Origin of the sequence: Bradyrhizobium sp. RD5-C2 (assembly GCF_019972155.1) — a bacterium.
In the GTDB taxonomy this organism is placed as follows: domain Bacteria; phylum Pseudomonadota; class Alphaproteobacteria; order Rhizobiales; family Xanthobacteraceae; genus Bradyrhizobium.
Window position 1 is genome coordinate 109,397 of record NZ_BOVL01000005.1, and the last position, 220,721, is coordinate 330,117.

Below are 220,721 nucleotides of genomic sequence, written 5' to 3' on the forward strand. Positions count from 1 at the left end.
ATCTGGGCCAGCGATGCCAACACCCAAAAGATCCGCGGCTGCATCACCATCTCGTCCGGTCTCGGCTCCGACATCTCGAAATGCCTCGACATGACGTTTCAGTGACGGCTGTGCGGGCGGCGTGATGCGCAAGTTGCGCCCGGCCCCGCTGTGCCGCTCCTGGCTGTTTCTCGAAGGCGCCAACGAGGCGGCCCTGCAAGGCGCGGCCGCCGGCGGCGCCGACGTGCTGATCCACGAGCTCGAGGACTTCACCCCGCCGCTGCTGCGCCCGAAGGCGCGGGCGCTGGCGGCCGAGCTGTACGCGACCTGGCGCGACCAGGGCGCGGTGGTCGCGGTCCGCGTCAATCCGCTGGACCAGGACGGCATGGACGATCTTGCCGCCGTGATGCGCGGCCATCCCGATATCGTCGCGCTGCCGAAGGTCGCCGAGCCGCATCATGTTGTCAGGCTCGACGAGGCGGTAACACGGTTCGAGCGCGACTATGGCATCGCCGAGGGATCGACGTCGCTGTTGCCGAACATCGAGTTCGCGCGCGGCCTGGTGCAGACCGGCGCGATCGCGGCCGCAAGCCGGCGGACCATCGGCTGCCTGATGGCCTCCGAGGACCTCGCCGCCGACCTTGGCGCCGAGCGCGGCAGCGATGGCCTGGAGCTCGCTTACGCGCGGCAGCGCTTCATCGTCGAATGTCGCGCCGCCAATGTCGTCGCGGTCGACTGCCCCTACACCTGGAGCGACGCTGCGGGCGTCGATCGCGACACGATCTGGGCGCGACGGCTGGGTTACACGGCAAAGAGCCTGGTCGATCCTGCACATGCCGCGATCGTCAACCGCGTCCTCACGCCAAGCGAGGATGAGTTGCGTCAGGCCGGCAGGATCGTAGCTGCGTTCGAAGCGGCGCGGGCACAGGGCCTTGGGCGCGTCGAGCTGGACGGCTCGCTGCTGGAAGTCCCGACCTATTCCAACGCAAAGCGCCTGATCGCGCGCGGCGAAGCGCTGCGCGCGATCGATCGCGACACTCGAGCCTAACCGGAGGCCATGCCTCAGGACGCCGGCTGTTTCTCCGAGAAGTGCATGCGCGAGCGGGCGAACTTCTTGACGCCCATCGGCTTGCCGAACAGGTAGCCCTGGACCTGATCGAAATCCATCTCGTGCGCGGCGAGAAAGTCCGCGCGCGTCTCGACCCCCTGCGCAATAACTTGCGCGCCGGCGTCGTGTGCGAGCTCGACGATACGCCGGCACACCGTCTGCTTCAGGCGCTGATCCGCGCAACCGGTGACGTATTGATGGTCGACCTTCAGCTGGACGAACGGAAAGTTCGGCAATCCCAGCAGGGATGGCCAGTTCGCGCCGACATTGTCGATCGAGATGCCGATATTGTGAAGGCGAACGCGCCGGGCGACATCGATCGCCAAATCGAGATTGTCGACCACCTCGGCGCTGTCGATCTCGATCAGCAGGCCGGCGAAGGCGGCATGATCCGGAATCCGGTAACAAAGCTCGCGCACCGCGTGATCGTCGGCGAGGAACGAGATCGGCAGGTTGATCGAAAGATCGACCGGTCCGATCTGTTCGAGCAGATAGCGCCAGTCCTCGATCGCGCGCTCGATCACGAACTCGGACAGCGCATGAAAATGCGGATCGGTTTCGTCGGGGATGAAGTAGGCAGGCGGCACGACGCCCCATGCGGGATGGCGCATCCGGATCAGCGCCTCGGCACCGCTCGGAACCAATGTCCGGAGATGAATTTTCTGCTGATACCACAGCTCGAGCCAGCCGGCCTTCAGCGCTTCGGGCACATCTACTGCCGGGCTCGGTGCGGGCTCGAGCGGCATCAATGACGCAAGACTGTCACGAAGGGTTCCGGCGCTGAACGGGGTCGAGAGTGCCGGCAGCATGGCGACACCGTACTCGTCGCCGATCTGCCGGACCGCTTTCACGATGATGGAGTCCGGCTGGCCGATGACGAGGACCTTGCCGCCGTAGTCCTTTCTCACCAAAGTCTCGAGAATTTTACTGACTTCGATGCCGTCCACGGACACGCCGAGCACCAGAAGATCGGGCCGTTCCGCGTCCAGTACGGTGTCGAGTTCCAAAGCCTGGCCGCATTCGCTGGTGATGAAGCCGAGGTCCTCCAGCGCCTCTGCGAGGAAGGTCCGAAGGTGTTTTTTGCTGTCCGCAATGCATGCGCGTGGGGTCAGCTTGCGATGTCCGAACCAGCCGGCTCGCGTTTGTCCGATGTGACTGATGTGGTTCATGCCCCGCCTTATCCGTAATTACCCCGGCCTGACTCGTACATCCAAGAGCCGTGGCAATCATGGAAATTTCTGGTTCATACATTGATTGGTTCGCTAACCTTAAAGGATTCAATTCGACTCAAATGATCCCGGAATCGCCGCGTCTTGCCGCGGTTACGGGCGCAACAAATGCGTCATCTGGCGTTCATGAGAGCAATCGTGTCCGACTTTGCACCGCACCGGAAACGTTGCGCGCGTGTGTCATCGCGAGACGACGTTAATGACTGTGGTGTCGGGTCGATGCAGAAGCGGAATTGCACCATTGTCGGACATCAGATCGAGTTGCCGCCGAGCACGAACGGCGAATCAGATCATCCGTTCTGCGATGCCAATGCAGTCGTGCGTGACGTCGCCGTTGCCGTTCGCAACGTCTCCGGCATCAACGCGCAGTAGCCGATCAGCCCGGCACAAGCGACGGCTGCAAGAAACAGAAAGGCGGCGCTGTAGCCGGCGTGGACAATGATGAACCCGGCGACCGCCGTGCTCAGCGCGCCGCCGAGGCCGGTTGCGGTGGCGATCGCGCCCTGGCTGATGTTGAAATGCCCAGTACCGTGCGTGAGATCGGCGACGACCAGCGGGAACAGCGCGCCGAAGATTCCCGCGCCGACGCCGTCGAGCAATTGGACCGACACCAGCCAGTATGGATTGTCCGACAACGGATAGAGCGCGCCACGGATCGCCAGCACCGCGAGAGCCACGGCAAAGATCGGCTTTCGGCCCCAGACGTCGGCCTTGCGTCCGACCAGCATCGCAACCGGCACCATCACCAGCTGCGCCGCGATGATGCAGACCGACATCAGCGAGGTCCCAAGATTGCGGTTGACCAATGCGAGCTTCTGTCCGACCAGCGGCAGCATCGCTGCATTGGCAAAATGAAAGATCACGGTCGCGGCCGCGAAGATCAGCAGCGGCTTGCAGGTCAGGAGCACGCGAAAGCCGGACGGCTGGTCATGCAGCGTGCCATGCTCCTCGGCGTCACCGTCGAGCCCGCGCGCGACCTGGTGGTCGATCGCGGCGGCTGGAATCGAGAGCGTTGCGGCGACGCTGGCGAGCGCCATCGCCGCGAGCAGCCAGAACACGACGACGGGACCGAACCAGTAGGCGGTGCCGCCGGCGATCGCCGCGGCGACCGCGTTGCCGGCATGATTGAACGCCTCGTTGCGACCGGTCCGCGCCGCGAACGCCTTGGGTCCGACAATGCCGAGCGTCACCGCGGCGACCGCCGGCGCGAACACCGAGCCCGCGGCCGCGGCGAGCGCCTGGGTCGCCGCGACCAGCGCGAAGTGGTCGAGCAGCGGCAGCAGCAGGCACGCTGCGGTCACGGCGACCGCGGCTGCGATCATCAAGGCGCGCTTGGCGCGGCTGCGGTCGATCAGGGCGCCGGCCGGTGTCTGGGCGACGATCCCGGCGATCGCCGCGATCGACATCACCGACCCGATCGAGGCCTCGTCCCACCTCCGTTCGGTCAGGAGGTAGATCGCCAGATAAGGGCCGAGCCCGTCCCGCACGTCGGCGAGGAAGAAGTTCAACGCATCAAGCGCGCGCTCAACGGGCGTCCCGGACGGCTGCAAGTGATACCTCGCGGCGAGATTGCGCACCTCAACCCGCTCGCGGGCACAGGGTTCCTGCGCAGGTAAAGTGGTGCTGCCATCAGGGGTTTCGGCCTTGCATGCGTCATTTGGATGGGTTGACCCGGCAGGGGCGTGCGGCCAATTTCCGGCCCGGCTTAGGGGAGAATAATACTCATGAATTCAAGGTTGATGGCTGCCGCGATCGTGGCCGCCAGTGTTTTGTCTGCGCCTGTCGCACAGGCCCAGCAGTTCATCAACGTGCTCACCGGCGGCACCTCGGGCGTCTACTATCCGCTCGGCGTCGCGATCGGGAAGATCTACGGCGACAAGATCCCCGACGTGAAGACCCAGGTGCAGGCGACCAAGGCCTCGGTGGAGAACCTGGTGCTGCTGCAGCAGGGCCGCGGCGAGATCGCCTTCACGCTCGGCGATTCGCTGAAGGCGGCCTGGGAAGGCGACGCCGAGGCCGGCTTCAAGAGCAAGCTCGACAAGCTGCGCACCATCGGGGCGATCTATCCGAATTACATCCAGATCGTCGCCACCGCCGAAAGCGGCATCAAGACGCTCGCCGATCTCAAGGGCAAGAGCCTGTCGGTCGGCGCGCCGAAGTCCGGCACCGAGCTCAACTCGCGCGCGATCCTCGCAGCCGCCGGCATGAGCTACAAGGATCTCGGCAAGGTCGAGTATCTGCCGTTCGCCGAATCGGTCGATCTGATGAAGAACCGCCAGCTCAACGCCACGCTGCAGTCCGCCGGCCTCGGCGTCGCCTCGCTGAAGGACCTCTCGACCTCGAGCGAGATCACCGTGGTCGCCGTGCCGAAGGAGACCGTCGACAAGATCGGCCCGCCGTTCGTCTCCGTGATCATCCCGGCCAACACCTATACCGGCCAGGACAAGGACGTGCCGACCGCTGCGGTCGTGAACTACCTCGTCACCTCGAGCGCGGTGTCGGACGATCTCGCCTATCAGATGACCAAGCTGGTCTTCGAATCGCTGCCGGAACTCGCCAATGCCCACGCCGCGGGCAAGGAGATCAAGCTCGCGAGCGCCGCGACCGGCAGCCCGGTGCCGCTGCATCCCGGCGCGATCCGCTATTACAAGGAAAAGGGCCTGATCAAGTAGGGCCGGCTACGTTTCGAGGTGTCATGGCCGGGCTCGACCCGGCCATCCATCTTCCAAGGACATTATTTTGCGATGGATGCGCGGTTCAGGCCCGCGCATGACGATTTGGCCAAGGTGCTATAAGCGTCGCGGGCACGGCGGGGGACCAATCATATGCAGCAGCAGGTTGCGGGCGAGCAGCCCATCAAGGTTGAATTCGACAATTTCGAGCATGGCTTTCCGGAAGGTTTCGGCCTGGGCGCCTGGGGGCATCTGGCCTATGCCATCAGTCTCGCCTTCGCGGTGTTCCAGCTCTATGTCGCGGCGTTCAATTACCTTCCGAGCCAGGTGGTGCGCGGCGTTCATGTCGGCTTCCTGATCCTGCTGACCTTCGGCCTGATCGGCAATTTCACTGCGAAAACCGATTTCGGTCGTGCGGTGAGCTGGATCGTCGGCGCCGCCGGTTTCCTCTGCGGGCTCTATCAGTGGATCTTCTATGCCGACCTGATCGCCCGCGACGGCGATCCGACCAACATGGACCTTGCGGTCGGCACGCTGCTCGCGATCCTGATCTTCGAGGGCACGCGGCGGCTGATGGGGGCGGCGCTGCCGCTGATGTGCGGCGCCTGTCTGCTCTACTGGTTCTTCGGGCAATATCTGCCGTCGCCGTTCAACCATCGCGGCTATGACTTCGACCAGATCGTCACCCATCTCTCGTTCGGCACCGAAGGCTTCTACGGCGTGCCGATCTATGTCTCGGCGACCTACATCTTCCTGTTCATCCTGTTCGGCTCGTTCCTCGAACGCGCCGGCATGATCCAGCTGTTCACCGACGTCTCGCTCGGCCTGTTCGGCCGCACCCGCGGCGGCCCGGCCAAGGTCGCGGTGTTCGCCTCGGGCATGATGGGCACGATCTCCGGCTCCGGCGTCGCCAACGTCGTCACCGTCGGCCAGTTCACGATTCCGCTCATGATCAAGTTCGGCTATCGCCGCGCGTTTGCCGCCGGCGTCGAGGCCACCGCCTCGATGGGTGGCCAGATCATGCCGCCGGTGATGGGCGCGGTCGCCTTCATCATGGCCGAGACGCTCGGCGTTCCCTATTCGGAGATCGTCAAGGCCGCCGTGATTCCGGCGATCCTGTATTTCGCCTCGGCGTTCTGGATGGTGCATCTGGAAGCCGGCAAGCATGGGCTTGTCGGCATGAAGCGTTCGGAGATTCCGAGCGCCTGGAAGGCGCTGGTTGCGCGCTGGTACCTGGTGTTGCCGCTCGCAGCTTTGGTCTACATGCTGTTCGAAGGCTTCACGCCGCTCTATGCCGGCAGCATGGGGCTCGCGCTGACGGTCGCGCTGATCCTCGGCGCCAGCATCACGCTCGGCTTCTCCAACACCGTCGTGCGTTACATCTGCTGGATCGGGCTTGCGCTGGTGGTTGCCGCGGTGTCGCGCCACGGGCTCGAGATCGTTCCGGTGGCCAGCGTCGTCGTTGGTCTCGTGGTCATCGCTGCGATCACACGCGGCGGCCGCGCCACGCTCCGAGCCTGCCGTGACTCGCTCGCCGACAGCGCCAAGTCGGCGCTGACCGTCGGTATGGCCTGCGCCATCGTCGGCACCATCATCGGCATGATGACGCAGACCGGTGTCGGCACCATCTTCGGCAGCTGGATTATCGGGCTCGGCGCCAAGAGCCTGTTCCTGGCGCTGATCATGACCATGCTGCTGTCGATCCTGCTCGGCACCGGCATCCCGACCATCCCGACTTACATCATCACCGCGGCACTGGCTGCGCCTGCGCTGGCCAAGCTCGGCGTGCCGCTGATCGCAAGCCACATGTTCGCGTTCTACTACGGCATCATGGCCGATCTTTCGCCGCCGGTGGCGCTCGCGGCATTGGCGGCGGCGCCGATCGCCAAGGAGAATCCGGACAAGATCGGCTGGGAAGCGATGCGCATCGCGCTTGCCGGCTACGTCATTCCCTTCATCTTCGTCTATTCACCGGCGCTGATGCTGCAAGGCAATGATCCGATGGCCGCGCAACTCGGGTTCTACGGCGCGGTCGCGCTGGCGACCTTCAAGGCGCTGGTGGCGATCGGGTTGTTCGGCATCGTCGCGATCGGATTTCTGTTCACGCGGCTGACCTTGATCGAGATCGTGGTCGCCTTCGGCGCCGCGCTCTGCCTGCTCGGGGACTTCCAGTTCTCCGATACGGCGGGCTTCACGCTCGCCGCTGCGGTCGTGCTGTGGCAATGGCGGCAGCGTCCGCGCGATGCGGTGGCAGCGGCTTGAGCCTTTGCCTCGCATCCGCCGGTGTCGTGAAGGCGCTGTCGATTGCGGCCTTCACGCTCAGCTGGACGCATTCGATCGAGAAGACCGCCTGGCAGGAAGACTGGCAGGTCACGCCCGCCGGACTCACGCTACTGCAAGCACGCATCAAGGGCACCGGCGCCGGCATGGAGCCGCCGCCGGAGGCGCGGCTCATTGGCGGCTGGTTTCAATGGTCGCCGCCGCCGGTGCCCAGGGCGGAGGTCGTGCTCGGCAATTCCGGGGCGGCGGGCGAATGGCACCTGTGCGAGGCGGGACGCTGCCAGACGCTATCGGAGATTTTCGGACATCCGATCGGTGCTAATGTCACGACGATGAGTGTGTGCAAAAGTCCGTAGCCCGGATGGAGCACCAGCGTAATCCGGGGCCGATGTTCCCGGATTGCGCTTCGCTTCATCCGGGCTACGGATTACGTCAGGCTGCAAGAACAACAAACGGGAGAACAGGCGATGGATCGGCTCAAGGGCAAGGTTGCGATGGTGGTCGGGGCTGGCTCGATCGGGCCCGGCTGGGGTAATGGCAAGGCGACCGCCGTGACCTTCGCGCGCGAGGGCGCCAGCGTGTTCTGCGTCGATCGCAACGGCGCGGCGGCCGAGGAGACGGTCAAGATCATCACCGGGGAGGGCGGCAAGGCGGCCGCATTCACCACCGACGTCTCGCGCGCCGGCGAGGTCGAGGCGATGGTCGCGGCCTGTCTCAAGACCTATGGCCGCATCGACGTGCTCGACAACAATGTCGGCATCGCCGAGGTCGGCAGCGTGGTGGAAGTGGCGGAAGCCGAGTGGGACCGCGTCTTCGCGGTCAACCTCAAGAGCGCCTATTTCTCGATGAAGCACGTCATTCCCGTCATGATCAAGCAGGGCGGCGGCTCGATCATCAACATCTCTTCGATCGCCTCAATCCGCCATGTCGGCATTTCCTATGTCAGCTACAACGCGAGCAAGGCCGCGATGAACCAGATGACGCGCTCGACCGCGGTCGAGTTCGCCTCGAAGCATGTGCGCGTCAACGCGATCCTGCCGGGATTGATGAAGACGCCGATGGTCGAACACTCGGCGGGACTGGCGCAGAGCTATGCCAAGGGCGATGTCGAAGCGATGTGGCGCGCCCGCGACGCGCAGGTGCCGATGGGGCATATGGGCGACGCCTGGGACGTCGCCAACGCCGCGCTGTTCCTGGCGTCGGACGAATCGAAATACGTCACCGGCATCGAGCTCGTGGTCGACGGCGGCATCACCTCGAAGTCGGGTGCCTGAACTTACTGCGCCAGGACCAGGATTCCGCCGGCGAACGAATGCCAGGCTGCCGAGGTGCTGATCGGCCAGTTCAGCAGCTTCACCGCGACCAGCGCCAGCCCGCCATAGATATAGATCGGGTGCGGACGGCCGCGGGTGCGCCAGTCGAACACGATCGCGACGACCAGCAGCAGATAGGCGACGAACGCGGGCGCGATCGTCACCGGGACCGGCGGTGGACCCGGCGGGCCGGGTGGCGCGAGGAAGGTCAGGAACCAGCGTGCGACCGCCGCATCGAGGATCGAGATGGCCGCGAGCAGCATCAGCCGCTTGTGAGTCTCGCGGTCGCGGACATAGATGATAGCGAGCGCGACAACGACGGCAAAGAACAGGATGCCGCTAAACGGGACGATCGAGAAGGCGATGCCTTCGTTGATCTGCCCGATGGCGGCCGAGCGCTTCATGACGCTGATCGAGGCCATCAGGCCCAGCATCGTCATGGCGGTTGCAAGCGATACGCCGATCATGCCGACCCGGCGATGCCGCGCGATCCGCCCCGAAGCCGCAAGCCAGCTCTGCAGCACGAAATAGAGCGTCCAGGCGAAGAACAGCAGGCCGTGCAAATGCACGACAGGGGGCGCGGCCAGCGAACCCCGCGCCATCGGCACCCAGTAGGTCGGCGCAAAGCCGAGCAGGGCGACCGCCATGCACGACAACGCCATATAGAAATAGAAGTACTGCGCTTCGACTTTCACCGAGGCGCCGGGCGAGTTGCGGTCAATCAGGATTGTCATGAATGTTAGGTCCGGCAAACTCCGTCATGGTTCAATGGGAAATCTGCCGGGATTTGTGACCGCCGCCGGGCACTAAAGCGCAACGAGATCAGGTTGAAGCGTCATCGCACCTAGATTCTTGTTTGAACCTGATCTTTTCGGAAAACCGCTTCGCACTTTTCCGAATCATGCTTTAGGCCTCGACGCTGAGCTCGGCGCGGTCGAGCTCTTCCTCGACCAGATGGAAGGCATCGTCGCCGATGGTCTCGCTGCGCCGCAGCTTGAGCAGCGCCTGACGCGCGGCCGCGATGGCGCGGCGGCGGATCGGATCCGACGGCAGCTCGCGTGAGGTCAGGCCGCCGTCGGGGTCGTTCTCCGCACGCATGAGCACGGCGCGATATTCGAGCCGGAGGATCTCGGCTTCTTCCGACGGGTCGGCATCGATCTCCTCGAGCGCGGCGCGAAACACCACGCTGCGGGCATGGGCCGCCTCGCGTCCGACCGGATCGTCGTCATCGAAATTGAGCGCCAGGATCAGCGGCCGCAAGGTCAGTCCCTGGATCACGAGCGAGCCCAACACCACGGCAAACGCCGTCAGCAGGATCAGGTCGCGATACGGAAACCATTCAGGCAGTGCAAACGCGGCGGCGAGCGTGACGATGCCGCGCATGCCGCACCACGATACGATGAAGCCGCGCTTCAGGGTCGGCACGGCCTCCACCACATGGGCGGGAAGCCAATGGCGCGCCTTCAGCAGGCGCAGCAGGGCGCCGTAGGGCATCACCCAGAGGATGCGGGCGAGGATCACGACGGCGAGGATCGCGGCCGCAAAGCTGCAATATTTCCACCGCACCTCGTCGTCGAGCTCGGACCAGATCGGGCGCAACTGCAGGCCGATCAGCATGAAGGCGAGCACATTGAGCACGAACACGACGGTCTCCCACACCGCATAGGACGACACGCGCAGCCGTGCCGAGGTGCGGGCCGGCGCGGTACGGGCGATGGTGATGGCATAGGCGATGATGGTGAGGATGCCGGACAGGCCGAGATGCTCGGCGACGATCCACACCATGAAGGTGCCGCCGAATTGCGTGATGATCGCGCTCGGCGCCTCGGTGATGCGGCGGGTGATCATCATCCAGACCCGTGCGAACAAATAGCCGGCGGCGAGGCTGCCGACCAGTGCGACCGTGATCGACGGCACGAATTCGCGGATCTTCATGTGCTCGGCGGCGACCAGGCCGACCGCGACGCGATAGATCAACAGCGACGTGGCATCGTTGAGCAGGCTTTCGCCTTCGAGGATTTTCTGGATCCGGTACGGCAGGTTGACCTGGCGCAGGATCGCGGTGGCCGCGGCCGCGTCGGGCGGCGCCACGATGGCACCGAGCGCGATCGCGACCGGCCAGGGCATGTCCGGGCGCAGCCAGTGCGCGACCACGGCGACCGCCGCCGTCGTGACGCCGACCGCGACCACCACCAGCGTCGAGACCGGCAGCCAGTTGTTGCGGAGGTCGCGCAGCGAGGTGTCGTAGGCAGCATCGAGCAGCACTGGTGCGACGAACAGCGCCAGCGCCAGTTTCGGTTCCAGGGCCCAGGTCGGGGCCCACGGCAGCAGGGTCAGCAGCACGCCGCCGAGCGCAAGAAAGGTCGGGTAGGGCACCTTGATCCGCCGCGCCAGCGCTGACAGTGCCACCGCCGCGAGCAACAGGCCGATGATCCATTCGAATGTCAGCAAGGCGAACCCCCAAGTGCGGCCCAACGTGCGGCTCCAAGTGCAGCCGATCGTCGCAATTGACGTATAATCCAGCGTGTGGTTTTGCGGCAAATGGCGCCGCCGGACATCAGGGGTCGGCGGTTCGGGTGCGGGAGAGGTATGTCTTGTCGGCGATCGGGATGCGACGTAGCTCTGCGAATCTGGCTTTCAATCTGACTCTGGCGCTGCTGTGCGTTGGCCTGTCGGGCGCGCTGACGTCAGGCGTTGCGCGCGCGGCCGGCAGCGAGCCAGGCAAGGATGTTCAGGCCGATGCCGGGCCCTGCATCGCCGCCGCTGCTGCGGCAGATGACGACAAGACCATCAATGCCTGCGGCGGGCTGATCGACAATGAGAAGGCGGCCAAGCCGGATCGAGTCAAGGCCCTCCTGGCTCGCGCGAGCGCCTATGATCGCAAGCAGATGATCGACCGCGCGATCGCAGATTACGACACCGTGCTCCGGCTCGATCCATCGCTTGCCGATGCCCACAATGCGCGCGGCGAGCTGTGGCGCCGCAAGGGTGACCGGCCGAAGGCGATCATGGATTTCGGCGCGGCCGTCAAGCTCAACCCCGATCACACCGCCGCCAAGGCCAACTACAAGTCGCTGTCGCTGGAGCTGGAGCGGATCGGCGCCATGATGGCGGTCGCGGGCAAGCCGAGCTTCGATTGCCACAAGGCGCGCCGGCCGGTGGAGAAGGCGATCTGCGCCAATCCCGCGCTTGCCGATCTTGATCGCGAGATCGTCGCATCGACCTTCCGCACGGTGCGCGAGGCGCAGGACCCGCGCCAGGCGCGCGAGCTGCAGCGCGCGCAGGATCAGTTCATCGCCCGCCGCAACGCGGAATTCGGCAAGCCGGACTATGACCTGCAAAAGGCGATGCGCGAGCGGTTGCAGCGGATCAATGGGGTCGACGGGTACTAGACTCCGTCCCGAAAACGTTCTCGTTCCACCCGGCCGAAGGTCGCGGTCATTTCGGCTTGAAACGGCGCCGCTTCCCGTGACAATGGTCGGCAAATGACGCGCGACCGCGCGAGGGAGAAACGCGATGAACATCCAACAGAGCCGGTATCATGAGGTGTATGCCCGCTCGCTTCGAGACCCCGAGGGTTTTTGGGCGGAAGCGGCGCGCGAGATAGACTGGATCGAGCCGGCCAAGAAGATTTACGATCCCTCTATGGGCGCCTATGGACGCTGGTTCGCCGGCGCCGTGGTCAACACCTGCTACAACGCGCTGGATCGCCATGTCGCCGGCGGCCGCGCCGACCAGGTCGCGCTGATCCACGATTCCCCGCTCACCAACACCATCACCAAATTCACCTATTCCGAGCTTCTGAAAGAAGTACAGACGCTCGCCGCGGTCATGCAGGATTTCGGCGTGACCAAGGGCGACCGCGTCATCCTCTATATGCCGATGGTGCCGGAGGCCGTCGTCGCGATGCTCGCCTGCGCGCGGATCGGCGCGGTGCACAGCGTGGTGTTCGGCGGCTTCGCGGCCAAGGAGCTCGCCACCCGCATCGACGACGCCAAGCCGAAGCTGATCTTCTCGGCGAGCTGTGGCATCGAGCCCGGGCGTATCGTACAGTACAAGCCGCTGCTCGATGAAGCGATCCGCCTCGCCGGCGCCAAGCCCGACACTTGCATCATCCTGCAGCGGCCGCAGCAGGCGTGCGAGCTCACCGCGGGCCGCGACCATGACTGGGCGGCGCTGCGCAGCGCGGCGCTCGATGCCGGCAAGGCCGCGCCTTGCGTGCCGGTCGCCGCGACCGATCCGCTCTACATCCTCTACACCTCGGGCACGACCGGAATCCCGAAGGGCGTGGTGCGCGACAATGGCGGGCATCTCGTCGCGCTGAAATGGTCGATGCACAATCTCTACGGCGTGAAGCCCGGCGAGATCTGGTGGTGCGGCTCCGACATCGGCTGGGTGGTCGGCCACTCCTACATCGTCTATGGCCCGCTGATCCACGGCGCGACCACGATCATGTATGAGGGCAAGCCGGTCGGCACGCCGGATGCCGGCGCGTTCTGGCGCGTGATCTCAGAGCACAAGGCGGTCGCCTTCTTCACCGCGCCGACTGCGTTTCGCGCGATCAAGAAGGAAGATCCCGAGGGCAAGCTGCTGAGGAGCTACGACCTCTCGAGCTTCCGCACGCTGTTTCTCGCCGGCGAACGTGCCGATCCGCCGACGGTGGAGTGGGCGGAGCAGCAGCTCAAGGTGCCGGTCATCGATCACTGGTGGCAGACCGAGACCGGCTGGTGCATCGCCGGCAATCCGGTTGGCCTCGGCATGCTGCCGGTCAAGCACGGTTCGCCGACGGTGCCGATGCCGGGCTATCAGGTCGACATCGTCGACGAGGCGGCGAAGCCGGTCGCCGCGGGCACCATGGGCTCGATCGTGGTCAAGCTGCCGATGCCACCGGCCTGCCTGCCGACACTGTGGCAGCAGGACGACCGCTTCAGGGACGCCTATCTCTCGGAATTCCCTGGCTACTACAAGACCTCGGACGCCGGCTACAAGGATGCGGACGGCTATGTCTGGGTGATGGGCCGCACCGACGACATCATCAATGTCGCCGGCCACCGGCTCTCCACCGGCGGCATGGAGGAGATCCTCGCCTCGCATCCCGACGTTGCCGAATGCGCCGTGCTCGGCGTCAAGGATGCGATCAAGGGCGAGGTGCCCTGCGGCTTCCTGGTGCTGAAGGCGGGCGTCACCAAGGCGCCGGATCAGGTCGAGAAGGAGGTCGTGGCGCTGGTGCGCGAGAAGCTCGGCCCGGTCGCCGCGTTCAAGCTCGCGATCACGGTGGCGCGGTTGCCGAAGACCCGCTCCGGCAAGATCCTGCGCGGCACCATCAAGAAGATCGCCGATGGCGAGCCCTGGACCATGCCGGCGACGATCGAGGACCCCAAGGTGCTCGACGAAATCGGCGAGGCGCTGAAGGGCAAGGCGTAGTTTGCTCGTTGCGCTGTCGGCGCGCTGCCGAGAGAGCGCGTTGCTCGGCACCCCTCTCCCCACCCTCTCCCACAAGGGGAGAGGGAGCCTTACCAGCGTGCTCACCTGACGTGAGGCAGCCACCGGCGGAAGGGTTCCCTCTCCCTTGTGGGAGAGGGTTAGGGAGAGGGGCGGCCGCGGGCGCGATGGCCGATGAGTGCGTGATCGTCCAGCTCGCTCGCGCTCCATCGAAACCCATTGGAAGCAAAATGGCCTTGATTTTGATGGATTGCCGGGTCATCCCGGCCTTCCCTGTCGTATGCCATGAGATACGGACCACCGGATGCGATCCATTTCCGCACGCGCGCCTCTTGCATTGCTGCTCGCACTGCCACTGCTGGCAGGCTGTCTCGAGCGCGGCCGATCGCCGATCGCGGAGAGCATGGGCGACGACGATCAGTACTGCCAGGCTGGCGGCAAGGTGGCGGTCGGCTCGCCCGAATATGTCGCCTGCCGCAAGGATCGCGACGTGCAGCGCCAGAACGCCGAAGCCCGCACCGATCGGCGGCAGCGCGATCTCGGCGAATACATGATGAACAATCCGGACCGCCACTAGGCGCCATGGTGACGGCCCGCCCGGTGAGGTATGCGTGGACGGCCGCCGGGCCGAATTCCGGCAAGGTATCGGCTCGCCGCATGCGATTATGAGCGGCTGTTTGGATGAGACCAGGTCCTGTGCTTGTGGAAGGCGAGCTCGCGTTGCAACGTGACAGGATCGGGGAGCTCGATGGGCTGCGCGCGATCGCATTGCTGACCGTCGTGATCTGGCACTATTTCGGCGCGCCGGACGGTCCGCAGGGCATGCCGTGGAAATTGCTGCATGTCGGCCGCTTCGGCGTCGACCTGTTCTTCATTCTGTCCGGCTATCTCATCACCGATATTCTGCTGCGCTACCGCGCGGCCGAACGATATTACTCGGCCTTCTACGGCAGGCGCGCGTTTCGCATCTGGCCGCTGTACTACCTGATGTGCGCTGGCGCTCTGATCGGCTGGTATTTTTCGTTAAGCCCTGATCTGTTCGACACCAGGGGCGTGCCCGGCTGGCTGTATCTGTTCGGCTTGCAGAATTTCGGCATGGCCAAGGCGCAGACCGATGGCGCTTACTTTCTGGCCGTAACCTGGTCGCTCGCGATCGAGGAGCAGTTTTATCTGCTGTTTCCTTTGCTGGTCCGGAACATCCCGCCCGAGCGGCTGTTTGCGATCCTGCTCGTGCCGATCCTGATCTGCCCGATCGGGCGCCTGATCGATAGCGCGCTGCCGGACGCCTACGGCTGGTACGTGCTGCCGCAATTCAGGATCGATTCGCTTGCGATCGGCGCGCTGATCGCCTGGTGGCGCCTTTATCGCAAGCCGGATGTCGAGGTCTCCAGACGCGTCGCCGCCATCCTCAAATGGTCGATCATCTCGCTTCCCCTGCTGTGGCTGTTCGGATGGAAGCGCTGGTCGGTGGCGTTCTCGCACACGCAGGTCGAGATCTTCTTCGGTTCTCTGCTGTTCGTCGTTCTGGAAAATCGCGGCTCGCCAAAACTCGCACTGCTGCGCAGTTCGGTCGCGACCTTCTTCGCCAGGACGTCCTACGCGGCGTATCTCACCCACCACGTCATCCTGTACCTGCTGTTCGCCGTGCTGCATCAACCGAGGACGGTCGGGAGCCTTGCCGGCATCTCGCTGACCTTCGGCGCGTTCGCGTTGACGTTCGGCCTGTGTGCCCTGAGCTATCGATATTTCGAACGTCCGCTGCTCGACTTTGCCCACCGGCGTTTCTCGTTCGGGTGAGCGAAAGCGGCCCCCGGTGCGCCGCTCGCGGGATCAAGGCTGCGCGTGCCGCAAACAAAAACGCGGCGGGTTGCCCGCCGCGTTCGTATCGTGATCGTCGAGAAACGCAGCCGGCGCTTACTCCTCGTCGTCGGCCTTCTTGCCGCCGATCGTCTTCAGCTTGGCGAACACGGCATCGACATTGAGATCGTCGTGCCGCTCGATCGGCTGATCGTCGAGCTCGTCCTTGCGCGTGGTCTCGGAGGCCGGCAGCAGCGTGGCGCCGCCGTAGACGGTCGTGGTCGGCTTCTCCTTGGCGGCGCGCTGCACCTCGAAATCGAGCTCGATCTGCGAGCACAGGCCGAGCGTCACCGGGTCCATCGGGGTCAGCGTCGACGCGTTCCAGTGGGTGCGGTCACGTACGCTCGCGATCGTGGTCTTGGTGGTGCCGACCAGACGCATGATCTGGGCGTCCTTGAGTTCGGGGTGGTTGCGCACCAGCCAGAGGATCGCGCTCGGCCGCTCATGGCGGCGCGACACCGGGGTGTAGCGCGGGCCCTTCTTCTTGGCGGCGGTCGGCAGCACCACCTTGCTCTCCTGGAGCCTGAGGCGGTAGTTCTGGTCCCGCTCGCCGCGCTCGATCTCCTCGCGGGTCAGCTGGCCGTTGGAAATCGGGTCCATGCCCTTGATGCCCTGGGCGGCGTCGCCGTCGGCGATGGCGCGCACCTCCAGGGGGTGCATTTTGGTGAAATCGGCCACCTGATCGAACGTCAGGGCGGTATTATCGACCAACCACACGGCAGTCGCCTTCGGCATCAGCGGTGCGTTGCTCATGGCAAATCTCCTTTGTGCTTCGCCCACCTCTGTAGAGGCGAAGCTGGTAGTCATCGGCGATGACGGGAATTATAGGGCCTATATAAGCCCTCCGGGGGGAATGGCGCAATGGGCCAGCAAAATCGCCTTGACAGCGCCCGAAAGCAGTCCCAAGTCCTTATCCTAACTGGCCGTTCCCCGCCCGCCGGCGAGGGGTGATTCGGTCCCGAGATTGCCCCGAGATTGCCCCGAGACAGCCTGATGTCAGCGAAAAAACCCGATCTTAGAATCGTGCTTTGTTCCCCCCGCGGCTTTTGCGCCGGGGTGGTCCGCGCCATCGATACGGTCGAACGCGCGCTCACCATTTATGGTGCCCCGGTCTATGTCCGGCACGAAATCGTCCATAACAAGTATGTGGTCGACAGCCTGAAGACCAAAGGCGCCATTTTCGTCGAGGAATTGGCCGAAATCCCCGACGATACCAACGCGCCGGTGGTGTTTTCGGCCCACGGCGTTCCCAAGTCGGTTCCGGCCGAGGCCAAGTCCCGCAATTTCTTCTCGCTGGACGCGACCTGCCCGCTGGTGACCAAGGTCCATCGCGAGGCGGCGATCCATTTCAAGCGCGGCCGCGAGATCCTCCTGATCGGGCATTCCCATCACCCCGAGGTGGTCGGAACCCTGGGCCAGCTGCCAGAGGGCGCCGTGACCCTGATCGAGACCGCCGAGGATGCTAAAACCTTCGTGCCGAAGGATCCCGACAACCTCGCCTTCGTGACCCAGACCACGCTGTCGATCGACGACACCGCGGAGATCGTGGCGCTGCTCAAGCAACGGTTCCCGAATGTCAACGGTCCGCACAAGGAAGACATCTGCTACGCCACCACCAATCGCCAGCTCGCGGTGAAGAAGGTGGCGCCGGTGGTCGATGCCCTGATCGTGGTCGGTGCGCCGAACTCGTCGAACTCGCAGCGCCTGCGCGAGGTCGCCGAGCGCGAGGGCTGCCCCATTGCGATTCTTGCCCAACGTGCCAGCGACATCGACTGGAGCAGGTTTGAAGGCATCACGAGCCTCGGCATCACCGCGGGCGCTTCGGCGCCAGAAGTGATCGTCGAGGAGATCATGGGCGCCTTCGCCGAGCGCTTCGAGCTTCACGTGGAGACGGTCTCGGCCGCGGAAGAGAACGAGTTCTTCCCGCTGCCGCGTTCGCTGCGGCCCGACGCTGCCGCCGCGGAATAGACCATATGGCGGTCTACACCGACGTTGCCGCCGAAGACCTCGCGGAATTCCTCAAGAGCTACGACATCGGCGAATTGCTCTCCTACAAGGGCATCGCCGAGGGCGTCGAGAATTCGAACTTCCTGCTGCACACCAGCCAGGGCGCGTACATCCTCACGCTCTACGAGAAGCGTGTGGCCGAGGACGACCTGCCGTATTTCCTGTCGCTGATGGCGCACCTCGCCGCGCGCGGTGTGTCGTGCCCGCAGCCGGCGCGCAACCGCAGGGGTGAGGTCTACAGCCGGCTCGCCGGCCGGCCGGCGGCGATCATCAACTTCCTCGAAGGCATGTGGCCGCGGCGGCCGAACGTGGCGCATTGCTCCGGCGTCGGCGAAGCGCTGGCCAGGATGCATCTGGCCGGCCGCGACTTTCCGCTGGTCCGCGAGAATCCGCTGTCGGTCGCCGGCTGGCGGCCGCTGTTCGATCTCGCCGCCGCGCGGGCCGACAGCGTGCAGACGGGTCTGCACGACTTCATCGCGCGCGAGCTCGATCATCTCGAAGCCGCGTGGCCGGCGGATCTGCCGGTCGGCGTGATCCATGCCGACCTGTTTCCCGACAACGTCTTCTTCCTCGGCGACAAGGTCTCGGGCCTGATCGACTTTCCGTTCGCCTGCAACGATATCCTGGCCTACGACGTTGCGATCTGCCTCAACGCCTGGTGCTTCGAGCCGGATCATTCCTTCAACGTCACCAAGGCGCGCGCGCTGCTCAATGCCTATGGCCGCGAGCGGCAATTGTCGGCGGCGGAACAGGCTGCGCTGCCGCTGCTCGCGCGCGGCGCCGCGCTCCGTTTCCTGCTGACGCGCCTGGTCGATTTCCTCAACGTGCCCGAGGGTGCGCTGGTGCAGCCGAAGGATCCGCTGGAATACGTCCGCAAGCTGCGCTTCCATCAGAACGTCGCTGCTATCAATGACTACGGCATCACGCCGGCCGGATGCACGGCGTGAGCGACAAGCCGCATGTGATCGTCTTCACCGATGGTGCCTGCTCCGGAAACCCCGGACCGGGCGGCTGGGGCGCGATCCTCAGATTCGGCGACGTCGAGAAGGAATTGAAGGGCGGCGAGGCGCACACCACCAACAACCGGATGGAGCTGATGGCGGCGATCTCGGCGCTGGAAGCCCTGAAGAAGCCCTGCGTGGTCGACCTCACCACCGACAGCCAGTACGTCCGTCAGGGCATTACCGCCTGGATTCACGGCTGGAAGCGCAACGGCTGGCGCACCGCCGACAAGAAGCCGGTGAAGAATGTCGAGCTGTGGCAGCGCCTCGACGCCGCGCTGAAGCCGCACGAGGTGCGCTGGCACTGGATCAAGGGCCATGCCGGCCACGCCGAGAACGAACGCGCCGACGAGCTGGCGCGCGAGGGCGTGGCGATGGCGCGGCTGAAGGGGTAAGGGCGGCGAGCGCCGGCTGCGCATCAGCGATCCCGGCTATCGCCATACCCAAAACTGTCATCGCCCGCGAAAGCGGGCGATCCAGTATTCCAGAGACAGTGGCAATTGAAACGTGAGGCCGCCGCGGCGTACTGGGTTGCCCGGTCCATGTGCGCAATTGCGCACAGGCCGGGCAACGACAGTGTGCGCGCGGCGTCAGCTCAGAGCTGCCCGAGCAGCGTGTCGCCGCCGGAGACCTCGACCTTGCCAGGAGCCGGCTCCTTGTTGAGCTTCTTCACCACGCCGTCCTCGACCAGCATCGAGTAGCGGTGGGAGCGGATGCCGAGACCGTTGCCGGAGGCGTCGAGCTCCATGCCGATCGCCTTGGCGAAGTCGGCGTTACCGTCGGCCAGGAAGACGGCTTCGTCGCGCTGGTCGGTGTCGCGCTTCCAGGCGTTCATCACGAAGGCATCGTTGACCGAGACGATCGCGATGGTGTCGACGCCCTTGTTCTTCATGGCATAGGCGTTGAGGAAGATGCTCGGCAGATGCATCTTGTGGCAGGTGCCGGTGTAGGCGCCGGGCACTGCGAACAGGGCGACCTTCTTGCCCTTGAAAATGTCTTCGGTGGTTTTGACCTGCGGACCCTCGGCGGTCATTACGCGAAACTTGGCTTCCGGCAGCTTGTCGCCAACATTGATCGTCATCGTTGTTCTCCCTCGGTGAAGCGGAATTGTCTTAAACCCGGCCGTGGGATCGCACAATACGAGCTGATGGAGGAACGGCAATGCGGGAAGCCGGTCACCGTTCCGTCATCAGCCGGAAAACCCGCCGGCGTCGAGAAAGGCCTGTTCGTCGGCGGTGGTTTCCCGGCCAAGCACCCGATTACGGTGCGGGAAGCGGCCGAACCGGCGGATGATGTCGGCGTGGTCCTCGGCATATTTCAGGTTGTCGGGATGGCAGTCGTATTGCCGGAACAGCGTCACGCAACGCTGCTGGTCGTCGAGGTCTTCCGAATGCTCGAAAGGCAGATAGAGGAATTCGCGCAGCACCGGGTCGGTCCGCGCGTCGACGCCGCGGTCGATGGCGCGCCTTGCCACGTCACGCGCCAGCGCATCACTTGAAAAGGTCCTGGCGTCGCCTCGAAACAGGTTTCGCGGAAACTGGTCGAGCACGATGGTCAGCGCCAGCGCGCCGTCGTCGCTCGCCTCCCATGACGACAATTCGCCGGCAGCCGCCTTCTGCCAGGTGGCAAGGAAGCGGCTGCGGATTTCGGCATCGAAGGTGTCGTCGTGCGTGTACCAGTGGTCGCGGCCGGCTTCTCGCCAGAACGCGATGACGTCGGCGGGCGTCGCGATGCGAGCGTCAGTCATGTCCGGCCAACACCCGCATCACCTGCTTCAGGCCGCGGCCTTCTTCTCGTCGCGCAGCTCGCGGCGCAGGATCTTGCCGACATTGGTCTTCGGCAGATCGGCCCTGAACTCGATCTGCTTCGGCACTTTGTAGGCCGTGAGCTGGGTGGCGGCGAACTTGATGATGTCCTCGGCGGTGACGCTCGGGTCCTTCTTGACCACGAAGGCCTTCACGGCCTCACCGGACTTCGCGTCGGGCACGCCGATCACGGCGCATTCGAGCACGCCCGGATGGCTCGCCAGCACTTCCTCGATCTCGTTCGGATAGACGTTGAAGCCCGAGACCAGGATCATGTCCTTCTTGCGGTCGACGATCTTGGTGTAGCCCTTCTCGTCCATCACGCCGATGTCGCCGGTGCGGAAATAGCCATCCGCCGTCATCACCTTGGCGGTCTCGTCAGGCCTGTTCCAGTACCCCGACATCACCTGCGGGCCCTTGGCGCAGATTTCGCCGGCTTCGCCGAGCGGCAGTTCATTGCCGTCGTCGTCGCGGATCGAGAGCCAGGTCGAGGGGACCGGAAGGCCGATCGTCCCGGAGAACTCTGTGATCGTCGCGGGATTGCACGTCAGGGTCGGCGAGGTCTCGGACAGACCATAGCCTTCCGACAACGAGATTCCCGTGACTTTCAGCCATTTCTCCGCGACCGGCTTTTGCGTCGCCATGCCGCCGCCATTGGCGATCTTCAGCTTGGAGAAATCCAGCTTGTCGAAGCCTGGCGTGTTCAACAGGCCATTATAGAGCGTGTTGACGGCCGGGAAAAAGCTGACCTGATATTTCGCCAGCTCCTTGATGAAGCCGGCCATGTCGCGCGGATTGGGGATCAACAGATTGGTGCCGCCGGAGCGCACGCCCAGCAGGTAGCACGCCGTCAGAGCGAAGATGTGATAGAGCGGCAGCGCGCAGACGATCACCATCTGGTCGACGATCGGCGGCTTCTTCAGCGCCGGCTGCAGCCAGGCGTCATTCTGCAGCACGTTGGCGAGTACGTTCTGGTGGATCAGCGTGGCGCCCTTGGAGACGCCCGTGGTGCCGCCGGTATATTGCAGGAAGGCGACGTCCTGGCGCGTCAGCACCGGCTTGTTGAGCTTCATGCCGCGGCCGGCCGACAGCGCCTCGTTGAAGCCGACCGCACCCGGGATCGACCAGGCCGGCACCATCTTCTTCACCCGGCGCACCACCAGGTTGACGATGACGCCCTTGAAGCCGAGCAGGTCGCCCATGCTGCCGACGATCACCTGCTTCACCGCGGTGTTAGGCAGTACCTTCTGCACGGTGGTGGCGAAGTTCTCCAGCACGATGATCGCTTCCGCGCCGGAATCCTTGAGCTGATGCTCGAGCTCGCGCGGGGTGTAGAGCGGATTGACGTTGACCACGGCATAGCCGGCGCGCAACACGGCGGCGGTCGCGACCGGATATTGCAGCACGTTCGGCATCATCAGCGCGACGCGTGCGCCCTTCTGCAGGCCCTTGCTCTGCAGGTAGGCGCCGAGCGCCGTCGACATCTCGTCGAGCTCGCGATAGGTGATCGCCTTGTCCATGCAGATGAACGCCTTGCGATCGGCGAACTTCTTGAAGCTCTCTTCCAGCAATTCGACCAGCGACGAATATTGCGTGACGTCGATATCGGCGGGCACGCCGGCCGGATAATGCTTGAGCCAGATGCGCTCCATAATGGCCATTCCCTCTCTCAAATTTTGGCTGACGTCCCGGATTGCTTCCGGGTTTTCCGGTCCTTGACCGTGTTATTTCAGGCAGTATTGAGCGATGCCGCGGCCAATGGCAAGCCGCTGCGCGCTATCGACGCATTGGGAATTCGGAGAGGGCCGCCGCTCTGCTTAGCCTGCCGGCTTGGCGTCGGCCTTCGGCTTCTCGGCCTTGGGCTTCGCAGCAGGCTTTGCCGCCGCCGGCTTGCCGGCAGGCTTTGCGGCGGCCGGCTTGTCCGCGGCGGGCTTCGCAGCTGCGGCATCCGGCTTGGCGTTGGCGTGACGCACCGGCTTGGCCGCCGGCTTGTTGTCCGACTTGGAAGCGCTCTTGGCATCACCCTTGGCGTCGTCGGCCGCATCGGACTTCTTGCCGGCGACACGGGTGTGCTTGCCCTTGGCGCGCTTGGCCGGCTGCAGCTTCTCGGTGTCGGCATCGACCGCGGCGATCAGCGCAGCCCCGGTCTTGGTCGGTCCCGTATAAACCACGACCGGTTCGGACGCCGCCGCCGGCTGCGCCAGCATGTCGGCCGGTTTGGTCGGCATCGCGGCCTGCAGGCCCGAGGCGAAGAAGCTCACGCCGCTGTCGCCGTTGGTGCTCGCGCCGGCGCTGGCGACGGTGTCTTCTCCGTCCTCGTCGCTGGCGGGCCGCTTGTGCTTGGCGCCGCACATCTCCTCGCGCAGGTTCGGCGGGGTGGTATCGATCGGCACCAGATTGTCGACGGTGCCGAGCGAGGGCCGCAGCCACGCCAGCCCGTTATTGGCAAAGCCGCGATCCAGGAGCTGCGCGGCGCGGATCGCGCGCATGCGGCCCGAGGAGGCGCCGAGCACCACGGCGATCAGCCGCTTGCCGTCGCGCGTCGCCGACGCCACGAGATTGTAGCCGGAGGCGCAGATGAAGCCGGTCTTGAAGCCGTCGGCGCCGGGATAGCGGCCGATCAGCTTGTTGAAGTTCTGGGTGACGCGGCGGCCGAAGCGGATCGACGGGATGTGGACGAAATACTCGTATTCCGGCAGGTCGCGGATGATGGCGCGGGCGAGGATCGCCATGTCGCGCGCCGAGGTGATCTGGCCATCGGCAGGCAGGCCGTTCGGGTTGACGTAGCTCGTTTGCGTCATGCCGAGCTTTTGCGCGGTCTGGTTCATTTCGCCGGCAAAGCCGTCGATCGAGCCGCCGATGCCCTCGGCCAGCACCACGGCCATGTCGTTGGCCGACTTCACCAGCATCATCTTGAGCGCGTTGTCGACGGTGACCTGGGTGCCGGGCCGAAGGCCCATCTTCGAGGGCGACTGTGATGACGCAGTCGGCGACACCGTGAGCAGCGTGTCGAGCGACACCCGGCCATCCTTGACCGCCTTCAGCGTCACATAGGCGGTCATCAGCTTGCTGAGCGAGGCCGGATACCACGGCATAGTGGCGTTGTCGGCCTGCAGCACCTTTCCGGAATCGGCCTCGACGACCAGCAGCGCCTCGGCTTGCGCGATCTGCGGCGTTGCGATGGCGAGCATCGCGACGGCCAGAATCCATTTCAACGACGGGCGCAGCGGGCGAGGAAAATACACGACGGTTCCGGTCCTTTGAGACCCGCCTTCGAGAAGGAGGTCTTGCGATGTGACGTACGGGTTTCAAGCGTGTCCGGCGCCGCATTGCGGCGATGCAAACCTATACCGGCTTGCCAGCTGAGAACAGAGGCCGGCCAATTATATCGTGGACGAAATCGGCTGAATTTCGGCAGCCGCCTCAATTGGAAAGGGCAGAATTATGGTGCCTCGATGCCGGCGCGCGCCTGTTCCTGGACCATGAACTGGGCCCGCGCAAGTTCGGCAAAACGCCCGCCTTTCGCTACCAGTTCATCGAAAGTTCCGCTTTCGATCACCCGTCCCTGGTCGAACAACAGGATGCGGGTGGCGTAGCGGATGGTCGAGAGACGGTGCGCGATCACGAAGGTGGTGCGGCCCTTCATCACTTCGTCGAGAGCAGCATTCACCTTGGCCTCGGTGACGGCGTCGAGCGCGCTGGTTGCCTCGTCGAGGATCAGGATCGGCGGATCCTTGAGCAGCGCACGCGCAATTGATAATCGCTGACGTTCGCCGCCGGAGAGCATGCGGCCGCGCTCGCCGGCATGGGTGTCGAACTTCTTTTCGCTGCGCTCGATGAAATCCAGCGCCTGCGCGCGCGCCGCGGCGGTGCGCAGCTCCTCGTCGGTCGCATCGGGCTTGCCGACACGCAGATTGTCGGCGAGCGAGCGGTTGAACAGCAGCGCCTCCTGGAACACCACGCCGATGTTCCGCCGCAGCGCCGTCAGCTTCAGCGCGCGTATGTCCATACCGTCGATCTTGATGATGCCGGATTGCGGATCGAACGCGCGATGCAGCAGCGCGATCGCGGTGGATTTGCCGGCGCCGGTCGAGCCGACCAGCGCGATGGTCTGGCCGGGCAATGCGGTGAAGCTGAGATCCTCGATCGCCGGCCGCTTGCCGTCATAGGAGAACGAGACGTCGTTGAATTCGACCAGCCCCGACAGCCGGCCGGGATCGACCGCGCCGGGCCGGTCGCGCACCGCCGGCACCGCGTCGAGCACGTCGAAGAATTCCTGCAGCCGCGGCGCTTCCATGAATACGTTGTTGATGAAGCTCACCACCTGCTCGAGCTTCTGGATCAGCATGGTCGCGAACGAGACGAACATCACGATCTCGCCGACCGTGGTGAGGCCCTCGTTGTGGAGCGCGATGCCGACCGTGAAGATCGCGAGCACCGTGATCGTGGTCGAGGCGCGCGTGATCACGGTGACCAGCGCCCACCATGACAGCACCGGCATCTGCACCGCGAGCAGCTTGTCGGCGACGTAGCGCAGGCCCTGCACCTCGGAATCGATCCGCACGAAGCTCTGCACCAGCGCGACATTGCCGAGCGCGTCGGAGGCGCGCGCCGAGAGGTCGCTGTAATAGGCTTCGACCTCGCTCTGCATGCCGTAGGTCTTGCGCACCACCAGCGTGGTCAGCACGGTGAACACGACACAGAGTGCGAACAGCAGGATCGCCAGCCGCCAGTTGATGTAGAGCGCGAGCGGCAGCAGCACGATCAGCGACATGATCGCGGCGAAGTGTTCGCGGAAGAAGCCGAGCCAGAGCCGCCACAGCGCGTCGGTGCCGTTCAGCATCACCTTCATCAGTCGCCCGGAATGGGTGCCGGAGTGGAAGGTCAGCGGCAGCTGCAGGATGTGCTCGAAATAATCCGTCAGCACCGCCTGGCGCTGGCGGTGCGCGAGACGGTCGGCCTGTAGTGCTACGATCGCGCTGCAGCCGATCGTGAACAGGCCGAACGCCGCCCAGGCCGCGAGCAGCGGCCATGCCGAGGAGGTCGCGAACAACCCGGTGACCGGCCGGCCCGACAGCACGTCGACGATCTTGCCGAACAGCACCGGCTCGGCGAATTGCGCGCCGGCGAGCAGCATGTTGGCCGCGGCGAGGATCCAGCCGAGCCGCGCCTCCTTGCCGAGCAGTTCGAGGACGCGGGTATAGAGGCGAAGCATGGACATGCCGGCGGGACTCGTCAGCGGTGGGCGCCCGGTCAGGCGGGATGCAATTTAATCAGGGTTCGCGGGCGAGGGCCAGCCGGGCGGTGACGTATCGCGCTCCGCGATTTGCCGGGCACGACGACTGCGCGGAGGGCAACTCTCAATTCACCAGCCGGCCGTCGATCGGCGGCAGGAATTGGTCGTCGAAGATGTCGGCGGCGTGCGGCCGCTTCTGGAATTTGAAGTCTTCGGCGAGCTGGTCGACCGACCGCTCGAAGCGCTCCACCTCGATGCCGCCGAGGCCGTCGCGTTTCACCTCGCCGGTCAGGATGTTGTCGCGGATGATGGCGCCTAGCCGCTCAAGCTCGAGATCGCGCGAACCGCCATCCATCCGGCTCACCACCTCGCCCGCGGCACGGGCGGGGTCCTTGACCGCGAGGTTGGTGCCGCCGATCACCGCGCGCACGAAGCCTTTCACCGCGTCCGGCTTAGCCGCCGCAAGGCGCGGGCTGACGATCACGGCAAAGCCATAGGCTTCGCAGCCATAGTCGGCGAAGCGCAGCACCGCGAGATCGTCGGCGGGCACGCCGCGATCGCGCAGATTGATCGCCGAGAGATAGGAGAAGCCGGTGACGGCATCGATCTGGCCTGCGGAGAGCATCGGCTCGCGCACCGCGGCGCTGATCGTGTTCTGCTTCACGCTCGCAAGCTTGATGCCGTTCTGCCTGGCGACCGCGGGCCACAGCCGGATCGAGAGGTCGCCCTCGGCGACGCCGAGGTTCTTGCCTTGAATGTCGGTCAGCGCCTTGATGCCCCGGCTTTTGCGGGCGATGATCGCATAGGGCGCCTGGTTGAACAGCACGAACACCGCCTTGACGGGGGCCGCACCCGGCTTGTCGCGAAAGCGGATCAGCGCGTTGATATCGACGAGGGCGAAATCGCTCGAGCCGTCGGCGACGCGCGCGATGGCGTCCGCCGAGCTGGTGGCGACGTTGGTGCCGACCGCAAGGCCCTCGGCGCTGAACAGGCCGCCGGCCGACGCCATCACGAATGGGGCCGCGGCGGCATCAAGCGGACGGTCGAGCGTGAACTGGATGGTGATCGGCTGCGGCGCGTCGCCGGCGCGCAGCGGTGTGACGGCCGGCCACACGCCGCCCGAAAGGCCGATCATGCCGGCCAGTATCCAGCGGAGAACGGTGGTCCGACTTACCTGCATCATGACATCCGGGAGGCGAGACAAAGTGCCGCGCCGGCTGCGCCTGCTTCATGACATCGAATGCGCCAGGGCAGCGTGCAATTCAAGCATCAATTTCAAGCGTTATTTGCATGCATTCTGCCCCAGGCAAGGTGAACGGCCGATGACTGCCTCGATTTCACCTCAGGTTGTTCAGCTTGCATTCGGTTTGGGGAACCTAATCTAGAGGCAGTGGTTAGCTAACCAGGGCCCGTCGGGCCGGCTTCCAAAAAGGATGACTGCAATGTTTGCGCGAAAAGGTGTTTTTTCGTCCATTGGCCGCGCAGCCACATTGGCAACGGTTGCCGCGGTGGCGTTGACGGCCGTTGAGCCGACGATGGCGTTCGCAGGCTCTGCTCCGGCGGGCAAGGCGGCGGCCGTGACCACGTCGCACGGCACGAGCGGCGCGACCGACATCAGCGCGCGCCGTCGCTACTATGGCGGCGGTGGCGCGGCTGCCGCGGCTGCGTTCGCCGGGATCGTCGGCACGGGCTTGGCAATCGCCGCGGCCCAGAACCGTCGCGACTACTACGACTCCTATGGCTACTACGATGGCGGTCCGGGCTACGGCGGCCCAGCCTATTATGGCGGTGGCCCGGCCTATTACGGCGGCGGACCGAATTATGGTTATCACGGCTATTACGGGCGCCGCTCGGCACTGCCCTATACGCCGTATTGACGCCGGCATCGGTTCTCAGAACTGTCACAAAAGATCGAATCCACCGGCTGCGAGGCCGGTGGATTTTTCGTTGTCGGTCGGGTCGTTAACACGCTGGCGACGCGTTTCGATTAGGCTCGTAGGATGAGTGATTCGATCGAGCGGCTTTACCAGGCGGTGATCGCGGCCAAGGATCTTGATCCGGCTACGTCGCGCACGGCACGGCTGTTCCAGCGCGGGCCGGCCAAGATGGCCAAGAAGCTCGCCGAGGAAGCGGTCGAGGTCGTGATCGACGCCGTTACCGGCAAGCCGGACGCCGTCGTCCGCGAGAGCGCGGACCTGCTCTACAATCTCACCGTTCTCTGGGCGTCGCTAGGCGTGAAGCCCGAGGATGTCTGGCGCGAGATGGCGCGGCGCGAGCGGCTGCTCGGGATCGCCGAGAAGCTCCCGAAGTCGCCGGTCAAGGTCTCCAAGTCCCTGTCCAAGACCGCGCCCGTTCCGGTGGTTCGGCGTCGAATTGTCGCGCTGGAGAACCGGCTGCGCAAACGGCAGTCGTAAATCAACCAAATTCGATCCATTCCCGGCATGGACAAATCCGCTCCATGATGGTTCATCGCGCCCATGTTGAAACGGATTTACGACTGGTGCGTCGCGGCGGCCGACAAGCCCTACGCACTGTGGATTCTCGCGGCCGTCGCCTTCGCCGAGAGCTCCTTCTTCCCGATCCCTCCTGACATCATGCTGCTGCCGATGTCGTTGGCGCGGCCGAAGCGGGCCTGGTGGTTCGCGGCCGTCTGCACCGTCGCGTCGGTCGCCGGCGGCGTGCTCGGCTACGCGATCGGCGCGCTGCTCTACGACTCGCTCGGACAATGGCTGATCCATCTCTATGGCCTCTCCGACAAGGTCGACGCGTTCCGCGCTTCCTATGCCGAGTGGGGTGCCGTCATCATCCTCGTGAAGGGGCTGACGCCGATCCCCTACAAGCTCGTGACGATCACGTCGGGCTTTGCCGGCTACAACATCTGGCTGTTCATCCTGTGCTCGATCGTCGCACGCGGCGGCCGCTTCTTCTTCGTCGCGGTGCTGCTCAACCGCTATGGCGATATCATCCGCGCCGAACTCGAGAAGCGGCTTGGCCTGTGGGTCGCGATCGGCGCGATCGTGCTGGTGCTGGGCTTTGTTGTCGCATTCAAGCTGATCTGACCAAAGTTCTAGCCGTTCGCGTCTTTGCTCGCGGACGGCTTCGGACTACGGTCGTTACGTTGGCTGATGGAATCGACGACCGGTGAATCTCGCGAGACTCAATTCCGCCAGGGCGTGCGTTGCGATCGCGGGCCTAGCGCTGTCGATGGCGCTGCCTGAGATCGACCGCGGATGGGCGCAGGCTGCGCCGCCCGCGCTCGGCGTGCAGTCGCCGGCGCAGCAGTCGCAGCCTGTTGAAGTTCAGCCGCAACCGATCGAGTTGCCGCCCGCGCCCGTCGAGCGCGAGAATCCGGGACTGATCAACGAAATCGGAAAGCTGTTCGAGAAATCGAAGTCAGCGCTGCCAGCGCTGAAGAGCCCCGGCGAGACCATCAACGATCTGTCGAACATCGCGCGCCCCTCGACGATGGTGACCGGGCGCGCAGCCTGCGTGGTGGCCTCGAACGGTGCGCCGGACTGCAAGATCGGCGCCGACCGGCTGTGCCAGAGCAAGGGCTTCAAGGAGGGCAAGAGCATCGATACCGACGCCTCCGAGAAATGCTCGCCGCTGGTCTATCTGCCTGGCCACAAGCGCGGGCCGAACGACTGCAAGACGGAAAATTTCGTGACACGGGCAGTCTGCCAATAAGACCGGCAATACTGCGTCTGGGATACCATACGCCTGCGAAAAATGCCGTGTGTGGATGAGGTTTTGTCATCCTTTTGCAGCGCCAAAACGCAATCCTTGACAGTGGAAAGATTGCCTTGTTGGTATGACGCTCAGCATTCGAGACCAATCAGCTTGAGGATCCGCCGCCTATGTCCATGCCTGCTCTGTTCAAGGGCCGCCTGTCTCTTCCCGTGATCGGGGCACCGCTGTTCATCATCTCGGTGCCCGACCTCGTTATCGCCCAGTGCAAGGCCGGCGTGGTCGGCTCGTTTCCGTCGCTGAACGCGCGGCCGCCGGAACTGCTCGACGAATGGCTGTACCGGATCAAGGAAGAGCTTGCCGCCTACGACAAGGCGCATCCGGAGCGGCCGTCGGCTCCGTTCGCGGTGAACCAGATCGTGCACAAGTCGAACAACCGGCTCGATCACGACATGGCGCTTTGCGAGAAGCACAAGGTGCCGATGATCATCTCATCGCTCGGCGCGCGCGAGGAGCTCAACCAGGCCGTCCACGGCTGGGGCGGCATCGTCTTCCACGACGTGATCAACCAGAAGTTTGCGCACAAGGCGATCGAGAAGGGCGCCGACGGCCTGATCCTGGTCGCGGCCGGCGCCGGCGGTCATGCCGGCACGCTGTCGCCGTTCCCGTTCGTGTCGGAGACGCGGCAGTGGTTCGACGGGCCGATCGCATTGTCGGGCACCATCGCCAACGGTCGCGCCATTCGCGCGGCGCGCATTATCGGCGCCGACTTCGCCTATATCGGCTCCGCCTTCATCGCGACCAAAGAGGCAAACGCGGTCGAGGGCTACAAGAGCATGATCACCAATTCGTCCGCCGAGGACATCGTCTACTCCAATTTGTTCACCGGCGTGCACGGCAACTATTTGAAGCCGTCGATCGTCGCCGCGGGCATGGATCCGGAAAACCTGCCGACCTCCGATCCCTCGAAGATGAGCTTTGGCACCGACTCGTCCGGCGAGCGCGCCAAGCCGAAGGCCTGGAAGGAGATCTGGGGCTCCGGCCAGGGCGTCGGCAGCATCTCCAAGGTGGTGCCTGCGGCCGAGCTGATCGGCCGGTTCAAGAAAGAATATGACGAAGCGGTCGATCCGGCGCTGGGTTGATGGAGCCGATCTTTCGCGTTGACGGCGACCGCGTCGTCACCAGTCCCGATGCCGCGGGTCCATGGGACCCGCGGATGCAGCACGGTTCCGCGCCGGCCGCACTGGTGGTGTGGGCTGCCGAAGCTATCTCCACCCAGGTGCCGATGCGGATCGCGCGGGTCACGATCGACCTGATGCGTCCGGTCCCGGTGGCGCCGCTGACGGTCTCGAGCGAGATCCTGCGCGACGGCCGCAAGATCCAGCTCTGCGGCGTCAGGCTGCTCGCCGACGGCGTCCTCGTCGTCTCGGCCACCGTGCTGAAGATCAAGCAGCAGACAGCCGAGCTGCCGCCCGATATCGCAGCCCTTCCGGTCGATCTGCCGGGCCCCGACGAAAGCACGGTCGAGCCGGGCAATCTTGCGAACAGTCCGTTCACGAAGAACATCTCGATGCGGGCCGCGCGCGGCCGCTTCGGCGTGCTGGGCCCGGGCGCGATCTGGTTCCGCATCAACCAGCCGCTGATCGAGGGCTCCGCCGTCTCGCAGGCGATGCGTGCGGTGGTCGCCTCGGATTTCTCCAACGGCGTTTCGCCGGCGCTCGATTTCAGCCAGTGGACCTTCATCAATGCCGACCTCACCGTGAGCCTGGCGCGGGAGCCGGTCGGCGACTGGGTCCTGCTCGACAGCGAAACCTGGATCGGGCCTGACGGTGCGGGGCTTGCGATGTCGCGGCTTGCCGACCAGCGCGGCTATTTCGGCAGGGCCGTTCAGAGCCTGGTCATCGAGCGGCGCTAGCGCCGGACCCATTTCGCCCACCGCGATGGACTAGGGTAGCCCCTCAGCGGCCGCCCTTGTACAAAAATACCCCCGCGGGTCCGGAACGGTTGGCGGCACCAACGAGTTTTGGTCTCGTTAGGGGGTGTCATGACGCGCATCGATCTCGCCGCCGGTTTCCTGGCCAAGGCCGTCCGGCGGCCCTGTGCGTTTCGGGCGGCTGGTATCGGCGCTGTGCGGTGGCTCGGAGCCACGCGGTGAAGCCCGGCCCGTCCTCGGAACGCGCGGTCATCCTCGCCGCGAGCGAGCGGGACGCCGTCAAGACCGCCCACCTGATCAAGGAAGCCGGCTACTACGCCAACATCTGCGGCGACCTCGCCGAGTTCGAGCGCCAGGTCGCAAGCGGGGCGGGCCTTGCCATTATTGCCGATGAGGCGATCAGGACCGCCGACCTTGTCGGCCTGACGCGCTGGCTGAACGAGCAGCCGTCATGGTCGGATTTTCCCATCGTGCTGATGAGCGAGAAGGGCGGGCCCGAGCGCAATCCCGAAGCGGCACGGCTCGGCCGCGCGCTCGGCAATGTCACCTTCATCGAGCGGCCGTTCCATCCGACCACGCTGGTGAGCCTGGTCGCCGCGGCGGTGCGTGGCCGCCGCCGCCAGTACCAGACCCGCCAGATACTTGAAGACCTGACCGAGAGCGAAGACCTGTTGCAGACCGCGCTCGATGCCGGCCATCTCGGCGCGCTCGAACTTCATCTGCCGGATTTCGAGCTCGAGGCGTCGCCGACCTGCAAGACATTCTTCGGGCGCAAGCCTCGCGGTCCCTTCACCTATCAGGATCTGCTCGAGGCGGTGCATCCCGATGACCGCGCCCGCCGCAGCGAAACCGTCGAGCAAACGCTGCGCACTGGCGCGGATTACCGGATCGAGTATCGCATCATCTGGCCCGACGGCACCCAGCACTGGCTCGACGTGCGCGCCCGCGCGGTGCGCCGGCCGGACGGCAGCATTCGATCGCTGGTCGGGGTCTGCTCCGACATCACCGCGCGCAAGACCGCGGAGATCGAGCGCGAGGCGCTGCTGGCGCAGCTCGCCGCCGAGCGCACCGCGCTTGCCGAGCTCACCGCGACGCTGGAGCAGCGGGTCGAGCAGCGCACCGCCGACCTGATGAAGGAAGTCGCCGCGCGCGAGCGGGCGCAGGAACAGCTCCGCCATGCGCAGAAGATGGAGGCGATCGGCCAGCTCACCGGTGGCGTCGCGCACGACTTCAACAATCTGCTGATGGCCGTGATGGGCAATCTCGATCTGCTGCGCAAGCGGATGCCGGAGGATCCGCGCCTGCGCCGGCTGGTCGACGGCGCGTTGCAGGGCGCCGAGCGCGGTGCCTCGCTGACGCAGCGGCTCTTGGCATTCGCACGGCAGCAGGATCTGCGCGCGGTGCCGGTCGATCTCGGCGCGCTGGTGCGCGACATGAGTGAACTGCTCGAGCGCTCGCTCGGGCCGCGCATCACGTTGCGGCTCGACATCCCGGACGGACTGCCGGCGGCCTGCGTCGATACCAACCAGCTCGAGCTTGCTGTGCTCAACCTTGCGATCAATGCGCGCGATGCGATGCCCGATGGCGGTGTGATCGAGATCCGCCTCGCGGCCTGGCAGGCCAAAAACGATCCCGCGCTGCAGCCGGGCAGCTACCTGAAACTGTCGGTGGTCGACAGCGGCACCGGCATGTCGCCGGACGTGCTGAAGCGGGCGATCGAGCCGTTCTTCTCGTCAAAGCCGGTGGGTAAGGGGACCGGGCTCGGCCTGTCGATGGTGCATGGGCTCGCGGTGCAGCTCGGCGGCGCGCTGCAATTGTCGAGCGCGGTGGGCAAGGGCACTACGGCCGTGCTGGTGCTGCCGGTCGCGACAACAGCGCCGGCGGTCGAGAGCCCGGAGCCTGCGGTGCAGAAGGTCAAGCGCTCGGCGGTGATCCTGCTGGTCGACGACGATCCGCTGATTGCGATGTCGACCATGGAGATGCTGGAGGACCTCGGCCATCGCGTGATCGGCGCCAGTTCCGGACCGCACGCGCTCGATATCCTCAGGAGCGACCAGGAGATCGACCTGATGATGACCGATCACGTGATGCCCGGCATGACCGGCCTCGAACTCGCCGCGGCCTCGCGCGAGTTGCGCCCGCATCTCGTCGTCTTGCTCGCCACCGGCTATGCCGAACTGCCCGACGGCACCCAGGTCGACCTGCCGCGGCTGGCCAAGCCCTACCACCAGGATCAGCTGCGCGAGCGGCTCGATCAGCTGCTGGGGCAGGGTGCTGGTCCGCACACTGCCGCCAGCGCCGACAGTCTCGCCACGCCTTCCAATCTCTCCCCGTCACACTGAAAGCCGCGCCTGCGCGGCGCCTCGACATGCTGCAGCTAACCGCGGCCGCGCGGCTGACAATGTCGGAAACGTGATCTGCGCGCGATGGCCGCGCGGGAGGATAAGCGCGTCACCGGTGTTGCTTACATCACGTCGAAGAACGACGAGCACCACGTGGGAGCTGCGTTATGAAGGTATTCACCCGACTGGCGATCTCTGCCGTTCTCGCCGGCATGGCCATGCAGGTTGCGGCAAGCGACCTGCAATCGAGCCGGCGATCGATTTCGTATCACACGGTGGACGTTCTGGGCCTCAACATCTTCTACCGCGAAGCCGGGCCGGCCGACGCACCGGTCGTGCTGTTGCTGCACGGCTTTCCTTCCTCATCGCGGATGTGGGAGCCGCTGCTGCCTCTGCTGGCGGATAAATATCATATCATCGCCCCTGATTATCCCGGATTCGGCAACAGCAGTGCGCCTGCGCCGTCCCATTTTGAATACACCTTCGACAATCTCGCGCGCGTGACGAGCGAGTTCGCGACAAAGCTCGGTCTTGGTCACTATGTGCTGTTCATGCAGGACTATGGCGGGCCCATCGGCTTCCGTCTGGCGCTTGCCCATCCCGAACGTATCAGCGCCATCATCATCCAGAACGCGGTCGCCCACGAACAGGGTTTGGGCCCGGTTTGGGAAGCGCGCAGGAAGTTCTGGGCGGATCCGGCAGGCGAGCTCGACAAGCTCAAGGCCAACTTCACCTCCGCCGACGCGACGCGTTTGCGTCATGTCGGTACGAGCCCGCATCCCGATCGCTACGATCCGGATATGTGGGGTGACGAATCCGCGTTTCTGGCCCGCCCGGGCCAGGCCGACATCCAGGCCACGCTGTTCCTGGATTACCGGACTAACGTTGCCTCCTATCCGCTCTGGCAGAAATGGCTTCGCGAGACGCAGCCGCGAACCCTTGTCCTCTGGGGCAGATACGACCCGTCCTTCATTGTCGCCGGTGCAACCGCCTATGCCGACGATGTGCCGAAAGCCGAGGTGCACATCCTGGACGCCGGACATTTCGCACTCGACGAAGCGACCGACGAGATCGCCACGCTGGTTCGCGATTTCCTTGCGCGTCTGGACCAGCACAAGGAATGATGTCGAAAACCTGCCGCCGTCCGGATGACCGGTTGAGTCTGTCACCCCACCATGCGCTCGCGGCCGGACCAGAAGCGTGCTTTCAGCACCTTCTTGTCGACCTTGCCGACGCCGGTCATCGGCAGCTCCTTGACGAACTGGATCTGCTTCGGCGCGTGCGCCGAGCCCTTCTTTGCCTTCACGAGGCCAATCAGCTCGTTAGCGTCGGGCGTCGAGCCCTCGCGCGCCACCACGACCGCGGTGACGGCCTCGCCCCATTTGTCGTCGGGCACGCCGACCACCGCGACCATCGCAACATCAGCATGCTGCGACAGCACATCCTCGACTTCGCGTGGAAAGATGTTGAAGCCGCCGGAGACGATCATGTCCTTCTTGCGGTCGAGAATGAACATGTAGCCGCGCTCGTCCTTGCGCGCGATGTCGCCGGTGTGCAGCCAGCCGCTCTTCAGCGTCTCCGCCGTGATGTCGGGCCGCTTCCAGTATTCGGCCATCACATGCGTGGCGCGCACGCAGATCTCGCCGGCCTCGCCAGTCGCGACCTCCTGGTCGTCCTGATCGAGGATCTTCACCTGGCAGGCGGTGATCGGGAAGCCGCAGGACAGGAACAGCTCCGGCGTCTTCGGGTCATGGTCCGCCTTGCGCAGCACCGAGACCGGATAGCATTCGGTCTGGCCGTAGAGCTGCGAGAACACCGGGCCGATCCGCGCGATGCCCTCGACCAGCCGACTCGGCGACATCGCGGAGGCGCCGTAGAGCAACAGCTCGAGCGAGGAGAGGTCGGTCTTGGGAAGCGCCGGGTGATCCAGCATCACATAGATCATGGTCGGCACGAACAGCGTGAAGTTGATCTTCTCGCGCGCGATGGTCGTGAACACGGCTTCCGGATCGAACCCCTTCAGCATGTGCACGGTGCCGCCGCGCATCAGCGTCGGCAGCACTTTTGTACCCGCGACATGGCTGATCGGCGCCACCGTGAGATAGCGCGGCGTCTCTGGAATCTCGAAGTCGGCGAGGATGGCGGCGGCGAAGCCGCCAAATTCGCGGTGATAGCGCAGTGCGCCCTTGGATTTGCCGGTCGTGCCGCCGGTGTAATTTAACGTCGAGATGTCGTCCTCGCGGGCGAAGTTCTTCGCGGTCGCGCTGCCGGCATCCTCGACCACCTGCAACAGGTCGGCGCCGTAATCCGCCGGGCCGAGCGTGAACACGGTCTTCAGGCCCGCCGCCTTCGCCGCGAGCTCGCCGCCGCGATCGCGAAACGTGATGCCGTCGATGATCAGCATCTCGGCCTCGGAGTCCTCGATCTGGAACAGCTGGTCGTCGAGCGAACCGAGCGGGTGCAGCCAGGTGATCGCAAGCCGCGACAATTGGGCCGCGACGCCGGCGCACCAGCTGTCGGCACGGTTAGCAGTGAGCATCGCGACGCGGGTGCCCGGCGCAAAGCCGAGCCGCGTGAACACGCTCTGCATCCGTCCGATCAAATCGGTCGCGCCCTGATAGCTGAGCGAGCCGCCCGGCCATGCGAAGGCCGTGCGCGACGGATAGCGCGCCAGCGCGCGCAAGGTCTGCTCGCACACCGCTGGAAATGCATAGAGCGGATTGCTCATGTCGTTGTCCCTCCCGCCTTTGTCTTTGGCCTCTCTCGTGCCAATGTTGGCGCAACGCTAACACAATGATGCAGGGAAGAAACAACTTGTCCGCTGATCTTCTCACGCGTTTTCGCGATCGCCTCCGGTTGCCGCTGATTGCCGCGCCGATGTTTCTGGTGTCGGGCGTCGAGCTGGTGGTAGCCGCCTGCCGCAACGGCGTGATCGGTTCGTTTCCGACGGTGAATTGCCGTGAGACGGAACAGCTCGATGCGTGGCTCGGCGACATCGAGCACCGCCTGCAAGCGCATGCCGATGCAAGCGGCAGCGCGACCGCGCCGATCTGTCCGAACCTGATCGTGCATCGCTCCAACACGCGGCTGGCGCAGGATCTCGCAGTGCTGCTGCGGCACAAGCCCGAGCTCGTGATCACCTCGGTCGGCTCGCCGGCGCCGGTGCTCGCGCCGTTGCACGATGCCGGCGCGCTTGTTTTCGCCGACGTCGCCTCGATCCGTCATGCCGAGCGCGCGGCAGCAGCCGGCGCCGACGGGCTCGTGCTGCTCACCGCGGGCGCCGGCGGGCAGACCGGCTGGCTCAATCCGTTCGTGTTCGTCCGCGCGGTGCGCGCGTTCTTCGATGGCCCGATCGTGCTGGCCGGCGGCATCAGCGACGGTCACGCGCTGCGCGCCGCGGAGGCGCTTGGCTGCGATCTCGCCTACATGGGCACCAAGTTCATCGCGACGCGCGAGAGCATGGCGGACGCGAGGTACAAGCAGATGCTGGTCGAGGCGACCGCCGACGATATCCTGCTCACGACGGCCTTCACGGGCCTGCAGACCAACATGCTGCGGCCCTCGATCGAGGCCGCCGGGCTCGATCCCGACAATTTGCCGGCGCGCGGCGCGATCGACATCGGCAAGGACATCGACATCGGCGCTCGCGAAAGCCGGCCGAAGCGCTGGCGCGACATCTGGAGCGGCGGTCATTCCACCTCGGGGGTGACCGGGGTGCTCGCGGTCGATGATCTGCTGGCCCAGACGATCGCCGAGTACGAGGCGGCAAGCGCGCGGGTGCGGCTCGCCTGACCCATCAAGTCCCGCCTGTCCGCTTAACGCGGCATTAACCATGCCAGTTCCAACTATGCGCCACGGGATGGTCCGCCGCCGCGGCTGGCCGCCCGGCAGTAGTGGGAATGCGACATGGCTTTTGAGGCGCTCGCCAAGACCCCGGCATCGCTCGACGATCTCCGGAACCGCGTGTTCTACGCCCTGCAGCGGCATCCGCTGTGCCGTCAGGTCGAATTCGATATCGTCAGCACGCCGCGCACCCGCCGCACCAACTGGACCGTCAGCCTGCACTCGGTCCAGCCCGGTGCCCTCTGGACGGCGCATGAGATCGTGGCCGACATCCAGGAAGCCTATGAGCTTGACGCTGCGGCCTGATTTTCGGGCCGTTTCGGGACAATTTCACCTATTTGGCGCTGTCACGGCACGGTAACGCCGCATTTCTCGCGCAGTTTGCGGCAACACCGGCCGGGAATGGAGTAGTTTTTGACCAGAGCCATCACCCTCGCCGCGCTGACCTGCCTCCTCCTCGCCGGCGCCGCGATAACAGCCATTTTGGGCCGTGACAGCCTGCCGGCGGCGCAGGCCGACATTGGTCCGGTCGCCAATCGCGCCGGCAAGCAGGACAAGCTCGCGGTCACGACGCTTGCCACTGCCGCCTTCGAGGCGCCGCAGCCGGCCGAGCCTCCCGCCAGTCCGTCGCCGCTCCTGCTAAGGGCGCAAGCCGCGATCCCGGGCGCGCCCGATACCGTGCGTCAGGCCTATGCCTCCGCCGAGCCTGCCGATCTCGGCCTGCCGACGATCACCGACCCCGTCGTTGCGGCCCAGCCGAAGATCGCCGAGCCCGCATCTGCGCCGGCTGCCCCCGCGCCGCCGCCGAAGGCCGCCGCCAAGCCCGCGCCGCAGAAGACCTACGCGCTGCTCAGCGACGCGCAGATCGCCGGCATCAAGGACCGGCTGAAGCTGTCATCGTCGCAGGAATACTACTGGCCGGCGGTCGAGACCGCGTTGCGCGCCGTCGCGCGCAAGATCCACGCCAAGCGCACGGGCAACCCCGCCGCGGGCAGCATGCCGATCGATCCCGACTCCGAGGAAGTCCAGCAGCTGAAGTCCGCAGCGATGCCGCTGTTGTTCCAGCTCCGCGAGGATCAGAAGAACGAGGTCCGTTCGCTGGCGCGCCTGATCGGCCTCGAACGCGTCGCCTCGATGATCTGAGCGCAAGGGTCGGTCGCGCCGAACCTGCGGCCGACCATTTTTAATGGGCCTCAAGCGGCCGCAGCTTGTCCACCTTGCCCTGGGTTTCGACGAGCAGTTGCTTCATGAAGTCCTTGTTGCGCTTGAGCCAGGGCTCCAGCGTCTGCCGCACATCGCCCGGCGACTTCTTCTCGATGGCCTGCGCAAGCCGGGTCTGAAACGTCCCCCAATCCTTGAACATCTCCTTCAAGAGCGCATCGTCGGAGATGTTGATCGTCGACTTGATGTCGCCGACGGTCTCGAGCTCGCGCATGTTGCCCTGTCGCAGGATCGAATCGAGGTTTTCCAGACATTCGTGGTAGCGCTGCAGCAGATCGTCCCAACGCTTGGCGGTGAAGTCTTCGTCGAGGTTCTCGACTGCGTTGTACAGCGGTTCCAGAAACGACCATCGGAAGCGCCGCGCCAGTCGCAGCAGGATCGACAGGAAGACGATGTCCTTCGGCATGTTCTGCGCCACCATCAGCCTTGGATCCTCACTGAATGGCGGCATCGGCACGAAGATGATGACGACCGAGAACGGCGTGCTGTCGAGATATTCGAGCCGGGCAATGACCGGCTGATACAGCTTCAGATCGCGGAATATCGGACTGAGCACCTGCTCACGGTTTCGCCGGCAGGCGATATCCACGTCGGCGAACGAGTTCGCGACGTAGCTCGTCAACTCGTCGAGCCAGGCGCCGCTGTCATACCGATTCTGGGCACTGAGCAGGTCCTCCCAGTCTAGATCAGCGGCATCAGGGCCCGACAGCAGCGTGGTGGTGGCGGGATCCGCTTCCAGCTTCGCATCCGTCAGGAATCCGCGCGCGCGGTCTGAGGGCGGCAATGCCTTCAGCGCATCGGCCTTCTGCCGGAACGACAACTCATCGCTGAACACGATGCGAAGTCGCAGACGAAACAGCTCTTCCGGGCGGGTGATCTGCATGAACTGCGCGTGCAAGTCCTTCACCGCCTCGTTGAAGTCGCGGGCGTGATTGGCGTTCAGTTTCGGCCGCAGCGGCATGGCACCGAAGGTCGGCCGCACGAACAGATCTTCGAGAAACCGCCGGACCTCGTCCTCGCCGATCCCGTAAAACTCGTTCTCCGCCAGCATCGGAAACGACGGCGAGCTGTCGACCGAGAACCACAGCACCTTTGACATCAGCTTCAGCGCGCGCTTGTAGCCGTCGAACTGGGCGATCTCGGACGCGCACCATGTCCAGTTGTGCTCGGCATTGGTGTGAATAAAGATCAGGCAGTCGGCCTTCGCCGTGTTGTCGATCATCCATTGCCGCCATTCCGTGCCGCCGGGAATTTCCTCGCAGACGAAGCACTCCACCGAACGTTGACCGTCCAGGCTGCTGAGATATTCGAGCCGCGCCTTCAACAGACGCGCGAGAAATCTGTCTTCGGCACGATGGCTGATAAAGACCGAGAAATCATTTGGCATGGCAAATCCGATCTGCATGAATTTTATGCGACGGCTGGCCGTGTCTCGTCGGCCGAATGCCGCGGCTGTACGTCCCGCCGCGGACTGAATGATAGCTCGTCTCTGAAATCTGCGATCGTCGGGCGCGAAAAAGAAAAACCGCCTGCCAGTGATGTATCTCACTATACCTTAGGGTGTGCCATGTGCAAGATACGCAGGGAACCGGCGCGCGACGCCTGCCGTGCTCCGGGATAGACTGACTAAAATTTTTCGAAACTCGGCCGATGTGTCGATTTGAACGCGTCGCTTCATTTCATGGGCCGGCGCCGTTCGCGCCGGGACCCGCGACCAATTGAGCCCTTCGACCGTGATCGGTCGGTATCGAGATCAGCAAAAGTCATAGTCAGGGAGCAGTCATGCCGAAGACCAAGCAGCAGCATCTTGATCGTGACGCCGGACCGAAGCGGATATTGGCGCTCGACGGCGGCGGCATTCGCGGCATTCTGACGCTCGAATATCTGGCCGCGATTGAGACGCAGTTGCGCGAGCGGCACAAGAACAACGACCTGCTGCTTTGCGACTATTTCGACCTGATCGGGGGCACCTCGACCGGATCGATCATCGCAGCCGGGCTTGCCTGCGGCATGACCGTGGATGCCTTGAAGAAGCTCTATCGCGGGATCGGTACGGACATCTTTCAGGAGTCATTCTGGCGGCGGGGGCTGCTGGCGCCGAAATTCGATTCCGACGCCTTGCAGCACGCGCTCGATGCGCAGCTCGGCGCCGATACCGTGCTCGGCGGCGATCGCATCCGCACCGGCCTGATGATCATGACCAAGCGGCTCGATACCGGCAGTCCCTGGCCGTTGCACAATCATCCGGACGCGACCTTTGCCAAGCAGGACTGTGCGTTGCGGCTGACCCAGGTGGTGCGCGCCAGCACCGCTGCGCCAACCTATTTCAAACCCGAGGAGATCACGATCTCGGCGCGCGACGGTCACACGGTCAGCGGTGCCTTCGTCGACGGCGGCGTCAGCCCGTTCAACGATCCGGCGCTGCAACTCCTGATGCTCGCGGCACTCCATGGCCACGGCTTTCGCTGGCATAGCGGCAAGGACAAGCTGCTGCTGATCTCGGCGGGTACCGGCGTATTCAGGGCGACCTATGCGACCGAACAGATCGTCCGCATGCCAGCGGCGGAGCAGGGTGTGCGCTCGCTGCAATCGCTCATGGACGATTGCAGCCGGCACAATCACGGCATGCTGCAATGGCTGACCAATTGCCTGACGCCGTGGCCGATCGATCGCGCGGTGACGGATATGATCGCGGATAGCCAGAACGGGCCGCAACTCGCGACCTACGCGCGCTACAACGTGCTGCTCGAAACGGCCTGGCTGAAGGAGAAGCTCCGCATCGATCGGACGCCGGACGCGCTTGTGAAGGTTGCCGCGATGGACGACCCCAAGAACATGGACGAACTCGCCGGGATCGGACAACTCGCCGCGAAGGAGCAGGTCAAGCCGGAACATTTCCCGGCGGCCTTCGATCTCACGTGATGCCGCGCGGAGCGGCGTCGCAACACGCGGACCCCGGCTTCGACAGGGAATTCGCCTTCAGTTAAGTTCGTCACCTGGACACAATGATCCAATCATGAGTCGAGGTGTCGCGATGGCCACGGAACAAGACGCCAAATCACCGAACACGGTGGTTCTCTTCAGCGGTCACATGATCGATGCGCCAGATCGAAAAACGCCACGCTTTCCACCGGACAAGGAGCCCGCGGCCGCCGCTGCGATCGCCGACGCACTTGCGAAGATCGGTGTCACCAAAGGTGATCTCGCCATTTGCGGCGGCGCCTGCGGCGGCGACCTGTTGTTTGCGGAAGCGGCCCTCGCGCAGGGCATGCGGCTTGAAATCTATATTCCATTCGATGAACCGACTTTCCTTGCCGGCTCGGTCGATTTCGCTGGCGGCAATTGGCGCGCGCGCTATTTCGCGGCGAAATCGAAGGCCACGCTCCATGTCATGCCCGACGAACGGGGGCCGCTGCCGGCCGGCGAAAACGCCTATGAGCGCGACAATCAATGGATGCTGGAGCGGGCCGCCCGGTTTGGCGACAAGAAGCTCGCCTTTGTCTGCCTGTGGAACGGCGAAGGCGGCGATGGACCCGGCGGCGCCAAGCACCTGATGGATGAGGCGGGGCGCAAGACGACGTGGGTTTACTGGCTGGATACAAGAAAATTATGGGACTGAAGGATTTGCAAGATGCCGTCTTGTTTCATGATCATGCCTTACGGTCGCAAACCGACCCAGGCCGACCCCAAGTTTGGTCCGGCCGAGATCGATTTCAACGCGCTGTGGGATCGCGCCTACGTACCCGCCATCAAGGCACTGGGTTATCAGCCGGTGCGTGCCGACCAGGACACCAGCGCATTGATCGTCAGTGAAATGCTGGAACGGATCTACTTCGCCGATCTCGTGCTGGCCGACATGACGATTCCGAACGGCAACGTCTATTACGAGGTCGGTATCCGCCACGCATCACAGAAGACCGGGTGCGTGTTGCTTGCGGCCGACTGGTCCAAGCAATTGTTCGATGTCGTCCAGATGCGAACCGTCCGCTATCCGCTGCCCGAGGGCGAGATCACCGAGGCGACCGCCGCCGCCATGCAGGCCGCGATCAAGGAGCCGATCAAGGCGCTTGCTGACGGGATTTCGCCGATGCAGCAGTCGATTCCGGGCTATCCGGACAAGGTCGATCCGCGCAAGGCGATGACGATGCGGAGCCAGCTCGCCGAGCAAGCCGCGTTTCAGACCAAGATACGCGCGGTGCGCGCGACGCCCACGGATCAGCGCATGGCACGGGCCCAAGCGCTGATCGCGACCGAGGGAAGCCCGCCCGCCACTTATGCAAAGGCGCTCGCTTTGTTGCTGATGCTGCGCGACTGCGTCAATGATGCCGCCGGCTGGAACATCGTGCTGGATTTCATCGGCAAGCTTCCCGACCGCTTCTCCGACGAGCCTGAAGTGCAGGAGAATCGCGCATTTGCTGCGGCCCAGGCCGGCGACGACATCCAGGCCATTGCCGAGATCCAGACATTGATTGATTTCGCGGGACCGACGCCGGAGCGGCTCGGTCTGATGGGTGGCCGCCACAAGCGCCTCGCCAGAGCCGCACCAGCCGGCTCGCCCGAACGCAAGCAGGAGCTGGAGAAAGCGATCGACTGTTATCAGCAGGGCATGGAGCTCGATCTCAACGCCTATTATTGCTCCAGCAATCTACCTCGTCTCTATCGCACGCGGGGAAGCGCAGGCGACGAGGAGCGCGCGCAATCGGTCCTGCGGCTGGTGATCGCCGCCTGCGAGCGGGCGAGGCGAATGCAGATCGCTGACGAATGGCTGCGTCCGACGCTGCTCGCGGCGGCCTTCGATCTCGGCGAGCCCGACAAGGCCGATGAACTCGCGGACGCCGTTATTGCCGAAGGTCCAGCCAGATGGAAGGTGAATGGCGTGCTGAGCGACCTTGAGCAAACGGTCGCACAGGTCGCCGATCCCGCCAAGCGCGCGCGATTGTCCGCCATCGTCGGCAAGATCAAGACGGCCTGATCGCGCGCTTCTTGCATTTCAGCCTCAGCCCAGCCGCATCGACAGCTCGACGTCTTCGCCGGACGGCGTCGACATGTAGCCGTTCGCCGGCGAACGCACCCGTGCCAGATAGTCGGGGCTGTAATCGGCATTGTCGGCGACGACGAAGGCGCCCGGCTTCAGGCGGCGCTCCACGAGATCGAGGATGTCGGGGTAGAGCGCCTTGGCGCCGTCGAGCAGCACGAGGTCGATCGCATCGGGCAGATCGGTGCGCAGCGTCGTCAGCGCGTCGCCCTCGCGGATCTCGACCAGGTCATTGAGACCGCCGGCGACGAGATTGTCCCGGGCCCGCGCCACCTTGGACGGTTCGAACTCGGACGTGATCAGCCGGCCGCCGCCATTGTCGCGCAGCGCGGCGGCGAGGTGCAGCGTCGAGATGCCGAACGAGGTGCCGAACTCGACGATGTTCCGTGCCCGCGCGCCGCGCGCCAGCATGTAGAGCAGCGCGCCGGTCTCGCGCGAGACCGCGAGCGGCACGTTGTTGAAGCGGCTGTAGAGCGCGCGGTAGTCGGTCCTGCTGCGCATCAGGCCCGCCCGTTCCTCGTCGGAAAGGTCGGCCACCGCGCGCCGGGTTTCTTCCCTCGCGGCGGAGGCTTGCTCGAACAGGCGGTCGAGCTGGCCCGCGAGCTCAGGTGAATTGAGGGTGGTCATGTGGGTCTCCGGTCAAAAAAGCGGCGCATCCTTGCGCCCCGCCAGAAATACGAATAATTATTCGCATTCGCTAATCGCATTCCCCAGGGCGTTCATGACCGAACGGCGAAGCTCTTCAATTTCCTCGCGAAAACAGCCGCAACAGGCCCGCTCCGCCGAGCTCGTCGCGGCGATTCTCGATGCTGCTGTTCAGGTTCTGACCAAGGAGGGCGCGCAGCGTTTCACCACGGCACGGGTGGCCGAGCGGGCCGGCGTCAGCGTCGGCTCGCTGTACCAGTATTTTCCGAACAAGGCGTCGATCCTGTTCCGGCTGCAGAGCGATGAGTGGCGGCAGAACTCCAGCCTGCTGCGCGACATTCTCGCAGACCGCTCGCGGCCGCCATTGGAGCGGTTGCGTTCGCTGGTACACACCTTCATCCGCTCCGAATGCGAGGAGGCCGCGGTGCGCGTCGCACTCAACGACGCCGCGCCGCTCTATCGCGACGCGCCCGAGGCGCGCGAGGTGAGGGCAACCGGCGAGCGCATCGTCGAAGTCTTCATGCGCGAAGCATTGCCGAAGACGTCAGATGCCGTGCGTGCGATGGCTGGCGCTCTGATCACGACGACGATGAGCTCGGTCGGCAAGAATTTTTCCGAGAGCCCACGAAGTCAGGCCGAGATCGAGAGCTACGCGGACGCGATGGCCGACATGTTCTGCGCGTATCTCAGGAGTCTTGGAAAGCGCTGAAGCGCCCACCGTCGATCCGGCCGTCGTTCACGTGTAGTGCTTGGCGACAAGCAGAAACCCGAGCACGCCGCCGGTCACAGCGAGAACGGCCGCGCCATTGCAGAAACTCATGTAAGCGGCCGACCAATAAGAGGCAGTCTGAGAGGCCGCCGCAACTTTCTTCGGTTTCCGAGCCAAACCAATGCATTCCTGAAAAAGGCGCCGCCACCAGGTCAACGCAGGTGACGGCGCCCGTCTGAGGGCTTCAGGGCGAAACCCCGCGGCAGCGTAAGCCGCGATGATGAATGGTTCGTATATCGCCTCGAGGTTCCCTTAGAACGAGGCGTAGGCGTTTCGGAACGCGATCGCGCCGGCCAGTGAGCGCGGCCGCGTGCGCACGGCATGCCCGTCGTTGCCGCTCTGGACGATCCACTGGCCGTTCTCGTGACCCACGATCTTGCCGACATGGTGACGCCAGACGACGATCGCGCCGACCGAAGGGCCGCCTGCATTGCTGCCGTATCGCGCCCAGGATCGCGCGAGATTGTATTGCGGACCGGGATCGCTGCCGACCTGCGTACGCATGAACCACCCGCACCACGCGGCCGGGCGGCCGGAATGTGCATGGTGTCGATAATGGTGATGACGGCCGCGAGCTTCAGCAGCAGATGAAGCGAAGGCCAAAAGCACGGCGACAGCCGCGAGAGTTTTACGCATTACAAAGTCCTCTTGTTGTTGGCAGACCATCCTGATTATGAGAGGGGCGCAGCGACGATCTGCGATTTGGTTGCGAAGCGACCGCATCGGTCAGGCGACGCAAAACAGAGGCGGGGACATGGCCCGCACGGGCCTTTAAGAAACGGGCTATGGCCAAAATATGGCAGCCAAATCCCGTCTGGCGACACAGCATGGCCGGCATGTCCTGCGCGTATCTGAAGCGCCTCACGAAGCGCTGATACAGGCAGAATTGCTCCGAGAGCATGTTCGCAGGTACCGCGTCCTGCAGAACCGGGTTAACAGAAGCGCCCGGCAGCAGACGGAGCTCCGCTTCGCTCAGGAGCGCCACGGTCCGGACAGGAGGGCCAGTTCGCTGGCATGCAATCGTGAATCTTGAGCAACGTCTGAATGAACTCAACATCGAGCTGCCGATGTCGGCGGCGGCCGGCGGCGCCTACGCGCCGGTGGTGGTCCATGGCGACACGATCTATGTCAGCGGTCAGCTTCCGCGCGACGGCGACAAGGTGCATGTCGTCGGCCAGGTTGGCCGTGATGTCACACTGGAGGAAGCCAAGCGGGGCGCACGGCTGGCGCTGATCCGCGGATTGGCCGCGATCAAGGCGCATCTCGGGTCGCTCGATCATGTCACGCAGATCCTGAAGCTCACGGTGTTCGTGCACAGCGCAGCGGATTTCAGCGGTCAGACGGCCGTCGCCGACGGAGCGTCGGAGCTCATCATGGAGCTGTTCGGTCCGGAACGGGGCCTGCACACCAGGACGAGCGTTGGCGTCGCGCAGCTTCCGCGCAACGCATCGATCGAAGTCGAGTTGATCGCAGCGCTGGCGCGCTAGAGCATGATCCGGAAAAGTGCGAAGCGGTTTTCCGAAGAGATCATGCTCAAACAACAAGCTGAAGCGCGATGACGATTCAACTCAATCTCATCGCGCTTTAGGCGCGAAGCGCGTCTTCCTCTTCCCATGCCAATTTCGCGTAGCACCTCAGCCAAAAGTTGCACGCTTACGCGTCTGTGTATTGACGGCTGCGGAGCTTCGGGACGACACTCATGCCAACAAGCAATGAGCTCGTAGGCATCTGGTCTAAGTTCCCGGAGAGGACACCATGTCGAAACGCAGCGAAAAGCGCCGCGCAGGCGCGCTCGATTCCGGCCGCCGAAATTTCCTGAAGGGTGCAACCGCCGCCGGTGCGGCGGCGCTGGCTGCCCCCGCCGCCGGCAACACTGCAATGTCAGGCATTGCCGAACAGCGTCCCAAGAAAGCGCTCAAGGCTGCGCTCCCCGGCCCGAGGCTCGCGGCGGCCGATGCGCTGCCGCCGCCGGCCGATCCGGTCAATCAGACCTCGAGCGGCGGCGACTTCATGGTCGACGTGCTCAAGACGCTCGACATCGATTACCTCGCGATGAATTGCGCCTCGAGCTTCCGCGGACTGCATGAGGCCATCATCAATCATGGCGGCAACAAGAAGCCCGAGATCATCACCTGTCCGCATGAAGAGATCGCGGTGCATATGGGCCAGGGCTACGCCAAGATCGAGGGCAAGCCGCTTGCCATGATCTGCCATGGCGTGGTCGGTCTGCAGCATGCATCGATGGCGATGTACAACGCCTGGTGCGACCGCGTCCCGGTCATCGTGATGGGCGGCAACATCATGGAAGCCGACAAGCGCGCACCGGGCGCCGAATGGCCGCATTCGGCAATCGACCCCGCGGCGCTGACCCGCGACTTCGTCAAGTGGGACGACCAGCCAGCCTCGCTGCAGCATTTCGCGGAATCGGCGCTGCGCGCCTACAAGATATCAACCACGCCGCCGATGGCGCCGGTGATGCTGTCGCTCGACCAGGAGCTGCAGGAAAACCCGATCGAGAATCGCAACCGCCTCCGCATCCCGAAATTCACCCCGGCGCTGCCGCCGCAGGGCGACGACGCGGCGCTGGCCGAGCTCGCCAAAATGCTGGTCGCGGCGGACAATCCGGTGATCCTGTGCGACCGGATGGCGCGCACGCCCGCCGGCATGCCGCGCCTGGTGGAGCTTGCGGAAACCCTGCAATGCGCCGTGATCGATAATTTCGGGCGGATGAATTTTCCTTCGCGCCACCCGCTGAACCAGTCGTTCCGCCGCTCCATCCTGTCGCAGGCCGATCTGATCCTGGCGATGGAGGTCAACGACATCTGGGGCTCGCTCAGCGATTTCCACGATCGCATCGTGCGTACCTCTGAGCCGCGCTACAAAAAGTCGGCCAAGATCGTCACGCTCGGCACCCGCGGCCTGTACATGAAGGCCAACTACCAGGACCTTGGCCGCTATCAGGAGGTCGATCTCGACATCGCTGGTGATGCCGAGGCGAGCCTGCCGGCCTTGACCGAGCAGGTCAAACGCAGGATCGACGAGGGACGCAAGGCCGCGCTCGACGCACGCGGCAAGAAGCTCGCGGCCACCCAGCTCGCCACCGTCGAGCAGGCGAAGCTTGACGCAACGATCGGCTGGGACGCGAGCCCGATCACCACGGCGCGGCTGTGCGCCGAGCTCTACAGCCAGATCAAAGATGAGGACTGGTCGCTGGTCGGCACCTCGATCGGCCTGTCATGGCCGCATCGCTTGTGGAATTTCACCAAGCCCTATCAATGGAACGGCGGTTCCGGCGGCGGCGGTGTCGGGTACACTTTGCCGGCTTCGCTCGGGGCTGCGCTCGCCAACAAGCGGCACGGACGATTGACGGTTGCGATCGGCGGCGACGGCGACTTCATGTTCGTGCCTTCGACGCTCTGGACGGCCGCGCACCATCAGATCCCGATGCTCTACATCGTGCACAACAACCGGGCCTACCATCAGGAATACATGTATCTGCAAGCGATGGCCGCCCGCCACGGCCGCGGCATCACCAACGCCGATATCGGCACCACGATCAAGGATCCCTTCGTCGATTATGCGACCGTCGCCAAGGGGTTCGGCGTCTATGGCGAGGGACCGATCAGCGATCCGAATGCGCTGGCGCCGGCGCTGAAGCGCGCCATTGCCATGGTCAAGAGCGGCCAGCCGGCGCTGCTCGACGTCGTGATGGATCAGCGGTGAAGCGGAGATGGCGATGATGAATATTTCCGTAAAGCATCTTGTCGCCGTCGCCGCGATCGCGGGGGCTTTCGCGTTCGGCAATGTCGTTGCATCGCGCGCCGAGGACGCGCCGGCCGGTGATGCCGTCAACGGCAAGCGGCTTTATCTTGCCGACGGCTGCTTCGAATGCCACGGCCGCGCCGGGCAGGGCGGTCGTTTCAACTACCTGACGCCTGCGCTGGCGCAGATCGCGCTGCCGGTGGAATCCTTCATCGCCTTCCTGCGCGAGGCGCCGAACGACATGCCGTCATTTTCCGCAGACGTGCTGTCGGACAAGGATGCCGCCGACATCCACGCCTATCTCAGCTCGCTGCCGGGACCGAAGGCGGCCAAGGATATTCCGCCGATCCTGAACCAGTGAGGGAGTTCGCGAGGCGCCGGACTGTTTCGTCGTCGCTCGCGCGCGCCTTGGCTTCGACGGATGCGCTTCACCCTTGCAGCCCACGCGTGGCGGTGCCACGCGATGCAATCCACGTTTGTTGATTACGCTTCGCGATTGGCTGTGTTCGATCGCGTTCGCCTTGCCTTGACGAGGTGATGCGAAACGGGCGGGGCGTTGGCCAACGCTCGTTTCAGATGGCGCAAGGCGACGCAGGCAGAGCGTTCGCCATTGCGCTGAACGTTCAGTAAAATGATCCACTAAACATCGGGTAGAGCCGAGCGCTGGGTGCTTTCCACTATCGGCGTTGGTGCACTGCAGCGATTATCTCGCGCTGGATAGCGCGGACAGCTTCTCTTGAGGTTCGCAAGAAACCCGCTTGACGGGTTCCTGAATTTAGTAATACGTTTAGTATTACAAAAACGATAAACATCGCGCATCGAGCTGATGCGTGGGAGGAGCCCCGCCATCCGGACCCCGATGTCCGGACGCGTTCAGTCTCGCTCTCCATCATCGCTCATCAACTCGGTTTTCGAAGTCTCGGCGTCAATCCGGCATGGATGCGCCGGGCGAGTTAGGTGCTTCAACGATAGGGAGGAAATGGATATGCGAAGATTGGGATGGTTACGCAGTACGGTGGCGTCCGCGGTCGTTGCGGCCGCAGCACTGGGGGGTCTTGGCGGCGGGCAAGCCGCAGCGCAAGGCAAGCAGCTCACGCTGTGCTGGGCGGCATGGGATCCGGCCAACGCACTGGTCGAGCTGGGCAAGGACTTCACCAAGCAATCCGGCATCGAGATGAAGTACGAGTTCGTCCCCTGGACGAGCTACGCCGATCGCTTCCTCAACGAGCTCAACTCGCACGGCAAACTGTGCGACCTGATCATCGGCGACAGCCAATGGATCGGCGGCGCCGCCGAGAACAAGTGGTACGTCAAGCTCAACGATTTCTTCGACAAAGAGAAGATCTCGATGGACGATTTCGTCCCGGCGACGGTCGTCGGCTACTCGCAGTGGCCGAAGAACACGCCGAACTACTGGGCGCTGCCGGCCATGGCCGATGCGGTGGGCTGGACCTATCGCAAGGACTGGTTCTCGCGGCCCGAGATTCAATCCGCGTTCAAGGCCAAGTACGGTCGCGATCTGGCACCGCCGAAGACCTATGACGAGCTGAAGCAGATCGGCGAGTTCTTCCAGGGCCGCGAGATCGATGGCAAGAAGGTCTATGGCGCCTACATCTTCACCGAGCGCGGCTCGGAAGGCATCACGATGGGCGTGACCAACGTGCTCTACAATTACGGCTTCGCCTACGACAATCCGAAGAAGGCGTACCAGATGCAGGGCATCGTCAATTCCGCCGACGCCGCCAAGGGGCTCGAGTTCTACAAGGAGCTCTACAAGTGCTGCACGGCACCGGGCATGACCAACGCCTACATGCAGGAAGGACTTGACGCCTTCAAGTCCGGCCAGGTCGCGATGCAGATGAACTGGTTCGCCTTCTTCCCCGGCCTCTACAAGGATCCGAATGTCGGCGGCGACAAGATCGGCTTCTTCGTCAATCCGGCCGGTCCGAAGGGGCACTTCACGCAACTCGGCGGGCAGGGCATCTCGGTGGTGGCAACCTCCGACCACAAGGACGACGCGCTCGCCTACATCAAGTGGTTCGCGCAGCCCGCCGTGCAGCAGAAGTGGTGGCAGATCGGCGGCTACTCGGCGCTCAAGGCGGTGGTCGACGCACCCGACTTCCCGAAGAGCGCGGCGTTCGCGCCGCAATTCCTGGAGTCGATGGGTATCGTGAAGGACTTCTGGGCTGAGCCGTCCTACGCGCAGCTGCTGCTCGACATGCAGAAGCGAGTGCATGACTACGTCGTGGCCGACAAGGGCACGTCACAGCAGGCGCTCGATCTCCTGGTCAAGGACTGGACCAAGGTGTTCAAGGAGCAGGGCAAGGAAGTCGCCTCGCAATAGCACCCGCCTGCACTTCATCTGAACTGGATTCCCCGAGGGCCGCCTCGGGGAATCCGAACCGGCCCAGGCCAGCTGATGGATACGATGACGACGATCCTGCAACCCGATCATGCTACGATCCCAGGCGTGAGCAAGCCTGTTAAATCCCGCGCCGGGCGGCGTGTCCACGGCCTGTCGGACCGGGCCATAGCCTGGCTGTTCGTCGCGCCGACGATCGCGCTGCTGCTCGCGATCAACATCTTTCCGCTGATCTGGATGATCCGGCTGTCCTTCACCAACCTCAACCTCAGCATGTCCTATCTGCCGCTGCGGTTCGTTGGCCTCGACAATTTCAGGGACATCCTCACCGACGAGGACGTCTGGTTCCGATTGCAGACCACGGCGCAGTTCGTGATCTCGTCGGTGGCGTTGCAGGTGGTCGTCGGCTTCGGCCTGGCACTTTTGATCAACCGTCAGTTTCGCGGCCACAGCTTCTGGACCACGATCATCCTGCTGCCGATGATGCTGTCGCCAGCGGTGGTCGGCAATTTTTGGACGCTGCTGCTGCAGCCGCAGATCGGACCGTTCAACTACCTGATCAGCCTGTTCACCGGCGTGCCGCCGAGCTCGTTCAGTATGACCGGGCAGGTGTCGCTGGCGCCGTGGACCATCGTGCTGGTCGATACCTGGATGTGGGCGCCCTACGTGATGCTGATCTGCCTCGCCGGGCTGCGCTCGATCCCCGACTACATCTATGAGGCCGCGGAAGTCGATCGCGCCTCGCCCTGGCGGCAGTTCTGGTCGATCACGCTGCCGATGACGGTGCCGTTCCTGATGCTCGCGGTGCTGTTCCGTGCGATCGAGAACTTCAAGATGTTCGACATGGTCAATCTCCTGACCTCGGGCGGGCCGGGCTCGACCACCGAGCTGGTGTCGATCTCGCTGAAGCGCGCGGCGTTCGAGAAGTGGCGCACCGGCTATTCCTCGGCGCTCGCCATCATCCTGTTCGTGACCGTGTTCGGCGCCGCCAACATCTACGTCAAGACGCTCAATAAGGTGAAGCAACGATGACCGCTGTCGCCACCAAATCCACTGCGCATTCGATCGTCGAGGCCTCGCCGCGCACCAAGGCGTTCGCCGGCGGCTTCGTCATCCTGTACGCCGTGATCACGATCCTGCCGCTGCTGTGGATCGTCGCCACCGCGTTCAAGTCGCAGAGCGACGCCATCGCCTATCCGCCCAAGGTGATCTTCGAGCCGACCCTCGAAGGCTATGTGAACCTGTTCACGGTGCGGACGCGCCAGACGCCGGAGTTCATCGCCAAGCTGCCGCCGCCGGAGACCTGGTACGACAAGCTGGTGCGCAAGCGGGACATGGTGATCGCCGGGCCGTCTAAGGTCGTGCCGCGCTTCGTCAACTCGCTGATCATCGGCTTCGGCTCGACCTTCCTCGCGGTCTTCCTCGGCACGCTCGCGGCATATGCGTTCTCGCGCTTTCGCATTCCGTTGGCGGACGATCTGCTGTTCTTCATCCTCTCGACGCGCATGATGCCGCCGGTCGCCGTGGCGATCCCGATCTATCTGATGTACCGGCAGCTGAACCTGACCGATACGCGGCTCGGCATGATTTTGCTCTACACCGCCGTGAACGTCTCGCTCGCGGTCTGGCTGCTCAAGGGCTTCATCGACGAGATCCCGCGCGAGTATGAGGAGGCGGCGCTGGTCGACGGCTATACGCGCCTGCAGGCGCTGCGCAAGGTGGTGTTGCCGCAGGCCGTCACGGGAATCGCTGCGACCGCGATCTTCTGCCTGATCTTCTCCTGGAACGAGTATGCCTTCGCGGTGCTGCTGACCAGCGGCGAGGCGCAGACCATGCCGCCCTTCATCCCCTTCATCATCGGCGAGGGTGGACAGGATTGGCCGGCGGTTGCCGCCGCGACCACGCTGTTCGTCGTCCCGATCGTCATGTTCACCGTGCTGTTGCGCAAGCATCTGCTGCGCGGCATCACCTTCGGAGCGGTGCGCAAATGAGCGGGTCTGTGGTTGCCAAGAATGGCGTAACTCGGGCCGGCGTCGCGCGCTGGTTTCGCCGCGGGCCGTGGGAGGCCGTCGCGATGACCCTGATCGGAGGCGGCATCGTCATGCTGGTGCAGCCCTGGTCGATCGATCTCTACAGTTACTCGTTCGTGACGATCCTTGCCGGCACGATCGGCTTCGTCATCGTCAGTCATTTTCCGGAATAGCCCCATGGCACAGATCCGCATCGAAAACCTGCGCAAGTCGTTCGATCAGTTCACCGCAGTGGAAGGCTCGACCTTCACGATCGACGACGGCACGTTCTTCGCGATGCTCGGGCCCTCCGGCTGCGGCAAGACCACCACCTTGCGCATGATCGCCGGCCTCGAGCTGCCGACCGAAGGCAAGATCCTGCTCGATGGCGAGGACGTCACGTTCCACCGTGCCGCCGCGCGCGATATCGCCTTCGTGTTCCAGCTGTTCGCGCTCTACCCGCACATGAATGTCGGGGAGAACATCGGCTTCCCCCTGAAGTGCCAGGGCATGGGCCGGCGCGAGATCCGCGAGCGGGTGCAGGAGACCGCGCGGATGTTGCGGATCGAGCACCTGCTGTCGAGCAAGACCTCGAAGCTTTCGGGCGGCGACCGGCAGCGCGTCGCGCTCGGGCGGGCCATGGTGCGGCGGCCGAAGGCGTTCCTGATGGACGAGCCGCTGGGCGCGCTCGATGCCGAGTTTCGCCATCTGATGTGCGGCGAGCTGCGCGACCTGCACGATCGCATCAAGGCGACCACGGTCTATGTCACGCACGACCAGCTCGAGGCGATGTCGATGGCCGACCAGATCGCCGTCATGAACAAGGGCCGTGTCGAGCAGATCGGCACGCCGCAGGAGGTCTACGACCGGCCCGCGAGCATGTTCGTCGCCGATTTCATCGGCTCGCCGCCGATGAACTTCCTGCGTTTCGAGGGCGGCTTGCGATCCGGCGATCGCGCGGTCAGCTTCCACGACACCAGGCTTGCGGTGCCAGAAATTCGTGAGGACCGCGCCAGCGCGCCGCTGGCGCTCGGCGTCCGTCCGGAGCATATCCGCTTCGCCGACGCGGGCGCTGTTCGCGGCGAGGTGTTCGGCGCGGAATATCTCGGCACCACCCAGATCGTCACCGTCGACACGGCCTATGGCCGGGTCGCGGCGCGGCTGTCTTCAAGTGCATCGGTGCAGATCGGTGAAACCATCGGTCTCGAATTCAATGCCGAGCGGCTGGCGCTGTTCGACATCGGCAGCGGCCGTGCGATCCGGACCGCGAGCGCGGAGGGCGCGCGCCATGGCTGACGTCACCCTGCGCAACGTCAACAAGCGCTTCGGCGCGATCGAAGCCGTCCGCGATCTCTCGCTGACGGTGAACGACGGCGAGTTCCTCGTCCTGCTCGGGCCGAGCGGCGCCGGCAAGACCACGACTTTGCGGCTGATCACCGGACTGGAGAGCCCCGATACGGGCTCTGTGATGATCGACGGGCGCGACGTGACGCAGGATCCGCCGGGCTCGCGGGATATCGCCTTCGTGTTCCAGCAATATTCGCTGTATCCGCATCTCACGGTCTACGACAATCTGGCGTTTCCGCTGCGCTCTCCCGCGCGGCGGGTGGCGGAGCCGATCATCCGCAAGCGCGTCGAGCAGACCGCGGAGCTGCTGCATATCGCAAGCAAGCTGAACAACCGCGCCACCCGGCTGTCCGGCGGCGAGATGCAGCGCGTGGCGATCGGCCGGGCCCTGGTCCGCGATCCCTCGATCTATCTGATGGACGAGCCGTTGTCCTCGCTCGACGCAAAGCTCCGCGCGGAGCTGCGGCTTGAGCTCAAGCGGATCCAGATCGAGCTCGGCGCGACCATCCTCTACGTCACCCACGATCAGGTCGAGGCGATGACGATGGCCTCGCGCATCGGCGTGATCAGGGACGGCCAGTTGCTTCAGCTCGGCACGCCCCGCGAGATCTACGAGAGCCCGTCCAGCAGCTATGTCGCCTCGCGGCTCGGCACGCCGCAGATCAACTTCCTGCCAGCGCGCCTGCTCTCCGATGTCGCGATGCCGGTCGGAACCGAGACGGTCGGCATTCGCACCGAGCATCTTCAGCTCGCCGCGCGCAATGGCGGGCAGATGGTCGGCCGCGTGCACCGGGTCGAGCACCTCGGCGAGCAGAATCATATTCATCTGGACTATAAGGGCGAGACGCTGGTGACGCTGGCGGATCCGCATCAGCCGCTGCAAGCCGGCCAGGAGGTCGACTTGCATCTGGTGCGTCCGTTGTGTTTCGACCGCGCCGGGCAGCGCATTGCCGCGGCGGTTCATTAGAGGGGCGAGAGGATCGAGGAGATGTCGGTGCCATCAGAGACATTGAAGTCGTTGGTCAAGGCGGCCGCAGAGCAGGTCATCGCCAGCGCGCCGGAGCTGACCAGCCTGGATCAGGCGATCGGCGATGGCGACCACGGGACCAACATGAAGCGCGGTTGCGAAGCCGTGCTCGGCAAGCTCGATGTGATCTCGGCGCAGCCGCTCGACGAAGCGCTAAAGATGATCGGCAAGACCCTGGTGATGACGGTCGGCGGCGCCTCGGGGCCGCTCTATGGCAGCTTCTTTCTTGCCGCCGGCGAGGCGCTGTCGCACGACAAGCACCTGCCCGAGGATCTCGCCGATGTGTTCGGCAGCGCCGTGAACGCTGTGAGCGCGCGCGGCCGCTCGCAGGTCGGCGAGAAGACGATGCTGGACGTGCTGGTGCCCGTGCTGGAGACGTTGAAGACGGCGGCCGGCCAGCCGGATCTGATCGCGCGGGTGCGCACCACCGCGACCGAGGCGGTCGAACGGACGGCGCCGATGCAGGCCACCAAGGGACGCGCGTCGTTCCTCGGCGCGCGCAGCGTCGGGCATGTCGATCCCGGCGCGCGGTCGAGCTGCGTGCTGGTGCAGGCGGTGTGCGCCGGCCTGGAGGCACGCCCATGACCGACACTGTGGGGATCGTGATCGTCTCGCATTCCAGCGACATCGCCAAGGGAACCGCCGACATGGTGCGGCAGATGGTCGGCAGCGAGGTCAAGGTGGCGTTCTGCGGCGGCAATCCCGACGGCGGATTGGGCACCAGCGTGCCGCTGATCATCGACGCCATCAATGCTGCCTGGTCGCCGAAGGGGGTCGCGGTGCTTGTCGATCTTGGCGGCGCCGAAACCAACAGCGAAATGGCGGTCGAGATGCTGGAGCCGGCGCGGCGCGATCTCGTTGTCGTCTGCAACGCACCGATCGTCGAAGGCGCCGTGATGGCGGCGACCGAGGCGGCGGGCGGCAGCTCGCTGGCCCAGGTCAAGGCCGTGGCCGAAGAACTCTCTGCCGACTGAAACGTCGGCGAAGCGATGATGGATGATGAGTATGCTTGATAAAGCGGACGGACAGATCTTCACCGGCAATGTGCGGTTGGTGCATGCGGTGGGCATGCACGCGCGCCCGGCGGTCAAGCTGACCAAGCTCGCCAAGAAGTTCGAGGCGCAGATCTCGGTGCGGGTCGCGGGTGCGCCCGAGTGGATCAACGCCAAGAGCGTGGCCAAGATCATGGCGATGCGCGCCGCGCACGGCAGCACGATCGAGATCAAGGCTTCCGGTAGCGACGCCGAGGCCGCCGTCGCGGCCCTCGTCGATCTGGTCGCCAGCGATTTTCCGGATGGAGCGGGCTAGCATGCAGGGCGGCGCTGCAGGATCGGCTTACCGCGGCAGGACCGCCTCGATCGGCTTTGCCCATGGTCCGCTGGTCCGCGTCGATGCGGGCGCCGGTGGCGAGCGGGTGGCCGGCACGCTGGTCGAGGAGGCGCTCGCCTTGCGCAAGGCGATCGATCTCGCAAGCGGGCAGATCGCCGATCTTGCCGCCAGCGCCGGCGGCGAAGCCGCGCAAATCCTCGAATTCCAGGTCGCATTGCTGGAGGATGAGGATCTGATCGAGGCGATCTTCGCGTCGATCGGCGAGGGGCGTCCGGCCGACGTCGCATGGCGCTCGACGCTCGACGAGCACATCGCGGAGTACAATGCGGCGGCGGATGAGTATCTGCAGGCGCGTTCGTCCGACCTTGCGGACCTGCGCGACCGCGTGGTGCACATCCTGCGCGGCGACGAGGGCGAGCCGCTGAAGATCCCGAGCGGAGGCGTCGTCTGTGCCGACGACCTGCCACCGTCGCGCTTCCTGGAGATCGACTGGTCCGGCGGCGGCGGCCTGGCGCTGCTGCACGGCAGTCCGACCAGCCACGTCGCGATGCTGGCGCGGGCGCGCGGCATCCCGATGGTCGTGCAACTCGGTGCTATTCCCAATGCCGGCGCCACGGCGCTGCTCGACGGCGAAGGCGCGACGCTGGAGCTCGATCCCAGCGCCGAGCAGGTGCGCATCTTCGAGAAGCGGCGCGAGAGCCATCGCAAGAGCAGGGCATCCGCGCGCGCGATCCTGCGTCGGCCGACCGCCTCGTGGCGCGGCGAACACATCAAGCTCCTGATCAATATCCAGCGGGTCGACGACCTCGAGCATGCGGATGCGCAATATGCCGACGGCATCGGGCTGATGCGGACCGAATTCCTGCTCGCTGGGCGGAATGACCTGCCGGATGAGGAGACCCAATTCCAGGCCTATGACGCGGTGTTGCGCTGGGCCGGCCAGCGGCCCGTCACGATCCGCACGTTCGATGCCGGCGGCGACAAGCCGGTGCCCGGCTTTACACTGGATGGCGAGGCCAATCCGTTCCTCGGCGTGCGCGGCTTGCGGCTTTGCCTCGCCCGGCCCGAGATTTTTGCCGTCCAGCTCCGCGCGCTGGCGCGCGCCGCGGTCCGTCGCAATCTCAAGGTTATGTTCCCGATGGTGACGTCGGCGGACGAGCTCGAGGCCGGACGGAAGCTGTTCGCCGATATCGTGCAGCGCTTGCAGGCGGACGGCATTGCCGCGATGCTCCCGGATCTCGGAATCATGGTCGAGGTTCCGGCGGCGGCCCTGGCGATCTCGAGCTTCAAGGCGTCTTTCTTCTCGATCGGCTCGAACGATCTCGCGCAATATGTGCTGGCCTGCGATCGTTCCAACGGAGCTCTCGCCCCCCTGATGGACCCCCTGCATCCCGCAGTGCTCGAACTGATCGCGCGGACCGCCGAGCACGGCCGCCGCGCCGGCGTCAGTGTCAGCCTGTGCGGCGACATGGCGGGTGATCCGCGCTGTGTTCCTGCGCTTCTGAACTGCGGCCTGCGCGAATTGTCGGTGAACCCATCGGCGCTGGCGCAGATCAAGCAGACCATCGACCGGCTGAGCAGCGGAGGCGGTGTTGGCTGACACGGCGGCCGATGAAGCGCCCGAAGCCGGCGCGGTTGCGGCCTACAAGCGCATCTTCAAGGAGGTGCTGGAGAGCCGCCCGTCCGGCATGCGGCTGCGCCTCGCCCATGCCATGGGCAAGAACCGCAGCTTCGTCAGCCAGATCAGCAATCCGGCCTATCCGGTGCCGATCCCGGTGCAGCATCTCAACACGATCTTCGATGTCTGCCACTTTCCGCCGCAGGCGAAGACTGCCTTCTTGCGCGCCTATGCGCGCGCGCATCCACGCCGCGTCGGCCGGCTGAGCGAAGGATCGCATGAGCGGACGCTGACATTGCATCTGCCGGATCTCGGCAGCGCCAAGCGCAACGCCGAGCTCGACGCGCTGCTGCAGGAATTCACGCGGCGCCTGATCGGCATCATGCGGGAAAAATAGGCGAAAACGCCAACCAAAGCGTTTTCGAGCGAAGTGGCTACCGGTTCGCGTGAAGAAAACGCGTCAAAACAACAACCTGGAGCGTCGTTCCGATTGATCGGAACGAAGCTTTGGACGAAGCGGGGAGGACACCATGAAGAAGTTCATCAATGCGGTCGACAATGTGCTCGGCGAAAGCCTCGACGGCTTCGCCGCCGCGCATGCCGATCTGGTCGTGCTGGGCGCCGAGCGCAAATTCGTGCGCCGCCGCGAGCTGAACGGCAGGAAGGTCGCGCTGGTCTCGGGCGGCGGCAGCGGGCACGAGCCGCTGCATGCCGGCTTCGTCGGCCACGGCATGCTGGATGCCGCATGTCCCGGACAGGTGTTCACCTCGCCGACGCCCGACCAGATCGTCGAAGCCGCGCAGGCGGTCGCGGGCGATGCCGGCGTGCTGTTCATCGTCAAGAACTACGCCGGCGACCGCATGAATTTCGAGATGGCCGCCGAGATCGCCGAAGGCCGCACCGCCACCATCGTGACCGATGACGATGTCGCGGTTGAGAAATCGACCTACAGCATCGGGCGCCGCGGCGTCGCCGGCACCTTGATCGTCGAGAAGATCGTCGGCGCCGCCGCCGAGAAGGGCGCCGATCTCAAGACCTGCGTGGCGCTCGGCGAGCGCGTCAACGCACGGACGCGCTCGATGGGCGTGGCGCTGACCAGCTGCACGGTCCCGGCTGCCGGCACGCCGACCTTCACGCTCGGCGCCGACGAGATGGAGATGGGCGTCGGCATCCATGGCGAGCCGGGCCGCCGTCGCGTCAAGCTCGCGGAGGCCGACGCGATTGCGTCAGAAATGACGACCGCCATCGCCGACGATCTCGCCGCGCCGGCAGGCTCCGAGGCCTTGTTGCTGGTCAACGGCTTCGGCGGCACCCCGACGATCGAGCTCTATCTGATGTACAACGCCGCGCGCCGCATGCTCGAGAGCCGCGGCCTGCGCATCGCGCGCTCGCTGGTCGGCAGCTACGTCACCTCGTTGGACATGGCCGGCTGTTCGCTGACCGTGAGCCTGCTCGATGCCGAGACGTCGGCGTTGTGGGACGCCCCGGTGCGTACGGCCGCATTGAAATGGTGATCGCCGCGGCTGTCGGCCGCATGGATGTCGGCGCAGCTCAAAAGGACTGATATTGGAATCTGCGGCCCATACCCGAAATGAGGCCGTCCGTCTTCGCTCTCGTGTCGCTCGAGCTTCGCCGGACACGTTTCGCCGTTGCAATCTTGACGCGGCTGCGCCACGCGAAGCCCGCAAGGGCGAAGCGTGGTGCCCCTGGCCGGAATCGAACCAGCACTCCTTGCGGAACTCGATTTTGAGTCGAGCGCGTCTACCAGTTCCGCCACAGGGGCATTCGCGGTGGACCAGGCCGAGACGGGCCAGGGTCGCGAAGCGCGGCGGACTATAGCGGGCGGTCCGTCACGGTCAACCCGCGCGGATGTGATTGTCCCGCGCCTCGACAGCGGTATTTTGGCGCGATACGACCCGGGCTGAGCATGGAGCAGGGGTCATGACCCTGCCGGACGATGCTCGCAGGAGGACTGCCGTGACCCTCGCCACCGCCCATCCGTCGGATGCTTCCGCCACCGGCAATCCGGCGCTGACTTCGGCCCTGGCGATTGCTGTGATCGCGGCGGTGACGCTGGCCGGCGCCTGGTTCTTCCAGCTCGTGCTGGAGATCATGCCCTGTCCGCTCTGCCTCGAGCAGCGCTATGCCTATTATCTCGCGGTCCCGCTCGGCGCCGTGGTGGCGCTTGCGGCCGCCCGTGGCGCGGCGCGCCCGGTGCTGCTCGCGGGCCTTGCGATCCTCGGCCTCGCCGCGCTCGCCAATGCCGGGCTCGGCGCCTATCACGCCGGGGTCGAATGGGGGTTCTGGCAGGGGCCGACCGACTGCACCGGCCCGATAGTGGATTTCGGCAAGGCCGGCTCGCTGCTGGATCAACTCGACAAGGTCAAGGTGGTCCGCTGCGACGAGGTGCAGTGGCGCTTCCTCGGCATCTCGCTTGCCGGCTACAACGTGCTGATCTCGCTCCTGATGGCCGCGATCGCCGGCTGGGGCGTGGCGAAGGCTGCCAAGGCTTGAGTTGGAGACTCGACTTGGAGAGCCTGATTTACAGGCCCTGACTCAATCGATCTGTTTCTTCCGGTCTATTTCTTCTTGCCCGGCGTGAAGGTCGGCTGTCCGCCCTTCTGGCTGGGAGCCGCGGCGATCACCTTGATCTTCTCCTTCTTGGGCTTCTTGGTTTCCCGGTTGCCGTGTCGCTCGCCTTTGGACATGTCGGTCTCCCTCTGTCTCTCGAGATCATCGGCTCGGTCAGAACCCGGCTGCGGAGCAGCCCGAACGCCGACGTGGATTCGCTTTGCCTGAAGTGATGGTGGTCGACCGTAGGCCGATCGCCTTCGAATAGCGAGCGCCAAAGCGGTCTGCGGCGCGCTGCGGCAACAACGCGCAGGATGCTATGAGGAGCGGCCTTCGCCCCTCGTTCGGCGAGAAAGCCAAGAACACCAGGAAAACCAACGAGAAAGCATTGGCTATTGCCGCCGAAGCGGCGCATGCTGGCCGCGGGGCCGCACCGGCGCAAGGCGTTTCGTAAAAGGCTGCCCCATGACCATGCGCTCCCGACGTGAAGTCGTCACCTTCCAGCATCCATTCCGGATCAGAGGCATCGATCGTGAATTGCCCGCAGGCGCCTATGACGTCATTACCGATGAAGAGGCGATTGAAGGGCTCTCATTCGCGGTGTTCCGCCGTGTCGCCACGATGATCATCGTCCCGGCACAAGGCTCCCGCGGATTGACGACGGAGATGGTGTCGATCGGCTCGGTCGATCTGGCGGACGCCCAGCGTATCGATTTGAGCGCCTCGAATGACTGACGAACCGCTCGACCTCGATCGCCACCGCGGTATGGCGGCGCAGAAAGCCACCGATATTCGCCGTGCGCTGGCGGAAATCGAGACCCATGCGAGGGATCTGCGCGAGCGCCAGGTCACGCTCGAGACCGGACTGCTGGCGGTACCTGCTACGTCGTGGCCGGAGGTGGCTGCCAAGGCGCGCTACGTTTTGAATCTGTACGCAGCGAGCCTGCCGCCGGAGGATACGAGGCATCGCGATCTGGTCACGGCAATTCTCGAGGATTTTGTCCGGCTCACCGAGCCGCGATGAACCAGAACCAGTTCGCGGCTTTGAAGGAGCTGATCGCATGACGCTTACCCAGGGTCGCTTCATCAGCTACGAATACGACCGGATGGTCGTGCTGTTTTCGATGCATGACGACGAGAAGGAGATCCATTGCGCGATCTCGACCTCCGCGATGGATGAATTAGAAGGCGGGGCGCTCGGGCGCGCGGGCCATCGCGAGACTCAGTTCATGCGGCTGCGCGAGCGCATCGAGGCCTGCGCCGATGGCAAGTACCAGGCGAAGGAGTTCGAAGGGGCGCCGCCCCGGATCATCCTGCGCAGCATCGATTTTCGGAAGCCGAGATAGCGGCTGCTCTGTGCGAAGGCCCTGATGCGCGTGTCAGGTGTTTCAATGTGGAGGCTATCCCGCCTCGCCGTCCCGATCATGCGCGACAGACGAGCCCATGCTGATCATCGTGCACCGCGTCCCCGTCGAGTTGCTGCTGTTGGCCAATGAGACGTTGTTGCGCCTCAGGAGCCGACGCAATCTCGTCGCCACGTTGATGAGCGAGCAGCGCCCGCGATACACCATCTCCGAAATACATGGTGCGAGCCGCCGGCTGACCGCGCTATGGCGCGCGGTCGCCAGGGAGCGGCTCGAGGAATGGAGCGAAGCACAGCCCGATTCGGTCTATGCCCGGATCACCGGGCACTTGTGGCGTGCCGCAGCCGTTGCGAAACTGCAAATCGACCGGGACGAGGAGCTGTGGTTCGATCCCGATGAACTGGTCGCGTTGGCGCGATCGTTCCGCGATCAGCCGGACCAGTCGACGGCCGAGGCAGGTTAGGTAGAGCCAACGGGTCCGCGAAAAGCGCGGCTCGATGACAGGCTCCGCGAAACCCACCACGCTTCCACCCGTCCGCCTCTCAATCCGTCATGCTGAGGAGGCCGCGCTTGCGGCCGTCTCGAAGCATGCACGGCCACCAGCCGGGCCGTTCATCCTTCGAGGCTCGCTCCGCTCTCACCTCCAGCGACAAAGGCGAATCCTTTGTGCGGGGATGACGGAATTAACAGGTGAGCCTTGGACTAATCGTCGACGTCGTCCTGCGGCCGTCCGAACAGATGGATGATGCCCGGCGTCGAGATGGTGACGAACAGGAAGCGCGACAGATGATGCGCGCCGACGAAGATCGGGTCGATGTGCAGCGTCAGCGCCAGCGCCAGCATCGCGTCCATCGCGCCGGGTGCGAAGGCGACCACGACGTCGGCGAGCCGCACATGGGTGGTGAAGGCGATCACCGCGACGAACACGGCCGAGATTGCGATCGCGATCGCAAACGAGCCGAGCCCGGCATTGACGTGGCTCAGCAGGGTCGAGGTCTTCATCCGCGCAAAGCGGGTGCCGATCAGCGCGCCGATGCCGACCAGCGCGACGTTGCGCAGCCAGGGCGGCAGGCCGCCATCGACCAGCCCTGAGCCATGCAGCAGGCTGGAGGCGAGCATCGCACCGAACATCCAGCTGGCGGGGAATTTGATCCAGCGCAGCAGCAGCGAGACGCCGATCGACCCGGCGACTAGGGCGACAAGGCCGAACGGCGAGGCAACCGTCGTCGGCAATGGCGGCGGCGCCGCGTGCGTCACGCCGGTCAGCGCCAGCACCAGCGGCAGTGCCGCGGTCAGGATGATGACGCGCATGGTCTGAACCACGGCGATCGCCGCGACGTCGGCGCCCTTCTCCGCGGCGAGGATCGTGATCTGCGAGAGCGCGCCGGGGCTGCCGGCGAGGAAGGCCGAGGTCTGGTCCCAGCCATGGATGCGTTGCAGATAGACGCTCGAGCCGAAGGTCGAGCAGAACGTCGCCAGCGCCAGCAGGGCGATGGTGAGCGGATAGGAGCTCATGTGCTGCAGCAATTGCTGCGACATCAGCGAGCCCAGCGAGATGCCGAGCAGCAGCAGCATCGATTGCGTCAGCACCGGCGGCACCGCGAGCGGCCGTCCGGCCAACGCGGCGATCCCAACCGCGCACATCGCACCCGAGATCAGGCCGCCCGGCAATCCCGCCCATAAAAACAGCAGGCCGCCGCCGGCGCCGATGACGAGAGTCTCGAGCCCGTTCAGAACTATGCTGCGGTCGGGAATGGCGGTCGCCATCGAAGCGCGGATCAGGGTCACGCCGCCTTATGGCAAATTCGCAACCACGGGACAATTGCATCTCGCGATTGCAGCATTGCGCCCCGGCTTGCCCGGCGCACAGATTTTCACCCTCCCCGGCGGGGAGGGTGAAGGACGTCAAAATACGTCTACGCGTTACTTCGCGGCCGGCGCAGCGGCAGCACCGCCCGCCTTCTTGCACTCGGAGCGGAATTTCTTGCGCTCCTTGCCATGCAGGCCCTTGGCGTCGGCTTGCTTCGAGCACTCCAGCGACTCGGCGGTGCGCGGCTTGGCTTCCTTGGCCATCTTGCCGTCGGCCTTCGGAGCGGCGTCCTTGGCGGCGGGCGCGGCGGTTTGCGCGAAGGCGCCGCCCATCAGCAGCAGGGAGGCAAGGGCGGTTGCGGTCGCGAGCTTGGAAATCGTCATCATGGGACACCTCGTGGGGGCAGGAGCCGAAACGTTGCGCGGCCATGATGAACCGTGGATGAACATGCGGTGGTCCAGCCGCCACAATATTTTAACGGCCAAGGGCGTCCGCACGTTGTCGCAAGTCGGGGTTGCGCTAGGATAATGGTCTTACGCCAATGCCCCCAAGGGAAGCCGAGGGAAACCTCACGGGAAACCAGGGATGACGGGAGACCAGGGATGACCATTCAGACCAGATTGTTGTGTGTGATTGCGGTATCGGGCTTTGCAGCTTTTGCGGCGAGCGCGCCGGCGCAGGCCCTGACCGCGCAGGAATGCAGCGCCAAGTACCAGGCGGCCAAGTCGGGCGGCACCCTCAACGGCCAGAAGTGGAACGATTTCCGCAAGGCGCAATGCGGCGCCGACGCAACCCCGGCCGCGGCGCCCGCCGCTCCTCCGCCCGTTGCTGCGGCGCCAGCTCCGGCCGCGCCGAAGGAAGCCAAGCGGGAAGCCGCTCCCGCCGCGGCACCCGCCGCACCGGCAGGGCCCGCCGTGTTTCCGAACGCGATCGATCCCAAATACGCCAAGGAATCCGAAGGCAAGGGGCGCATGCACACCTGCGTGGACCAGTACAATGCCAACAAGACGACCGGCGGCAACGGCGGCCTGAAGTGGATCCAGAAGGGCGGCGGCTATTACAGCGAATGCAACAAGAAGCTGAAGGGCGCCTGAGCCCAGCCACATCTGTCATCGCCCGCGCAGGCAGGCGATCCAGTACGCCGCAGCGTCTCGGTTCGCGCACGGGCGTCTCTGGAATACTGGATCATCCGCATGCGCGGGTGATGCACCGATGGTGAGGCGAGACACTCGATGTGAGATCGACAGGCGGCCGGTGCAAGCCGGCCGCTTTTCTTTCGGCAGAAGCGTTATTGGCCTTCCGCAAGCAGCTTGTCCGCCGATTGCGCCAGCAGTTGCGCGCGCTTGCGCGGGCCGCGTTCGAGAAACAACAGGCTCTGGCCGAAGATGAAGCAGTAGAACAGGAAGGCCTGCGCATCGGCTTCGTCGGACGAGAGCCCGGTGGCGCAATAGAGCTGGCCGACCTGCTTCAGCCGCGCGGCATCGACGCTCGCGGCGGCGGCCGCCGCGGCGTCATCGGTGCGCGCCCATTGCCGGATCGCGAGCTCCACCGCCATCGCCTCGGTGTTCATGCGCTCCGAATAGAGCGTGATGATCGCCTTCAGCCGCTCGCGCGCGCTGGCGCCGTCGAGCGCGGTCTGCTTCTCGATTGCGGCGATGCGGCCGTCGCGCCAGCGCGCCAGCATCGCCTCCAGCAGCGCGGCGCGATCCCTGAAGCGGCGGTAGAAGCCGCCCTTGGTGACGCCCAGATTCTTCGCCAGCACCTCGACCCGCACGCCATCGACGCCGCTATGCGCGAGCTCGGCAAAGCCGGCCGCGACCCAGACATCGCCCTTGCTTTCAGTCATGTGATCTCCGCGGATCGGTCCCGATACGGCACCGTATTGCTAGCCTGCTTGGTGCCTGATACGCTACCGTATCAAAAATCGAAGGAGGGGATGATGGAGGGCGAGGCGACCTATCGCGGCACGGTCTATCCCTGGCACTGCGATCACATCGGCCACATGAACGTCATGTGGTATGTCGGCAAGTTCGACGAGGCGAGCTGGAACATGTTCGCGCGGCTCGGGCTGACGCCGAGCTATCTGCGCGAGTCCGGCCGCGGCATGGCCGCCGTGCAGCAGAACATCTCCTATCAGCGCGAGCTGCTCGCCGGCGACCTCGTCGAGGTCAAGAGCCGGCTGGTCGAGTTCCGCGACAAGTCAGTCCGCATCCTGCACGAGATGCGCAACGCGGAGACCGGCGACATCGCCGCGACCTGCGAGATCGCGGCCGTGCACATCGATCGCGCCGCGCGCAAATCCGCGCCGTTCGCGCCGGCGATCCGCTACGCCGCGATGCCGCACCTCGTGCCGTCAGAATCCGTGACTGCGTGACCGCCATGCCCCGCTTTGAGCCGAAGAATCCCAACTTCCGCGCGATTGCCACCGCCACATTCGAACGCCAGCGCGCAATGCAGACGCTTGCTATCTCGATCGCGCGCATGGAGCCGGGTGAGGTCGATCTCGCAATGCCCTACGCGGCGGAGTTCTGCCAACAGAACGGGTTCGTGCATGCCGGAATCATCACCGCGGGGCTCGACAATGCCTGCGGGATCGCCGCCTTCACGCTGATGCCCGAAGGCTCCGACATCCTCACGGTGGAGTTCAAGACCAACCTGCTAGCGCCGGCCCGCGGCGAACGGTTCGTGTTCCGCGGCGTCGTGGTCAAGCCAGGCCGCACGCTGACGGTTTGCGACGGCCGTGCCTACGCCGTGCAGGACGGCATCGAGACGCTGGTCGCGACCATGAGCGGCACGCTGATGGCGTTGCAGCGGCGGGACCCGCTATCGACGAGCGGAGCTTTATCTCCGTCACCCTGAGGTGCGAGCCTTGCGGTGCAATTGCGCCGCTGGGCGAGCCTCGAAGGGTCGACGGCCCGCGCTTTCGCCGGCGGAGAAGTAACACGCGGGAACATCTGGGCCGTGCATCCTTCGAGAGGCGCTTCGCGCTCCTCAGGGTGACGGGACTCAGAGACCGGGCTGCTTGGGAAAGGCGTGCCCAGCATTTGCGCACACGCTCGAGTCCCGCGCATTGACAAGCCTCCCCCACACCGACCTGATACGCGCATGCTTCGCGTGAGTGCCTTGTCATGATTGCCAGCCTCAGTCTGATCCTGCTTTGCCAGCTGGTTGGCGAGGTTGCCGTGCGGGCGCTGGCCGTGCCGGTGCCGGGGCCTGTCGTCGGGCTGGTGCTGCTGCTGTTGCTGCTGTTGGCGCGCGACCGCTTTCCCGTGCTCGCGCGCGGGCCGCTCGGCAATGACGGGGTCGAGAGCGTAAGCCGCGGCATGCTCGCCAATCTCTCGCTGCTGTTCATTCCGGCCGGGGTCGGCGTGGTGCAGAAGCTCGATCTGCTCGCCGAGCACGGCATCGCGATCCTGGTGATCCTCGCGGTGTCGGTCATCGTCACGCTGCTGGCGACGGTCGCGACCTTCGTCGCGGCGAGCAGTATGTTTGCGCGCGAGGAGGAGGACCCGTGAGCGACAATCCGTTTTCGCTCTGGGTCTATCTCTCGCAGTCGCCGCTGCTCTGGCTGACGGTGACGCTATTGACCTATGCCGCAACCGATGCGGTGTCGCTGAAGACGAGGCGGCACCCGCTCGCCAATCCCGTGCTGCATTCGCTGTGGATCATCGGCGCGTTCCTGCTCATGACCGGGACCTCCTACACCACCTATTTTGCCGGTGCGCAGTTCGTGCACTTCCTGCTCGGGCCGGCGACGGTCGCGCTCGCGGTGCCGCTCTACGAGAACCGCAGGCGGGTCGCGGCTGCGGTCCTGCCGATGCTGGTCGCACTCGCGGTCGGCTCACTCGCCGCGATCGTCTCGGTGGTGCTGCTGGCGCGGGCTTTCGGCCTGCCGCGTGACATCATCCTGTCGCTGGCGCCCAAATCAGTCACGGCCGGCGTCGCCATGGGCATCAGCGAATCCCTGCATGCCGATCCCTCGCTGACGGCGGTCTCGGTGATCCTCACCGGCATCATGGGGGCGATCATCGTCACGCCCTTGATGAACTTCACCGGCATCACCGACTTTCGTGGCCGCGGCTTTGCCGCCGGCATCGCCGCCCATGGCATCGGCACCGCGCGCGCCTTCCAGGTCGACGAGGTCGCCGGCGTCTTTGCCGGGATCGCGATGAGCCTGAATGCGCTGGTCACCTCGCTGCTGGTGCCGCTGGCCGTGACCTATCTGCTGCGCTGACGCCCCTTGCAGGGCAGTTTTGTGCTATTGGTATGGCGTTGAGCAGCAAATCCTTCTATGGTTGCCACCGCAAACACGAGTCTGTTCCCCTTGGTCTTTTCCGCAACTCAAAGCGTGCTCGGGCTGGTATCGGGCATGCTGGTCGGCTTTTCGTTGGGCCTGGTCGGCGGCGGCGGGTCGATCCTTGCCGTGCCGCTGATGGTCTATGTGGTCGGGGTAGCCCAGCCGCATGTCGCGATCGGCACCTCGGCGATCGCGGTCGCCGCCAACGCCGCGATCAACCTCTCCAACCACGCCCGCGGCGGCACCGTGATCTGGTCCTGCGCACTGCTGTTCGCGCTGTCAGGCATGTTCGGCGCTTTCGGCGGCTCGATCCTCGGCAAGATGCTGGACGGGCAGAAGCTGCTCGCAATGTTCTCGATCGTGATGCTGGTGATCGCAGGGTTGATGCTGAAGACCCGCGCGCGGGTCGGGCTGACCGACGTCAAGATCTCGATGTCCAACACGCCCGCGATCATAGGCCTCGGGCTTGCCACGGGAACCATGTCGGGCTTCTTCGGCATCGGCGGCGGCTTCCTGATCGTGCCGGCCCTGATGCTGGCGACCGGGATGCCGATCATGAACGCGGTCAGCTCGTCGCTGGTGGCCGTCACCGCCTTCGGCATGACCACGGCCCTCAGCTATGCGTGGTCCGGGCTGGTGTCATGGGGCCTGGCGGGGCTATTCGTCGCCGGCGGCATCGCGGGCGGTCTCTTGGGCACTCGGAGCGCCCGCCACCTGTCGGAACGGCGCGGCGCCCTCAATATCGTGTTTGCGACTGTGATTATCGTGGTGGCGATCTATATGCTGCTGCGTAACATCAATGTGTCCTGAACGTAGAAGGGCGAGGAGCCCTTCCGGAAGCGAGCTATGAACCACCTGACGAAATTTCCCCTCGACAACGCGGGCGCCACCCGCCGCGGCGCGCTCGGCCTCATCGGTGCCGGCATTGCGCTCCTTGCCGCTGGAGGCGCGCGCGCCGAGGACGACAATGTCCTGACCGAGCAACAGGTGCTGCGCGATCCGGACATTCCTGTCATCGGCAACCCCAAGGGCGACATCACGATCGTCGAATGGTTCGACTACAACTGCCCGTATTGCCGCAAGCTCGCGCCGGAACTGCGCCAGGTGGTGCAGGACGACGGCAAGGTCCGCCTGGTGCTGAAGGATTGGCCGATCCTCGGGCCGGTCTCCAAGGTCGCGGCGCGGATGGCGCTGGCGGCGAAGTACCAGGACAAGTTCGAAGCCGCGCACGAGGCGATGATCTCGGTCAATTCGCGCATCACCGAGCCGCGCATCGCCGAACTGCTCTCGGGCGCCGGCCTCGACATGGATCGCCTGAAGAAGGATCTCGACACCAACGCCAAGGCGATCGACGCGGTCTTGGCGCGCAACAACGAGCAGGCGCAGGCATTCGGCTTCAACGGCACGCCGTCATTCATCGTCGGCAAGTATCGCGTGCCCGGCGTGCTCAGCATCGATCAGTTCGAGCAGGTCATCGCCGACGCGCGCAAGGCCAATATGGGCCGCAAGACCGAGCAGAATTAGCCCGCGTCGTCGCTTCCCTCACGACCAACATGGAGCGCGCTTACGTCGAGCCTTTCCGCTTGGCATAGGCGCGCCGCGCGCGCTCGCGATTGCCGCACACTTCGCTCGAGCACCATCTGCGCGTCCGGTTCGGGCTCTCGTCGACGAAGAACCAGCCGCAGCCGTCGGCCTCGCAGCATCCGATGCGGCTTGCGTCGTCTGACGCCAGCAGGGCCGTGAGTGACCACAGCACCGGCCACAACGGCTCCGTCACGTCGATCCCCGCCAGCGCATGGCGATAGCCGTGATCCTGCCGCACCAGGTCGGGCTGCCGCGGCGCCGCCGACAGCATCCGATTGACGAGACGGAGGTCCGCGCTGCGGCCACCGCGGAGCGCGTCGGAAATGCTCCAGATGTCGCGGCGCAGATCATGCGCCTTCTGCATCGCGGCCACGGCAACGCTGCTCACCGAATGCGCTTTCAGCTTCCTGACCGCGGCGAGCGGCAAGGTCCCGCGGCGTTCGCTCCAGGACAATAGCGCAGCATAATCCGGGATCAGCTCCTGCGGATCGCCCGACGTCCGCCAGTCGAGCGTGTTCGCGAAGTCGAGGCAGACCCGTCCACCGAAGAACTGTGTCGCTGCCCGCGCGGGATCCCTTGACATCACGGCCTCTCACCAAGTTTAATCTAACGGTCATGACCATTACAAGCGCCCAACCGTCGCAACGCGTCCCAACGATGACGGCCGCCGGATTCAGGCGGGGCCTGGTCGCGGCCTTGCCGTTCCTGCTCAGCAACGGCGCCGCCGGCCTGGTGATGGGACTGACCTACAAGGGGCTTGGGCTCGCAGCGCCGCAAGCGATTCTGTTCAGCCTGCTCGTCTACTCCGCCACCGCCCAGGCGATCACGCTGAGCATGTGGGCAATCCCGTTGCCGGTTGCCGCCATGGTCGTTGCCTGCATCGCCACCAATTCACGATACTTACTGATGGGCGCCCATCTGCGCCAGCTATTTGGCGGACTGGCCCCCCGGAAGATCCTGCTCAGCCTGTTTCTGCTCGCGGATGCGTCGTGGCTGATGACAAGCTCGGATGCAGACCGCAACGGACCCGACGCCGGCTATCTGCTCGGATCGAGCATCCCGATGGCGATCGGCTGGGTCGGTGGCACCGCACTTGCCTATGCCGCCCCGCTCGCAGCGAGCGGGCCGCTGAAGCTCGCCGCCGCGCTGCTGCCGACGATGTTCATTGCGACGCTGCTTCCCAGCCAGTGGAAGAACGCGGCGTCTCCGTGGCCGTGGCTGACCTCGGCGGTCGTCGCGCTGCTTGTCAGCCGATTCGTGGATCCCAGCTGGTCGATGCTGATCGGGGGCGGATGCGGCACGCTCGTCAGCATGATGGAGCGGACCGATGCGTGACCTGGTGCAGCACTTGATGAAGGACTTGGACGTTCTCGGCGTGATCTTCATCCTCGGGCTGACATGCTATGCCATGCGCGCCGGTGGATACGTCCTCGCCGGGTCGATGCGCGACGATGGCATCGCCGCGCGGTTTCTCCGGCTCGCGCCCGGCAATCTGTTCATCGCATTCATTGTCGGTGGCTGCCTGTCCGGCGGGCTGGCAGGTCTTGTCGGGACAATGGTCGCGCTCGTGACGATGGCTGTCACGGCAAGGGAATGGGCCGCGCTGGGCGCGGGGTTCGGTGCGGCCTTGGCGGCGTCTGCGATCGGGCTGTGACGTCACCGGTTACTTGGACGCGATCTTGTCCCACTGCTCGCGGGTGCGCGTCTTCAGCAAGTTCCAGTCATGGGCTGCAACATCCCAATTCACGATGGTGCGGGTATCCTGTGCCACTTCGCCATTGGCGACGCTCGACGTCTGCATCGAATCGTAGACATAGACGCCGCAAATCAGCAGCAGCGCGCCCAATATCATGCCGAAAAACGTCCGCATCGCTCAATCCCTCCGGTGTCGGCGAGATAACGTCGTGGGGTTCGCTGTGGTTCCGGCGATCGATCAACTGCGCGCGAACACGCGCATCACATAATCGATGAACACGCGAACCCGCGGCGAAAGCTGTCGATTGCGCGGATAGAGCAGCGAAACCGGCACCGATGGCGGCGGGCACTGCTGCAGCACCGGGATCAGCGTGCCGCTCGCGAGATCGGCTTCGGCATGGAAGCGTGGCACCTGCACGAGGCCGAGCCCGAGCCTGGCGCTCGCCAGATAGCTCTCGGGGCCGGTCACGGACATCGGCGCCGGCAGCGGAAACTGTTTCAGCGTGTTGTCGATCACGAATTCCATCGGCCGCAAGCGCCCCGTCGTCAGCGAGCGGATGCCGATCATGCGATGGCCGTCGAGCGCGAATGGATCGGTCGGCACGCCGAAGCGCGCAAGGTAATCCGGCGTGGCGCAGGTCAATCGCTCCAGCATCGTGACCTGGCGCGCGATCATGTCGCTGTCGGGCAATTGGCCGAAGCGCAGCACGCAGTCGACGCCTTCGCGGATCAGGTCGACCCAGCGATCGCTCTCGCTCATGTTGATCTCGATATCAGGATATTGGGCGAGGAAGCCGGGCAGGTTCGGCAGCAGGAAGTGCCGCGCCAAGGTGCCCTGCACCTCGAGCCGCAGCAGGCCCTTCGGCCGCGCACCGCCGAACGCGCCTTCGGCGTCTTCGAGGTCCGCGATCAGCGACACGCAGCGGCGGTAATGCGCCTCGCCGTCGAGCGTCGGGCGGACCGTGCGCGTGGTGCGTTCGAGCAGCCGCACGCCGAGCCGCGCCTCCAGCCCCTTCACCGCATCCGTCACCGTCGAGCGCGGCAGGCCGAGATCGTCGGCGGCGAGAGAAAAGCTGCGGCGTTCGACCACCCGGGTGAATACGCGCATCGCGTCGAAGCGATCCATTATTATCCGAAAATTACGAATAGTGATGCCAGAAGATGCCTAATTATCCGGATAATGCCAAGGCCTAGTGTCCTCCCATCGAACGCGGCCTTGGCCGCCAACCTGATGGGAGACTGAAAATGACCAACAAGGTAGCTCTGGTGACGGGTGCCTCGCGCGGGATCGGCGCGGCGGTTGCCGAACGCCTCGCCAGGGACGGCTTCACCGTCGTCATCAACTACTCCGGCGATGACAAGCCCGCCCAAGCGGTGGCCGACCGGATCGAAGCCGCCGGCGGCCGGGCGCTGACCGCGAAGGCCGATGTCAGCGACGCCAATGCGGTGCGCGGTCTGTTCGACGCGGCGGAAGCGGCGTTCGGTGGCGTCGACGTGCTGGTCAACAATGCCGGCATCATGAAGCTCGGCAGGATTGCCGACAGCGACGATGCGGCCTTCGACCAGCAGGTCGCGGTCAACCTGAAGGGCAGCTTCAACACGATGCGCGAGGCGGCACGCCGGCTGCGCAACGGCGGACGCATCGTCAATTTCTCGACCAGCGTCGTCGGCACCAAGCTCGAGACCTACGGCATCTATGTCGCGACCAAAGCCGCGATCGAGTCATTGACCGCGATCCTGTCCAAGGAATTGCGCGGCCGCGGTATCACGGTGAATGCGGTCGCGCCCGGCCCGACCGCGACCGATCTGTTCCTCAACGGCAAGTCAGATGAGCTGATCGACCGCTTCGCCAAGATGGTCCCGCTGGAGCGGCTCGGTACGCCTGACGACATCGCGAACGCCGTGTCGTTCCTCGCCGGTCCCGACGGCTCCTGGATCAACGGCCAGACCCTGCGTGCCAACGGCGGCCTGGTCTGACGCCCTCACGCCTTCACTCAACTCGCACCAAACCGATTTCAAAGGATACGTGTCATGAAACAGGTCATCGTTATCACCGGCGCCTCTAGCGGCTTCGGCCGCCTCACCGCCAACGCGCTCGCCAGGGCCGGCCACACCGTCTACGCCTCGATGCGCCACACCACCGGCCGCAACGCCGCCGCGGTCGCCGACATCGAGGAGTTCGCCCGCGACAACAAGGTCGATCTGCGCTCGCTCGAGCTCGACGTCGGCTCGCAGGCTTCGGTCGATAACGCAATCGCGCAGATCGTCACTGAGGAGGGCCGCCTCGACGTCGTCATCCACAATGCCGGCCACATGGTGTTCGGCCCGGCGGAGGCGTTCACGCCCGAGCAACTCGCCGAGCTCTACGACGTCAATGTGCTCTCGACCCAGCGCGTCAATCGCGCGGCGCTGCCGCAACTGCGCAAGCAGGGCAGGGGACTTGTGGTGTGGGTGTCGAGCTCTAGCTCGGCCGGCGGCACGCCGCCCTATCTCGCGCCATACTTCGCGGCGAAGGCCGGCATGGATGCGATGGCCGTGATCTATGCCCGCGAGTTGTCACGCTGGGGCATCGAGACCTCGATCATCGTGCCCGGCGCCTTCACCGGCGGCACCAACCACTTCGCGCATTCCGGCCGTCCGGCCGATCAGGCGCGGGTTGCCGAGTATGAAGCCGGTCCCTATGCCGGCTTCGGCGACGAGATCATGAAGGCATTTTCGGCGATCGTGCCCGAGGATGCCGACGCTGGCTCCGTGGCCGATGCGATCGTTAAGGTCGTGGACACGCCGTTCGGCAAGCGGCCGTTCCGCGTCCACATCGATCCGACCCAGGACGGCGCCGAGGTCGCCTTCGGCGTGATCGACCGCGTCCGCAACGAGATGCTGCACCGGGTCGGCTTCTCCGACCTGCTCAAGCCGCGGGTGAACAAGTAGCTCGGCGCACTGTCCGCATCAACGATGAGGATAGTGCCACGCACTATCCATCACCGTCATCCTGAGGTGCGAGCGGAGCGAGCCTCGAAGGGTGCACGGCCCCGATGCTGCCGCGCGGCCGCAGCGGGGCCGTCGACCCTTCGAGACGCGCTTCGCGCTCCTCAGGGTGACGGGCAGAGAGTCCCTCACGCACCGTCGACGCGCTCGCGACGCGCTCGCCATTCAGCCACTGCATGATCTCCGCATTGATCTCGCGGGGATAGGTGTGGCTGAGATCGTCGATCTCGCGATAAATCACCTTGGCCCCCGCGGCCGACAGCAAGCCCTGGGTCTGCCGTGCGGTCTGCACCGGGAACATCCAGTCGAGCCGGCCGTGGGTGATGAAGATCGGCAAGTCGCGCAGCCGATCGGCATCGGCCGTCTCGGCCATCAGCGGATGGAAGGTCGCGGCAACCGGCGCCAGATGCGTGAAGCGCGAGGTGCCGTCGAGCCCGCTCACATAGCTGAAGGTGCCACCGTCGCTCATGCCGGTCAGCAACATCCGCGTCTCGTCGACCCGCCAGCGCGCGCGCACCTGGTCGATGATGCGGTTGAGATTCGGCGAGTCGGTGTCGTCGCCCATCAACGCCCAGGTCTGGCCGGTCGCGGTCGGCGCCACCAGAATGGCGCCGCGGCTGCGCGCATCGCGCAACCAGCTCCACAGGAAGCCGCGGCCGTTGCCGCTGCCGCCATGCAGCGCCATCACCAGCGGCCAGGTGCTTTCCGGCGTGTAATACTCCGGCACATACATCGAGAAGCCGCCGCGGCTGCCCGGCTCGTTGCGCTCATGGAAGATGCCGGTGTCGGCGTTCGGCACAGCCGCGAGCTTTGCCTGCAAGCCGGCGTCCTCGCGCAAGTCGGGCGCGATGAAGAAGCCGCTGACCGGCGGCAGCTCGGTCAGCGGATAGAGTGCCTCCTGTGCGCGCGGCAGATAGCGCAGCGCGCGGAATACGCTGACCAGATCGCCTTCGCCATTCTGCACCGCGCGCAGGCCCGCATAGCCGGCCAATGCCGGCTCGATCGCAGCTTCCAGCGCGGTCTTGATGTGCGCGAATTTCTCCGGCCAATCGGCAAGCCGCGGCCGCACCGCCTGCAAGGCCTCCTCGGGCTCGCCCGCGATTTGCATCACGCGATCGAAGTCCGGCGGGTTGAGGTTGCGCGCGACAAAGGACAGCGATTCCAGCGTCTGCAACAGCGGCGGCAGCACGGCCACGATGTCGTCAACCACGGCCTCGCTCATCGTCGCTGCCTCTTTTCTTTCTCTTAATGCAGCCGCGGCGCCTTCAAGAGCTTCATGCGGTCGATCGAGGTCAGCGTCACGTCGAAGGTGACGCCCTCATGGTAGATCGTCAGCGGCACGTCGACGCCGGCCGCGCCGAGCGACCAGAGTTTTCTGTAGAAGCCGGTCTGGCTCGTCACCTTGTCGCCGTCGACCGCGAGGATCACGTCGCCGGTCTTGAGTTCGGCGCGCGCCGCCGGTCCCTTGCTGGCGACGCCGACCACCACGAGACGGTTGTCGATCTCGGTTGTGTACATGCCGAGCCACGGCCGCGCCGGCCTGTCGACACGGCCGAACTTGCGCAGATCGCTCAGCACCGGCTTGAGCAGATCGATCGGTACAATCATGTTGACATGCTCGGCTCGGCCCGAGCGCTCGCGTTCGAGCTGCAGCGAGCCGATGCCGATCAGCTCGCCGGCATTGTTGATCAGTCCGGCGCCGCCCCAGTTCGGATGCGACGGATGGGTGAAGATCGCCTCGTCGAGCAGGTATTCCCAGTAGCCCGCGAACTCCTGCTTCGCGGCGATCTGGCTTGCGACCGAGCGCGTGCGGCCGCCGGCGCCGCCGAGCACGACACTGTCGCCGACCTGCGTTCCCGCCGACGAGCCGATCGGCAGCGGATTGATGTCGAGCTTGCCGAGTGCCTGCACCAGGCCGAAGCCGGATTCGAAATCGAAGCCGAGCGCGTGGCCCTCGACCGCGCGGCCGTCGCCGAGATGCAGCCACACCGTGGCGGCTTCGGTGATCAGATAGCCGATCGTCAGCACCAGCCCGTTGTCGATCAATACGCCGTTGCCGGTGCGCTCGGTGCCGAGCGTCTCGGCGCTGAACGCGTCAGGCGGAATGATCGAGTGCAGCCCGACCACGCTCATCAGCGCACGATCGAGGTCATAGCGGTAATCTTCGGGACGGGGCTGAAAGGCCGCTGGCACTTTCCATTCGGTGGTGGAGGGCATCCGGGATCTCCTGGCGTGCAGCGTGCTGGAACCTCATGGTAGTCCGAGGTTCTGCCGGCAGGGAAGATGGAATGATATACCTTGCGCGGCGGCCTGCACAGCTCATCTGGCGTGCAGACCTGCCCCTCGCAAGATCAATTGAACCTATTCGCTTTTTGAAGCGCGATGAGGTCGGGTTGAATCGTCATCGCGCTTTAGCTTCTTGTTTGGACATGATCTTTTCGGAAACCGCTTCGCACTTTTCCGGATCATGCCTTCGCGCGTGCCGGCATGATGCGGAAGGCGCGGTCCTCCTTGATCCACGCGGCGCGCTCGTCGCGCAGCATGGTGCGGCGGACTTTTCCGGAATCATCACGCGGCGCCGTGCCGACGCGCTCGAAACTTTCCGGATGCTTGTAGCGGCTGAGCCGGTCCTTCAAGAAATCGCCCATGCCGTCGGCGATCTTCTGCGCATCGGCGCTGTCGGCGAGTTCGAGGATCGCATGCACGCGCTGGCCGAATTCCGGATCGGGCAGTCCGACCACGACGCAGGAGCACACCTCGGGATGCTCGCTGACCGCGGCCTCGACCTCGGCCGGATAAATGTTGGCGCCGCCGCGCAGCACCATGTCGGCGAGCCGGTCGCCGAGATAGAGATAACCTTCCTCATCGAGCCGGCCGATATCGCCGAGCGATTCCCAGCCGTCGCTGCGCCGCTTCGGCGTGGCGCCGAGATAGTGATAGGTCGAGCCGGCGCCGTCATTGGGCAGGAAGTAGATCTCGCCGGTCTCGCCGGGCGCGACGTCGTTGCCGTCCTCGCCGATGATGCGCAAGCGCGCGGTCTCGCCGATCCTGCCGACCGAGCCCTTGTGCGCCATCCACTCGACGCCCGAGATCACGCAGGCGCCCTGCCGCTCGGTGCCGCCATAGAGCTCCCAGACCCGTTCCGGCCCGAGCCATTCGATCCACTTCTCCTTCAGCCAGGGCGGCATGGGGGCTGCCATATGAAACACGATCTGCAGGCTGGAGACGTCGTAGCGTTTGCGCACCTCCTCGGGCAGCGCCCAGATCCGGTGCATCATGGTCGGCACGAAGTTGACCCATTGCACGCGCTCTCGCCCGATCAGCCGCAGCGTCTCCTCGGCGTCGAACTTCACCATGCCGGTCAGCCGCCCGCCGCCGAACAGCGCGGCGTGCGACAGAATGAAGGGCGCGTTGTGATACAGCGGGCCCGGGTTGAGCACCGACGCCTCATGCGGCATGCCGAGCAGCAGCGGTGTCGTGGTTTCGATCACGGCAGGGCTGTGATCGAGGATCACCTTCGGTCGTCCGGTCGAGCCGCCGCTCGTCATCGCCTTCCAGTAGCGCGCGACCGGTGCCTCGAGCGGCTCCCCGGAAAATCCCTCCGGCACGAAATCCACCGGCAGCGAATTCGGCGCGTTCCAGTCGGCTTCGCCGCCGACCACCAGCGACGGTTTCAGGATCTCGAGCACTGCGGCAGCCTCGCCGCGCGGCAGCCGCCATGACAGCGAGGTCGGCGTCGCGCCACACTTCCACACCGCAAACGTGGTCTCGAAGAATGCGTTGCTGTTGGGCAGCCCGATCGCGACGAAGTCGCCGGGCTTGACGCCCTTGGCGGCAAAGGCGCGCGCCCGCGCATTGGCGCGGCGTTCGAGCTCAAGCCAGGTCAGCGCATCCGCGCCGTGACTGACGGCGATCGCGTCTGCGGGCTTGCGTTCGGCATACCAGCGCGGCACGTCGGCGAGGGGGATCAGCATGGGGCGTTTCCGAAGGACTAAGGCGGCTTGAAGCGCTCTTGTTGCAGGGATGTGGCCGAAGCCACGGCTGCCACTTCACCAACTATGCGGTCTCCGTGTCAAGCCAATGGCTGCCAGGGCGACCGGTATCCCGCTGATGGAATTGCGGAATCCTCGTTCGATAAAAGCCGGGTCAAGATTCCGGTAAAGTTCAAGCGATCGCGCTAAGCCGGACTTTACGGGGCGACGGCATTGTGGCCCGTGCGGTTGTGTGCCGGGCGCGTCGATCGACCTGCGCGGCCTCCAATTTTTTTCAAGGACCAATGTCTTCAAGGACGACGACGATGGCGAGCAATGGAGCACGGATCAAAATCAGTCGCGAGCCGCGGCGCCAGCTCAATAATCGTGCGGCGTGGATCACGGTCGATGACGGCGTGACCGAGAACGCCTGCGCCGTGGTCGATATCTCGCCCGGTGGCGCCAAGATCACGACCGAGGTCGAGTTCGACGTCAAGGATCGCCTTGCGCTGACGCTGCTCGCTGATCACGCCAAGCGCTACCCCTGCGAGGTGGTCTGGCGTCGCGGCAAGACCTACGGGCTCAAATTCGTCACCGCCGACGCCGAGCCGGACGAACCGGCCGCGGAGCCGGCCGGCGCGATCTAGCGCTGCGCCTCAACGCCCCTGCGCGCTGCTGGCATTGCCGGTTGTGTTCACCGAACCGCCGGGAGCGGCCGGCGCCGCACTGAAATTGCCGCCGGACGACGGTGCATAGCGCTGACCGCTCTGGGCTGGAAGCGCAGTGCCGCCCACGCCGCCCGGCGAAGCGGCGCGATCTCCGGGCCGCGGCGGGGGTGGGGAGCCCCCCGTGCTTTGCGCGAGAAGCTGGGCCGGCGCGAGGGTGAGGCCGGCGGCGAGGATGATGGCGAATTTGTTTCTGAACATGGGGTTAGTCCGGATGGTACGGTGAGGCTCCCGCGGTGGCGAGGTCCGCCAAGCCGCTCGATTGCGTCTCCAATAACGTAAGCGGTGCTGGTCCCGTTCCCAGAGGCTTCCGCCAAACCGCAAAGCAAATATCCGTGTGGTGGATCTCGGCAGCGATCAGGGGGCCGCGTCGGCCCGGCTAGCCCCGATAGCGCAGTGCATCGACCAGCAGCGCGAACGCCGGCGAGGATTGCCGACGGCTCGGGTAATAGAGGTGATAGCCGGGAAACGGCGCGCACCAGTCGTCGAGCACCTGGACCAGTTGGCCCCTGGCCAATTGCGCCTGCACCTGATCCTCGGCGACATAGGCAAGCCCGAGCCCGGCCAGCGCCGCCTTGATCCGCAGCGCGGTGCTGTTGAACACCAATTGTCCGTCGACGCGGACCTTGATCGGGCGTCCGCGCTTCTCGAATTCCCAGGCATAGATGCCGCCAAAGGTCGGCAGGCGGATGTTGATGCAGGCGTGCTGGGTCAGGTCCTGCGGCCGCTTCGGACGGTCGCGCCGCTTGAAGTAGGACGGCGCCCCGACCACCACCATGCGGAAATCCGGCGCGATCCGCACCGCGATCATGTCCTTCGCCAGCTGCTCGCCGAGGCGGACGCCGGCGTCAAAGCGTTCCGCGACGATGTTGGCGAGCCCGTTGTCGACGACCAGCTCCACCTTGATGTCGGGATAGCGCGGCAGGAACTTTTCCAGCGCCGGCCACAGGATGGTCTCGGCCGCGTGCTCGCCGGCGTTGATGCGGATGGTGCCGGCCGGCTTCTCACGCAGCGCGTTGAGAGCGGTGAGTTCGGCCTCGATCTCCTCGAAGCGCGGCCCGACACCTTGCAGCAGCCGCTCGCCGGCCTCGGTCGGCGCGACGCTGCGGGTGGTGCGGGTCAGGAGCCGCACGCCCAGCCGTTCCTCCAGCGCGCGCATGGTGTGGCTGAGCGCCGATTGCGACACACCGAGCTGCGCCGCCGCGCGGGTGAAGCTGCGCTCGCGCGCCACCGCGAGGAAGGCGATCAGGTCATTGACGTCATGCCGCGGCATTGATGAATCCAGCTCATAAGTCCATCCCGATTTTTACGTCTAATGGGACGCCTGTGCACGCCCTAAATCCCGCAGCGGCAGGTTCCAGTCCTTGATGCGGAGAGATGTCATGCAGAAGCGTAAACTCGGTAACAGCAATCTGGAGGTATCGGCGATCGGCCTGGGCTGCATGGGCCTGAGCTTCGCCTATGGTCCAGCGGTCGAGAAGGCCGCAGGCATCGCGCTGCTGCGCGGCGCCGTCGAACGCGGCGTCACCTTCTTCGATACCGCGGAGGTCTACGGTCCCTTCGTCAACGAGGAGCTGGTCGGCGAGGCGCTGGCGCCGGTCCGCAACGACGTAGTGATCGCCACCAAATTCGGCTTCGATATCGGCTCCATGGCCGAGCGGCACCGCTCGCTGAACAGCCGGCCCGAGCACATCAAGGCGGTCGCGGACGCCTCGCTGAAGCGGCTGAACATCGATGTGATCGATCTGTTCTACCAGCATCGGGTCGATCCCAACGTGCCGATCGAGGAGGTCGCCGGCGCCGTGAAGGACCTGATTGCCGCCGGCAAGGTCCGCCATTTCGGCCTGTCGGAAGCCGGCGTGCAGACCATCCGCCGTGCGCATGCGGTGCAGAAGGTCACGGCATTGCAGAGCGAATATTCGCTGTGGGAACGCGGGCCGGAAGCGGAGATCCTGCCGGTGTTGCAAGAGCTCGGCATCGGCTTCGTGCCGTACAGCCCCCTCGGCCGCGGCTTCCTCACCGGTGCGATCAGCGCGTCGACGACGTTCGCGAGCGACGACTTCCGCAACCTCGTGCCGCGCTTCACGCCGGAAGCCCGCCGCGCCAATCAGGCGCTGGTCGATCAGCTCGGCAAGATCGCCGCCGGCAAAGGCGCGACGCCGGCCCAGATCGCGCTGGCCTGGCTGCTGGCGCAGAAGCCATGGATCGTGCCGATCCCGGGCACCACGAAGCTCAATCGGCTCGAGGAAAACATCGCCGCCGCACGGATCGAATTGAGCTCCGCCGATCTCGCCGACATCGGCAAGGCCGTCGCCTCAGTCGAGGTGCAGGGCGCACGTTATCCGGAGCAATTGCAACAGATGGTCGGACGCTGAGGCGAGCCACACAACCCAATGTCGTCCCGGCGCAGGCCGGGACCCATTGCCCCAAATGCGCGTTGTTGCGCGACGCTGAGGCCACAGCCCTCTTCAACAACACAACCCGGTGATTATGGGTCCCGGCCTTCGCCGGGACGACGATGTGGGCACAGGCCGTGACGCACACTGGGTGTCGTCCCAACGAAAGCGAAGCGGCCGTGCCGCCTACCGTTCCGTCAGCTTCAGCTCGATGCGGCGGTTGCGCTTGTAGGCGTCTTCGGTCTGCGCGGTGTCGAGCGGCTGGAATTCGGCGAAGCCGGCGGCGACCAGGCGCTGCGCCGGCACGCCGAGCGAGACCAGATACTGCACCACCGAGATCGCGCGCGCGGAGGACAGCTCCCAGTTTGACTTGAACAGCGGGCTGTTGATCGGCCGCACGTCGGTGTGGCCGTCGACCCGCAGCACCCAGGCGATTTCGGCCGGGATCTGCTTGTCGAGATCGATCAGCGCGCTCGCGACCGTATCGAGCTCGGTCTTGCCTTCCGGCAGCAGCGTCGCCTGGCCGGTATCGAAGAACACTTCGGACTGGAACACGAAGCGGTCGCCGACGATGCGGATATCGGGGCGGTTGCCGAGGATCGCGCGCAGCCGGCCGAAGAATTCCGAGCGGTACTTCGACAATTCCTGCACCCGCTGCGCCAGCGCCACGTTGAGACGCGAGCCGAGATCGGCGATGCGGTTCTGCGATTCCTTGTCACGCTTCTCGGAGGCGTCGAGCGCCTCCTCGAGCGCGGCGAGCTGGCGGCGCAGCGCGCTGATCTGCTGGTTCAGCACCTCGATCTGCGCCAGCGCGCGCGACGACACGCTCTTTTCGGACTCCAGCGCCTTGTTGAGCTCGTTGGCGCGGCCCTGCGCGTCATTGCCGGAATTGGCGAGCCCCTCATAGAGCCCCTTCATGCGGTCGCGCTCGCCCTCGGCCGAGGCGAGGCCAGCGCGCAGTTGCGACACCTGGTCGTCGAGCGTCAGCTTGGAGAGCTTCTCCAGCGACAGCAGGTCGTTGAGCTGGGCGATCTTGGCGTTGAGCTGCTCCAGCGCCTTGTCCTTGCCAGTGACCTCCTGCGACAGGAAGAACTGCACGACCAGGAACACCGACAGCAGGAACACGATCGACAGCACCAGCGTCGACAGCGCGTCGACAAAGCCGGGCCAGTAGTTGAAGCCGGATTCGCTGCGGCGCGATCGGGCGAGGGCCATTCGGTTTCCCTTTATCTGTTACCGTCAGTCCTGCGGCGCGTGGCAGACGGCTTCGATATTGTGACCATCGGGATCGAGGACGAAAGCGCCGTAGTAGTTTGCATGATAGTGCGGCCGAATTCCGGGGCGCCCGTTGTCCCTGCCGCCGGCCTTGATCGCCTCGTCATAGAAGCGATCGACGGTGGCGCGATCGCATGCCGTGAAGGCGATGTGGGCGCCGGTCTGTGGCGTAGCGCGCCGGCCGATCCAGAAGAAGGCCTTTGGACGCACCCCATAGCCCGCAAACTCGGCACCCTCGGCATACAGGCGGATGATGCCGAGAGGACGCAAGGCCGCATCGTAGAAGGTCTTGGACCGCTCGATATCGCTGATGCCGATGGTCACGTGATCCAGCACGTTGGCCTCCGTGGCTCAGCTCTTCTCGGGCTGGCGGGCGAGGCGCTCGAGCAGCCGCTTGATCTCGCGGTTCTGCTCGCCCTGGCCGTCGGCCCATTCGCGGATCATCTGCTGCTCGGTGCGCATATGCGCAACCAGCCCCTGGATCGCCTCGGCAAGATTGGCCATCGCCGCCGTGGTGCTGCGACCGCCGCCGCCGGCGCCACCTTCCTCGAACGTGGCACGCAGCCGGTCGATCGCGCCCTGCAGGTCGGCGCCGCCGGCGCCTGCGCCGACACCGTCGCCGGAAATGCCGCGCACGGTGGTGGCGAGCCAGTCTTCGAGGTCGGTGTAGAAGCGGTTCTGGGCCTGGCTCGATTGCAGATCGAGGAAGCCGAGGATCAGCGAGCCGGCGAGGCCGAACAGCGAGGACGAGAACGAAATGCCCATGCCGCCGAGCGGCGCGGCGAGGCCCTCCTTCAGCGTATCGAACAGCGCGCCGGCGTCGCCGCCGACCTTGAGGCCGTCGATCACCTTGCCGACCGAGCCCACCGTCTCGATCAGGCCCCAGAAGGTGCCGAGCAGGCCGAGGAAGACCAGCAGGCCGGTCATGTAGCGCGAGATGTCGCGGGCTTCATCGAGGCGGGTTGCGATCGAATCGAGCAGATGCCGCATGGTCTGCTGCGAGATCGACATCCGCCCGGTGCGCTCGCCGCCGAGAATGGCTGCCATGGGAGCAAGGAGCGTCGGACGGCGCTCGATCGCAAGGCCGGGATCGGCGATGCGGAAATTATTGACCCAGGCAACCTCGGGATACAGCCGGATCACCTGGCGGAACGCCAGGATGACGCCGATCAGCAGCACGGCGCCGATCAGGGCGTTCAGCCCGGGATTGGCGAAGAAGGCGGTGACGATCTGCTTGTACAGGACGACCCCGACCAGGCCGCAGAGCACCAGGAACACCAGCATCCGCACCAGGAATATCCTGGGCGAGGACAGCTTGCTCAGTTCGATCTCCATTTCGGAGCGGGAAGGGGGCATTGCCGGGTCATCCGTTCGCGAAGGCCGCATCTGCCAGCAATATGGCACAGCGGCGGAGTGAGGAAAGCCGAATCCAAAGGCTGTCAGCAGAACCCTGGGGTTGAGAGCGGCAGAGTGTTGCCGCTTTGCGCAGCATTCCGGCGCTTCGGCGCATCAGCCTGTTCAGAAAGTGCCAATCCCACGCGCGGGTCGCGAGACGAGTTCGGGTTGCACGCATCGCCGGGCGAGGCGCACCGTGATCGGCGATTCGCGCACCGCGCATTACGACTTTGCAATCTGCGGCATTCCCGCACAGGCAAAAGGCGTGTTCCCGTTTACGCAGTCCTTAACGCATTCCCACAGCCTGCGATGGAACCCGCTCACAATCCGGTGAGTCGACAAAACATGCCGCGAAATCAGGGTGATAGGTTTGTGTGACATTGAGCCGCCCGGCAAACGCATTGCGTCGCAGCAAGCGAGATTTATTTTAGCGACGGGCGCGGTGTCGGTGTGACGCCGCCTTTCGTTTATTCCAACCCACAGAGGCGATCATCTCAATGTCTGGACTTCGCGCGCAATCGGCATGCATTGCTCTGATGCTGGCCGTGACGGCGCCATTGCTTGCTGGCTGCGACGAACCGAATTCGGCAACCGCCGCCGTACAAGCACCCGAGCCGGACGTCAGTGTCGTCACTGTGAAGCAGCAGGCGCGCGCGATGGTGCGCGAGCTGCCGGGCCGCATCGCGCCGACCCGTGTCTCCGAGGTGCGCCCTCGCGTCTCGGGGATCGTCGTCAACCGCATGTTCCACCAGGGCAGCGAGGTGAAGGTCGGCGATCCCCTGTATCAGATCGATCCGCGTCCGTTCGAAGTCGAATTGCAGTCGACCGAGGCGGCGCTCGCACGTGCCAAGGCCGTGCTCGAGCAGAACTCGCTGCAGGCGCGCCGTATCGCCACTCTCACCAACCAGCGTGCGACCTCGGAGGCCGAGAACGAGAAGGCGATCGCCAACCTGAAGCAGGCCGAAGCCGACGTGCAGGGCCGCGAGGCGGACGTCGCGCGTGCGAAACTCAATCTGGACTATGCGACGATCCGCGCGCCGATCGACGGCATCATCGGTGCTGCGATCATCAGCGAAGGCGCGCTGGTCGTGCAGAACGACGCCGCGAGCCTTGCGACCATCCAGCAGCTCGATCCGATCTACGCCGACTTCCAGCAGTCGGTCACCGAGATGAACCAGCTCCGCCGCGCCTTCGAGAACGGCGATCTCGACCGCATCGAGTCCGATGCGATGAAGGTGCGTCTCGTGCTCGACGACGGCTCGATCTATCCGCTGCCGGGCAAGCTGTTGTTCTCCGACGCCAAGGTCGACGCCCATACGGGGCAGGTCACCCTGCGCGGCGAGTTCCCGAATCCGAATCGAGTCCTGCTGCCGGGCATGTATGTCCGCGTGCAGATCGAGCAGGGCATCGACACCGATGCGATCGCCGTGCCGCAGCAGGCGATCCAGCGCAATGGCGGCGGCGGCAGCGAGGTGTTCGTCGTCAAGGACGACAATCACGTCGCGGTGCAGCCGGTGCGCACCGGCTCGCTGCAGGGCGGTTCCTGGTTCGTGACCGAAGGCCTCAAGGCCGGCGACAAGGTCGTCGTCGAGGGTTTCCAGAAATTCGCCGCCGGCGACAAGGTTCGGCCGCTGGCCTGGCGTGACATCGACGCTGCTGCGGCACCGGATTCGCAGCAGACCGCGCACGCGGTGAAGTGATCCGATATGCCCAACTTCTTCATCGACAGGCCGATCTTCGCCTGGGTCGTCGCGCTGTTCATCTGTCTGGTCGGCGCGATCTCGATTCCGCTGCTTGCGGTCGCGCAGTACCCGATCATCGCGCCGCCCTCGATCTCGATCTCGACGAGCTATCCCGGCGCGTCGCCTGAAAACCTCTACAACAGCGTCACGCGGCTGATCGAGGAGGAACTCAACGGCGCCGCTAACATCCTGAACTTCGAATCGACCTCCGACTCGCTCGGCCAGGTCGAGATCATCGCCAACTTCAAGCCGGGCACCGACACCAGCCAGGCCTCGGTCGAGGTACAGAACCGCCTCAAGCGCGTCGAGGCGCGGCTACCGCGTGCCGTGATCCAGCAGGGCATCCTGGTCGAGGAAGCCTCGTCCGCCGTGCTGCAGATCATTACGCTGAACTCGACCGACGGCTCGCTGGATGAGGTGGGCCTCGGCGACTTCATGATCCGCAACGTGCTGGGCGAGGTGCGCCGCATCCCCGGCGTCGGCCGCGCCACGCTGTATTCGACCGAGCGTTCGCTCCGCATCTGGATCGATCCGGCCAAGCTGGTCGGCTACGGCCTGTCCGCCGACGACGTCAACAAGGCGATCACGGCGCAGAACGCCCAGGTCGCCTCGGGCAGCATCGGCGCCCAACCGAGCACCGACACACAGACAATTTCCGCGCAGGTCCTGGTGAAGGGCCAGCTGTCATCGCCCGACGAGTTCGGTGCGATCATCCTGCGCGCCAACCCCGACGGCTCGACGGTTCGCCTGCGCGACGTCGCGCGGATCGAGATCGGCGGCCTCAGCTACCAGTTCAACACCCGTCTCGACGGCAAGCCGACCGCCGGCCTCTCGGTGCTGCTGTCGCCGAAGGGCAATGCGCTGGCGACCGCGAGCGCGGTCGAAGCCAAGATGAAGGAGCTGTCGCGCTTCTTCCCGGCCAATATCTCCTACGAGATCCCCTACAACATCACACCCGTCGTGAAGGCCTCGATCGAGAAGGTCCTGATGACGCTGGTCGAGGCAGTGGTGCTCGTGTTCATCGTGATGTTCCTGTTCCTGCAGAACATCCGCTACACCATCATTCCCACCATCGTGGTTCCGGTGGCGCTGCTGGGCGCCTGCGCCACGCTCATGATCGCGGGCTTCTCGATCAACATGCTGACCATGTTCGGCATGGTGCTGGCGGTCGGCATCCTGGTCGACGACGCCATCGTCGTGGTTGAGAACGTCGAGCGCATCATGGCCGAAGAGGGCCTGCCGCCGAAGGAAGCCACCAAGAAGGCGATGTCGCAGATTACCGGCGCCATCATCGGTATCACGCTGGTGCTGATGGCGGTGTTCGTGCCGATGGCGTTCTTCCCCGGTTCGGTCGGCATTATTTACCGCCAGTTCTCGGTCACCATGGTGGCGGCGATCGCGTTCTCGGCGTTGCTCGCGCTGTCGCTGACGCCTGCGCTGTGCGCGACCTTGCTCAAGCCGGTCGAGAAGGGCCACGGCCATGCCCGCAAGGGCGTGTTCGGCGCCTTCAACCGCGTGCTCGACCGCAGCCGTGCCGGCTATGTCACCACCGTGCAGGCCGGGCTGAAGCGCACCGGCCGCCTGATGCTGATCTATCTCGTGCTGTTCGCCGGCGTCGCCTACGGTTTCGTGCGGCTGCCGGGCGGCTTCCTGCCGGTCGACGACCAGGGCTTCATCACGACCGACGTGCAGACGCCGTCGGAGTCGTCCTATGCGCGGACCGAAGCTGCGGTCGAGCAGGTCGAGAAGTACCTGAAGAATCGCGCCGGCATCGAGAACGTCACGTTCCTCACCGGCTTCAGCTTCCTTGGCCAGGGCATGAACACCGCACAGGCGTTCATTACGCTGAAGGACTGGTCGGAGCGCGGCGCGAAGGATTCCGCCGCCGCCATCGTTGCCGACATCAACCGCGACCTGTCGTCGACGATCCGCGACGCCAGGATCTCGGCGCTGCAGCCGCCGCCGATCGACAACCTCGGCAACTCCTCGGGCTTCTCGTTCCGCCTGCAGGACCGCGGCCAGAAGGGCTATGCGGCGCTGATCGCGGCGTCCGACCGCCTGATCGCGGAGGCCAATGCCAGTCCCGTGCTGCAGAAGGTCTATGTCGAAGGCCTGCCGCCGGCGCCGCAGGTCAATCTGATGATCGACCGCGAGAAGGCCGGCGCGTTCGGCCTCACCTTCGAGGACATTAACAACACGATCTCGACCAACCTCGGCTCGAACTACATCAACGACTTCCCGAACCGTGGGCGCATGCAGCGCGTCATCGTGCAGGCCGACAAGACCAGCCGCATGAACGCGGACGACATCCTGAATTACAACGTCAAGAACAGCCGCGGCCAGCTGGTGCCGTTCTCGGCCTTCGCCACCATCGAATGGTCGAAGGGGCCCACTCAAATTGCGGGCTTCAACTACTATCCGGCGGTGCGCATCTCCGGCGAGGCGAAGCCGGGCTTCACTTCGGGTGACGCGATCGCGGAGATGGAGCGGCTCGCCGACAAGCTGCCGCGCGGCTTCGGCTATGAGTGGACCGGCCAGTCGCTGCAGGAGAAGCTGTCGGGCTCGCAGGCACCGTTCCTGCTCGCACTCTCGGTGCTGGTGGTGTTCCTGCTGCTCGCCGCGCTCTATGAGAGCTGGACCATTCCGCTCGCGGTGCTGCTCACGATTCCGCTCGGCATTCTCGGCGCGGTGGTGGCGGCAACGATGCGCAGCCTGTCCAACGACGTCTATTTCACCGTCGGCCTGATCACCATCATCGGTCTCGCCGCCAAGGACGCGATCCTGATCATCGAGTTCGCCAAGGACCTGCGCGCACAGGGCAAACCGCTGGTCGAGGCGACCATCGAGGCGTGTAGCCTCCGATTCCGTCCGATCCTGATGACCGGTCTCGCCTTCGTCTGCGGCGTACTGCCGATGGCGATCGCGACTGGCGCCGGCGGCGCCAGCCAGCAGGCCCTTGGCACGTCGGTGATGGGCGGCATGATCGCCGTCGTGATCCTGGCGCTGCTCCTGGTGCCGGTGTTCTTCGTCAGCGTGCAGCGCGTGCTGGCGGGAGATCGCGAGAAAGCCCCGGCGAATGCCGAGGTCTATGGCCCGCCTGCGCCGGCGAGGATGGGTCATTGATGTTCGAGATCGGTGGCGGCTTGCTTTCGCAGGCCGGCCAATCCAGATTGCATCTCTGGATTGAACGGGGAGCGTAGAGGCAACCCGGGAGTTGAGGGCATGTGATGCGGCCGACCGATATTGCGATCTCGAATTATCGCTCCATTCGGCGGCTCACTATGCCCATTCAGCCGCTGTCGGTCTTCGTCGGCGAGAACGGCGTCGGCAAATCCAATCTCTACAAGTCCCTGTCGCTGCTGCGCGACGCGGCGACCGGCCGGATCACGCGCACCATCGCCGATGAAGGTGGATTGAACTCCGTCTGCTGGTCAGGGCTTCGCAGGCGCGGCGAGGATGGACGGCTGCGGCTGGCGGCCAGATTCGAACACGTCAATTACGCGATCGAGCTCGGACATCCCGGCCCGGTCGAGGCGGCGTTTCCCGGCGAGCCGATGATCAAGTCCGAACGCATCGAGGCGATCCACGGCAAGCGGAGGGTCCTAATGATGGAGCGGACCAATTCGCACGTCAGCGTCCGCGGCGAGAGCGGCGCCTGGAGCGAGCACAAGAATGCGGTGCTGCCGTCGGAAACCGCGCTCGCGGATTTCCTCGACGGCAAAGCGTGCCCCGAAATCGACCTGATCCGAAACGCCCTGCAGAGCTGGCGCTTCTATCACGATTTCCGTACCGATCCGGCGTCGCCGATCCGAAAGCCTTGTCTCGCGATCACGACGCCGTCGCTGAGCGCCGATGGCAGCGATCTGGCTGCCGCCTTGGCAACGCTCAGCGCGATCAGGCAGGATGCGGTCGACCTGCAGGATGCGATCGAGGATGCGTTCCCGGGCGCAGAGCTCAGGGCATGGGCGGAAAACGGGCGGTGCGAATTCGAGCTGCAGCAGGCGGACGTGCCGCGTCCGTTCAAGGCGCACGAACTATCCGACGGCACGCTGAAATATATCTGCCTGCTGGCCGTGTTCATGGGCTATCGGCTGCCGCCGTTCATCGCGCTGAACGAACCCGAGACCAGCTTGCATCCATCGCTGCTGGCGCCATTGGCGAGGCTGATCGCCAGGGCGTCGCGTCGCGCCGACATCTGGATCGTCACCCATTCGGAGCATCTGATGGAGGCGCTGCGCAGCGAGAGCGCGGTCCCGCTGCGCCGGGTGATCAAGGCGAAGGGCGCCACCACCATCGAGGGCCTGACGCTCAGTGGTGAATTTCGTGACGGCGACGGCGACGACGACGACGACGACGATGATGACGACGATTAGATCGCGCCGTCGCGTTACTGCCCGAGCGGCTTCAGGATCTTGATCAGCTCTCCGTGCACGAACTCGTTGCCGCAGACGACGTGGCCGGTTTGCAGCGGGTCGTCACTGCCCTGGATTCCGGAGACCGTGCCGCCGGCTTCGCGGACCATCAGCAGGCCCGCTGCGACATCCCAGGACTGCAGATTGCGTTCCCAATAGCCGTCGAGGCGGCCGGCGGCGACGAAGGCGAGGTCGAGCGAGGCGGCGCCGAAGCGGCGGAAGCCCGCGACCTTGCTCTGCAGCGCGGCCATCTCCTGCAGCGCCAGCTGGTGGTTGCCGCGGCCGATATGCGGCAGGCCGCAGGCGACCACGCACTCGTTGAGCTGGCGGCGGCCGGCGACGCGCAGCCGCTGGTCGTTGAGGAACGCGCCCTTGCCGCGCTCGGCGATGTAGAGCTCGTCATTGGCGGGATTGTAGATCACGCCGGCGATGATCGTGTCCTCGCGCTGAAGTCCGATCGAGATCGCGAATTGCGGGATGCCGTGAAGGAAGTTGGTGGTGCCGTCCAGGGGATCGACGATCCAGGTGTGGCTCTTGTCGCTGCCCTCGCGCTTGCCGCCTTCCTCGCCGAGGAAGCCGTAACCGGGCCGGGCCTTTTCGAGGTCGGTGTAGAGCATCTCCTCGGCGCGCTTGTCGGCGAGCGAGACGAAATTCGCCGGGCCCTTCAGCGACACCTGGAGGTGTTCGATCTCGCCGAGGTCGCGCTTGAGGCTGCGGCCGGCGCGGCGCGCGGCCTTGACCATGACATTGATGAGGGCGGAGTAGAGCATGATGAAGGTTTTCTTTGCGATTGTGCTGGAGGGCCGGCCCAAGCGTGGTCCCGTCATCCTGAGGAGCGCGGAACGCGCGTCTCGAAGGATGAACGGCCACCAGCCGGGCCGTTCATCCTTCGAGGCTCGCTCCGCTCGCACCTCAGGATGACGGGGCGGGAGGAGAGCTGCCTTGGATTGCCGGACTGGGTGCCCTCTGGAGGCCGCCCCGTCAAGGCGTCATTTGACGTTGTTTCCGATCCATTTTCGCGCGGCTGCCTCGCCCTTGGCGCGGTCTTCCGGGCTCATATCGGCGAGAATGTCGTCGAGGTCGGGGTCGCCCTTGCCGGCCGTCTTGGCGACCGTGTGCCATTTCAGCGCCTCGACCTTGTCCACCGGGGCGCCGGCGCCGGTCGCCAGCACGTGGGCGAGGCGGTTCTGCGCGATCGCGCTGTTCTGCCGGGCCGCCTTGCGCAGCATCGCCACCGCCGCCGGCACGTTCCGCGGTGTGCCGCTGCCGTTGTAGAGCGCGATAGCATACTCGACCTCGGCATCGACATTGTCGGCCAGCGAGGCGGCCTGCAGCAGCCGGGCCGCCTTTTCGAGGTCCTTCGGCACGCCGGTGCCTTCCTTGTAGAAGGTCGCGAGCGCGTATTGCGCCTCGGGGCTGCCGGCGTCCGCGGCCATCCGCAACAGCTCGGCGGAGCGCTTGAGGTCCTGCGGCAGCGTTTGGCCGTCGAGATAGAGCAGCGCGAGATTATAGGCCGCCTTCGGCTCGCCGAGCTTGGCCGACGAGGCCAGCAGCTTGACCGCGGAATCCTTGTCCACCGCGCCGCCGCGGCCGGCGATCCGCATCATCGCGAGCGCGAACATCGCCTCGCGGTCGCCAGCATCGGACGCGCGCTTGTACCAGTCGTCGGCCTTGACGTAGTCGCGCTTGACGCCGAGCCCGTTGGCATAGAGCTCGCCCAGCATCGTCATCGCCTTGGCATCGTTGTTGTTCTGGGCGCGCACCATCGCCAGGTCGAATGCGGTCTTGTACATGCCGCGCTGATAGGCGCCATAGACGAGGTCGACATTGGGATCATCCGGCGTCGGGGTCGGCGAGGGCGTCGGGGTGGCCGTTGGTGTGGCGGCGGGCTTCGGCGCGGGCTTCTTCGCGACGGGCGCATGCACCTTCGGCTTCTCTTTCGGCGCCTCCTTCTTCGCGGGCGGCGGTGTCTGTGACGGCGGCGTGATCGAGAGCTGCGCCATCGCACCGCTCGCCAGCATCATGCAGCCGAGCGCAACACCTATCGGACGCAGGCGATTCATTCCGGCGTCATCCCTCGGCCTTGGCCGTGCCCAACGTGCCGGCATGCGCCTCTGCAATCGCTGCGCCGATCTCGGCGAGCGCGGTCTTGGCGCCGCGCGGATCGGACCAGATGAACTCTCCGACCAGCACGAAATCCGCGCCGGCCGCGGCGAACGCCTCGGCCTCCTCGCGCGAGGTCGCAAAGCCGACGCAGGGCGGCTCGAACAATTCGTCCCACCATTGCAGCCGCTCGGCGATCGCCTCAAGCGAGGGGCGTTGTCCGTTGGCGTCGGGCTCGCCGAACAGCACATAATCGGCACCGGCTTCGCCCGCGGCCATGGAATCGTGGCGCGTCGCGAGCCCGCCGACGCCTGCGATGCGGTCGGGCTTCAGCGAAGGCATCGCTTCTTCCATCGCGGCGAGGCCGGTCAGATGTGCGCCGTCGGCGCCGGCGCGGGCCACGATGTCGGGATGGCCGTCGATCAGCAGCGCAGCACCCGCGTTCTGGATCGCGGGCGCCAGCGCCTTGATGGTGGAGATCATGCTGCGCGGATCGGTCTCGCGCAGCCGCACCAGCACGGCCGCGACATCGGCCGCAGCAAGCAGGTCGGCAAGCTCGGCCGCAAGCTGCAACGGCTCGTCGACCGGCGGAATTGCCAGATAGAGGCGCGGCGCCGGCCGCGGCGGAACGGGCTTGGTCGCCAACTATGCCGCCTGTTTCTCGAGGCCGGCTTCCCAATTGCCGGTGCTCGCCAGCCCGTTCATCCGGGCGCGATGCGAGAAGGCGCGCTGGCCCGCGGGGAAGTTGTCTGATTTGCCGGACCACGCCTTTTGCGGCGCCGCCTGCAGCGCACGGCCATAGGAGAAGGTCAGCCGCCAGGGCAAATGGCCGATCTTGTTCATGGCGTCGAGATGCGCGGTCGCTTCCTCGTCGCTCTGCCCGCCGGAGAGGAAGGCGATGCCGGGCACCGCGGCCGGTACGCAGCTCTTGAGCAGGCGGATGGTCTTCTCGGCGACTTCCTGCACCGACGCCTGCTTCGGGCATTTCTTGCCCGAGATAATCATGTTGGGCTTCAGGATCATGCCCTCGAGCGCGACGCGCTGCACCCGCAATTCCTGGAAGGTGCGGTTCAGCACGCGCTGCGTCACCTCATAGCAGCGGTCGATGTCGTGATCGCCGTCCATCAGCACCTCGGGCTCGACGATCGGCACGATCTGCGCGGCCTGGCACAGCGCGGCATAGCGCGCCAGCGCATGCGCATTGACGCGGACCGCGGTCTGGGTCGGGATTCGCGGCCCGATATCGATCACGGCGCGCCACTTCGCAAAGCGCGCACCGCGCTCGTAATACTTCTTCAAGCGTTCGGCGAGCTTGTCGAGGCCGACGGTGACGAGTTCGCCGGGGCAGTTCGGCAGCGCCTGGGTGCCCTCGTCGACCTTGATGCCGGGAATGCTGCCGGCCTGCTCGATCAGCTTGACCAGCGGCGTGCCGTCCTTGGCATTCTGCCAGATCGTCTCGTCGTAGAGGATGACGCCGGAGATGTACTTGCTCATCGCCTCCTGCGAGCGGAACAGCATCTCGCGATAGTCGCGGCGACTGTCTTCGGTTGAATCGACCTTGATGGCGTCGAAACGCTTCTTGATGGTGCCGGAGGATTCGTCGGCGGCGAGGATGCCCTTGCCCGGGGTGACCATGGCGAGCGCAATTTTGTTGAGGTCAGCGAGGTTCATCGGGGGCGTCCTCCGGAGCCATTGCCTTTGCAAACCAAAATAGGCGGTTCTCGGGCAAATGCCTAGAAAACGTTCGTCGCGGCCGATGTTTGTCGCAGCCGGCGATCAAGCCCCGGGACACCGTTTCCGACTGCGTCAGAATCGGTGCCCCGCCTTAATGATTCAGGCGAGAAGTTGTCAGGCGGTTTCTCAAGCAACCTTGGGATCGAGCGCGCCCGAAGCGTAGCGCTTGGCCATTTCCGCGGTGGTCAGCACCTTCTTGATCTTGCTGGCCTGGCCCGCGGTGTTGAACTCCTGCAGGCGCTGCTTGCACAGCTTGGTCATCGCCTCCATCGCGGGCTTCAGGTACTTGCGCGGATCGAACTCTTCCGGATTGTCCTTCAGCACCTTGCGGATCTGGCCGGTCATCGCCATCCGGTTGTCGGTGTCGATGTTGATCTTGCGCACGCCGTTCTTGATGCCACGCTGGATCTCGGCGACCGGCACGCCCCAGGTCGGCTTCATCTTGCCGCCATTGGCATTGATGATCTCCTGCAGTTCCTGCGGCACCGACGAGGAGCCGTGCATCACGAGATGCGTGTTCGGCAGCTTGCGATGGATTTCCTCGATCACATTCATGGCGAGGATGTCGCCGTCCGGCTTGCGGGTGAACTTGTAGGCGCCGTGCGAGGTGCCCATCGCGATCGCCAGCGCGTCGACCTTGGTTTCCTTGACGAACTTCACGGCTTCGTCCGGATTGGTCAGCAGCTGGTCATGCGACAGCTTGCCCTCGGCGCCGTGGCCGTCTTCCTTGTCGCCCATGCCGGTCTCGAGCGAGCCGAGCACGCCGAGTTCGCCTTCCACCGAGATGCCGCCGAGATGGGCCATGCCGGTCACCGTCCGGGTGACGCCGACATTGTAGTCCCAATCGCCGGGGGTCTTGCCGTCGGCCTTCAGCGAGCCGTCCATCATCACCGAGGTGAAGCCGGCCTGGATCGCGGTCATGCAGGTCGCAGGCTCGTTGCCGTGGTCGAGATGCACGCAGACCGGGATCTGCGGATAGATCTCGGTGACGGCGTCCATCATGTGCTTGAGCATGACGTCGTTGGCGTAGGACCGCGCACCGCGCGAGGCCTGGATGATGACGGGCGCGTCGACCTCGGAGGCTGCGGCCATGATCGCCAGGGCCTGCTCCATATTGTTGATGTTGAAGGCAGGTACGCCGTAATCATGCTCGGCCGCGTGATCGAGCAGTTGCCGCAATGTTATGCGAGCCATTCCATTTCTCCCTGTAATGCGCGTTCGCGGATGTGACCTAAATCAACGGTTTTTCAAAACTTCGACGCCCGGCAGCGGCTTGCCTTCCATCCATTCAAGAAACGCGCCGCCCGCGGTCGAGACGTAGGAAAAATCGCCGGCCACGCCCGCCTGGTTGAGCGCCGCGACGGTATCGCCGCCGCCGGCGACCGAGACCAGCTTCTTGGCTTTGGTGCGCTCGGCGGCATGCTTGGCCGACACCACGGTGCCGCGGTCGAACGGCGTCAATTCGAAGGCGCCGAGCGGTCCGTTCCAGACCAGCGTCGCGGCATCGTCGATCGCGGCATGGATCCGCGCGATCGATTGCGGGCCGACGTCGAGGATCATGCCGTCGGCCGGGATCGCGTCGAGGCCGTAAGCGTGCGACGGCGCGTTGGCGGCGAACTGGTTGGCGACAACAGCGTCGACCGGCAGGATGATCGCGCAATTCGCCGCGTTGGCCTTCTCCATGATCCGCAGCGCGGTCGGAGCGAGGTCCTTTTCGGCGAGCGACTTGCCGACGCCGATGCCCTGTGCGTGCAGGAAGGTGTTGGCCATGCCGCCGCCGATCACCAGAGCGTCGACCTTGTTCACGAGGTTTTCCAACAGGTCGATCTTGGTCGAGACCTTGGCGCCGCCGATGATAGCGATCACGGGCTTGGTCGGTGCTTCCAGCGCCTTGCCGAGCGCGTCGAGCTCGGCCTGCATGGTGCGGCCGGCATAGGCCGGCAGCTTGTGGCCGAGGCCTTCGGTCGAGGCGTGGGCGCGGTGCGCAGCGGAGAAGGCGTCGTTGACCCAGATGTCGCCGAGCTTGGCGAGTTCAGCGACGAAGCCGGCGTCGTTCTTTTCCTCTTCCTTGTGGAAGCGGGTGTTCTCGAGGCAGAGGATGTCGCCGTCCTTGAGGGCCGCAACCGCGTTGGCGGCCGGCTCGCCGATGCAGTCCTCGGCGAAGGCGACCGGGCGCTTGATCACCTTCGACAGCGCTTCCGCGACCGGCTTCAGCGACTCCTTGGGATCGCGGCCCTTGGGCCGGCCGAAATGGGCGAGCAGGATCACCTTGCCGCCCTTGTCGGAAATCTCGGTGACGGTGGGCGCAACGCGCTCGAGCCGTGTGGCGTCGGTGACGCGGCCGCCTTCCATGGGAACGTTGAGGTCGACGCGAAGCAGCACGCGCTTGCCCTTCACGTTGACGTCGTCGAGGGTGCGGAACGATTTGGTCATGAGCGTTTCCTGTGCGGCCGGACACAGCCGTCCAGCGGACGGCGTCGCTTTCGCTTGCCGATGTCGCGGCCGTCGAGGTCGCGAATGCGGGGGCAAACACGCAGATGCCCGGCGCTGGGCCGGGCATCACGGGTGGTCGGTGTTAGATCAGCTTGCCGATCGCAACGGCCGTGTCGGCCATGCGGTTCGAGAAGCCCCACTCATTGTCGTACCAGGCCATCACGCGCACCAGCGTGCCGTTCTGCACCTTGGTCTGGTCCATGTGGAAGGTGGCCGAGTGCGGATCGTGGTTGAAGTCGATCGAGACGTTCGGCGCGGTGGTGAAGCCCAGAATGCCCTTGAGCTGCTGCTCGGAGGCGCGCTTCATCGCTTCGTTGATTTCCTTGGCGTCGGTGGCGCGCTTGGCGACGATCTTCAGATCGATCACCGAGACGTTCGGGGTCGGCACGCGGATCGAGACGCCGTCGAGCTTGCCCTTCAGTTCCGGCAGCACCAGGCCGATGGCTTTCGCCGCACCGGTCGAGGTCGGGATCATCGACATCGCCGCGGCGCGGCCGCGATAGAGATCCTTGTGCAGGGTGTCGAGCGTCGGCTGGTCGCCGGTATAGGCGTGGATCGTGGTCATGAAGCCGGTCTCGATGCCGACGGTCTCGTTCAGCACCTTGGCAACCGGCGCGAGGCAGTTGGTGGTGCAGGAGCCGTTGGAGACGACGAGCTGATCCTTGTTCAGCGTGTCGTGGTTGACGCCGTAGACGATGGTGGCGTCAGCGCCATCGGCCGGGGCCGAGACCAGCACGCGCCTGGCGCCGGCGGTGAGGTGCGCAGAGGCCTTGTCCTTGGCGGTGAAGATGCCGGTGCATTCCAGCGCGATGTCGACGCCGAGGGCCTTCCACGGCAGCTTGGAGGGATCGCGCTCGGCCGAGACCTTGATCTTGTTGTCGCCGACGCTGATCGAATCGCCGTCGACGGTCACGGTGCCCGGAAAGCGGCCATGCACGGAATCGAAGCGCAGCAGGTGTGCGTTGGTCTCGACCGGGCCGAGGTCGTTGATGCCGACCACCTCGATGTCCTTGCGGCCGGACTCGGCGATGGCGCGCAACACATTGCGGCCGATACGCCCAAACCCGTTGATCGCGACGCGGATTGCCATGCTGTGTCTCCTCTAAAAGCTGCTGCCGGCCCCGTGGGAGGTGTCCCACGAGGGTTTTACGGCGGAACGCCCGGTTCAGCCGGACGCGAGCGGAAAAGATGGAGCTTTGGTAATCCTTTTTCGCGGCAAGCTCAACCTTCGACCGGCGGGTGTCAGACCGGCGTCAGACGCGCTTCAGGGCAGCGTTAACGACGGCCTCCGCAGTAATGCCGAAATGCGGGAAAAGGTCCTTCGCCGGGGCGCTGGCGCCGAAACCGTGCATGCCGACGAATTCACCGTCGCGGCCGATCACGGCATCCCAGCCCCAGCGCACCGCGGCCTCGATCGCGATCTTGACCGGGGCGTTGCCGATAACGGCATTTTGCCGCTCGGCGGGCTGCGCCAGCAGCAATTCCAGCGACGGGACCGAGACGACCCGCGTCGCGATGCCGCGCCCGGCGAGCTGCTTCTGCGCCTCGACCGCGATCTGGACCTCGGAACCGGAGGCGAACAATGACACTTTTGCGTCGCCTTGCGCCGCGACCAGCTCGTAGGCGCCGTGGCTGCACGGATTGTCGTTCGGCGCCGTGGTGCGGAGCTGCGGCAGGTTCTGGCGGGTCAGCGCCAGCACGGTCGGCCCGTCGATCCGGTTGAGCGCGAGTTCCCAGCACTCGGCGGTCTCGACTGCGTCGCAGGGACGGAACACGCGCATGTTGGGCATCGCGCGCAGCGCGGAGAGATGCTCGACCGGCTGGTGCGTCGGGCCGTCTTCGCCGAGGCCGATCGAATCATGGGTCATCACATAGACGACGCCGGTGCCCATCAGCGCCGACAGCCGCATCGCGCCGCGCGCATAGTCGGTGAACACCAGGAAGGTGGCGCCGTTCGGCGCGAAGCCGCCATGCAGGAAGATGCCGTTGAGGCACGCCGCCATGCCGTGCTCGCGGATGCCGTAATGGATGAAGCGGCCCTTCGGGGTCTTGGCCGCGAACCCGACCGCCGACTTCGCCTTGTTGTTGTTGGAGCCGGTGAGGTCGGCGGAGCCGGCCACGAATTCCATCGGCATCGCGGCGGCGATTACCTCGATCGCGGCTTCCGACGATTTGCGGGTCGCGACGTTGAGCGGATTTTCCAGCAGGCCCTTCTTGAAGGCGCGCAGCCCCTTGGCGAGCGATTGCGGCCGCTCGTGACGCAGGCGGCGCTCGAACTCGGCGCGCTTGCGGTTGCCGAGCTGCGCGAACTGCTCGTCCCAGGCCTTGTGTTCGGCGGCGCCGCGGGCACCCGCCTCGCGCCAGGCCTTCAGCACGTCGTCGGGCACCGAGAACGGCTCGAGCGAGATGCCGAGCTTCTCCTTGGCACCCTTGAGCTCGGCGGCGCCGAGCGCCTCGCCATGCGCCTTCGCGGTGCCGGCCCTGGTCGGCGCGCCGAAGCCGATCGTGGTCTTGCAGGCGATCAGCGAAGGCTTGCTGGACTTCTGCGCGCGGGTGATCGCAGCGGCAATCGCCTGCGGATCATGACCGTCGATCAATTCGGCGGCCCAGCCGGCGGACTTGAAGCGCTTCACCTGGTCGACGGAATCGGAGATCGAGGTCGGGCCGTCGATCGAGATGCCGTTGTCGTCGTACAGCACGATCATCTTGTTGAGCCGCCAGTGGCCGGCGAGCGCGATCGCTTCCTGCGAGATGCCTTCCATCAGGTCGCCGTCGGAGGCGAGCACATAGGTTTGGTGGCTGACGATCTTCTTGCCGAACTCCGCGGCGAGCATCTTCTCGGCGAGCGCCATGCCGACCGCGGTGGCAATGCCCTGGCCGAGCGGGCCGGTGGTGGTCTCGATGCCCTTGGTGTGGAAGTTCTCCGGGTGTCCCGGCGTCAGCGATCCGAGCTGACGGAAGTGCTTGAGCTGGTCGAGCGTCATGTCCTTGTTGCCGGTGAGGTACAGCAACGCATAGAGCAGCATCGAGCCGTGGCCGGCCGACAGCACGAAGCGGTCGCGATCGGGCCACGCCGTGTCGGCGGCATCGAACTTCAGGAATTTGGTGAACAGGACGGTCGCGATGTCGGCGGCGCCCATCGGCAGGCCCGGATGGCCGGAATTCGCCTTCTCGACGGCGTCCATGGCAAGGCCACGGATCGCATTGGCCATACGGGTGTGATCGACCTGCGTCATGATGAAAAGTCCGCCTGGAATGAGGAGCTGAATGCTGGACGCATCGGGGCGGGCAGCCGCGATACGCGCGTGGATGGCCTTACGGGTTGGAGGGTGGATTAGCACCTCAATTCCGCAAGTCCAAGGCGATGAAATGCCCCAAAACGGGGAAAAGTTGCTCAAAACGGCCCAATTTCATTGAACGGTGCATAGTTCGGCGCCGCCGTTGCGCTCGGCTCGCTTGCCACGTAAATTTCATCCGCTAACCGCTTGCCGAACCGCCAGTTTTGCCGTGCGGCAGGCTTGTTTCCGGCAGGCTACCCCAGCCGACCAATTTGAAGGGTCCACACCGCGTGTCATGAGTGATCGTCTCGCCAACGGGTCTGGCAATACCGAGGCACCGCTCGCCGATATCGATGCTGCGACAAAGCGGCTGATGGCAGCGCTCGATGCGCTGGAGAGCTCCGTGGAGCGGCGCCGTGAGGCCGACCGCGACGAAAACGAATTGGCGAGCCGGATCCAGGCGCTCGGCGCCGATCGCTCCAGGCTTGCCGATGAGCTCGACGGATCGCTGGTGAAGACGCGCAAGCTCGAGCGCGTCAATCGCGACATCGCGGAAAAGCTCGACGCGGCGATTGGCACCATTCGCGCCGTGCTCGATGGCGGAGAAGGCAGATGAGCCACATCAACGTCACCATCAATGGCCGGCAATACCGGATGGCCTGCGAGGAGGGCCAGGAGGTGCGGCTCCTGAAGCTCGCGGAAAATCTCCAGCAGCGCGTCGAATCGCTGCGCGGCAAGTTCGGCGAGATCGGCGATGCGCGGCTGACCGTGATGGCGGCGCTCACCGCCTGCGACGAGCTGGTCGATGCCGGCGCGCGCATCCGCAGCCTCGAGGAAGAGGTCGAGCAGCTGCGCAATGCCCGCACGGCCGCCACCGACCGCGCCCGCGCGACCCAGACCGCGGTCTCCAATGCGCTCAACGCCGCCGCCGAGCGGATCGAGCGCACCACGCAGGTGCTCAACCGCACCATCGGCGGCGGCATCGCGATCGGCTGAAGTTCGCGGCAGCTTCACCTGACGGGGGGCGGACCGGACTGAAATGAACAGACGTGGCCAGATGCGATCTATTTGCCTGCATCTGCCAACGATCGTCCGCCGGATCGAATGAGCGGCGCATCAGCGCTCCGGACGCACCGCGACCCGATATGTCGACGTGATATGAGCGCAAGGCTCAGGTTCGCCGTCGGAAGTCAGCCAGCATTCGAGATAATGCAGGCGGCGGCCGCGGCGCACGATGCGCGCCTCCGCGATCAGATCCGAAGTCCTGGCTGGCCGCAGGAAGGTGATGTTGAAGGCTGCCATCACCGGGATCACCTTGGCTCCGAGGGCCGCCAGAACGCAGCCGTACATCGTGGTGTCGGCAAGGCCCATCACCATCGGTCCGGAAAACACGCCGCCGCTGCCGTCTTGCCACAACTCGGCTCCCATGAACGCCTGCTGATACGGAAGCCGGACACGGATCGCGTTCGGTCCGACGTTCTCGACGATCTCGCCGTGGTGGTCGATGCTCGGCAGATTTCGGATGATCGCCCGCCGTACCTGTTCGGCATCCAGCAAAGGTTCAATGGAGCGTACCGTTTCGTGTTCACGCATGGTGCTCTCCGGGAGAAACTCTGGACTATGCCTGGCGTCGGAAGTCCTTGGGGCCGCGGCGACGACATGCGCTTGCCCAAGCTGAATAACGATGTTATCTGTTGGAAACGATGTTACAGAACCGGCAAGGAGTCAATGGCTGCCGCGGCGCAAACCTATCAGCAGACCCTCGACCTTCATCGTCGTCGTGTGATCGTTGACGCCGCGCGTCGTGTATTTGAGACCACCGGCCTCGAGGGCGCGTCGATCAGGGCGATCGCGCAAATGGCCGGGTGCACGACCGGCGCGATCTACCCGCTGTTTCGATCGAAGGAGGAAGTATTCGCGGCGGCGCTGGGTGAATCGCTGTCGGCAGTCACTGAAGAAGTCAGGGCCGCGATGGACGGCATCGCCGTTCCGGCGAAATCGCTTCGACGGGGGACCCTTGCAATATACAAATATTACGACGCGCATCCGTCCGAGCTGACGCTGTCGCTCGTGCTATTCAATGGGGACCGCAAGAAGAAGCTCGGGTCCGGATTGGATGAGGCCCTCAAGCGGCAGCTGGACGCTCTGCTCGCTCTGCTCGCGGAGCAGGTCCGCAAGGCCACGGCGAAGCCGTTTCTGCCGATGGTCCGCATCGAGGCGACCGCGCTTATTACGCATCTGGTCGGGTTGCTCGTGCTCAAGCACGGGGGAAGGATCGACGTGCTCGGCAACAACGCGCCGGTTCTGCTGGCGCACTACACCAGGAACATGGTTGCGCGGCTGGGCGGCGGAGGCTGATTGAAGCGCCAGTTCGGTCGGCGATCAGCCGGCGAGGCCGGCTGGGGTCGCCCGCTTCGTCCGGCGCCGCGACGGAGCGCACATTTTCCACTCCTGTGGAAGCCGAGTACGGCGCCGGCGCCCTGATTTGCGGAAGTCCGTCCCTTGCCGCTGGCGGAACCAGCACTTCGTCGCTACATTGGCCCTGCGAAGCTGCGTCGTGCGTCAGGAGCCATATATCCCCGGGGCCTTATCGATCCTTTAGGGAACTGTCCCTGGCCGGGTCCGTGGACCCGGACATATGGTGCCCACCTACTTTCGTAGGGAACTCCGGGATCGAGCGCTCCAACGGCCTCTGCGGCTTCGCACTGATTTTTGCTGTTGCCTTGTCGTCGCGCTGCGGCGGTTTGATTAGCAGTTTCCCCGCAATGGGTCTCGTCATCGGCTCGCCCGCTGGCAGGCTCCTCGCGGGGTGTCCAGTGCGCCGCGGCCTGGTCAAACGAATGCTAGCGTTTCTGAGTGCCGGCTCGTTCGCGTTTTGCGGACGATGACAGCGGAAGATGGATCATGCACGCAGCTCCATCGAAGGCCGAGCTTCGGGCGCTTGCTCTCGCCAAGCGCGACGCGCTGAGCGACGAGCAGCGTGCGACCGCCGCCGAAGCGCTCGCCAAGCGCGGCGCGCCGTTCGAGATCACGCAGGGCATGATCATCTCGGGCTATGCGCCGATCCGCAGCGAACTCGATCCGGCGCCGCTGATGAAGAAGCTTGCCGAAAAGGGTGCGCGGCTTGCGCTGCCCTGCATCAATGCGCGCGGCCAGTCGCTGACCTTCCGCAACTGGTGGCCGCAGGACCGGCTGATGCTCGGGCCGCTCGGCATTCCCGAGCCGTCGCCGGCCGCCGCCGAGGTGCATCCCGACGTGATGCTGGTGCCGCTCGCGGCATTCGACAAGCTCGGCCACCGCATCGGCTACGGCGCCGGCTATTACGACTATACCTTTGCACATCTGCGCAAGGCCAAGCATGTGATCGGGGTGGGGGTCGCCTTTGCTGCACAGGAAACCAAGGCCATTCCGGCGCTGTCGCACGACGTCCCGCTCGATTATGTGCTAACGGAGCGCAAGACGTTCGATTTCCGGAGTAGCTAGCCTTGCGTATTCTGTTCGTTGGTGACGTCGTCGGCAGGACCGGCCGCACCGCCATATCAGACCATCTTCCCGGCATGATCAAAGACTGGTCGCTCGATCTCGTCGTCGTCAACGGCGAGAACGCCGCCGGCGGCTTCGGCATCACCGAGGCGATCTACCAGGAGCTGCTCGACGCCGGCGCCGATGCGATCACGCTCGGCAACCATGCCTGGAATCAGAAGGAGGCGCTGGTCTTCATCGAGCGTGCGCCGCGCCTGATCCGGCCGCTGAATTTCCCGCGCCATTCGCCCGGTCGCGGCGCCACGCTGGTCGACACCAAGAGCGGCAAGCGCGCGCTGATCATCAACGCGATCGGCCGCGTCTTCATGGAGCCGTCCTCGAACGATCCGTTCAGTGCGATCGAGCGCGAGCTCGAGGCTTGCCCGCTGCGCGAGGGCTGTGACGCCATCGTGCTCGATTTCCATGCCGAGGCGACCTCCGAGAAGCAGGGCGTCGGCTTCTTCTGCGACGGCCGCGTCAGCCTCGTGGTCGGGACCCATACCCATGTGCCGACCGCCGACCACCAGGTGCTGCCTGGCGGCACCGCCTATATGAGCGATGCCGGCATGACAGGCGACTATGATTCGGTGATCGGCATGCAGAAGGAGGAGCCGCTGCAGCGCTTCCTCACCGGCATTCCCTCCGGCCGCTTCGAGCCGGCCGGCGGCGTTGCGACGCTTAGCGGCGTTGCGGTCGAGACCGACGATGCGACCGGCCTTGCGGTCAAGGTCGCGCCGGTGCGTGCCGGCGGGCGCCTCGAGCCCGCGGTGCCGCCGTTCTGGACGTAGCGCCCGGATTGCGCTTCGCTGCATTCGGGCTACAAGCTATTTCGGAATAATAGAAAAATACGTCTGAGTTGCCCGACGTGTCAAGGGCAGTGCCAAGCGCGGGCAGCCGCCGGCTACTTTGCATGGGGTTGTTTTCCATTTTTTGGCAGGGCCGGCGAGGGTTAGCCTAGCTCTGCCGAAAACCCATCCGGAACGCGCCCCAGTGGCGGCCGTTCACGACGATCGGCGACGAGACGTCCTTCATCAGCACGAAGTTGCCGCCGCCCATGTCGCGGCGATAGGTCTGCAGCAGGAACGGCTTGGTGTTGGCCGCGACCTTGCTCACCGCGCGGTCGTTGAACAGCCGGCGGTTGCGGCAATTGGCGTTATTCCACACCGGGTCCGGTCCCTGCGGCAGCCGGTAGTTCGGATTGTGGGTCGGCAGATAGCCGCTGCGCGCCCAGGCGACGCAGAACACGATGCGTGGATCGGTCTTCTGGATCGGATCCTGGATCGCGGGCAGCACGCGGTCGGTGAAGCTGACATAGTCGGTCAGATATTGCTTCGGATTGGTGCCGGCGATCTCGCGATAATTCTCGTCCATCAATTGCGCGAGCGTGATCTCGCCGCTTGCTATGGCCTTCTCGAACAGCTCCGAGATCTGCTTCGCGGTGTCGATCACGACGCGGATCAGCGGCGCATCGCTGGTTTCGACGCCGCTGTCGGCGATGGTCACGATCAGGCTCTCGGACAGCTCGAGCAGCTTCGCGACGCGGCCGTCGGCGTGCTTGAGGTCGCGCGAGGAGAGATCGACGCCCTTGGCGAGCTCGTTGAGCTCCGCGATCACGGTGTCGCAATGACCGAGATTGGAGGTTGCGGCGCGCGCCACGCTGCCGATCTCGGCGCCGACGGATGAAAAGCCCTCCTGCACCCGCATGATGATGCCCGATATCTGCTGGGCGCCTTCGCCGGCGCTCTTGGCGCGCAGCGAGGCGTCGCTGCTCTCGCCGATCAGGCTGCCGATCTGGCCGTCGAGATCGCGCACGGTGTCGGAAATCTGATGGGTCGCCTGGCGGGTCGCCTCGGCAAGGTTCTTCACCTCGCTCGCGACCACGGCAAAGCCGCGACCGGCATTGCCGGCGCGCGCCGCCTCGATCGTGGCGTTGAGCGCGAGCAGATTGGTCTGCTTGGCGATCGCCTCGATCGAGCCGGAGACCTTGGCGACCTGGTTCAGCGCGGAGCCGACCGCGGCGAGCCGCGCCTCGATCCGTCCGACCGCTGCGACGAGCTCTGCGATATGGCCGACCGCCGTCTCGACCGCATGACGCGACTCAGCGATCTGGCCGACCGCGGCGGATGCGGTCGTTTGCACCGCCTGCGATGCGTTGGCGATGTCGTGATTGGCCGAGACCATGATCTCGGCGGTCTCCTGCAAATGATGGAACCGCTCCGACTGGCTGGAGACGCGGTTCGCGACCTCCTGGACGTTGCCGGCTATGTCGGCAAGCTCGACCCCGAGGCCGCCGATGCGGTCGGCGAGCTGGTCGACCAGCCGTTCGGCCAGCGTCCGGTTCGATGACGTATCCAGCACTGCAAGCTGCGCCGCCGACATGTCGCGTTTCCTCCGTTACAGCCGCCCGTCGCGCCGCTGCAGCATTCCCCATCTCGATCTAAAGCGTGATTCGCGCAGGCGGTCTTGCCTGAGCGTGCACTGCGTGGCCCGGATGGAGCGCAGCGAAATCCGGGGCCAATGTGCCAGTGGATCAGAATCCCGGATTGCGCTTCGCTCCATCCGGGCTACGAAACCATCAAAGCTTGTAAGCGGTGCGGAAGGCGCCCCAGTGCCGGCCGCGCACGCGGATCGGCACGTCGATCTCGCGCATCATCACGGTGGTGCCGTTACCCATGTCGCGCGCGTAGCTCTGAACCAGATAGGCGCGCTCATTGTGCGCGGCGGCGAGGCCCGCGGGATCGTTGAAGATGCGGCGATTACGGCAATTGGCGCTGTTGTAAGCCACGTCGCCCGGCCGCTGCGGCTGCGAGTAGATCTTGTTGTGGACCGGCAGATAGCCGTTGCGGTCGACCGTCGCGCAGAACGCCAGGCGCTTGTCCTTGGCGAGGAACGCCTCGAGCAGAGCGGGCAGCGCGCGATCCGCCCAATCGAGCATTTTGGTGCGGTACTGCACCGGATTGGTGCCCGGTATCTCGACATAGCCGGTGTCGAACATGTCAGCGATCGTGATCGCGCCGCTTGCCAGTCCGTCCTCGAACAGCCTGCTCAGCGCGCGGCCGGCTTCCATCGCGCGGGTGACGAGTTCGGCGTTCTCCTCGTGGATCGCCCACATCCGGTCTTCGATCTTTTCGCGCAATTCGGCGGTCGCGGCCTCGAAGCGCGCTTGCGTGCCGGCCTTGCTGCGGTCGCCGATCCTGATCCGGCAGGCGCCGACGTCCTGCAAGGTCGCGGTCAGCGTCTCATGGGTCGGCAGCTTCTCGGCATCGGGGCCCCCGATCAGGATGCCGTCCATCGCGATCTCGTAGACCGGCGCGGTGACGATGCCGCGCGCGGTCGTGATCTCGATTGTGAGGCTGCAGGGCAGGCGCTCGTTCTTGCGCGGATCGCCGCGCTCGTCCTGGCGCAGCAGCACCGCGCAGCGCGCCTTCAGCTTCTGGGCGAACGCGGTCACCGCCTTGCCGGCCTTCGCGACATTGTCGCCATGCGCGGCGGCTTCCTGGGTCGCCGAATCGATCTCGCCGGCGCTGGTGCCGACCGAGACGATGAAGTGGGAGGCGGAGGCCGCGTTCTGGCCCATCTCGCCGGTGATCTGGTTCTGCTCGGCGACGGCGCCGTTGACGTTCTCGAATACCGGACGGATCTTTTCGATCGCCTGCGAGATGCGGTGGACGGCGTCTGCCGATCCGGTGGCGTCCTTTTGCAACGCCTCGATCTTGCGGGTGATCTCTTCCGTCGCGCTCTGGGTCTGTACCGCGAGCGCCTTGACCTCGGTGGCGACCACCGCAAAGCCCTTGCCGGCCGCGCCGGCGCGCGCCGCTTCAATGGTCGAGTTGAGCGCCAGCAGCGTGGTCTGCCGCGCGATCTGCGCGATCAGGTTGACGACATTTCCGATCGCGGCCGAGGATTCGCGCAGCCGATCGACATTGGCGGTGGCCTCGCGCGCCGCCGCCGCCGCATCGTCGGCGAGCTGGCTGGCGCTGCGCACTTGCGCGCCGATGCCTTCAGCGGAATGGGTGAAGCGGTCGGCGGCTTCGGAGAACGTCGTCGCGGTGCTCTGCGCATCACTGCTGCGGCCGGTCAGCGCGTCGGTGCGGGCGCGGATGGTCGCGAGCTTGGCTGCCGTTGCCTCAGCGCCGTCGGCCACCGAGCCTGCGGCGCGCTCGAGCTGGCGGATCATCGCGCCGAGTTCGAGTTCCAGCAGCTCCAGGATTTCCTTTGACGAATCCTTGGCCGAATCAGTCTCGGTCGAGGCTTCAACCGCGGTCGGAACCTGCGCGGCGGCCGACGCAGCCGGCTCCGGCTCTTGCTTTCGAAACAAACCGAACGCCATGGGGGGCTCTTGGAAAGTTGCGGCGGGACGGGGCGATCCTCGCATCCGGGCATGAAGTCATGGTTAACAAGTGCCTCATATTCCGGCTTGCGGTAGTATTCCCGGGCCGGACGGCCCCTGCCGACCTTTGATTTTGACCGCCAGGGGCCTATAAGGCCGCGTTTTCCACCCCTGTTCAGACCCTACGCTCGAAGAGACGTCGCATGGCCGGCCATTCCCAATTCAAGAACATCATGCACCGCAAGGGCCGGCAGGATGCCCAGAAGTCGAAGCTTTTCGGCAAGCTGGCCCGCGAAATCACCGTCGCGGCCAAGCTCGGCACCCCGGACCCCGCGATGAACCCGCGGCTGCGCGCCGCCGTGGTCGCGGCCCGCGCCGAGAACATGCCCAAGGACAATATCGACCGCGCCATCAAGAAGGCGATCGGCGGTGAGGGCGAGAACTATGACGAGATCCGCTATGAGGGTTATGGCCCCGGCGGCGTCGCCGTCATCGTCGAGGCGCTGACCGACAACCGCAACCGCGCCGCCTCCGACATCCGCTCGTTCTTCACCAAGTCGGGCGGCAATCTCGGCGAAACCGGCTCGGTCGCCTTCATGTTCGACCACACCGGCATCATCGAATACGACGCCAAGGTCGCTTCCGACGACGCCATGCTGGATGCCGCGATCGAGGCCGGCGCCGACGACGTGGTTTCCAGCGAGGCAGGTCACGAGGTCTACGCCTCGCAGGACACCTTCCGCGAAGTCGCAAAGGCGCTGGAAACGAAGTTCGGCGAGCCGCGCAAGGCGGCGCTGACCTGGAAGCCGCAGAACACCGTCGCGGTCGACGACGAGACCGGCGAAAAGCTCTTGAAGCTGATGGACCTGCTCAACGAGCACGACGACGTGCAGAACGTGTACGCCAATTTCGAGGTGTCCGACGCGCTGCTCGCGAAGATGGGCGGGTAAGAGCCTCGTTCATCGTCTCAAACTCCCGCTGTCGTCGCCCGGCTCGACCGGGCGATCCAGTATTCCAGAGACCGTCATTTGATCCGAGAGGCCGCGGCGTACTGGATCCCCCGCTTTCGCGGGGGATGACGAGCAAGGGCGGGATGACGAGCGGGGCCGACGGCGACCGCGGCAGGGGACGAGCGCCCGTTTGTGTTTCGTTCTCCCGGCGCAGGCGGTATCACTACCCCATGACATCGCAGCCGATTCGCTCTCCTGTCCGCATCATCGGTATCGATCCGGGTCTCCGCCGCACCGGCTGGGGCGTGATCGAGACCGAGGGCAACCGTCTGGTCTATATCGGCTGCGGTTCAGTCGAACCCCCGGACGATCTGCCGCTGGCGAGCCGGCTGCTCGCGATCCATGAGGGACTGGCCGCCGTGCTCGGCGACTACAGGCCGGCGGAGGCCGCGGTCGAGCAGACCTTCGTCAACAAGGACGGCGTTGCCACGCTGAAGCTCGGCCAGGCCCGCGGCGTCGCCATGCTGGCGCCCGCAATGTTCGGTATCTCGGTCGCCGAATACGCGCCGAACCAGGTCAAGAAGACCGTGGTCGGCGCCGGTCATGCCGAGAAGAATCAGATCCAGGTAATGCTCAAGATCCTGTTGCCGAAAGCCGAGCCGCCGTCCGCCGACGCCGCCGACGCGCTCGCGATTGCGATCACCCACGCCCATCACCGCCAGAGCATCGCGCTGCGCCTCAGGGTGGCGAACCTATGATCGGCAAGCTCAAGGGCCTGATCGATTCCTATGGCGAGGATTACGTGATCCTCGATGTCGGCGGCGTCGGTTATCAGGTGCATTGCGCGAGCCGCACGTTGCAAGCGCTGCCACAGCCGGGCGGCGCGGCCGTGCTCTCGATCGAAACCTATGTCCGCGAGGATCAGATCAAGCTGTTCGGATTCCGCTCGGATCTCGAGCGTGAATGGTTTCGCCTGTTGCAGACCGTGCAGGGCGTCGGTGCCAAGGTCGCGCTGGCGGTGCTCGGCACGTTGCCGCCGACCGATCTCGCCAACGCCATCGCGCTGCGCGACAAGGCGGCGGTGGCGCGCACGCCGGGGGTCGGGCCGAAGGTCGCCGAGCGCATCGTCAGCGAATTGAAGGACAAGGCGCCGGGCTTTGCCGATGTCGATCCGGCGGTGGTGCAGCTCTCGGGTGCGATCGACAACAACCGCGCGCCGCGTCCGGTGACGGATGCGATCTCCGCGCTGGTCAATCTCGGCTACGGCCAGCCGCAGGCCGCCGCCGCCATCGCCGCCGCCTCGCGCAGCGCCGGTGAGAGCGCCGAGACCGCGCAGCTGATCCGGCTGGGCCTGAAGGAATTGTCGAAGTGAACCTGCGCTCGATATCGTGCATCATTCACGCTGGGCGCGTCACTGCGTTCCCTCCCCCCTTGTGGGGGAGGGTTAGGGAGGGGGGTGCCGCGGCGGCAGTCTTCGTGTGGCCCCCCTTCCCCAACCCCTCCCCACAAGGGGGAGGGGAGCCTAACCACCACCGACGTGGCTTGCGTTGTATTGGTCTGCGAACATGAACACGCCCTCGCGCATCGTCACGCCCGAACGCCGCTCCGACGATGTCGGCGACACCGCGCTGCGTCCGCAGTCGCTAACGGAGTTCGTCGGCCAGGCGCAGGCGCGCAAGAATCTCTCGATCTTCATCGAAGCCGCCAAGAAGCGCGGCGAGGCGCTCGATCACGTGCTGTTCGTCGGGCCTCCGGGCCTCGGCAAGACCACGCTGGCGCAGATCGTCGCGCGCGAGCTCGGTGTCGGCTTCCGCGCCACCTCCGGTCCCGTGATCGCGAAGGCCGGCGACCTTGCGGCGCTGCTCACCAATCTGGAAGAGCGCGACGTGCTGTTCATCGACGAGATCCATCGCCTGAGCCCGGCGGTCGAAGAAGTGCTCTATCCTGCGATGGAGGACTTCCAGCTCGATTTGATCATCGGCGAAGGTCCCGCAGCGCGCTCGGTGAAGATCGAGCTGTCGAAATTCACCCTGGTCGGCGCGACGACGCGGGCGGGCCTGCTCACCAATCCGCTGCGCGACCGCTTCGGCATTCCGATCCGGCTCAATTTCTACACCGTGGAAGAGCTGGAGAAGATCGTCACCCGCGGCGCCCGCGTGCTGAACATCGGCATGAGCCCCGACGGCGCCAACGAGATCGCGCGCCGCGCCCGCGGCACGCCGCGCATCGCCGGCCGCCTGCTGCGCCGCGTGCGCGACTTTGCCTCCGCCGCGGATGCCGACGCCATCGACCGCGGCATCGCCGATCGTGCGCTGAGCGCGCTCGAGGTCGACAGCGCCGGGCTCGATGCGATGGACCGGCGCTATCTCACCACCATCGCCTTGAACTATGGCGGCGGTCCGGTCGGCGTCGAGACAATGGCGGCCGCGCTATCCGAGCCACGCGATGCGATCGAGGACATCATCGAGCCCTATCTGATCCAGTGCGGCTATTTGCAACGCACCCCGCGCGGCCGGCTCCTGACCTCGCATGCCTTCCGTCATCTCGGCCTCGCCGAGCCGAACCGGGATCCCTCGCAGTTCGGCCTGTTCGGCGGCAATGGCGACGAGGATTGAGGCACGCGCTCTCGAAGACGTGAACAGACGTGTTGACGCAGCGCATCGCGCCGCGCGGTAACCTTGCGCGCTAACCATCGCGACGTCTCTGCAGGCCGTCTGCACAAACGCGGCCCAATTTCGCTCCAATCAAAGGGCCTATCATGGACCAGGCATCACCGATCAAGTGTCCATGATTTCACGTCGACATTTTCTGCGCACCGCCGGCGGATTGACCGCCGCCACCGCCTCGACCGCGGCCTATGGCCTGAGCGAGCCGGTCGTCCGTCTTACGCTGACGCGTTACGATCTGTCGCCGCGGCAATGGCCTTCGGACTTTCCGCTCAAGATCGCCGCGCTCGCCGACATTCACGCCTGCGATCCCTGGATGTCGCTCGATCGCGTCGCAGAGATCGTCGAGCGAACCAATGCGCTGAACCCTGACATCATCGTGCTGCTCGGCGATTATGTCGCCGGGCTGCGCCACGTCACCCGCTTCATTCCGGCCTCCGAATGGGCCGCGGTGCTCAAGGATCTGAAGGCGCCGCTCGGCGTGCACGCCGTGCTCGGCAATCACGATTACTGGGAGGACAAGACGGTGCAGCGCCTGGGTCAGGGCACACCCGTCGCGCGTCGTGCGCTGGAGCGCGCCGGCATTCCGGTCTACGAGAACGACGCGGTGCGGCTCACCAAGGATAACCGTCCGTTCTGGCTCGCCGGCCTCGGCGACCAACTCGCCTTTATGCCGGCGCGGCGCTATCGCGAGGTCCGGCGTATCGGCGTCGACGATCTCAACGCGACGCTCGCAAAAGTCACCGACGACGCGCCGGTGATCCTGCTCGCGCACGAGCCGGACGTCGCGCTCCGCGTGCCCTCGCGCGTCGCGCTGCAGCTGTCCGGTCACACCCATGGCGGCCAGATCCGGCTGCTCGGATGGTCGCCCGCGGTGCCGGTGAAGCACGGCATGCGGCTCGCCTATGGCCACATCAAGCTGAAATGCGACGTCGTCGTCTCCGGCGGCCTCGGCTGCAGCATCATGCCGTTCCGCCTCGGTGTGCCGCCCGAGATCGTGCAGGTCACGCTCGGCGCAAAGGGGCCGGTGGTGTCCTGATCGCGCTTGCGTGATCGCGCAATTTGCGCAAAACGATTGTTCTGACGAGGGCAATCGAGGGGCCGCAATTGACCTTACCCCATATCGACGGCGCGATCCGCGATGGCCGACATCATATGCAGGTCCGTGTCTATTACGAGGACACCGATTTTTCCGGCATCGTCTACCACGCCAATTATTTGCGCTTCATGGAGCGCGGGCGCACCAATCATCTCCGATTGATGGGCGCCGAACAGAACGCGCTGTTCGAGGAGGCGCAGGAGGAGACCGGCGGCTTCGCCTTTGTGGTGCGCTCGATGACGCTGGACTTTCTGAAGCCCGCGCGGATGGACGACATGCTCGACGTCGTGACCTGGCCGATCGCGGTGAAGGGCGCCTCCATCATGCTCGCGCAGGAGGTCCGGCGCGGCGATGACGTGCTTGTGAAGGCGCAGGTGCGCGTCGCCTTCGTCAGTCAGGGCAGGGCACAACCGATTCCGAAGTCTATCCGCGCGCTGATGAAGGCCGATCTGGCCTAACTATCGGGCGATAGGAAACGCCCCATCGACTCTTTATCCAGCGACGATAGATTTGCGCGTGACAAAACAACCGCGAGGGATCGCCGATGTCACGCCCGCCACTGCCGCCCTTTACCCGCGAGACCGCCGCGCAGAAGGCGCGCATGGCGGAGGATGCCTGGAATTCGCGCGACCCGGTTCGGGTTGCCGGCGCCTATACCGAGGACAGCCGCTGGCGCAATCGCTCCGAGGTGTTCGAGGGCCGCGAAGCGATCGTGGCCTTCCTGACCCGTAAATGGGAAAAGGAGCGGGAGTATCGCCTGATCAAGGATCTCTGGGCGTTCGACGGCAACCGCATCGCGGTGCGCTTCCAGTACGAATGGCACGATGCCGGCGGCAACTGGTTTCGCTCCTACGGCAACGAGCAGTGGGAGTTCGACGAGCACGGCCTGATGCGCCGCCGCGAGGCCTCGATCAACGACATCGCGATTGCGGAGAAGGACCGCCGCTTCCACTGGCCCGCGCCGGGCCCGCGTCCGGCCGATGTGCCCGGGTTGGGGCAGGAGCCGTTTTGATCCGCTCTTCGTTGGCCGGATGGAGCGAAAGCGAAATCCGGGGCAGTCTCTGATGCGGTGAGATCGATCCCGGATTGCGCTGCGCTCCATCCGGGCTACGGGTCGTTGTGGGGACTCATCGAAAACGTTTGCGCGTCTCGATGAGCACTGGTTTATGCTGGTCGGCGTTGCAACCTCACCGCGTCCGCCGGACCCATTACATGCCAATTAAACGTTCTAGAGTCATTGCGCTCGCGGGCTGCCTGCTCGCGACCGCCCTCAATCTTGCCCAGCCCGCGGCTGCGCAGAGCAGCGCAGACCATTCCGCAAAATGGGGGGCGCTGTTTCGCACTCAGGTCGCCAAGTGTTGGCGTAAACCTGCCCCCGTTGGGGACGAGGCAGCGAACATAAAGTTGGTTCTCGAGATCAAGCTGACGCGCGAGGGCTCGCTGGCGGAGCAACCGTCGGTGTCGTCGCAGAACAGTCCAGCCGTGTCCGACTACTCCCAGGCCTATCGCAAGAGCGCGCTGCAAGCGATCACGCTCTGCCAGCCATATTCCTTGCCGGCGGAATATTACGATGAATGGAAATACTTCATGCCGGTATTTCTTGAGGTGCCGTCCCCTCTCGGCGGGAAGGGGAAGCCTACAGCCGGGGAGCTCGATAAGCGGAAGCTTTCGATTTGCCGAGGCTGCTGACGTAACAGCAGGCAGCGCATGCGGAAGCAGCCCCACCTAACCCTCTCCCCGTGAAGAACGGGGGAGAGGGGGCGCAGTGTGCTTACGCCGCCGCCTTGTGGCGCGCGATTTCGGCCTTGTAGAGTTCGAACTCCTCCGCGACCGCCTTGGCGACCGCCGGCCTCGTGCGCAGGCGCTCGTAATAGGCCTTCAGCGCCGGCCACTTCGCGAGCTCGATCGGCGGCGTCGCCATGGTCCAGTTGATGACCGTGACGAGATAGGCGTCGGCGACGCTGAAATGATCCAGCAAATACTCGCGGCCCTTCAGGTGGTCTTCGACATAGTCGAGCCGCGAGACGTATTTCTCCAGCGCGTAGGACTTGGCGTCCGGCGGCGCCTTCTTGTCGAGCAGCGGCAGGAACAGGCCCTTGTGCAACTCGGTGCCGATGAAGCACAGCCATTGATGCAGCTTTGAACGCTCGGCGTTCGACGCGGTGCCGAGGCCGGCGCGCGGGAACTGGTCGGCGACATATTGCAGGATCGCGGCGTTCTCGGTCAGCACGACGCCGTCGTCGGTGCGCAGCGTCGGAACCAGGCCGAGCGGGTTGACCTTGTTGAAGTCGGAGCCGTCGTTGCGCACCTGCTTGGTCTTCGGATCGACCTCGAGATAGTTGGCCGGTTGGCCGGCTTCATAGAGCGCGACGCGGGTCGCCATCGAGCAGGCGAGCGGCGAGAAATAAAGGTCCATTGGTGCCTCCTTGGGGCGGTCTGGCGCGGATGTCCCGGCCGTTGTTGATTTTTGTACTGTCTTGGATAATATTGAAGGCGTCAAGGAATTAAGTGCGAAATGGTACAAAAAAGTAAGAGGCCGCCATCTGCTGCCAAAATCGAGGCTCCGGTCGCGCCGAAGCGCCGTGGGCGGCCGCGCGCCTATGAGCCCGAGGTCGCGCTCGGCAAGGCGCTCGATCTGTTCCGGCGCGACGGCTTCGCCGCGACCTCGCTCGATGATCTGAGTGCTGCGACCGGCATGAACCGGCCGAGCCTCTATGGCGCGTTCGGCGACAAGCGCGAGCTCTACATCAAGAGCTACCAGCGCTACCGCGACGACGCGCGCGCGGCGATGGTCGACATCTTCCGCGCCGATGCGCCGCTGCGCGAGCGGCTGGAGCGCATCTATCGCATCGCGCTCGACATCTATCTCTCCGGCGAGTCCGGCCCGCGCGGCTGCTTCACGGTGATGACCGCAGCATCCGAGGCGGTGTCGGATCCTGGTATCCGCACCATGGTGGTGGAGGGACTGACCGAGCTCGACAAGGCGTTCGGCATCTGCTTCCGCCATGCCAAGGAGCGCGGCGAACTGCCTGAGGGTGCCGATCCGGCGGCACTGGCGCATCTTGCCTCCGCCACCATCCACACCATCGCGATCCGTGCCCGCGCCCGCGTGCCGCGCGGGGAACTCGAGGCGATCGTGAAGGGCGCCCTCGATGTGCTGTGCGCGGCCAAATAGAGGCGGCGAAGTTTCTTCGGCAGCAAATGTCGGGTGCTGTTTTTCCCGCCCGTCTTCCGTAAGGTCTCTCAACCTACGGAAGTGGAATATCATGGGAAAAGTCAGGACTTCGGCATTCTCGGTCTCGATCGACGGATTTGGCGCGGCACCGCGTCAGAGCCTCGAAAATCCATTCGGCGAAGGCGGCATGGTGTTGCCCGGCTGGTTCCTCCAGACGCGGACGTTCCGCCAGACCTTCGGCCAGGACGGCGGCAGCACCGGGCTCGATGACGAGATTGCGCGCAAAGCGATGGAAAATATCGGCGCCTGGATCCTCGGGCGGAACATGTTCGGCCCGATCCGCGGGCCGTGGCCGGATCATGCCTGGAAGGGCTGGTGGGGCGCCAATCCGCCGTATCACACGCCGGTGTTCGTGCTGACCCATCACGCGCGGCCTGACATCGAAATGGAAGGCGGCACCACGTTTCATTTCGTGACCGACGGCATTCACGCCGCGCTCGAGCGGGCGCGCGCCGTTGCGGGGGACAAGGACATCCGGGTCGGTGGCGGCGTGTCGCTGGTGCGCCAATTCCTTCAGGCACGTCTGCTCGACGAGGTGCAACTGGCGCTGTCGCCGGTGCTGCTCGGCTCGGGCGAGAATCTGTTCGCGGGCCTCGATCTGCCTGCGCTCGGCTATGGCGTCGTCTCGCATGTCGCGAGCCCGAACGCCACCCACGTCACCTTCGCGCGCAAGACATCCTGAACGGTTCACACCTGCGTCAGCGGCCAAAATTGGCCGTTGACGCGACCCGCCGTTCGGTCGTATTTAACCCATAGGTTATTTAACCGATGAGCTAAGTACATGCCGCTCGATCCCCTCACTTCGACCTTCGCGGCGCTGGCCGATCCGACCCGGCGCGCGATCCTGGCGCGGCTCGCGCTCGGCGAGACCTCGGTGATGGAGCTGGCAAAGCCGTTCGACATGAGCCTGCCGGCGATCTCCAAGCACCTGAAGGTGCTGGAGCATGCCGGGTTGATCTCGCGCGGGCGCGAGGCGCAGTGGCGGCCGTGCCGCATCGCGCCTGCTTCGTTCAAGCAGGTTGATGGCTGGCTCGGGAATTTCCGCCGCTTCTGGGACGAGAGCTTCAACCGCCTCGACGGTCTGCTCGAGGAGATGAAGGCGGAGGAGGCCGCAAAGGCCCCGCCGCACACCACCCGTAAAGTCAGAGTAAAGAAGGAGAAGCAACGTGGACGCACGCGTGGATAAGACGCTGAGGATCACCACCCCGTCGGATTTCGAGTTCGCCATGACGCGCCAGTTCGACGCGCCGCGGCGGTTCGTGTTCGACGCCATGACGAAGCCCGAATACGTCGTGCGTTGGCTCGGCTGCGAGCAGCTCACAATGCCGGTGTGCGAGATCGACCTGCGCGTCGGCGGCGCCTACCGGTTCGTGTTCCGGTCGTCCGACGGCGTCGAGCACATCCTCACCGGCACCTATCGCGAAGTGGTGCGCCCGGAGCGGCTGGCATTCGGCGAGATCTTTGCGATGCCGGGCTTCACCAGCGACGAATATCTCGTCATCTCGACCTTCGTCGAGGAAGGCGGCACCACTACGCTGACCACCACCATCCGCCATCCCACCAAGGAGGCCCGTGACGGTCATCTCAATTCCGGCATCGACAAGGGCGTCGAGCCCGCCTACGACCGGCTCGCGGAGATCGTTGCCGAGATGGGTTGAGGCCTTGGCCGAGAGTTGCGCTTCGCCAGCGAAGCGCTGCTCCATCAACATGGTCGTCCCTGCGAAAGCAGGGACCCATACCCCGCGGCCGGTGTAGTGAAACAGACTCGTCGTTCCACTATCGCGCGTCGATAAGCATCGGTGGTTATGGGTCCCTGCTTTCGCAGGGACGACACTGCCTCAATACCCCCGCGTGCGATCGACCAGGTTCTCCAACTCTCCGCCTTGCTCGAAGCGCGCGATCTGCTGAGCGACGTATTTCGAGATCTCGTCGGCGTCGGTGTCGGCGGCGTTGTGCGGCGTCAGCACCACCTTCGGATGGCTCCAGAACGGGCTGTCTTGCGGCAGCGGCTCGGTCTCGTAGACGTCGAGCGAGGCGGCGCCCAGCGTGCCGTCGTCGAGTGCGCGCAAAATGTCCGATTCGTTCTGCAATCCGCCGCGGCCGGCATTGATGATGACGGGCGCGCCGAGCGGGCTCTCGCGGTTCAGTTTCGCGAACGCGTCGCGATTCAGCACGTGGCGGGTATCGGGCGTCAGCGGCAGCAGGCAGACCAGGATGTTGGTCTCGCGCAGGAACGCGTCCAGCCCCTCGGTGCCGTGGTGGCAGGCGACGCCGTCGATCCGCTTCTCGCTGCGGCTCCAGCCGACGACGCGGAAGCCGAGCGCGCGCAGCGCATGCGCCGAGGCCGCGCCGAGCGTGCCGAGCCCCATCACGCCGACAGTGATCGCGCTTGCCGCCCATTGATAGTCCGGGGCCCAGCGCTTCGCTCGCTGCGACTCCCGCAGGTAAAGCTCCTGGCGGTGATGCATCAGCACATGCAGCACGACATATTCGGTCATGCGGTCGGTGAGATCGCCGACCGCGACCCGCACCAGTGGCACATCGGGCAGCGAGCGGTCGGCCATCAGCGCGTCGACGCCGGCGCCGAGATTGAAGATGACGCGGAGGTTCTTGAACGCCGCGAGTTCGCCCGGCTTCGGCTTCCACACCGCGGCATAGTGCACCTCGGCGGGATCGAGCGCGCCGTCCGGCAGCAGCACCACGGGGCGGTCCGGGCAGGCCGTGTCGAATCGCGCCTTCCAGCGCGCCGACGACCAGTTTTCCGAGCCGCCATTGATCAGCAGCGCCAGTGCGCCTTTGCCCATCCGGATACCTCCAATTTCAATGTGATATAGATCACAGAGCGAGCCTGGCTCGCTCCCTAGTCTCCTGCCATCAACCGGGGAGAACTTCCATGCGCAAGCTGATCCTGATCTCGGCTTTCATCGCAGCCACCGCCACCACCGCGCACGCCGGCCAGAGCCGCGGCCTGGTGCTCGCAAATGCCGACACGCCAGCTCAGGCGCAACCGGCCGTTGCGCCCGCTCCGGCCGAAGCCCAGCCGGCCCCGTCGCAGGCCCAGTCGGCCGAGGCCCCGCGGCCGCAGGCGTCGCGGCCGGTGAAGAGGAGCCAGGCCAGCCGCCGGGAGAGCGACGAGGCCAAGGCGCGCCGGATCGCCGCTCGTTACGGCGTCTATTGGTGATCGCAGCATCGTTGCCACGGTGATGACCTGACGCGCCATCGCTGTGGCCTCAGCCTTCAGTCTGTCGCGACGCGCCATGAAACGTCGGCCCAATCCATCGCCGGCATCCGGAACCTAAATTTCTTTCGCGCCGCCTGTCGGCAGCGGGCATAATCGTTCGTTCTTGCAATGAACGGAGATGCCTTTTCGATGCTGTACGCCATCCTCTGCTATCATGACGAAGACATGGTCGGTTCCTGGAGCAAGGAGCACGACGCCTCGGTCATGCAGAAATTGTCGGTCGTGCAGGACAAGCTCGCCAAGCAGGGCCGGCTCGGCCCGGTGGCGCGGCTGCTGCCGACCACCGCGGCGACCACGCTGCGCAAGGAAAACCCGCCGCTGGTGCTCGACGGCCCGTTCGCCGAAACCAAGGAGCAGCTGCTCGGCTTCTATCTGGTGGAGGGCAAGAACCTCGACGAGGTGCTCGACATCGCGCGCGACCTCGGCGAGGCCAATCCCGGCGGCACCTATGAGATCCGCCCGGTCGGCTACTTCAATCAGGGGGGCACGAAGGCGTGAGCATGACCGACACCGCCTGGATCGATGCCGCGCTCACGTCGGCGCGTCCCCAGGCGGTTGGCGCGCTGCTGCGCTACTTCCGCAATCTCGATACCGCCGAGGAGGCCTTCCAGAACGCCTGCCTGCGGGCGCTGAAGAGCTGGCCACAGAACGGCCCGCCGCGCGATCCCGCGGCGTGGCTGATCATGGTTGGCCGCAATGTCGCGATCGACGACATCCGGCGCGGCAAGAAGCAGGAGCCGTTGCCCGACGATGACCAGGCGATCTCCGACCTCGGCGATGCCGAGGAAGAGCTCGCCGAGCGCCTCGACGGTTCGCATTACCGCGACGACATCCTGCGGCTCTTGTTCATCTGCTGCCACAAGGACCTGCCGGCGACGCAGCAGATCGCGCTCGCGCTGCGCATCGTCTCCGGTCTGTCGGTGAAGCAGATCGCGCGCGCCTTCCTGGTCTCGGAAGCCGCGATGGAGCAGCGCATCACGCGGGCCAAGACCCGCGTCGCCGACGCCGATGTGCCGTTCGAGACGCCGGGCGCGGTCGAGCGCAGCGAGCGGCTCGTCTCGGTCGCCGCGATGATCTATTTGATCTTCAACGAGGGCTATTCGGCGAGCGGCGACACCGCTCAAATTCGCTCGCCGCTGTGCGAGGAGGCGATCCGGCTGGCCCGCCTGCTGCTGCGGCTGTTCCAGAGCGAGCCGGAGATCATGGGGCTGACGGCGCTGTTGCTGTTGCAGCACGCCCGCGCCGCCGCGCGGTTCGACGCCGATGGCGCGGTGATCCTGCTCGACGACCAGGACCGCAGCCTGTGGAACCAGAAGCTGATCGCCGAAGGCCTCGCGCTGATCGACAAGGCGATGCGTCATCGCCGCAGCGGGCCCTATCAGGTGCAGGCCGCGATCGCCGCACTCCATGCCCGCGCGGAAAAGCCCGAGGATACCGACTGGACCCAGATCGACCTGCTTTATGGCGCGCTCGAGATCATGCAGCCGTCGCCGGTGATCACGCTCAATCGCGCCGTTGCGGTCTCCAAGGTGAAGGGGCCGGAAGCCGCGCTCGAGATGATCGAGCCGTTAGCGCCGCGGCTCTCCAATTATTTCCACTATTTCGGCGTGCGCGGCGCCTTCCTGATGCAGCTCGGCCGCAACGAGGAGGCCCGCGTCACGTTCGACCGCGCCATCGCGCTCGCCAACACCACCGCCGAAGCCGCCCATATCCGCATGCATATCGACCGCCTGATGCGCGACAGCCAGCCGCGCAATGTGAAGGCGAAGTAGTCAGCCAGAGCTTGCGTTGCTCCAAGCTGAGAGACTTCCCGCATGAACCCCTCTCCCTAACCCTCTCCCGCAAGGGGAGAGGGAACCCCTCCGCCGGTGCTTCCCTCACGTCGGATTATCAAGCGCTGAAATTTTGTGAACGAGCGCAAGTGAGGTGAGCGCGCTCGACAGGCTCCCTCCCCCCTTGTGGGGGAGGGTTGGGGAGAGGGGTAAGCCCCGGGCGAGCTGACCGATGTGTGCGTCGCTCTCGCAACTCTGGTCGCGGCTGCGAAAAATCTTCACCGCCCTTGTCGGCCCCGCGCTCCTCCGTTCGTCATGAAGGCAGAGAGCATCACCAAGCGTTACGGAGCCTGCCATGCCGACGATCGTCGACACCGAAATCTCGAAGCCCGCCCGCATCACTGGCCGCGTCGTCAGCGGCGTGGTCGTCCTTTTCCTGTTGTTCGATGGCGCCATCAAGCTGTTGCCATTGCCCGTCGTCACCGAGACCATGGACAAGATGGGCTTTGGTGCGAGCGATACGCTGGCGCGCAGCCTCGGCATCATCACCATCGTCTGCACGCTGCTGTACTCGGTGCCGCCGACCTCGATCCTCGGCGCCATCCTGCTCACCGGCTATCTCGGCGGCGCGATCGCGTCCCATGTGCGGATCGGCAGCCCGCTGTTCAGCCACACCCTGTTCGGGCTCTATCTCGGCCTGATGGTGTGGGGCGGGCTCTATCTGCGCGACGGCAATCTGCGTGCGCTGCTTCCGTTCCGCCGCTGAGCTATCATCTCAATTGATCTACCTGGAGACCATCATGTTCGAGACCATTGCCATCATCGCGGTCATCCTCGCGATTGCGATTGCCGTCATCCTCGTCCTCGCGGCGACCAAGCCGAGCACGTTCCGCGTCACGCGTGCGACCAGTATCAATGCGCCGGCGGAACGGATCTTTCCATTGATCGACGATTTCCGGCAGTGGACGGTCTGGTCGCCTTACGAGAACCGGGACCCGGCCATGAAGCGCAGCTATGACGGCGCCGGGCGCGGGCAGGGGGCGGTCTATGCCTGGGACGGCAACAAGAATGTCGGCACCGGTCGCATGGAGATCCTGCAATCGTCCGCGCCGTCGAAGGTCGTCATCAAGCTCGACTTCCTCAAGCCGTTTGAGGGCCACAACACCGCCGAGTTCACAATGCTGCCGCAGGGAGATGCGACCAGCGTCACATGGACGATGTATGGTCCGGCCGTCTTCATGTCGAAGGTGATGCAGGTGTTCATGAACCTGGATCACATGATCGGCAAGGATTTCGAGGTCGGTCTCGCCAATCTGAAGAAGCTGACTGAAAAATAGCAAGCGTTTTCGAGCGAAGTGGTTACCGGTTCGCGCGAAGAAAACGCCTCAAACGAAAATCTACCCCAGGGAGCATGTGATGCAGGTCAACCCCTATCTCTCTTACGACGGCAATTGCGGCGCCGCGCTGAACTTCTACCAGAAGGTTCTCGGTGCGCGGATCGAGGAATCCTATCCTTACGGCGAGGGTAATCCGGAGATGCAGACGCCGCCCGGATGGAAGGACAAGATCATGCACGCCCGGGTCTCGATCGACGGCGAGATCATCATGGCCTCCGATGCCCCGCCCGGCCACTTCCAGAAGCCGCAAGGGTTTCACGTCTCGCTGCAGGTCGAGGATCCCGCGGAAGCCGAGCGCCGCTTCAAGGCGCTGTCCGAAGGCGGCACCGTCACCATGCCGTTCGGCAAGACCTTCTTCTCCAACGGTTTTGGCATGTGCGTCGATCAGTTCGGCATCCCCTGGATGGTGAACTGCCCGCAGCAGATGTAGTCACGCGACAACCCGATTGGACCGTCATCCTGAGGTGGCCGCTCCTTCAGCGGCCCTCGAAGGATGGACGGCCCGGCTGGTGGCCGTGCATCCTTCGAGGCTCGCAAGGGCTCGCACCTCCAGCGACAATGGCGTTGCCATTGCGCGGGGATGACGGGACGGAGAGCGCGCCTACCTGCACCGCGGATAGATCGCGGCGAGTTCGCGGCCGCGCAGCAGCAGCAGGCGTGAGGTCAGGCCGCCACGGCGCACGATCCAGCCGCGCACCGGCGCCGGATAGGCCTCGAGCACGGCCTCGGATGCTTCCGGCTCGGCATAGGTCCGGCCGCGCCGGTCGATCGAGCGCGCGGCGTGGAAGCCGAGCACAGCGCGCCGCGTCACGCAGATGCGGTCGCCCGGCACCATCGAGAGCACCAGCGTGCAGGCCGACAGGCACGGCCCGTCGATCACCACGCGCTCTCCGGACTCCCGCACCTTTTCGAACAGGTCGATGAATGGGCCGACCTGCCCGCCGGGGCTGGCGAGGATTCGGACGTCGGCCTGCGCGCAGCCGATCGTTGCGCAGAGGGCTGCCGCCGCGACAAACATTTTCATCAGCGCAATCCAGGCCCGCGATGCGGTCGAGGTCCCGCCGCATCTGAAGTCGCAAGGCTCGCGCCGGAATGGGGCATCGTCAAGACCGATGCCCCTTTCACGATGACAGGCGGGCTCAGGCTGCCCGGTTCTTGAGCGCGCCCACGATCGCGGTGAGCACCGCACCGGCAACGCCGCCGCCGGCGACCTGTCCGATGATGCTGCCGATGTCAGGCGCAGCACCTGAATTGGCGAGCAGTGGGATCAGCATGCCCAGAAGCTGTCCGCCCGCGCCGCCGCCGATGGCGCCCGCGATGGTGTTTCCGAGCGTGCCGAGATCGATGTTCTTGGCCGCTCCGGCGGCGACATTGCCGCCGACGGCTCCGCTGATGATTTGAATGATCAGATTAATGAGGACTCCCGACATGACGCGATTTCTCCCCGGTATCTGGTTCAGCATGGCTGAGGCGCCGAATGGCGTCCGGCCGGCGCAGAGGTTAGGCCTCCAGCGCGCAGAGGTCATGCTGCGCACGCGAAGATTGCGGCCCATGCGGGCGGTATGCACCGGCTTTTTGGGGAGCAGTTCGGCTAACCTGCAGCTTTAGCCCGCGCCGGAGACGCCGGCTTCGGCAAAGGTCGCCATGCCGCCATGACAGGCGAGCGCCGCGCGCAGCAGCAGGATCGCAACCCCTGCGCCGGAGGCTTCGCCGAGCCGCATCTCGAGATCGAGCAGGGGCGCGAGCTGCAGTTCGCGCAGCAGCTGGCGATGGCCGAGCTCGGCCGAGACATGCCCGGCGCGGCAATGTGCGAGACCGTTGGGCGCAAGCCGCGCCAGCGGCAGCACCGCCGAGGTCGCGACGAAGCCGTCGAGCAGCACCGGGATCGATCTCGCCCGCGCTGCCAGCACGGCGCCCGCGATGGCCGCGAGCTCGCGGCCGCCGAGCGCGACCGCGACGGCGAGCGGATCGTCGAGCAGGCTGCGATGCAGTTTCAACGCGGTATCGATCACGGTGCGCTTGCGCAGCAGGCCGGCATCGTCGACGCCGGTGCCGCGGCCGGCCCAGCGCGCGCCGCGCCCGCCCATCAATGCCGCGCACAGCGTCGCGGCGACCGTGGTGTTGGCGATGCCCATCTCGCCGACCACGAGCAGATCGCATTGCTCGGGCACCGTGCGCCAGCCGGTGTCGAAGGCGACCAGGAAATCGGCGCCATCCATCGCCGGCGCCATCGTGAAATCGCGGGTCGGACGTGCGAGCTCGAGCGGCTCGACGCGCAACTCGGCCCCGGCAAGCCTGGCGATCTGGTTGATCGCGGCACCCCCCGCGGCGAAATTCGCCACCATCTGCGCAGTGACCTCAGAGGGAAAGGCGGAGACGCCGCGCTCGGCGATGCCGTGATTGCCGGCGAACACGGCGATCGTGACCTGGTCGAGCCGGGGGATCTCGCGCCGCTGCCAGCGCGCCAGCCAGATCGCGACCTCTTCCAGCCGGCCGAGGCTGCCCGGCGGCTTGGTCAGGTTCTGCTGGCGCAGCGTGGCCGCCGCGGCGCTTGCCGAGTCGCCTTCGGGCAGCTCGCGACAAAAGCTGCGGATGTCGTCTAGAGTACTGAACTGCATGCGATTCCCTCGTCGAGCGGGCCGCAAACTAAAGCATGATCCGGAAAAGTGTGAAGCGGTTTTTCCTCGCGACAAATGCGTAGCATTTGCGCCGAGATCATGCCCAAACAAGAAGCTAAAGCGCGATGAGATTCAGCCCGATCTCATCGCGCTTTAGTTCAATTTTCAGGCCTTCACCATGAATCAATGGCTCGACGATCTCAGGATCGCCATCGCCTTTCTGACCCGGCTGCCGATGCCGCATCCGGACGGCGCGCGGCCAGCGGGTTTTGCCCGGGCACAGCGGCTGTTTCCCCTCGTCGGCGCAGGCATCGGGGCGGCGATCGGCCTGTTCTGTCTGCTGCTGCGAACGATCGGTGTGCCGGACCTCGCCGCGGCGGCGCTGGCGCTCGGTGGCGGCGCGCTGTTGACCGGCGCGCTGCATGAGGACGGGCTCGCCGATGTTGCCGACGGGTTCGGCGGCGGCCGCGATGTCGCGGCCAAGCTCGAGATCATGCGCGACAGCCGGCTCGGCACCTATGGCGCGCTGGCGCTGCTGGTGAGCTTTGCCACCAGGCTTGCGGCGCTGGCGGCGCTTCCCAACGATATGGTGGTTCAGAGCCTGATCGCGGCACATGCGCTCGGCCGCGGCGTGCTGCCGTGGATCGCGATCAGCCTGCCTTTCGCGCGCAAGGATGGACTCGCGGCCAATGCCGGCCGGCCCGATGGCACGATCGCGGCGGTGGCGGCAGCTATCGCGCTGGCGATCGCAATCCTCGTCTTGCCGTTCGGCAGCGCGCTGCTGGCGGCGATCGCGGCCGGCGCGGGCGCATTGATCATGGCGCTGCTGGCAAAGCGGCAGATCGGCGGCCAGACCGGCGACGTGCTTGGCGCGGCAGAGCAGGTTGCGGAGACCGCGATGCTGGTGCTGCTCGCGGCGCGATTCGGGTGAACGAAACATGGATCACGAAACGCATCTCTGGCTGATCCGCCACGCGCCGGTCGACGGTCCGCGCGGCGTGATCCACGCGCCCGATGCGCCCGCGGACCTCGGCGATGCCGCGGCCTTTGCAGTGTTGCAGGCGCGGCTGCCGGCTGACGCTTTCGCGGTCTGCAGTCCGGCGCGGCGCACAAGCGAGACCGCCGTGCGGCTCGGCCTCACGGCAACAGCGGATGATGCCTTTCGCGAGCAGGATTTTGGCGACTGGACCGGCCGCCGCCACAGCGAGATCGAGGCTGAACTCGGCGCGGCGGCCTATCGCGCGTTCTGGCAATCGCCGGGCACCAACCGGCCGCCGGGCGGTGAAAGCTTTGCAGATCAGATCGCGCGGGCGCGTGCGGGGCTGGCGCGCCTGCCGGCCGGCGACGTCGTGCTGGTCGTGCACTCCGGCACCATCCGCGCGATCCTCGCAATCGCGCTCGAGCTCGCGCCGGAGCTTGCGCTCCGCTTCGTCATCGATCCGATGTCGCTGACGCGGATCGATCGGCTGGCGGACGCCTGGCGCGTCGTTGCGGTGAACCTGCCGCCGCTACCAACCCCGTCATCCTGAGGTGCGAGCTCTTGCGAGCCTCGAAGGATGCACGGCCACCAGCCGGGCCGTCGACCCTTCGAGACGCGCTACGCGCTCCTCCTCAGGGTGACGGTGATAGATCAAGCGCGCAGCTCCATCCCGTCATTGCGAGGAGCCTCAGCGACGAAGCAATCCATTTCTCCGCTTGCGGCGCGATGGATTGCTTCGCTTCGCTCGCAATGACGGAGAGAGGATCCGCGTTGCTACCCATTCCGACGCTGGCCGCGCAGGGTCGGCAGGCCGATGCCGGCGGCGTCGAAGCCGCCGTCGACGGCGAGGATCTGGCCGGTGATGTAGCTGGCGCGATCCGAGCACAGGAAGAAGATCGCTTCCGCCAGCTCCTCCTCCAGCCCGTAGCGGTTGAGCGGGATGGCGTCGTGATAGTCGGCGCGGATCTCGGGCGTGTGCACGGCCTTGGCCATCGCGGTCTCGACCGGCCCGGGTGCGACGCCGTTGACGCGGATGCCGAGCGAGGCGAGCTCCACCGCAAGCTGCTTGGTGAGGTGCGCAAGCCCGGCCTTGCTGGTGCCGTAGGCCGAGCGCAGCGTCGAGGCGCGCACCGCCGAGATCGAGGTGATGTTGACGATCGCGCCGCCGCCATGCTCGCGCATCACAGGCGCGGCCGCCTTGGTGCACAGGAACGGGCCGGTGAGGTTGACCGCCATGATCCGGTTCCAGTCGGCGTCCGAGGTCTCCAGCACCGGCGTGAACACGGCGATGCCGGCGTTGTTGACCAGCGCGTCGAGCCGGCCGAAGCGGCTCGTGATCGCAGCGATCGCGGCCGCCACGCCAGCGGCGTCCGATACGTCGCAGGTCAGCGCCAGCGTCGCGTCAGGCTGCTTCAATGCCGCGACCGCGCTCTCCAGCAGCGCGCCCTCGATGTCGAGCAGCGCGACGCGCCAGCCGTCGGCGAGAAAGCGTTTCGCGGCGGCGAGCCCGATACCGCGCGCGGCGCCGGTCACGAGTGCGACTTTGGGGGAAGCGGAATTCATCGGATGGTCCATCGGTTCGGGCAGCAAGCCCCGACCGTCTGCGACCTTTACTCCGACGTGTCAACCCGATGGGGATTCTTCGTCATTCGGGGCGCGTCTCGAAGGATGCACGGCCACCAGCCCGGTCCGTCCATCCTTCGAGGATCGCACCGCAACCTACGCCGCGAGCTCGGCGGAGGCGCGCTGCATGTTTGTCGACATGTCCTGCGTGACGATGCTCTGCTCCTCGACCGCGGCGGCGGTGGAGGTGATGTATTCGTTGACGCCGGCGATCGCCGCCTTGATCTCGGACAGCGAGGTCACCACTTCGGCAGCGATCGAGTTCAGCGCATCGATCTCCGAGGAGATCGTGTCGGTCGCCTGCTTGGCCTGGTTGGCGAGGCTCTTCACCTCTGAGGCCACCACCGCGAAGCCGCGGCCGGCTTCGCCCGCACGTGCCGATTCGATCGTGGCGTTGAGCGCGAGCAGGTTGATCTGCCCGGTGATGCTCGAGATCATCTCGACGATGCCGCTCATCGCCTGTGCTGCGGCGTTGAGCTTCTGCGCCTGTCCGTCGGCAGCCTCGACGCGGCCGCTGGCGACCGCGGCGTTCTGCTTCGACTTGGTCATGGTCTCCGAGATCTCGCGGATCGAGGCGCTCATCTCCTCGCTGCCGGCGGCAACCGCCTCGATCAGGCCGCGCGCGCTGTCGGCCTTCTTGCGGCCGATCGCCTGCGCGGTGATGTCGGTGGCGTATTTCACCACCTTGTAGGGTTTGCCGTTGAGATCGAGGATCGGGTTGTAGGAGGCCTGGATCCAGATCTCGCGGCCGCCCTTGGCGATGCGCTTGTATTCGGCGGCCTGGAACTCGCCGCGGTTCAGCGCCCCCCAGAACTCGCGGTAGCCCGACGAACTCGCCTCGACCGGCTCGACGAACATGCTGTGATGTTTGCCCTGAATCTCGGCGAGCAGATAGCCCATCGCGGCGAGGAAGTTCGGGTTCGCGGTGCGGATCGTGCCGTCCATGTTGAACTCGATCACAGCTTGCGACTTGCCGATGGCGTCGATCTGGCCGTCATTGTCGGCGGCCTTCAGCTTCTGCTGCGTGACGTCGGTTGCGAACTTGACGACCTTGAACGGTTTGCCGCGGTCGTCGAGGATCGGGTTGTAGCTGGCGAGAATCCAGATCTCCTTGCCACCCTTGGCGACCCGCTTGAACTCGCCGGTCTCGAACTCGCCGCGGTTCAGCCGTGCCCAGAAATCGCGATAGGCCGGGCTGTCGCGGTCGGCCGGCGGCATGAACATGCTGTGATGCTTGCCCTGAATCTCGGCGAGCGAGTAACCCATCGCGCCGAGGAAGTTCTCGTTGGCATTGACGATGGTGCCGTCCATGTTGAACTCGATCACCGCCTGCGCGCGGCCGATCGCGGCGATCTTGCCGGCGTCTTCCATGCTGTGGATCTTCTGCGCGGTGATGTCGGTGGCGAACTTGATGACGCCGACCGGCTTGCCGTTCTTGTCCGTGATCGGATTGTAGGAGGCCTGGATCCAGACCTCGCGGCCGCCCTTGGCAACGCGCTTGTACTGGGCGGCCTGGAATTCGCCGCGGTTGAGGCTCGCCCAAAACGCGCGATAGTCGTGGCTGTCGCGATACGCCGGCTCGACGAACATGCTGTGGTGCTTGCCCCTGATCTCGTCGAGCGAGTAGCCCATCGCGTTCAGGAAGTTTTCGTTCGCGGTGACGATGGTGCCGTCGAGCTTGAACTCGATCACCGCCTGCGATTTGCCGATCGCTGCGGCTTGCGCCAGCGCACTGTCGATGTTTGCCTTGTTGCTGAAACTGAACATCAGGGCTCCGTGAAGTTTCAAATGAAACGGGATGGGAAATTGGATTGACGCAACTCACGGAAAGGTTGCAGCGAGCCGTTTAGCATCGGTAAAGCCTGCGGCCTGGCACGGACTGCACAATGCAGCGCGGCGCGCGCGCATCTATCTCAGATTGCGAAGTAATTTTCTGATGTGCACGCTATCATCCATAGTCGTGATGCGATGTTCACCGTAATCTTACGGACGAAAATTGGTGACAACTTTGGTCTGGTGCGGATGATCGCAACGCGTCTACTTCAGCGCCGCTGATAGACCTATTACGAACGTTGATATTGCTGACTGCTTCACGGATCGATTCAGCACCGCGATTCGCGTGCTCAACGAATGCGCGTCGCGTCGATGCCCGCTCTCGGCGCCGGGCGATGGGCAAAAAAATTTCCGCACGAGATGTCGGCAGAGCGGTTTCCGGTCCGTCCTCCGGGTACTGGTTCCACAATGGAGTTCTGATGTCACTGACCCTGCATTACCACCCGCTGTCCTCGTTCTGCTGGAAGGCGCTGGTCGCACTTTACGAGAACGGCGCGCCGTTCACGCCGAACATGGTCAATCTCGGCGATCCCGCCGAGCGCGCGGCGCTGCTCTCGCTGTCGCCGATCGGCCGGTTTCCCGTCCTCCACGACGAAACGCGCGGCGAGGCGGTGCCTGAATCGAGCATCGTCATCGAGTATCTCGACCGGCACTATCCCGGCACCGTCAAGTTGATTCCCGACGACCCGGAGCTTGCGTTGCAGACCCGGCTGCGTGACCGCTTCCTCGATCTCTATGTCCATCTGCCGTTGCAGAAGATCGTCGGCGACCGGCTGCGTCCGGCGGACAGCAAGGATCCGCGGGGCGTCGCCGAGGCGCGGGCGCAGCTCCGCACCTCCTATGCGACCCTGGATCAGCAGCTCGCGCATGGTGGCTGGATGATGGGCGAGCAGGTCTCGCTGGCAGACTGTGCGGCCGCGCCGGCGCTGTTCTACGGCAACAAGGTCGAGCCGATCGGGGAGGGCCATCCACATCTGGCGGCCTATCTCGAGCGGCTGAAGGCACGACCGTCCTTCGCGCGCGTCCTCAAGGAAGCCGAGCCCTATTTCGGCATGTTCCCCAAGGGGGACTGAACCGACAAGGGAACCTGAGGCTCGGTCAGGACCCCGAAAATAAATCGCGGCGCGATGTCGCTTTCGCGCCGCTCCGTTCGTCTTCTCCCTGAAGCCCGGGTTCTGGAGCGCAAGTCGCGCCCCGGGGCTCGGGCGGCACTTTGTGGGAGACGACATGGCTGCAGCTGGCAACAGGGCGGAGATCATCCGCGGGCTCTTCGCCGCCTATCTCGCCAATGACCGTGCGAGCGTCGAGGCCGCATTCGCCGAGAATTTCCGCTTCTCGACGCCCTATGGCGAGAACATCGACAAGCCGCGTTATTTCGCCGAGTGCTGGCGCGACTCTGGCTGGATCGGCCGCCACGAGATCGAGCGCATCATGGTCGAAGGCGTTGAGGCTTTCGTCACCTATCGCTGCGTCGCCCGCGACGGCAAGAGTTTCCGCAACACCGAGTTCTTCGTGTTCGACGGCGACAAGGTGTCGCGCATCGACGTCTATTTCGGTCCGTCGCATCAGGATGGCGAACTCGTCAGGCAGGATCGATAAGGCAAACTCGGTCATATCGCTCGCCCGATGGTCGCAGGCGAGCACGAATTCTGCGAAGGAAACCCGGAAAATGTCCATTGCAAGTGAAAGCAGCGGTCTGTCGCAGGCACGGCTCGGACGCATGCGCGAGGTGCTGGCGCGCCATGTCGAAGACGACGACGTTCCGGGCCTCGTGGCGCTGGTCAGCCGTCGCGGCGAGATCCATGCCGATGTGCTTGGCCGCATGGCTATCGACGGGCCGCCGATGCAGCGCGACACCATCTTCCGCATCGCCTCGATGACCAAGCCGGTGACAGCGGTCGCCGCGATGATCCTGGTCGAGGAATGTCGGCTCAGGCTCGATGATCCCCTCGATCGCTGGCTGCCCGAACTCGCCGATCGCCGTGTGTTGCGCACCATCGAATCCGAGATCCACGACACGGTGCCGGCCAAGCGCGCGATCACGCTGCGCGACCTTCTGACCTTCCGTCTCGGGCTCGGCATGATCCCGGTGTTTCCGGCGCGCTATCCGATCCAGATGGCGATCGCGGATGCCGGCTTCGCGCCCGGGCCAGTGTTTCCGTCGTTTCCGCCGGACGAATTGCTGCGCCGCTACGGCACGCTGCCGCTAGCCTATCAGCCCGGCGAACGCTGGCTCTACAACACCGGGAGCCAGATCCTCGGCGTGTTGATCGCGCGTGTCGCAGGAACGTCGTTCGCGGGCTTCCTGGAAGAGCGGATCTTCGGGCCGCTCGGCATGAACGATACGGCGTTCCATGTGCCGCAGCACAAGCTGTCGCGGTTGGCGACGTGCTATGGCGGCGATCCTGCGACCGGCACGCTGAAAGTATTCGACGAACCTGCGACCGGCAGATACGCGGCGCCGCCGGTGTTCGAGAACGGCGGCGCCGGGCTGGTGTCGACCGCGGATGATTTCAACGCCTTCGCGCAGATGCTGCTCAATGGCGGGCGGCTCGGCACCGAGCGCATCCTGTCGCGTCCCTCGGTGGAACTGATGACTTCGAACCAGATCACGCCGGAGCAGAAACATGGCTCCGAATTCTTGCTCGGTTCGTGCGGCTGGGGTCTCGGGCTGTCGGTGTTCACCGCGCGCGACGATCTCTGTCATGTGCCGGGTCGCTACGGCTGGGACGGCGGCTATGGCACCTCCTGGTATTCCGATCCGCGCGAAACGATGACCGGAATCCTGCTGACCCAGCGCATGATGGATTCGCCGGAGCCGCCCAGGGTGTTCTCAGATTTCTGGACGCTCGCCTATCAGGCGATCGATGACTAGCGCGGGGCGTACGTCAATGACCTCGAGAATAATTTCAAACGCCGTGTCGGAATTGCAGACTCTGCATCGTCGTTCAATCGAGCGCCGGTGCTGAGATCGGCACATAGACAACGGAGCAGGACGATGAAGTTCATGGTGATCGTGAAGGCGAACAAGGATACCGAGGCCGGCGTGATGCCGAGCACCGAGCTGCTCGCCGCGATGGGCAAGTTCAACGAGGAGATGGTCAAGGCCGGCGTGATGCAGGCCGGCGAGGGCCTGCATCCGACCAACAAGGGCGCACGCGTCAAATATTCCGGCGGGCAGAGCACCGTGAGCCACGGACCGTTCAGCCCGACCGGAGATATGGTCTGCGGCTTCTGGCTGATCGAGACCTCCTCGCTCGATGAAGCGATCGACTGGATGAAGCGCGCGCCGTTCGGCGGCGGCTCCGAGATCGAGATCCGCCAAGTGTTCGCCGCGGAGGATTTCGGCGAGGCGCTGACGCCCGAGCTGCGCGAGCAGGGAGAGCGCCTGCGCGCGCAGGCCGGAAAGAAGTAATGATTTCGTCAATCCGGGCCTGCGCATCCCGGAATGACGAGGGGAAAGAGTCACACGCGATTCAACAGACAAGGAAGTCCGACCAATGCGTTTCATGATGCTGATGATCCCGCTCGGCTACGAGTCCGCGCCGGCCAAACTCGAGCTCGACCCGGAACGGGTCGCCGCGATGATGCGATACAATCAGGCGCTGAAGGACGCCGGCGTGCTGATCACGCTGGAAGGCCTGCATCCGCCGGCGTCAGGCGCGCGGGTCAAGTTCGATACCGGCGAGCCCATGGTGGTCGACGGCCCCTTCACCGAGGCCAAGGAAGTGATCGGCGGCTTCTGGATGATCGAGGTCGCCTCGCGCGCGGAAGCGATCGAGTGGGCCAAGAAGTGCCCGGCCAGTGCGAACGAGATGATCGAGATCCGCCAGGTGCAGGAGATGGCGGATTTCTCCGAGGAAGTGCAGCAGGCGGCTTCGACCTTCGAGCATCCGCAGGGCGGCTGGGGCAAGGCGCTGCGCTAGATCTCAAACGAGACGCGATGCCGCCGCAAAGCGGCATCGTGTGACCGACCGATCGTCAAACCACCACAACGGAGAAGCACGATGAGCACCAACACTTACCTTGCCGTCTATCTCGGCGGCGGCAAAACCGGTTCGCGCATGACAGCCTGGAACGCGCTGCCGGAGGCCGAACGGCGTGCCAAGGAGCAGCAGGGCATGGCCGCGTGGGGCGCCTGGGTCGAGAAGCACCACGACGTGATCGTCGAGATGGGCGGACCGCTCGGCAACACCAAGCAGGTCGGCGCCGGCGGCACTGCCGACATCGCCAATCTGATGACCGGCTTCACTGTGGTGCGCGCGCCCTCGCATGAGGCGGCAGCAAAGCTGTTCGAGAACCACCCGCACTTTGCGATCTTCCCCGGCGAGGCCGTGGAGATCATGCCGGTGCTGCCGATCCCCGGGCGATAGGAACGCGAAAGCCCCAAACTCACCGCACCTCTCCCGTTTCCCGCGGGAGAGGGCTGCCTTCCCGAGAACGAACGTGTGCTTGTTCGAGATGCCGACAAGCTGCGTGTGCTGATCCGCCCGACGTCGCTCTCGGTTCATGCCGGCCCAAGCAAATCTGAAAACCCCGGGTGGAGGTCTCGCGCCATGGCGAAGCTCGTCTTCGGATTGAACCAGTCGCTGGACGGCTATGTCGATCATCAGGCCATGCTGCCGGACACCGGGCTGTTTCGTCATTTCATCGAGCAGGTGCGCGGCGTCAGCGGCATGCTGTACGGCCGCCGCATATACGAGGTGATGCGGTATTGGGACGATGACCTCCCTGGATGGGATGCGGAAGAGCGCGACTATGCGGAAGCGTGGCGGAGCCGGCCCAAGTGGGTCGTGTCGCGCTCGCTGAAGTCGGTCGGACCCAACGCGACGCTCGTCGAGGGGGACCTCGCAGCGGCGGTACGCGGGCTGAAGGCCCGGCAGGATGGGGAGATCGAGGTCGCCGGACCGGAGCTGGCGGGGAACCTGACCGAGTTCGGCCTGATTGACGAGTATCGAATCTACCTCCGCCCGATCGTGCTTGGTCGCGGCAAGCCGTTCTTTGCCGGCCCCCGCGCGCCGCTCCGCCTCATAGCGAGCGATCGGCTGGGCGAGAACACCATCAGGTTGACCTACGTCCCCGCCTAGTCACGCAAACGCGCCTGAGGGCTTGGCGAGGCAGGCCACGGCGGCATTCAGCTCGCTGGTCCGTTAATCTTGATGAACCGTCGGCCTGGCCGCTAGTGACCTTTACCGCCGGCTCATGTAAAAGCCGTTCACATGAGCTGGCGCAAGGACCAAGGCCGCGCCGAGCGCGGCTATCATCACGGCAATCTCAAAGAGGCGTTGCTGCAGGCAGCCCTCGACCTGATCTCGAAGAAGGGGCCGGCCGGCTTCACCTTCGCCGATGCCGCGCGGATGGCCGGCGTCAGCCCCGCCGCGCCCTACCGCCACTTCCGCGACCGTGACGAACTGATCGCCAGCATCGCGCAGCGCGGCTTCGAGCAGTTCGAGTCGCTGCTGACGCAGGCCTGGGACGACGGCCGTCCCGACACCGTCTCGGCGTTCGAGCGGGTCGGCAAGGCCTATCTCGCTTTCGCGCGCGAGGAGCCCGCGTTCTACTCTGCGATGTTCGAATCCGGCCTGCCGGTCGATTCCAATCCGACCTTGATGGCAGCAAGCGAACGCGCGTTCGCGATCATCCGCGCCGCCGCCGAGCGGCTCGCGGCACTGGCGCCGCCCGGCACACCGCGCCCGCCGGCGATGATGATGGCGCTGCATATCTGGTCGATGTCGCACGGCGTCGCCTCGCTGTTCGGCCGCGGCGATGCCGCGCGGCGCAAGCTGCCGATGTCGCCGGAGGATCTGCTCGAGGCCGAAGTGCTGATCTATCTGCGCGGCCTTGGCTTCCTCACGGATCGCAACCCGGGAACCGCGGCAGCCGACGAAAAGCCTGCCGGCCCGTGGGGCAAGCCGAAATAAGGTTCAACGGCTGGCCTAAAAATAATCCGAGGGGTGCGTCATCTGCTCTGCTTGACTTTCCCGAGGGCTCGGCTATCTATGTAAATGTTATTTACATTCACAACGGCGTGATTGCCGTCATGGAGAAGGAAATGGCCTACACCGCTGATGTCAATCGCTGGCGCGGCCCCGTCGAAGAGCCCTACCGACCGCACTTCTACGCGACGCCGTGGCATCCCCTGAAGATCGCCGGGATCATCCTCGGCTTCATGATCTGGTGGCCGATCGGCCTCGCCCTTCTCTTTTTCACACTCGGGAGCAGAAAAATGGCCTGTTGGAGTCACTACGATCAGGATCGTTGGGCGAACAAGATGGAGCGCATGCAGGACAAGATGGAGCGGATGAAGAGCCGCATGGAGCGCCGCGGCTTCCCGTTCGGCGGCTTCGGCCCGCCCTCCAGCGGCAACCGCGCCTTCGACGAGTACCGCCAGGACACGCTGCGCCGGCTCGAGGAAGAGCAGGTCGAGTTCAAGAACTTCCTCGATCGCCTGCGCCACGCCAAGGACAAGGAAGAGTTCGACGCCTTCATGGCGCAGCACAAGACCCGTCCGACCCCGCCGAACGATCAGCCGCCGCAAGGCTAATTTGGAAGGCTGGCTGATCCCGCGAGGCAAGCACTGAGCCTTCAGGCGATGTGCCCCCATAACACCTGATGGCCCCGAGCCGCCCGTTTGCGACAAGCACGCGGGCGGTTTGCATTGTGCGGCTGCCATGCCCACTCTATCGTCCTGAAGCGGGGCGATGAGGTGATCATGGCGACATTTGCGACGGCGAGTCCTGACGATCTCTGGCTTGCGATCCGGCGCGAGGCGGAAGCTGCCGTTGTCGCCGATCCATTTCTCGAGGCGTCGGCTGCCTTCATCCTCGATCAGGGCGACCTCGGCGGCGTGCTCGCCTTCCTGATCGGCCGGCGCATCAGTCGCGCGGAAGCCGATCGCGCGCAGTTCGTGCGCACCGCCCGCGAAGCGTTCGCGGCCGAACCCGCGCTGGTCGAAGCCGCGGCCATCGATCTCACAGCCATCGTGGGCCGCGACCCGGCGATCACGGGCTTGCTGCAGCCGCTCCTCAACTTCAAGGGTTACGTCGCGCTGCAAGCCTGGCGGGTGTCGAACTGGCTCTGGCGCCACGATCGCCCCGACCTCGCGCTGTTGATGCACAGTGCGGCGGCGGACCAGTTGCAGATCAGCATTCACCCGTCGGCCCGGATCGGAACGGCGGTTTTCCTCGATCACGGCACCGGCATCATCATCGGCGCGCTGGCTTCGGTTGGCGACGAGGTCACGATCTTGCAGAACGTCACCATCGCGCGGCATCAGGATGACCCGCGCCACGCCCCGACGATTGGCCGCGGCGTGCTGCTCAGCGCCGGCGCAACGCTGATCGGAGATCTCACCATCGGCGACTTCGCCAAGGTCGGCGCCGGCGCGCTGGTGACGTCGGATGTGCCGGCGGGCTGCACCGCCGTCGGCGTGCCGGCGCGGCTGACCAATTGCGCGGAGGCGCGTGCGCTTTCTTGAGGCGCGCACCCCCTCGCGTCGCTACGCCGGCACGAGCATGTCGGCGAGTTGCGTAAAGCTGTCGGCGTGGAGGTCGATCCAGGATTCCGGCGCGACGTCGACCTTCGCCGCCGGGCCGAATTCCAGCGGACGGGCGACGAACGCGGTGCGCATGCCGAACGCACGGGCCGCCTTCAGGTCGTATTTGTGGCAGGCGACCATCAGGATTTTGTCGGCGGGATAGCCGAGGTAGTCGACGGCGAGCTGATACACCGCGGGTGACGGCTTGTAGCTGTGCGCAAGCTCCGCGGTCAGCACGGCATCGAACGGCAGTTTCGCGTGCTTGACCACCGCCACCACCGCGGCCATGCCGGCATTCGACAAGGTCGAGGTCACGAACCGGCTACGCAGGCGCGCAAGGCCCTCGACGCTGTCGGGCCATGCGTCGAGCTTGCTCCACACGGTGTTCAATTCGTCGCGCTCGTGGCTCGTGAAGGCCGCCGAGAGCCCGTGGCGATCGAGCAGCACATCCAGCGCCTCGCGATAGATGCGGTCGACCCGAATCCACGCGCGCTTGCCGGCGATCACGTCGTCGAGCGCGGCACGATAGAGATCGCGCCACTCACTCGAGAGCCTGGCCCAGTCGAGCGTGAGCCCCTTCGCGGTGTTGACGGCCTGCCCCGCACGCAGGATCGGCTGATAGAAATCGACGCACGTCCCCTGGACGTCGAATGCGATGGCGCGGATCTCATCATGCCATGTCGCGGCGCCTGCCGGCCGTATCCCCGTCATCGCGGCCATGATCGATAGTCCTCCGGCAGTCATGAAGTGTCGTCTGGTCAGATCGGGTAGCACGGTTTGTTCCCCGGTTGCTGGTATCGGAAGGGGCGTGCCTTCGTGAGGTGGGCACCCTGGTTGGGCTCCCTCTCCCCTTGCGGGAGAGGGTGGGGAGAGGGGTGGCCCCGGGAGTGAAGCGAGAGATTGAGCCGTGACGTATTAGCCTGCGCAGCGACTGGCGTAGTCCCAATGGAGAGCGGAGCAAGCGCGCCCCTCTCCCCAACCCTCCCCCGCAAGGGGGGAGGGAGCCCGACCAACGTGCTCACCTCACTGCATTTCTCACCGACGCATCACACATTCGACCCATGGATCGCGTCGATCACGGCGTCGGTCACTTCCTTGGTCGTCGCCGTGCCGCCGACGTCGGGCGTCAGCACACCGGCCGCGCAGACCTTCTCGACCGCGGCCATCAGGCGCGCTGCGGCATCCTTTTCGCCGAGATGCTCCAGCATCTGCGCGCCGGTCCAGAAGGTCGCGACCGGGTTGGCGATGCCCTTGCCGGTGATGTCGAAGGCCGAGCCGTGGATCGGCTCGAACATCGAGGGGAAGCGGCGCTGCGGGTCGATATTGCCGGTCGGCGCGACGCCGAGGCTGCCGGCCAGCGCGCCTGCCAGATCGGACAGGATGTCGGCGTGCAGGTTGGTCGCCACGATGGTGTCGAGGCTCTTCGGATGCAGCGTCATCCGCACCGTCATGGCGTCGACCAGCATCTTGTCCCAGGTGACGTCGGGAAATTCCTTCGCCACCTCGGCGGCGATCTCGTCCCACATCACCATGCCGTGGCGCTGCGCGTTCGACTTGGTCACCACGGTGAGGAATTTGCGCGGCCGCGACTGCGCGAGCTGGAACGCATAGCGCATGATCCGCGTCACGCCGACGCGCGTGAACACCGCGACCTCGGTGCCGACCTCTTCCGGCAGGCCGCGGTGCGCGCGGCCGCCCATCCCGGCATATTCGCCTTCGGAGTTCTCGCGCACGATTACCCAGTCGAGATCGCCGACGCCGACATTGCGCAGCGGCGAGGCGACACCGGGCAGGATTTTTGTCGGCCGCACATTGGCGTATTGGTCAAAACCCTGGCAGATCGGCAGCCGCAGGCCCCACAGCGTGATGTGGTCGGGCACGTCGGGCGCGCCGACCGCGCCGAAATAGATCGCGTCGAGATTCTTCAGGTCTTTGAGCCCGTCGGCCGGCATCATCACGCCGTGCTTCTTGTAATAGTCCGAGCCCCAGTCGAAGGTTTTGACGTTGAAGCTGATGTCGCCCGAGCGCTTCGCCAGCGCCTGGAGCACGCGGACACCCGCGGAGATCACTTCAGGGCCGATGCCGTCGGCGGGGATAGCGGCGATGGAATGGGTACGCATGGGTTGTCTCCGGATAAGTGGTTAGCGGGTTCGCATGGGGTTGGGTTGCGGTTCGGATTGCGCGGGCGCGGCTTGCGCGCGCGACAGCAGCAGCGTGAGCACGGCTGACAGCACCAGCAGGCCGGCGACGAAATAGAGGCCGCCCTCGAAACTGCCGGTGCGCTCCTTGATCCAGCCGATCATCGCAGGTCCGACGAAGCCGCCGAGATTGCCGATCGAGTTGATGGTGGCGATCCCGGCCGCGGCGGCCGAGCCTGACAGGAACATGGTCGGCATGCTCCACAGCGGCGGCTTGGACGAGGAGATGCCGATATTGACCAAGGTCAGCGCCGCGATCACGGCGGCGAGGCCGGTCCACAATCCGGCAAGCGCAAGTCCTGCGGCCGCGATCAGGCAGGCGATCACGACGTGCCAGGTGCGTTCGCCGGTGCGGTCGGAATGCCGCGCCCACAGGATCATCGCGATGACAGCGATGGTTGCCGGCACCGCGTTGAGGAAGCCGACTTGCAGCGACGACAGGCCGAACGCTTTGATGATCTGCGGCGCCCACACGCCAAGTGTGTAGAGCCCGGCCGAGGTACCGAAATAGACCAGCGCCAGCGCCAGCACGCGCGGGTCGGCCAGGCCGCGCCAGATGCTGTGGCTCGCGGTCGCGGCCTTGCCGTCGTTCTCGGCCTTCATGGTCTTGACCAGCCAGGCGCGCTCGTCGTCGGCGAGCCATCTGGCCTGCTCCGGCCGGTCGGTCAGGAAGCCGAGCACGACGAAACCGAGCAGCACAGCCGGCACGGCCTCCAGCACGAACAGCCATTGCCAGCCCTTGAAGCCGAACAGGCCGTCCATCTCCAAGAGTGCGCCCGACACCGGCGAGCCGAGCACGGTCGAGAGCGGCGCTGCGGCCATGAACAGCGCGGTGACGGCGGCGCGCTGCCGCGCCGGGAACCAGTAGGAGAGGTAGAGGATGATGCCGGGGAAGAAGCCGGCCTCGGCGGCGCCGAGCAGGAAGCGCAGCACATAGAAGCTGGTCGCGCCCTGCACCAGCGCCATCGCCGCCGAAACGATACCCCAGGTGATCATCACCCGCGCGATCCAGATCCGCGCGCCGATCTTGTGCAGGATGATGTTGGAGGGCACCTCGAACAGGAAGTAGCCCCAGAAGAAGATACCGGCGCCGAAGCCGTAGACGGTCGGCGACAGGCCGATGTCCTTGTTCATGGTCAGCGAAGCGAAGCCGATATTGACGCGGTCGATGAAGGCCACGAAGTACAGCAGCATGATGAACGGCACGATGCGCAGTGAGATCTTGCGCAACACGCGCGTGCCAAGCTCGCTTTCCATGGGCTTCCTCAGGGTTCGTCTTTGTTTGTTGGATGGCGCATGTCGCCGCGCCATCGGGAAGCTAGAGGCTTGCGCCCTTCCGATTCAATCCGCGCCGGTTTATACAAAAAAATGATATAATCGCCGCAGCTCTCACCGGCGTCATGCCCGGCCTTGTGCCGGGCATCCACGCCTTGGCGGCACAGGGAGACGTGGATGGCCGGGACAAGCCCGGCCATGACGATGACTGAGCCGAAGGGAAGTTTGGACCTTGGAACTGCACCAACTTCGCTGCTTCGTGGCGGCCGCCGAGGAATTGCATTTCGGCCGCGCGGCGCAGCGCCTGCAGATGATGCCCTCGGCGCTCGGCCGCCACATCAAGCTGCTGGAGGAGGATCTCGGGGTGCGGCTGTTCGCGCGCACCACGCGCGCGGTGTCGCTGACCGAGGACGGCGCGGTGCTGCTGCGCGAGGGACGCGCGCTGCTCGGCCGCGCCGAGGCGATCGAGAACGGCTTTCGCCGGCGGCTGCGCAAGCCGCAGGCGCGGCGCTTCCGGATCGGCGCGATCGACAGCGCCGCGGCCGGCCTCTTGCCGCCGCTGCTGCGCGACCTCCGTGCCGCGCATCCGGACGTTGCCGTGCAGCTGCTCGAGGAGAAGACCATCCGGCTGCTGCCGAAGCTGTTGTCGGGCGCGCTCGATCTCGCTTTCGTGCGCCCGCCGGAGCGGCCCGACCGGCGCATCGAGTTTTTTCCGCTGCTGCAGGAGACAGCCGTAGTGGCGCTGTCGCACAAGCATGCGCTGGCGCGGCGCAAGCAGATCGTGCTGTCCGATATCGCCGATCAGCCCTTGATCGTGCCGGAGCGCCGCTCGCGGCCGCACAGCCACGATCTCACGACCAAGCTGTTCGACGAGGCCGGGCTGACGCCGCGCATCCAGGAGATCGCCGACGAGAAGCAGACCATCGTCAATATGGTCGCAGCAAGGCTCGGCGTCGCCATCGTGCCGCGCTGGACCGCGCGCATGGCGATCCCGGGCGTGCGTTTCGTTCCCTTAAGGCTCAAGCGCGGCAGCAGCACCGGCCGCCTGCCGCTCGCCGCCGCCTGGCTGAAAGGCTCCCGCGATCCGGTCCGCGACCAGGTGATCGCGGTGCTCGAGGCGAGGTTGAAGAGTTACGCGCGGGAGGCGTGAGCGCATACCTCGCCTCGTCATTCCGGGGCTCGCGAAGCGAGAGCCCGGAATCCATTTCACCGCGCGTGCTGTGGCGTGATGGATTCCGGGCTCGCGCCAAGGGGCGCGCCCCGGAATGACGAAGGGGGCACCCTACCGCTGCTCCGCCGGGCTTTCCGACGCTCCGGTCTTCACCGCAGGAAACAGCATGGCGGCGGCAACCACGCCGGCAATCGCTCCGAACGCTGCAAGAACGAACGGGGCCGCGAATGCCGAAGTCGATTCCGTTGTCCCGAGCGTCGCCCCCAGCACCGCGATACTGATGGCAAAACCGGCCTGGCGGACGATCATAGTCATGGCGGACGCCATGCCGGCCTGCGCGGGTGGCGCCAGCGCCAGGGCGACGCTTCCCAATTGCGGGTTCGCCAGTGCAGCTCCAATGCCGATCGTCAGCATGCCGGCCGCCGTTGCGATGCCGCGCAGCCCGGCGTCGGCGGATAGCGCAGCGGTCACGAGCAGCACATCTCCGGCAGCGATGATGCCGGAGGCGATCATGAAGAAGCGCCGCCAGCCCCATTGGGTGACGAAGCGGCCACCGAGCAGCGGGACCAGCAGCATCGGCAATGTCGCCGCAAGCAACGCCACGCCAGCCACTTCCATGCTGACATGCAGGGCGGTGCTCAGGAACAGCGGCAGATAGACCAACACCGCCCAGTAACCGAACTGGATCGCGATCAACGAGGCCGCGACGGCGATCATCGGCGGAGCCGCGAACACGCGCGGGTCGAGCACCGGATTGTGGCTGCGCCACTGTTGCCGGACGAACCCGACGGCGGTCGCCACGCTTGCGATCAGCCCGGCCGCTCTCACGATCGGCGAGGCGTCATGCCTCAACAGCGCATCGATCGCGAGACCCAGCGAGAGCGTCAGCAGGACGATACCCGCCGGATCGAGCGGGCGCCCGCCCGGCTGATGCGTCTCGGCAACGACCCGCGGCACGGCAAAGGCCAGCGTCAGGCAGAAGGGGATGTTGGCATAAAAGATCCAGCGCCAGCCGAACCAGGCGGCAAGCAGGCCACCGAGGGTTGGCCCTAGCGCCATGGCGACGCCCGAGATCATCCCGATGGTGCCGAAGGCCCGCGCCCGCTGAGGCTGATGCGGGAATGCCCCTGCGACCAGCGCAATGGCGCCTGTGCTCAGGAAGGCCGCACCGATGCCTTGCAGCATGCGTGCGGCGAGCAGCAACGGACCGCTCGTCGCCGCGCCGCAGGCAATCGACGCCAGCAGAAACACGACGTTGCCGGCCAGCATCGCGCGCCGCCGCCCGAACCGGTCCGCAAGCGCGCCTGATGCCAATAGCGCGCCGGTGAGGGCAAGGCTGTAGGCATCGATCACCCAGGCGGAGCCGGCGACGGCGAACCCGAGATCCCCGGCTATGCCCGGCATGGCGACCACGACCGCGGTCACATCGAAAAGGATCAGGAACGCGCCAAGGCCAAGAACGAGCGTGATCAGGGTCGATCGCTCTTGGGCGACGTCAGATGAGCGATCGTGCATGCCACGCTGCCTCCCAATCCCGCCCGGGGTTGTACCCGCACGAGGTTTGCCTACGCCCGTCGTGCTGACAGCGTGGTGTCAGCAGGGCCGGCTGCCTGAACCTGTTTGCGATCGGGGCGGACCAACTTGCAAAGCAAGTGTCATATTGGCCTGCTAGCGCTTCAGTTGCGGCCTGCCCGTGCGCTCCTGCGCGGAAGTGGCTTGACGCTTCGCCGGCATTCCTTGACCGGAGGGGACCATGCTCCGCATCGTCACGTGTCTGACGCTTTTGATTTCCCTTCAAGCGGCCGCGGCGCAAGACAGGGCGCCGGGCGTTTCTTCACAGCCCTATTTGGGCGGATCCACTTCGCCGCCGACCGATCTGCCGTCCGGGATCGGCAGTTACTGCATCTACGAAAACCTCATCTTCTCGATTGGCTCGCCCATGTGCGTTGGCAAGACGAGCTACGTATGTGCTCCCGCGACAAACGATGCGGAGCTCGGTCAGCGGGGATATTGGTCAGCAAGACCAGCCGACCCGAAACTGACCGCGCCGGTGTGCCAGTAGACTGGCTCCCGTCTCTCCCTTGAATCGAGAACCATCCTCATCGTCGTCCTGGCGGAGGCCAGGACCCATTACCCCAAGTCTCGATTGTTGCGCGACGTTGGGGCCGCGAGCGTGTTCATCACTGAATGCGGTGGTTATGGATCCTGGCTTTCGCCAGGACGACGCTGGAGAGAACTGCGCGCGAGCCCGCGTCCGCCTAACCCACATACACAAGGCTATAAACATACGACTTCGTCCCCTTGCGGCTCACCCAGTCGCCTTCCGGCGGATGATCGCCCTGATCGGCCGGCAGCACGTTCCAGGGGCGGCCGCTGCAGGATTGGCTCTCGGCGTCCCAGGCCACCCAGCCCCAGCTCGGCCGGTGCTCAATCCAAAGATCCTGATCCTGACGCTGGTAGCCGACGGTTCCATCGGGGCGGACTTTCCGGACAAAGCTGTAAACCAGGTCGTCACTCTGCCGGCGCAGCTCGAATCTCTCCCGGTTTTGCGGAGCGGCCATGAGTTCCTCGTTGGTAGACTCGCGTTATGTTATAATATAACAGTTGCCTCATGGCGCATACGCACTCCCACGACGACCACCACCATCACGGCCACAGCCATCCCCACGGGCACAGCCATGGCCCCTCGGCGCATCCGGCCCAGGCCGCGCCCTGGTCGATTCTGCGCATGCCGGTGCCGGCCCGGCTGGGCGCGGCGCTCGCGGTCTCGGCCTGCCTGTGGGCCGTCGTCTGGCTGGCGATGAGGTGAATGATGGGGTCTCCGCTTGTCACCTTCCGCGACGTCACGCTCGGCTACGATCGGCACCCGGCGGTGCACCATCTCAACGGCGCGGTTGAGGCGGGCGCGCTGCTGGCCGTGATCGGCCCGAACGGCGCCGGCAAGTCGACGCTGCTACGCGGCATCGCCGGCGTGCTCAAGCCGCTGTCGGGCGTGATCGATCTCGACGGGCTCGACCACCGTGACATCGCCTACCTGCCGCAATCCGCCGACATCGACCGTACGTTTCCGATCTCGGTGTTCGATTTCGTCGGCACCGGGCTGTGGCGCTCGACCGGCTTCTTCGGCGGCATCGGCAAGGCCGCGCGCGACAAGATTTTGGCGGCGCTCGCCGCCGTCGGCCTCAACGGCTTCGAGAACCGTCCGATCGGCACGCTGTCCGGCGGCCAGATGCAGCGCATGCTGTTCGCGCGTGTGCTGTTGCAGGATGCCCGTCTGATCGTGCTCGACGAGCCGTTCAACGCGATCGATGCCAAGACCACTGCCGACCTGCTGACGCTGGTGAAGCGCTGGAACGGCGAGGGCCGCACGGTGCTGGCGGCGCTGCACGACCTCGACATGGTGCGCAACAATTTCCCGGAAACGCTGCTCCTGGCGCGCGGCCCGGTGGAATGGGGCCCGACCGCGGAGACGCTGACGCCGGACAATCTGACGGTCGCGATGCGGATGTGCGAGGCGTTCGACGACAGTGCCGCGGCCTGCGCCGCCGATCCGCGCTCACGGGCCGCCTGACGCCGATGCTGACTGACGCGCTGATCACGCCCTTTACCGAATTCGAATTCATGCGCCGCGCGCTCGCGGCTGTGATCGCGCTGTCGCTTGGTGGAGCGCCGATCGGCGTGTTCCTGATGCTGCGGCGGATGAGCCTGGTCGGCGACGCCATGGCGCATGCGATCCTGCCGGGGGCCGCGATCGGCTTCCTGCTGTCCGGGCTCAATCTGTTCGCGATGACGACCGGCGGCCTGATTGCCGGCTTTGCGGTGGCGCTGCTCGCCGGCCTCGTCGCCCGCACCACCGAGTTGAAGGAGGATGCTTCGCTTGCGACCTTCTATCTGGTCTCGCTCGCGCTCGGTGTCACGATCGTCTCCATCAAGGGCACCAACATCGACCTGCTGCACGTGCTGTTCGGCAACATTCTCGCGATGGACGACCAGACCCTGCTGGTGATCGCGTTCAACGCCACCATCACGCTCTTGGTGCTCGCGGTGATCTATCGTCCGCTGGTGATCGAATGCGTCGATCCGGTGTTCCTGCGCACCGTGAGCCGGGCCGGCGCGCCGGCCCATCTCGCCTTCCTCGCGCTGGTCGTCGTCAATCTCGTCAACGGCTTCCATGCGCTCGGCACGCTGCTCGGCGTCGGGTTGATGATCCTGCCCGCGGGCATCGCACGGTTCTGGTCGCGCGACATCACCACCATGATCTGCATCGCGGTCGCGAGCGCGATCGTGTCGGGCTATGCCGGGCTGGTGCTGTCGTACCAGACCCGGATTCCCTCCGGCCCTGCGATCATCCTGGTCGCGGCCGGGCTCTATATCGTGTCGCTGCTGTTCGGCAATGTCAGCGGCCTGGTCCGACAGCTGTTTCCCGGCCGCCATCTCGAGGCGTGAGGACGATGCGGCGGTTGTTCGGATTGATCGGTCTGGTGCTGCTGCTGGCGAGCGGCGCGGCGCGCGCCGAGGAGCGCATCAACGTCGTTGCGAGCTTCTCGATCCTCGCCGACATGGTGCGCAATGTCGGCGGCAACAGCGTCGACGTGGTGGCGCTGGTCGGGCCCGACGGCGACGCGCATGTCTACGCGCCGACGCCGGCGGATGCCAAGAAGGTCGCCGACGCGAAGCTGCTGGTCATCAACGGCCTCGGCTTCGAGGGCTGGCTGCCGCGGCTGCTGCAAGCCTCCGGCAGCAAGGCGCCGGTCGCGATGGCAACCAAGGGCATCATGCCGCGCAAGATGGGCGGCCATGACGATCCGCATGCCTGGCAATCGGTGGCCAATGCGAAGATCTATGTCGTCAATATTCGCGACGGGTTGATCGCCGCGGCCCCCGACCATGCCGGCGTCTTCAAGGCCAATGCCGACGCCTATCTGGCCAGGCTCGAGGCGCTCGACCGGGAGGTGCATGAGGCGGTGGCGAAAATACCGGACGCGCGGCGCAAGGTGATTTCGACCCACGACGCCTTCGGCTATTTCGCCGACGCCTACGGAATTACGTTTTTCTCGCCGCTCAGCGTCTCGACCGATTCCGAGCCCAGCGCACGCGATATCGCCGCCATCATCGCCCAGATCAGGGTCGCGAAAATTCCGGCAGTTTTTCTCGAAAATATCAGCGATCCCCGCCTGGTCGAGCGGATCGCGGCCGAGACCGGGGCCAAGGTCGGCGGGACCCTGTATTCGGACAGTTTGACGGCCGAAAAGGGCCAGGCACCCACTTACATTGATATGGTCAGGCACAATATAAAGGCCCTGACCAGCGCGCTCGCCAACTAGGGCAGGGGCCCCCTTGCCGGGATTGAGCGCGGCCCCAAGTTCCTCGGAGTTGTTATGGCTGAAGCTTCGCAAAAAATTCCAGTGACCGTGCTGACGGGCTATCTCGGCGCCGGCAAGACCACGCTGCTGAACCGCATCCTGTCGGAAAACCACGGCAAGAAATACGCCGTCATCGTCAACGAATTCGGTGAGATCGGCATCGACAACGACCTCATCATCGGCGCCGATGAGGAAGTGTTCGAGATGAACAATGGCTGCGTCTGCTGCACGGTGCGCGGCGACCTCGTCCGCATCATGGACGGGTTGATGAAGCGCAAGGGCAAGTTCGACGCCATCATCGTCGAGACCACGGGCCTTGCCGATCCAGCGCCGGTCGCGCAGACTTTCTTCGTCGACGAGGACGTGCAGAAGAACGCCCGGCTCGATGCCGTGGTGACCGTCGCCGACGCCAAGTGGCTGAGCGACCGCCTCAAGGACGCGCCGGAAGCCAAGAACCAGATCGCGTTCGCCGACGTCATCGTGCTGAACAAGACCGACCTGGTCTCGAAGGCTGAGCTCGCCGAGGTCGAGGCCCGGATTCGCGGCATCAATCCCTACGCAAAACTGCATCGCACCGAGCGTTGCCAGGTCGGGATATCAGACGTGCTGGAGCGCGGCGCGTTCGATCTCGACCGCATCCTGGAGATCGAGCCGGATTTCCTCGAGGCCGGCGACGGTCACGACCACGACCACGATCATCACCACGGTCATGACCATGATCACCATCACCAGGATCACGGCCACGGGCTGAAGCACTATCACGACGAGGACATGCAATCGCTGTCGCTGCGTTCGGACAAGCCGCTCGACCCGACCAAGTTCATGCCCTGGTTGCAGAACCTCGTCGCCACCGAAGGCCAGAAGATCCTGCGCTCGAAGGGCATCCTCGCCTTCACCGGCGATGACGACCGCTACGTGTTCCAGGGTGTCCACATGATGCTGGAGGGCGACCATCAGCGGAAGTGGAAGGACGGCGAGAAGCGCGAAAGCCGCGTCGTGTTCATCGGTCGCGAATTGCCGGAGCAGGCGATCCGCGACGGCTTCGAGCAGTGCATCACCACGTGATGAAAGAGTTCGATCCGGGCGAGGCCCCTTCTTCCATCGTGTCGATCACCGATCGCGTCAAGCCGCTTCCGCTTGGTGCTGCGGTCGGTTCGGTGCATTTCCTCGGCGACCGCGCGTTCTTCGTCGGCGCCGAGGAGAGTGTCGCGATCGCGACCGCCGACGGCGAGATCACGCGCACCGAGACGCATTTCGGCGCCATCCTGTGCGCGGTCTCCGACGGCAAGCGGCTCGTCACCGGCGGTGACGACGGCAAGCTGATCGCGATCGACGCCAAGGGCGAGACCTCTGTCATTGCGACCGACGCCAAGCGGCGCTGGATCGACAATGTCGCCCTGCACGGCGACGGCACCGTGGCGTGGTCGGCGGGCAAGACTGCCTTCGTGCGTAATCCCAAGGGCGAAGAGAAAACCTTCGAAGTGCCGTCGACCGTCGGCGGGCTGGCGTTCGCGCCGAAGGGCCTGCGGCTTGCGATCGCGCATTACAACGGCGTGACCTTGTGGTTTCCCAACATGGCGGCCAATCCGGAATTCCTGGAATGGGCCGGCTCGCATCTCGCGGTCTCTTTCAGCCCGGACAATAAATTCCTGGTCACGGCGATGCACGAGGCCGCGATGCATGGCTGGCGGCTCGCCGATAACAGGCACATGCGGATGAGCGGCTATCCCGGCCGCGTGCGCTCGATGTCATGGAGCGCCGGCGGCAAGGGGCTCGCGACCTCGGGCGCCGATACCGTGATCGTCTGGCCGTTCACCAGCAAGGACGGGCCGATGGGCAAGGAGCCGGCGATGCTGGCGCCGATGCCGGCGCGGGTCGCAGTGGTCGCCTGCCATCCGAAGAACGACATCATGGCGGTCGGCTATGCCGACGGTACTGTGCTGATGGTCCGGCTCGAAGACGGCGCCGAGATCCTGGTGCGCCGGAATGCCGGTACCGCGGTCTCCGCGCTGGGATGGAATGCCAAGGGCACGCTGCTCGCCTTCGGCACGGAAGATGGTGACGCGGGCATCGTGGAAATGTAAGAGATCGCTGCATCGTTCTCGGGCGAGGAAGAATCGGCAGCGCCATGCGATTTCTCACCACATTCCAGCTCGCCGACTTCATCGACACCCTGGTCAGCCTGACGTCAGCTTTTGTGCTGGGCACGCTGATCGGGGCCGAGCGGCAGTACCGCCAGCGCACCGCGGGGCTGCGCACCAATGTGCTGGTCGCGGTCGGCGCGGCGGCTTTCGTCGACCTCGCGATGCATCTGGCCGGCGCCGACGGCGCGGTGCGGGTGATCGCCTATGTGGTGTCGGGGATCGGCTTCCTGGGCGCCGGCGTCATCATGAAGCAGGGCATGGACGTGCGCGGGCTGAACACCGCGGCGACGCTGTGGGCCTCGGCCGCGGTCGGCTCCTGCGCCGGCGCCGACCTGGTGGCGCAGGCGGCGGTGCTGACCGTGTTCGTGATCGCCGGCAACACGCTGCTGCGCCCGCTGGTCAACGCCATCAACCGCATCCCGCTGAACGAGAAGGCGCTTGAGGCGACCTACTACTTCAAGCTCGCGGTCACCCCCGAGGTGCTGCCCGACATGCGCGACCGCCTGGTGGAGAAGCTCGAGGCCGCGAATTATCCGGTCGCCGATGTCAACGTGGTCGAGGCCGGCGACGACTTCCTGGAGATCGTGGCGGAGCTGGTCTCGACCGCGGTCGACCCCAACGAGCTGAATGCCGTGGTGGTCGACCTGCAGCATCAGCCGGGCGTGCGGCACGTGACCTGGGAAATCAGCACCACGGATTGAGGCCGGGTTCCCGCAAGCTCTGCTCAGGAACCATGCGGCAGCCGGATCGTTGACCTCGCTGACAATACGCGGGTGAACGAGATGGTTGCGGATCGGACCAGGCTGCGGAACGACGTGCTGATCGCCTCAACGCTGGTAGTGGCAGGCGTCGCGATCGCGGTAGTTTCGCTGCACGCGATCAACGCTGCCCCGCCGCAGGAAATGGCGCAGGCGACCCAGCCGCCGCAGACAACGCCGCCGGCCGAGTCAAAACCCGGTGGCGAGCGGCCGACCACGCCGGCGCCGGAGCCGGCGCGTCCCGACGCTGAGGCCCAGAAGGCCGGCGCCAAGCCGGCGCTGCCGCCGGCGCCCGCCGAGAAGATCGCCCCGCCGATCGAGAAGAAATAGCCGCGTTCGGCCGACGCATTGTGACGCGCATTTGACTGATGCTGCCGATTATACGGTCTCGCCTCCGCCGCCCGCGCCCGCCATAATCTGTCGTCTTGCAACGACAGATGGGGCCTTTCATGAAGATCGAGGACGTCCGGCGCACCGCCTATTCGATGCCGCTCACCAACCCGTCGTTTCCGCCGGGACCGTACCGGTTCTTTGACCGCGAATATTTCATCATCACCTACAAGACCGACCCGGAAGCACTCGCGGCCGTGGTGCCGGAGCCGCTTGAGGTTGCCGAGCCTGTCGTGAAGTATGAATTCATCCGCATGCCCGACTCGACCGGCTTCGGCGACTACACCGAGACCGGGCAGGTGATCCCGGTCCGCTTCAAGGGCGAGCTCGGGGCCTATACCCACGCGATGTATCTCGACGACGAGGCCCCGATCGCGGGCGGCCGCGAGCTGTGGGGATTTCCGAAGAAGCTGGCGCGGCCCAAGATCGCGGTCGAGAGCGACGTGCTGGTCGGCTCGTTGCATTACGGCTCGGTGCTCTGCGCCTCCGCCACGATGGGCTACAAGTACCACAAGGTCGATCACGACACGGTCTTGAACGCGATGAAGGCGCCGAACTTCATCCTGAAGATCATTCCGCATGTCGACGGCACGCCGCGGATCTGCGAACTGGTGCGTTTCCATCTCGACGACATCACCTTGAAGGAGGCCTGGACAGGGCCCTCCGCGCTCGGTCTGTTCCCGCACGCGCTGTGCGACGTCGCCCGCCTGCCTGTGCGCGAGGTGGTCTCGGCGCTGCACTACAAGGCGGATTTGACGCTGGGCCTGGGCTCGGTGGCGTTCGACTACATGGCGAAGTGAGCCGCCGCTGTCATTCTCCGGTGCGCAATTGCGCACCGGAGGGCCTGGCCCTTTCGGGCCAGCCCGGAATGACGAGAGCCAGCCGATCTCGCCGGCTACTGTGCATGGGGTTGTTTTCGAGATTTGGCCGGAAGGCCTCTCAGCGCACCAGGACGTTCTTGAACTGCCAGGGATCGCTGGTGTCGATATCTTCCGGGAACAGTCCCGGACGATCCGTCAGCGGGGTCCAGTCGGTGTAGAAACCCTTCACCGGGCCGAGATACGGTAGCTGGATTTCCAGCAGACGATCGAAATCCATCTCATCGGCTTCGACGATGCCCTCGTTCGGGTTCTCCAGCGCCCACACCATGCCGCCGAGCACGGCCGAGGTCACCTGCAGGCCGGTCGCGTTCTGGTAGGGCGCGAGCTTGCGGGTCTCTTCGATCGAGAGCTGCGAGCCGTACCAGTAGGCATTGTTGTCGTGGCCGAACAGCAGCACGCCGAGTTCGTCGATGCCGTCGACGATTTCGTTCTCGTCGAGGATGTGGTGCTTCTCCTGCATCTTGGCTGCGCGGCCGAACATTTCGTGCAGCGACAGCACGGCATCGTCAGCCGGATGATACGCATAGTGGCAGGTCGGCCGATAGATCGCCTTGCCCGATGCGTCATGCACCGTGAAGTAATCGGCGATCGAGATCGACTCATTGTGGGTGACGAGGAAGCCGTACTGCGCGCCGCGGGTCGGGCACCAGGTCCGCACGCGCGTATTGGCGCCGGGCTGCATCAGATAGATGGCCGCGCCGCAGCCGGCTTCGTGGGTATGCGCATTCTCGGGCATCCATTTTTCATGGGTGCCCCAACCGAGTTCGGACGGCTGCACGCCTTCCGACAGGAAACCTTCCACCGACCAGGTGTTGACGAAGACATCCGGCTCTTTCGGCGACTTGGAGCGCTGGGTGTCGCGCTCGGCGATATGGATGCCCTTGATGCCGGCCTGCCGCATCAGGTCCGCCCATTCGGCCTTGGTCTTCGGCTTGGGGGCATTGAGCTTCAGATCGGCGGCGACATTGAGCAGCGCCTGCTTGACGAAAAACGAGACCATGCCGGGATTGGCGCCACAGCAGGAGACCGCCGTCGTCGAGCCCGCCGGACGCGCCTTCTTGGCGGCCAGCGTCACTTCGCGCAACGCGTAGTTGGAGCGCGCTTCCGGGCCCTTCGAAGCATCGAAATAGAAGCCGAGCCAGGGCTCGTTGACGGTGTCGATATAAAGGGCACCGAGCTCGTTGCAGAGCTCCATGATGTCGGTCGAGCCGGTATCGACCGAAAGATTGACGCAGAAGCCCTGACCGCCGCCCTCGGTGAGCAGCGGGGTCAGCAGGTCGCGATAATTGTCCTTGGTCACGGCCTGCTGGATGAATTTGACATTCTGCTTCTCGCAATGGGCCTTGCGGCCCTCATCCTTGGGATCGATCACGGTGATGCGCGACTTGTCGTAATCGAGATGCCGCTCGATCATCGGCAGCGTGCCTTTGCCGATCGAGCCGAAGCCGATCATGACAATGGGACCGGTGATTTTCGCGTAGATCTGCGAGGAGGGGCTCATCATTTTCTCCAGGAGAGCGCCGAGCGGCGAGTAGAGTGGATCAGGGGTTGCGTCGCTTTGCGGTGACTTCGATCTCGACCTTCATCTCGGGCTTGTAGAGCCCCGCGACGATCAGCAGCGTCGCGGCAGGTCGGATCTCGCCGAGCACCTCGCCGCAGACCGCGAAATGGGCATCCGCGTCACTGACGTCAGTGAGGTAGTAGGTCGCGCGGACGATGTCGGCCATCGCGAAGCCACCCTCCTTGAGGGCAGCCTCGATGGTCTTGAAGCAGTTCCGTGACTGGCTCGTGACATCATCGGGCATCGTCATCGTGGCGTAGTCGTAGCCGGTGGTTCCCGCGACAAAGGCGAAGTCGCCGTCGATCACGGCACGGCTGTAGCCCGCGGTTTTCTCGAACGGCGAGCCGGTGGAAATCAGGCGGCGGGACATCTCGAACCTCGGCTGAAAATGGCTTTGCGCGGGGTTTACGGGCATTTTTGGCGCCCGCGCAACCCCTTCTATTCTGGGCCTTGCGGGCGGCGCTAGTGGGACTGCTGCGTGGTGTCCGGTGGCGACGGCGGCGTGCCGGTCCAGCGCCGGATCAGGATGTCCCTGACGATCATGACCGAGATCAGGACCAGCATGACCGTGGTGACGAGGCCGCGCCAACGCGGGCGTGCGCCATCGATTGCAGGAAGGTTCTCTGCCATAGCGCCCGCCTTACGCCGCGTGCGGCACGGCGAGCGGTGCCTTCCGGTTGCGGGTTGCCTTGCTCGATGCCTTGCTCTTGGGCAGCGGTGCGCCAGTCGGCGTGATCATGCCCCAGGCGCCGTCCAGTGTGCCCTCGACCAGCTCGAGGCCGAGCAGCCGCTCGCGCGCAAACGCGCCGGGCAGCGACAATTCGCCGGTCCTGGCGGTGGTGAAGCCATAGCGGGCGTAGTAGGGCGCATCGCCAAGCAGGATCACCGCGCCGTGGCCGCGGGCCTTCGCCACGGCCAGCGCGCGCTGCATCAGCGCCGCGCCGACGCCGAGGCCGCGGCAGTCGTCGCCGACCGCCAGCGGCCCCAGCATCAGCGCGCTGCGGCCCCCCGCGCTGACGTGCCACAGCCGCACGGTTCTAACCAGCCGGCCGTCCTGGCGCACGGCCGCAAGGCTCAGACCTTGGGCGGGCGCGCGTCCGTCGCGCAGGCGCTGGCAAATGCGGGCATGGCGGTTCTCGCCAAAGCAGGCATCCAGCAGCGCTTCGCGCGCGACGACGTCCGAAGCCCGCTCCGCACGGATCGCGAACGGAGCGGCATTTCGGATGAGGGCAACGGGGGTGTTCCGATTTGCAGTCATGGCACGTCAGTCCCCGCCTGCAACGGCATGTCGCACGCCGCGCAAGCGTCGTTCAGAAAAATCAAAAATGATCGGGAAGGAGCCGGCGGGGCCGGCTCCCGGTTTATCAGGCCTCGATCAGGAGGCGGCTTAGATGTGGTAGGTCTTCAGCGGCGGAATGCCGTTGAACGCCACCGACGAGTAGGTCGACGTATAGGCGCCGGTGCCTTCGATCAGCAGCTTGTCGCCGATCTCGAGCGTTACCGGGAGCGGATACGGCAGCTTCTCGTACAGCACGTCGGCGCTATCGCAGGTCGGGCCCGCGAGCACGCACGGCGTCATGTCCGCCCCGTCATGCGGGGTGCGGATGGCGTAGCGGATCGACTCGTCCATCGTCTCGGCGAGACCGCCGAACTTGCCGATGTCGAGATAGACCCAGCGCACTTCGTCCTCGTCGCTCTTCTTCGAGATCAGAACGACTTCGGTCTCGATGATGCCCGCATTGCCGACCATGCCGCGGCCCGGCTCGATGATCGTCTCCGGGATCTGGTTGCCGAAATGCTTGCGCAGCGCGCGGAAGATCGACCGGCCATATTGCAGGACCGGCGGAACGTCCTTGAGATACTTGGTCGGGAAGCCACCGCCCATGTTGACCATGGTGAGGTTGATCCCGCGCTCGGCGCAGTCACGGAACACGGTCGAGGCCATCGCGAGCGCGCGGTCCCACGCCTTCACCTTGCGCTGCTGCGAGCCGACATGGAACGAGATGCCGCACGGCTCCAGACCAAGGCGCTTGGCGAGGTCGAGCACGTCGACCGCCATCTCCGGATCGCAGCCGAACTTGCGCGACAGCGGCCACTCGGCGCCGGCGCAATCATAGAGGATGCGGCAGAACACCTTGGCGCCGGGAGCGGCGCGGGAGATCTTCTCGACCTCGGCGGCGCAGTCGACTGCGAACAGGCGAATGCCGAGCGCGAAGGCACGCGCGATGTCGCGCTCTTTCTTGATCGTGTTGCCATAGGAGATGCGGTCCGGCGTCGCACCGGCAGCCAGCGCCATCTCGATTTCCGCAACGGTTGCGGTGTCGAAGCAGGAGCCGAGCGAGGCGAGCAGCGCCAGCACTTCGGGCGCCGGGTTGGCCTTCACCGCGTAGAACACGCGGCTGTCCGGCAGCACCTTCGCGAAGGTCTGGTAATTGTCGCGCACGACATCGAGGTCGACGACGAGGCACGGCTCGGTGTCGAGACCTTCGCTGCGGCGGTGACGCAGGAATTCCTGGATACGTTCGGTCATGGCACTCTCCAACGGCCCCAGCGACGGGATCCGCATCAACGTGACGTCGGATAAGAGTGCTCTGGCCGCATTGCGCGATGGAGGCGCAACGAAAGCCAAAAGACTCAAACCAGACTGTGCTGCCGTGGATTGGTTGGGAGAGTTTCCCGCCCGCACACCTGGCAATGAAGGACAAGCCTTTTCAGTAGCCCGCGCCGGCGTTGGACTGCCGGTAGAGACCAAAAAAGCCCGATCCGTCGTTGCTTTAAGTCGCGTCCCCCGTTGAGAGCGGGGTGCGCCGGTTCGCCTCCGGCTGCCAGTCACGGTTGCAAAGAGTGGTGAGACCTTCAACGGCATCCCTGGAGAGGGAGGCTGGCCACCTCGTGTCCTGACGGACGTAAGCGACCCTCGGTTCTTCCACCCCTTGGCGGCTGTCCGGCCTCTTGTCCGGATACCTACCGACTGACACACGACCACAGGCACGTGCGAAATTGGGCAAGGCAGGAAATAAGTCTTTTGAATTCGCTTCGCAAGAATTTTTTTGCGATAGCGACAAATTTCCCTAACGCGTGCTTGCGATGGCACGCCGAGCAGGCGTTGAAGATGAACGGCTGTTAAGAATGACTAACGAAGCGTGTGCGTTTAAGCCCTGTGCCGCAGCGCTTTCTTGAATCGCTCGAACTCACGCGCGACGCGTGAACGGCTCAACGCGCTGCGCGGCGCGGATGAAGGCGATCATGATCAGCACGCCGATGCCGAACAGCACGGCCTGCAGGATGTGCGCGCCGACGTCGTCGAGCCCGAACAGGATCGCGAGCGCCCAGCCGCCAGCGAAGGCCGCACCGAACACTTCCGCGCCGATCAGGATCGCCGCCGAGATCACGGTGATGACGCTCGGCCAGAGGATCTGGCTCTTGCCTGCGGTGGAGGGCTGCATGGTCATGGAATAGGTCCTGTTCAGGGGCGCAATCTCTCCGAAAAGTGCCCATCTATCAAGCGCAAAAGGCCCAAAAATGCCGTATCGCGTGATATAGATTGGGCAGCATTTTCAAGGCGAAAAACGGGACATTCGATGTCAGAAACCAGCGCAGAGGCCGACGTCCAGACTTTGGCCAACCCCCTCCTGAAGGCGTGGCAGACGCCGCTCGAGACCCCGCCCTTCGCCGAGATCAAGCCGGAGCATTTCCTCCCCGCCTTCGAGCAGGCCTTCGCCGACCATTCGGCCGAAGTGGCTGCGATTACCCATGATCCAGCGATGCCCGACTTCGACAACACGATCACGGCGCTGGAACGCTCCGGCAAGCTGCTGTCGAAGGTCTCGGCGGTGTTCTACGACCTGGTCTCGGCCCATTCGAGCCCTGCGATCCTTGAGATCGACAAGGAGGTGTCGCCCCGGATGGCGCGGCACTGGAATCCGATCATGATGAACGCTGTGCTGTTTGGCCGCATCGCCATGCTGCACGAGAAGCGCGCCTCGCTCGGCCTGACCGGCGAGCAGATGCGGCTGCTGGAGCGCACCTATACCCGCTTCCACCGCTCCGGCGCCGGGCTCGACGACGCGGCCAAGGCCCGCATGGCCGCGATCAACGAGCGCCTCGCGCAGCTCGGCACCTCGTTCAGCCACCATCTGCTCGGTGACGAGCAGGAGTGGTCCATGGAGCTCGGCGAGGGCGACCGCGCCGGCCTGTCCGACACATTTGTGGCGGCCGCCAAGGCTGCGGCGGAAGAGCGCGGCATGGGGGGCAAGGCGATCGTGACGCTGTCGCGCTCCTCGGTCGAGCCGTTCCTGCAGAGCTCGTCGCGGCGCGACCTGCGCGAGAAGGTCTACAAGGCGTTCACGGCCCGCGGCGACAATGGCAACGCCAACGACAACAACGCGACCATCGTGGAGATCCTCACGCTCCGCGAGGAGACCGCGAATATCCTGGGCTTCCCGACCTACGCCGCCTACCGCCTCGAGGATTCCATGGCCAAGACGCCGGAGGCGGTGCGCGGCCTGCTGGAGCGGGTCTGGAAGCCGGCACGGGCGCGGGCGCTCGCCGACCGCGATGCGCTGCAGGCGCTGATCGCTGAGGAGGGCGGCAATTTCACCCTGGCGTCCTGGGACTGGCGCTACTACGCCGAGAAGCTGCGCCAACGCCGCGCCAATTTCGACGATTCCGCGATCAAGCCGTATCTCGTGCTCGACCACATGATCGAGGCCGCGTTCGACTGCGCCACCCGCCTGTTCGGCGTCACCTTCGTGGAGCGCAAGGACGTCCCGGTCTGGCACCCGGATGTGCGGGTCTGGGAGGTCAAGGGCCGCGACGGCCAGCACAAGGCGCTGTTCTACGGCGACTACTTCGCGCGGCCTTCGAAGCGCTCCGGCGCCTGGATGACCTCGCTGCGCGACCAGCAAAAGCTCGACGGCGACGTCGCGCCGCTGGTCATCAATGTCTGCAACTTCGCCAAGGGCGCCGACGGCGCGCCGTCGCTGCTGTCGCCCGACGACGCGCGGACCCTATTCCACGAGTTCGGCCATGGCCTGCACGGCATGCTCTCGGACGTGACCTATCCGTCGCTGTCGGGGACGTCGGTTTTCACCGACTTCGTCGAGCTGCCCTCGCAGCTCTACGAGCACTGGCAGGAGCGGCCCGAGGTGCTGCAGCGCTTCGCCCGCCACTACCAGACCGGGGAGGCGCTGCCGGACGACCTCCTCAAGCGCTTCCTTGCCGCGCGCAAGTTCAACCAGGGCTTTGCCACCGTGGAGTTCGTCTCCTCGGCGCTGGTCGACCTCGAATTCCACACCCAGCCGGCGGCGGCGAGCCGCGACGTCCGCGCCTTCGAGCAGAAGGAACTGGAGAAGATCGGCATGCCCGCGGAAATCTCGCTGCGGCACCGGCCGACCCAGTTCGGCCACATCTTCTCCGGCGACCACTATGCGTCGGGCTACTACAGCTACATGTGGTCGGAGGTGATGGACGCCGACGCGTTCGGCGCCTTTGAAGAGGCCGGCGACATCTTCGATCCGGCGACCGCCAAGCGGCTGCATGACGACATCTATTCGTCGGGCGGCTCGCGCGATCCTGAGGAGGCCTATGTCGCCTTCCGCGGCCGCGAGCCCGAGCCGGATGCGCTGCTGCGCCGTCGCGGCCTGCTCGAGACGCCCAAGGCGGCCTGAAGGTGCGGCAGTCCCTGAAGTGCCTGATTGCCGGGCTCGCGCTTACGGCGTCCGTCGTGCTCGGCACGGTGGCCGCCGCGGCCCATCCGCATGTCTGGATCGTGGCCAAGAGTGAGCTGATCTACGCGCCTGACGGCACCATCACCGGGGTCCGCCACGCCTGGACCTTCGATGACATGTTCTCGACCTATGCGCTGCAGGGCATCGAGACCAAGGTGAAGGGCGCGTACAGCCGCGAGGAGCTGGCGCCGCTGGCGCAGACCAATGTCGAGTCGCTGAAGGAATACGCCTACTTCACCTTTGCCAAGGGCGACGGCAAGAAGCAGAAGTTCACCGAGCCGGTCGATTACTTCCTCGAATACAAGGATTCGGCGCTGACGCTGCACTTCACCCTGCCGGTGAAAACGCCGTTCAAGGCCCGGCAGCTGTCGCTCGAAGTGTTCGACCCGACCTACTTCATCGACTTCCAGTTCGCCGAGAAGGAACCGGTCAAGCTGGTCGGCGCCGCGGCCGACTGCAAGATGGCGTTCGAGCGGCCGAATGACGGCACCGCCGCCGCGCAGAAGCTCGGCGAGCAGAACTTCCTCGACGGCAGTGCCGGCAATTTCGCGATGATGTTCGCCAACAAGATCACGGTGGAGTGCCCATGACGCCGATCGCCTCCCGCGTGATGCGTAGTCTCGCCGTTTTCACGGCCGTGCTGGCGGCAGTCGCGGTGCTCGATGGTGCGGTTCATGCACTGCTGGCGCAAAATCCGTTCGGCGCACCGCGCGCGGCGGAGCCGCAGGGCGGGATCGTGGGCTGGCTCTTGGCAAAGCAGTCGGAGTTTTATCGCGAGATGTCGGCGACCATCCGTGCCGCGAAATCCGACGGCTCGGCGGTCTGGACGCTGCTTGCGATCTCGTTTGCCTACGGGATATTCCATGCCGCCGGCCCCGGCCACGGCAAGGCGGTGATCTCGTCCTACATGGTCGCCAATCGCGAGACCGCGCGGCGCGGCATCGTGCTGTCGTTCGCCTCGGCGCTGATGCAGTCGCTGGTCGCCGTCGCCATCGTCGGGATCTGCGCCTGGCTGCTCAATGCGACGGCGAAGACCATGTGCGGCGCAGAGAAGGCAATCGAGATCGCAAGCTACGCGCTGATCGCGGCGTTCGGCGCCCGGCTGGTCTGGGTCAAGGGTGGCGGCTTCCTCCGCGCGCTCCGGCTGCCGCGGCCGGCGCTGGCGATGGCCGGCGCGCATCAGCACGATCACGACCACCATGATCACGACCACCACGACCATGGCCATGAGCATCATCATCGTCACGCGCATGACGATCATGACCATCATCATGACCGCGGCCACGATCACGGGCATGACGCGCAGCACGTCCATGACGAGCATTGCGGCCATTCGCACGGGCCGACGCCGGCCGAGCTCGCCGGTCCCGGCGGCTGGCGGCGCGGCCTAGGTGCGATCCTCACGGTCGGGATCCGGCCGTGCTCGGGCGCGATCCTGGTGCTGGTGTTCGCCCTGGCGCAGGGCCTGTTCTGGGCCGGCATTGCCGCGACCTTCGTGATGGGGCTCGGCACCGCGATCACGGTGGCCGCGATCGCGCTGGTCGCGGTGTCGGCGCGCGGCGTGGCCGAGCGGCTGAGCGGCGCGCGCGACGGCGGCGGCATGGTGATCATGCGCGGCCTGGAATTCGCCGCCGCCGCACTCGTGCTGCTGTTCGGGCTCGGGCTGCTGTTCGGCTACGTTGCGGCCGAGCGGGCGACGTGTCTTTGAGGTGACTTGTCTTACCCTCCCCTGGAGGGGGAGGGTCGCTACGCATGAAGCGCAGCGAAATGCGTAGCGGGGTGGGGTGACGGTCTTCCCGCGCCCGACAGCGCCCGAGCTGAGAGATCACCCCACCCCGGATCGCTCCTCGCTTCGCTCGATGCGAACCGACCCTCCCCCTCCAGGGGAGGGTGAGCGCGCTCAGCTCGTCAGGTACCCCTTGATCGCCGGCAGGAAGAAAATCGCGATGTTGATCGCAAAGCCGATGCTCCAGAGGATCGAGCGCAGCGTCGGGCGGTTGCCGATATAGGTGAAGACGTAGGCGATCCGCACGATCAGGAACAGCACCGCGAGCTCGTCGATCAGCCGCAGCGGCCCGACACGGAATTCGGCGAGCAGCACGGCGAAGGCGAAGAACGGGAAGGCCTCGATGCCGTTCTGGTGGGCGCCGAGCGCCCGCGAGCGGATCGGGTCGTCGTAGAAATCGGGGTCGCGAGGCTTCGAATTGTCGAAACCGCGGATGCCGGCCCATTTCACCGATACGATCGTCAGCAGCGAGAGCAGCAGCGTCCCGAAGACGCACCATTCGGCGATCGTCATGGTTCCTCCCAATTCACGGAGGGGAACGTAGCCAACCCGCACTCGGCTTGACAAGGTTGGAGCAACGCGCGAAGCCCAAGGCCTCTCAAGCGAAGGACGTTAGGCGCAACGCCATCATGAGCACGGTGATCCCCTTCGAGAGCGCGAAGCCCGCCGCGGCGCCGAAGCCGGAGCGCGTCGGCGTGCTCCTGGTCAATCTCGGCACGCCGGATACGGCCGATGCCACCGGCGTGCGGGTCTATCTGAGGGAATTCCTGTCCGATCCGCGGGTGATCGAGAACCAGGGCTTGCTCTGGAAGCTGATCCTCAACGGCATCATCCTGCGCATTCGGCCGGCCCGCAAGGCGCGCGACTATCTGAAGATCTGGAACACCGAGAAGAACGAGTCGCCGCTGAAGACCATCACGCGTTCGCAGGCCGACAAGCTCGCCGAGGCGATCGCCGATCACGATCACGTCGTGGTCGACTGGGCGATGCGCTACGGCAATCCGTCGATCAAGGAGCGCATCGAGGCGCTGGCCACGCAGGGCTGCGGCCGGCTGCTGGTGGTGCCGCTCTATCCGCAATATTCCGCGGCGACGTCGGCGACCGTCTGCGACGAGGCGTTTCGCGTGCTGGCCGGCATGCGCGTGCAACCGATCCTGCGGGTGACGCCGCCCTATTACGACGACCCAGAGTACATCGAGGCGCTCGCGGTCTCGATCAACGACCATCTCGCGACGCTGCCGTTCCAGCCCGAGATCATCCTTGCCTCGTTCCACGGCATGCCGAAGGCATATGTCGACAAGGGCGATCCCTATCAGGCGCAGTGCATCGCTACGACCAACGCGCTGCGCAAGCGGCTCGGGCTTGAACCCTCCCGTCTGATTCTCACCTTCCAGTCGCGCTTCGGCAATGCCGAGTGGCTGCAGCCCTATACCGACAAGACGGTCGAGAAGCTCGCCAAGGACGGCGTGCGGCGAATTGCCGTGGTCACGCCCGGCTTCTCCGCCGATTGCCTGGAGACGCTGGAGGAGATCGCGCAGGAGAATGCCGAGATCTTCCGCCACAATGGCGGCGAGCAATTCGCGGCCATCCCCTGCCTCAACGACAGCGACGGCGGCATGGACCTGATCCGCCAGCTCGTGCTGCGCGAGCTTCAGGGCTGGATCTAGCAGGGCTTGATCCAAACTGGCTGGATCTGATTGTTAACGATCCGTGACACCGGACACCGCGGTTCGTTCAGCCTTGCTGCATCTCGTGTTCAGCTTGCGTGCATCTGGCAGTCCGACAACCGCTTCCTATGTGCTAGAGAGAACAACAGCCGGCTGAACCGGCGGAGCGGTCCTGCCGACCAATGCACGACCGTGCCTGGCGACGGTCTCGCGGGTCTCGCGGTGCCTTGGAGGACTTCATGACTGGCTTCGACATTTTCGCGATCGCGCTTGTTCTTCTCGTCATCGTCACGCTGTTCGCCGGGATCAAGACCGTCCCGCAGGGTTATGACTGGACCATCGAGCGGTTCGGCAAATACACCCGCACGCTGTCGCCGGGCCTCAATCTGATCGTGCCCTACTTCGATCGCATCGGGCGCAAGATGAACATGATGGAGCAGGTGATCAACATCCCCGAGCAGGAGGTGATCACCAAGGACAACGCCACCGTGACGGTGGACGGCGTCGCGTTCTTCCAGGTGTTCGATGCCGCGAAGGCGAGCTACGAGGTCGCCAATCTCAACCAGGCGATCATCGTGCTGACCATGACCAACATCCGCTCGGTGATGGGCTCTATGGATCTCGACCAGGTGCTGTCGCATCGCGACGAGATCAACGAGCGGCTGCTGCGCGTGGTCGACGCGGCGGTGTCGCCCTGGGGCCTCAAGGTCAACCGCATCGAGATCAAGGACATCGTGCCGCCGGCCGACCTCGTCGAGGCGATGGGCCGGCAGATGAAGGCCGAGCGCGTCAAGCGCGCCGACATCCTGCAGGCGGAAGGCCAGCGGCAGTCCGAGATCCTGCGCGCCGAGGGCGCCAAGCAGGGCCAGATCCTGCAGGCGGAAGGCCGCAAGGAGGCTGCATTCCGCGACGCCGAGGCGCGCGAGCGCTCCGCCGAAGCCGAGGCGAGAGCCACCCAGATGGTCAGCGATGCCATCGCCAAGGGCGACGTCGCCGCGCTGAACTATTTCATCGCCGACAAATACATCAAGGCGTTCGGGCAGTTGGCTGATTCGCCGAACCAGAAAGTGCTGATGCTGCCGATCGAGGCGACCAGCATCCTCGGCTCGCTCGCCGGCATTGGCGAGATCGCCAAGGCAACGTTCGGCGAGAGTGCCGCATCCGCAGCGGCTGCCGCACGGCGCGGCTCGGTGCCGTCGGCAGGTCCGACGCCGCCACCGCCGGTGCCGCCGCAGCGGTAAGGGCGTGACGGCGTCACGCCTGCAATGTGAGAGGTCACGTCATGGCCGAGATGTTTTCGACACTGGGTACCTGGAACTGGCTGATCTTCGGCTTCATCCTGATGGCGCTGGAGCTCGCAGCGCCCGGCGTCTTCCTGTTCTGGCTCGGGCTCGCGGCGCTGCTGGTCGGGCTGCTGTCGTTCGTGTTCACGCCGTCCTGGCAGACGCAGCTGCTGATGTTCGCGGTGTTCGCAGCGCTCGCGGTGCCGGCGTGGCGGCATTTTGCCAGGGGCGCGACCGAGGCGAGCAAGACCAATCCGTTCCTCAACCGCCGCAACGAAGCCCTGGTCGGCCGCGAATTCACGCTGGAGAAGCCGATCATCGATGGCGCAGGCACTGTGCGGATCGACGACACGGTCTGGCGCGTCGCCGGCCCCGATGCGCCGGCCGGCAGCCGGGTGAAGGTGGTCCGCGCCGACGGTGCGAGCCTCACGGTGGCGGCGGTCTAAGGCGCGATGATTTCTTAGTTGAGGCAGCCGGCCGCAGACTCGTTTCGCCTCTCCCGCTTGCGGGGGAGGCCGACGCGCGCAGCGCGGCGGGTGGGGGCTCTCTCCACGATGGGATTTGCGGCGAAACCCCCACCCCAGCCCTCCCCCGCAAGCGGGAGAGGGAGCACAGCGTCTTTGCGGTTGCCAGTTCAACCTGACTTCATCACGGCCTAGCTGCCGCCCCGCTTGCTCCAGCGCTCGGCGAAGCGACTGAGTGGGGTGAAGGTCGCAAACAGCTCCCGGCCGAGCCCGGTGAGGCCGTAACCATCATCCGTCAGCTCGACGAACCCGGCCTCGCGCAACTCGGTCAATCGCGTCTGCAGGATGGTCGGTGACGCCTCGTCGCAGGCGGTGCGCAACGCGCGCGAGGTCAGTGCGCCCTCGCGCAGCTCCCAGACGATGCGCAAGGTCCAGCGCCGCCCCAACAGATCGAGCAGCGCCATGATCGGGCGGCCGGTCCGCGAGCCGCGGACGCCGGGTTTTGTCGCTGGAACCTGCTTCGCCATGTCGCGAATCCCTCTTGAATCTGGCTTGCGCAAATCTTTCTTGCGTCGGTCGCTACAGATATTGTAGCGTGTCGCTACAGTAAATGTAGCAACGAGATCGGCCTATGTCACGCATCGCACCGCTCGATCCGCCCTATGCGGCGGATGTTCAACAGCATTTCGACCGCATCATGCGCGGCAAGCCGCCGCTGGTGCTGTTCCGCATGATGGCGGGGCACCCGCGCGCCTGGGAGAAGTTTCGCGGCGGCAGCCTGCTCGACCGCGGGCCGCTGCCGTTGCGGGAGCGCGAGATCGTGATCGACCGCACCTGCGCGCTCAACGCCTGCGAATATGAATGGGGCGTGCATGTCACGGCGTTCGGCGCCGCCGCCGGGTTGTCGGAGCAGCAGATCCACGCCACCGTGCGTGGTGCGGCCGATGCCGGCTGCTGGTCGCCGGCCGAACAGGTCTTGATCGCCGCGGTCGATGCGCTGCATGCGCGCGCGACGCTGGATGACGCGGAATTCGCCGCGCTGTCGGCGCATTATGATGACGATCAGGTGCTGGAGATCATCCTGCTGTGCGGCTTCTACCGCACGGTCTCCTACCTCGCCAACGCGCTGGCGCTGCCGCTGGAGGCGACCGCGGCAAGATTTCCGAGGTAACCGCCGTCATTGCGAGGAGCGAAGCGACGAAGCAATCCATGCCTCCGCAAACGGAGAGATGGATTGCTTCGCTTCGCTCGCAATGACGGAGAGAAGCGTGGCCCTACGCCACGCCGGCGCGCAGCAGATCGTGCAGATGGATGATGCCGACCGGCTTCTTCGCATCCGTCACGATCAGCGTCGTGATCTTCGAGGCGTTGAGCAGCTCCAGCGCCTCGCCGGCCAGCGTGTCGCGGCTGATCGTCTTCGGGGTCCTGGTCATGACCTCGTCGACCAATAGCGTCAAAAGGTCGGGGCGCGTCAGCTGCCGGCGCAGATCGCCGTCGGTGACGATGCCGGCGAGATGGCCGTGGCGGTCGACGATGCCGACGCAGCCAAAGCCCTTCGAGGTCATCTCGACCAGCGCGTCCGACATCCTGGTGCCGAGCGGCTTCAGCGGCAGCGCGTCGCCGCTATGCATCAGGTCGCGGGCATATTTCAGCAGCGCGCCGAGCTTGCCGCCCGGATGCAGCACGCTGAAATCGGTCGAGGTGAAGCCGCGGCCTTCGAGCAGCGCGATCGCCAGCGCATCGCCGAGCGCCAGCATCATCAGCGAGGAGGTGGTCGGCGCCAGATTGTGCGGGCAGGCCTCGCGGGCCTTCGGCAGCGTCAGCTGCACGTCGGCGGCCTTGCTCAGCGTCGAGTCCTTGTCGGCAGTCATCGCGATCAGCGGAATGCTGAAGCGCGCGGCATAGGCGATCAGATTGCGCATCTCCGGCTGCTCGCCGGACCATGACAGCGCCAGGATCGCGTCGTCGGCGGTGATCATGCCGAGATCGCCGTGGCTGGCTTCGGCGGTGTGCACGAAGAACGCCGGCGTGCCTGTGGAGGCGAAGGTCGCGGCGATCTTGCGGCCGATATGGCCCGACTTGCCGAGCCCGGTGACGATCAGCCGCCCCTTGGCCTTGCGGATCAGCTCGGCCGCCGCCGTGAACGCCGCGCCGAGGTCGGACTTGAGTGCCGCAGAGAGCGCAGCGACGCCGCTTGCTTCGGCATCGAGGGTGCGGAGCGCCGACTGAATGGCGCCGTCATCGGGGCCGGATGATTTGGTCATCAGCGGTTTCGGTTTGGCCATTTCGTATTCCAGGGGAGGGGTTTTGCACCCGGGCGTCTCCCTTAGCACGTTCGATTCCGCGATGCGACGCGCGGCGGCGGATCCTCAACGGCTCATTAACCATAATTGTTTTAACTCCATTAACGACGTTTTTCGCCGCCCGGCGGGATGCGTACGTCAAGTGCATGGATTCGTTGGAGTATTTCCATCGTGTGGCGGCGGCCAGCAAGCGGCCCAAATCGGCGTGGACACTTCGTTCGCGTGGTTTTGCTATGCCTTTTGCTGACTTTTTCGCTGACCGCGATGACCGGGCTCGCCATCGCCCAGACCGTGACGCCGGATCTGTTCAGCCCGAACCGGCAGAGCCAGGTGATCACTCAGGATTCGCCGCTGCGCCGGACCACGGCCGATGCCACGGATCCGCTCAACGGCTTGCGGCTGCCCGACGCCGATCCCGGCCGGCGTGCCTCGTCGTCGTCGACATCAACCACGGACCGTGTCGGACAGGTCCCGACCTACGGACTCCCTGCCGCGAATGGCGCCGCGACATCAGGCTATGACTCGCTCAATCGGAAGCGCCTGAAGCCGAAGTATTATCCGGGCCAGGCCAAGCCGAAGCCGCCGCCGGGACCCGGCTCGCCGGTGCCGACGCCACAGCCGTTGACCGCGGCCGGGCAGCTGCGGCTGTCGATCCCGCCGTCGGAGACCGCCAGCAAGCCGCCGCTGCCGCCGGCGATGGCCGGCACCATCGTCGGCCAGCCGGCGCGCAGGCGGCTCAAGCTCGACGACGATCCGTTCGGCGCGGTCGGCGATTACGCCGGCTCGTTCATGGTCAAGACCGCGGTCGAGGTGATGGCGGGCTACGACACCAATCCGGGCCGATTGAATTCGCCGCAAGGCAAGGCGTTCTACATGGTCGCGCCGGAATTCGTCGCGATGTCGGACTGGGAGCGCCACGCCGTCGTCGCCGATCTGCGCGGCTCCTTCACCGGCTACGGCTCCCAGCTCACGCCGATCGACGGTACGCCGCTGTCGGCGCCGCTCGATGTCGACCGTCCGAACTTCACCGGGCATATCGACGGCCGCCTCGATGTGTCGAGGGACACGCATCTGACGGGACAGGCCCGCATGCTGGTCTCGACCGACAATCCCGGCAGCCCGAACGTGCAGGCCGGCCTCGCCAAATATCCGATCTACACCACGGTCGGCGGCACCTTCGGCATCGACCAGAATTTCAACCGCATGCAGGTCTCGCTTGGCGGCACCGTCGACCGCACCGATTACCAATGGTCGAAGCTGACCGACGGCACCTCGTCGTCGAACGACGACCGCAACTTCACCCAATATGGCGGTGTCGGCCGCGTCAGCTATGAGCTCAATCCGGCCGTGAAGCCGTTCGTGGAAGTGGAGGGCGACAGCCGCTTCCATGATCTCTATCTCGACCGCGCCGGTTACGCGCGCAATTCGTCGGGCGGTTACGCCAAGGTCGGCACGTCGTTCGAATTCACGCGGATTCTGTTCGGCGAAATCTCGATCGGCTATGCTAGGCGCGACTATGTCGACCCGCGGCTTAGCCCGCTTGAGGGCCTGCTGACCACCGCCTCGCTGACCTGGAATGCGACGCCGCTGACCACGGCCAAATTCTACTCCGACACCCAGCTCGGCGAGACCACGCTGCCCGGCACCTCGGGCGTGCTGTCGCGCACCTACACCGTCGAGGTCGATCACGACTTCCGCCGCTGGCTGACCGCGATCGGCAAGTTCACCTACGGCACGCTCGACTACCAGGGCGACAACCGCAACGACACCATCTACTCGGTGTCCGCCGACCTGATCTACAAGATGACCCGCAGCCTCTGGATCAAGGGCACGGTGCGCCGCGACTGGCTGGATTCGAATTTGGCGGGACAGAGCTCGTCGTCGACGGTGGTGATGCTGGGCGTGCGGGTGCAGAACTAGAGGGCCTCGCTGCTTCACGTGCGCCCTCTGGCACTTTGGCGGAGTTCGTCCAGAATGGCCGGACGACGAGAATGACGCTTTCAATCCATCGCGAGGAACGACGACTATGCGCAAACTTTCCCTGGCTGCCGCAGCACTGGTCATCGCCGCCGGCGCCGCTCATGCCGATTCGATCGACGGCGCCTGGATTACCGCGCGCGGCGATACGGCCGTGATCTCCGGCGGCACGATCACGCTAAAGACCGGCAAGTTTGCCGGCAAGACCATCGGTTCGATGAAACCCGCAGGTGACGGAACTTATGCCGGCACGATCACAGATCCGCAGGACGACAAGACCTATTCAGGCACAGCCAAGCTTGCCGGGTCCTCGCTGGAACTGACCGGTTGCGCGATGAGCGTGTTCTGCCGGACGCAGACCTGGAAGAAGAAATAGGACGAGCCGTCCCGTTGCCCTAACGACGCAAGCTTCTAACTGGGCGCTGAGTTCAAGTACCGAGCCCGAAGTGGTCGATTGGGTCCGCGAGCCGCCGGGTGTGCCGCGGTTCCTGCGCTCCAGCTCTGACGTCTCTGGAATACTGGATCGCCCGCTTTCGCGGGCGATGACAGCTGAATTGCTGAGATGCAGTTCGACGTGTCTGCCGAGCGACTACCCCGGCAGATCGGTCTTCCCCATCAGGAAGCTGTCGATCGAGCGTGCGCACTGGCGGCCTTCGCGGATCGCCCAGACCACGAGCGACTGGCCACGGCGCATGTCGCCGGCGGAGAAGATTTTCGCGCGCGAGGTCTGGTAGTCGTGCAGGGAGGCGCGGACGTTGCCGCGCTGGTCGAGCTCGACGCCGAGCGTCTTGAGCAGGCCCTCGTGCACCGGATGCACGAAGCCCATTGCCAGCAGCACGAGCTCGGCGTCGAGCGTGAACTCGGTGCCGGGCAGCGGCTTGAACTTGTCGTCGACCTTGACGCAATGCAGCTTGGTGACCTTGCCGTCCTTGCCCTCGAACTTCGTCGTCAGCACCGCGTATTCGCGCACCGCGCCTTCGGCCTGGCTCGACGAGGTCCGCATCTTCAGCGGCCAGTTCGGCCAGGTCACGCCCTTGTTCTCGTGCTCGGGCGGCGCCGCCATGATCTCGAGCTGGGTCACCGACTTCGCGCCCTGCCGGAACGAGGTGCCGATGCAATCCGATCCGGTGTCGCCGCCGCCGATCACGACGACATGCTTGCCGCCGGCCAGGATGTCGGCGGTGTCGTTCAGCGGCTCGCCGGAGACGCGGCGGTTCTGCTGCGGCAGGAAGTCCATCGCGAAGTGGATGCCGGCGAGATCGCGGCCGGGGATCGGCAGGTCGCGCGGGGCTTCCGCGCCGCCGGTCAGCGCCACCGCGTCATACTGCTTGGCGAGCTCCTGCGGATCGATCGCACCGGGCGTCGAGCCGCCCACGGCCTTGCCGTAGTGGAAGGTGACGCCTTCGGCTTCCATCTGCGCCACGCGGCGGTCGATGACGTCCTTCTCCATCTTGAAGTCGGGAATGCCGTAGCGCAGCAGGCCGCCGGCCTTGGCAAACTTCTCGTAGACATGCACCTCGTGGCCGGCGCGCGCGAGCTGCTGCGCGGCGGCCATGCCGGCGGGGCCGGAGCCGATCACGGCGACCTTCTTGCCGGTCTTCTGCGCTGCGATCTCCGGCTTCAGCCAGCCATTGTCCCAGGCGCGGTCGACGATCGCGCATTCGATAGTCTTGATGGTGACCGGGTTGTCGTCGATGTTGAGCGTGCAGGACGCCTCGCACGGCGCCGGGCAGATGCGGCCGGTGAACTCGGGGAAATTGTTGGTCGAGTGCAGGTTGCGCGAGGCCTCTTCCCAGTTGCCCTGATAGACGAGGTCGTTGAAATCGGGGATCTGGTTGTTGACCGGACAGCCCGGCGTGCCCGGCGCGGTCGAGCCGGTGCCGTGGCAATAGGGGATGCCGCAATTCATGCAGCGCGCGGCCTGGTCGCGCGTATCCTTCTCACTCAGCGGAATCACGAACTCGTTGAAGTTCTTGAGCCGATCGGCGACCGGCTCGTACTTGCGGTCATGCCGCTCGATCTCGAGAAAACCTGTAATCTTACCCATTGAAACCCGATGCCCCTGCATCTCAGTTGTCCGTCATTCCGGGCTGCGCCGCGAGACGCAGACCCGGAGGTCTCGAAGTGGTCTGGCGAGATTCCGGGCACGCGCTGATGCGCGCCCCGGAATGACGCCCGGTGATACTACGCGCCGATCGCGATCTTCGGCTCGGCGTCGGCGTTGGCTTTCATTTCCTTCAGCGCGCGGCGGTACTCCACCGGCATCACCTTGCGGAATTTCGGCAGCCAGCTCTTCCAGTCGGCGAGGATCTCGGCCGCCTTCTTCGAGCCGGTCAGCTTGGCGTGACGCGTGATCAGGACATGCAGCCGCTCCACGTCGGAGTCGAGCAGGTTCTGGAACACGTCGACCCGGCCATGCGCCTCGAGATCGCCGGAGTGGTGATAGGTGTCGGCGTTGATCATCTCTTCCGACAGCACCGGCTCCAGCTCGACCATCGAAAGATTGCAGAGCTTGCTGAAGTCGCCGCTCTCGTCCAGCACATAGGCGATGCCGCCGGACATGCCGGCCGCGAAGTTGCGTCCGGTCTTGCCGAGCACCACCACGATGCCGCCGGTCATGTATTCGCAGCAATGATCGCCGGCGCCTTCGACGACCGCGACCGCGCCGGAGTTGCGCACCGCGAAGCGCTCGCCGGCGATGCCGCGGAAGTAGCACTCGCCCGCGATCGCGCCGTACATCACGGTGTTGCCGACGATGATCGATTCCTCCGGCACGATCCCGGAGTTCTTCGGCGGCTTGACGATGATGCAGCCGCCCGAAAGGCCCTTGCCGACATAGTCGTTGCCTTCACCTTCGAGCTCGAAGGTGACGCCCTTGGCGAGCCAGGCGCCGAACGCCTGTCCCGCCGTGCCCTTCAGGCCGACGTGGATGGTGTCGAGCGGCAGGCCGGCATGGCCGTAGATCTTGGCCACCGCGCCCGACAGCATCGCGCCGGCGGAACGGTCGGTGTTGTTGATCTCTTCCTCGATCTTGACCGGCGCACCGCGATCGAGCGCGGCTTGCGCCTGCTCGATCAGCCGGCGGTCGAGCACGGCTTCCAGATGGTGGTTCTGGCCTTCCGAGTGATAGATCGTCTGGCCCTTCTCCTCCTTCTGCCGCACGAACAGCTTGGAGAAATCGAGGCCCTTGGCCTTCCAGTGCGAGACCAGCGCGGTCTGGTCCAGCATCTGGACCTGCCCGACCATCTCGTCGAACGACTTGTAGCCGAGCTGCGCCATGATCTCGCGCACTTCCTCGGCGACGAAGAAGAAGTAGTTGATGACGTGCTCGGGCTGGCCGGTGAAGCGCTTGCGCAGCACCGGATCCTGGGTCGCAACGCCGACCGGGCAGGTGTTGAGGTGGCACTTGCGCATCATGATGCAGCCCGCCGCGATCAGTGGCGCGGTGGCGAAGCCGAACTCGTCGGCCCCGAGCAGCGCGCCGATCACGACGTCACGGCCGGTGCGGAAGCCGCCGTCGACCTGGACCGCGATGCGGCTGCGCAGCCGCTGGCGCACCAGCGTCTGATGGGTTTCGGCAAGACCGATCTCCCACGGCGAGCCGGCATGCTTGATCGAGGTCAGGGGCGAGGCACCGGTGCCGCCCTCGAAGCCCGCGATGGTGACATGGTCGGCGCGTGCCTTGGCGACGCCGGCGGCAACCGTGCCGACGCCGACCTCGGACACCAGCTTGACCGAGACCTGGCCGTCCGGATTGACGTTCTTGAGGTCGTAGATCAGTTGGGCGAGGTCTTCGATCGAGTAGATGTCGTGATGCGGCGGCGGCGAGATCAGGCCGACGCCCGGCGTCGAATGCCGGACGCGCGCGATCGTCGCGTCGACCTTGTGGCCGGGCAACTGGCCGCCTTCGCCGGGCTTGGCGCCCTGCGCCATCTTGATCTGCATCATGTCGGAGTTGACGAGGTATTCCGTCGTCACGCCGAACCGGCCCGAGGCGACCTGCTTGATCGCCGAGCGCATCGAGTCGCCGTTGGGCAGCGGCTTGAAGCGGTCGGATTCCTCGCCGCCTTCGCCGGTGTTCGACTTGCCACCGATCCGGTTCATCGCGATTGCGAGCGTGGTGTGCGCCTCGCGCGAGATCGAGCCGAATGACATCGCGCCGGTCGAGAAGCGCTTGACGATGTCCTTGGCCGGCTCGACGTCCTCGAGCTTGACCGGCTTGCGCTTGTCGTCCTCGGCGCTCTTGATCCGGAACAGGCCGCGCAGCGTCAACAGACGCTCCGACTGCTCGTTGAGGATCTTGGCGAACGCCCGGTAGCGCTCCAGCGAGTTGCCGCGCACGGCATGCTGCAAGGTCGAGACCGATTCCGCGGTCCAGGCATGGTCCTCGCCGCGGGTGCGGTAGGCATATTCGCCGCCGACATCGAGCGCGCTCTTGTAGATCTGGCCGTCACCGAACGCGTCGGTGTGGCGCCGCACGGTCTCCTCGGCAATCTCGCCGAGGCCGACACCCTCGATCCTGGTGTGGGTGCCGGCGAAATACTTGGCGACGAAGTCTGCCTTGAGGCCGACCGCGTCGAAGATCTGCGCGCCGCAATAGGACTGGTAGGTCGAGATGCCCATCTTGGACATCACCTTGAGCAGGCCCTTGCCGATCGACTTGATGTAGCGCTTGACGATTTCGTAGTCGTCGAGCGCGCCGGGCAGCCGGTCCTTCATCGCGAGGATGGTCTCGAACGCGAGATAGGGGTTGATCGCTTCGGCGCCGTAGCCGGCGAGACAGGCGAAGTGATGCACTTCGCGCGGCTCACCGGATTCCACGACGAGGCCCACTGAAGTACGCAGGCCGGTGCGGATCAGATGATGATGCACGGCGGCGCAGGCCAAAAGCGACGGGATCGGAATCCGGTCGGTGCCAGTCATGCGGTCCGACAGGATGATGATGTTGATGCCCTCGCGCACGGCGCCCTCGGCGCGCGCACAGAGCTCGTCGAGCACCTGCTCCATGCCCGCCGCGCCGAAGCCGGCGTGGAAGGTGGTGTCGAGCGTGCGCGACTTGAAGTGGGTCTCGGGAACGTCGGAGATCGAGCGGATCTTCTCGAGGTCGGCATCGGTCAGGATCGGCTGCCGCACTTCGAGGCGTTGGGTCGAGGCGACGCCCTGCAGGTCGAACAGGTTCGGCCGCGGCCCGATGATCGAGACGAGGCTCATCACGATCTCTTCGCGGATCGGGTCGATCGGCGGGTTGGTGACCTGCGCGAAGTTCTGCTTGAAGTAGGTGAACAGCTGCTTCGGCTTGTCCGACAGCGCCGAGATCGGCGTGTCGTTGCCCATCGAGCCGGCCGCTTCCTCACCGGTGGCCGCCATCGGCGTCATCAGGATCGTGATGTCTTCCTGGCTGTAGCCGAACGCCTGCTGGCGATCGAGCAGCGGCAAATTGGAGCGCACGCCCTTGGCCGACGCATCCGGCAGCTCCTCGAGCTGGATCTGCGTGCGGTGCAGCCAGTCATTGTAGGGATGGCTCTTGGCGAGGTCGGCCTTGATCTCGTCGTCGGGAATCAGGCGGCCCTGCTCGAGGTCGACGAGCAGCATCTTGCCGGGCTGCAGCCGCCACTTGGTGACGATCTGGTCCTCCGGAATCTTCAGCACGCCCATTTCGGACGCCATCACGATGCGGTCGTCCTTGGTGACGAGATAGCGCGCCGGGCGCAGGCCGTTGCGGTCGAGCGTCGCGCCGATCTTGCGGCCGTCGGTGAAGGCGATCGCGGCCGGGCCGTCCCACGGCTCCATCAGCGCGGCGTGATATTCGTAGAAGGCGCGGCGCTGCTCATCCATCAGGGGATTGCCGGCCCACGCTTCCGGAATCATCATCATCACGGCATGCGGCAGCGAGTAGCCGCCCTGCACCAGAAATTCGAGCGCGTTGTCGAAGCAGGCGGTGTCGCTCTGGCCTTCATAGGAGATCGGCCACAGACGGCTGATGTCCTTGCCGTAGAGCTCCGAATGCACGGAGGCCTGCCGCGCCGCCATCCAGTTGACGTTGCCGCGCAGCGTGTTGATTTCGCCGTTATGGGCGATCATCCGGTAGGGATGCGCCAGCGACCAGGTCGGGAAGGTGTTGGTCGAGAAGCGTTGATGCACCAGCGCCAGCGCGCTGTCGAAATCCGCTTCATGCAGGTCGGGATAGTACTTGCCGAGCTGGTCGGCGAGGAACATGCCCTTGTAGATCACGGTGCGGCACGACAGCGAGCACGGATAATAGCCCGCCATGCCGCGGTCGCGGCGCTGGTAGATCGCCTGCGAGATCGACTTGCGCAGGATGTAGAGCCGGCGCTCGAAATCGTCCTCGGTCTTGACCGCATTGTTGCGGCCGATGAAGACCTGCATGTGATAGGGCTCGGTCGGCTTCACCGTCACGCCGAGCGAGGAATTGTCACTGGGCACGTCGCGCCAGCCGAGCAGCTTGAAGCCCTCGTTCTTGATCTCGTCGGCGATGATGCTCTTGATCACGTTCCGCCACGCGGCATCGCGCGGCATGAACAGCGCGCCGATGGCGTATTCGCCGGGCTTCGGCAGCTTGAAGCCGAGCTCCGCGGTCTTGCGCGCGAAGAAGGCGTGCGGGATCTGCACCAGGATGCCGGCGCCGTCACCGGCGCGCGGGTCGGCGCCGACGGCGCCGCGATGCTCGAGGTTGCACAGGATGCTCAGCGCGTCGGAGACGATCTGATGCGACTTCTGGCCCTTGATGTTGGCGATGAAGCCGACGCCGCAGGAGTCCTTCTCCAGGCTCAGGTCGTATAGGCCTTCGGCCTGTGGACGCCAAGTGTGAAGCTCGGGGGTGTGCGGTCCATAGGACGCATCATGCGCGGCATCGGCGGCTTTCGAGTCCGCGGTCGCCGACAGCATGCCTGTCACGATGGTTTCGCGCTCGAATTCCGACCCGCTCATGTGTCCTCTCCCTTTCGTAAGGGGCCTCACCGTATTTGGCGCACCTTGGACGTTGCGGCACCCACCGGGCCACCGCTCGTCCGCCGCGAGCCGCATTTTCCTAAATTCAGGCGACGGGCGTTTCAACGTCCCCTGAGGGACGGCCCTGCCTGCAGCATTCTCGGAGCCCGGGGCGCCGAGTTTTCGTTGCAATCCCTATGCCGGAATGGCCTCGAAATTGAGACAGCTTTGCTGTCCTAACCTCGACCTTGCCAAATTTTTGTCTATCACACAAGCGCGAGGAAGTCCTCGCCCGCATGCTTGGATCGGACAGCTCGGCGGGTGCCCGGGCGCCGCTGATTCGAAGCAAACACGCCGTGATCTGGCCCAAGGAGGGACCAAGGACCGCCGGAATTCAAACCGAAATTTCGCCCGGCAAGCCGGCAAGAGAGCGGGAAGCTCCTCAAGGCGGGCCAGACAGGAGTTACGGCGATGAAGTTGTTCACAGGTTCGGTTGCAGCCGCCGCACTCGCGCTCAGCGCAGCCTCGGCCCAGGCGCAGCTGGTGACATCAGTCCGGATCGGCAGCCCGGCTCTGGTCAGGGTATCCGACATGGACGGGCCCTACGCCGCCATGCCCGAGGTTCCGCCGCCGCCGCGCTTCGGCCGCGTCCCGAGCCTGTTGCCGCCGGTCGAGGTCTATACCGTGCTGCGCGAGAACGGCTATCTGCCGCTCGGTGCGCCCCAGCAGCGGGGCTTCGTCTACACCATCTCGGTGATTGACCAGGGCGGCGACGACGGCCGGCTGGTGATCGACGCCCGCGACGGGCACATCGTCCGCTTCACCCCGGCCTACCGGCTCGGCGACAATTTCGAAGAGGAGATGAGCGCGACCTACGGCCCGGTCGGCCCGATGCCCCGGGCGATCCAGGCCCGGGTGCCGCGGCCGCCGGCCCCGATCCCGCATGTCGCCAGCCGCGTGCCGGTGCCGAAGCGGAGCCCGCTTGCGGCCAAGGCCCAGGTTCCCGCCACTCCGGCTCCCGCATCTGCGGCCCAGGCGGCCGTCCCGCCGACCGCTGCGCCACAGCCTGCACCGGCCCAGGCAGCCGCACCCGCGCCAACCGAGCAGGCTGCGGCGGCGCCCAAGCCGGCGGAGACCCAGGCGGCGGCGCCGCAGGCCGTTAGGCAAGCCCAGGTCCCGACCGTCGGTCAGGCCGCTTTGCCGCCGCCGGCGCCCGCGATCCTGCCGACCCAGCAAATGCCGAAGGTGCAGGGGCTGGAGTAATTGGCTCCATCCGGGCTACGAAGCCGCCAACAAAAACGCCCCGGTTTCCCGGGGCGTTTTCGCGTGCAGCCAATATCTGCCGACGCGGGATCTGTCGCTTAGGCCGCGACCTTGCTGGCCGAGCCGTCAACCACCTGCGGGGCCTTGTCGCCGCTGCCGATCGGAATGCTGCGGGGCTTCTTGGCCTCGGGAATCTCGCGAACGAGATCGACGTGGAGCAGGCCGTTCTCGAGCGAAGCGTTCTTCACCTGCACGAAGTCGGCAAGCTGGAAAACGCGCTCGAAGGCGCGGGAGGCGATGCCGCGATAGAGCACTTCGGCCGTGTTGCCAGAGTTCTCGTTGGCGGTTTTCTCGCCCTTGATCGTCAGCGTGTTCTCCTTCGCGACGATCGAAAGCTCGGCCTGCGAGAAGCCGGAGACCGCAACGCTGATCCGGTAAGCATTCTCGCCGGTGCGCTCGATGTTGTAGGGGGGATAGCCGGGGCTGCCGTCCGAGGTCACCTGATCGAGCAGGCTGAAGAGGCGGTCGAAGCCGACGGTGGAACGATAGAACGGAGTGAGGTCGTAGCTACGCATAGGGTAGTCCTCCAATGAGCGACTGTTTCAGTTACCCGCCCGCCATCGGGCCGGGCTTAGATGTGTGCAGCCTCATGTTCCGGTTCCGAAACACTGGTAGCGGCCTGCACCGAGGTGATATGGGAGGGGTCACGTCGCGTTCAAGAGGCGGAAACCGCGCAGCTTTTTTCGGCGCCCGCGTGCTTGATCTCCACCCTGTCCCACCACTTCGGTCTCCTGCATGACGCTCGTCTCGATCCCCGCCAACCCGGTTCCGGACGACGTTGTCAGTGGCACCATCAAGACACCTGACGGGGCCGAGCTGCGCTTCGCGCGCTGGGCGCCGCCGCCCGGCCGCAAGGGCACGGTCTGCGTGTTCGGCGGGCGCGGCGAGATGATCGAGAAATACTTCGAGACGGTGCGCGACCTGCGCGACCGCGGCTTTGCGGTGGCGATGATCGACTGGCGCGGGCAGGGCCACTCGTCGCGGCGGCTGCGCGATCCGCGCAAGGGCTATGTGCGCGACTTCGCCGACTATGAGGTCGATGTCGAGGCTTTCGTGCAGCAGGTGGTGCTGCCGGATTGCCCACCGCCCTATTTCGCGTTGGCGCATTCGATGGGCGGCGCTGTCCTGCTGCGGATCGCGCATGCCGGCAAGCGCTGGTTCGACCGCATGGTGCTGTCGGCGCCGATGATCGACCTGCCGCGCCGCCGCGTCTCGTTCTTTCCGAGCGCGCTGCTCAGGATCATGCGGCTGACCGGGCAGGGCGGCAACTACGTTCCGGGCGGTAACGATGAGCTGGTCGGCCTCGCGCCCTTCATCGGCAATCCCGTCACCAGCGACCCGGTGCGCCACGCCCGCAATGCGGCGATCCTGGAAGAAGACCCGACGCTCGGCATCGCGGCGCCGACGGTCGCCTGGGCCGACACCGCGTTCACCGCGATGCGCACCTTCCGCGGCATGTCGTATCCGACCGAAATCCGCCAGCCGATCCTGATGCTGGCGGCGAGCAATGATGAGGTGGTGTCAACGGCGGCGATCGAGGAATTCGCCTACCATTTGCGCGCCGGCTCGCATCTGGTGATCGCCGGCTCCAAGCACGAGATCCTGCAGGAGCAGGATCGCTACCGCGGGCAATTCTGGGCGGCGTTCGACGCCTTCGTGCCGGGCACGCCACTGTTCAAGTGAACCATCTATGGTGTGGAGCTCGCGGCTCAGCCGTTGAGCAGCGCGACGATCCGGTCGGGAAAGCGCTTTTCCACGAACAAGGTCCTGACCTCGGCGACGCTGAGATAGCGGTCCTGGCCTTCGCCCCTGCCCATGATGTCGAGCAGCACCGGCCACTCGCCAAGCATCAGCAGCGGATAGTAGCAGTGCAGGATCGCGTAGGACGGAGGATGCTCGTCCTTGGCGCGCTGGAAGTTCGCCGCCATGAAATTCTTGATCTCGGAGGCCGACAGCCCGCGTTCGACGCTGCCGTCGGGGGCCTTGTGGTCCGTGCCGAAGGTCGCGAGCCGCGCGATCTCGTCCTCATGCACGACGGCATGCTGATCGAGGATGCGCGAGCCGGCGCCGTGCTTGTCGAGCGGGCCGTTGCGCAATTCGTCGAGGATAGCGCCCTGCAACAGGCTGCGCACCTGGCTGAAGGGGCCGACGCCGTTGGCCATCTGCGCGACCATGAAGATCTTGGCGCCGGCGCTGAGCGCCGGAAGGCCGGTCTTGCCGGTGGCGCGGTCGATGGTTTCGGTCAGCTTCGGCAGCGGCACGATATGGCCGCCGATATAGTCGCCGGCAACCAGCGCACGCAGGAACGGGCACGGATTGTCAGGGGAAACCTGCGGGGCGGGTGCCGCGCTTGCAGCCGTATCGGACATCAAACCACATCCTGAAAAGCTTCAGCTTAAAAAGCATCCGTTACCGGTGGATGAATTCGCTCAGGAATCAGCGGCGAATTTCGAGTTGGATGCAACCAGAGCGAGTTTGCCGAAGGGGAGGCCGGCTTTCAAGAGGCCATCGCGATAGAGCGCGATATCGGCCGGGTTCTTCCAGTGGAAATTGCGCAGGTGACGCTCGACCGTGAGGTCGGGATGGTTGGCGAGCAGCGCTTCGGCCGCCTGCGCGGCTTCGTCGGCGCGGCCGAGCTGGGCGAGTGCCGCGGCGCGCACCGCAAGACCCTGCAGGTGGTTCGGGTTGAGATAGAGCGTTTCGCGCGACCATGACAGCGATGCGTCGTATTGTCCGAGCAGGTAATGGCTGAACGCGTTCAATGCGCCCCATTGGTAGCGCGGGTCGCTGTTGCCGCGCTGGACCGCGGTCGAGAACAGATCGACCGCCTTGCGATGATCGCCGATCACCATGTGGCAGATGCCGAGCACGCCGCGGGCGCCCATGTCGTAGGGGTTGAGCTCGATCGCCCGCTTGATGGCGTCCATCGCGGCTTCATAGTGGCCCTGCATCGCATGCAGATAGGCCAGCAGCGAAAATGCGAACGAGGAGCGCGGGTCGAGCCGGACGCTGCTCTCGGCCAGGCTGACTGACGAGGCCCACAATTCGCGCGTGCTCGGAATCCAGCCGAACTGCACGCTCTGGATCTGGATAAGCGCGAGATAGGCGCGCGCGATCGACAGCGCGGGGTCGAGCTCGATCGCCTCCTTGAACAGCGCGATCGCGGTTTCGCAATCGTCCTTGGTCTGGTGATAGTAGTGCGAAAGACCCTTCAGGAAGCGGTCCCACGCAGTCAGCTCGGCGTTCGGCGAGCGCGCCGGCGCCGAGGCCTCGGCACGGTAGATCTCCTGGGCCACCGCGGCGGAGAGGTTCGCGGTGATCTCGTCCTGCATTGCGAACAGGTCGCCCATGTCGCGGTCGTAGCGGCCGGTCCACAGCTGCTCGCCCTTCTCGGGCGCGATCAGCTCGGCGGAGACGCGGATCTTGTTGCCGGCGCGGCGCACCGAGCCCTGGATCAGATAGGTCGCGTCGATCTCGCGCGCGATCAGGCGGGTCGAGACGCTCTTGCCTTTGTAGGCGAAGGTCGAGTTGCGGCTCAGCACGCGGTAGAAGGATTGCAGCGACAGCGCGTGGATCAGATCCTCGGTCAGGCCGTCGGAAAAATATTCGTCTGCGCCGCCGCTCAGATTATCGAACGGCAGCACGCCGACGATCGCGGTCCGGTATTGCCCCGGCAGATGCGGGCCGTCGTCGGGAACCTGCTCCTGCTTGTCGGAGCCCGCCGGCGCCCAGGTCCAGACATGGACCGGCTCGGTGATGTTCTTGAAGCGGTGCGGGCCGGCATCGACCAGGCTGACGGCAAGTCGCCGCCCTGACTCGGTGCGGGCCTTGTCCGACACCGCAATGCCGCCCGGCACGGCGACGGTCTCGAGGCGGACCGCGATGTTGACGTCGTCGCCGAACACCTCGTCCTCGTCGGCCATGACGTCGCCCATGTGGACGCCCATCCGGAAGTGCATGGCGCGTTCGGCCGGCAGATGTTCGTTGCGCTCGGCCATCAGGGTCTGCATCGCGACGGCAGCCTCGATAGCGCCGATGATGCTCGGAAATTCCAGCAGGAAGCCGTCGCCGGTGTTTTTGACGATTCGGCCGCCATGGTTGAGGATGATCGGGTAGATCGCGCTGCGATGCGCCTTGAACGAGGCATGCGTCCCCGCCTCGTCGACACCCATCATGCGGGAATAGCCGGCGATATCAGCGCAAAGAATGGCAGCGAGCCTTCTTTCCATGTCTCCTGTGCCCTGGAATTGGCCACTTAGCCGAGGTGACCGAATCCGATACTTACAAGACAGGCCGGGTCCGGCGGAAGCGCGGTTTACGGGCACCTATAATGCATAGTAGCAGGAATTGGCATGCGACCAACGGATCGTACAGTCCGTTTCTCTACTGAATTCGTGTGTCGCTGCGATGGCGCAGGTTGGCTGACCGTCCTTTCAGGGTCGTTACTTACGTAGGTTAACGTGGCCGAGATGCTGGGAATTCACGAGCTTTGGCTGTTCGTCCTGTCCGGGTTGCTGCTCAACGTCACGCCAGGGCCGGATACCGCTTATATCATAGGGCGCACGATTCAGCACGGTTGGCGTGGCGGAGCCGCTGCGGCGATCGGTATCAGCTGCGGCTGCCTGGTCCACGTGCTGGGCGCGGCGATCGGGCTGTCGGCGCTGCTGATGGCGTCGTCGACGGCGTTCCTGGCCGTCAAGCTGATCGGCGCGGCCTATCTGGTGCTGACCGGCCTGCAGATGCTGCTGTCGCGCGCCAAACCGATCGCTGACATCGCCGGGCAGGGCGGCGAGGCCTCGATCTCGCGTGTGTTCTGGCAGGGGGCGCTGACCAACATCCTCAACCCCAAGGTGGCGCTGTTCTTCCTTGCATTCCTGCCGCAATTCGTGGCGGCGGACTCAGCCCACAAGACGCTCGCCTTCCTGGTGCTCGGGCTGATCTTCATCGCCGGCGGCACGCTGTGGTGCCTTGGCCTCGCCGCCTTTGCGGCGCGGGCTGCCGGCCGCATCCGGCAATCGACCGGCGTGATCGCCTGGATCAACCGCTCGCTCGGCGCGCTCTTCATCTATCTCGGCGTCCGCGTCGCGATGCTGGAGGCGCGCTAGCCTTCACTTGGGCATGGTCTCATCGGAAAACCGCTTCGCACTTTTCCGGATCATGCTCTAGCCGTGGATCTTGAGCAGCGCGCTGCCGGCCAGATAGATGCCGAGCAGGATCATCGAGATCAGGAACCAGCGGCGGAATACGTCCGGCTGCATCCGGGTGCGGACCGCCTGGCCGATGAACATGCCGATGAATGACGCCACCATCGCGACCGCGCCCGGCAGCGCGGTGGCCGCGGTCAGCAGTCCCGAGGCCGTGAGGTTGAAGGCGAGCGCGATGGTCGCGGTGGTGAAGAAGACGCCGAGCGCCTGCACCAGTTCGTCCCGCTCCATGCCGATCGCCTGCATGAACGGCATCGAGGGAATGACCTGGACGCCGGTTGCCGCCGAGATCAGTCCGGTGATGACGCCAACGATGCCGCCGATCCATTTCTCGTCGCGCCGCCTGACCTTGAAGCTGAACCTGCTCAGGCCGACGATCGCGTAGATCACCAGCAGCGCGCCGAGCACCACGGTGCCGTAGGCTGCGTACGGCCCGGTCAGCAGCCCGGCATTGATCCAGATTCCGACCACGGTGCCGAGCATCAGCGGCCACAGCCGCTTGAGGATGTCGCGCAGATAGGGGCCGACGAAGGTCTGCCAGATATTGGTGACGATCGCCGGCACGATCACGATCGCAATCGCCTGACCCGGCGCCATCGTGGTTGCCAGCAATCCCATCGCGACCGTCGGCAGACCGAGGCCGAGTGTCCCCTTGACGAAGCCGGCGAGCAGGAAGGCGAAAGCGATGAAGATCAGGAGATGGTCGACCATCGCTGCACATTGACCGATCGCGCCGATCGGCACAATCTGGAGGTTACGGAGTTAGCCTTCGGATCACCCGAAGGGCGGGGCGGGAAACGTCATGCGGTTCGACCTGATCGACTTGCAATTGTTCATCGCGGTTTCGGATGCACGTAGCATCACGCAGGGCGCGGCGCGCGCGAACCTTGCGCTAGCCTCGGCCAGCGAGCGGATCAAGGGGCTTGAAGAGGCGCTCGGCGTCGCGCTGCTCAAGCGCGGCCGCCGCGGCGTCGAACTGACGGCGGCGGGCGAGAGCCTGCTCGGTCACGCGCGGATCGTGATGCATAATGTCGAGGCCTTGCAGAGCGATCTCGCCGCCTATGCCAGCGGCGTCCGCGCCAACGTGCTGCTGCTCGCCAACACCTCGGGTCTCTCGGAGCATCTGCCGCGGGCGCTGGCGGCGTTCCTGCACGAACATCCCGATATCAGCGTCGATGTCGAGGAGCGCGAGAGCACCGATATCGCGACCGCGATCGCCAGCGGCGCCGCCGATCTCGGCTTCGCCGCCGAACACGCGCTGCCCGACAGCGTCGAACGCTTCCTGTTCAGCGAGGACCGGCTGATGCTGGTGGCGTCGCGGCGCAGCGATCTCGGCGGCCGCCGCCAGATCGACTTCCAGGAGGTGGTCGGCCGCGATTTCGTCGGCCTCACGGCGACGTCGGCGCTGCAGGTCCATATTTCGAGGCACGCGGCAAAACTTGGTGCGCGGCTGCGCTTCCGCGCCCGCCTGCGCGGCTTCGACGCCATCTGCCAGATGGTCGCCGCCGATGTCGGCATTGCGGTGATCCCGGAAACCGCGGCGCGGCGCTGCGCGGCGGCGATGCCGATCACAACGATAAGAATCCGCGACGCCTGGGCCAACCGCCGGCTGACGATCTGCGCGCGCAGCTTCAAGGCATTGCCGCGCGCGGCCAAGCAGCTGGTGGAGTATCTGCGGGCCGAAGCGCAACGCTGACGAAGCCGAGGAGAGTGCGATGCTCAAGGTCTGGGGACGGCGCAGTTCGTTCAACGTGCAGAAGGTGATGTGGCTGATCGGCGAGCTCGATCTGGCGCACGAGCACATCGATGCCGGCGGCGCGTTCGGCGGGCTCGATGCGCCGGCGTTCCTCGCGATGAACCCGCACGGCCGTGTGCCCGTCGTCCGGGATGACGACGCCACCGTCTGGGAATCCCACGCCATCCTGCGCTACCTCGCCGCGCGCCACGGCAACGGTCGCTTCTGGTCCGACGATCCCGTCATCCGGGCGCGGGTCGATGGCTGGATGGATTGGTCGCAAACCGCGCTGCAGCCGGATTTTCTCGGCGGCGTGTTCTGGGGATTTTTCCGTACGCCGGAGAGCCAGCGCGACTGGGCGGCGATTCACAAGGCGCTCGCCCGTTGCGAGCAGCACTTTGCGAAACTCGAACGGCTCCTCGAAGCCACGCCGTTCCTGCTCGGCGAGACGCTGTCGCTCGCGGACATCACCGCAGGAACTTCGCTCTATCGCTATTTCGGGCTCGAGATCGCCCGCCCGCCGCTGCCGGCGGTCGAGCGCTGGTATCAGCGGCTGCAGCAGCGGCCGCCGTTTCGCAGCCACGTCATGATTCCGTTCGAGGAGCTGCGCGGCCGGCTCGATTACTAGAGCGTTTTCGAGCGAAGTGGATACCGGTTCGCGTGAAGAAAACGCGTCAAACGAGAATCGAGAGCTTCGGTTCTGATTCAATCAGAACCGAAGCTCTCGCTCTTACTTCGCCGCCACCACGCCGGCGTCCTGGATCACCTTCGCCCACCTCTTGATGTCGGCGACGATGAAGTCGCGGAAATGCTCCGGCGTGTCGCCGACCAGTGTCAGGCCTTGCTCGGCGAGCTTTGCCTTCACGCTTGGATCGGCCATCGCGTCGGTCGTGATCTTGTTCAGCCTGGTGACGATCGGCGGCGGCGTGCCGGCGGGGGCGACCATGCCGTACCAGTTCTCGATGATCAGGTCGGGCATGCCGGCCTCCGCCGTGGTCGGTACGTCGGGCGCGGTCGGGGCACGCTCGCGGCCGCCGAGCGCAATCGGTCGCAGCGTGCCCGCCTTGATCTGCGGCAGGATCACCGGCAAGTCGAGGAAGGTCATCTGCACCTGCTGCCCCAGGAGGTCGTTCACCGCCGGCGCCGCGCCGCGATAGGGCACGTGCACGATGTCGATCTTCGCCGTCAGCTTGAACAATTCGCAGGCCAGATGCGGCAGGCTGCCGGGGCCGGAGGATGCGAAGTTGAGCTTGCCCGGCTGTGCCTTGGCGAGCGCGACCAGCTCGCTCATGTTCCTTGCCGGCACGTCGGTGGCGACAACCAGCATCTCCGGCACGGTCGCGACCAGCGTCACCGGCGCGAGATCCTTCAGCGTGTCGTAGGCGACCTTCTCCATGCTCGGGCTGATCGCAAGCGCCCCGGCGCTGGCGATTGCAACCGTGTAGCCGTCGGGTGCGGCCTTCGCGACCGCATCGGTGCCGAGCACGCCGCCCTGGCCGGCGCGGTTGTCGACGATGACCGGCTGCTTCACCAGTTCCGAGATCTTCTGCCCGATCACCCGCGCGATGATGTCGTTCGGTCCGCCGGGCGGGAACGGCACGATCAGGCGGATCGGTTTGGTCGGGAACTGCTGGGCGCTGGCGGTGACGGGCGCGAGAAGCAGGAGAATGGCTGCCAGCAGCCTGCCGCAAATCGTCATGTGCGCCGATCCCTGACTTTTCTCGTTGCCGTCAGGATGGGCGCAGATCAATCGCCCGGCAACTCAAGAAATCAGGCGGAGCTAGGATCAGGCGTTGAGCAGCTTCATCGCGGCTTCGTGCACGCGCGGATCGCCGGCTGCGATGATGCGGCCGCCGCCTTGCGCCGGCTTGCCGTCCCAGGTGGTGACGACGCCGCCGGCGCCGGTGACGATCGGGATCAGCCCGGCAATGTCGTAGGGTTTCAGCTCGGTCTCGACCACGAGGTCGAGATGGCCGGCCGCGAGCATGCAATAGGAGTAGCAGTCGCCGCCGTAGCGCGACAGGCGCGCCGCATGCTCGACGCGGCCGAAGCGGGCGCGGTCATCCGGATTCATCAGCAGCGGGCTCGTGGTGAAGACGGTCGCCTCCTTCAGCGAGGCGCAGCGTCGCACCGAGAGCCGCCGCTCGCCCGACGGCCCGGCGTAATTCGCCGAGCCGTTATCACCGGAGAAGCGCTCGCCGATATAGGGCTGGTGCATCATGCCGAATACCGGCGTACCTTTGTGCAGCAGCGCGATCAGCGTGCCCCAGATCGGAAAGCCGGCGATGAACGACTTCGTGCCGTCGATCGGGTCGAGCACCCAGACATAGTCGGCGTCCTCCCGCTCGTTGCCGAACTCCTCGCCGACGATGCCGTGCTGGGGGAAGTTCGCCTTGATCAGCCGCCGCATCACCGCTTCCGCGGCCCGGTCGGCTTCGGTGACCGGATCGAAGTCGCTCGAGCTCTTGTTGTCGACCGAGAGCGAGGTGCGGAAGAAGGGCAGGATGGTTTCGCCGGATGCGGTCGCGAGGCGGCCGATGAAGGCGGTAAAGTCGATGACCGTCACGGCATGTCCCTGAAATGCGCAAACGACGCGATAGAAACCGGATGCGCTCTTGCCTAGCTCAATCGCAGACGGCGCGCACGATTAACGAAGCGTTATCCCAGCCTGATGACGCGGTTCCGGACTTTCGAGTTGGCTTCGATTCGAAAGTCTCCCTGGCTTCGGGGCGGATCACGAAGTTGCGAGTTCTGGTATACAAGCTATGCGCTGAACGCTGTCCGATCTCGATTTCTCGCGTAAGATATTGATATTCAACATCTTAATTTGGACCTCCGGCCATGTTGCAGTTTCGCCAGACTTACCAACATTACCCAAGAAATGTTTCGAAAGTTCTTGCGTTTTGTGCAGCGCGGTCGCATATTGTTGCGGTGCGGTAGCGCCTCGCGCTATCGCTGCCCTCCTTGGGCGTTTCCTCCCTAGACTTGGGCCGCTTGTTCATTCAAGCGGCCCTTTTTTCTTGGGCCGTCATTTCTGCGAGTGAACTGGGAATCCAATTCGGCGCTTTCGCATCGCCAGTTTGAATTCTTGGTTCATGTCTTTATCGGCATCACGGTGCCGACGAAGGATTTACTCCGCTGCCGCCTGAAACGGGCCGAGATCTCCGAACGGAATTTTCGCGAGCGCATCCGCCAAGGTCGCGAAGTCGGCCGCCACCTGGGCGAAGCGCGGTGAACGCTCGCGTTGGCGCTCATCCATGTAGACCGCGCGGTTGAGTTCGATCTGCACCGTGTGCAGGCCGCTCGCCGGGTTGCCGTAATGCTCAGTGATGAAGCCGCCGGCATAGGGCTTGTTGCGGCCGACCGAATAGCCGAGCGAGCCCATGATCTCCTCGACCAGGTCGGGCAGCAGCGGCGCGCAGCTCGTGCCGTAGCGGTCGCCGATCACGACGTCGGGCCGCCGCGGCTCGTCGCGCGATACGCCGACTGACGGCATCGAATGGCAATCGACCAGAATCACGGCACCGAACGCCTGGTGCGCCTTGTTGATCAGCCGGCGTAGCGCGCGGTGATAGGGCTTGTAGAGCACCTCGATCCGCCGCAGCGCCTCGTCGACGTCGAGCCGCTCGCGGTAGATCTCCTGGCCGTCGCCGACCACGCGCGGGATGGTGCCGAGACCACCGGCCACCCGCATCGAGCGTGTATTGGCAAAGCTCGGCAGCCGTCCGGTGAACATCCGCGGGTCGAGCTCATAGGGCTCGCGGTTCACGTCGACATAGGACCGCGGGAAGTTGACCCGGATGATCGGAAACCCGCGATCGCTCACGCCCGCGATCAACTCGTCCATGAAGCTATCTTCGGAGCGGCGCAGCGAGGCCACGTCGATTCGCGACGCCTCAAGGAACTCGGCCGGGTACACCGAGCCCGAATGCGGGGAATTGAAGATGATCGGCGCGCGCCAGGCCTGCGGCTCAACGATCTCGAACGGGGGCGACAACTCGCCAGCAAATTCGGTCATTCCCTTGGCGCCGTCCCTTGCGTCCGCCTCGCCCCGCAAGAACTGATTCTGCCGGAAAAGCGGAGATTTATAGGCGGGCATTGTCGGTAATCGCGATCATTCTGCCAAGTGAAAAGAGTGTGGCGCCGCCTGGAACGCGTCTTAAAGGCGGGAAATGCCGCACAAGGTTGATTCGATGCGTGGTTTCGGTCCACAAATGGTCGGCGCGCATTTGCCGCTGGCTTGACGCAAATTTCACCCGAAATTTACCGTCTGTCGGGCTTACTGTTCGGACTGCTCCTCAAGCCGGATTCGACGATCCCTGCCATGCCGAAAATTCTTCTCGCCGAAGACGACACCGATATGCGCCGCTTTCTGGTCAAGGCACTGGAAAATGCGGGTTTCAAGGTCTCGCCGCACGACAACGGCATGTCGGCCTATCAGCGGCTGCGTGAGGAGCCGTTCGAAATGCTGCTCACCGACATCGTGATGCCCGAGATGGACGGTATCGAGCTGGCGCGCCGTGCCTCGGAACTCGATCCCGATATCAAGATCATGTTCATCACCGGCTTTGCCGCGGTGGCCCTCAATTCCGATTCGGAGGCGCCGAAAAACGCCAAGGTGCTGTCGAAGCCCGTGCACCTCCGGGAATTGGTTAGCGAAGTGAATAAGTTGCTGGCGGCCTGATTCGCCAAAAAACCTTCACTTTGTATCCTTGCCTGCCCCGTCCGGGTCCGTTATAGGGACCCGATCCAAACACGGCTTTGGGTGCGTAGCTCAGCGGGAGAGCACTACCTTGACATGGTAGGGGTCACAGGTTCGATCCCTGTCGCACCCACCACGCTTCGCCCTGACGGGCTTCGCGTGGCGCAGCCACGCGGAGACCATCAGGTCGAAGCGTGTCCGGCGTAGCTTGAGCTTGCGAAAGCGAAGACGGACTACCTCCGTAAGCAAGCTTATCCTATCGTCGCGCAGCGAGAGAAGGATGCCACGCCGAAGCCCAACGGGCGAAGGCGGGCCCTTGGCCGCGAGCTACGGCTCGGCAAGCCACGCTTCGCCATGACGGCGCTCTTCTGATTCAGCCTGCCAAACAGCTTGTTCGACGGCACGCCGGCGACATCGTTGGCGCGGTGCTGATTCAGTGCTGCAGGTTCCTGCCGCTCCAGGGGGAGGGCCGCGCCGGTGCGGCCGCGGCGCCGACCAACGGACGCCGATTCCAGTCCAGCACGGAGTCGCTGTGCAGCTGCTCGACGACCCACAGGAAATAAACCGAGGCGGGAATGCCGATCAGGTCGAAGACGAGCATCGATCCGCTGCCGTGCGTCGTCGCGTCAATGAGATGGATCAGCGCGCAGGAGAAGAAGACGCCCGCCAATGCGGCCCCCGACAGCGACCACACACCGGTCGCCAGATAGCGGCGCACCTGATGGTCAGCCAGATACCAGCCGACCAGGCCGTAGGTCACGGTGACGAACACATTGGCGTAGAACGTGGCCGAGGCGACGTCGATCCAGGTGCTCGGCATCGCCACGCGCGCGGCAAGTTCGGCTGACGTGCACAGGAACGGGATGTTCGCGCCGGGCTGGGCCATCGCCCAGGCCGCCAGCCAGCCTGCCGTGATGGCGAAGCCGCCGACCAGCAACATCGCGCGATGCGGCGAGAGAGCGATCAATCGCTCGCCCTGGCCGCCCAATATCGTCTCGAACCGCAGGTACACAAATGTCAAACCTGCCGGCAGCCCGAGCAGGGTGACGGCGAGCATCGACCAGGACACGCTTTCGCCCTGCAGCACCTGGAAGCCGTGCACCAGATGATGCGGGCCGCAGCTTGCAGCCATCATCGAAAATCCGATGCCGAAGCGGGACCAGCCGCGGTAACGATGCAGGCTGACCGTTTCCCAGGCCGACAAGACGCCAAGGCCGGCGTAAGCCAGTCCGATCGCCAGATTGCTGAGGCCGATGACGAGATACATCATCGCGAGACCGTCGCCTTGGTGCCCATGGGAGCCCCGATGTGATCAAGGAATTCGTCGATGAAATAGTGATGACCGCGCCGGACTGGTCCCTCCACCGGCTGCGCGGCGTGCAGCGCGCGTCCCGAACTCGGATGCCAGAGCGCCCTGGTCAGCATCGGCGCGATCTGTTCGGCGGCAACCGGCCGCGAAAAGAAATAGCCTTGGGCAACGTCGCAACCCATGCGGAGCAGCATTGCGGCCTGCTCACTCCGTTCCACGCCCTCGGCGATGGTGTGCTTGCCCATCGCGTAGGCGAGGCTGAGGATCGACGATACGATCGCCGTATCGCCGGGCTCGCTGCTGAGACCGTCGATGAAGCTGCGGTCGATCTTCAAGACTTCGGCCGGCATGTCGCGCAGGCGCGACAGCGATGAGTGCTCGGTGCCGAAATCATCGATCGCGACGAACACGCCGAGCTGGCGGATCTGATCGAGGATTTGGACGACCTCATCCGGGGCGCTCATCATGACGCTTTCGGTGATTTCGAGACACAGAGCGGTCGGATCGACATTGGTGCTGGCGAGAACCTGCCGGAGCTCCTGAATGAAGGTCGGCTCCGCGAGCTCGCGCGGCGACACGTTCACGGTCATGGCCAGCGGGCAGCCCGGCATCAGCCTCGTCCACTCGGCGAGCTGGCGACAGGATTCCTGCAGCACCTGTCGTCCGATCTTGACGATGAGCCCGCATTCCTCGGCGACGGGGATGAAGTCGGCGGGCGAGATGATGCCGCGCTCCGGATGTCGCCAGCGCACCAGCGCCTCGACGCCGACGACGCGTCCATCCTTCAGGCGGACCTGCGGCTGATACTCCACGAACAGCTGCGATTCCCGCAGGGCCGCCCGCAAATCGGATTCGATCTGAACGCGCTTCTCGGCGCGGGCATGCAGCTCGTCGTTGAACTCTGCCAGTCGCGCACGACCACGGACCTTTGCCGCATAGAGCGCGGTGTCCGCCTCGCGCAGCAATTGTTCGGCGCCCTTGGTGCCGGGCTTGCAGTGCGCGAGCCCGACGCTCGCCGATACCACGACTTCCTTGCCGGAAAGCAGGATCGGCTCCGCCAGCGCCGCAAGGATCCGCTTGCCGAGGTCCGCTCCGGAGCAGTCCGAGGCGCGCGGATGGAGAACCACCATCTCGTCGCCGCCGAACCGGCTCGCAGTATCTTCCGGCCCGAGACAGCCAAGGATGCGCCGGGCCATTTCGGACAACACCTCGTCGCCGCTGCTATGGCCGAGTGAATCGTTGACGAGCTTGAAGTTGTCGAGATCGACGAACAGAACCGCGATCCGCGCGCCGTCATCGGCCTCGCGCGCCAGTTCGAGATCCAGCCGCTCGAGCAGCAAGCTGCGCGTCGGAAGTCCGGTCAGCTGGTCATGCGCCGCCGTGTGCATCAGGCGTGCAATGACGCCGCGCAGGCGCTCGACCTCGGGGTTTGTTCCGACCGATGGAACGGCGGAATCACGCTCAACGCCCGAATGCTGTTCCCTGATCGCGGCCCCGAGCCGTATTGAAATGTTCGGCCGCAGTCCAGCCATTCCCGTCCCCACTATCACTATAATATCCGGTGACGGTAGGCAGTCTGGAGTTTGCAAAAGGTTGCGTGAAGGCTGCCCGCGACTTTTGCCCGATAACGATTTGCAAGATGGTTACAAATCTACGACAGGCGCGTGGTCCATTTGTTGCGACTTTCGTCGAGGGCCAATTGCCGCTGTGCCGACGCATGGCTACCGGAACGGGCGCGATTGCCGGGACAATCGGCCACCGGAATGACTCCGGCTCCCGAGGCCGGCGGCCCCTTCCGCATCTCGACGATCGCGGCGCGTCGGGCAATAAAGGGCGAGGAGCACAGTGTGCACAGGGCTCCCGGCGCGATCACGGAAGGTCGAAGGAGATATCGCAGTGCTCGATCATATCCTGAAGTTCATGACGCTCGGGACCATTATCGTCGGCGTCACCGCGATCTACACGGCGCTGCACACCAACAACCGGCGTCTGGGAGCCGACATCTTCCTCAGATATTCCGAGCGCATATCCGATCTGCGGCGTCGCCTGCCAACGGCGGCGTTCCATGACGAGGGCGCTGGCGGCGCCATCGAGATGACGCCGGACGAGCGCCGAATTGTGCATGAAGTCATCTTCTCGATCTTTGAACTTTACGAGCTCAAGGTGCATGGCTTCGTTCCGCCGGGAATCTGGAAGATCAGGGAGCCCGATATCGAACGGGTGCTCTCTTTGCCGGTCTTCCAGCAGGAGTTGGCGGTCGTGCAAGGCAGGTTCGCGAAGCATCCGCGCTTTGCGGCATGGCTCGACGGGATCGGGCAAGGCAAGGCATAGCCGGGCGACGCCCGATCGAGGACCGCATGCTCTGTCGCGGGCGTGCGGTCAGGCTCGCCCTTCGGCATGGCGGGCGTGTTGACCGACGAATGTCATGAGCCATCATGACTTTCGTCATCTCGACGTTCATATGAAAATGCCGCAGCGTGCGACGACATGTGCGCCTCGTGCGCGCGTGTTCCGTTCCCATCGATCTCATTGACGTCGCACGTGGTGGAATGCCGCATGATTAGGCAAGCGTCTTCAGGCGCGGTCGACGCGAATCCCGTGCGCGGGATTCGCGATGTGTCATGTACCGTGCTTAAGCTGCTGCGCTCTTGCGACGTTCATTTCGTCCCAGCGCGAAGATCGAGAAAATTTTCTGAAGTCTCCGCGATGATGCGTTGCCCGATCGCATCGCATGAAAGCAATGTTGGATTTCTTCACGGCGCACGTTGCTGCCGCTCTGGTTCTCGCACAGATTGTTCTCTAGATCGGCCAGACCGAGTCGATGACGGAGCTTCCGGGCCGGATCCGGCTATGACGCGACAATGATGAATGCCATGTGTGAGCCCGACTGCCGCAGGACCCATCGGCCCTATCAGGAGCGGCCGGCGTAAGCGGGTGATGTCCGCATCCGAAAATGCTGCTTCCTTGCCCGCCAGAAATTCGCCTGCCAGTCAGCGGCCGGCGACGTAACCTTGGGAATGCGCCCCCGTTGAGACGACGTTCGTCGTTTGCGACCACGGGGGACGGAATGACATGCCAGAAGACGACAATGCGCCGGCAAGTGCCGCCAGGCTCCTCGAACAAGTTCCTCTGCCGCGCGAGCCCCGGAACATCAGGGACATAGTCCCGGCGGTACCGCGGCTTTTCACGACACGGCTCTATCCGCCATCGGAACAGTTCGAGGTCTGGAAGACGCGCATGGCCTCGCTGATCGACGTCGCGCCGCCCGATGGCTATAGCCCCGCACAGGGGTTCGAGGTGGAGTACCTGACCTGCAACATGGCCGACGTCGTCTTCACGTCAGGACGCGTTGCCGATCAAACATTCGCGCGCGTCGTCGAACCCTCGCACGGCGCGCCGGTCGATATCTGGTGGCTGTTCCGCCTGCGCTCCGGCGAAGCCCGCTTCGAAACCGCAGAGCGGCGGGTTCACGCCGGGCCAGGCGCGATGTTCCTGATCTCGCTCGACGATGATTTCCGCGGCAGCATCACGGACTATGATGGCCTGGTGCTTGCTCTGCCGCGCCGGTCATTCGCAGACGTGGCCGATCAGCTTAACTGCGCCTGCAACATTCTGCTCTCGGGCAATCTGATCGAACTGCTGTCCGACTATCTCGACAGACTCGAAACGCGCCTGGTCCTGATGTCGCCGGAGGAACTGCGGCGGGCGGGGCGGGCGACCGCGCAGATGATCGCCGCATGCATTCAGCTTTCCTCGGACCGGCTGGAGCAAGCGCGCGGCGCAATCGAATCGGTGCTGTTCGAGCGTGCACGTCTTTATATAGAGACGAATCTCGGCGACTTCGATCTGACGCCGGATCGCATTGCGCAGCAATTGCGGATCTCGCGCTCTGCCCTCTACCGTGCATTCGAGAGCGTCGGCGGGGTCGCCGGATATATCCTGCGCAAGCGGCTGCGCGCAGCACATGCCGAACTGGTCGCATCCACCGACAGGCAGGTGCAGGAGATCGCCTATTGTCACGGCTTCAAGCTGGCGTCGGATTTCACGCGCGCGTTTCGGCGCGAGTTCGGCGTCAGTCCGCGCGAGATGCGTGAACGCGTGCGCCGCAGGTCAACTGCCGGTTGAAGATTTGCAGATTACCCCACGGTGCATCGAGCAAATCATTCAACTTGTGAGACGAACTGCGCGCTATTTGGACGGCCTGCTGAGTGACGTTGTCAAATATGTGTCTATCATTTTTGATATGACGACTCGGGGCACATTGATGGGGCAGTCGAGCGAGCGCTGGGTGGCAAGATCGCGCTCGTTGAGTTCGACACATCGTTGGCCAGGACAGGAAGGCAGCCGTGCGTTGCGCTGTCTTCATTTCGTCACATGCGGTCCCAAAGGACGCGCGTGTCGGCACAGTCCGCGCCAAGGCACCCCCGACGTCTGGACAAGATGTCACGAAGGGGGCGCACCATGGTTGTCGCACGCAACTCATCCGAATCGCTGAAGCGTCAAGGCCGCACCGGCTTCGTCCGGAGCTGGGTCGCCTCGGGCGATGCGGGCAGCCGTTCGCTGCGGCGTCGGCTGTTGGCAGTGCTGCGTCAGGCGCACCGGACACTGGGTGTGAAGCGCGACCGGCTCGGGCTTGGTGCGCTCGGCGTCGGCGGGGTCACCTCCACGACGGCCGCAACGCTCGGTGCGTTCGCGATCATGGTCGCCGCTACTTCGGTTGCGAGCGCGCAGAACTACAACGCCGGCACCGGAAGCGTCGCCTCGGGCGGCGGTGCAACGGCAGTCGGCACCAATGCGTCGGCGACGTCCTCGTCCGGGTCTGCCGTCGCGATGGGCGCCAACGCCAAGGCCAACGCGACAGGGCAAGGCTCTCCGATCGCAATCGGCGCCGCCTCGAACGCGAGCGGCACCGCACCTGCCGGCTTTAGCTTCGAGGCGATTGCCATCGGGACCGGCACGAACTCGACCGGACCATGGTCCACCGCCGTCGGCACCACGGCCACCGCGAGCGGGACCGGAGCGAGTGCGTTCGGCACCTCAGCGAGCGCGACGGGTAATCAGTCTACCGCGATCGGAAACGGCGCGAGCGCCAGCAACATCTATGCGATCGCGCAGGGCTACCTTGCCGCAGCATCAGGACAATATGCGGTCGCACTCGGTCGGAACGCATCGGCCACGGGCGACGGCGGAATGGCGCTGGGTGCCGGCACGATCGCAAGCAACATCAATGCGGTCGCGCTTGGCGTCAACGCCAATGCGGCCGCAGCCGGTGCCAGCGCTTTGGGCACATTCGCTGCTGCCACCGGTGGAAATGCGACCGCTGTCGGCGTCAGCTCCTCGGCGAGCGGTAACTTTTCGTGGGCCGGAGGCTGGTCGTCCGTTGCCTCGGCGGACAGCGCGACTGCTTTGGGCAAGCAGGCGGTCGCGTCGGGGATCAACTCATTCGCCGGAGGCAGCTCCAGCAAAGCAGGTGCAGATTTTGCCGTGGCTGTGGGCAACCAGGCGCAGGCGCTCAGCACCGGCGGCTCGGTCGCGATTGGATCGGGCGCAATCGTTAGCAGCACGGCGACCGGTGGCATCGCGCTCGGCAACAATGCGGCATCCGCCGGCACCAATTCGAACGCGACCGGCGTTGGGGCCAGTGCCGCCGGCACGAGTTCGCTGGCGATCGGCACTGCCGCAAATGCGAGCGCCGCTGCCAGCACTGCGGTTGGCAACACAGCCGTTGCCAGCGGCCAAAACTCTTCCTCATTCGGATCTGCAGCGAGCGCGGCAGGAGACAACTCTCTCGCGGCCGGCGTCAGCGCCAGCGCCAGCGGAGTAGCCAGTACCGCGCTCGGCATCGGCGCCAAGGCGTCGGCTACAAGCGCCATCGCTATCGGTAACAATGCCGCGGCCAGTTCCGCCAACGCGGTGGCCTTGGGCACCAACTCGGTGGCAACCGGCGGTCAGGCCGTCTCGATCGGCGCGAACAACACCGCCTTTGGCAACGGCGCGGTGGCGATCGGCGATCCCAGCTTTGCCAGCGGTACCGGCGCCTTCACCGGCGGCGCGAACAACATCGCCAACAGCGACGGCACGGCCAGCGCTAGCGCCGCCAACCAGGCCAACGGCGCGGTCGCGATCGGCAACAACAACAAGGCGATCGGGCAGGGCTCCGTGGCGCTCGGCAACGGCTCCACCGCGGGCGCCGCCGGTCTTGCCGGCAATATCGCACTTGGCAACGGCGCCACGGCGGCGGCAAAATCCGGCGATGTCGCGCTCGGCTCCGGCAGCGTCACCGTCGCCGCGGTCGGCACGCCGAATGCGGTGATCAACGGCATCACCTATTCGGGCTTCGCCGGCACCACCCCGGGCTCGACGGTCAGCGTCGGGGCGGTCGGCGCGGAACGGACCATCACCAACGTCGCGGCCGGGCGGATCAGTACGTCGAGCACGGACGCCATCAACGGTTCGCAGCTCTACAGCGTTGCCAATACGCTCTCGAGCCAGATCACCGCCGGCGCGATCCACGACTACAGCGTCAACAGCACGACGCCGGGAACCGACACCAACTACAACAACGCCGGAGCTACCGGCGCCAACGCGCTCGCGACCGGCGTCAGTGCAAGTGCCGCCGGCGCGAGCAGCGTTGCGGTCGGCACCGGCGCTGCGGCACGGGCATCATCCGACACGGCGCTCGGTTCGGGCGCGCTTGCCGCGTCGCTCAGCAATTCGCCGCAGACCGGAGCCGTTGCCATCGGTGCGGGGCAGGCCACGAATGATGGCGCCATCGCGATCGGCGATGGCTTCGGCGGTGGTCCGAAGGCTTCCGGGCGCGATTCGATTGCTCTCGGCACTCAGACCACCGCGTCGGGCTCCGCATCCAGCGCCGTTGGCGCCGGTGCGACGGCATCGGGCGCCAGCTCCTTTGCCGGCGGTATGTCCGCGACGGCCAGCCAGGCCAATTCGCTTGCGCTTGGCGCCAATGCCAACGCCTCGAACGCAAATGCGGTCGCGCTCGGCTCCGGCAGCGTGACGACCGCCGCGGTCGGCACCCCGAACACCGTGATCAACGGCACCACCTACAGCTTCGCCGGCACGACGCCGGGCTCGACCGTCAGCGTCGGTGCGGTGGGCGCCGAGCGCACCATCACCAACGTCGCTGCGGGACAGCTCAACAACGGCTCGACGGATGCGGTCAACGGCTCGCAGCTGTTTGCCACCAACCAGGCGGTCGATGGCCTTGCAAGCACCGTCAACAACATCAACACCGGCGGCGGCATCAAGTATTTCCACGCCAATTCGACGCTGGCCGATTCGTCTCCGGTCGGGACGAACTCGGTTGCGATCGGACCGGTGTCGACCGCCACCGGCGCCGGCTCGGTGTCGATCGGCAACGGCGCGACCGCCGCGAATGCCAACGATGTCGCGCTCGGCGCGGGCAGCCAGACCACGACGGCGGTCGGTACCCCGAATACGGTGATCAACGGTACGACCTACAGCTTCGCCGGCACGACACCGACCTCGACGGTCAGCGTCGGCACGGTCGGCAATGAGCGCACCATCACCAACGTGGCCGCGGGACGGCTCAATAACGGCTCGACGGATGCGGTCAACGGCTCCCAGCTCTGGTCCACCAACCAGGCCGTGGACGGTCTCGCGACCACCGTCAACAACATCAACAATGGCGGCGGCATCAAGTATTTCCATGCCAATTCGACGCTGGCCGATTCGTCCGCGGTGGGGACCAACTCGGTTGCGATCGGCCCGGTGTCGACCGCGACCGGCAGCGGCTCGGTGTCGATCGGCAACGGCGCGACCGCCGCGAATGCCAACGACATCGCGCTCGGCTCGGGCAGCCAGACCACCACGGCGGTCGGCACGTCAGGCATCACCATCGGCACCACCGCCTACAGCTTCGCCGGCACGACGCCGCTCTCGACCGTCAGCGTCGGTGCCGTTGGTGCCGAGCGCACCATCACCAATGTCGCGGCGGGACGGATCAGCAACGGCTCGACCGATGCGATCAACGGCTCGCAGCTGTTTGCCGCCACCTCGGCGATCGACAGCCTGTCGACCATCGTCAGCAACGGCCTGACGCATTATTATGGCGTCAACGACGGCGGCATCCAGAAGGCGAACTACACCAACAACGGAGCGACCGGCGTCAACTCGATGGCTGCCGGCGTCGCCGCGTCGGCGACGGCCGCGAATGCTACGGCGCTGGGCTTCAACACCCAGGCCACGGTCACCGATGGCGTCGCGATCGGCTCGGGCTCGATCTCCAACCGCGCGCTCGCGCCGGCGTCCGGCATCATCGGCGGCACCATCATCCCCTACAACACCACCGATCTCGCGCTGCTCGGCGCGGTGTCGGTCGGCAACGCGACGAGCTATCGCCAGATCACCAATGTGGCCGACGGCACCCAGTCGAGCGACGCCGTCACTGTGCGGCAGCTGACCGGCGCGCTGTCGTCGTTCGCGACCACGACGACAAAATACTTCCACGCCAACTCGACGCTCGCCGACTCGCTCGCGGTCGGCAACAATTCGGTCGCGGTCGGACCGCAGACCGTGGTCAATGGCGACAACGGCATCGGCATGGGCTTTGGCGCGACCGTGCAGCAGACCGCACCCGGCGGCATCGCGATCGGCCAAAATTCAGTATCGAACTTTGCCGACTCGATCGCGTTCGGAACCAATGCGGTGGCCAGCGGCATCCAGTCGGTGTCGATCGGCGCCGGATCCCAGACCACCAACCCGACCAGCGTTGCGCTCGGTCCGAATGCCAAGGCGACGGCACAGGCCGGCGACGTCGCACTCGGTGCCAATTCGACCACCTCGACGGTGGTCAAAACCGCCAGCACCACGATCGGCGGCACCACATACGCCTTCGCCGGCACGGCGCCGGCATCGACCGTCAGCGTCGGCAGCGTCGGGGCGGAACGCACCGTCACCAACGTCGCCGCGGGCCAGATCAGCTCGACCTCGACGGACGCGATCAACGGCTCGCAGCTCTGGGCCACCAACACCTCGCTCGACGCTCTCTATACGACGGTCAACAACATCTCGACCGGCAGTGGCGGCATCAAGTATTTCCACGCCAACTCCACCGCGGCGGATTCGTCCGCCACCGGCGCGGAGAGCGTCGCGATCGGCCCGCAGTCGGTCGCAAGTGGCGCGAACGCAGTGTCGATGGGCAACGGCTCGGCCGCATCGGGCGCCAATTCGGTCGCGATCGGCGCCGGCGCCAAGGCGACTTCGGCCAACTCGCTGGCGCTCGGCGCGAACTCGACCACCACGGCCAATCTGAGCGATGCGGCCTATACGCCCGTCGTCGGCAAGAGCGTCGCGGGGGTTGCGACCGGCGAAGTGTCGGTCGGCTCGTCCGGGGCCGAACGCCGCGTCACCAATGTTGCCGCCGGATCGGCCGCGACCGATGCGGTCAATGTCAGCCAGCTGCAGGCGGTTTCCAGCGGCTCGATCCGCTACGACACCGATGCCTCAGGGAACACCACCAACAAGGTGACGCTGAACAGCGGCAGCAGCGGGCCGGTCACCATCAGCAACGTGGCGGCGGGCGTCGCTGGCACCGATGCGGTCAACGTCAACCAGCTCAACAGCGCATTTCAGCAGCTCAATGGTCAGATCGGCGAGGTGCGGCAGGACGCCTGGCGTGCCGCCGCGATCGGCATGGCCGCGGCATCGCTGCGCTATGACGACCGGCCCGGCAAGATCAGCGCATCGGCCGGCGGCGGCGTCTGGCGCAGCCAGGGCGCGCTCGCCTTCGGCATCGGTTACACCAGCGAGAACAGCCGGCTGCGCAGCAATTTGGCGGCGACCACCGCCGGCAGCGACTGGGGCGTCAGCGCCGGCGTGAGCCTGACGCTCAATTGACCCGTACGGCGACGAGGCGGCTGGCGTGTCTGGCTTTGGCGATCTGGCTCTGCGCGGTGGTGAACGCGGCCGCGCAGGGCGTGCTGCCATCCGCCTACACCGTGAAGCCGTCGGACGTCGCGGTGCCGGAAGGCGAGACGCTCGGCGAGTTCAGGCGGATGATCCAGCCGTTCAAGAACTGGACCTTGATTTGCGACGAGAGCCTGAAATCGAAGCGCCGCGTCTGCAACGTCACGCAGTCGATCGTCAACGCGCAGGGCGCGGTCGCCTTCAACTGGTCGCTGATTGCGACCGCCGACGGCAAGCCGCTGATGGCGATGCGGATTCCCACAGCCGCCGGCGTCGGCGCCCAGATCGAGCTTGCGATGGGCAATAGTCCGGACCGCATCGTCGCGCAGACCGATCGCTGCGACGCCAATTTCTGCTTTGCCACGATCGCGATCGGCAATGTGCTGAGGCGGCATATCCGCGCGGCGACGCCGTGCCTGGTGTCCTATCCGCTTCCGCAAGCAGGGCCGATCGTGCTGGAAGCGCCGCTCGACGGACTGTCCGGCGTGCTGGCGAAGCTGAAATGAAGCGAGGTCGGACATGCGGATCTGGAATTCCGGCGTCCAACTCGAAACTGAAGTGCGAAGTGAAAAGGACGGATTGTCGATGCGGCGCACCCTTGGATTGATCTTTGTTGCGGTCGTCGTGGCCGCGCTCGGTGCTGCCGGCGTCGTGGTCTACGCGCAGCAAACGCAACCTGTACCCTTGCAGCCGGCCGTACCCGCGCCGGCCAAGAAGCCTGCCGCTGCTGCGAAGCCGCAGCCGCACAAACAGCGTCCGCAGGAGGCGCAGACGCCACCGGCTGCCGCGGCGTCCGTTCCGCCGCAGCAGGCCGGGCAGCAATCGACCGTGTTCGACGAGCATGCGCGGCAGGGCAACGTCGTGACCTGCGCCAATCTGTTCGGGTTGCTCGGCCGCGGTCTCGCGACCAACTCCAACTACACCGCGCAGTCGCAGTGGGATTCCAAGGCCGGCAATTCGCATTCGGTGCAGTCGTTGGTTGCGCTCGCGCCACTCCAGGCGCCCCAGGGCAGCGCTGCCCAACGCGCCGCCGGCATCGTGTTTGCCGCGCCGGTCGGGTCGTCCTGCGAAGGCAATCTGGTGCGGGTAACGCCGAGCCCGGAAAGCTGCCCGACAGTTGCTGCCGAGCTCGCCAAGCTCAACGGGCAGAACGGCACGCTCGGTGACCTCGCGACGATCGCGTTGCCGAACGGCGCGCAGGTGGTGCTGATTCCGTTCGGCAACGCCTGCGTCGCGGTGACCGCGCTGCGGGTCGCTGGATAATGCGGCCCGCTCGGCGCGCGCTGCGCCGGGCGCCTTCCGCCTCGCATCCACATCTCCTCCGCAAGGCGCCTAGCAATCGCGGCGCCGATCCCCCTGCGCGCCACCGCATATGATGGCGGCAAGCGGTCTCTCGCGTGCGCGATCCGCCGAACCTGCCCGCTAACATCTTGGCGATCAGCCATCAAAGGGCTGGATTTTCGGCGCCGGATAGTCAATTCTGATTTGGAACTTACCATCCGTGCCATACGCGGAGGAGATGTCCCATGGAGGAAGCGCGTCCGGAGCGGTTTGTCCGCAAGGTCGGCGGTGAGCTTGTATCGTCCGTCATCGCGCGATCGGAGCCGATCAGGGTCGAGCTGCTCAGCCGAACCTCGCGGCCCCGCATGAACTGGCATTTCCGCCAGCCCGAACTGACGTTGTTCTGGTTCCGCAACGGCTGCTCGCGGTTGCAGGCCACGATCAACGGCCGTCCGGTCGAATATGAGTTCTCCAGCGCAGCCAACCTCGCGCTGTTTCCGGCCGGTACCGAGATCGAGGGCGAGTGGTCGGTCGGGCCGGCGTTCGACTATGTGGTCGTGTTTGTCGACCCGAAATTCGTGCAGAGCCGTCTCAACGGCTTGATCGAAACGCCGGCGATTGCGTTCGGCCATGACCAGCTCTGTCGTGGTCTCTCCGAACTTTGTCAGGAAGCAACCACACCGGACAATCTGTTCGATCTGTTCGCCGAAGGCTGGGCCAGCCAGGCGCTGGCGCATATGGCGCGGCTGTCGCGCGGCGCGGAACCGGCGAAGGCGTTGAGCCGTGGCGGACTGCCGGCGCTCAAGCTGCGGAGGATCGAGGAATTCGTCAGGGCCAATCTTGGCGAGACGATCTCGTTGTCGGCACTGTCGGATGTTGCCGGCCTGAGCAAGCGGCATTTCCTGCGCGCGTTCCAGGAGAGCATGGGCACCAGCCCGCATCGCTATGTGCTCGGCCTGCGCATCGAAACCGCCAAGCGTCGTCTCAGCGACACCGATGAGAGCATGACCAGCATCGCGCTGGCATCGGGGTTCAGCCACGCCCAGCATTTCTCGTCGACGTTCAGGCAGGTCACGGGTGTCAGTCCGTCGATGTTCCGGCAGCAGGGCCGGGCGTGACTTTCGGCGCTTTTTTGCAAGTCGAGGCGCTTTCCCGCAAGCACCAGTGGACGGTCCATCGTATGCCGAGGTTGCGCTCAGGGTTTGGTCGCATCCGCGCATTGGATAAGGAAGCAAAGCATGCCAGGGCCGTTGGCGGGAGTTCGCGTACTTGATCTGACCGGTGTCGTTTCGGGTCCGTTCGCGACGATGTTTCTGGCCGATCAGGGCGCCGATGTTCTGAAGGTTGAGCCGATCGGCGGCGACATCACCCGCCGCAGCCGGGCCAATGTCGACAAGACCGGCGAGTTCTCGGCGCTGTTCATCTCGTCGAACCGCGGCAAGCGTTCGCTCTCGATCGACATGAAGACCGATGCCGGCCGGGATGTCCTGGCCAAGCTGGTCATGCAGTCCGACGTGCTGGTGCAGAATTTCCGGCCCGGCACGATGGAGCGTCTCGGGCTCGGTCCGGACGAGGTGCGCAAGAAGAATCCGCGGCTGATCTATGTCTCGATCAGCGGCGTCGGCGAAGACGGGCCTTACGCCAAGAAGCGCGTCTATGACCCCATCGTGCAGGCTCTGTCGGGGTTCTGCGATATCCAGGCGCAGCCGGTGACCAACCGTCCGCAGATGATCCGGACCATCGTGGCCGACAAGACGACGGCGGTCTATGCCGCGCAGGCGATCACGGCGGCGCTGTACGCGCGGGAAAAATCCGGCAGCGGCCAGCATATCCAGGTGGCGATGCTCGACGCGATGATTGCCTATCTCTGGCCCGAAGGCATGATGCAATACACGGTGGTCGGCCGGGAGCAGGGGACGGCGGATCCGAACGACCGGCCCGATCTCGTGTTCCAGACCTCGGACGGATACCTCACTTGCGGAACGATCTCCGACTCCGAGTGGCAGGGCTTCTGCAAGGCCACGGCCGATCCGGAGCTTGCCAGAGATGAACGCTTCGCCACGCCGGCTTCGCGTTCGGTCAACGCAACGGCGCGCATCAACAGGATGCAGGACTATATCGGCAGGCACACCACCGCCGAATGGCTGGCGCGGCTCGATGCGGCCGACGTGCCCTGCGCGCCGATCCTGCGGCGCGGCGAAATCATCGCCAACGAGCAGGTGGTCGCCCGCGGGCTGATCGCCGAGCTCGATCAGCCCGGGGTCGGCACGGTGCGGCAGCCGAAACCTGCGGCGCGCTTCGAGGTCGACGCCGCCGCGATCGGCGGCCCGGCCCCGCGCATCGGCCAGCATACGAAGCAGGTGCTGTCCGACCTCGGCTATGGGGAAGCCGCCATCGCAGAGATGATCGAGCAGAAGGCCGTGCGCGCGGTCTGAGCGGCCGCGCCGCGCAACGTCACCATTGCTGAACTGAACAACTGCCGTCGGTGGGAGATGTCCTATGGCCGAGACGAACAAGACTGCCTTATTAGTTGGCGCGGGCGATGCGATCGGCGCTGCAGTGGCGCGGCGCTTCGCCGCCGGCGGCTACACGGTCTGCATCGCGCGGCGCGATGCGACGAAATCGGGCGCGCTGGTCGAGGAACTGACCGCCGCCGGCAGCCGGGTGCATGCGCTCAGTGTCGACGCGCGGCGCGAGACCGAAGTGCAGGAGCTATGCGAGCGGGTCGAACGCGAGTTCGGGCCGATCGAGGTCTGCCTGTTTAATGCCGGCTCGAACGTCAAGAAGGAGCTGCATGAGACCAGCGAAAAGCTGTTCTTCAAGGCCTGGGAGCTCGCCTGCTTCGCCGGCTTCCTGGTCGGACGCGAGGCAACCCGGCACATGCTGCGGCATGGCCGCGGCACCATGCTGTTCACCGGCGCGACCGCGAGCGTGCGCGGCAGCAGCGGCTTCGCCGCATTCGCATCCGCCAAGTTCGGCCTGCGCGCGGTTGCCCAGGCGATGGCGCGCGAGCTCGGGCCGAAGAACATCCATGTCGCGCATCTCCTGATCGATGCCGGTGTCGACAGCCTTGCCATCCACCAGCGGATGAAAGCCGCCACCGGCGTCGACGCATCAGAGATTCCGCCTGACACGTTGACGCGGACGTCCTCGATCGCGGAGGCCTACTGGTTTGTGCACCAGCAGAGCCGCGACGGATGGAGCCATGAACTGGATCTGCGTCCCTCCGTCGAGAAATGGTGAAGTCATGCCGGAGACGCTGACGCTATGGGGGGTGGGGACATCGCGGACGATCCGGGCCCATTGGGCATTGCACGAATTGGGGCTGGACTATCATTGCAAGCCGATCCTGCCGCGTTCGGGCGAGACCAAGACGCCGGAATACACCTTGCTCAATCCACGGCAGAAAATTCCGCTGCTGCAGGACGGCGACTTCACAATCGGGGAGAGCGCGGCGATCGTCGCCTATCTCGCGCGTCATTACTCTAACCCGAACATTTCGCTCGTTCCCGTCGAGGAGCGCGATTTCGCGCGATGGCTGGAATGGTGCTTCTTCATCGTGGCAGAACTCGACTCGACCAGCCTCTATGTGATGCGCCGCCATGACGTCCAGGGCCTCGCCCACATCTACGGCCATGCGCCTGACGTCGTCGTGAAAGCGGCCGAGTATTTTCGCCAGCAGCTCCGCCATGTCGAAGTCGCCCTGTCGGACGGCCGGAAATATCTGATGGGCGATCAGTTCACCAGCGCGGATATCCTGCTGACGACCTGCCTGGTCTGGGCGATCGATTACGGTGTCGGGGTCTGTGACGTCGCAACGCCCTATCTCGACCGCGTCACGGCCCGGCCGGCCTACAAGGAAAGCGTTGCGATCAACACCGTGAAGAGCTGACCGGTCACATGCATCAGATACTGGTCCGCATCGGACCGCCGACATCGCACCGCGGCGTCAGTCCGTAGCGGCCATGCAGTCCGAGCCAGAGGGCACTCAAGAGCATCCGCATCGAACATCCCCTCGACATCGACGATAGCAGGCATCCTGCTGACGGCCGTGGTGGAATGACAGAGCCAATTCTGGGCAGGCCTGCGTAGTTTTTAAGCAGAGCGTTCTCGCGGCCACGCGGTGTGCGACGAAAAATCTCATGAGATTCAAACGCCGGTGCTGTGGCACGCCTCGTGCATCAATGGCGTCGAGTTGGCCGCTAGGGTTCCGATCTTGCGAAGCAAGGTGCTGGTCCGAGAGCAGCCGCTTGCGGGGGAGACATCCCCGCAGGTGCACGGCGGGATAAAAGCCCGGGAGACCTCGTTAGCCAAGGGATTGGCGGAGCGATGGTCTTTTCGCCAGTCCCTTTTTGTGAAGTTTCGCAAGAGGGATCGGCAATGAACAAGTTCTCTTTCTTCCTCCGCTCTGTTGTCACCGGCTGCGCGATCGTGCTCGCGGCCGCGTCCGTCGCTGACGCCGCACCAAAGAAAAGCTTCAAGGTCGCCTGGTCGATCTATGTCGGGTGGATGCCGTGGGGCTATGCGGCCGACACCGGCATCGTCAAGAAGTGGGCCGACAAATACGGCATCGCGATCGAGGTCAAGCAGTTCAACGACTACGTCGAATCGATCAACCAGTACACCGCCGGCGGCTATGATGCCGTCACCATCACCAACATGGACGCGCTGTCGATTCCGGCGGCAGGTGGTGTCGACACCACCGCGGTCGTGATGGGCGATTTCTCCAACGGCAACGATGCCGTGATCCTCAAGAACAAGTCGGATCTCGCCGCGATCAAGGGGCAGACGGTCAATCTGGTCGAGTTCTCGGTGTCGCATTATCTGCTGGCCCGCGCGCTCGAGACCAGCAAGCTGAGCGAGAAGGACGTCAAGGTCGTCAACACCTCCGATGCCGATATCGCGGCTGCCTACAAGACATCAGACGTCAATGCGGTCGTGACCTGGAATCCGATCGTGACGGAAATCCTCGGCTCGCCGGATGCTAAGAAGGTGTTCGATTCCTCGCAGATCCCGGGCGAGATCATGGACCTGATGGTGGTCAACACCGCGGTCGCCAAGGACAATCCGGATTTCGCCAAAGCGCTGGTCGGCATCTGGTATGAGACGCTCTCCAGGATGACGGCGAACGATCCTGCGGCGAAGGCCGCCAAGGAGGCGATGGCCAAGGCCTCCGGCACCGATCTCGCCGGTTTCGACAGCCAGCTCTCGACCACCAAACTGTTCGACAAGGCAACGGACGCGGAAGCGTTTACCCGCAGCCAGACCATCGGTGTGACCATGGATCGGGTGCGCAAGTTCCTGTTCGACAAGGACCTGCTCGGCAAGGGCGCGAAATCCGCCGATGCCGTCGGGATCGAGCTCGCCGACAAGTCGGTGCTGGGCGACAAGTCGAACGTCAAGCTGCGCTTCGACCCGACCTACATGGACGAAGCCGCCAAAGGCAAGCTCTGACCACGTAGCATTGCTTCGAGCAGGAGCCGGACATGCGACTTGTGAACATACGGCCGGGACGGCAGATGCGATTCTATCTGCTCGCGCTGCCGTTCCTGTTGGTCGCAATCGCCTACTTCGCCGGCTCCAGCGCGCGGCTCGCGCAAAACCCGAACGACAAGCTGCTGCCGGCGCTGCCCAACATGGTACAGGCCGTCAAGCAGATGGCATTCGAGGTCGACCCGCGCACCGGCAGCTATCTGATGGCGACCGACACCGTTGCCAGCCTGGGGCGGCTGGGGTCGGCGCTGGCGGTCTCGACGGTGGCGGCGCTCGTTCTCGGCATCGTGATCGGACTGTTGCCGGGCGCCAACGCCCTGCTCGGGCCCTTCGTGTCGGTCACCTCGATGGTGCCGCCCCTGGCATTGTTGCCGATCCTGTTCATCGTGATGGGCCTCGGCGAGAACTCGAAGATCGCGCTGATCGTGATCGGGACATTACCCTGCATGATCCGCGACCTCGCCATGAAGGTGCAGGAGCTGCCGCGCGAGCAGATCGTCAAGGCGCAGACACTCGGCGCCTCGACTTGGCAGATCGCGCTGCGCATCGCGATGCCGCAAACCCTGCCGCGGCTGATCGACGTGCTGCGGCTGCAGCTCGGCCCGGCCTGGCTGTTCCTGATCGCGGCCGAGGCGATCGCCTCCGACTCCGGGCTCGGCTACCGGATCTTCCTGGTGCGCCGCTATCTCGCGATGGACGTCATCATCCCCTATGTCGCCTGGATCACGCTGCTGGCTTTCCTGATCGATGTCGCCCTGCGCGTCCTGCAGCGCAGGCTGTTTCCCTGGTTTGCGTCGGTGAGGGCGGAATGAGCGCGATCCGGTTCGACGACGTCTGGAAGGAATACGGCGACCACATCGTGCTCGAACGTATCACGATGGAGGTCGAGCCGCGCGCGTTCATTGCACTGGTTGGTCCGTCCGGCTGCGGCAAGACCACGCTGCTGCGGATGCTGCTCGGTGAGGAGCAGCCGAGCCGCGGCCAGATCACGGTCGACGGCAAGCCGTTGCGGGCCGAGCCGGATGCCGATCGCGGCGTGGTGTTCCAGCGCTACTCGGTGTTTCCGCATCTGACCGTGCTGCAAAACGTCTTGCTCGGCCGCGAACTGCGCGACGCCAAATTCACGGCCCGGCTGTTCGGCGCCGCGCGGCGCGCCGCCACCGACGAGGCCATGGCGCTGCTCGCCGAGGTCGGGCTCGCCGGTCAGGAGAGCAAATACCCGTCGGCGCTGTCGGGCGGCATGCAACAGCGCCTCGCACTGGCGCAGGCGATCATGCGTGGCCCAAAGATCCTGCTGCTCGACGAGCCGTTCGGCGCGCTCGACCCGGGGATTCGCGCCGACATTCATCTGCTGATGAAGCGGCTCTGGAACGAGACCCATCTCACGGTCGTGATGGTGACGCATGACCTCAGCGAGGCGTTCGGGCTCGCGACCCGCGTGATCGCGCTGGAGCGGCAGCGCAACCGGCCGGAGGAGCGCGAGCGCTACGGCGCCACGGTGTCGCGCGACCTCGAGATTTTCCCACGCCGCAGCGCCGAGCTGCGGTCGTCGGTTCAACCAGCTCCGACCGGGACGACCCGGTCAGACCAGGAGCATCAGCCGGGACGGCCCGGCGCTCTCGTCTTGAAGGAGCAACCATGATCCTCACCGAGGAACAGAAGGCCGAGATCGCGGCGCACACCCGACGCTACAACGAGCTGAAAGCCGCGGGGCAGGAGCATGCGCCGCGTGCGTTGCCGGCGCCGACTGCGCGCGACGCCGTGCCGATTGCGACTGACGCGATCATTCATCGCGAAACGATACCGGCCGGCTGGTACTGGACCACGCGACTGAACCGCGGCGACACGCTGCGCATCGTCAATACGTCGGGGACATCGACCGTCAGCCTGCTCGCTTGGAACAGCGCCGACACCACTGAGCGGCTCAGTCACGCCGACACCATCAAGGTGCAGTGGGCGGCGCGGCTGCAGAAGGGCCGCGTGCTGCTCTCGGACATGGGGCGTGCGCTGCTCGGCATCACCGAGGACAGCAGTGCCGCGCATGATGCGGTGGTCGGCGGCTCGACGGCTGCGACCAACCTGGCGAAATACGGCGACGGTAATTTCCGCAACACACGCGACAATTTCATCCTGGCCGCGGCGAAGCTCGGGCTCGATCGCCGTGACGTGCATCCCTGCGTCAGCTTCTTTGCACCGGTCGCGATCGACGCGGACGGCAAGTTTGTCTGGCCCGACGCGCGCCGGCAAAAGGGTGATTTCGTCGATCTGCGCGCAGAAATCGATCTGCTGGTCGCGTTGTCGAACTGCCCGCATCCGCTCGATCCCGCGGAAAGCTATCCGCGAGCGAGCGTGGAGGTCGTCCGCTACCGCGCGAGCGCGCCCGCCGCCGATGATCTGTGCCGTACCGCGACGGCCGAGGCGATCCGCGCCTATCAGAACAACGCGCTGTATCTCGGCGAGATGAGCGAAGGAGCCGTGCGATGACCATACAGTTCGCTCAGTCCCGCGGCCGCATCGTTCTCGACGTGGAAATTCCCGCGCGCAAGCCGTGGTCCGCCGTCATCCGCAAGGGGCAGACGCTGCGGATCACGGATACCCATGGCCAGCAGGCGGTCGATACGCTGTTCTATCGCGCCGACGACTTTGGCGAGCGCTATAGCGGCCAGGATACGTTGCGAGCGCAAGGCTCGGCCTATGTCGGGCTCGGCACCAGGATCATGTCCAATGAAGGCCGGGCGATGCTTCGCGTTACCGCTGACAGTTGCGGCCTGCACGACACCTCGGCGGGCGCCTGCTCCTGCGAGAGCAACACCGTGCGGTTCGGGCACCAGACCCGCTACCAGCACGCCTGCCGCGAGAACTTTGTGCTGGAAGCTGCGAAATACGGCATGTCGAAGCGCGACATCGTGCCGAACTTGAACTTCTTCATGAACGTGCCGATCGATCCCGCCGGCAATTTCACCGTGGTCGACGGCGTCTCCAAACCGGGCGACGCCATCGAACTGGTGGCCGAGATGGACGTGCTGTGCCTGATCTCGAACTGCCCGCAGATCAACAATCCCTGCAACGGCTTCTTCCCGACGCCGGTGCAGGTCACGATCTTCGAGCCGGAGGCGTGAGGCATGTTCAGCAAAGTCCTGATTGCCAACCGCGGCGAGATCGCCGGGCGGATCGGCAGAACGTTGCATCGCATGGGCATCGGCTCGGTCGCGATTTATTCCGACGCCGACCGCTTCACGCGGCCGGTGCTGGAGGCCGACGAGGCGGTGCGCATTGGTCCGGCGCCGGCGGCCGAGAGCTATCTCAACGTCGATGCGATCATGGCGGCGTGCATTGCGACGGGCGCGCAGGCGGTGCATCCCGGTTACGGCTTCCTGTCGGAGAATCGCCGCTTTGCCGAGAGGCTCGCCGAGCACGGCATCAAGTTCATCGGGCCGCGGCCTGAGCATCTCGACGCCTTCGGCCTCAAGCACCGTGCGCGAGAGATCGCCGAGCAAAGCGGCGTGCCACTGTTGCCGGGCTCCGGCCTCCTCGAGACAATCGACGAGGCGCTGCAACAGGCGGAAGCCATCGGCTTCCCGGTGATGCTGAAGAGCACGGCCGGCGGCGGCGGCATCGGCATGCAGCTCTGCCACGACATGGCGACGCTGCGCGAGCGGTTTGAATCGGTGCAGCGCACGGCGCGCGCGAGCTTCGGTGATGCCCGGGTCTATCTCGAACGGTTCGTCGCCCAAGCCCGCCACATCGAGGTGCAGATTTTCGGCAACGGCAAGGGCGATGTGGTCGCGCTCGGCGAACGCGATTGCTCGCTGCAACGGCGCAACCAGAAGGTCTTTGAGGAGACCCCCGCGCCGGGCGTCTCCGCCGAGATCAGGCAACGGCTGCACGCGGCCGCGGTCTCGCTCGCCAAGGCGGTCGCGTACGAGTCCGCCGGCACGGTGGAGTTCATCTACGACGTCGCGCGCGAGGACTTCTATTTCCTCGAGGTCAACACCCGTCTCCAGGTCGAGCATCCCGTCACCGAGCAGGTCACCGGCGTCGACCTCGTCGAATGGATGATCCGGCAGGCGGCCGGCGAGGACGTGCTCGGCCGGGCCGGCACGCTGACGCCGAAGGGCGCGGCGATCGAGGTGCGGCTCTATGCCGAAAATCCGGGCGCGGGTTTCCGCCCAAGCGCGGGCCGGTTGACGCAGGTCAGCTTTTCACCGGACGCGCGGATCGACGGCTGGATCGAGACCGGCACCGAGGTGTCGCCGTTCTACGATCCGATGCTGGCCAAGATCATCGTTTCGGCCGAGACGCGCGAGGCCGCGATCGCAAAGCTGACGCAGGCGCTGGATGACACGGTGGTCGCCGGGATCGAGACCAATCTCGACTATCTCCGCGCGATCGCTGCGTCCGATGTGTTCCGGAGCGGGCAGGTCGCGACCAGCGTGCTCGGCGCTTTCGCCTATCGCCCGCGCACCATCGACGTCGTCGCGCCGGGTGCGCAGAGCGGGGTGCAGGAATTGCCCGGCCGGCTGCATCTCTGGCATGTCGGCGTGCCGCCCAGCGGCCCGATGGACGAGCGATCGTTCCGCCTCGCCAACCGCGTGGTCGGCAATCCTGAAGTAACTACCGCGCTGGAGCTGACCGTCAACGGGCCGACCCTGCGCTTCAATACCGATGCGATCGTCGCGCTCTCGGGTGCGCAGATGAAGGCGTCGCTCGACGGCACCGATGTCGGCTATGACGAGCCGGTCGCGGTGCGCGCCGGCCAGACGCTCGTCATCGGCAGCATCAAGGGCCCGGGCCAGCGCGCGTATCTCGCCGTGCGTGGCGGCATCGATGTGCCGGAGATCCTGGGCTCGCGCGCCGTGTTCGCGCTCGGCGCGTTCGGCGGCCATGCGACGGGCTCGCTCAAGGCCGGCGATGTGCTGCATATCGGTGCCGAGACGTCAGACCTTGCGGCGCCGCGGCGCGCTGCGGAGGACGAGCGGCCGGAGCTGACTTCGGCGTGGCAGATCGGCGTGGTCTACGGCCCGCATGGTGCACCGGACTTCTTTCTCGACGAGGACATCGAAACGCTGTTTGCGTCGAGCTATGAGGTGCATTTCAACAGTGCCCGCACCGGCGTGCGGCTGATCGGTCCGAAGCCGAGCTGGGCCCGCGCCGACGGCGGCGAGGCCGGGCTACATCCGTCGAACATCCACGACAATGCCTATGCGGTCGGCTCGATCGATTTCACCGGCGACATGCCGATCATTCTGGGGCCGGATGGACCAAGTCTCGGCGGCTTCGTCTGTCCGGCGGTCGTCGCGCGCGACGAACTGTGGAAGGTCGGCCAGCTCAAACCCGGCGACACGGTTCGCTTCGTTCCGGCCAGACGCGACGATCCGGTTGCCGGCCCCACGGTGCTGCGCGCGCCCGAACTCGGCTCGGCCATCATCGGGCGCCATGATGATGGCCCGATCCCCGTGGTGTACCGCCGCGCCGGTGACGACAATCTGCTGGTCGAATACGGCCCGATGGAGCTCGACATCGCGCTGCGGCTGCGCGTCCATGTGCTGGCGCAGGCGCTGGAGGATGCGAGGCTCGGCGGCCTGATCGACCTCACGCCTGGCATCCGCTCGCTGCAGATCCATTATGACGGCACCGCGCTGTCGCGAACGAAGCTGCTCGATGTGCTCAGGCGGATCGAGCGCGAACTGCCTAATGTCGACGCCATGCGGGTGCCGAGCCGCACCGTGCATCTGCCGCTGTCGTGGCGCGATCCAGAGGCTGAGCTGGCGATGCGCAAGTATCAGGAGCTGGTCCGCGCGGATGCGCCGTGGTGTCCGTCGAATGTCGAGTTCATCCGCCGCATCAACGGGCTCGGCAGCGAGGACGATGTCCGCCGCATCGTGTTCGACGCCGATTATTTCGTGCTCGGCCTCGGCGACGTCTATCTCGGCGCGCCGGTGGCAACCCCGCTCGATCCGCGGCATCGCCTCGTGACCACGAAGTACAATCCGGCACGGACCTGGACGCCGGAGAACGCGGTCGGAATCGGCGGCGCCTATATGTGCATCTACGGCATGGAAGGGCCGGGCGGCTACCAGCTGTTCGGCCGCACCATCCAGGTCTGGAACACATGGCGCACGACGCGGGTGTTCGAGCCAGGCCATCCCTGGCTGCTGCGGTTCTTCGACAAGATCCGCTTCTTCCCGGTCGATGCCGATGAGCTCTTGGACGCACGCGCCGCATTCCCGCATGGGCAATACGACATCAGGATCGAGCAGGGCGAGTTCTCCTACGCCGACTACGCGAAGTCCTTGGCCGACGCGCAGCCGTCGATCGCGGCATTCAAGGCGACGCAGCAGGCCGCGTTCGATGCCGAGCGTCAGCGCTGGCGCGAGATGAAGCTCGACGAGACGCCGGCGGAATCGATCGATGCGAGCGTCGCAACGACCGGCATTCCTGACGGCCAGGTCGGCGCCTTCTCGGAAGTGCCCGGCAACATCTGGAAGATCCTGGTCGAGGAGGGTGCAAAAGTCGCAGCCGGCGACGTGCTTGCCATCATCGAGTCCATGAAGATGGAGATCAGTGTGCACGCGCCGAGCGCGGGCCGCATTGCGTCGGTGCCGGTCAAGCCCGGCCAGACGTTGCGCGCGGGCGATGTGGTGGCGTTGATCCGGCCGGAGTAGATTCGGCCGCGTCGATCTGCTGCGGTCCTGTCTCCGTCATTGCGCTATGGGGGACGATCGGACGGAAGCCGACAGCGCCACGCCTCGTCGGCAAGGAGCCGGCGCTGTCGGTCGGCGATGGCAGGCCATCCGGAGCGTACCACGCTGAGGACCGCAGCGTCGGCGGATGGACCTTCATCGCAGGCAAAATAGGCGCGAAGCCGTCCCTCGCAGTGGAAGCCGAGGCCGGTATAGAGCTCGAGCGTACGCCGCAGGCGCCAATCCAGATGCACCTCGGCCCGCTCCACGGCGAGCACCTCGAAGGCATACCGCGTCATGAGATGCGCGACATGGCTGATGAGCAGGACCTCGTCCAATCGTCCGCTGCTCCAGATCGGTGCAAGCGTCGCCCGCTTCTCCTCCGGCTCGAGCGCGGCGAAAGCGGTAAGCCCGATGATGTCGCCTGACCCGGCGTCCTCGATCGCGAACGCGGCCGTGTCGTTCGCGCAGCTCAGCGTGGCTGCCATGCGCGCGGCCGCCGCCTGGCCGGAGCCGCCGCGATCGAGCTGCCGAAGCATGCCGGCGTCCCCGAGCGGTTTGACCCGCGCGATCTCGGAGCCGTGGATCCTGTTCAGCAGGATGCGGTCGGTGGCCAAGGCGGCATCCAAGGCGGCATGGCTGTCTGCGAATTGCATGCCCTATTGACGCATCGAACCAACATGCCGTCAAATGACCGGAATGGCAGTTCATATGCGGATTGGTCATGTCCCTGAATCCGAGACACGTTGACCTGTTTCGCGAGGTCGTGCGTCACAACGGAATAACCAAGGCGGCCCTGAGCCTGCGGATCGGGCAGCCCTTCGTCAGTCGCGCCATCGCGCGGCTGGAGCGCGAGATCGGCTTCGCGCTGTTCGAACGCGGGCGCGGCGGCGTCACGTTGACGCCGGAAGGCGAGATCTTCCTGCATGAGGTGGAGCGCAACCAGGCCGGGCTGGAGTATCTGGCGCGTGCGGCGCGCGGCATTCGCGCGCGGGGCAGCGGCACGCTGAGGATCGCCTGCCTTCCGGCATTCACCTATTCGCTGATGCCGCGGATCGTCAGCAGCTTCTCCAGGAAGAACCCCGGCATCATGCTGTCGGTCGCCGTGCACAGCCCTGAACGGGTCTGGAGCCTGGTTGCTGCGGGCCAGTGCGATGTCGGGCTGGCGCGACCCCAGTCGGGTTTTGCAGCGGTCGACGACGAACTGCTGATGACGACCGATGCCATCTGCGTGCTACCGCGTCAGCACCGGCTTCGGTCCAAGCGATTGATCATGCCAAAGGACCTGCACGGCGAGGCGATGATTGCGCCTGCCCCAGGCGCGCCGCATCGATCGCGCCTCGAACGCGCCTTCGAAGACGCCGGAGTCGTGGTCAGAACGGTGGCGGAGATTCAGTACAGCATGCAGCGCTGCGCGCTGGTTGCGCAGGGGCTGGGCTTCTCGATCGTCGATCCCGTCGTGGCGCGGGATTTTGCCAGCGCCCGGATCGTGCTCAAGCCGTTCACGCCGCGGCTGGAGATCACCACTGTACTGCTGTTTCCGTCGCAACGGCCGCGCAGCCGTCTTGCGCTCGAATTCTGCGACCTGGTTCGCGCCGAGACCGCTGAGTACAGGAAGCCCGCGCGCGCTCCGGCCTGACCCGATCCGGGCCGCTTTGCCCGGATGCGGCGCTTCAGGCGAGCTTAGATGCCCGTCAAATCCATGAAGATGGAGATCAGCGTGCACGCGCCAGGCAGGATTACGTCGGTGCCGGTGAAGCCCGGCCGGACACCGCGTGCGGGCGACGTCATGGCGTTGATCCTGCCGGGTTAGCGCGGCTGCGCAGCGGCGCTATTCTTTGGGATCGGTGGGTGGGACGAGCAGAGGGAGCGTGTCGACCTCCATCTCCAGCCGCTGCCAGCTCCGATAATCATATGCGCCATCCCAGCGATGGACCGGCTGGTAACAGGCTGTGCAGCGGAAGACTCCCTTCGCCGCAGTGCTGACCTGCACGGTCTGGTAAATGACGCTGCAGCCGGCGCAGCTAAACGCGACGGTGCTCGAACCTTCGGAATGCGGCGACATCAACTCTGGACGGTCGCGGAAGCTGTTTGAAGCGGTGCTACTTGCTGCGGGCGGGGGCGCGATTGGATTGGGAGGCACATCCGGCTCGAACGCGGTGTCGGTATGGGCCTCTATCGACGCGTTTTGCCTCAACGCCCGATCGATCTTCATCCTCACGCGGCGAGCCGCCAGCAATCCCAAGACCGCCTGCACCGTTCCCGAGAAGTTGCGATCGCCGATGAAAAACGAGTAACGCCAAGTGCCCGCAGCCCCGGCTTCAATGATGAGGAAATGAATTGAACGATGAACGCCGCTCAGTTGGGCGCCTGTTTGGCGAACCACGACTTAGCTCAAACGGCGAGCCGTTTCGGCGGCGAACGTCCCTGCCGCCGAATTTGCATGCTTGACCAAGCGCATTACAGGTTCGTCCTTGCGGGTCCAATTGGAAGTCAACTGCCGTCGTTTCAAGGCAGAAATGGAACGGCCGCGAAGCAATGGGCTAGATGATTTGTCTCCATGGCGTCTTGTGAACCTGGGTCATTTAATTGCGAGGTTTTGTCAGGGCTGGATGCCTCGAACGGATGGCCTTGTTTGACATAGGTCAAAATACGGTGCTCGAAGCCGTCGACGTTTAGCGACGACATAGTCCGGTGCCAGATGAAGATCGCCAAACGCCTCGTAAGCGCCTTGCCATCGATACCGAGCTCTGCCGGGGGGATAGCGCGTCTCGCATGCGCCCGAATGCGCGATGCACAAATTGAACTTGCTCCGATCGTGTCAGCCGCAGGCCTGACGATCAATGATGTTGAGGACCGCAAGCGCCGCATCGACGCGCGGGCGCAGATGAGACTGCTTGAGCTCGCGGCCAAGGAACTGCAGGACGACTGCTTCGGATTCCATCTGGCGCAGGGTTTTGAGATGGGGGAGATCGGGCTTCTGTACTACGTCATGGCATCATCGGAGGATCTCGCCGACGCTCTGCAAAATGGGGGACGCTACTGCGCGATCAACAACGAAGGCGTGCGGCTGCGGATTTCTCTGGCGCGCGGCTTCGCCATCGGATTCGAGTATGTCAACATCGACCGGTCGTCCGATCGCCACCACGCTGAATTTTGGCTGATTGCGCTTGTCCGTATTTGCCGAGCATTGACTGACGGCAGGCTGGTCCCAAGGCGAATTCAGTTGAAGCATTACAGGCGCGAAACACCTTTGGAAGTGCGATCTCTTCTGGGTTGCGAGATCAACTTTGCAGCGGATAGGGATGACCTCCTGTTTTCTTCGCAGATCGGCGCATTACCTGTCGTGGGGGCTGATCTGCACCTTAACAAGATGTTGCTTCAATATGCCGACGATGCGCTAAACCACCGAGTATCGGGACGGACCAGCGTGCGGTCTCGCGTTGAAGCTCAGATCGCCCAGTTGCTTCCGCACGGCAAAGCCAATGCCGAGGCGATTGCGCGCCGTCTTGGTATGAGTCGGAGAACGCTCGCTCGGGCGCTGCTGTCCGAGGGGACGGGCTTTCTGAATGTTCTCGAGACGTTTCGAATCGGACTTGCGCGCCGCTATCTTGAAGAAGCGGAGCTGCCGATTTCTCAAATCGCATGGTTGCTGGGCTACAGCGAGGTCAGCTCGTTCACGCATGCTTTCGTCCGCTGGACAGGCCTCACGCCCACGGCCTATCGTGATTCGAACGGCATTCGGTGATGGGCTGACACAAGCCCTCAAATCCCTGGCACAGAACAGCAAGACTTGGCGGGCCGTATTCCGCTAGGCGAGTGCCATGCGTTCAAGCTTCTTGTCTCGACTCGCGCTTCGCTGGCGCCGCACCAGGGTCGCGGTGTTCGGCCTTATGAGCAAAGACGACTGGCTATTCCTGGCTTCGATAGTTTTGTTTCACAGTCTCTTGATTGCGCTGATCTAGGTCGTTTTCCTGAATTGACCCGGTGTCGCGACGCCGACATTTGTGGATTCCTTGAGACCACGGCAGCCCGAACGGCAACTCGCCTCAAACCTCCAGCCATTCCTCGCGGACGGCGGCGTTGGCCTTGAGCTGGTCGGGGGTGCCTTCGAACACCACGCGGCCGTGGCCCATGATGTAGACGCGGTTCGAGATCTTCATCGCGATCGAGAGCTTCTGCTCGACCAGCAGGATGGCGACGCCGGCCTTGGCGATCCGGGCGATTAGTTCGCCGACCTGCTGCACGATCAGCGGCGCAAGGCCCTCGGTCGGCTCGTCGATCATCATCAATTCAGGATCGCCGAGCAGCGTGCGGCAGGTGGTCAGCATCTGCTTCTCGCCGCCCGACAGCACGCCGGCCGGCGTGTCGGCGCGGCGGGCGAGGTTGGGGAACATGTCGAGCATCTCCTGCAGCCGCCACTTGCCGGGGCGGCGCGGGTCCTTGATGCCGAGGATCAGGTTCTGGCGCACAGTCAGGCTCGGGAAGATGTCGCGATGCTCCGGCACGTAGCCGAGCCCGAGGCGAGCGATCTTGTGGCTCGGCAGCCCTGCGATGTCCTGGCCCTTGAAGCGGATCGTGCCCTGCGGCGGCACCTCACCCATGATCGCCTTGACGGTGGTCGAGCGGCCGACGCCGTTGCGCCCGAGCAGGCTGACCACTTCGCCGGCGGCGATGTCGAGATCGACACCCTGCAGGATGTGGCTCTTGCCGTAATAGGCGTGGAGATTCCTGACCTCGAGCATCAGTCGACCTCCTCGCCGAGATAGGCTTCCTTGACCTTCGGATTGCCGCGGATTTCCTCTGGCGTTCCGGAAGCGATGATGTGGCCGTAGACCAGCACCGAGATACGGTCGGCGAGGCCGAACACCACGCTCATGTCGTGCTCGACGATCACGAGCGTGCGTCCTTCGGTGAGGCGGCGGATCAGCGCGACGGCGCGCTCGGTCTCGGCATGGCTCATGCCCGCGGTCGGCTCGTCCAGCATGATGACACTGGCGCCGCCGGCGATCGTGATGCCGATCTCCAGCTCGCGCTGCTCGGCATAGGTGAGCAAGCCCGCCGGCACGTCGCGGCGATGGGTGAGATGGATGTCGTCGAGAATCTGCGCGGTCCGCTGCTTCACCTCGGGCAGGTTGTCGACGTTCTTCCAGAACGCGTAGCGATGGCCGGTCGCCCACAGCACGGCGCAGCGGACGTTCTCCCACACCGTCATGCGGGCGAATACGTTGGTGACCTGGAACGAGCGCGACAGCCCGCGCCGGTTGATCTCGAACGGCCGCAGGCCCGAGGTGACCTCGCCGTTCAACCGGATCTCGCCCGAGGTCGGCTTGATGTAGCCACTGATCAGGTTGAACGTCGTCGACTTGCCGGCGCCGTTCGGGCCGATGATGGCGTGACGCTCACCCTTGGCGACGCTCAGATTGAGATCGCGGATGATGGACACATTGCCGAAGCTCTTCTCGACGGCGTTAACTTGGATGGCAGCGGTCATGCCAGATACCCCCGATCACGGGCCACCGTCGCGGCGCGATCCCAGGCTTCCGCAATGCGTCGCCAGGTGATGCGCGCGACCAGGAAGCCGCCGACGACCAGTACCGCCGCGGCCGCCCAGGTCGTCGGCGCGGCTGCGACGAAGGGAATGCCGAGCAAGTTGATTGGGTCGCCACCGGAGAAGCGCGCGACGGTTTCGATGGTCAGGATGATGCCGAGCGCGAACGCCAGCGTCGGGATCGCCGCGACCAGGTAGGACGGGATCACGGCACTGAGCGTGCCGGCACGGATCAGCGGGCGGTGCTTCATCAGGATGCCGGCGATGCCACCGGGTGCGAACATCACGATACCGATGAAGATGATGCCGAAATAGAGCTGCCATACCGAGGTGACGCTGGTCAGCCCGAGCTGCAGATAGGTCACCAGGATGGCGCCGAGGATCGGACCGAAGAAATAGGCGGTGCCGCCGATGAACGCCGAGAACAGCACGAGGCCCGACTGCGTCGCGCCGAGATAGGCGGAGTTGGCGATCTCGAAGTTGATCGCGGTCAGGCCGCCGGCGATGCCGGCGAAGAAGCCGGCGAACATGTAGGCGAGATAGCGCACCACATGCGGATCGTAGCCGATGAACTCGACGCGCTCCGGATTGTCGCGCACCGCGTTGCAGATGCGCCCGAGCGGCGTACGGGTCAGCGCGTACATCGCGATCGCCGAGATCATCACCCAGAACGCGATCAAATAGTAGACCTGGATCTGCGGCCCGAAGGTCCAGCCGAACAGCGGCATCAGCGAGGTGCGGTCGGTGGTGATGCCGGATTCGCCGCCGAACACGCTGCGCAGGATCAGCGACGACGAGGCCACGAGCTCGCCGATGCCGAGCGAGATCATCGCAAACACCGTGCCGGCACGCTTGGTCATGACCCAGCCGACCAGCAATGCGAAGGCCATGCCGCCGATGCCGCCCATCAGCGGGATCACCGGCAGCGGGATCGGCCAGTTGTGGCTTGCGACCGCATTCATGGCATGCACGGCGAGGAAGCCGCCGAGGCCGTACTGCACGGCGTGTCCGAACGACAGCAGCCCGGTCTGGCCGAGCAGGATGTTGTAGGACAGCGCGAAGATGATCGAGATGCCGATCAGGCTGAACGAGGTCAGCGAGCCGCCGGAGGAGAACACCAGCGGCAGCACGACGAGCGCCGCGGCTGCGAGCAGCCAGATGCCGTAGAAGCTCAGGGCGCTGCCGGACTCTGCTTTGGCCATTGCGGGAGCGGGGGTCACAGCGTTCGTCATGACTCGCGCGTCCCCAACAGGCCCATGGGGCGGAAGATCAGCACCAGCACCAGCAGCAGATAGGGCAGGATCGGCGCGATCTGCGCGATCGTGACGTTCCAGATATCGGTCAGCGGCGAGGCACCGAGGCTCGGATCGAGCGGACCGAACACGCTGGCGAGCGAACCGTTGAGCGCGACCGCAAAAGTCTGGATCAGCCCGATCAGGAGCGAGGCGATGAAGGCGCCGGGCAACGAACCGAGACCGCCGAATACGATGACGACGAACAGGATCGGGCCGAGCAGCGCGGCCATGTCGGACTGCGTCACCAGCGAGGGACCGGCGATGACGCCGGCGAGACCCGCCAGCGCGCTGCCGACGCCGAACACCAGCATGAACACGCGACCGACATTGTGGCCGAGATGGCCGACCATGCTCGGATGGGTCAGCGCCGCCTGCACGATGAGGCCAACCCGCGTCCGCTTCAGCGTGACCAGCAGCGCGATGAAGATCACGACCGAGACCACCAGCATGAAGATCTTGTAGGCGGGATAGTTGGTGGAGAATATGGTGAAGGCCGGAAAGTCGAGTGCCGCCGGAACCCGGTAGTCGACCGGGCTCTTGCCCCAGATCATTGAGACGATTTCCTCGATCGCGAAGGCGAGACCGAAGGTCAGCAGCAGCTCGGCGACATGGCCGTGCTTGTGGGTGTTGCGCAGGCCGTAGCGCTCGACGCCCATGCCGACCACGCCGACCAGGAGCGGTGCGATCACCAGCGCCGGCCAGAAACCGATCCAGCGGGTGAGCTGAAAGCCGAAGAACGCGCCCAGCATGTAGAAGCTCGCATGCGCGAAGTTGAGCACGCCCATCATGCTGAAGATGACGGTGAG

The 220,721-nt window shown here is 65.2% G+C and carries 222 protein-coding genes, 2 tRNA genes, 1 other RNA gene, 1 pseudogene and 1 riboswitch (2 of these 227 running past the window's edge); of the genes and pseudogenes, 146 read left to right on the top strand and 80 right to left on the bottom strand.

Annotated features, from left to right (window positions below; all coding sequences use genetic code 11):
• Both BraRD5C2_RS02670 and BraRD5C2_RS02675 read left to right on the top strand, forming a co-directional pair.
• Positions 1-105, top strand: partial view of a hypothetical protein gene (locus BraRD5C2_RS02670; RefSeq protein WP_223966664.1) — the 3' end only. It extends 375 nt beyond the left edge of the window; the window shows 105 of its 480 coding nt (coding positions 376-480); the start codon falls outside the window, past its left edge; its stop codon occupies positions 103-105.
• 19 nt (positions 106-124) lie between these two features.
• Entirely contained in the window at positions 125-1,027 is a 903-nt protein-coding gene (locus tag BraRD5C2_RS02675; protein WP_223966665.1) for an HpcH/HpaI aldolase/citrate lyase family protein, read from the top strand.
• A 14-nt stretch (positions 1,028-1,041) separates the two neighbouring features.
• Here BraRD5C2_RS02675 and BraRD5C2_RS02680 read toward each other — a convergent pair whose 3' ends face one another.
• Together BraRD5C2_RS02680 and BraRD5C2_RS02685 are read right to left on the bottom strand one after the other, a co-directional pair.
• Positions 1,042-2,256, bottom strand: coding sequence for an EAL domain-containing response regulator (locus BraRD5C2_RS02680; protein ID WP_223966667.1), 1,215 nt, complete (start codon positions 2,254-2,256; stop codon positions 1,042-1,044).
• Between the two features lie 350 nt (positions 2,257-2,606).
• Entirely contained in the window at positions 2,607-3,866 is a 1,260-nt protein-coding gene (locus tag BraRD5C2_RS02685) for an MFS transporter (RefSeq protein WP_223966669.1), read from the bottom strand.
• Positions 3,867-4,040: 174 nt separating this feature from the next.
• Between BraRD5C2_RS02685 and BraRD5C2_RS02690 the strand changes: the two genes are divergently transcribed.
• The 4 genes from BraRD5C2_RS02690 to BraRD5C2_RS02705 all read left to right on the top strand — a co-directional run bounded on the left by BraRD5C2_RS02690 (position 4,041) and on the right by BraRD5C2_RS02705 (position 8,542).
• Positions 4,041-4,988, top strand: a complete 948-nt coding sequence (locus tag BraRD5C2_RS02690; RefSeq protein WP_223966671.1) for a TAXI family TRAP transporter solute-binding subunit — start codon at positions 4,041-4,043, stop codon at positions 4,986-4,988.
• Positions 4,989-5,141: 153 nt separating this feature from the next.
• Positions 5,142-7,250, top strand: a complete 2,109-nt coding sequence (locus BraRD5C2_RS02695; RefSeq protein ID WP_223966672.1) for a TRAP transporter permease — start codon at positions 5,142-5,144, stop codon at positions 7,248-7,250.
• Positions 7,211-7,624, top strand: a complete 414-nt coding sequence (locus BraRD5C2_RS02700) for a DUF1850 domain-containing protein (protein WP_223966673.1) — start codon at positions 7,211-7,213, stop codon at positions 7,622-7,624. The genes BraRD5C2_RS02695 and BraRD5C2_RS02700 overlap by 40 nt, the downstream gene beginning before the upstream one ends.
• A gap of 111 nt (positions 7,625-7,735) precedes the next feature.
• Complete coding sequence (locus BraRD5C2_RS02705; RefSeq protein WP_223966674.1) at positions 7,736-8,542, top strand: SDR family NAD(P)-dependent oxidoreductase; 807 nt, start codon at positions 7,736-7,738, stop codon at positions 8,540-8,542.
• A gap of 2 nt (positions 8,543-8,544) precedes the next feature.
• On the opposite strand, the gene BraRD5C2_RS02710 is transcribed toward BraRD5C2_RS02705, so the two are convergent.
• Positions 8,545-9,315, bottom strand: a complete 771-nt coding sequence (locus BraRD5C2_RS02710) for a hypothetical protein (RefSeq protein ID WP_223966675.1) — start codon at positions 9,313-9,315, stop codon at positions 8,545-8,547.
• Between the two features lie 172 nt (positions 9,316-9,487).
• A complete protein-coding gene (locus BraRD5C2_RS02715; RefSeq protein ID WP_223966676.1) occupies positions 9,488-11,032 on the bottom strand; it encodes a cation:proton antiporter in 1,545 nt (514 codons plus the stop codon).
• Between the two features lie 158 nt (positions 11,033-11,190).
• Here BraRD5C2_RS02715 and BraRD5C2_RS02720 point away from each other — a divergent pair, with 158 nt between their 5' ends.
• The 4 genes from BraRD5C2_RS02720 to BraRD5C2_RS02735 all read left to right on the top strand — a co-directional run bounded on the left by BraRD5C2_RS02720 (position 11,191) and on the right by BraRD5C2_RS02735 (position 15,820).
• Positions 11,191-11,973: a hypothetical protein gene (locus tag BraRD5C2_RS02720; RefSeq protein ID WP_223966677.1), complete on the top strand. Its 783-nt coding sequence runs from the start codon at positions 11,191-11,193 to the stop codon at positions 11,971-11,973.
• Positions 11,974-12,097: 124 nt separating this feature from the next.
• Complete coding sequence (locus tag BraRD5C2_RS02725; RefSeq protein ID WP_223966678.1) at positions 12,098-14,005, top strand: propionyl-CoA synthetase; 1,908 nt, start codon at positions 12,098-12,100, stop codon at positions 14,003-14,005.
• A 322-nt stretch (positions 14,006-14,327) separates the two neighbouring features.
• The gene (locus BraRD5C2_RS02730) at positions 14,328-14,600 is read left to right on the top strand and encodes a hypothetical protein (RefSeq protein WP_194458312.1); all 273 of its coding nucleotides are present in this window, start codon (positions 14,328-14,330) and stop codon (positions 14,598-14,600) included.
• 104 nt (positions 14,601-14,704) lie between these two features.
• Complete coding sequence (locus tag BraRD5C2_RS02735; protein ID WP_223966680.1) at positions 14,705-15,820, top strand: acyltransferase family protein; 1,116 nt, start codon at positions 14,705-14,707, stop codon at positions 15,818-15,820.
• A gap of 117 nt (positions 15,821-15,937) precedes the next feature.
• On the opposite strand, the gene BraRD5C2_RS02740 is transcribed toward BraRD5C2_RS02735, so the two are convergent.
• Positions 15,938-16,633 carry a DUF1013 domain-containing protein gene (locus tag BraRD5C2_RS02740; RefSeq protein WP_050405544.1) on the bottom strand — a complete coding sequence of 232 codons (696 nt, stop codon included), beginning with the start codon at positions 16,631-16,633 and terminating at the stop codon, positions 15,938-15,940.
• Between the two features lie 240 nt (positions 16,634-16,873).
• Between BraRD5C2_RS02740 and ispH the strand changes: the two genes are divergently transcribed.
• The 3 genes from ispH to rnhA are packed head-to-tail and all read left to right on the top strand — an operon-like array spanning position 16,874 to position 19,283.
• On the top strand, positions 16,874-17,848 hold the full coding sequence (ispH, locus tag BraRD5C2_RS02745; RefSeq protein ID WP_223966682.1) for a 4-hydroxy-3-methylbut-2-enyl diphosphate reductase: 975 nt from the start codon (positions 16,874-16,876) through the stop codon (positions 17,846-17,848).
• Between the two features lie 5 nt (positions 17,849-17,853).
• Positions 17,854-18,834: a homoserine kinase gene (locus BraRD5C2_RS02750; protein WP_223966684.1), complete on the top strand. Its 981-nt coding sequence runs from the start codon at positions 17,854-17,856 to the stop codon at positions 18,832-18,834.
• A complete protein-coding gene (rnhA, locus tag BraRD5C2_RS02755; protein ID WP_223966686.1) occupies positions 18,822-19,283 on the top strand; it encodes a ribonuclease HI in 462 nt (153 codons plus the stop codon). Before BraRD5C2_RS02750 ends, rnhA begins: the two co-directional genes overlap by 13 nt.
• A gap of 200 nt (positions 19,284-19,483) precedes the next feature.
• Here the strand turns inward: rnhA and BraRD5C2_RS02760 are convergent, their stop codons facing one another.
• The 6 genes from BraRD5C2_RS02760 to BraRD5C2_RS02785 all read right to left on the bottom strand — a co-directional run bounded on the left by BraRD5C2_RS02760 (position 19,484) and on the right by BraRD5C2_RS02785 (position 27,109).
• Positions 19,484-19,969 carry a peroxiredoxin gene (locus tag BraRD5C2_RS02760; protein WP_223966688.1) on the bottom strand — a complete coding sequence of 162 codons (486 nt, stop codon included), beginning with the start codon at positions 19,967-19,969 and terminating at the stop codon, positions 19,484-19,486.
• A 108-nt stretch (positions 19,970-20,077) separates the two neighbouring features.
• On the bottom strand, positions 20,078-20,635 hold the full coding sequence (locus BraRD5C2_RS02765) for a DUF924 family protein (protein ID WP_223966690.1): 558 nt from the start codon (positions 20,633-20,635) through the stop codon (positions 20,078-20,080).
• Between the two features lie 27 nt (positions 20,636-20,662).
• Positions 20,663-22,345, bottom strand: a complete 1,683-nt coding sequence (locus BraRD5C2_RS02770; RefSeq protein ID WP_223967201.1) for a long-chain fatty acid--CoA ligase — start codon at positions 22,343-22,345, stop codon at positions 20,663-20,665.
• Between the two features lie 165 nt (positions 22,346-22,510).
• The gene (locus BraRD5C2_RS02775) at positions 22,511-23,884 is read right to left on the bottom strand and encodes a D-alanyl-D-alanine carboxypeptidase family protein (protein ID WP_374707959.1); all 1,374 of its coding nucleotides are present in this window, start codon (positions 23,882-23,884) and stop codon (positions 22,511-22,513) included.
• Between the two features lie 251 nt (positions 23,885-24,135).
• Positions 24,136-25,914: a glucan ABC transporter ATP-binding protein/ permease gene (locus BraRD5C2_RS02780; RefSeq protein ID WP_223966693.1), complete on the bottom strand. Its 1,779-nt coding sequence runs from the start codon at positions 25,912-25,914 to the stop codon at positions 24,136-24,138.
• A 139-nt stretch (positions 25,915-26,053) separates the two neighbouring features.
• Entirely contained in the window at positions 26,054-27,109 is a 1,056-nt protein-coding gene (locus BraRD5C2_RS02785; protein WP_223966694.1) for an ABC transporter substrate-binding protein, read from the bottom strand.
• 262 nt (positions 27,110-27,371) lie between these two features.
• Between BraRD5C2_RS02785 and BraRD5C2_RS02790 the strand changes: the two genes are divergently transcribed.
• The 8 genes from BraRD5C2_RS02790 (at position 27,372) to BraRD5C2_RS02825 (ending at position 35,015) form a co-directional block, all read left to right on the top strand.
• Positions 27,372-27,806, top strand: coding sequence for a hypothetical protein (locus BraRD5C2_RS02790; protein WP_223966695.1), 435 nt, complete (start codon positions 27,372-27,374; stop codon positions 27,804-27,806).
• Between the two features lie 123 nt (positions 27,807-27,929).
• On the top strand, positions 27,930-28,343 hold the full coding sequence (gene hisE / locus BraRD5C2_RS02795; protein WP_223966696.1) for a phosphoribosyl-ATP diphosphatase: 414 nt from the start codon (positions 27,930-27,932) through the stop codon (positions 28,341-28,343).
• A gap of 63 nt (positions 28,344-28,406) precedes the next feature.
• A complete protein-coding gene (locus tag BraRD5C2_RS02800; protein WP_223966697.1) occupies positions 28,407-28,988 on the top strand; it encodes a YqaA family protein in 582 nt (193 codons plus the stop codon).
• A gap of 82 nt (positions 28,989-29,070) precedes the next feature.
• Entirely contained in the window at positions 29,071-29,616 is a 546-nt protein-coding gene (locus BraRD5C2_RS02805; RefSeq protein WP_374707948.1) for a hypothetical protein, read from the top strand.
• 170 nt (positions 29,617-29,786) lie between these two features.
• A complete protein-coding gene (locus tag BraRD5C2_RS02810) occupies positions 29,787-30,758 on the top strand; it encodes an NAD(P)H-dependent flavin oxidoreductase (RefSeq protein WP_223966698.1) in 972 nt (323 codons plus the stop codon).
• Positions 30,758-31,531, top strand: coding sequence for a thioesterase family protein (locus BraRD5C2_RS02815; RefSeq protein WP_223966699.1), 774 nt, complete (start codon positions 30,758-30,760; stop codon positions 31,529-31,531). Before BraRD5C2_RS02810 ends, BraRD5C2_RS02815 begins: the two co-directional genes overlap by 1 nt.
• A 218-nt stretch (positions 31,532-31,749) precedes the next feature.
• Positions 31,750-33,891 (top strand): hybrid sensor histidine kinase/response regulator, encoded by a 2,142-nt coding sequence (locus tag BraRD5C2_RS02820; RefSeq protein WP_223966700.1) that lies wholly within the window; start codon positions 31,750-31,752, stop codon positions 33,889-33,891.
• A gap of 212 nt (positions 33,892-34,103) precedes the next feature.
• Positions 34,104-35,015, top strand: a complete 912-nt coding sequence (locus BraRD5C2_RS02825; protein ID WP_374707949.1) for an alpha/beta fold hydrolase — start codon at positions 34,104-34,106, stop codon at positions 35,013-35,015.
• Between the two features lie 41 nt (positions 35,016-35,056).
• Here BraRD5C2_RS02825 and BraRD5C2_RS02830 read toward each other — a convergent pair whose 3' ends face one another.
• Positions 35,057-36,619 carry an AMP-binding protein gene (locus BraRD5C2_RS02830; RefSeq protein WP_223966701.1) on the bottom strand — a complete coding sequence of 521 codons (1,563 nt, stop codon included), beginning with the start codon at positions 36,617-36,619 and terminating at the stop codon, positions 35,057-35,059.
• Between the two features lie 65 nt (positions 36,620-36,684).
• Between BraRD5C2_RS02830 and BraRD5C2_RS02835 the strand changes: the two genes are divergently transcribed.
• The 3 genes from BraRD5C2_RS02835 to BraRD5C2_RS02845 all read left to right on the top strand — a co-directional run bounded on the left by BraRD5C2_RS02835 (position 36,685) and on the right by BraRD5C2_RS02845 (position 38,877).
• The gene (locus BraRD5C2_RS02835) at positions 36,685-37,683 is read left to right on the top strand and encodes an NAD(P)H-dependent flavin oxidoreductase (RefSeq protein WP_374707950.1); all 999 of its coding nucleotides are present in this window, start codon (positions 36,685-36,687) and stop codon (positions 37,681-37,683) included.
• Between the two features lie 114 nt (positions 37,684-37,797).
• A complete protein-coding gene (locus BraRD5C2_RS02840) occupies positions 37,798-38,040 on the top strand; it encodes a hypothetical protein (RefSeq protein ID WP_223966703.1) in 243 nt (80 codons plus the stop codon).
• Positions 38,041-38,148: 108 nt separating this feature from the next.
• Positions 38,149-38,877, top strand: coding sequence for a hypothetical protein (locus tag BraRD5C2_RS02845; RefSeq protein ID WP_223966704.1), 729 nt, complete (start codon positions 38,149-38,151; stop codon positions 38,875-38,877).
• Between the two features lie 40 nt (positions 38,878-38,917).
• Here BraRD5C2_RS02845 and BraRD5C2_RS02850 read toward each other — a convergent pair whose 3' ends face one another.
• The gene (locus BraRD5C2_RS02850) at positions 38,918-40,342 is read right to left on the bottom strand and encodes a toll/interleukin-1 receptor domain-containing protein (RefSeq protein ID WP_223966706.1); all 1,425 of its coding nucleotides are present in this window, start codon (positions 40,340-40,342) and stop codon (positions 38,918-38,920) included.
• A 395-nt stretch (positions 40,343-40,737) separates the two neighbouring features.
• Between BraRD5C2_RS02850 and BraRD5C2_RS02855 the strand changes: the two genes are divergently transcribed.
• The 3 genes from BraRD5C2_RS02855 (at position 40,738) to BraRD5C2_RS02865 (ending at position 43,927) form a co-directional block, all read left to right on the top strand.
• On the top strand, positions 40,738-41,877 hold the full coding sequence (locus BraRD5C2_RS02855; RefSeq protein WP_223966708.1) for a patatin-like phospholipase family protein: 1,140 nt from the start codon (positions 40,738-40,740) through the stop codon (positions 41,875-41,877).
• 112 nt (positions 41,878-41,989) lie between these two features.
• Positions 41,990-42,574, top strand: coding sequence for a hypothetical protein (locus BraRD5C2_RS02860; RefSeq protein WP_223966710.1), 585 nt, complete (start codon positions 41,990-41,992; stop codon positions 42,572-42,574).
• Between the two features lie 12 nt (positions 42,575-42,586).
• The gene (locus BraRD5C2_RS02865) at positions 42,587-43,927 is read left to right on the top strand and encodes a tetratricopeptide repeat-containing protein (RefSeq protein WP_223966712.1); all 1,341 of its coding nucleotides are present in this window, start codon (positions 42,587-42,589) and stop codon (positions 43,925-43,927) included.
• A gap of 24 nt (positions 43,928-43,951) precedes the next feature.
• Here BraRD5C2_RS02865 and BraRD5C2_RS02870 read toward each other — a convergent pair whose 3' ends face one another.
• Positions 43,952-44,617 (bottom strand): O-methyltransferase, encoded by a 666-nt coding sequence (locus tag BraRD5C2_RS02870; protein ID WP_223966713.1) that lies wholly within the window; start codon positions 44,615-44,617, stop codon positions 43,952-43,954.
• Positions 44,618-44,711: 94 nt separating this feature from the next.
• Between BraRD5C2_RS02870 and BraRD5C2_RS02875 the strand changes: the two genes are divergently transcribed.
• Entirely contained in the window at positions 44,712-45,344 is a 633-nt protein-coding gene (locus BraRD5C2_RS02875) for a TetR/AcrR family transcriptional regulator (RefSeq protein WP_223966714.1), read from the top strand.
• 312 nt (positions 45,345-45,656) lie between these two features.
• Here BraRD5C2_RS02875 and BraRD5C2_RS02880 read toward each other — a convergent pair whose 3' ends face one another.
• Positions 45,657-45,908: a C40 family peptidase gene (locus BraRD5C2_RS02880; RefSeq protein ID WP_097673702.1), complete on the bottom strand. Its 252-nt coding sequence runs from the start codon at positions 45,906-45,908 to the stop codon at positions 45,657-45,659.
• A gap of 518 nt (positions 45,909-46,426) precedes the next feature.
• On the opposite strand from BraRD5C2_RS02880, the gene BraRD5C2_RS02885 reads away from it, so the two are divergent.
• The 15 genes from BraRD5C2_RS02885 (at position 46,427) to dhaK (ending at position 60,372) form a co-directional block, all read left to right on the top strand.
• A complete protein-coding gene (locus tag BraRD5C2_RS02885) occupies positions 46,427-46,891 on the top strand; it encodes a RidA family protein (RefSeq protein ID WP_223966715.1) in 465 nt (154 codons plus the stop codon).
• A 268-nt stretch (positions 46,892-47,159) separates the two neighbouring features.
• On the top strand, positions 47,160-49,127 hold the full coding sequence (locus tag BraRD5C2_RS02890; protein WP_223966716.1) for a thiamine pyrophosphate-binding protein: 1,968 nt from the start codon (positions 47,160-47,162) through the stop codon (positions 49,125-49,127).
• Positions 49,128-49,143: 16 nt separating this feature from the next.
• A complete protein-coding gene (locus tag BraRD5C2_RS02895; protein WP_223966717.1) occupies positions 49,144-49,527 on the top strand; it encodes a c-type cytochrome in 384 nt (127 codons plus the stop codon).
• A 624-nt stretch (positions 49,528-50,151) separates the two neighbouring features.
• Positions 50,152-51,510 carry an ABC transporter substrate-binding protein gene (locus tag BraRD5C2_RS02900; protein ID WP_212314086.1) on the top strand — a complete coding sequence of 453 codons (1,359 nt, stop codon included), beginning with the start codon at positions 50,152-50,154 and terminating at the stop codon, positions 51,508-51,510.
• Between the two features lie 75 nt (positions 51,511-51,585).
• Positions 51,586-52,560 carry a carbohydrate ABC transporter permease gene (locus BraRD5C2_RS02905; RefSeq protein ID WP_223966718.1) on the top strand — a complete coding sequence of 325 codons (975 nt, stop codon included), beginning with the start codon at positions 51,586-51,588 and terminating at the stop codon, positions 52,558-52,560.
• Positions 52,557-53,519, top strand: a complete 963-nt coding sequence (locus tag BraRD5C2_RS02910) for a carbohydrate ABC transporter permease (RefSeq protein ID WP_223966720.1) — start codon at positions 52,557-52,559, stop codon at positions 53,517-53,519. Before BraRD5C2_RS02905 ends, BraRD5C2_RS02910 begins: the two co-directional genes overlap by 4 nt.
• Positions 53,516-53,731, top strand: a complete 216-nt coding sequence (locus BraRD5C2_RS02915; protein ID WP_223966721.1) for a hypothetical protein — start codon at positions 53,516-53,518, stop codon at positions 53,729-53,731. The genes BraRD5C2_RS02910 and BraRD5C2_RS02915 overlap by 4 nt, the downstream gene beginning before the upstream one ends.
• Positions 53,732-53,735: 4 nt before the next feature.
• Positions 53,736-54,833, top strand: coding sequence for an ABC transporter ATP-binding protein (locus tag BraRD5C2_RS02920; RefSeq protein WP_223966722.1), 1,098 nt, complete (start codon positions 53,736-53,738; stop codon positions 54,831-54,833).
• Entirely contained in the window at positions 54,826-55,851 is a 1,026-nt protein-coding gene (locus BraRD5C2_RS02925) for an ABC transporter ATP-binding protein (protein WP_223966723.1), read from the top strand. The genes BraRD5C2_RS02920 and BraRD5C2_RS02925 overlap by 8 nt, the downstream gene beginning before the upstream one ends.
• Positions 55,852-55,872: 21 nt before the next feature.
• Positions 55,873-56,496 carry a dihydroxyacetone kinase subunit DhaL gene (dhaL, locus tag BraRD5C2_RS02930; protein WP_223966724.1) on the top strand — a complete coding sequence of 208 codons (624 nt, stop codon included), beginning with the start codon at positions 55,873-55,875 and terminating at the stop codon, positions 56,494-56,496.
• The gene (gene dhaM, locus BraRD5C2_RS02935) at positions 56,493-56,885 is read left to right on the top strand and encodes a dihydroxyacetone kinase phosphoryl donor subunit DhaM (protein ID WP_050419392.1); all 393 of its coding nucleotides are present in this window, start codon (positions 56,493-56,495) and stop codon (positions 56,883-56,885) included. The genes dhaL and dhaM overlap by 4 nt, the downstream gene beginning before the upstream one ends.
• Positions 56,886-56,916: 31 nt before the next feature.
• Positions 56,917-57,219 (top strand): HPr family phosphocarrier protein, encoded by a 303-nt coding sequence (locus BraRD5C2_RS02940; RefSeq protein WP_374707951.1) that lies wholly within the window; start codon positions 56,917-56,919, stop codon positions 57,217-57,219.
• A gap of 1 nt (position 57,220) precedes the next feature.
• Entirely contained in the window at positions 57,221-58,840 is a 1,620-nt protein-coding gene (gene ptsP, locus BraRD5C2_RS02945) for a phosphoenolpyruvate--protein phosphotransferase (protein WP_223966725.1), read from the top strand.
• Positions 58,830-59,255 carry a hypothetical protein gene (locus BraRD5C2_RS02950; RefSeq protein WP_308444385.1) on the top strand — a complete coding sequence of 142 codons (426 nt, stop codon included), beginning with the start codon at positions 58,830-58,832 and terminating at the stop codon, positions 59,253-59,255. Before ptsP ends, BraRD5C2_RS02950 begins: the two co-directional genes overlap by 11 nt.
• Before the next feature lie 133 nt (positions 59,256-59,388).
• On the top strand, positions 59,389-60,372 hold the full coding sequence (gene dhaK / locus BraRD5C2_RS02955; protein ID WP_223966726.1) for a dihydroxyacetone kinase subunit DhaK: 984 nt from the start codon (positions 59,389-59,391) through the stop codon (positions 60,370-60,372).
• Positions 60,373-60,556: 184 nt separating this feature from the next.
• Here dhaK and BraRD5C2_RS02960 read toward each other — a convergent pair.
• A tRNA-Leu gene (locus BraRD5C2_RS02960) sits at positions 60,557-60,641 on the bottom strand.
• Between the two features lie 158 nt (positions 60,642-60,799).
• Between BraRD5C2_RS02960 and BraRD5C2_RS02965 the strand changes: the two genes are divergently transcribed.
• Positions 60,800-61,372 (top strand): disulfide bond formation protein B, encoded by a 573-nt coding sequence (locus BraRD5C2_RS02965; protein WP_223966727.1) that lies wholly within the window; start codon positions 60,800-60,802, stop codon positions 61,370-61,372.
• A gap of 65 nt (positions 61,373-61,437) precedes the next feature.
• Here the strand turns inward: BraRD5C2_RS02965 and BraRD5C2_RS39350 are convergent, their stop codons facing one another.
• Positions 61,438-61,566 (bottom strand): hypothetical protein, encoded by a 129-nt coding sequence (locus tag BraRD5C2_RS39350; RefSeq protein ID WP_263009968.1) that lies wholly within the window; start codon positions 61,564-61,566, stop codon positions 61,438-61,440.
• Between the two features lie 328 nt (positions 61,567-61,894).
• On the opposite strand from BraRD5C2_RS39350, the gene BraRD5C2_RS02970 reads away from it, so the two are divergent.
• The 4 genes from BraRD5C2_RS02970 to BraRD5C2_RS02985 all read left to right on the top strand — a co-directional run bounded on the left by BraRD5C2_RS02970 (position 61,895) and on the right by BraRD5C2_RS02985 (position 63,256).
• Entirely contained in the window at positions 61,895-62,164 is a 270-nt protein-coding gene (locus BraRD5C2_RS02970; protein WP_223966729.1) for a hypothetical protein, read from the top strand.
• Complete coding sequence (locus BraRD5C2_RS02975) at positions 62,157-62,453, top strand: hypothetical protein (RefSeq protein ID WP_223966731.1); 297 nt, start codon at positions 62,157-62,159, stop codon at positions 62,451-62,453. The genes BraRD5C2_RS02970 and BraRD5C2_RS02975 overlap by 8 nt, the downstream gene beginning before the upstream one ends.
• Before the next feature lie 37 nt (positions 62,454-62,490).
• On the top strand, positions 62,491-62,775 hold the full coding sequence (locus tag BraRD5C2_RS02980; protein ID WP_092123564.1) for a DUF1488 family protein: 285 nt from the start codon (positions 62,491-62,493) through the stop codon (positions 62,773-62,775).
• Between the two features lie 97 nt (positions 62,776-62,872).
• Positions 62,873-63,256, top strand: coding sequence for a hypothetical protein (locus tag BraRD5C2_RS02985; RefSeq protein ID WP_223966733.1), 384 nt, complete (start codon positions 62,873-62,875; stop codon positions 63,254-63,256).
• A 239-nt stretch (positions 63,257-63,495) separates the two neighbouring features.
• On the opposite strand, the gene BraRD5C2_RS02990 is transcribed toward BraRD5C2_RS02985, so the two are convergent.
• Entirely contained in the window at positions 63,496-64,581 is a 1,086-nt protein-coding gene (locus BraRD5C2_RS02990) for an AbrB family transcriptional regulator (RefSeq protein WP_374707952.1), read from the bottom strand.
• 135 nt (positions 64,582-64,716) lie between these two features.
• Complete coding sequence (locus tag BraRD5C2_RS02995) at positions 64,717-64,989, bottom strand: PsiF family protein (RefSeq protein ID WP_223966735.1); 273 nt, start codon at positions 64,987-64,989, stop codon at positions 64,717-64,719.
• A 216-nt stretch (positions 64,990-65,205) separates the two neighbouring features.
• Here BraRD5C2_RS02995 and BraRD5C2_RS03000 point away from each other — a divergent pair, with 216 nt between their 5' ends.
• Complete coding sequence (locus BraRD5C2_RS03000; protein WP_223966737.1) at positions 65,206-65,697, top strand: hypothetical protein; 492 nt, start codon at positions 65,206-65,208, stop codon at positions 65,695-65,697.
• A 194-nt stretch (positions 65,698-65,891) separates the two neighbouring features.
• Here the strand turns inward: BraRD5C2_RS03000 and BraRD5C2_RS03005 are convergent, their stop codons facing one another.
• A complete protein-coding gene (locus BraRD5C2_RS03005) occupies positions 65,892-66,449 on the bottom strand; it encodes a TetR/AcrR family transcriptional regulator (protein ID WP_223966739.1) in 558 nt (185 codons plus the stop codon).
• Between the two features lie 93 nt (positions 66,450-66,542).
• Here BraRD5C2_RS03005 and BraRD5C2_RS03010 point away from each other — a divergent pair, with 93 nt between their 5' ends.
• The 6 genes from BraRD5C2_RS03010 (at position 66,543) to BraRD5C2_RS03035 (ending at position 70,424) form a co-directional block, all read left to right on the top strand.
• A complete protein-coding gene (locus BraRD5C2_RS03010; protein WP_223966740.1) occupies positions 66,543-66,977 on the top strand; it encodes an acyl-CoA thioesterase in 435 nt (144 codons plus the stop codon).
• 5 nt (positions 66,978-66,982) lie between these two features.
• Positions 66,983-67,462: a PaaI family thioesterase gene (locus tag BraRD5C2_RS03015; RefSeq protein ID WP_223966742.1), complete on the top strand. Its 480-nt coding sequence runs from the start codon at positions 66,983-66,985 to the stop codon at positions 67,460-67,462.
• Between the two features lie 269 nt (positions 67,463-67,731).
• Positions 67,732-68,118: a CidA/LrgA family protein gene (locus tag BraRD5C2_RS03020; protein ID WP_223966743.1), complete on the top strand. Its 387-nt coding sequence runs from the start codon at positions 67,732-67,734 to the stop codon at positions 68,116-68,118.
• Complete coding sequence (locus BraRD5C2_RS03025) at positions 68,115-68,837, top strand: LrgB family protein (protein ID WP_223966744.1); 723 nt, start codon at positions 68,115-68,117, stop codon at positions 68,835-68,837. The genes BraRD5C2_RS03020 and BraRD5C2_RS03025 overlap by 4 nt, the downstream gene beginning before the upstream one ends.
• Positions 68,838-68,972: 135 nt before the next feature.
• Complete coding sequence (locus tag BraRD5C2_RS03030; RefSeq protein WP_223967205.1) at positions 68,973-69,710, top strand: sulfite exporter TauE/SafE family protein; 738 nt, start codon at positions 68,973-68,975, stop codon at positions 69,708-69,710.
• Positions 69,711-69,746: 36 nt separating this feature from the next.
• Entirely contained in the window at positions 69,747-70,424 is a 678-nt protein-coding gene (locus BraRD5C2_RS03035; RefSeq protein ID WP_223966745.1) for a DsbA family protein, read from the top strand.
• A 40-nt stretch (positions 70,425-70,464) separates the two neighbouring features.
• On the opposite strand, the gene BraRD5C2_RS03040 is transcribed toward BraRD5C2_RS03035, so the two are convergent.
• Positions 70,465-71,067 carry a CGNR zinc finger domain-containing protein gene (locus tag BraRD5C2_RS03040; protein ID WP_223966746.1) on the bottom strand — a complete coding sequence of 201 codons (603 nt, stop codon included), beginning with the start codon at positions 71,065-71,067 and terminating at the stop codon, positions 70,465-70,467.
• Positions 71,068-71,141: 74 nt separating this feature from the next.
• On the opposite strand from BraRD5C2_RS03040, the gene BraRD5C2_RS03045 reads away from it, so the two are divergent.
• Positions 71,142-71,819 carry an AzlC family ABC transporter permease gene (locus BraRD5C2_RS03045; protein WP_223966747.1) on the top strand — a complete coding sequence of 226 codons (678 nt, stop codon included), beginning with the start codon at positions 71,142-71,144 and terminating at the stop codon, positions 71,817-71,819.
• Positions 71,812-72,138 carry an AzlD domain-containing protein gene (locus BraRD5C2_RS03050; RefSeq protein WP_223966748.1) on the top strand — a complete coding sequence of 109 codons (327 nt, stop codon included), beginning with the start codon at positions 71,812-71,814 and terminating at the stop codon, positions 72,136-72,138. Before BraRD5C2_RS03045 ends, BraRD5C2_RS03050 begins: the two co-directional genes overlap by 8 nt.
• 9 nt (positions 72,139-72,147) lie before the next feature.
• Here BraRD5C2_RS03050 and BraRD5C2_RS03055 read toward each other — a convergent pair whose 3' ends face one another.
• Positions 72,148-72,354 carry a hypothetical protein gene (locus BraRD5C2_RS03055; RefSeq protein WP_223966750.1) on the bottom strand — a complete coding sequence of 69 codons (207 nt, stop codon included), beginning with the start codon at positions 72,352-72,354 and terminating at the stop codon, positions 72,148-72,150.
• A gap of 63 nt (positions 72,355-72,417) precedes the next feature.
• A complete protein-coding gene (locus BraRD5C2_RS03060; protein WP_223966752.1) occupies positions 72,418-73,305 on the bottom strand; it encodes a LysR family transcriptional regulator in 888 nt (295 codons plus the stop codon).
• A 119-nt stretch (positions 73,306-73,424) separates the two neighbouring features.
• On the opposite strand from BraRD5C2_RS03060, the gene BraRD5C2_RS03065 reads away from it, so the two are divergent.
• Complete coding sequence (locus tag BraRD5C2_RS03065; protein WP_223966754.1) at positions 73,425-74,156, top strand: SDR family oxidoreductase; 732 nt, start codon at positions 73,425-73,427, stop codon at positions 74,154-74,156.
• A 54-nt stretch (positions 74,157-74,210) separates the two neighbouring features.
• Entirely contained in the window at positions 74,211-75,110 is a 900-nt protein-coding gene (locus BraRD5C2_RS03070; protein ID WP_223966756.1) for an SDR family oxidoreductase, read from the top strand.
• A gap of 217 nt (positions 75,111-75,327) precedes the next feature.
• Here the strand turns inward: BraRD5C2_RS03070 and BraRD5C2_RS03075 are convergent.
• The 3 genes and pseudogenes from BraRD5C2_RS03075 to BraRD5C2_RS03085 form a co-directional block, all read right to left on the bottom strand.
• A pseudogene (locus tag BraRD5C2_RS03075) lies at positions 75,328-76,389 on the bottom strand (carboxylesterase family protein); the annotation flags it as partial.
• 23 nt (positions 76,390-76,412) lie between these two features.
• Positions 76,413-77,384, bottom strand: coding sequence for a S1C family serine protease (locus tag BraRD5C2_RS03080; protein WP_223966758.1), 972 nt, complete (start codon positions 77,382-77,384; stop codon positions 76,413-76,415).
• A gap of 248 nt (positions 77,385-77,632) precedes the next feature.
• A complete protein-coding gene (locus BraRD5C2_RS03085; protein WP_223966760.1) occupies positions 77,633-79,141 on the bottom strand; it encodes an AMP-binding protein in 1,509 nt (502 codons plus the stop codon).
• Between the two features lie 323 nt (positions 79,142-79,464).
• On the opposite strand from BraRD5C2_RS03085, the gene BraRD5C2_RS03090 reads away from it, so the two are divergent.
• A complete protein-coding gene (locus tag BraRD5C2_RS03090; RefSeq protein ID WP_212314035.1) occupies positions 79,465-79,785 on the top strand; it encodes a PilZ domain-containing protein in 321 nt (106 codons plus the stop codon).
• Positions 79,786-79,794: 9 nt separating this feature from the next.
• Here the strand turns inward: BraRD5C2_RS03090 and BraRD5C2_RS03095 are convergent, their stop codons facing one another.
• Both BraRD5C2_RS03095 and BraRD5C2_RS03100 read right to left on the bottom strand, forming a co-directional pair.
• Positions 79,795-80,064, bottom strand: a complete 270-nt coding sequence (locus BraRD5C2_RS03095; protein WP_223966762.1) for a hypothetical protein — start codon at positions 80,062-80,064, stop codon at positions 79,795-79,797.
• Between the two features lie 178 nt (positions 80,065-80,242).
• Positions 80,243-81,136, bottom strand: coding sequence for a LysR family transcriptional regulator (locus BraRD5C2_RS03100; RefSeq protein ID WP_223966763.1), 894 nt, complete (start codon positions 81,134-81,136; stop codon positions 80,243-80,245).
• 109 nt (positions 81,137-81,245) lie between these two features.
• On the opposite strand from BraRD5C2_RS03100, the gene BraRD5C2_RS03105 reads away from it, so the two are divergent.
• On the top strand, positions 81,246-82,238 hold the full coding sequence (locus tag BraRD5C2_RS03105) for an aldo/keto reductase (RefSeq protein WP_223966765.1): 993 nt from the start codon (positions 81,246-81,248) through the stop codon (positions 82,236-82,238).
• 207 nt (positions 82,239-82,445) lie between these two features.
• Here the strand turns inward: BraRD5C2_RS03105 and BraRD5C2_RS03110 are convergent, their stop codons facing one another.
• From BraRD5C2_RS03110 to BraRD5C2_RS03120, 3 genes are read right to left on the bottom strand one after another with little or no spacing between them, the layout of a single operon-like run.
• Positions 82,446-83,474, bottom strand: coding sequence for a peptidoglycan -binding protein (locus BraRD5C2_RS03110; protein ID WP_223966767.1), 1,029 nt, complete (start codon positions 83,472-83,474; stop codon positions 82,446-82,448).
• A 24-nt stretch (positions 83,475-83,498) separates the two neighbouring features.
• Positions 83,499-83,870: a VOC family protein gene (locus BraRD5C2_RS03115; protein WP_223966769.1), complete on the bottom strand. Its 372-nt coding sequence runs from the start codon at positions 83,868-83,870 to the stop codon at positions 83,499-83,501.
• A 15-nt stretch (positions 83,871-83,885) separates the two neighbouring features.
• Positions 83,886-84,890, bottom strand: a complete 1,005-nt coding sequence (locus BraRD5C2_RS03120) for a flagellar motor protein MotA (protein ID WP_223966771.1) — start codon at positions 84,888-84,890, stop codon at positions 83,886-83,888.
• Between the two features lie 536 nt (positions 84,891-85,426).
• Between BraRD5C2_RS03120 and BraRD5C2_RS03125 the strand changes: the two genes are divergently transcribed.
• The 3 genes from BraRD5C2_RS03125 to BraRD5C2_RS03135 all read left to right on the top strand — a co-directional run bounded on the left by BraRD5C2_RS03125 (position 85,427) and on the right by BraRD5C2_RS03135 (position 91,044).
• Positions 85,427-86,629 carry an efflux RND transporter periplasmic adaptor subunit gene (locus BraRD5C2_RS03125; RefSeq protein ID WP_223966773.1) on the top strand — a complete coding sequence of 401 codons (1,203 nt, stop codon included), beginning with the start codon at positions 85,427-85,429 and terminating at the stop codon, positions 86,627-86,629.
• A 6-nt stretch (positions 86,630-86,635) separates the two neighbouring features.
• On the top strand, positions 86,636-89,794 hold the full coding sequence (locus BraRD5C2_RS03130; protein WP_223966775.1) for a multidrug efflux RND transporter permease subunit: 3,159 nt from the start codon (positions 86,636-86,638) through the stop codon (positions 89,792-89,794).
• A 104-nt stretch (positions 89,795-89,898) separates the two neighbouring features.
• Entirely contained in the window at positions 89,899-91,044 is a 1,146-nt protein-coding gene (locus BraRD5C2_RS03135) for an AAA family ATPase (RefSeq protein ID WP_223966776.1), read from the top strand.
• 14 nt (positions 91,045-91,058) lie between these two features.
• Here BraRD5C2_RS03135 and BraRD5C2_RS03140 read toward each other — a convergent pair whose 3' ends face one another.
• From BraRD5C2_RS03140 to tkt, 8 genes are all read right to left on the bottom strand, one after another.
• On the bottom strand, positions 91,059-91,853 hold the full coding sequence (locus BraRD5C2_RS03140; RefSeq protein WP_223966777.1) for an inositol monophosphatase family protein: 795 nt from the start codon (positions 91,851-91,853) through the stop codon (positions 91,059-91,061).
• Between the two features lie 219 nt (positions 91,854-92,072).
• Positions 92,073-93,146 carry a tetratricopeptide repeat protein gene (locus tag BraRD5C2_RS03145; protein WP_223966778.1) on the bottom strand — a complete coding sequence of 358 codons (1,074 nt, stop codon included), beginning with the start codon at positions 93,144-93,146 and terminating at the stop codon, positions 92,073-92,075.
• A gap of 7 nt (positions 93,147-93,153) precedes the next feature.
• Positions 93,154-93,831, bottom strand: coding sequence for a thiamine phosphate synthase (locus BraRD5C2_RS03150; protein WP_223966779.1), 678 nt, complete (start codon positions 93,829-93,831; stop codon positions 93,154-93,156).
• The gene (locus tag BraRD5C2_RS03155; RefSeq protein WP_223966780.1) at positions 93,832-94,857 is read right to left on the bottom strand and encodes a class I fructose-bisphosphate aldolase; all 1,026 of its coding nucleotides are present in this window, start codon (positions 94,855-94,857) and stop codon (positions 93,832-93,834) included. It lies immediately after the preceding gene.
• A 189-nt stretch (positions 94,858-95,046) separates the two neighbouring features.
• Positions 95,047-96,114 carry a class II fructose-bisphosphate aldolase gene (gene fba / locus BraRD5C2_RS03160; protein ID WP_207833091.1) on the bottom strand — a complete coding sequence of 356 codons (1,068 nt, stop codon included), beginning with the start codon at positions 96,112-96,114 and terminating at the stop codon, positions 95,047-95,049.
• A 42-nt stretch (positions 96,115-96,156) separates the two neighbouring features.
• Positions 96,157-97,353: a phosphoglycerate kinase gene (locus BraRD5C2_RS03165; RefSeq protein WP_223966781.1), complete on the bottom strand. Its 1,197-nt coding sequence runs from the start codon at positions 97,351-97,353 to the stop codon at positions 96,157-96,159.
• A gap of 142 nt (positions 97,354-97,495) precedes the next feature.
• Positions 97,496-98,503: a type I glyceraldehyde-3-phosphate dehydrogenase gene (gene gap, locus BraRD5C2_RS03170; protein ID WP_223966782.1), complete on the bottom strand. Its 1,008-nt coding sequence runs from the start codon at positions 98,501-98,503 to the stop codon at positions 97,496-97,498.
• 163 nt (positions 98,504-98,666) lie between these two features.
• Complete coding sequence (gene tkt, locus BraRD5C2_RS03175) at positions 98,667-100,649, bottom strand: transketolase (RefSeq protein ID WP_223966783.1); 1,983 nt, start codon at positions 100,647-100,649, stop codon at positions 98,667-98,669.
• Positions 100,650-100,986: 337 nt separating this feature from the next.
• On the opposite strand from tkt, the gene BraRD5C2_RS03180 reads away from it, so the two are divergent.
• The gene (locus tag BraRD5C2_RS03180) at positions 100,987-101,307 is read left to right on the top strand and encodes a DUF4164 domain-containing protein (RefSeq protein WP_223966784.1); all 321 of its coding nucleotides are present in this window, start codon (positions 100,987-100,989) and stop codon (positions 101,305-101,307) included.
• Complete coding sequence (locus BraRD5C2_RS03185) at positions 101,304-101,687, top strand: cell division protein ZapA (RefSeq protein WP_092123645.1); 384 nt, start codon at positions 101,304-101,306, stop codon at positions 101,685-101,687. The genes BraRD5C2_RS03180 and BraRD5C2_RS03185 overlap by 4 nt, the downstream gene beginning before the upstream one ends.
• Before the next feature lie 120 nt (positions 101,688-101,807).
• Here the strand turns inward: BraRD5C2_RS03185 and BraRD5C2_RS03190 are convergent, their stop codons facing one another.
• Positions 101,808-102,284, bottom strand: coding sequence for a PaaI family thioesterase (locus BraRD5C2_RS03190; protein ID WP_223966785.1), 477 nt, complete (start codon positions 102,282-102,284; stop codon positions 101,808-101,810).
• A 135-nt stretch (positions 102,285-102,419) separates the two neighbouring features.
• Between BraRD5C2_RS03190 and BraRD5C2_RS03195 the strand changes: the two genes are divergently transcribed.
• From BraRD5C2_RS03195 to BraRD5C2_RS03210, 4 genes are all read left to right on the top strand, one after another.
• A complete protein-coding gene (locus tag BraRD5C2_RS03195; protein ID WP_223966786.1) occupies positions 102,420-103,049 on the top strand; it encodes a TetR/AcrR family transcriptional regulator in 630 nt (209 codons plus the stop codon).
• 186 nt (positions 103,050-103,235) lie between these two features.
• Positions 103,236-103,396: non-coding RNA, 6S RNA (gene ssrS / locus BraRD5C2_RS03200), on the top strand.
• A gap of 199 nt (positions 103,397-103,595) precedes the next feature.
• Positions 103,596-104,174, top strand: a complete 579-nt coding sequence (locus BraRD5C2_RS03205; RefSeq protein ID WP_223966787.1) for a 5-formyltetrahydrofolate cyclo-ligase — start codon at positions 103,596-103,598, stop codon at positions 104,172-104,174.
• A 2-nt stretch (positions 104,175-104,176) separates the two neighbouring features.
• Positions 104,177-105,001 (top strand): TIGR00282 family metallophosphoesterase, encoded by an 825-nt coding sequence (locus tag BraRD5C2_RS03210; RefSeq protein ID WP_223966788.1) that lies wholly within the window; start codon positions 104,177-104,179, stop codon positions 104,999-105,001.
• 166 nt (positions 105,002-105,167) lie between these two features.
• On the opposite strand, the gene BraRD5C2_RS03215 is transcribed toward BraRD5C2_RS03210, so the two are convergent.
• Both BraRD5C2_RS03215 and BraRD5C2_RS03220 read right to left on the bottom strand, forming a co-directional pair.
• Positions 105,168-106,592, bottom strand: a complete 1,425-nt coding sequence (locus BraRD5C2_RS03215) for a methyl-accepting chemotaxis protein (protein WP_223966789.1) — start codon at positions 106,590-106,592, stop codon at positions 105,168-105,170.
• Positions 106,593-106,788: 196 nt separating this feature from the next.
• Positions 106,789-108,543 carry a methyl-accepting chemotaxis protein gene (locus BraRD5C2_RS03220; RefSeq protein WP_223966790.1) on the bottom strand — a complete coding sequence of 585 codons (1,755 nt, stop codon included), beginning with the start codon at positions 108,541-108,543 and terminating at the stop codon, positions 106,789-106,791.
• Positions 108,544-108,746: 203 nt separating this feature from the next.
• Here BraRD5C2_RS03220 and BraRD5C2_RS03225 point away from each other — a divergent pair, with 203 nt between their 5' ends.
• The 8 genes from BraRD5C2_RS03225 (at position 108,747) to BraRD5C2_RS03260 (ending at position 114,947) form a co-directional block, all read left to right on the top strand.
• Positions 108,747-109,493 (top strand): YebC/PmpR family DNA-binding transcriptional regulator, encoded by a 747-nt coding sequence (locus BraRD5C2_RS03225; RefSeq protein WP_223966791.1) that lies wholly within the window; start codon positions 108,747-108,749, stop codon positions 109,491-109,493.
• Positions 109,494-109,723: 230 nt separating this feature from the next.
• Positions 109,724-110,251 (top strand): crossover junction endodeoxyribonuclease RuvC, encoded by a 528-nt coding sequence (gene ruvC, locus BraRD5C2_RS03230; RefSeq protein WP_223966792.1) that lies wholly within the window; start codon positions 109,724-109,726, stop codon positions 110,249-110,251.
• Positions 110,248-110,865 (top strand): Holliday junction branch migration protein RuvA, encoded by a 618-nt coding sequence (gene ruvA, locus BraRD5C2_RS03235; protein ID WP_223966793.1) that lies wholly within the window; start codon positions 110,248-110,250, stop codon positions 110,863-110,865. Before ruvC ends, ruvA begins: the two co-directional genes overlap by 4 nt.
• 193 nt (positions 110,866-111,058) lie before the next feature.
• Positions 111,059-112,108, top strand: a complete 1,050-nt coding sequence (gene ruvB, locus BraRD5C2_RS03240) for a Holliday junction branch migration DNA helicase RuvB (RefSeq protein ID WP_212313983.1) — start codon at positions 111,059-111,061, stop codon at positions 112,106-112,108.
• Between the two features lie 172 nt (positions 112,109-112,280).
• A complete protein-coding gene (locus BraRD5C2_RS03245; RefSeq protein WP_223966794.1) occupies positions 112,281-113,198 on the top strand; it encodes a metallophosphoesterase in 918 nt (305 codons plus the stop codon).
• Between the two features lie 68 nt (positions 113,199-113,266).
• Positions 113,267-113,716 (top strand): tol-pal system-associated acyl-CoA thioesterase, encoded by a 450-nt coding sequence (gene ybgC / locus BraRD5C2_RS03250; RefSeq protein WP_021076499.1) that lies wholly within the window; start codon positions 113,267-113,269, stop codon positions 113,714-113,716.
• Positions 113,717-113,802: 86 nt separating this feature from the next.
• Complete coding sequence (locus tag BraRD5C2_RS03255) at positions 113,803-114,270, top strand: nuclear transport factor 2 family protein (RefSeq protein ID WP_223966795.1); 468 nt, start codon at positions 113,803-113,805, stop codon at positions 114,268-114,270.
• A 200-nt stretch (positions 114,271-114,470) separates the two neighbouring features.
• The gene (locus BraRD5C2_RS03260; RefSeq protein WP_223966796.1) at positions 114,471-114,947 is read left to right on the top strand and encodes a hypothetical protein; all 477 of its coding nucleotides are present in this window, start codon (positions 114,471-114,473) and stop codon (positions 114,945-114,947) included.
• An 82-nt stretch (positions 114,948-115,029) separates the two neighbouring features.
• Here BraRD5C2_RS03260 and BraRD5C2_RS03265 read toward each other — a convergent pair whose 3' ends face one another.
• Positions 115,030-115,674, bottom strand: a complete 645-nt coding sequence (locus tag BraRD5C2_RS03265; protein ID WP_223966797.1) for a glutathione binding-like protein — start codon at positions 115,672-115,674, stop codon at positions 115,030-115,032.
• A gap of 99 nt (positions 115,675-115,773) precedes the next feature.
• Between BraRD5C2_RS03265 and BraRD5C2_RS03270 the strand changes: the two genes are divergently transcribed.
• From BraRD5C2_RS03270 to BraRD5C2_RS03285, 4 genes are all read left to right on the top strand, one after another.
• Entirely contained in the window at positions 115,774-116,433 is a 660-nt protein-coding gene (locus tag BraRD5C2_RS03270) for a TetR/AcrR family transcriptional regulator (protein ID WP_223966798.1), read from the top strand.
• A 91-nt stretch (positions 116,434-116,524) separates the two neighbouring features.
• The gene (locus BraRD5C2_RS03275) at positions 116,525-117,175 is read left to right on the top strand and encodes a dihydrofolate reductase family protein (RefSeq protein WP_223966799.1); all 651 of its coding nucleotides are present in this window, start codon (positions 116,525-116,527) and stop codon (positions 117,173-117,175) included.
• Between the two features lie 99 nt (positions 117,176-117,274).
• On the top strand, positions 117,275-117,679 hold the full coding sequence (locus BraRD5C2_RS03280) for an ArsR/SmtB family transcription factor (protein WP_223966800.1): 405 nt from the start codon (positions 117,275-117,277) through the stop codon (positions 117,677-117,679).
• Entirely contained in the window at positions 117,672-118,151 is a 480-nt protein-coding gene (locus BraRD5C2_RS03285; protein ID WP_223966801.1) for an SRPBCC domain-containing protein, read from the top strand. Before BraRD5C2_RS03280 ends, BraRD5C2_RS03285 begins: the two co-directional genes overlap by 8 nt.
• Positions 118,152-118,331: 180 nt before the next feature.
• On the opposite strand, the gene BraRD5C2_RS03290 is transcribed toward BraRD5C2_RS03285, so the two are convergent.
• Positions 118,332-119,297, bottom strand: a complete 966-nt coding sequence (locus BraRD5C2_RS03290) for a 2-hydroxyacid dehydrogenase (RefSeq protein WP_223966802.1) — start codon at positions 119,295-119,297, stop codon at positions 118,332-118,334.
• Positions 119,298-119,386: 89 nt separating this feature from the next.
• Here BraRD5C2_RS03290 and BraRD5C2_RS03295 point away from each other — a divergent pair, with 89 nt between their 5' ends.
• The 6 genes from BraRD5C2_RS03295 to BraRD5C2_RS03320 all read left to right on the top strand — a co-directional run bounded on the left by BraRD5C2_RS03295 (position 119,387) and on the right by BraRD5C2_RS03320 (position 123,333).
• Positions 119,387-119,674, top strand: coding sequence for a hypothetical protein (locus tag BraRD5C2_RS03295; protein WP_223966803.1), 288 nt, complete (start codon positions 119,387-119,389; stop codon positions 119,672-119,674).
• A 189-nt stretch (positions 119,675-119,863) separates the two neighbouring features.
• Entirely contained in the window at positions 119,864-120,232 is a 369-nt protein-coding gene (locus BraRD5C2_RS03300; RefSeq protein WP_157347862.1) for a YciI family protein, read from the top strand.
• Positions 120,229-121,506 (top strand): RNA polymerase sigma factor, encoded by a 1,278-nt coding sequence (locus BraRD5C2_RS03305; protein ID WP_223966805.1) that lies wholly within the window; start codon positions 120,229-120,231, stop codon positions 121,504-121,506. Before BraRD5C2_RS03300 ends, BraRD5C2_RS03305 begins: the two co-directional genes overlap by 4 nt.
• A gap of 355 nt (positions 121,507-121,861) precedes the next feature.
• Entirely contained in the window at positions 121,862-122,272 is a 411-nt protein-coding gene (locus BraRD5C2_RS03310) for a DoxX family protein (protein ID WP_223966806.1), read from the top strand.
• A 34-nt stretch (positions 122,273-122,306) separates the two neighbouring features.
• Entirely contained in the window at positions 122,307-122,843 is a 537-nt protein-coding gene (locus BraRD5C2_RS03315; protein WP_223966808.1) for an SRPBCC family protein, read from the top strand.
• Between the two features lie 79 nt (positions 122,844-122,922).
• Entirely contained in the window at positions 122,923-123,333 is a 411-nt protein-coding gene (locus BraRD5C2_RS03320; protein WP_223966810.1) for a VOC family protein, read from the top strand.
• Between the two features lie 171 nt (positions 123,334-123,504).
• Here the strand turns inward: BraRD5C2_RS03320 and BraRD5C2_RS03325 are convergent, their stop codons facing one another.
• The 3 genes from BraRD5C2_RS03325 to cobT form a co-directional block, all read right to left on the bottom strand.
• Positions 123,505-123,927: a hypothetical protein gene (locus BraRD5C2_RS03325; protein ID WP_223966812.1), complete on the bottom strand. Its 423-nt coding sequence runs from the start codon at positions 123,925-123,927 to the stop codon at positions 123,505-123,507.
• Between the two features lie 115 nt (positions 123,928-124,042).
• On the bottom strand, positions 124,043-124,333 hold the full coding sequence (locus tag BraRD5C2_RS03330) for a hypothetical protein (RefSeq protein ID WP_021080156.1): 291 nt from the start codon (positions 124,331-124,333) through the stop codon (positions 124,043-124,045).
• 174 nt (positions 124,334-124,507) lie between these two features.
• Complete coding sequence (gene cobT / locus BraRD5C2_RS03335; protein ID WP_223966814.1) at positions 124,508-125,521, bottom strand: nicotinate-nucleotide--dimethylbenzimidazole phosphoribosyltransferase; 1,014 nt, start codon at positions 125,519-125,521, stop codon at positions 124,508-124,510.
• Positions 125,522-125,699: 178 nt separating this feature from the next.
• Between cobT and cobS the strand changes: the two genes are divergently transcribed.
• On the top strand, positions 125,700-126,452 hold the full coding sequence (gene cobS / locus BraRD5C2_RS03340) for an adenosylcobinamide-GDP ribazoletransferase (protein ID WP_223966816.1): 753 nt from the start codon (positions 125,700-125,702) through the stop codon (positions 126,450-126,452).
• A gap of 7 nt (positions 126,453-126,459) precedes the next feature.
• Entirely contained in the window at positions 126,460-127,050 is a 591-nt protein-coding gene (locus BraRD5C2_RS03345) for a histidine phosphatase family protein (protein WP_223966818.1), read from the top strand.
• Positions 127,051-127,274: 224 nt separating this feature from the next.
• Here the strand turns inward: BraRD5C2_RS03345 and BraRD5C2_RS03350 are convergent, their stop codons facing one another.
• Together BraRD5C2_RS03350 and BraRD5C2_RS03355 are read right to left on the bottom strand one after the other, a co-directional pair.
• Complete coding sequence (locus tag BraRD5C2_RS03350; protein ID WP_223966820.1) at positions 127,275-128,063, bottom strand: SDR family NAD(P)-dependent oxidoreductase; 789 nt, start codon at positions 128,061-128,063, stop codon at positions 127,275-127,277.
• A gap of 156 nt (positions 128,064-128,219) precedes the next feature.
• Positions 128,220-129,890, bottom strand: coding sequence for a methyl-accepting chemotaxis protein (locus BraRD5C2_RS03355; RefSeq protein ID WP_223966822.1), 1,671 nt, complete (start codon positions 129,888-129,890; stop codon positions 128,220-128,222).
• 485 nt (positions 129,891-130,375) lie between these two features.
• Here BraRD5C2_RS03355 and BraRD5C2_RS03360 point away from each other — a divergent pair, with 485 nt between their 5' ends.
• From BraRD5C2_RS03360 to BraRD5C2_RS03405, 10 genes are all read left to right on the top strand, one after another.
• Positions 130,376-131,029, top strand: a complete 654-nt coding sequence (locus BraRD5C2_RS03360) for a glutathione S-transferase family protein (protein ID WP_223966824.1) — start codon at positions 130,376-130,378, stop codon at positions 131,027-131,029.
• 154 nt (positions 131,030-131,183) lie between these two features.
• Positions 131,184-131,555, top strand: a complete 372-nt coding sequence (locus tag BraRD5C2_RS03365; RefSeq protein ID WP_223966826.1) for a nuclear transport factor 2 family protein — start codon at positions 131,184-131,186, stop codon at positions 131,553-131,555.
• Positions 131,556-131,625: 70 nt separating this feature from the next.
• Positions 131,626-132,831 carry a serine hydrolase domain-containing protein gene (locus tag BraRD5C2_RS03370; RefSeq protein WP_223966827.1) on the top strand — a complete coding sequence of 402 codons (1,206 nt, stop codon included), beginning with the start codon at positions 131,626-131,628 and terminating at the stop codon, positions 132,829-132,831.
• Positions 132,832-132,954: 123 nt separating this feature from the next.
• Positions 132,955-133,371, top strand: coding sequence for a YciI family protein (locus tag BraRD5C2_RS03375; RefSeq protein WP_223966828.1), 417 nt, complete (start codon positions 132,955-132,957; stop codon positions 133,369-133,371).
• Between the two features lie 85 nt (positions 133,372-133,456).
• Entirely contained in the window at positions 133,457-133,882 is a 426-nt protein-coding gene (locus tag BraRD5C2_RS03380; protein WP_223966829.1) for a YciI family protein, read from the top strand.
• Positions 133,883-133,963: 81 nt separating this feature from the next.
• Positions 133,964-134,329 (top strand): YciI family protein, encoded by a 366-nt coding sequence (locus tag BraRD5C2_RS03385; protein WP_223966830.1) that lies wholly within the window; start codon positions 133,964-133,966, stop codon positions 134,327-134,329.
• 183 nt (positions 134,330-134,512) lie between these two features.
• Positions 134,513-135,043, top strand: coding sequence for a dihydrofolate reductase family protein (locus tag BraRD5C2_RS03390; protein ID WP_223966831.1), 531 nt, complete (start codon positions 134,513-134,515; stop codon positions 135,041-135,043).
• A 132-nt stretch (positions 135,044-135,175) separates the two neighbouring features.
• Positions 135,176-135,877, top strand: coding sequence for a TetR/AcrR family transcriptional regulator (locus tag BraRD5C2_RS03395; RefSeq protein WP_223966832.1), 702 nt, complete (start codon positions 135,176-135,178; stop codon positions 135,875-135,877).
• 131 nt (positions 135,878-136,008) lie between these two features.
• The gene (locus BraRD5C2_RS03400; protein WP_223966834.1) at positions 136,009-136,500 is read left to right on the top strand and encodes a DUF2852 domain-containing protein; all 492 of its coding nucleotides are present in this window, start codon (positions 136,009-136,011) and stop codon (positions 136,498-136,500) included.
• A gap of 168 nt (positions 136,501-136,668) precedes the next feature.
• Entirely contained in the window at positions 136,669-137,433 is a 765-nt protein-coding gene (locus BraRD5C2_RS03405; RefSeq protein WP_223966835.1) for a serine acetyltransferase domain-containing protein, read from the top strand.
• A 21-nt stretch (positions 137,434-137,454) separates the two neighbouring features.
• On the opposite strand, the gene BraRD5C2_RS03410 is transcribed toward BraRD5C2_RS03405, so the two are convergent.
• From BraRD5C2_RS03410 to BraRD5C2_RS03420, 3 genes are all read right to left on the bottom strand, one after another.
• Positions 137,455-138,213, bottom strand: a complete 759-nt coding sequence (locus BraRD5C2_RS03410) for a haloacid dehalogenase type II (protein ID WP_223966836.1) — start codon at positions 138,211-138,213, stop codon at positions 137,455-137,457.
• A gap of 326 nt (positions 138,214-138,539) precedes the next feature.
• Entirely contained in the window at positions 138,540-139,613 is a 1,074-nt protein-coding gene (locus BraRD5C2_RS03415) for a tartrate dehydrogenase (RefSeq protein WP_223966837.1), read from the bottom strand.
• A 21-nt stretch (positions 139,614-139,634) separates the two neighbouring features.
• Entirely contained in the window at positions 139,635-140,948 is a 1,314-nt protein-coding gene (locus BraRD5C2_RS03420) for an MFS transporter (RefSeq protein ID WP_223966838.1), read from the bottom strand.
• 250 nt (positions 140,949-141,198) lie between these two features.
• Between BraRD5C2_RS03420 and BraRD5C2_RS03425 the strand changes: the two genes are divergently transcribed.
• Complete coding sequence (locus tag BraRD5C2_RS03425; RefSeq protein ID WP_223966839.1) at positions 141,199-142,116, top strand: LysR family transcriptional regulator; 918 nt, start codon at positions 141,199-141,201, stop codon at positions 142,114-142,116.
• A gap of 132 nt (positions 142,117-142,248) precedes the next feature.
• Here the strand turns inward: BraRD5C2_RS03425 and BraRD5C2_RS03430 are convergent, their stop codons facing one another.
• Positions 142,249-143,652: an MFS transporter gene (locus tag BraRD5C2_RS03430; protein WP_223966840.1), complete on the bottom strand. Its 1,404-nt coding sequence runs from the start codon at positions 143,650-143,652 to the stop codon at positions 142,249-142,251.
• A gap of 238 nt (positions 143,653-143,890) precedes the next feature.
• On the opposite strand from BraRD5C2_RS03430, the gene BraRD5C2_RS03435 reads away from it, so the two are divergent.
• The gene (locus tag BraRD5C2_RS03435) at positions 143,891-144,199 is read left to right on the top strand and encodes a hypothetical protein (RefSeq protein ID WP_223966842.1); all 309 of its coding nucleotides are present in this window, start codon (positions 143,891-143,893) and stop codon (positions 144,197-144,199) included.
• Positions 144,200-144,395: 196 nt separating this feature from the next.
• Here BraRD5C2_RS03435 and BraRD5C2_RS03440 read toward each other — a convergent pair whose 3' ends face one another.
• On the bottom strand, positions 144,396-144,698 hold the full coding sequence (locus tag BraRD5C2_RS03440; RefSeq protein ID WP_223966843.1) for a hypothetical protein: 303 nt from the start codon (positions 144,696-144,698) through the stop codon (positions 144,396-144,398).
• 50 nt (positions 144,699-144,748) lie between these two features.
• On the opposite strand from BraRD5C2_RS03440, the gene BraRD5C2_RS03445 reads away from it, so the two are divergent.
• The 9 genes from BraRD5C2_RS03445 to BraRD5C2_RS03485 all read left to right on the top strand — a co-directional run bounded on the left by BraRD5C2_RS03445 (position 144,749) and on the right by BraRD5C2_RS03485 (position 151,592).
• Positions 144,749-144,946: a hypothetical protein gene (locus tag BraRD5C2_RS03445; protein ID WP_212313921.1), complete on the top strand. Its 198-nt coding sequence runs from the start codon at positions 144,749-144,751 to the stop codon at positions 144,944-144,946.
• 3 nt (positions 144,947-144,949) lie between these two features.
• The gene (locus tag BraRD5C2_RS03450; RefSeq protein WP_223966845.1) at positions 144,950-145,708 is read left to right on the top strand and encodes a metal ABC transporter ATP-binding protein; all 759 of its coding nucleotides are present in this window, start codon (positions 144,950-144,952) and stop codon (positions 145,706-145,708) included.
• 5 nt (positions 145,709-145,713) lie between these two features.
• A complete protein-coding gene (locus BraRD5C2_RS03455; protein WP_092123731.1) occupies positions 145,714-146,583 on the top strand; it encodes a metal ABC transporter permease in 870 nt (289 codons plus the stop codon).
• 5 nt (positions 146,584-146,588) lie between these two features.
• Positions 146,589-147,461, top strand: a complete 873-nt coding sequence (locus BraRD5C2_RS03460) for a metal ABC transporter substrate-binding protein (protein ID WP_223966847.1) — start codon at positions 146,589-146,591, stop codon at positions 147,459-147,461.
• A gap of 54 nt (positions 147,462-147,515) precedes the next feature.
• Positions 147,516-148,565: a CobW family GTP-binding protein gene (locus BraRD5C2_RS03465; protein WP_223966849.1), complete on the top strand. Its 1,050-nt coding sequence runs from the start codon at positions 147,516-147,518 to the stop codon at positions 148,563-148,565.
• Positions 148,565-149,584, top strand: a complete 1,020-nt coding sequence (locus BraRD5C2_RS03470) for a WD40 repeat domain-containing protein (protein WP_223966851.1) — start codon at positions 148,565-148,567, stop codon at positions 149,582-149,584. The genes BraRD5C2_RS03465 and BraRD5C2_RS03470 overlap by 1 nt, the downstream gene beginning before the upstream one ends.
• 44 nt (positions 149,585-149,628) lie before the next feature.
• Positions 149,629-150,345 carry an MgtC/SapB family protein gene (locus tag BraRD5C2_RS03475; RefSeq protein ID WP_223966853.1) on the top strand — a complete coding sequence of 239 codons (717 nt, stop codon included), beginning with the start codon at positions 149,629-149,631 and terminating at the stop codon, positions 150,343-150,345.
• Between the two features lie 81 nt (positions 150,346-150,426).
• The gene (locus tag BraRD5C2_RS03480) at positions 150,427-150,732 is read left to right on the top strand and encodes a hypothetical protein (protein WP_223966855.1); all 306 of its coding nucleotides are present in this window, start codon (positions 150,427-150,429) and stop codon (positions 150,730-150,732) included.
• Positions 150,733-150,851: 119 nt separating this feature from the next.
• Entirely contained in the window at positions 150,852-151,592 is a 741-nt protein-coding gene (locus BraRD5C2_RS03485) for an acetoacetate decarboxylase (protein ID WP_171948001.1), read from the top strand.
• 139 nt (positions 151,593-151,731) lie between these two features.
• Here BraRD5C2_RS03485 and BraRD5C2_RS03490 read toward each other — a convergent pair whose 3' ends face one another.
• From BraRD5C2_RS03490 to BraRD5C2_RS03510, 5 genes are all read right to left on the bottom strand, one after another.
• Positions 151,732-153,174 (bottom strand): homospermidine synthase, encoded by a 1,443-nt coding sequence (locus BraRD5C2_RS03490; RefSeq protein ID WP_212313912.1) that lies wholly within the window; start codon positions 153,172-153,174, stop codon positions 151,732-151,734.
• Positions 153,175-153,214: 40 nt separating this feature from the next.
• Entirely contained in the window at positions 153,215-153,604 is a 390-nt protein-coding gene (locus BraRD5C2_RS03495; RefSeq protein WP_223966856.1) for a RidA family protein, read from the bottom strand.
• Positions 153,605-153,696: 92 nt separating this feature from the next.
• Positions 153,697-153,864 carry a hypothetical protein gene (locus BraRD5C2_RS03500; protein WP_171948002.1) on the bottom strand — a complete coding sequence of 56 codons (168 nt, stop codon included), beginning with the start codon at positions 153,862-153,864 and terminating at the stop codon, positions 153,697-153,699.
• 10 nt (positions 153,865-153,874) lie between these two features.
• Positions 153,875-154,492 (bottom strand): GNAT family N-acetyltransferase, encoded by a 618-nt coding sequence (locus BraRD5C2_RS03505; protein WP_223966858.1) that lies wholly within the window; start codon positions 154,490-154,492, stop codon positions 153,875-153,877.
• A 129-nt stretch (positions 154,493-154,621) separates the two neighbouring features.
• Positions 154,622-155,764 carry a type III PLP-dependent enzyme gene (locus tag BraRD5C2_RS03510; protein WP_223966860.1) on the bottom strand — a complete coding sequence of 381 codons (1,143 nt, stop codon included), beginning with the start codon at positions 155,762-155,764 and terminating at the stop codon, positions 154,622-154,624.
• On the opposite strand from BraRD5C2_RS03510, the gene BraRD5C2_RS03515 reads away from it, so the two are divergent.
• Complete coding sequence (locus BraRD5C2_RS03515) at positions 155,763-156,029, top strand: hypothetical protein (protein WP_212424036.1); 267 nt, start codon at positions 155,763-155,765, stop codon at positions 156,027-156,029. The genes BraRD5C2_RS03510 and BraRD5C2_RS03515 overlap by 2 nt on opposite strands.
• 396 nt (positions 156,030-156,425) lie before the next feature.
• Here BraRD5C2_RS03515 and BraRD5C2_RS03520 read toward each other — a convergent pair whose 3' ends face one another.
• Complete coding sequence (locus tag BraRD5C2_RS03520) at positions 156,426-156,686, bottom strand: hypothetical protein (protein WP_223966862.1); 261 nt, start codon at positions 156,684-156,686, stop codon at positions 156,426-156,428.
• A 129-nt stretch (positions 156,687-156,815) separates the two neighbouring features.
• Here BraRD5C2_RS03520 and BraRD5C2_RS03525 point away from each other — a divergent pair, with 129 nt between their 5' ends.
• Genes BraRD5C2_RS03525 through BraRD5C2_RS03535 form a run of 3 tightly spaced genes read left to right on the top strand, consistent with a single transcriptional unit; the run spans position 156,816 to position 160,671 of the window.
• Positions 156,816-158,903, top strand: coding sequence for a M3 family metallopeptidase (locus tag BraRD5C2_RS03525; RefSeq protein ID WP_223966864.1), 2,088 nt, complete (start codon positions 156,816-156,818; stop codon positions 158,901-158,903).
• Positions 158,904-158,917: 14 nt separating this feature from the next.
• Positions 158,918-159,553, top strand: a complete 636-nt coding sequence (locus tag BraRD5C2_RS03530) for a DUF1007 family protein (protein WP_374707960.1) — start codon at positions 158,918-158,920, stop codon at positions 159,551-159,553.
• The gene (locus BraRD5C2_RS03535) at positions 159,550-160,671 is read left to right on the top strand and encodes a nickel/cobalt transporter (RefSeq protein WP_374707953.1); all 1,122 of its coding nucleotides are present in this window, start codon (positions 159,550-159,552) and stop codon (positions 160,669-160,671) included. Before BraRD5C2_RS03530 ends, BraRD5C2_RS03535 begins: the two co-directional genes overlap by 4 nt.
• A gap of 192 nt (positions 160,672-160,863) precedes the next feature.
• On the opposite strand, the gene BraRD5C2_RS03540 is transcribed toward BraRD5C2_RS03535, so the two are convergent.
• Positions 160,864-161,262: an MAPEG family protein gene (locus BraRD5C2_RS03540; RefSeq protein ID WP_223966868.1), complete on the bottom strand. Its 399-nt coding sequence runs from the start codon at positions 161,260-161,262 to the stop codon at positions 160,864-160,866.
• A gap of 116 nt (positions 161,263-161,378) precedes the next feature.
• On the opposite strand from BraRD5C2_RS03540, the gene hemH reads away from it, so the two are divergent.
• The 3 genes from hemH to BraRD5C2_RS03555 all read left to right on the top strand — a co-directional run bounded on the left by hemH (position 161,379) and on the right by BraRD5C2_RS03555 (position 164,145).
• A complete protein-coding gene (gene hemH, locus BraRD5C2_RS03545) occupies positions 161,379-162,416 on the top strand; it encodes a ferrochelatase (protein WP_223966870.1) in 1,038 nt (345 codons plus the stop codon).
• A gap of 239 nt (positions 162,417-162,655) precedes the next feature.
• The gene (locus BraRD5C2_RS03550; protein ID WP_092123761.1) at positions 162,656-163,657 is read left to right on the top strand and encodes an SPFH domain-containing protein; all 1,002 of its coding nucleotides are present in this window, start codon (positions 162,656-162,658) and stop codon (positions 163,655-163,657) included.
• Positions 163,658-163,698: 41 nt separating this feature from the next.
• Complete coding sequence (locus BraRD5C2_RS03555) at positions 163,699-164,145, top strand: NfeD family protein (RefSeq protein ID WP_223966872.1); 447 nt, start codon at positions 163,699-163,701, stop codon at positions 164,143-164,145.
• 209 nt (positions 164,146-164,354) lie between these two features.
• On the opposite strand, the gene BraRD5C2_RS03560 is transcribed toward BraRD5C2_RS03555, so the two are convergent.
• Entirely contained in the window at positions 164,355-164,690 is a 336-nt protein-coding gene (locus BraRD5C2_RS03560; protein WP_223966873.1) for a winged helix-turn-helix transcriptional regulator, read from the bottom strand.
• Positions 164,691-164,794: 104 nt separating this feature from the next.
• Here BraRD5C2_RS03560 and BraRD5C2_RS03565 point away from each other — a divergent pair, with 104 nt between their 5' ends.
• Entirely contained in the window at positions 164,795-165,334 is a 540-nt protein-coding gene (locus BraRD5C2_RS03565; protein ID WP_223966874.1) for a carboxymuconolactone decarboxylase family protein, read from the top strand.
• A 103-nt stretch (positions 165,335-165,437) separates the two neighbouring features.
• On the opposite strand, the gene BraRD5C2_RS03570 is transcribed toward BraRD5C2_RS03565, so the two are convergent.
• Complete coding sequence (locus BraRD5C2_RS03570) at positions 165,438-166,448, bottom strand: KpsF/GutQ family sugar-phosphate isomerase (RefSeq protein WP_223966875.1); 1,011 nt, start codon at positions 166,446-166,448, stop codon at positions 165,438-165,440.
• A gap of 147 nt (positions 166,449-166,595) precedes the next feature.
• On the opposite strand from BraRD5C2_RS03570, the gene BraRD5C2_RS03575 reads away from it, so the two are divergent.
• Both BraRD5C2_RS03575 and BraRD5C2_RS03580 read left to right on the top strand, forming a co-directional pair.
• Positions 166,596-168,386, top strand: coding sequence for an outer membrane beta-barrel protein (locus BraRD5C2_RS03575; protein WP_374707954.1), 1,791 nt, complete (start codon positions 166,596-166,598; stop codon positions 168,384-168,386).
• 106 nt (positions 168,387-168,492) lie between these two features.
• Entirely contained in the window at positions 168,493-168,819 is a 327-nt protein-coding gene (locus BraRD5C2_RS03580) for a DUF2147 domain-containing protein (RefSeq protein WP_223966877.1), read from the top strand.
• 213 nt (positions 168,820-169,032) lie between these two features.
• Here the strand turns inward: BraRD5C2_RS03580 and BraRD5C2_RS03585 are convergent, their stop codons facing one another.
• Together BraRD5C2_RS03585 and gltB are read right to left on the bottom strand one after the other, a co-directional pair.
• A complete protein-coding gene (locus BraRD5C2_RS03585) occupies positions 169,033-170,490 on the bottom strand; it encodes a glutamate synthase subunit beta (RefSeq protein WP_223966878.1) in 1,458 nt (485 codons plus the stop codon).
• Between the two features lie 137 nt (positions 170,491-170,627).
• A complete protein-coding gene (gene gltB, locus BraRD5C2_RS03590) occupies positions 170,628-175,391 on the bottom strand; it encodes a glutamate synthase large subunit (protein WP_223966880.1) in 4,764 nt (1,587 codons plus the stop codon).
• Positions 175,392-175,862: 471 nt separating this feature from the next.
• On the opposite strand from gltB, the gene BraRD5C2_RS03595 reads away from it, so the two are divergent.
• Positions 175,863-176,654, top strand: coding sequence for a hypothetical protein (locus BraRD5C2_RS03595; RefSeq protein ID WP_223966882.1), 792 nt, complete (start codon positions 175,863-175,865; stop codon positions 176,652-176,654).
• 98 nt (positions 176,655-176,752) lie between these two features.
• On the opposite strand, the gene BraRD5C2_RS03600 is transcribed toward BraRD5C2_RS03595, so the two are convergent.
• On the bottom strand, positions 176,753-177,229 hold the full coding sequence (locus BraRD5C2_RS03600; RefSeq protein ID WP_223966884.1) for an Hsp20 family protein: 477 nt from the start codon (positions 177,227-177,229) through the stop codon (positions 176,753-176,755).
• Positions 177,230-177,449: 220 nt separating this feature from the next.
• On the opposite strand from BraRD5C2_RS03600, the gene BraRD5C2_RS03605 reads away from it, so the two are divergent.
• Complete coding sequence (locus tag BraRD5C2_RS03605) at positions 177,450-178,397, top strand: alpha/beta fold hydrolase (protein ID WP_223966886.1); 948 nt, start codon at positions 177,450-177,452, stop codon at positions 178,395-178,397.
• Between the two features lie 26 nt (positions 178,398-178,423).
• On the opposite strand, the gene BraRD5C2_RS03610 is transcribed toward BraRD5C2_RS03605, so the two are convergent.
• Together BraRD5C2_RS03610 and BraRD5C2_RS03615 are read right to left on the bottom strand one after the other, a co-directional pair.
• Positions 178,424-179,083: a hypothetical protein gene (locus tag BraRD5C2_RS03610; RefSeq protein ID WP_223966888.1), complete on the bottom strand. Its 660-nt coding sequence runs from the start codon at positions 179,081-179,083 to the stop codon at positions 178,424-178,426.
• 60 nt (positions 179,084-179,143) lie between these two features.
• Entirely contained in the window at positions 179,144-180,943 is a 1,800-nt protein-coding gene (locus BraRD5C2_RS03615; protein ID WP_223966890.1) for an adenylate/guanylate cyclase domain-containing protein, read from the bottom strand.
• Positions 180,944-181,183: 240 nt separating this feature from the next.
• Between BraRD5C2_RS03615 and BraRD5C2_RS03620 the strand changes: the two genes are divergently transcribed.
• A complete protein-coding gene (locus BraRD5C2_RS03620) occupies positions 181,184-181,819 on the top strand; it encodes a LysE family translocator (RefSeq protein ID WP_223966892.1) in 636 nt (211 codons plus the stop codon).
• 57 nt (positions 181,820-181,876) lie between these two features.
• Here the strand turns inward: BraRD5C2_RS03620 and BraRD5C2_RS03625 are convergent, their stop codons facing one another.
• Positions 181,877-182,629, bottom strand: a complete 753-nt coding sequence (locus BraRD5C2_RS03625) for a sulfite exporter TauE/SafE family protein (protein WP_223966894.1) — start codon at positions 182,627-182,629, stop codon at positions 181,877-181,879.
• Positions 182,630-182,720: 91 nt separating this feature from the next.
• On the opposite strand from BraRD5C2_RS03625, the gene BraRD5C2_RS03630 reads away from it, so the two are divergent.
• Both BraRD5C2_RS03630 and BraRD5C2_RS03635 read left to right on the top strand, forming a co-directional pair.
• Positions 182,721-183,614 carry a LysR family transcriptional regulator gene (locus tag BraRD5C2_RS03630; protein WP_176529113.1) on the top strand — a complete coding sequence of 298 codons (894 nt, stop codon included), beginning with the start codon at positions 182,721-182,723 and terminating at the stop codon, positions 183,612-183,614.
• Positions 183,615-183,633: 19 nt separating this feature from the next.
• Positions 183,634-184,281, top strand: coding sequence for a glutathione S-transferase family protein (locus tag BraRD5C2_RS03635; RefSeq protein ID WP_223966896.1), 648 nt, complete (start codon positions 183,634-183,636; stop codon positions 184,279-184,281).
• A 102-nt stretch (positions 184,282-184,383) separates the two neighbouring features.
• On the opposite strand, the gene BraRD5C2_RS03640 is transcribed toward BraRD5C2_RS03635, so the two are convergent.
• From BraRD5C2_RS03640 to BraRD5C2_RS03650, 3 genes are all read right to left on the bottom strand, one after another.
• On the bottom strand, positions 184,384-185,352 hold the full coding sequence (locus BraRD5C2_RS03640) for a Bug family tripartite tricarboxylate transporter substrate binding protein (protein ID WP_223966897.1): 969 nt from the start codon (positions 185,350-185,352) through the stop codon (positions 184,384-184,386).
• An 87-nt stretch (positions 185,353-185,439) separates the two neighbouring features.
• Entirely contained in the window at positions 185,440-186,219 is a 780-nt protein-coding gene (gene hisN, locus BraRD5C2_RS03645) for a histidinol-phosphatase (protein WP_097671783.1), read from the bottom strand.
• Between the two features lie 564 nt (positions 186,220-186,783).
• Complete coding sequence (locus BraRD5C2_RS03650; protein ID WP_223966898.1) at positions 186,784-187,671, bottom strand: N-formylglutamate amidohydrolase; 888 nt, start codon at positions 187,669-187,671, stop codon at positions 186,784-186,786.
• A 306-nt stretch (positions 187,672-187,977) separates the two neighbouring features.
• Here BraRD5C2_RS03650 and cpdR point away from each other — a divergent pair, with 306 nt between their 5' ends.
• Together cpdR and BraRD5C2_RS03660 are read left to right on the top strand one after the other, a co-directional pair.
• Positions 187,978-188,337, top strand: a complete 360-nt coding sequence (cpdR, locus tag BraRD5C2_RS03655) for a cell cycle two-component system response regulator CpdR (protein WP_092123795.1) — start codon at positions 187,978-187,980, stop codon at positions 188,335-188,337.
• Between the two features lie 79 nt (positions 188,338-188,416).
• Positions 188,417-188,491: transfer RNA gene (locus BraRD5C2_RS03660), tRNA-Val, on the top strand.
• A 297-nt stretch (positions 188,492-188,788) separates the two neighbouring features.
• On the opposite strand, the gene BraRD5C2_RS03665 is transcribed toward BraRD5C2_RS03660, so the two are convergent.
• Together BraRD5C2_RS03665 and BraRD5C2_RS03670 are read right to left on the bottom strand one after the other, a co-directional pair.
• Complete coding sequence (locus BraRD5C2_RS03665) at positions 188,789-189,625, bottom strand: hypothetical protein (RefSeq protein WP_223966899.1); 837 nt, start codon at positions 189,623-189,625, stop codon at positions 188,789-188,791.
• Positions 189,622-191,253, bottom strand: coding sequence for a putative bifunctional diguanylate cyclase/phosphodiesterase (locus BraRD5C2_RS03670; RefSeq protein WP_223966900.1), 1,632 nt, complete (start codon positions 191,251-191,253; stop codon positions 189,622-189,624). Before BraRD5C2_RS03670 ends, BraRD5C2_RS03665 begins: the two co-directional genes overlap by 4 nt.
• A 307-nt stretch (positions 191,254-191,560) precedes the next feature.
• Here BraRD5C2_RS03670 and BraRD5C2_RS03675 point away from each other — a divergent pair, with 307 nt between their 5' ends.
• From BraRD5C2_RS03675 to uca, 15 genes are all read left to right on the top strand, one after another.
• On the top strand, positions 191,561-191,995 hold the full coding sequence (locus BraRD5C2_RS03675) for a hypothetical protein (RefSeq protein WP_223966901.1): 435 nt from the start codon (positions 191,561-191,563) through the stop codon (positions 191,993-191,995).
• A 906-nt stretch (positions 191,996-192,901) separates the two neighbouring features.
• Positions 192,902-193,789 (top strand): helix-turn-helix domain-containing protein, encoded by an 888-nt coding sequence (locus BraRD5C2_RS03680; protein ID WP_223966902.1) that lies wholly within the window; start codon positions 192,902-192,904, stop codon positions 193,787-193,789.
• Between the two features lie 336 nt (positions 193,790-194,125).
• The gene (locus BraRD5C2_RS03685; protein ID WP_223966904.1) at positions 194,126-199,543 is read left to right on the top strand and encodes a beta strand repeat-containing protein; all 5,418 of its coding nucleotides are present in this window, start codon (positions 194,126-194,128) and stop codon (positions 199,541-199,543) included.
• Positions 199,540-200,118 (top strand): invasion associated locus B family protein, encoded by a 579-nt coding sequence (locus tag BraRD5C2_RS03690; RefSeq protein ID WP_223966906.1) that lies wholly within the window; start codon positions 199,540-199,542, stop codon positions 200,116-200,118. The genes BraRD5C2_RS03685 and BraRD5C2_RS03690 overlap by 4 nt, the downstream gene beginning before the upstream one ends.
• Before the next feature lie 79 nt (positions 200,119-200,197).
• On the top strand, positions 200,198-200,875 hold the full coding sequence (locus BraRD5C2_RS03695; RefSeq protein ID WP_223966908.1) for a hypothetical protein: 678 nt from the start codon (positions 200,198-200,200) through the stop codon (positions 200,873-200,875).
• Positions 200,876-201,138: 263 nt separating this feature from the next.
• Positions 201,139-202,011, top strand: coding sequence for an AraC family transcriptional regulator (locus tag BraRD5C2_RS03700; RefSeq protein WP_223966910.1), 873 nt, complete (start codon positions 201,139-201,141; stop codon positions 202,009-202,011).
• Positions 202,012-202,131: 120 nt separating this feature from the next.
• Complete coding sequence (locus BraRD5C2_RS03705; protein ID WP_223966912.1) at positions 202,132-203,328, top strand: CaiB/BaiF CoA transferase family protein; 1,197 nt, start codon at positions 202,132-202,134, stop codon at positions 203,326-203,328.
• Positions 203,329-203,392: 64 nt separating this feature from the next.
• Positions 203,393-204,136, top strand: coding sequence for an SDR family NAD(P)-dependent oxidoreductase (locus tag BraRD5C2_RS03710; protein WP_223966914.1), 744 nt, complete (start codon positions 203,393-203,395; stop codon positions 204,134-204,136).
• Between the two features lie 4 nt (positions 204,137-204,140).
• Positions 204,141-204,785, top strand: coding sequence for a glutathione S-transferase family protein (locus BraRD5C2_RS03715; RefSeq protein ID WP_223966916.1), 645 nt, complete (start codon positions 204,141-204,143; stop codon positions 204,783-204,785).
• Between the two features lie 299 nt (positions 204,786-205,084).
• Positions 205,085-205,195, top strand: a riboswitch (guanidine-I (ykkC/yxkD leader).
• 78 nt (positions 205,196-205,273) lie between these two features.
• The gene (locus BraRD5C2_RS03720) at positions 205,274-206,347 is read left to right on the top strand and encodes a putative urea ABC transporter substrate-binding protein (protein ID WP_223966917.1); all 1,074 of its coding nucleotides are present in this window, start codon (positions 205,274-205,276) and stop codon (positions 206,345-206,347) included.
• A 32-nt stretch (positions 206,348-206,379) separates the two neighbouring features.
• Entirely contained in the window at positions 206,380-207,198 is an 819-nt protein-coding gene (locus tag BraRD5C2_RS03725) for an ABC transporter permease (RefSeq protein ID WP_223966918.1), read from the top strand.
• Complete coding sequence (locus BraRD5C2_RS03730; protein ID WP_223966919.1) at positions 207,195-208,028, top strand: ABC transporter ATP-binding protein; 834 nt, start codon at positions 207,195-207,197, stop codon at positions 208,026-208,028. The genes BraRD5C2_RS03725 and BraRD5C2_RS03730 overlap by 4 nt, the downstream gene beginning before the upstream one ends.
• Positions 208,025-208,870 (top strand): urea amidolyase associated protein UAAP1, encoded by an 846-nt coding sequence (locus BraRD5C2_RS03735; protein WP_223966920.1) that lies wholly within the window; start codon positions 208,025-208,027, stop codon positions 208,868-208,870. Before BraRD5C2_RS03730 ends, BraRD5C2_RS03735 begins: the two co-directional genes overlap by 4 nt.
• Positions 208,867-209,505: an urea amidolyase associated protein UAAP2 gene (locus BraRD5C2_RS03740; protein WP_223966921.1), complete on the top strand. Its 639-nt coding sequence runs from the start codon at positions 208,867-208,869 to the stop codon at positions 209,503-209,505. The genes BraRD5C2_RS03735 and BraRD5C2_RS03740 overlap by 4 nt, the downstream gene beginning before the upstream one ends.
• A gap of 3 nt (positions 209,506-209,508) precedes the next feature.
• Positions 209,509-213,051, top strand: coding sequence for an urea carboxylase (gene uca, locus BraRD5C2_RS03745; protein ID WP_223966922.1), 3,543 nt, complete (start codon positions 209,509-209,511; stop codon positions 213,049-213,051).
• Positions 213,052-213,095: 44 nt separating this feature from the next.
• On the opposite strand, the gene BraRD5C2_RS03750 is transcribed toward uca, so the two are convergent.
• Positions 213,096-213,725 (bottom strand): GNAT family N-acetyltransferase, encoded by a 630-nt coding sequence (locus BraRD5C2_RS03750; protein WP_223966924.1) that lies wholly within the window; start codon positions 213,723-213,725, stop codon positions 213,096-213,098.
• 68 nt (positions 213,726-213,793) lie between these two features.
• Between BraRD5C2_RS03750 and BraRD5C2_RS03755 the strand changes: the two genes are divergently transcribed.
• Both BraRD5C2_RS03755 and BraRD5C2_RS39355 read left to right on the top strand, forming a co-directional pair.
• Positions 213,794-214,708 carry a LysR family transcriptional regulator gene (locus tag BraRD5C2_RS03755; RefSeq protein ID WP_223966925.1) on the top strand — a complete coding sequence of 305 codons (915 nt, stop codon included), beginning with the start codon at positions 213,794-213,796 and terminating at the stop codon, positions 214,706-214,708.
• Between the two features lie 48 nt (positions 214,709-214,756).
• A complete protein-coding gene (locus BraRD5C2_RS39355; RefSeq protein ID WP_263009969.1) occupies positions 214,757-214,882 on the top strand; it encodes a biotin/lipoyl attachment domain-containing protein in 126 nt (41 codons plus the stop codon).
• An 18-nt stretch (positions 214,883-214,900) separates the two neighbouring features.
• On the opposite strand, the gene BraRD5C2_RS03760 is transcribed toward BraRD5C2_RS39355, so the two are convergent.
• Positions 214,901-215,455: a hypothetical protein gene (locus tag BraRD5C2_RS03760; protein WP_223966926.1), complete on the bottom strand. Its 555-nt coding sequence runs from the start codon at positions 215,453-215,455 to the stop codon at positions 214,901-214,903.
• 399 nt (positions 215,456-215,854) lie between these two features.
• On the opposite strand from BraRD5C2_RS03760, the gene BraRD5C2_RS03765 reads away from it, so the two are divergent.
• Positions 215,855-216,817, top strand: coding sequence for an AraC family transcriptional regulator (locus BraRD5C2_RS03765; protein ID WP_223966927.1), 963 nt, complete (start codon positions 215,855-215,857; stop codon positions 216,815-216,817).
• Between the two features lie 301 nt (positions 216,818-217,118).
• Here BraRD5C2_RS03765 and BraRD5C2_RS03770 read toward each other — a convergent pair whose 3' ends face one another.
• The 4 genes in view from BraRD5C2_RS03770 to BraRD5C2_RS03785 are tightly spaced (each overlapping or abutting the next) and all read right to left on the bottom strand, a layout consistent with a single transcriptional unit that may run on beyond the window.
• On the bottom strand, positions 217,119-217,814 hold the full coding sequence (locus BraRD5C2_RS03770) for an ABC transporter ATP-binding protein (RefSeq protein WP_223966928.1): 696 nt from the start codon (positions 217,812-217,814) through the stop codon (positions 217,119-217,121).
• Positions 217,814-218,563, bottom strand: a complete 750-nt coding sequence (locus tag BraRD5C2_RS03775; protein WP_223966929.1) for an ABC transporter ATP-binding protein — start codon at positions 218,561-218,563, stop codon at positions 217,814-217,816. The genes BraRD5C2_RS03770 and BraRD5C2_RS03775 overlap by 1 nt, the downstream gene beginning before the upstream one ends.
• Positions 218,560-219,852, bottom strand: a complete 1,293-nt coding sequence (locus tag BraRD5C2_RS03780; RefSeq protein WP_223966930.1) for a branched-chain amino acid ABC transporter permease — start codon at positions 219,850-219,852, stop codon at positions 218,560-218,562. Before BraRD5C2_RS03780 ends, BraRD5C2_RS03775 begins: the two co-directional genes overlap by 4 nt.
• Positions 219,849-220,721, bottom strand: the 3' portion of a protein-coding gene (locus tag BraRD5C2_RS03785) for a branched-chain amino acid ABC transporter permease (RefSeq protein WP_223966931.1). The gene runs 75 nt beyond the window's last position; only the last 873 of its 948 coding nucleotides appear in the window; the start codon falls outside the window, past its right edge; the stop codon is at positions 219,849-219,851. The genes BraRD5C2_RS03780 and BraRD5C2_RS03785 overlap by 4 nt, the downstream gene beginning before the upstream one ends.

Bases quoted from the DNA above. Each gene is read 5' to 3' on its own strand.
- BraRD5C2_RS02675 (WP_223966665.1), top strand. From the start codon at position 125: ATGCGCAAGTTGCGCCCGGCCCCGCTGTGCCGCTCCTGGCTGTTTCTC.
- BraRD5C2_RS02680 (WP_223966667.1), bottom strand. From the start codon at position 2,256: ATGAACCACATCAGTCACATCGGACAAACGCGAGCCGGCTGGTTCGGA.
- BraRD5C2_RS02690 (WP_223966671.1), top strand. From the start codon at position 4,041: ATGAATTCAAGGTTGATGGCTGCCGCGATCGTGGCCGCCAGTGTTTTG.
- BraRD5C2_RS02695 (WP_223966672.1), top strand. From the start codon at position 5,142: ATGCAGCAGCAGGTTGCGGGCGAGCAGCCCATCAAGGTTGAATTCGAC.
- BraRD5C2_RS02700 (WP_223966673.1), top strand. From the start codon at position 7,211: ATGGCGGCAGCGTCCGCGCGATGCGGTGGCAGCGGCTTGAGCCTTTGC.
- BraRD5C2_RS02705 (WP_223966674.1), top strand. From the start codon at position 7,736: ATGGATCGGCTCAAGGGCAAGGTTGCGATGGTGGTCGGGGCTGGCTCG.
- BraRD5C2_RS02710 (WP_223966675.1), bottom strand. From the start codon at position 9,315: ATGACAATCCTGATTGACCGCAACTCGCCCGGCGCCTCGGTGAAAGTC.
- BraRD5C2_RS02720 (WP_223966677.1), top strand. From the start codon at position 11,191: ATGCGACGTAGCTCTGCGAATCTGGCTTTCAATCTGACTCTGGCGCTG.
- BraRD5C2_RS02725 (WP_223966678.1), top strand. From the start codon at position 12,098: ATGAACATCCAACAGAGCCGGTATCATGAGGTGTATGCCCGCTCGCTT.
- BraRD5C2_RS02730 (WP_194458312.1), top strand. From the start codon at position 14,328: ATGCGATCCATTTCCGCACGCGCGCCTCTTGCATTGCTGCTCGCACTG.
- BraRD5C2_RS02735 (WP_223966680.1), top strand. From the start codon at position 14,705: ATGAGACCAGGTCCTGTGCTTGTGGAAGGCGAGCTCGCGTTGCAACGT.
- BraRD5C2_RS02740 (WP_050405544.1), bottom strand. From the start codon at position 16,633: ATGAGCAACGCACCGCTGATGCCGAAGGCGACTGCCGTGTGGTTGGTC.
- ispH (WP_223966682.1), top strand. From the start codon at position 16,874: ATGTCAGCGAAAAAACCCGATCTTAGAATCGTGCTTTGTTCCCCCCGC.
- BraRD5C2_RS02750 (WP_223966684.1), top strand. From the start codon at position 17,854: ATGGCGGTCTACACCGACGTTGCCGCCGAAGACCTCGCGGAATTCCTC.
- rnhA (WP_223966686.1), top strand. From the start codon at position 18,822: ATGCACGGCGTGAGCGACAAGCCGCATGTGATCGTCTTCACCGATGGT.
- BraRD5C2_RS02760 (WP_223966688.1), bottom strand. From the start codon at position 19,969: ATGACGATCAATGTTGGCGACAAGCTGCCGGAAGCCAAGTTTCGCGTA.
- BraRD5C2_RS02765 (WP_223966690.1), bottom strand. From the start codon at position 20,635: ATGACTGACGCTCGCATCGCGACGCCCGCCGACGTCATCGCGTTCTGG.
- BraRD5C2_RS02770 (WP_223967201.1), bottom strand. From the start codon at position 22,345: ATGGAGCGCATCTGGCTCAAGCATTATCCGGCCGGCGTGCCCGCCGAT.
- BraRD5C2_RS02775 (WP_374707959.1), bottom strand. From the start codon at position 23,884: ATGCTCGCCATCGCAACGCCGCAGATCGCGCAAGCCGAGGCGCTGCTG.
- BraRD5C2_RS02780 (WP_223966693.1), bottom strand. From the start codon at position 25,914: ATGTCCATGCTTCGCCTCTATACCCGCGTCCTCGAACTGCTCGGCAAG.
- BraRD5C2_RS02785 (WP_223966694.1), bottom strand. From the start codon at position 27,109: ATGCAGGTAAGTCGGACCACCGTTCTCCGCTGGATACTGGCCGGCATG.
- BraRD5C2_RS02790 (WP_223966695.1), top strand. From the start codon at position 27,372: ATGTTTGCGCGAAAAGGTGTTTTTTCGTCCATTGGCCGCGCAGCCACA.
- hisE (WP_223966696.1), top strand. From the start codon at position 27,930: ATGAGTGATTCGATCGAGCGGCTTTACCAGGCGGTGATCGCGGCCAAG.
- BraRD5C2_RS02800 (WP_223966697.1), top strand. From the start codon at position 28,407: ATGTTGAAACGGATTTACGACTGGTGCGTCGCGGCGGCCGACAAGCCC.
- BraRD5C2_RS02810 (WP_223966698.1), top strand. From the start codon at position 29,787: ATGTCCATGCCTGCTCTGTTCAAGGGCCGCCTGTCTCTTCCCGTGATC.
- BraRD5C2_RS02815 (WP_223966699.1), top strand. From the start codon at position 30,758: ATGGAGCCGATCTTTCGCGTTGACGGCGACCGCGTCGTCACCAGTCCC.
- BraRD5C2_RS02825 (WP_374707949.1), top strand. From the start codon at position 34,104: ATGGCCATGCAGGTTGCGGCAAGCGACCTGCAATCGAGCCGGCGATCG.
- BraRD5C2_RS02830 (WP_223966701.1), bottom strand. From the start codon at position 36,619: ATGAGCAATCCGCTCTATGCATTTCCAGCGGTGTGCGAGCAGACCTTG.
- BraRD5C2_RS02835 (WP_374707950.1), top strand. From the start codon at position 36,685: ATGATGCAGGGAAGAAACAACTTGTCCGCTGATCTTCTCACGCGTTTT.
- BraRD5C2_RS02840 (WP_223966703.1), top strand. From the start codon at position 37,798: ATGGCTTTTGAGGCGCTCGCCAAGACCCCGGCATCGCTCGACGATCTC.
- BraRD5C2_RS02850 (WP_223966706.1), bottom strand. From the start codon at position 40,342: ATGCCAAATGATTTCTCGGTCTTTATCAGCCATCGTGCCGAAGACAGA.
- BraRD5C2_RS02855 (WP_223966708.1), top strand. From the start codon at position 40,738: ATGCCGAAGACCAAGCAGCAGCATCTTGATCGTGACGCCGGACCGAAG.
- BraRD5C2_RS02860 (WP_223966710.1), top strand. From the start codon at position 41,990: ATGGCCACGGAACAAGACGCCAAATCACCGAACACGGTGGTTCTCTTC.
- BraRD5C2_RS02865 (WP_223966712.1), top strand. From the start codon at position 42,587: ATGCCGTCTTGTTTCATGATCATGCCTTACGGTCGCAAACCGACCCAG.
- BraRD5C2_RS02870 (WP_223966713.1), bottom strand. From the start codon at position 44,617: ATGACCACCCTCAATTCACCTGAGCTCGCGGGCCAGCTCGACCGCCTG.
- BraRD5C2_RS02875 (WP_223966714.1), top strand. From the start codon at position 44,712: ATGACCGAACGGCGAAGCTCTTCAATTTCCTCGCGAAAACAGCCGCAA.
- BraRD5C2_RS02880 (WP_097673702.1), bottom strand. From the start codon at position 45,908: ATGCGTACGCAGGTCGGCAGCGATCCCGGTCCGCAATACAATCTCGCG.
- BraRD5C2_RS02890 (WP_223966716.1), top strand. From the start codon at position 47,160: ATGTCGAAACGCAGCGAAAAGCGCCGCGCAGGCGCGCTCGATTCCGGC.
- BraRD5C2_RS02895 (WP_223966717.1), top strand. From the start codon at position 49,144: ATGAATATTTCCGTAAAGCATCTTGTCGCCGTCGCCGCGATCGCGGGG.
- BraRD5C2_RS02900 (WP_212314086.1), top strand. From the start codon at position 50,152: ATGCGAAGATTGGGATGGTTACGCAGTACGGTGGCGTCCGCGGTCGTT.
- BraRD5C2_RS02905 (WP_223966718.1), top strand. From the start codon at position 51,586: ATGGATACGATGACGACGATCCTGCAACCCGATCATGCTACGATCCCA.
- BraRD5C2_RS02910 (WP_223966720.1), top strand. From the start codon at position 52,557: ATGACCGCTGTCGCCACCAAATCCACTGCGCATTCGATCGTCGAGGCC.
- BraRD5C2_RS02915 (WP_223966721.1), top strand. From the start codon at position 53,516: ATGAGCGGGTCTGTGGTTGCCAAGAATGGCGTAACTCGGGCCGGCGTC.
- BraRD5C2_RS02920 (WP_223966722.1), top strand. From the start codon at position 53,736: ATGGCACAGATCCGCATCGAAAACCTGCGCAAGTCGTTCGATCAGTTC.
- BraRD5C2_RS02925 (WP_223966723.1), top strand. From the start codon at position 54,826: ATGGCTGACGTCACCCTGCGCAACGTCAACAAGCGCTTCGGCGCGATC.
- dhaL (WP_223966724.1), top strand. From the start codon at position 55,873: ATGTCGGTGCCATCAGAGACATTGAAGTCGTTGGTCAAGGCGGCCGCA.
- dhaM (WP_050419392.1), top strand. From the start codon at position 56,493: ATGACCGACACTGTGGGGATCGTGATCGTCTCGCATTCCAGCGACATC.
- BraRD5C2_RS02940 (WP_374707951.1), top strand. From the start codon at position 56,917: ATGCTTGATAAAGCGGACGGACAGATCTTCACCGGCAATGTGCGGTTG.
- ptsP (WP_223966725.1), top strand. From the start codon at position 57,221: ATGCAGGGCGGCGCTGCAGGATCGGCTTACCGCGGCAGGACCGCCTCG.
- dhaK (WP_223966726.1), top strand. From the start codon at position 59,389: ATGAAGAAGTTCATCAATGCGGTCGACAATGTGCTCGGCGAAAGCCTC.
- BraRD5C2_RS02965 (WP_223966727.1), top strand. From the start codon at position 60,800: ATGACCCTGCCGGACGATGCTCGCAGGAGGACTGCCGTGACCCTCGCC.
- BraRD5C2_RS39350 (WP_263009968.1), bottom strand. From the start codon at position 61,566: ATGTCCAAAGGCGAGCGACACGGCAACCGGGAAACCAAGAAGCCCAAG.
- BraRD5C2_RS02970 (WP_223966729.1), top strand. From the start codon at position 61,895: ATGACCATGCGCTCCCGACGTGAAGTCGTCACCTTCCAGCATCCATTC.
- BraRD5C2_RS02975 (WP_223966731.1), top strand. From the start codon at position 62,157: ATGACTGACGAACCGCTCGACCTCGATCGCCACCGCGGTATGGCGGCG.
- BraRD5C2_RS02980 (WP_092123564.1), top strand. From the start codon at position 62,491: ATGACGCTTACCCAGGGTCGCTTCATCAGCTACGAATACGACCGGATG.
- BraRD5C2_RS02985 (WP_223966733.1), top strand. From the start codon at position 62,873: ATGCTGATCATCGTGCACCGCGTCCCCGTCGAGTTGCTGCTGTTGGCC.
- BraRD5C2_RS02995 (WP_223966735.1), bottom strand. From the start codon at position 64,989: ATGATGACGATTTCCAAGCTCGCGACCGCAACCGCCCTTGCCTCCCTG.
- BraRD5C2_RS03000 (WP_223966737.1), top strand. From the start codon at position 65,206: ATGACCATTCAGACCAGATTGTTGTGTGTGATTGCGGTATCGGGCTTT.
- BraRD5C2_RS03005 (WP_223966739.1), bottom strand. From the start codon at position 66,449: ATGACTGAAAGCAAGGGCGATGTCTGGGTCGCGGCCGGCTTTGCCGAG.
- BraRD5C2_RS03010 (WP_223966740.1), top strand. From the start codon at position 66,543: ATGGAGGGCGAGGCGACCTATCGCGGCACGGTCTATCCCTGGCACTGC.
- BraRD5C2_RS03015 (WP_223966742.1), top strand. From the start codon at position 66,983: ATGCCCCGCTTTGAGCCGAAGAATCCCAACTTCCGCGCGATTGCCACC.
- BraRD5C2_RS03020 (WP_223966743.1), top strand. From the start codon at position 67,732: ATGATTGCCAGCCTCAGTCTGATCCTGCTTTGCCAGCTGGTTGGCGAG.
- BraRD5C2_RS03030 (WP_223967205.1), top strand. From the start codon at position 68,973: ATGCTGGTCGGCTTTTCGTTGGGCCTGGTCGGCGGCGGCGGGTCGATC.
- BraRD5C2_RS03035 (WP_223966745.1), top strand. From the start codon at position 69,747: ATGAACCACCTGACGAAATTTCCCCTCGACAACGCGGGCGCCACCCGC.
- BraRD5C2_RS03040 (WP_223966746.1), bottom strand. From the start codon at position 71,067: ATGTCAAGGGATCCCGCGCGGGCAGCGACACAGTTCTTCGGTGGACGG.
- BraRD5C2_RS03045 (WP_223966747.1), top strand. From the start codon at position 71,142: ATGACGGCCGCCGGATTCAGGCGGGGCCTGGTCGCGGCCTTGCCGTTC.
- BraRD5C2_RS03050 (WP_223966748.1), top strand. From the start codon at position 71,812: ATGCGTGACCTGGTGCAGCACTTGATGAAGGACTTGGACGTTCTCGGC.
- BraRD5C2_RS03055 (WP_223966750.1), bottom strand. From the start codon at position 72,354: ATGCGGACGTTTTTCGGCATGATATTGGGCGCGCTGCTGCTGATTTGC.
- BraRD5C2_RS03060 (WP_223966752.1), bottom strand. From the start codon at position 73,305: ATGGATCGCTTCGACGCGATGCGCGTATTCACCCGGGTGGTCGAACGC.
- BraRD5C2_RS03065 (WP_223966754.1), top strand. From the start codon at position 73,425: ATGACCAACAAGGTAGCTCTGGTGACGGGTGCCTCGCGCGGGATCGGC.
- BraRD5C2_RS03070 (WP_223966756.1), top strand. From the start codon at position 74,211: ATGAAACAGGTCATCGTTATCACCGGCGCCTCTAGCGGCTTCGGCCGC.
- BraRD5C2_RS03080 (WP_223966758.1), bottom strand. From the start codon at position 77,384: ATGCCCTCCACCACCGAATGGAAAGTGCCAGCGGCCTTTCAGCCCCGT.
- BraRD5C2_RS03085 (WP_223966760.1), bottom strand. From the start codon at position 79,141: ATGCTGATCCCCCTCGCCGACGTGCCGCGCTGGTATGCCGAACGCAAG.
- BraRD5C2_RS03090 (WP_212314035.1), top strand. From the start codon at position 79,465: ATGGCGAGCAATGGAGCACGGATCAAAATCAGTCGCGAGCCGCGGCGC.
- BraRD5C2_RS03095 (WP_223966762.1), bottom strand. From the start codon at position 80,064: ATGTTCAGAAACAAATTCGCCATCATCCTCGCCGCCGGCCTCACCCTC.
- BraRD5C2_RS03100 (WP_223966763.1), bottom strand. From the start codon at position 81,136: ATGCCGCGGCATGACGTCAATGACCTGATCGCCTTCCTCGCGGTGGCG.
- BraRD5C2_RS03105 (WP_223966765.1), top strand. From the start codon at position 81,246: ATGCAGAAGCGTAAACTCGGTAACAGCAATCTGGAGGTATCGGCGATC.
- BraRD5C2_RS03110 (WP_223966767.1), bottom strand. From the start codon at position 83,474: ATGGCCCTCGCCCGATCGCGCCGCAGCGAATCCGGCTTCAACTACTGG.
- BraRD5C2_RS03120 (WP_223966771.1), bottom strand. From the start codon at position 84,890: ATGCCCCCTTCCCGCTCCGAAATGGAGATCGAACTGAGCAAGCTGTCC.
- BraRD5C2_RS03125 (WP_223966773.1), top strand. From the start codon at position 85,427: ATGTCTGGACTTCGCGCGCAATCGGCATGCATTGCTCTGATGCTGGCC.
- BraRD5C2_RS03130 (WP_223966775.1), top strand. From the start codon at position 86,636: ATGCCCAACTTCTTCATCGACAGGCCGATCTTCGCCTGGGTCGTCGCG.
- BraRD5C2_RS03135 (WP_223966776.1), top strand. From the start codon at position 89,899: ATGCGGCCGACCGATATTGCGATCTCGAATTATCGCTCCATTCGGCGG.
- BraRD5C2_RS03140 (WP_223966777.1), bottom strand. From the start codon at position 91,853: ATGCTCTACTCCGCCCTCATCAATGTCATGGTCAAGGCCGCGCGCCGC.
- BraRD5C2_RS03145 (WP_223966778.1), bottom strand. From the start codon at position 93,146: ATGAATCGCCTGCGTCCGATAGGTGTTGCGCTCGGCTGCATGATGCTG.
- BraRD5C2_RS03155 (WP_223966780.1), bottom strand. From the start codon at position 94,857: ATGAACCTCGCTGACCTCAACAAAATTGCGCTCGCCATGGTCACCCCG.
- fba (WP_207833091.1), bottom strand. From the start codon at position 96,114: ATGGCTCGCATAACATTGCGGCAACTGCTCGATCACGCGGCCGAGCAT.
- BraRD5C2_RS03165 (WP_223966781.1), bottom strand. From the start codon at position 97,353: ATGACCAAATCGTTCCGCACCCTCGACGACGTCAACGTGAAGGGCAAG.
- gap (WP_223966782.1), bottom strand. From the start codon at position 98,503: ATGGCAATCCGCGTCGCGATCAACGGGTTTGGGCGTATCGGCCGCAAT.
- tkt (WP_223966783.1), bottom strand. From the start codon at position 100,649: ATGACGCAGGTCGATCACACCCGTATGGCCAATGCGATCCGTGGCCTT.
- BraRD5C2_RS03180 (WP_223966784.1), top strand. From the start codon at position 100,987: ATGAGTGATCGTCTCGCCAACGGGTCTGGCAATACCGAGGCACCGCTC.
- BraRD5C2_RS03185 (WP_092123645.1), top strand. From the start codon at position 101,304: ATGAGCCACATCAACGTCACCATCAATGGCCGGCAATACCGGATGGCC.
- BraRD5C2_RS03190 (WP_223966785.1), bottom strand. From the start codon at position 102,284: ATGCGTGAACACGAAACGGTACGCTCCATTGAACCTTTGCTGGATGCC.
- BraRD5C2_RS03195 (WP_223966786.1), top strand. From the start codon at position 102,420: ATGGCTGCCGCGGCGCAAACCTATCAGCAGACCCTCGACCTTCATCGT.
- BraRD5C2_RS03205 (WP_223966787.1), top strand. From the start codon at position 103,596: ATGCACGCAGCTCCATCGAAGGCCGAGCTTCGGGCGCTTGCTCTCGCC.
- BraRD5C2_RS03215 (WP_223966789.1), bottom strand. From the start codon at position 106,592: ATGTCGGCGGCGCAGCTTGCAGTGCTGGATACGTCATCGAACCGGACG.
- BraRD5C2_RS03220 (WP_223966790.1), bottom strand. From the start codon at position 108,543: ATGGCGTTCGGTTTGTTTCGAAAGCAAGAGCCGGAGCCGGCTGCGTCG.
- BraRD5C2_RS03225 (WP_223966791.1), top strand. From the start codon at position 108,747: ATGGCCGGCCATTCCCAATTCAAGAACATCATGCACCGCAAGGGCCGG.
- ruvC (WP_223966792.1), top strand. From the start codon at position 109,724: ATGACATCGCAGCCGATTCGCTCTCCTGTCCGCATCATCGGTATCGAT.
- ruvA (WP_223966793.1), top strand. From the start codon at position 110,248: ATGATCGGCAAGCTCAAGGGCCTGATCGATTCCTATGGCGAGGATTAC.
- ruvB (WP_212313983.1), top strand. From the start codon at position 111,059: ATGAACACGCCCTCGCGCATCGTCACGCCCGAACGCCGCTCCGACGAT.
- BraRD5C2_RS03245 (WP_223966794.1), top strand. From the start codon at position 112,281: ATGATTTCACGTCGACATTTTCTGCGCACCGCCGGCGGATTGACCGCC.
- BraRD5C2_RS03255 (WP_223966795.1), top strand. From the start codon at position 113,803: ATGTCACGCCCGCCACTGCCGCCCTTTACCCGCGAGACCGCCGCGCAG.
- BraRD5C2_RS03260 (WP_223966796.1), top strand. From the start codon at position 114,471: ATGCCAATTAAACGTTCTAGAGTCATTGCGCTCGCGGGCTGCCTGCTC.
- BraRD5C2_RS03265 (WP_223966797.1), bottom strand. From the start codon at position 115,674: ATGGACCTTTATTTCTCGCCGCTCGCCTGCTCGATGGCGACCCGCGTC.
- BraRD5C2_RS03270 (WP_223966798.1), top strand. From the start codon at position 115,774: ATGGTACAAAAAAGTAAGAGGCCGCCATCTGCTGCCAAAATCGAGGCT.
- BraRD5C2_RS03275 (WP_223966799.1), top strand. From the start codon at position 116,525: ATGGGAAAAGTCAGGACTTCGGCATTCTCGGTCTCGATCGACGGATTT.
- BraRD5C2_RS03280 (WP_223966800.1), top strand. From the start codon at position 117,275: ATGCCGCTCGATCCCCTCACTTCGACCTTCGCGGCGCTGGCCGATCCG.
- BraRD5C2_RS03290 (WP_223966802.1), bottom strand. From the start codon at position 119,297: ATGGGCAAAGGCGCACTGGCGCTGCTGATCAATGGCGGCTCGGAAAAC.
- BraRD5C2_RS03295 (WP_223966803.1), top strand. From the start codon at position 119,387: ATGCGCAAGCTGATCCTGATCTCGGCTTTCATCGCAGCCACCGCCACC.
- BraRD5C2_RS03300 (WP_157347862.1), top strand. From the start codon at position 119,864: ATGCTGTACGCCATCCTCTGCTATCATGACGAAGACATGGTCGGTTCC.
- BraRD5C2_RS03310 (WP_223966806.1), top strand. From the start codon at position 121,862: ATGCCGACGATCGTCGACACCGAAATCTCGAAGCCCGCCCGCATCACT.
- BraRD5C2_RS03315 (WP_223966808.1), top strand. From the start codon at position 122,307: ATGTTCGAGACCATTGCCATCATCGCGGTCATCCTCGCGATTGCGATT.
- BraRD5C2_RS03320 (WP_223966810.1), top strand. From the start codon at position 122,923: ATGCAGGTCAACCCCTATCTCTCTTACGACGGCAATTGCGGCGCCGCG.
- BraRD5C2_RS03325 (WP_223966812.1), bottom strand. From the start codon at position 123,927: ATGAAAATGTTTGTCGCGGCGGCAGCCCTCTGCGCAACGATCGGCTGC.
- BraRD5C2_RS03330 (WP_021080156.1), bottom strand. From the start codon at position 124,333: ATGTCGGGAGTCCTCATTAATCTGATCATTCAAATCATCAGCGGAGCC.
- cobT (WP_223966814.1), bottom strand. From the start codon at position 125,521: ATGCAGTTCAGTACTCTAGACGACATCCGCAGCTTTTGTCGCGAGCTG.
- cobS (WP_223966816.1), top strand. From the start codon at position 125,700: ATGAATCAATGGCTCGACGATCTCAGGATCGCCATCGCCTTTCTGACC.
- BraRD5C2_RS03345 (WP_223966818.1), top strand. From the start codon at position 126,460: ATGGATCACGAAACGCATCTCTGGCTGATCCGCCACGCGCCGGTCGAC.
- BraRD5C2_RS03350 (WP_223966820.1), bottom strand. From the start codon at position 128,063: ATGAATTCCGCTTCCCCCAAAGTCGCACTCGTGACCGGCGCCGCGCGC.
- BraRD5C2_RS03355 (WP_223966822.1), bottom strand. From the start codon at position 129,890: ATGTTCAGTTTCAGCAACAAGGCAAACATCGACAGTGCGCTGGCGCAA.
- BraRD5C2_RS03360 (WP_223966824.1), top strand. From the start codon at position 130,376: ATGTCACTGACCCTGCATTACCACCCGCTGTCCTCGTTCTGCTGGAAG.
- BraRD5C2_RS03365 (WP_223966826.1), top strand. From the start codon at position 131,184: ATGGCTGCAGCTGGCAACAGGGCGGAGATCATCCGCGGGCTCTTCGCC.
- BraRD5C2_RS03370 (WP_223966827.1), top strand. From the start codon at position 131,626: ATGTCCATTGCAAGTGAAAGCAGCGGTCTGTCGCAGGCACGGCTCGGA.
- BraRD5C2_RS03375 (WP_223966828.1), top strand. From the start codon at position 132,955: ATGAAGTTCATGGTGATCGTGAAGGCGAACAAGGATACCGAGGCCGGC.
- BraRD5C2_RS03380 (WP_223966829.1), top strand. From the start codon at position 133,457: ATGCGTTTCATGATGCTGATGATCCCGCTCGGCTACGAGTCCGCGCCG.
- BraRD5C2_RS03385 (WP_223966830.1), top strand. From the start codon at position 133,964: ATGAGCACCAACACTTACCTTGCCGTCTATCTCGGCGGCGGCAAAACC.
- BraRD5C2_RS03390 (WP_223966831.1), top strand. From the start codon at position 134,513: ATGGCGAAGCTCGTCTTCGGATTGAACCAGTCGCTGGACGGCTATGTC.
- BraRD5C2_RS03395 (WP_223966832.1), top strand. From the start codon at position 135,176: ATGAGCTGGCGCAAGGACCAAGGCCGCGCCGAGCGCGGCTATCATCAC.
- BraRD5C2_RS03400 (WP_223966834.1), top strand. From the start codon at position 136,009: ATGGCCTACACCGCTGATGTCAATCGCTGGCGCGGCCCCGTCGAAGAG.
- BraRD5C2_RS03405 (WP_223966835.1), top strand. From the start codon at position 136,669: ATGGCGACATTTGCGACGGCGAGTCCTGACGATCTCTGGCTTGCGATC.
- BraRD5C2_RS03410 (WP_223966836.1), bottom strand. From the start codon at position 138,213: ATGGCCGCGATGACGGGGATACGGCCGGCAGGCGCCGCGACATGGCAT.
- BraRD5C2_RS03415 (WP_223966837.1), bottom strand. From the start codon at position 139,613: ATGCGTACCCATTCCATCGCCGCTATCCCCGCCGACGGCATCGGCCCT.
- BraRD5C2_RS03420 (WP_223966838.1), bottom strand. From the start codon at position 140,948: ATGGAAAGCGAGCTTGGCACGCGCGTGTTGCGCAAGATCTCACTGCGC.
- BraRD5C2_RS03430 (WP_223966840.1), bottom strand. From the start codon at position 143,652: ATGCACGATCGCTCATCTGACGTCGCCCAAGAGCGATCGACCCTGATC.
- BraRD5C2_RS03435 (WP_223966842.1), top strand. From the start codon at position 143,891: ATGCTCCGCATCGTCACGTGTCTGACGCTTTTGATTTCCCTTCAAGCG.
- BraRD5C2_RS03440 (WP_223966843.1), bottom strand. From the start codon at position 144,698: ATGGCCGCTCCGCAAAACCGGGAGAGATTCGAGCTGCGCCGGCAGAGT.
- BraRD5C2_RS03445 (WP_212313921.1), top strand. From the start codon at position 144,749: ATGGCGCATACGCACTCCCACGACGACCACCACCATCACGGCCACAGC.
- BraRD5C2_RS03450 (WP_223966845.1), top strand. From the start codon at position 144,950: ATGGGGTCTCCGCTTGTCACCTTCCGCGACGTCACGCTCGGCTACGAT.
- BraRD5C2_RS03455 (WP_092123731.1), top strand. From the start codon at position 145,714: ATGCTGACTGACGCGCTGATCACGCCCTTTACCGAATTCGAATTCATG.
- BraRD5C2_RS03460 (WP_223966847.1), top strand. From the start codon at position 146,589: ATGCGGCGGTTGTTCGGATTGATCGGTCTGGTGCTGCTGCTGGCGAGC.
- BraRD5C2_RS03465 (WP_223966849.1), top strand. From the start codon at position 147,516: ATGGCTGAAGCTTCGCAAAAAATTCCAGTGACCGTGCTGACGGGCTAT.
- BraRD5C2_RS03470 (WP_223966851.1), top strand. From the start codon at position 148,565: ATGAAAGAGTTCGATCCGGGCGAGGCCCCTTCTTCCATCGTGTCGATC.
- BraRD5C2_RS03475 (WP_223966853.1), top strand. From the start codon at position 149,629: ATGCGATTTCTCACCACATTCCAGCTCGCCGACTTCATCGACACCCTG.
- BraRD5C2_RS03480 (WP_223966855.1), top strand. From the start codon at position 150,427: ATGGTTGCGGATCGGACCAGGCTGCGGAACGACGTGCTGATCGCCTCA.
- BraRD5C2_RS03485 (WP_171948001.1), top strand. From the start codon at position 150,852: ATGAAGATCGAGGACGTCCGGCGCACCGCCTATTCGATGCCGCTCACC.
- BraRD5C2_RS03490 (WP_212313912.1), bottom strand. From the start codon at position 153,174: ATGAGCCCCTCCTCGCAGATCTACGCGAAAATCACCGGTCCCATTGTC.
- BraRD5C2_RS03495 (WP_223966856.1), bottom strand. From the start codon at position 153,604: ATGTCCCGCCGCCTGATTTCCACCGGCTCGCCGTTCGAGAAAACCGCG.
- BraRD5C2_RS03500 (WP_171948002.1), bottom strand. From the start codon at position 153,864: ATGGCAGAGAACCTTCCTGCAATCGATGGCGCACGCCCGCGTTGGCGC.
- BraRD5C2_RS03505 (WP_223966858.1), bottom strand. From the start codon at position 154,492: ATGACTGCAAATCGGAACACCCCCGTTGCCCTCATCCGAAATGCCGCT.
- BraRD5C2_RS03515 (WP_212424036.1), top strand. From the start codon at position 155,763: ATGGCACTCTCCAACGGCCCCAGCGACGGGATCCGCATCAACGTGACG.
- BraRD5C2_RS03510 (WP_223966860.1), bottom strand. From the start codon at position 155,764: ATGACCGAACGTATCCAGGAATTCCTGCGTCACCGCCGCAGCGAAGGT.
- BraRD5C2_RS03520 (WP_223966862.1), bottom strand. From the start codon at position 156,686: ATGACCATGCAGCCCTCCACCGCAGGCAAGAGCCAGATCCTCTGGCCG.
- BraRD5C2_RS03525 (WP_223966864.1), top strand. From the start codon at position 156,816: ATGTCAGAAACCAGCGCAGAGGCCGACGTCCAGACTTTGGCCAACCCC.
- BraRD5C2_RS03535 (WP_374707953.1), top strand. From the start codon at position 159,550: ATGACGCCGATCGCCTCCCGCGTGATGCGTAGTCTCGCCGTTTTCACG.
- BraRD5C2_RS03540 (WP_223966868.1), bottom strand. From the start codon at position 161,262: ATGACGATCGCCGAATGGTGCGTCTTCGGGACGCTGCTGCTCTCGCTG.
- hemH (WP_223966870.1), top strand. From the start codon at position 161,379: ATGAGCACGGTGATCCCCTTCGAGAGCGCGAAGCCCGCCGCGGCGCCG.
- BraRD5C2_RS03550 (WP_092123761.1), top strand. From the start codon at position 162,656: ATGACTGGCTTCGACATTTTCGCGATCGCGCTTGTTCTTCTCGTCATC.
- BraRD5C2_RS03555 (WP_223966872.1), top strand. From the start codon at position 163,699: ATGGCCGAGATGTTTTCGACACTGGGTACCTGGAACTGGCTGATCTTC.
- BraRD5C2_RS03560 (WP_223966873.1), bottom strand. From the start codon at position 164,690: ATGGCGAAGCAGGTTCCAGCGACAAAACCCGGCGTCCGCGGCTCGCGG.
- BraRD5C2_RS03565 (WP_223966874.1), top strand. From the start codon at position 164,795: ATGTCACGCATCGCACCGCTCGATCCGCCCTATGCGGCGGATGTTCAA.
- BraRD5C2_RS03570 (WP_223966875.1), bottom strand. From the start codon at position 166,448: ATGGCCAAACCGAAACCGCTGATGACCAAATCATCCGGCCCCGATGAC.
- BraRD5C2_RS03575 (WP_374707954.1), top strand. From the start codon at position 166,596: ATGCGTACGTCAAGTGCATGGATTCGTTGGAGTATTTCCATCGTGTGG.
- BraRD5C2_RS03580 (WP_223966877.1), top strand. From the start codon at position 168,493: ATGCGCAAACTTTCCCTGGCTGCCGCAGCACTGGTCATCGCCGCCGGC.
- BraRD5C2_RS03585 (WP_223966878.1), bottom strand. From the start codon at position 170,490: ATGGGTAAGATTACAGGTTTTCTCGAGATCGAGCGGCATGACCGCAAG.
- gltB (WP_223966880.1), bottom strand. From the start codon at position 175,391: ATGAGCGGGTCGGAATTCGAGCGCGAAACCATCGTGACAGGCATGCTG.
- BraRD5C2_RS03595 (WP_223966882.1), top strand. From the start codon at position 175,863: ATGAAGTTGTTCACAGGTTCGGTTGCAGCCGCCGCACTCGCGCTCAGC.
- BraRD5C2_RS03600 (WP_223966884.1), bottom strand. From the start codon at position 177,229: ATGCGTAGCTACGACCTCACTCCGTTCTATCGTTCCACCGTCGGCTTC.
- BraRD5C2_RS03605 (WP_223966886.1), top strand. From the start codon at position 177,450: ATGACGCTCGTCTCGATCCCCGCCAACCCGGTTCCGGACGACGTTGTC.
- BraRD5C2_RS03610 (WP_223966888.1), bottom strand. From the start codon at position 179,083: ATGTCCGATACGGCTGCAAGCGCGGCACCCGCCCCGCAGGTTTCCCCT.
- BraRD5C2_RS03615 (WP_223966890.1), bottom strand. From the start codon at position 180,943: ATGGAAAGAAGGCTCGCTGCCATTCTTTGCGCTGATATCGCCGGCTAT.
- BraRD5C2_RS03620 (WP_223966892.1), top strand. From the start codon at position 181,184: ATGCTGGGAATTCACGAGCTTTGGCTGTTCGTCCTGTCCGGGTTGCTG.
- BraRD5C2_RS03625 (WP_223966894.1), bottom strand. From the start codon at position 182,629: ATGGTCGACCATCTCCTGATCTTCATCGCTTTCGCCTTCCTGCTCGCC.
- BraRD5C2_RS03630 (WP_176529113.1), top strand. From the start codon at position 182,721: ATGCGGTTCGACCTGATCGACTTGCAATTGTTCATCGCGGTTTCGGAT.
- BraRD5C2_RS03635 (WP_223966896.1), top strand. From the start codon at position 183,634: ATGCTCAAGGTCTGGGGACGGCGCAGTTCGTTCAACGTGCAGAAGGTG.
- BraRD5C2_RS03640 (WP_223966897.1), bottom strand. From the start codon at position 185,352: ATGACGATTTGCGGCAGGCTGCTGGCAGCCATTCTCCTGCTTCTCGCG.
- BraRD5C2_RS03650 (WP_223966898.1), bottom strand. From the start codon at position 187,671: ATGACCGAATTTGCTGGCGAGTTGTCGCCCCCGTTCGAGATCGTTGAG.
- cpdR (WP_092123795.1), top strand. From the start codon at position 187,978: ATGCCGAAAATTCTTCTCGCCGAAGACGACACCGATATGCGCCGCTTT.
- BraRD5C2_RS03665 (WP_223966899.1), bottom strand. From the start codon at position 189,625: ATGATGTATCTCGTCATCGGCCTCAGCAATCTGGCGATCGGACTGGCT.
- BraRD5C2_RS03680 (WP_223966902.1), top strand. From the start codon at position 192,902: ATGGCCTCGCTGATCGACGTCGCGCCGCCCGATGGCTATAGCCCCGCA.
- BraRD5C2_RS03685 (WP_223966904.1), top strand. From the start codon at position 194,126: ATGGTTGTCGCACGCAACTCATCCGAATCGCTGAAGCGTCAAGGCCGC.
- BraRD5C2_RS03695 (WP_223966908.1), top strand. From the start codon at position 200,198: ATGCGGCGCACCCTTGGATTGATCTTTGTTGCGGTCGTCGTGGCCGCG.
- BraRD5C2_RS03700 (WP_223966910.1), top strand. From the start codon at position 201,139: ATGGAGGAAGCGCGTCCGGAGCGGTTTGTCCGCAAGGTCGGCGGTGAG.
- BraRD5C2_RS03705 (WP_223966912.1), top strand. From the start codon at position 202,132: ATGCCAGGGCCGTTGGCGGGAGTTCGCGTACTTGATCTGACCGGTGTC.
- BraRD5C2_RS03710 (WP_223966914.1), top strand. From the start codon at position 203,393: ATGGCCGAGACGAACAAGACTGCCTTATTAGTTGGCGCGGGCGATGCG.
- BraRD5C2_RS03715 (WP_223966916.1), top strand. From the start codon at position 204,141: ATGCCGGAGACGCTGACGCTATGGGGGGTGGGGACATCGCGGACGATC.
- BraRD5C2_RS03720 (WP_223966917.1), top strand. From the start codon at position 205,274: ATGAACAAGTTCTCTTTCTTCCTCCGCTCTGTTGTCACCGGCTGCGCG.
- BraRD5C2_RS03725 (WP_223966918.1), top strand. From the start codon at position 206,380: ATGCGACTTGTGAACATACGGCCGGGACGGCAGATGCGATTCTATCTG.
- BraRD5C2_RS03730 (WP_223966919.1), top strand. From the start codon at position 207,195: ATGAGCGCGATCCGGTTCGACGACGTCTGGAAGGAATACGGCGACCAC.
- BraRD5C2_RS03735 (WP_223966920.1), top strand. From the start codon at position 208,025: ATGATCCTCACCGAGGAACAGAAGGCCGAGATCGCGGCGCACACCCGA.
- BraRD5C2_RS03740 (WP_223966921.1), top strand. From the start codon at position 208,867: ATGACCATACAGTTCGCTCAGTCCCGCGGCCGCATCGTTCTCGACGTG.
- uca (WP_223966922.1), top strand. From the start codon at position 209,509: ATGTTCAGCAAAGTCCTGATTGCCAACCGCGGCGAGATCGCCGGGCGG.
- BraRD5C2_RS03750 (WP_223966924.1), bottom strand. From the start codon at position 213,725: ATGCAATTCGCAGACAGCCATGCCGCCTTGGATGCCGCCTTGGCCACC.
- BraRD5C2_RS03755 (WP_223966925.1), top strand. From the start codon at position 213,794: ATGTCCCTGAATCCGAGACACGTTGACCTGTTTCGCGAGGTCGTGCGT.
- BraRD5C2_RS39355 (WP_263009969.1), top strand. From the start codon at position 214,757: ATGCCCGTCAAATCCATGAAGATGGAGATCAGCGTGCACGCGCCAGGC.
- BraRD5C2_RS03765 (WP_223966927.1), top strand. From the start codon at position 215,855: ATGCGCGATGCACAAATTGAACTTGCTCCGATCGTGTCAGCCGCAGGC.
- BraRD5C2_RS03770 (WP_223966928.1), bottom strand. From the start codon at position 217,814: ATGCTCGAGGTCAGGAATCTCCACGCCTATTACGGCAAGAGCCACATC.
- BraRD5C2_RS03775 (WP_223966929.1), bottom strand. From the start codon at position 218,563: ATGACCGCTGCCATCCAAGTTAACGCCGTCGAGAAGAGCTTCGGCAAT.
- BraRD5C2_RS03780 (WP_223966930.1), bottom strand. From the start codon at position 219,852: ATGACGAACGCTGTGACCCCCGCTCCCGCAATGGCCAAAGCAGAGTCC.